This window comes from Paenibacillus sp. JQZ6Y-1 (genome assembly GCF_040719145.1).
Taxonomy (GTDB): Bacteria; Bacillota; Bacilli; order Paenibacillales; family Paenibacillaceae; genus Saccharibacillus; species Saccharibacillus kandeliae.
In genome coordinates, this window is record NZ_JBFDUZ010000001.1 from 346028 (window position 1) to 576713 (window position 230686).

A 230686-nucleotide genomic window follows, 5' to 3' on the forward strand; every position below is an offset into this window, starting at 1 on the left:
GTTAGATGTATCTACAGTGCTGCAACCAGCTAGCAGAACAAGAGCCAGTATACCGCCTGATGCCATCCAATACCATTTCCGCGGTTGCTTCATGATAAGACGCTCCTTATCGCCCGAATAGGTATGACGGGCAGTAGTAGATCAGACGTGTTGCCAATCGTCGTGTTGTATCTTAACCATACTACAGATGAGTAAGTAATATGTACTTATATCCAAAATTTAACACTAGCTTTAACATATTGAAACATTCCATTTACACATAAGCGTGTGATTGCGGCTGTGAGCAACAGCAAGTGTTTTTTGAAAGGAAGTTGTATGCACCATGATGGGCAAATCCCATTTTATTATTAGTACAGGATTGACTGTATCGATCATGACTATGGCAGGAGTTCCTGTCACATCTGCTGCTGTAGTTGCTGCCGCTGTTAGTTCATTATTACCTGATATCGACGAGCCCAATTCACTTCTAGTGTCCAAGACGCTGTCTGAGCCGATTTTGCGTGTATTGCAGACGATTATGCTTGGAGCAGTGGTATGGATTTTGTGGAAAGGCTTGCTAGGGATGCCGTGGGATATTGGGATTGCGGTTGCGGTCGTATTTGTTGCCTTTTTGCCGCTGCGTTCACTGCGCAAGTTTGTGATGTTCCTGATCGGTGTCGGTATTATTTTGTATGGGCATGAGATTGCACCGTGGAACTATATGGGCGGCAGTCTGCTGATCATTTGTACCTTTTTGCCACATCGTGGATTGACTCATACGATTTATGGTACGGCGGCATGGACAGCGCTACTGTATGGCACAACGGCGCATACCGGCAATAGCATCTGGATTGCTGGCGGCATTTCGTATTTCCTGCATTTGTTAGCGGATTCGTTAACTAATCGTGGCGTCAAGCTACTGCCGCCGTTAAAATGGCGATTACGTTTTAATCTGATGAGTACGGGTACACGCAAAGGCTCGGCGGTAGAAAATGTTTGTATTTTGCTGACGATCATTATTGCGGGACTTGTTTTTCTGCCCAAGCTAACCGGTGGCTGACTTCTTTATACCAATAGCAATCAAGAGATACAGCAAGAGATACAGCAAGAGATATAGCAAAATATAATAGCAAAGATACAACCTCAAAGGATACCAAATACCCTGCCATGACTGCATCCTCCTCCATTATTGGAGATAAAGGACAGAACAGAAATGGCAGGGCTTTGTACATAGAATGGAACATATGTTCGATCAAGGATCAAAAAAATATAGCATTTCATGAGGAATGCCAGTACGCATGGCGAAAGCTTCCAATGTTTCGCCGTTGCGTTGTTCACGTCCGGTTGTTAGCAGGGTGATGGCAAAGGAGTTGGCTTGACGCTCCATCTTGCCTGGCCAGAAGTACGAATGCTCTTCCAGAAAAAAGCGGCTGAGTCCTTTATGCAAGCGGTCGTGACCCAGCTCATGGGCGCAGACAAACCGTTGCCATTGTGGAGACAGCCCGTGATTGATGACAATAAAGCGCCGTTTTAATTTTGTATAGTACAGACCTTTGGTTGATTTGCCAAGATCCATGTAGCGAATATGTATGCCGAGCGCTTCAGCAATTTCAAAAGGGCAATTGGTTTGGTATTGATGCACCAGCCGGGCTGCGATATCATCCATCGGTATGATTCACCTCGATATAAGCGTTTGGTTTGGAGCGCCGTGACTTGCCGATGACGCAAGCAATGGGGCGCGATGGCGCGTGTAGGAAGAACCGACTTACGATGGGCGCCTGTCATCACCTGCGACAGGTTTACGTTTGTTCATATGCTTCGCTTCCCAGAACAATCCGGTTAATACATCCTTGATCCGCTGTTTGTCTTCATCGTCCAGCGGAACGCCATCAAACATCAATTCACCATCTTCCTCTAGCATTTTTTTGAAATCACGCTTGTCTCTGGAACTTGCCCAATCTGGAATCTGCGCGCTTTCTTCTGGGTGCAGATAACCAGCATGGTTCATCATTTCTGCATACGGTACATGCAGCGCTTGCGATAGCTTTTCAATCGTTTGCGGCTTAGGGACACCGCGTTTGCCATTTTCGATGCGCGAGATTTGCGACGTACTAATCCCAGCAATATCGGCAAGCTGATTGATGCTCCAGCTTTTTTGTTCGCGTATTTGCTTTAAATAAGTTCCAAATGAAGGATTATTCACTGACAAAACACCCTTTCTCCAGACACGATAAAAAGAAAGGCAATCTACCGATGCATATTGCCGGTTTGCGAATACGTATCACATGATATCTTACACTGTTACTATAACCCATTATTGCCATTAGGTAAACAATGGAAATCCACTCTTTGCCAAAAGGCACAAATGAAGGAGCAATAAGTAGATAAATGAAGATTTACCCTTAAAAAACACCAAATTTGGCAGTTTACGATTACAGTCTATTCATGCTATCTTAAAGACACGAAATACGAACAAAATACGAACACTAACAAAAAATTGGTATTTTATTGCGTTAAAGAGTACGAAAAGCGGTTATAGTTATATCATCATTGCCAAAAGGCAAAGATTGAATAGAGTGAATTTGAATGGAATCGATTGCGTCTCACATCTTCATCATTATATTAAAGGAGTGTTGTACAATGAACCCTATGATTTCCCTGCCCCAATTGGATCGTCGCCAGACTCGTAATGCCGTCGAAGCGGTATTTGAAAAATATCGGATTTACAAAACGATTACCTTTGAAATTCGCGAAACCTCCATGACCGCCTCTTACGAAGCGAGAATGCATGGACCGACGAATGTGACTGGTGATCCGACGGCTGGCGCTGCCATTTATAATGTAGACACACCAGCTGCGCGGCGCGCGTATTGTGAACGGGTGGAAGCGATTGTGGAGCGGTTAAGTGAGCGAGAGCAGTTGTTGATTCGGGAACGTTACCTCAAGCAGGATGATGTATTCGACTATAAAGTATACAGTCATCTGTTTGATCCGCCGATCAGCAAAGACACCTACGTCAAAATCCGCAGCCGCGCCTTTTACAAGCTGGCATTGGCGCTAGCGGATAGCGGGATGATCCGGTTGCCGATGTAAGACTACGGCTAGCAGCGTAATGTCATTGCTTGTATGCGGTGGAAGAAGATGAAGAATTGGAAGTTTGCCGAAGTGGAAAGACTGTCCTATGATGGGACAGTCTTTTTGTTTGTATTGATTCGGTGATAGGATATACAGGTTATGTACAAGTAAGGAAACGGACGGATACATGCAGGTACATATTATTTTAGCGGAAAAGATAGCATATATTCTGATTTTATGTTATTTTATGGTAAAAATATGAACGGGATTACATACATGTATACAATCTAAATTCATTATAGATAGGGGTTTCAGTTCTGTGAAAAGCGAATTACCTGCCGCAGCCACGACGGCGAAGCGGCTCCGGTCTTCACCTTATAGCCACCGGGCATGGCTATTTGACAGCACCATCGCAGCGCTACTCGTGAGTCTATTAGGTGCGCTCTATTTAAGCTTTGCTTTGCAGCAAACGACACGAGCGCTGCCGGATCGTTTGCAGGAGCATGTGGTGCTGTTTTTGTTTTTCTTTCTTCCATTATTGGTGTATACACTTGTGATTCTCGCACCGCTAAATCGGGGGTTACGGACGCTAGTACGCAAAGTGCCGTTACAGTTTCTTCTATTTAATATGGTGGCGCTGCCGTTCACATGGTTGGTCATTCAGATTCTACCAATGCCAGCAGTGGTGAACTCGCCGATGATGTTATGGTTTATTCCGGTGTTTGCGTTGATCTCGTATTTGTATTCCGGTTTGTTTTTGAGTCAGGCGTCGGTGGTGTATGGTGAGGCACCGATGGAATAAATAGAACGTTGGATGTTCTATATAATGAAGCAAAACACCCGTCATTTGGCGGGTGTTTTTTAGTGGAAAGCCTGATACAGCAAGGCTTCGCAGGGATTATCGCAAAACAGCGCTCTACATCCGCTGTAAAACAACCGATAACCGTCCTTTTTCCGTCTATAACACCGTCTCCATTAGGAGAAATCCAGTGTAAGATTGTATTATCGGAAATGAAGAAAAAGAGCACAAACGACCGAAAGCACATACGCTAATGTACAGGACTGGCAAACGAAGCCAGTCCTTTTTGATGCGGTCCGATCGGCTCTTTTCTTCCTCTCCGTTGTTGATGTAGTAGCTAGTTATGTTGGACAAAGGAGGTGAGTATCATCCCTAAGATCAGGGCAACCCTCAAAGCCAAACTGGCTGAGCTGATTCCCGCATGGTCCGGTAAAGTACTGGACATCCAGTTACCGGATATTGGACTAAGCGGAGCCAGTGCAGTCATTACGTTTGCTGAGGAAGTGCAGAAGTCATCATGGGCGGGGTATCGGCGGATTGTAAAAATTTGGCCGTACGCTTTGCCCGGTTCGGGTGGCATGGAGCAAGTGGAAGCCTGGTGTGAGACGTTGATCCAGAAGCTGCATAATACGCGGTTGGTGGATGACGCAGGCGAAGCTTTTACATGTGTGTATCTCGGTGCAGCCGACAGTGATACAGCGGAACTGCTGGGCGGTTTAGTTACACGCCCCATTCGTTTTGGCATTTATGTACCGGAACCGGAATCGACTGTTGAACCCGACGCCGACAAAGATCCGTGGCTGGTGGCGCTGAATGAATGGACCGCTCAGCAGTTGGGAGAAGGCTGGACAATCTACAACGACGCTTGGCCTTCCGGTTATGTGGAGCGCTCGGTATTATGGCGGCTGACCAGCATCAGCACTACAGCACCGGGTACCACCGCTTTTGAACTGCGCAAGCAGTGGATGGGGCATATCTATGGTCACAGTGAGCAGGAGAACAAGCGTATTGCTGCCGAACTCGTGGAGCGCTTGAATGCACAAGTGAAAATTGTGTTGGATCGCGCAAAACGCCGTTATTTGACGGTGGGCGAAGCATCTGCCGATGTACAGGCAGATGCTTTTTTGAATGGGCAAATTCGCTTAACCTTACTACGCCGTGCGCAGCGTGATCTGCCGGATGCACCATTGGTACGCGAAGTACACAACAAACCGGTGCTGGACGGCTAGAGTCTCTAGTATTGCAAGTAAGTAACAGAATCGAGGTGGATAGCATTGGCAGTCAGTGAAAAGGGCGGTACAACAAAAGCCCGTAAACGCAGCAATACAAAAAAAGCAGACACCCAAACGGGATCTGCTGGTGCACAACATACATCGCTGAAACCGAGCGGTAAAGAAGCAACAGCATCACAAACGGAGTCGTCCTCCATGCAGCATCCAAGCCATTCGGTTTCTACAGGCGAAGCTCGCTATCCGCTGGATGAACTGATCCAGCATGCGAACTCTCTATTTGGCGTGAAGCCGGAAGTGATGTATGGCGTATTCCATGCAGCATCCGGTCAGACATTTACAATCGATGAAGTAAACCAACAAATCCAACAATTTATGAAAGCGAAGGTGGAGTAATATGGCAGGCGGAACTTGGGAAAGTACGAATCGACCGGTATTACCGGGTTTATATATGAATTTTCAGGCGGCAGCAGCATCTGCCATTCAAGGTGGCGACCGCGGTACAGTCGTTGTCCTTCTGAAAGGCAACTGGGGTCCAGAACAGCAGTTTGTAGAGATTGGCAGCGAAACGGCAATCAACTCGATCTTCTCTGGCGACAATGACAACGGCGCAACTGCCTACAGTTCGCTGTACTTGGCACTGCTGGGTGGTCCGAAAAAGCTACTCGCTTACCGTCTGGCTGACGATACAGCCAAAACATCTAACGTAACGCTGAAAGCAGAAGATGTAGCTGTTCTGAAACTGGATGCCAAATATACCGGTACGCGTGGTAACGGCTTTACAGCAACGGTACAACCGAGCATTACCGACAGTACGAAAAAAGAACTGCGTCTGTACGAAGGTACAAAATTGCTGCGCTCGTATGTATCCACCGCAGGTACAGCAGCTGATTTTGCAGCTCAAATCAATGCAGATGAAGACAACGTCTATGTGGTTGCATCTGTGGTTGGCAATGGTGGTGTTCCGTCCGACGTGGCAACCGCTGCATTTAGTGGCGGTGCAAGCGGCAATGCCGGTTTGGTAAATGCTGACTATATCGCCGCACAGGAAGCACTGGAAGGCGAAAACTTTGACGTGCTGGCACTAGATTTTGCAGCTGATTCCGCATTGCTGCAAAGTTTCTCTGCTTGGGTGAAACGCGTACGTAGCGAAGGCAAGCTGATCTCTATGGTAGTCGGCGGCAGCGCAGCAGACGATGTGTCTGCCAAAGCAGCAACGACTGCGGCAACACGCTCGCTGGCACTGAACTACGAAGGCATCGTCAATGTTGGTACAGGCGTACGTATCGGTACAACCGATTACAGCTCTGCCCAAACGAGTGCCTATGTAGCTGGTCTGATCGCTGGTCAACGTCTGAACGAATCGACAACGTATCATGTTGCTCCATTTGACGATGTGACTCGTCGTTGGACCCGCTCCGAGCAAGAACAAGCTGTGAAAAATGGTGTATTCATTTTCTTCAATGATGGTCGTCAGGTGAAAGCTCTGCGCGGCGTGAACAGTCTCGTTATTCCGGGTGCAGGTCAGAACAACGCATGGAAAAAAATCCGTTCGATCCGTGTGATGGATGCAATCAATAGCGATCTGCAGCAAGCGGCGGAAGATGCGTACATCGGTAAAGTGAACAACACCGAGGAAGGTCGTCTGGCGCTGATCGGTGCAATGAAGGAATATCTGACACAGCTGGCACAAAGCAGCGTGATTGAAGCATCTGGCTTCGATGTAATTCTGGACCCGGCATACTATGGCGAATCGCCAGTGCTGAAGCCGGAAGCAGATCAAGTATTCCTGCAATGGAATGTGAAGCTGACCGATGTGATGGAGCAGCTGTTCGGCACCTTTTACGTGCAGTAATTGATATAGGTAATGCAAGTCTATTCCCATCAAAACAAACATTCCTGAGGAGGAACAAACTATGTTGGACGCTTCAAGAGTAATTCTCGGTACCCATGGACAACTACACATCGACGGTGTGTGGCAAACGCATATTAACAAACTGGAGGCTAGCGTGGAGATTGAAAAACGTGAGCTGAATCTGGTTGGTAACGACTGGAAAGTGCATAAAAATGGCATTAAAAAAGGTACTGGCACAATGACCGGTTACAAAGTAACTTCCGATATGATTCAACGCGGCTTCCAAAAATTCGATATCATCTCCAAGCTGGATGATCCTGAATCCTATGGACATGAACGCGTACGCCTGATTCGCTGCATGGCTGACAAAATTCAACTAGCGAACTGGACCGCTGGTGAGGAAGTACCGGAAGAAACGACGTTTACGTTTGAAGGATATGAACTGCTCGATCCGATCGTTGCGAACTGAATGTAGTAGAATAATAGCGTAATTGTAGCGCAGTATGAAAATATGGAATGCGGTAAATTCGAGAATGATGGATTTACCGCATTTTTCATTTGTTATATCTATTGAATAATTATGTCTGTTGTACGGTTACGTTTGCTTCTAAGTAACGCACGGTCTGTTGGCTAAGGCGTAGTAAGAACTGTTAACTATCATTTACCATGATTGTAAGTAATAAGTATGGAACAAAATCTATTTTAATTTTCAGGAGGCATTTACCTATGAGTTTGAATGAGAATCTGTCGGAAGAACAAATCTTGGATAGTCTGTTTGAAGCTGCGGACAAGCTGCCCGAGGAAACGGTACGTATTCAGCGTCTGGATCTGCTGATGACATTGCGTGGTCTGACATCAAGCAAGGTGGATAGCATTCGCGAACGCTGCACAGTGCGGAAGACAGTGAAGGGTCGCACGGAGGAGAAAGTGGATACAGAAACGTTTAATGCACTGCTGATCTCGGAAGCGACTGCTCAACTGGAGGTCAAAGGTCTGGCACTGAACGGCTGGGGCGATCCACGAATTACAAGCCGATTGAAACTGTCCGGCGGCGAACAAGCAGTACGTCGTATGTTGCTGGCAGGCGAACTGGATGCTGTCGGCGACAAAGTGCTCGAACTGTCCGGTTTTGGCGTGGAGCTTGAAGACTTAAAAAACTAATCCACACCGGCGGAATTACGACGATGATGTACCACATGTGGGCACGCCATCATCTCCGACCGGGCGACTTCTGGAATTTGCCGAGAGGTGAACGCATGATGCTGATCGCATTTTCACAGGAGGAAATGACTTTGAAATAGTACCCTAATTGTCGAAAGAGAGGTGAAAATATGGCAGATAGTATCAATAATAATCAATTAAAATCAACGATGAAATATTTTGATCAAATTCAACGAGCTTCTGAACGATTTGGAAGAACGAGATATCAAAATATACTCAAATTGAATAATGAATTGAAATTTACTGTTCGTTATATCGATAATATTTATCGTTCAGCAAATCGTTTAGCAGGACTTCGACTTTCTCCTCAGATCAAGATTAATGATCAAGCTTCTAAAGAAATAAATAACTTATCTAAAAAACTAATTACTTTAAGAAGCGAAATGATTAGTGTTTTTGGGAAATCAAGTATTACTATTAAACAAAACAGTGAATCTTCGCAACAAAAAGCGCCTAGTTTTGAAGGTCTTATTGCTGCTTTACAAAGTAATACAAAAGCTTTGAAAAGTTATGCTAATGCAGTTCTACTAAGTAATGCTAATAATAAAAAAGATTCAGAGAAAAAAGAAGAGCCAAAAACATTTAAAGATAAAGCTAAAGATTTTTTTGATCATGTTAAAAGTACTGGTGAGGGCGGCAAAAATTTAGTCGGCACTTTTACTAAGTTTAAAGAAATTAAAGATTTAGCAAAAGGTAAAAATTTAGATGAAAGTAATACTAGTAATAGTGATCAAAATCCATCAGGAGATAATAATGACGAAGACTCTTCAAGTGAAGAGTCGAGATTACAACGTGGAAGACGTCAGCGACGTGAGCGTCGAGAAAGAAGAGTCAAAATTGCATCTGGCGTAGGGGAGTTAATAGAAAGTTTTGGTGGAGCAGGATCAGGCTTAATTGATGGAGTTAGCGGTTTGATGGACGATTTTGGAAGTGTTAAAGATTGGATGACCGGAAGTGGAAGTGGCTCGAGTGCAGCTTCAAGTTCTGCTGCATCTACAGTAGCAAGAGCTGGTGTAGAAGGAGTAGAGGAAGCAGGTGAGGGTGCTTTAAAAGGATTTTTAAAAGGTGGAGCCAAAAAATTATTGGGACCATTAAGCTATGGCTTGGATGCTGCTAATATTGTTCAAGCTACGGATGGAAGGGAAAGATCAGAAGCTATAGGTTCTATGGCAGGTAGTGCAATTGGAACTGGAATAGGCGGAGCTATTGGGACTGCAATTCTTCCTGGTATTGGAACTGCTGCTGGTTCTTATGTGGGAGGAATGGTAGGTGATGTTGTTGGTAGTAAAATAGGTGGCTGGGTGTCAGACAACAAAGAAGTAATTAGTCAAAAGATTTCGAGTTTTACTAGTGGAATTGCAGACTTCTTTACGATTGGAAAAAAAGAAATTGAATCTACTCCTAAAATTACTCCAGTGACTATTCCTAAACAAGCAAGTGCTCCAATTACTTCTCCCATGATGACGTCGCCTCTTAATAATGCACTGCCTAATTCTACAATCCCATTCAACCCTGCTGCAGTAACTATTAGCGCAGCCGGCGAACCAACCAGTATGAGGACAACAAAATTGCAAGAAAATGCTACTTCCAAATCAAAAGGGACTGCTCTCAATGGAGATACTGTTCAAATTAGCGAAGCGCAAATGGGAACTATATCTGGAATGTTAAAAGATTTCAAAGCGCAAGTGACAAATGCGGTATCTGTCAATATTCCAGCCGGTGCTGTACAGGTAACCGTTCAGGAGAACGAGATCGACTATGATGCCTTGGTTCTGCAAATTGGTCAGCGCGTAGTCAACGAACTTCGTAAATCAATGCAAAATCGCAAATCCGACTCACCGGGCAATACTTCAGCCAAACCCATTATGGCGTAAGCACATTTAATCCAACCAAGAAAGGAGGAACACCATGGACATTTACCTGATCGACGGGACGCGTAACTTTTTCCACTTTCCAGTCAATCCTGAGGAAATTACCATCTCCCGCTCCAAAGGCTACGAAACGATCAACATGCTGGAATACGGCGAGTTCGACTTTACACTCGGCGATAAAATCAAGGAGATCAGCTTCACTTCCTTTTTCCCAAAAGACTATGACGCGTCTTACTGCCGATACAGCACATTGCCTACCCCGCAGGCAGCGACGAACAAGCTGAACAATTTCCTTGTCTCCAAGCGCCCGGCACAGCTGGTTATCACCGGCACAGGTGTAAATGTACCAGTCTATCTGATCACCTACAACACGACATTCCGCGGCGGAGAACCGGACGATATTTCGTTTGATATTACCTTCCGCACATGGCGAGATGCTAAAGTACAGTCGAAGAAAACAACGAACAATGGCAAAACGACGACCAAATCGGGTTCGCGTACTGACCTCAAGCAAACAGGGAAAACCTATACAGTCAAATCCGGCGATTCGTTGTCCAAGATTGCCAAGCTGGAGCTAGGCGATAGCTCCAAATGGAATGACATTTACAAGCTGAATACCAAGGTGATCGGAGGCAATCCGAATGCCATTCAACCCGGACAGAAACTGGTGATGCCGTCATGAGTTACAAAGTCATCATCAAGGACAAATATGATGTGACGCAGTTGGTTGAAACGATCAGCCTGCGCGATTCGTTGGATCAAATTTCATATCAGGCGAGTGTGCGGCTGGCGTTGGACAGCAGTTCTGGATTGCCTGCGCTCACACCGGGCATGGATATTCGTATCAGCGGCATTCCATTTGGTGATAAAAACTATCATCCTTTGCTGCATCCGGCAGTCATTTGGGAAATTGAGAGCACCAATAGTGGAACGAAGCGACTGAATATGACCGTGTATGACCGTATGATTTATTTGGAGAAATCCGAAGATGAGTATTTACTGCCGAAGGACCAAACGGCAAGTCAACGTATTCGCAAGTATGCCAAGGATTGGAATATTACGCTAGGGAATATTCCAGAAACCAAAACCAAGCTAGGCAAAGCGGTATATCGCGCGCAGACGATCTTTTCGATGCTGTTTGCTGATCTAAAAGAAACCGCCAAATCCGGCGGTCCCATGTTCCATCCGCGCATGACAAGTCGCGGGCTGGAACTATTTGAGCTGGGCAGCAACAGCAAGGTACAGGAGCTGGATCGTCTCATTGATCTGACTCAGATGCGTACGCTGGAAGGTGCGGTTACCAAGGTAAAGGTTTTGGCAGCCAATGAGGCGACTAACGGCAAAGAAGTCCCATCAAAAGTGCTTGCCGTCGAAGAAAAGGATTCCGCTACGCTGGGTACGCTACAAAAGCTGATGAACGATGACCAGATCAAAACCGCAGATGCTGCCAAAAAGTACGCTAAAAATTATTTGACTGGTGTACAGCAGACATTTACTGTAACTGCACCGGATAGGAACACGATCCGTGCAGGCGATGCGGTGGTACTCAGCGGTATGACTCTAATCGTCATGAGCGTCAGTCATGATCTGGGCAATCCGGGCACGATGACGCTAGAGCTGGCAACGACGGATTACGTCAGAAGGAGGTATTATCTTGAGTAAAAAAGATCCGTATGGGCATTTTGCCGATGTGATGCGCTCCACGATGTCTAAGCATACGCAGCAGGCGGTTAGCGGTCTAGGTGCGGTGCTAGGCACGATGACGTCATCCGGGGTCAAGCTGGACGATTTCAAACATGAAATTCAGGATTACATGGTTGCCGAACTGCCGGGTATGCTGGAGCTGCCGCAGCGCATTTATACTGGCAGCACACATGAGCAGGGACAAGGAACATTTCACGGAAATGCCATGCTGAGTGATTATGCGTTTGATCCAACCGAAGTGGAAGACGCTGTGCTGTACTTGAACAAAGGGCTGAAGCCTGGCGACCGCGTTCTGGCATTGCGTGTGAACAGCGGCAATGATGTTGTGATTGTATGCAGGGTGGTGAGTGGCAATGGCTAATCTTTTCCCGAGTACCGACGATTTTATTTGGGGAGACGAGCAAAGTATTGTCGACAGCGATAGCAGTACTGTTACGTTTGGCAGAAGCTGGCGTTACGATTACGATGCTGGTGATTTTGTGATGACACCCAGCGGTCGTGTAGCTGTAGCAGATGAAAAGGAAGCATGGGTGCAATGGTGCCACAAAGCGCTGCTGACTCCGCGTTACCGGCACGTAATTTATTCTCGCGATTATGGTAGTGAGTTGGAGGAATTAATCGGCACAGGTCAAGGACGTGCACTGCTGGAGAGTGAAATCACGCGTATGGTTACCGAAGCACTGCTGGTCGATGCGCGTACTGAAGCGGTAGACCAGTTTACCTTTACTTGGTCGGAAGACCACTGCATTATGACCTGCCGCATTACAAGTGTACAGGACGATACAGAAATCTTGGAAAGCGAGGTGATCTGAATTGGCAGATTTCCCATACTATCTGGAAGAACAGACTGAAGACCAGATCATGCAGCGCATGCTAAACAAAGTGCCTTCGGATATTGATCAATCGGAAGGCTCTTTTATTTGGGATGCACAGGCGCCAGTTGCTTTTATGCTGTCTGAAGCGGCAATCTGGGCGCAGGAATTGTTGCGTAGAGGATTTGCCAGTACGGCAGCTAGTAGCGATGATAGTTATCGCTCGGAGGAGTTGGATTTGCGGGCTGCTGAGCACGGCGTAACTCGGCGTGCAGCTGTCAAGGCAGCAGGGCGCATTACGTTTACTGGCGAAGCAGGTAAATTGGTGCCTGCTGGCACAGTAGTTGCCACACAGGCGGACGATGTATCTGGCGAAGCTTCGCTGGAATATGAAACGATTGCGGCGGTTACATTGGATGCCAATGGGAAGGCAGACACCCCAGTACGTGCATTGGTAGCTGGAAAAAGCAGCAATGTGCCTGCGGGCGCGATCACCATTGTATCCACTGCTGTGAATGGTATTACTGGTGTTACCAATACGGTGGCATTAACTGGCGGTACGGATATAGAAACCGATTCGTCGCTGTTGGAACGCTTTTATGCTAAAGTGCGCAATCAGGGTACAAGCGGTAATAAGGCTCAATATATGCAATGGGCAGGTGAAATTGCTGGGGTTGGAGCAAGTCGGGTCATTCCGCTCTGGAAAGGACCGGGCACGGTGGGGATCTATTTGCTAGATGCCGACAAACGGGCTGCAAATGCAGATATTGTGAGCACTGTGCAGGCTTACATTGATCCGACGCAAGATGGACAAGGCGAAGGAGCCGCTCCTGCTGGACCGATCATTACCGTTATGGCAGCACAAGAAGTACCGATTAACATCGCCGTGCAATTGACACTGGCGAGCGATGCGTCGCTTGAACAGGTACAAACGCAGATTCAGCAAGGTGTAAGCAGTTATTTGAAACAACTCGCATTTACCGATTCGCTCGTACGGTATACACGTATCGCCGCAATCTTGCTCGATATTCCGCCGATTATCGACTACACCGGACTGACGGTGAATGGCACCAGTGATAAAAATATTGAGATTAGTGCCAATCAGGTTGCCGTGCTGGGGACGGTGACGGTCAATGGCTGATCAAACCTCAACCACTACAGGTACATCGACAGCAGCAGAGAATACGGTAAATGACACTGCATCCTCTACTCTTACGAGTGCTTCGGGTTCTAATATTGCTCAATACCTGTCCGTATGGGCAGTAGAGGACAATTCTTTTTCCAGTATAAAAGGAGCCGAACTGTTCTCCTACTTGCCCGCATATTATGAAACTTCGCGTGTCATGCGTGCCGATATGGATAGCAAAGGCACAGAAATGGATGCGTTGTATCAGGCACTGGATGAGACATTTCAGCAATTTTTTGTTCGGACGGCAACGTGGGGTATAGAGCGTTGGGAGAATGAACTGGGAATTGCAGTGGATACAACCAAACCACTAGAGCAACGTCGCGCGGTTGCTGAATCGAAGCTGCGCGGTGGCGGGAAATTTTCGGGGGCTTTAGTGAAGAATGTAGCTGAAGCTTATGATGGCGGAAAGGTTACCGTCACTTTTCAGCCGGAACGTTGGAACTTCACGATTCAGTTTGTTGATACGCATGGCATTCCGCCGAATTTGAACGATTTGAAAGCGGCGATTGAAGAGATCAAGCCAGCGCATCTGTCCGTAGAATACAAATTCAGCTATTTGCTGATCAAAGACATTCATCTGGTTCAAACACTAAGCGACATGGAATTGATCCCATTGTCCAAATTTGCAGGAGGTGCAGTATAATGGCAAGCAATACACCCAATTTGAATTTGCTGAAAAAAAATCCGGCAACGGACGGCAATGATACATTTAATATTGAAACTATGCTGAACGAGAACTGGGATAAGATCGATACGGCTATAAAACAAGTGAAGGATAAAGTAGATACGATCAATGTGCCGCCTGCCAGTACGACTCAGGCGGGGATTGTACAATTGACCAATGCGACGAACAGTACCAGTGAAACGCTTGTTCCAACGGCAAAAGCATTGAAGACAGTATCGGATGCGGCTTTGCCGAAGACTGGCGGGACTGTTTCGGGAACGCTCAGCATTAGTGATCCAAATACAACTCCTCTGATGATTCATAGCCCGGGTAGTAAACGTTGGGTGTCGCATTTGGAGACTCCAGCGAGTTCAGGAACAACTGGAGGTAGATTTCATGTATCTCCTTCTAAAAGTGTAGATGCGACAGATTGGGATTTTGATAAAGGTTTTTCAATCAACTCAGATACAGGGCGTATACGGGTGAAGAATGGTGTGGAGGGCGATTTTGTTACTTATAACCGCACATGGTTGAATGCACAAAGTGCCTTCGGAAATACTCCTTCATATACGCTTACTCTAGGTGATTCAGACACAGGATTTAACTGGAATGGAGATGGGTATTTTGACATTATCAGTAATAGCACTACAGCTGCTTATGTAAATAGCGGAAGATTTATTGTGCGTGGTGATGGCAACAATTATTACGATGTAGGCAATGAGATCCGCGATTTAAAGTCCTCTGGCGCTAATACTAAGCAAAAGTTGGTAGATGCTATTAGCGCCAAAAATGGATCCGCATCTACCAGTGAGGATTTTGACGTGCTTATTAATAGACTCAAAGATACACATCGAACTGAAACAATTTATGTGGGTGGTATTACAGGAACTGCTGGCAATTATGCTGGAGTCAACTTTACTAATGGACAAAGCAGAGATTGGGCCGTTCCTATTAGCTATAATCCAGTTTACGGAAAGCTTACTGTATTTAATGTTACGTATGGAGCCCCTTCGCAAACAAACTCCACTCGATTTAATGGAAATTATACAGATGTGTTTGCTCATACAGGAGCCCCTCTTTATTTACAACAAGCTAATAGTGATAGAGTGGAAATAAGTTTCCCATCTATTGGGGTTCTCCGAGTGACAGTATATACTACTCGATCTGGCGGAATATGGATGCAGTTTGGAAATTTAACAGTCACTTATTAATTAATCATTTACGAAAGGAGAAGGAAGGGGATGGGGGAGCCTTGGCCGCAAATCATCAAGATAGTCTCGACAGCGTTTGGCGGTGCTGCGGGCTACCTGTTTGGGGGTTGGGATGTGTTGATTAATTTATTGTTGTTGCTCGTTGTGGTGGATTGGTTGTCCGGTTTTGGAGCTGCCTGGATGAGAGGGGAGCTGAAAAGTCGAATTGGGTTCAAGGGCATCATTCGCAAGGTGACTATTTTTGTCATCGTCGCTGTCGCGCATTTTATAGATCAGGCACTGGGAAGTCTACGTTACTTCCAAGATGCAGTGATCTTTTTTTATTTGGCAAATGAACTACTATCGGTCATCGAGAATGTAGGCAAAATGGGACTACCTATGCCGGATATTTTGCGCAATGCGGTGCAGATTTTTGAATCGAAACAGACACCACCGGAAAATCCGAATCTGATCACCGAAGCACAGCCAGAAGCGGTAAAGGAAAAGATTAGTGAGAAAGCCGATGATGCCGATTTGTCATCGTCGGCGGAATCATCCAAGCATGATGCAACTTCTGGAAAAGCAGATGGATCGGCTTCATCTATACCAGACGACTCGTCGGAGCTACAGCAGCCGTCCATGAATGTACACGCTACGAATACCGATACCAATCACGACGATATGGATAATCGTTCTTCGTAAACAGGAATTAATCTTAGTATGGCGGCAGGCATAAAGCAAAGTAATAAGAGCTTTATGCCTGTTATTTTTTATTGCAAAGCACTAGATGGTACACAACAGATGGGTTTGGATGAACCGATACGTTGGGTTCAAGCTTAGAAGGAAGATTGAATAGGAATTGCACGTGGTGTATACGGACTCGCCTTTCATTGCAGCTGGTACAATAGCAATTTCAAAAAACAGTAATTCCGAAAAACAGTAATTCCAAAAAAATACTGAAACGCAGGTTGTAGATTGGCGTCGAATATTTCCTTATATAGTATAGGATGCTTTTAAACATAGTATACGTAGACAATTAATACACTGACGGGGCTTGTTTTTTCCAAGACCAAGCCGTTTGGACTCCTTATTTTGGGCAAACTGCAAGTGAGCGTTTAAAGGAATACTCACCAAGCTGACTAAAAATGGATCAACCTATTACTTAATGGATCAATTATCACTGATCTGAAAGGAGGGCAATATCATGCAATCACGAAGCAGCAGCAATTCGCAAGGAATCGATGTATCGCACTGGCAGGGCAGCATCAATTGGAGTAAGGTCAAGGCTTCCGGTAAGCAGTATGTTTTTATCAAGGCAACGGAAGGCAGCAGCTACAGAGACAATCAGTTCATCACCAATGTCAAAGGGGCGAGAGCAGCTGGATTGCTGGTCGGGGCTTATCATTTTATCAATGCGACAACGGTCACGGCAGCACGGCAGGAAGCGACCCATTTTGTGACTGCTTTAAATGAAGTGGGCGGTGTTTCTTCCTTTGATCTTCCCCCGGTGATGGATTACGAGAACAATCCCGGTAATTTGAGCAAAAGTGGAATCAATGCTGTCGCGCTTGCTTTTTTACAGGAAGTGGAGCAGCAGGGCGGACGCAAGCCAATTGTCTACACAGGGAATGCGTTTGCGCAACATTTTGATGCCAGTTTGGGTGCTTACGATCTGTGGATTGCTCGTTATAGCAATACGCGTGTGCCGGATGATTGTGCGGCATGGAAGGAATGGGATTTCTGGCAGTATACCGATTCGGGTCAGGTAGATGGCATCAGCGGTGGAGTGGATTTGAATGCTTACCGCGGCACGCTAGAGCAATTGAAAGCCCGTTATACAAAAACCAATACCGAGCAAGGAGGTAACCAACCGATGACAGCCGAAGAACAAAAAGCATTTGCTGCGCTTCAAGCAACCGTCAAGGCACAGGCAGATCGCATTGCTGCTCTGACGGACAGCCGCGATCTACTCAAAACAAGCCTTAGCAAAATCGACAGCCGCGTACAATCCGTCGAGAACAGTCATGCAATGGATGTGCCAGAGTGGGCAGAAGAAGCAGTGAAAAAAGCAGTGAGCGCCGGCATTATTCATAACCCAGATAGCGGCAGCTATGACTTTTACCGCTTACTGACAGTACTGGATCGTAAGGGACTGATTTAACTGAAAGAGCATTAAACCTGAGTGAAAGCTGAACCAAGCTCATAGGTGAATTTATGTATTCACATCATTGATCTTATAGTGCATATCGACGTAGCAATGAAAGGCTAGAGCGTAATTACTATCTTCATATAAAAGGAGCAATCATTCATGGCAAACGATCTTTTGAACAGCGTACTTGCTTTTTCTTCTACGCTGGCAGTCATTGTATTGGCATTGGTGCAATTAGTAAAAACAACGGTCAATCTCCCGAAAAACTGGATTCCACTGATTGGTACGGTGGTGGGCATTCTAATTGGTGCCGCTGCGTATCCGTTTACCGATCTGGAGCTGGTACCGCGACTATGGGCAGGCGGTCTAGCTGGGTTGTCGGCAACCGGATTGTTCGAGCTGGCATTTAATCCGAAAAATGGTACGACCAAAGAAAGCATCTGATCTGGGTTGAGCAAGCATCTAGCAAACTGTATGAAATAAGTAGAGTTGTGTTATAAGTAGAAGCAAGGCAAGTACCAGAGCAATACTACTTGCTACGCTGTACAGCTGGAAAACGAAAAGCCTGTATCCTCTCAAGAGGATACAGGCTTTTTAACGCATATACATTGGAAGTACCAATCACATAGCAAGCTGGCTTATCGTGATGGACGATAATATTTCATGCCATAACGATTCTCTACTATATACATATCGCAGTCATAGATAAATCTGCAATGACATTCCACCAACTCATTTCTCATCCCACTCTGCAATCGACCATATTATGAAGCTTTTGTTGTCTTCATAGGCAGATCCAATTTTTGACCCGGATAGATCCAATGTGGATTGTTCAGGTCATTCAGATCGCGCAGTACTTTCCATGTTGTACCATGACTTTTAGCGATGGAGTAGAGCGTATCGCCTGCTTTTACTACATACGTGTTACCATCTGCTACTGGCGGTTTAACCGGTGTAGCAGGCTTGGTTGGTGTTGGTTTCGTCGATGTTGAAGGCTTAGCCGGTGTAGTTGGTGTCGGCTTCGCAGGTGTTGTAGGTTTCGCTGGAGTTGTCGGTGTTGGTTTTGTGCTTTCTTTGTCCGGCGTTGCAGCCGTTTCAACACCTTCGGTGATGCGTTTTTCGGCAGTCAGGCTTTTCGTACCGTTGGATTGCATGTATTGGATCAGTGCTTCATCCAGTGTGCCGTACGTACCCGTTTGTTGTTTCCCTACGAACATCGTGTACTCGTCACCGCCAGCAACCATAAAGTCGTTGGTTGCTACATTGTACGTTTTGTTCAGATCCAGCGGTTTGCCGCCTACAGTAATCGTGTGAACACGGCTACCTGCCGGTTTGGAAGGATCGATTTTGTACGTAATACCGGATACATGGGAGAACGCACCTTTAGCAGTTGGATAATCGGTTGCACCGTTTTCCAGAGCAGCTTTGATGTCCGCGCCAGTCACTTGAATCGAAATGACGAGGTTACCGAATGGCAGCACCGTTACGATTTCGCCTTTGGTGACAGGACCTGCGTCGATGGAAGCACGGATACCACCGCCGTTTGTGATCGCAGCATCTGCACCGGAAACGGAACGCATGGCATCGGTGATCAGATCGCCGAGATTCGTTTCACCAGCACGCACCTTCTCGCGTGCACCATCCAGCAGTACAGACGATTGAGCAACTACTTCATTCAGAATAGGCTCCTGTGAAGCCTTGATGGAATCGATCAGGCTAGCAACTTCGGCATTCGGTGTCACGCCTTCCGCTTGCTTCTCATCAATCGTGTAGGCTTCTTTTTTCGTTACATCGCCTTTATCTACCCACAGATCGACTACGCCAAGATGCTCACCATATTCGCCAGTGCTAGCGATCAGGGTACCATTCTCAGTTTGACCGTTTTGCAGCAGGGTATGGCTGTGACCGTCGATGAATACGTCGATGCCTGGAACGGCTTTGACGATATCAATACTTGTCTGTTCAGTCGATTGATCCATACCGATATGACCAAGGGCAACAATCACATCCACCTTACCTTGCAACTCGGCTACCATTTTGCGTGCAGCTTCTGTTGGATCGGTGAACTCTACATTTTTGACATTGTTTGGATTGGTTTTGTACGCCGTTTCCGGTGTTTCCAGTCCGAAGATACCGATTTTCACACCGTCCACTTCACGAATGATATACGGCTCAAATGGTGCTTTACCGGTATCCTTTTGAATAATATTGGACGAAATTACTGGGAAGTTCGCCATTTTAGCAAGTTCGAGCAGACGCTCGTAGCCATAGTCGAATTCATGGTTACCCGGCTCCATGACCGCATAACCCATTTTGTTCATCACTTGAATGATGCTTTCGCCGCGTACCAGTGTAGCAAATGATGTACCGTGAACTGCATCGCCGTCATCCAGCAACAACGTATTCGGATTCGCTGTACGATACAGATCGGCTAGTCCAGCGATTTTGGCAAGACCCATGGATGGTGATTCTTCCACAGCATGGGCATGCACGTCGTTCGTATGTAAGAGAGTGATATGGGTGCCTGTACCGGCATCCTGCTTCATTTGCTGCTGAATTCCTTCTACCGTCAGAGTAGCCGGTGCAGCTGCGCCTGCGAAGCTAGCAGCATTTAAGGTCATGAATGCTGACATAGCCAATGCGAAAATCGTTTTTCCTTTGAACATATAAATTGTATTCCTCCCCTTTTGCATAATTCTTATTCATTTTATCAGTTTTCTATTAAAAGTGTTACTACATTTATTGCGTAAGTATGTAAAAAAGTTAATTTTAATGATAATATATGTAAATTATTTTATAGTGATTATTTCCTTAGTTGTGTATGATCTATCTTAAAAAAGAATAGAAATAAGATTGATAACGGTATCAATTACGCATTTTCGACTAAATTTGAGTCGGATTGCTAAAAAAATCGAATGTGTGTCGAAAAATATCACCACATGTTATATATAAAAATAAATTAGGATTATTATGTAAAACTTATTGCCAAAACAAGGTACATAATGTAAATTGAATTCATCCTGTGGTCAATTTCGGCAATTTCGACATGGATCACTGTATACATATACATAGAGACAATGAAATCATGTATACCGTGTCGAATTGACCTCCATCTTGTCATTCAGAAGGGAGCAATGGTTTGTGAAAAAAAGTTGGGCGCTTGTACTTACACTGGTTTTATCGTTCGTATTGATTCTGGCAGGTTGTAGCGGCGGAGGGAATGGTTCTTCGAGTGAACCGGCAGCTTCGGACAGCGGCACTGAAACCGCTTCCTCTGGAGGTACGCTGATCGTCGGTCGCGGCGGGGATTCAGCTGCACTTGATCCGGCGATTGTAACCGATGGCGAATCACTGAAAATCGCTCAGCAAGTGTTCGATCCATTGCTGGCTTATAAAACAGGTACAACCGAGGTGGAACCTGCACTGGCGGAGAGCTGGGAAATCTCCGACGATGCACTGACATACACCTTTAAATTACGTCAGGGTGTCAAATTCCATGACGGTACTGATTTCAACGCAGCCGCCGTGGTATTCAACTTTGACCGCTGGAGTGATCCAAAAAGTAAATACAAATTTGAAGGCGATTCATTCGATTATTATGATTCCATGTTTGGACCGGAAGACGCTCGTGTGATCAAAAGCGTTACCGCCAAAGATGATTATACCGTCGAGTTTCAATTGAACAACCCGCAGGCGCCATTCCTGCAAAACCTCGCCATGCCAGCATTCTCGATTGCGAGCCCGGCAGCAGTTGAAAAAGAAGGCGCAAACTTCAAGTCCAATCCAGTTGGTACAGGACCATTCGTTTTCAAAGAATGGAAACGCAGCGATTCGATCACATTGGAGAAAAATAAAGAGTACTGGCAGGAAGGTTTGCCGAAAATGGATCAGCTGATCATTCGCTCCATTCCTGACAATACGGCTCGCTTCAATGCACTGCAAAACGGCGAGATTGATATGATGGAAGACCTCAGCCCGGACGATCTGGCAACACTGGAAAGCAATCCAGAGTTGCAAAAGTTCAACCGTCCACCATTTAACGTAGCCTACCTAGGCTTCAACGTTACCAAAGAACCGTTCAACAATCCGAAAGTGCGCGTAGCCCTGAACCATGCGGTGGACAAAAAAGGCATTATTGATGCGTTCTTTGCCGGTCAGGCAGAAGCAGCGGTCAACCCGATTCCACCAACATTGTGGGGATACAATTCCAATATCAAAGATTATGACTACGATCTGACCAAAGCCAAGCAATTGCTTGCTGAAGCTGGGTATCCAAACGGAATCGACAAGGAACTGACCTTCTACGCGATGCCAGTATCCCGTCCATACATGCCAGACGGACGCAAAGTAGCAGAGGTTATTCAAGCAAGCTTTGCTCAAATCGGTGTAAAAGTAAGCATCCAATCTCCAGAGTGGGCAACGTATCTGGATGATCTGAGCAAAGGTCAAAAGGATGATCTGTTCATCATCGGCTGGACCGGTGATAACGGTGACCCAGATAACTTCTTCTACCCATTGCTCGACAAAGATTCTATTGGCGGCAACAACTATAGCCAATATGACAGCGAACCGCTGCACAAGCTGCTCGTTCAAGCACAGCGCGAAACCGATCAGGATGCGCGCGCCAAGCTGTACGAACAGGCTCAGGTGATTGTCAAAGAAGATGCACCGTGGGTACCATTGGTACACTCCACGCCATTGCTGGCAGCGAATGCCAAGCTGAAAGGCTACACTCCATCTCCAACAGGCTCCGAGCCATACACGGAGATTTATCTGGAACAATAATACGGCTGTATCCAGCTGTATGAAGTAAGCAATCACGGAATTTCACAGCGAAAGAGACATGCTGCCATCTGCGCAGTCATGTCCTTTCACTGTCCCAATGAATGTATGGCAGGTGATCAACGAAGTGGGTTCCTACATTATTAAACGTCTGCTGGTCTTAATTCCGGTATTGCTCGGCATGACTATTATCGTCTTTTCCATCATTCATGCGATTCCTGGCGATCCGGCGGAAACGATTCTTGGAGAAAAAGCGACAGAGCAATCCAAACAAGCGCTGCGTGAGCAGCTCGGACTGGATCGTCCGCTGTTGGAGCAGTATTTTTCCTATCTGGGGGAATTGGTAACCGGCGATCTTGGCAATTCCATCCGTACACGCGCACCGATCAGTGAAGAGATTGGGCCGTATCTAGCGGCGACAGTCGAGCTGACGGTAGCGAGTATGCTGTTTGCGATTGTGATCGGTGTCAATGCCGGTATTGTTAGCGCATGGAAGCATAATTCGTGGTTTGACTACATTTGTATGTTGATTGCCTTGGTTGGCGTATCGATGCCGATCTTCTGGCTTGGTCTGATGGAGCAATGGATTTTTGCCAACAAGCTGCATTGGCTCCCGTCGATTGGACGGATGAATCAGCGTGATCCAATGGACGCGATTACAGGATTTTATGTATTGGATGCGATCATTTCTGGACAATGGAGTCAGCTGTGGACGGTGATCAAGCATCTGATCTTGCCATCCGTAGCACTCGGTACGATTCCGATGGCTGTGATTGCTCGGATGACGCGCTCCAGTATGCTGGAAGTAATGCAATCGGATTATATCCGTACCGCTAAAGCCAAAGGTATTTCGCAATTTCTCGTTATTTACAAACATGGGCTGAAAAATGCCTTTATTCCGGTGCTAACGGTGATCGGGATTCAGACAGGCGCGCTGCTTGGCGGTGCGGTTCTGACTGAAACGATCTTTGCCTGGCCGGGTGTTGGTCGCTATATTTATGAAGCGATCAGCAACCGTGACTATCCGGTGATCCAGTCCGGCATATTGATCATTGCCGTTATGTTCGTACTTATCAATCTGCTGGTGGATCTGCTGTATGCCGTGTTTGATCCGCGTATCCAGTACAAGTAAGAGGTGATTACATGACACAGGCTTCACTGGGTACAGGATCGGATGCACCGATCAAGGAGATCAAATCAGGACCGTGGCGCGACGGTATTCGGTTGTTTATGCGCAACAAGACCGCTGTGTTCGGACTGATGATTGTATTATTGTTTGTCGTGCTAGCGATATTAGCACCGCTCATTACCCGCTATGAATATACCACGCAGGTGCTGGCAGATCGCTTGCAGGCACCGTCGGCACAGCATTGGTTTGGTACCGATGATCTGGGACGTGACATTTTTACTCGTACTATTTATGGGGCACGTCTCTCACTCTGGGTCGGCTTGCTGTCTGTCATTGGTTCGATTATCGTCGGAACAGCGCTCGGTATTTTGGCTGGCTTTTATGGTAAATGGGTGGATATGATCATCTCGCGATTTTTTGATATTTTGCTGGCGTTTCCGGGCATTTTGCTGGCGATTGCGATTGTCGCTGTGCTCGGACCGTCACTGCAAAATGCGCTGTATGCGATTGCCATCGTTAATATTCCGACCTATGGGCGACTGGTGCGTTCACGCGTCCTATCACTACGACAGGAAGAGTTTATTACGGCGGCACGCGCCATCGGCGTACCGGATACACGCATTCTGTTTCGTCACATTTTGCCAAACAGTATAACACCGATTATCGTTCAAGGAACGCTGGGGATTGCGACGGCGATTATCGAAGCAGCAGGGCTTGGATTTCTCGGTCTGGGTGCACAGCCGCCAGAACCAGAATGGGGCAAAATGCTGTCAGATTCACGTCAGTTTATCCAGACCGCGCCGTGGACAGTCATTTTCCCGGGATTATGTATTTTGCTTACCTCGCTCGGCTTCAATCTGATGGGCGATGGATTGCGTGATACCTTTGATCCTAAGCTCAAAAATCGGTAAGAGTATCCCGCTGTCATGGCAATGTATACGTCTTTAACAAGGTCCGGGCCGAAGGGTCCGGATTTTTTTCTTCCTATATATAGGTGTAAAATTAGAGCCGTGTATATTGTGAATTTCAAAGGGCTTCAAACCGCTGTAAAGCACGTATCCATTTTCGGCAAAATCAACGATTTGTGGATTGATCTTTTCGGATGCTCGAAAAATGTGTATAATCACTCCAACTGTGAACGTTACAGAAAGCATAAGTACAGGAGAACAAGATATGGACAAATTTGCAAAACTCAAACATATGCGTGAGCATCGACAGTATGCTGAAGATAAACATGAAGCTTCTCGTGAAGCGTATGAACGTGACTATTCGCGTTTGATTCACTCACCGACCTTTCGCCGATTGCAGGGTAAGTCGCAGGTATTCGGTGCGGGAACTGGCGACTATTATCGTACCCGTCTGACCCACTCCCTAGAGGTGGCGCAGATTGCACGTCAGGCAGCGAAAAGTCTGCTCACCCGTTATCCAGAAATTCAGGAGCATCAGGCGGACAATCCGGGTCTGATTATTCACCCAGAGGTGGTAGAATGCGCCTCCATTGCGCATGACTTCGGTCATCCGCCATTTGGACATAAGGGGGAAGAGGTGCTTGCTGGTATTCTAGATGACTGGATCGCCAGCAAGACGAAAGAAGCGCTGCGTGGACGTTCAGCAACAGAGGAAGAATACGAGCGTGTGCATCGCGAAATGCGCGAGAAATATGAGCATTTTGAAGGCAATGCTCATAATTTCCGACTGATCATGTTTTTGGAAAAGCGTGAAAATCTAGATGGTCTGAATCTATGCGATGCCGTGCTGCTTGGCATTAACAAATATCCGTATTCTGGTATGGATAACAAAAAGGGATTGTATGAGCGCGAATGGCAGTACATCCGCGAGATTCGCCAGCAATGGGGCATTCCTGATCGCAAAACCACCTTGGAAGCGCAATTGATGGATTTATGCGATGATATTGCTTATTCTGCTCATGATCTAGAGGATGGCATCAAGGCAGGCAAGATTGAAGTACATGAGCATTTTATGAAAGACCCGCATATTCATAAATTAATTATTGAGAAAATTATGACGCTGGAAGACTGGTTCTGGCAGGGCTGCAAATCGGACGAAATCTCGGTGAAGGTCGATCAGGTGCTGACCGACTACCTGCACGTCTGGCGTGAAAAGCTTCCTACCTGCGGTATGGACTATTCGCGTACTCGGCGTGAAGTCAAAGCATACTGGGTAAATCATTTTGTAAGTCAGCTTGGCGTCATCGACGATGATAGCTGGAAAAAGATTACCTTTGTACAGGAAGGCTACGAAAACGCCGATATGCTGCGTACCGTCAGTGTATTGAAAAGCTTCGCTTGGGTAACGATGATTCGTGATTTGCGGGTACAGCGTCTGCAAAAACGCAGCGAGTGGATTATCCGTCGTTTATGGAAAGCTTTTATCGATCAGGAAACGTCGATGGCGATTATGCCGTCCGACTGGTTGCAACGGTTTGAGCACGATCAAGCTAGCGACCATCCGGTATGGACATGGGAGCGCATGATTATTGATTATATCGCTGGTATGACGGATGCGTTTGCCGAGAAAATTTATAATGAGTTGTACGGATTGAAAGTCGGCTCTATCTATGATGTAGACTGAGCCGCTGGGTGAAGCACGAAAGGAGAGACATCATGACAGAACAACAAACTTCCATCCCGCTAGGCATATTGGATATGTCTCCCGTGCTGGAACAGGTATCCGTGGAAGAAGCCTTAGAACGTTCCGTGCAGCTGGCGATTATGGCAGAACAGCATGGTTATGATCGTTTCTGGTTATCCGAGCATCATGATATGGCGGCTTTGGCTTGCACCGCACCCGAAGTGCTAATTGCCCATATCGGTGTGCGCACATCTAGTATTCGGCTCGGTTCGGGAGCAGTGCTGCTGCCACATTATAGCCCAATGAAGGTGGCGGAAACATTTCGTATGCTATCGGCACTGTATCCGGGGCGGATCGATCTAGGTATCGGGCGCGCACCGGGCGGTTCGGCACATGCGGCAATCGCGCTCAGTGGCAATTATTTGGCACATGTGGCGGAGATGCCGCAGCTGGTTCGTGATGTGCGTAGTTTGTTACAGGACCAACATCAGGTGGAGGGCAGTACAGTACATGCTCGTCCGCAGTCAGCATTCCAGCCACAGCTTTGGCTGCTTGGTACGAATCGTAAAAGTGCTGGACTGGCTGCCGCGCATGGTGCAGGCTATGTATTTGGTCATTTTATGAGCAGCAGTGATGGGCAGTCAGCGATTCAGCATTATCGGGAGCAATTTCAGCCAGCGGCTGATGGAGAGCAAGCGCGTGTCATTTTGGCGATTAAGGTTATCGCTGCGGATACGAATGTACGTGCAGAAGGACTCTATACGAAATGGAAACAGTCGCCTGCTGGTCTGGCAGCAACAGGGGAAGAGATGCCAGAACCGATGATCGGTACACCTGCAACGCTACGACAACAGTTTCAAGAGATATTGGTGCAGTATCAAGCGGATGAGCTGATGCTAATCTGCCCGCTGGATCAATATGACGAGCGAATGTATGTATATGAAACGGCTATAGCAGCAGTGAAGGGCTTCTAACAGCAGTCAAAGACTTTTAGCAGCGGATGCGATAGAGAGGTCTACACGATCTGAAAAGCTGGAAATTTTAGATGTAGCGATTGCTTCCTCTTTTATATTCATCAGAGTAAGCGTTGGACTCCATTTGTCCAGAATAGAAGATGCAAACGATGATTGTTTAGCTATTCATTCAGCATTATATTTATACAGCTGTCTGAATGAATGCACAACATTATAATGAAGAAACAGGCAGCAACCGGATGACATAAACCGGTTGCTGTTTTTAGAGTCAAGCTACTGTTGACTTAGAATCGTTGCCAATGAGCACAAGCGATCCAGCATATTTTGATAGCATATACTCTATTCAAATTATAGAGATACCTCTAGAATGTATGCCAAAATAAATGAACCAAAATGAGCCTGTGGTTACGTTGCATAATCCGCAGAAATATGCAAACCATACATCAGTCTAGATCATTCGATGCTATTCAAACCATATAGCAGCAAAAAGACTCGCTTCTCCATAAGAGAAACGAGCCTTAGACAAAAAGAAGCATCAGTAACGCTTCCATTACATACAGTTATCGCCATTTTATCCATTTCAACTTTTTATTGAGACAAGGATGATCAATACCCGTGCTTATAATCAACCAGATTGAGTGGCAAGGACTGCCCTTTGTGATACGCATTCAGATTCGCAAGGAAAATATCCAGCACTCGATCCGTATAGTGTTCATTGCTGCCAGCAATATGCGGAGTGATAATCACCTGCTCCAATTGCCACAGCGGATGATCTTCCGGCAATGGCTCTGGATCAAACACGTCCAGCCCAGCACCGGCGATGATTCCTTCCTGTAGAGCGGCAGTCAGATCATCCGTATTTACCGTTGGACCGCGTCCTACATTGATAAAGACGGCGCTATTTTTCATTCGCTCAAATGTTTTACGATTGAACAATCCGCGCGTATCCTCAGTGAGTGGCAAAATATTAACCACAAAGTCTGCATTTGCAATCGCGTCATCAAGATGTTCCATATCGTACATCATATCAAATTCATCCAACGGTTCACCAGAACGGCGGATACCGATCGTCTTCATGCCAAAGGCGCGCGCGAGATTGGAAGTGCCTTTACCGATATTGCCTGCACCAGCGATGGCGATTGTTTTGCCATGCAGCTCGCTAAACGTACCGCTTTCGTCCCATTGATTGCGACTTTGATTACGGATGGCAATATGCAGGTTGCGGGCAAAGGAGAGCATATACGCAAAAATGTGCTCCGAGATCGGAATGGTATGCACACCGTTGGCACTGGTCAATAGCACCTGTTTGCGCTCCAGTTCATCCAGCGGCATTTTATCGACGCCAGCAGACCATACCTGCACCCATTTTACCGGGCAATCCTCAGATAGGATAAAATCCTGAAATTTGCGCGACCAGCCAACAATGATTTCTGCATCCGACAGATCCTGCATCGATGCTTCCTTGACCGGAATCGCTACAATCTCATCATGAGGAGCGGCTTCGCGAAGCTTGTGCTGCTGCTGTTCATTCAGTTTTTGCAAAAAAACGATTTTGGACATGTGTAAAACCTCCTCCTCGTGCATTCAAAAACGGATTGTTGTTCAGGATTGATCATAACAAATTTCAGAAGACGAGGCGAATGAGTCGTGATGGAAAGTGCATGAATGCGTACAACATTTCATCAGGCTAGAGGAAATAAGGGGAACGAGTTAGAGCTTTGTTGCTGCTTTGCACTCTTTGTAAGATTAGTGTATACTATTGGCATTCATGAAGAACGTGTGTTCGGTTATATTTGGAATGAATGAACATAGGTTACTTTCAAGCGAAAGGAGTGTTTGTGGTGACTGAACGTGGGCAGGAGCGTGTATTTGCAGCTATTGCTTTGACAGGGGAAACGCAGCGTATGCTGGCGGAATGGAGCCGGGAGATGCAGACACGGATTCCTTTTCGCAAATGGACATGGCATGAGGATTTGCATATTACTTTGCAATTTTTTGGGGATGTAGATATTGCACAATTGCCGCAGCTGCATGAAGCGCTGGCAACGGCGGGCAAGCAGATCAAGCCCTTTACTTTGAAGCTGGGTATGCCGGATCTATTTGGAGTGCCGGAGCGTCCGCGAGTATGGTGGATTCAACCAGAAGGAGAATTGGAGCAACTCAACATATTGCAGCAGCGGGTACAGCAGGAATGCGAGCCGCTCGGCTTTAAGCCAGAGCAGCGCCCGTATGCACCGCATATTACGATAGCTCGCAAATATGCCGGTTCTCATCCGTTTATACCGCCATCGACAGACTCATTTCCACCTTCTAGCGAATGGATCGTGGAGGAAATGGTGCTGTATCATACGCGGCTGGGACAGCTTCCGATGTATGAACAGGCAATGAGATTTCCATTGGGTAGAAGCTGACTATGCCCAAAAAACGCTTTTTGTCAATTTGACAAAAGCATGTTAACTATAATAATATACTTGCTGCTGCAAAAAGGCGGCAATTTGATTGGGTGAAATACAATGACAGCATAGCGAGTGCTGCTGCTTTGGGCAGGTATCCGTAGATCGGATATTCAAATTAACGTTGGTACTTTTTCCGAAGCGCGGATGGACTTCGGACGGCGTTGTCATTCGTTGATGATTCAAAATTTGGATGTTGGTGTATTCAAATGAAAGGTCACACGATTACATAAGAGCCAGAGGTATGCCAACAATACTGGAGGAAAAAAATGGAGTTTATTAGACGCAATCAGTGGATTACGCCTCTTCTGGGCGTGCTTTTTATATTTATCATGTCCCTCCCATTTTGGATGGACCATAAAATGAGTATAGGACAACAATCGTTTACCGAGCTGCCGTCGTGGGGTGCGCAGCCGCACGGTTCTGTTTCTTATGCGCAAAAGGACAGGAGTAGTACCGGTTCTGCCTCTTTTATGGCATGGAACCAAACTCACACCAAAAAGCTGATTCAACAGGGCAAAGCAGAAACAGCCGCCGCTCAAGCGAAGCAGGCAAACAGCATCAAGGCGAACACCGCAGCAGCCAAAGTGAAAGCATCGGCAGCCGTGGCGAGTTCGTCCATTCAGCATTCCACCCCCACCCAATTATACTTTACTCGGACAAAGCTGCTTCCCCAGGATCACAAAGCCCAAGCGACCTGGACCTACGCATTGTCGGATAAAGAACGGCTGATGCTTGAACGCATCGTTATGGCAGAAGCCGAAGGCGAACCGTACAAAGGCAAAGTGGCAGTTGCCAATGTTGTCTTAAACCGGCTACGGTCCGCAAATTTCCCCGATACCATCAAAGATGTATTGTACCAAAAATATCAGTTTTCTCCGGTAGGCAACGGCCGTTTTGATCGTGTGAAGCCGAATGCTGATTCCATTAAGGCTGTACGTGAAGCATTACAGGGCCGCAAGGAAGTGCCGGACAATACGTATTATTTTGTGTCGCTTTCGCTGGCGACTGATTTTGCGATTCCAAATTCACGCACGGTCGTAACGAAGATCGGGCATCATACCTTTTTTAAATAACACTTCGGAATGGATACGCCGTTTGATGTACTTGCTGAACGAGGCAAAGTTACAAATTTGTTTATTTTGGTGATAAAATAAACGGTGGGTAATCAATTACATTTCGGAGGTGCTTCATCGATGAAAATTACGTACTATGGTCAATCCTGTTTGCTTGTAGAAGAAGGCGGCAAAACGGTTATTATTGATCCGTTCCTGTCCGGCAACCCGCAGGTGAATGTGGATGTAAAAGATATCAAAGTGGATGCAGTCATTCTGACTCATGGCCACGGCGACCACTTCGGTGACACTGTAGAGATTGCACAGAACAACAACTGTCCGGTGATTGCAGTCGTAGAACTAGCACAATACGCCGGTGCCAAGGGCGCAGCAGAAACCGTTGGTATGAATCTGGGCGGCTCCAAACAATTCGACGGCTTCAAAGTGAAATATACGCTGGCATTCCATTCCTCTTCTAACGAGTTGGATGGACAGAATGTATATCTCGGCGAGCCAGCAGGCATTTTGCTTACGATGGGCGGCAAAACGCTGTACCATGCCGGAGACACGGCTCTGTTTGGCGATATGAAGCTGATTGGTGAGATGAACAGCATTGATGTGGCTGCATTGCCGATCGGCGATTTCTTCACTATGGGCCCTGAGGATGCGCTGTATGCCGCAGAATGGGTTCAAGCGAAGCATGTACTACCGGTGCACTATAACACGTTCCCGCCGATTGAGCAGGACGGTGACGCTTTTGTAGCTGAACTGCAAAAGAAAGGCATCGAGGGCAGCGCATTGAAAGTCGGAGAAAGCATCGAAATCTAAGTTCTGCGTCTATCAAAGGTCAGTCGACATACAGTGATTGGTCTGTAAATAAAGAGATTAAAACAAACCGGTATTTCCTTGAGGGAGATGCCGGTTTTTGTTGTTTACGACAGAGTGAATATGCGATCTTGTCTTCTTTTCCGTCTGTTATGCACAAATGAACGCATTCATTTGGTATAATGAAGGGGTCAGAATGAACATGAAAAAGAGAAGATGATTGAATTTAATATACGTTTAAATGTATAATCATACAATTATATTCGATGCGTTACGTTATCACACTAATGCTTTGACGCAAAATAATAATTTATCGCATATATAAAAAGTTTGAATTGCCATCATGTCAGCTCAGTGTTAAAATGTATAAAACCAACGAAGGTTACAACAATATCACATCGCTGAATAAGTGACTTGAACTCGTACGAAATGGATATTTATTCTTCGTGCACCTCTTCAGAACTTATATTCAATGTAGGCTGCTTCCATAATCACTCTCTGTACAATATGTACAAATATTGTAGGGGATACTGTATGGAATGAGCAGCCTGTTTTGTATACCCTACCCTTAATAGCAATTGTTCTTCGTCCGGCCATCCTCTGGCTCGTCTCTTGACCATTCACTTCATAATAGAAAGGTTGCGTATTATGAACATTACAGGTTTGCCTCCAAAGCAGGGTCTATATGATCCGCAGTTTGAAAAAGATGCCTGCGGTATGGGATTTACCGCGCATATCAAAGGAATTCCAAGTCACCAGATCGTAGGTCAGGCGCTGACAATGCTCGAAAATATGGAGCATCGTGGCGGCCAAGGCAGTGAACCGAACTCGGGTGACGGTGCAGGAATCATGGTCCAGATTCCGCACCGCTTTTTTGTCCGTGAAGCATCTAAGGGTGGTTTTGAGCTGCCCGCTAAAGGTCAATATGGTGTGGCGATGGTGTTCCTGTCCCGCGACGAGGAGCTGCGCACACGTCATGAGGACGTGCTGAAAGAGATCATCGAGCAGGAGGGACAAGTGTTCCTTGGAGCGCGTACCGTGCCAACGGATGACAGCACACTGGGCAAAACTGCCAAAGCAGCAAAGCCAGTCGTTCGTCAATTTTTTATCGGTCGTAGCGAGGAACTGCGCGATCAGGATGAGCTTGCTTTTGAACGCAAGCTGTACGTGATTCGTAGACTGGCGGAGCGTCGTATTCGTTATGCGGAAGCTGAAGGCGGAGAAACGTTCTACGTGCCAAGTCTGTCCTGTCGCAAAGTCGTGTACAAAGGCATGCTGACAACGATTCAGGTCGGCGAGTTTTATCTGGATTTGCGTGATGAAGAATTTGAGTCGGCGATTGCGCTGGTGCATTCCCGTTTCAGTACGAACACGTTCCCAAGCTGGGATCGCGCTCACCCGTATCGTTTCATGATTCATAATGGGGAAATCAATACGATGCGCGGTAATGTGAACTGGATGCATGCTCGTCAATCACTGTTTGAGAGCGATGTATTCGGCAATGATCTGGATAAGATTCGTCCGGTCATTAACCCGGATGGCTCGGATACAGCGATGTTTGATAATACGCTGGAGTTTCTGTATTTGAATGGACGTTCCTTGCCACACGTGGCGATGATGATGGTACCAGAACCGTGGAGCAACCACGATACGATGGACGAGAAGAAAAAGGCGTTTTATCAGTATCATAGTTGTCTGATGGAGCCATGGGATGGACCAGCGGCAATGGCGTTTACGGACGGCATTCAGATCGGTGCAATTTTGGACCGTAACGGATTGCGTCCTGCGCGTTATTATGTAACCAAAGATGATCGGATTATTTTATCTTCTGAAGTGGGCGTACTCGATATTGCCCCAGAAAACATTCTCTATAAAGACCGTCTGCGTCCGGGTCGGATGCTGCTGATCGATACGCAGGAAGGTCGTATCGTTGCTGATGAAGAGATCAAGGAGCAGATTGCTTCAGAGCATCCATATGCCGAGTGGCTGGAAGAGCATCTGGTTAATCTAGAAGATGTACCGGAAGCACCAGAAGCGATTCAGCCGGATCACGATAATGTACAGCAATTGCAGCTTGCGTTTGGCTATACGTATGAAGAGCTGCGCAAAGTCATTGAGCCAATGGCATCGACAGGTGCGGAAGCACTCGCTTCGATGGGCTACGATGCTCCACTGGCAGTGCTGTCAGATCGTCCACAGCGTCTGTACAGTTATTTTAAACAGCTGTTCGCTCAGGTAACCAATCCGCCGATCGATGCGATTCGCGAGGAGATTGTAACCTCGACAGCGACCTCACTTGGACCAGAGCGCAATCTGCTTGATCCGCAGCCGGAGAGCTGTCGTCAGATCATTCTGAATTCGCCGATTCTGTCCAATGAAGAATTTGCCAAAGTACGCCATGTACGCCGTCCAGGCTTCAAGGCGATGACCATTCCAATCTTCTTTGAAGCGGAAAAAGGAGCCGAAGGCTTGCGTGCCGCACTGGTAAATCTGTGTGAAGCCGCAGATCGTGTCATTGCCAAAGGTCATAATTTCCTGATCTTGTCCGACCGTGGAATGGATAAGGAAAATGCAGCCATTCCGGCACTACTTGCCGTTGCCTGTCTGCATCACCATTTGATTCGCCAAGGTACACGTACTCGTGTCAGCCTGCTGCTGGAATCCGGTGAACCGCGTGATATTCACCAGTTCGCTGTATTGCTCGGCTATGGTATCAGTGCAGTCAATCCGTATCTGGCGTTTGAAACGATGCAGGATATGATCAAGCAAGGCATGCTGCGTGGTATCTCACACGAGAAAGCAGTCAAAAATTATATCAAAGCCGTTACCAAAGGCGTTGTCAAAATTCTGTCCAAAATGGGCATCTCCACTATTCAGTCGTATCGCGGCGCTCAAATCTTTGAAGCGGTTGGTCTGAAGCAGGAGTTTATTGATCAGTACTTTACGTGGACACCGTCCCGTATCGGCGGAATCGGTCTGGAAGAAGTTACAGCGGAGACGCTGGTGCAGCATTACCGCGCCTTTACCGACAAGGATGGTAACGACCGCATTCTGGATGCAGGCGGCGATTATCAGTGGCGTAATGATGGGGAAGATCATTTGTTTAATCCACAAACGATCCACCTGCTGCAACATTCCGTTCGTACCGGTGATTACAAATTGTACAAAAAATACGCAGCGCTTGTTGAAGGGGAGAATGAGAAGCATCTTACCTTACGCTCGCTGCTCAAACTAAAACCGAATGGTGAGCCGATTCCGCTGGAAGAGGTAGAACCAATCGAATCCATCATGAAACGCTTCAAAACAGGCGCCATGTCCTTCGGTTCGATCAGTAAAGAAGCGCACGAAAGTCTCGCGATTGCGATGAACCGCATCGGCGGTAAAAGCAACAGCGGTGAGGGCGGCGAAGATCCGGCACGCTTTATACCGGATGCAAACGGCGATTCCCGTCGCAGTGCGATCAAGCAGGTTGCTTCTGGTCGTTTCGGCGTAACATCCAACTATCTGGTGAATGCCGATGAAATCCAGATCAAAATGGCTCAAGGTGCTAAACCGGGTGAAGGCGGACAGCTTCCAGGTCGTAAAGTATATCCGTGGGTTGCGGAAGTGCGTCACTCGACGCCAGGCGTCGGTCTGATCTCGCCACCACCTCACCATGATATTTACTCCATCGAGGATTTGGCAGAATTGATCTACGATCTGAAAAATGCCAATCGTCGCGCTCGCATCAATGTGAAACTCGTATCCGAAGTGGGGGTCGGTACGATTGCTGCCGGTGTTGCCAAAGGACGTGCCGATGTGATCCTCGTTAGCGGTTATGACGGTGGTACCGGTGCATCGCCACAAGGTTCGATCCGTCACGCTGGTCTGCCATGGGAATTAGGTCTAGCAGAGACACAGCAGACGCTGATCATGAACAATCTGCGTGACCGTGTCGTGCTGGAAACAGACGGCAAAATGCTGAGCGGACGCGACCTTGCGGTAGCGGCACTGCTTGGTGCGGAAGAATATGGATTCTCCACTGCACCGCTTGTTGCAGTTGGCTGTATTATGATGCGTGTCTGCCAAATGGATACCTGCCCAGTCGGCGTAGCGACACAGAACCCGGAATTGCGTAAAAACTTTACCGGTGATCCGCAACATGTCGTCAACTTTATGAAATTCGTTGCACAGGATCTGCGTGAGATCATGGCAGAGCTGGGCTTCCGTACCGTGCAAGAGATGATCGGTCGTCTGGATCGTCTGGATGCGTCGCAAGCAGATGCACATTGGAAGAAAAAAGGTCTGGATCTGTCCGTACTGCTACATGAGCCGCAAATGCCGGAAGGTAGCGAACGCTTCAACGTGCAACAGCAGAATCATCTGCTGGAAGAGACGCTGGATCTGCGCGAGCTGCTGCCACTTGCTGCGAATGCACTGGAAACAGGCGAGCCGGTTCAAGCTGAATTGTCGATCTGTAACGTGGATCGTGCGGTCGGTACGATTCTGGGTAGTGAAGTGACGATGAAATACGGCGCTGCTGGTCTACCGGATGATACGATCTCCTTTACATTCAAAGGTTCAGCAGGACAAAGCTTGGGTGCGTTTCTTCCGAAAGGTATTACCTTACGCGTCGAAGGCGACTCCAACGACTATGTTGGTAAAGGTCTGTCTGGCGGTAAAATTATCGTGAAACCAGACGCGGCAGCTACCTTTGCTGCTGAGGATAATATCATTATCGGAAACACGGCATTGTACGGCGCAACGAGTGGTGAAGCGTATATCAACGGTATTGCCGGTGAGCGCTTCGCGGTTCGGAACTCCGGTGCCAAAGTCGTTGTGGAAGGCGTGGGTGACCACGGCTGTGAATATATGACCGGCGGACGTGTCATTGTCCTCGGTTCGACCGGACGTAACTTTGCAGCTGGTATGTCTGGCGGTATCGCATATGTGCTAGATCCAAGTCATGACTTTGTCGGTCGCTGTAACTTGGAAATGGTACTGCTGGAAGACATCGAGGATGCGGACGAGTTGGCTGAGGTTCGTTCCTTGATCGAGCAGCATGTGCGTCACACAGGCAGTGAAGCAGGGAAACGCGTACTCGAAGATTGGGAACATCAATCCAAGGATTTTGTTCGGATCATCCCGAAAGACTACAAACGGATGCTGGAACAAATCCGCAAAGTTCACGAAAAAGGTCTGACAGGCGAAGCAGCACTGCTCGCAGCCTTTGAAGCCAATATGCGTGAACTGGCACGTTCCGGTGCGTAGTCTATTCAGTGCTCTGACGCTGCTGCTGGCTATGTTTGATTTCTTCGAATAAACCTGTAGCGAAAGTGTTACAAAATCACATAAAGAACTGTCTATCAGTAAGCAACTGGTGTGATCAATCTGCTTACTGATGGGACAGTTCTTTTTTTGTTATAGAGGGAGTTAGGCTGATTTGGGATTGCGTTCTCTGCTGTGTTACAATAAAATCGCCGAAATTTGACAGGGCATACATACACAGGTAGTCTCGTTACAATTGGATTTATTGTCATTTGCATGACTATGTTTGGATTCACTATCGAATGGGAATATAAGGAGCAACAAGAGAAGAAGCAAGATGAAAAATGTACGTGCATCATATGCAGAAAGGGATGAGCACAAGCCAATGAACAAGATCACAGCACCAGCGTGGATTACCGCGCCCATATGCAAGCATGATGGGGGCAATGATGGCGGTCACTATCCGCCTGCTGCCAGAGAACGAAGCAATGAGATGCAAGAGACGAATCAACCAACCTTTGCAGGTGCAGGTTCTTCTGAGCCATCGCCAACTCAACCAACCGCTCCGACAACGGCTACCTCTGCTAAGGTAGGCGGAACGCTGGATTCCATTGCCGCACCAGTTGTACAATTTCGCAATATTACGAAAACAATCGGCTCCAAAACGATCATCGACAATCTGACGTTGGATGTACCGCCGGGCTGCGTATTCGGCTTTCTTGGACCGAACGGTTCTGGTAAAACCACAACCATCCGTATGCTAGTTGGTCTGATGAAGCCGACACAGGGCGATATTTTGATCGAGGGACAAAGCATCCGTACTCATTTTGAACAAGCAATTGCTAAAGTGGGTGCCATTGTAGAAAACCCGGAAATGTACAAGTATATGACCGGATACCAGAACCTGATGCAATATGCTCGTATGTCACCGGGAGTAACGAAAGAACGGATCGACGAAGTGATTCGCTTTGTTGGGCTGGTCGGACGAACGAATGAAAAGGTCAGTACGTATTCGCTCGGTATGCGTCAACGTCTTGGTGTAGCCCAAGCACTGCTGCACCGCCCACGATTGCTGGTACTGGATGAACCGACGAATGGATTGGACCCACAGGGAATTCGCGAGCTGCGCGACTATCTGCGTGCGCTGAGTCGTGAGGAAGGCACAACCGTATTTGTATCCAGTCACTTGCTGTCTGAAATGGAATTGATGTGTGACCGCGTTGCCGTGATCAATGGCGGACGATTGGTCGATGTGCGCGATCTACGCCACGGTTCTGCGGCAACCGCTCCGGTGGATGAGCTGTTGACGGTACGCTTTGAGCTGGATCAGCCGGAACGTGCGATGCAACTGGCGGCAATCGGTCAATTGGAAGGCGGTAGCTGGAAAGTCACCGCGTCGCGTAATGACATTGCTCGTATCAATGCGCTGCTGGTTAGCAATGGCATTGCCGTGTATAGCATTGTACCGGAGCGTCAGACGCTGGAAGATCAGTTCCTAGCGATGACACGGGAAGGTGGGCTGCGTCATGACTGATTTTATCCGTTTGATCTGGAATGAAATGTTGAAGATTGTGTTGCGTATATCCAACTGGGTGATGCTGATCCTACTGGTTGCGCTATCGCCGTCTCTGTTGTTATTGATGAAGCTGGGAGATTATCAAGGTTCAGCACCAATGGCTTTTGAACAGTCATTTTCCATGTTCTTCCTCGTGGTGCTGTTTATGCTGATCGTGGCTTCGGAATCGGTGGCAAGTGAATTTACGACCGGTACGATCAAGCTGCTGCTGATCCGCCCATGGCAGCGCTGGAAGATTTTAAGTTCTAAGTTTCTGGCAGTCACGGTGTTTTTGTTAATATTGACTTTGATTTTTGCGCTGATCAATTTGGCAGTATCGTATATTCTATTTCCGTCACAGATTCCTAGCTTGGCAGAATTGGATATGTCGTCGTATAGTAGCCAATTGTTCTTGATCGTAGTGTATTCCTGTATTCGTGCGTTGATTTTGGCAACATTTGCGTTTATGCTGTCTGCGCTGTTCCGTTCAGCTGCGCTGGCAATTACATTGTCGATGTTGCTTTATTTCTCGGGTACGATTACGAATGGGCTGTTGCATCTGGCGTTGAAGCCTGAGGATTATGGAATTGTTAAATATCTGCTGTTTACGAATCTCGATTTAACGCAGTATTTCTCTGATCCAACGGGTAGCTTTGGTGTGACAAGTCTGGGCTGGTCACTGTTCATACTGGCGGTTTATTTTGCCTTCTTCCTGTTCATTGCATGGCTGTCGTTTGCCAAACGGGATGTACGTGCCTAGGATGCACGTGTTTAGGAGGTACGGTCACACATAGAGATCGCAAAATGAAGCTGGGATGACGTTAGTTGATACATTCCTGTAAAATATTCCTGTGAATGCTGGAAGTCCATTTGTAGATCCATGCGAAAGTACCGTTGAAGTTTATTTTACGTAGATCCAACAATCAAAAAATTCAATTGAAACAGGCTTCCTGCATAATAGACAGGGAGCCTGTTTTATTTTTACTGAAGTTGACAGGTCGATACCAAGTGACTACACAATGTGCTATGTGCTTCTAATTGTAATCCATTTCCAAATGCAGCTAACAAGGATATAGGTATTCTGTGACTATGCAATTTGACAAAAAACGACGTAGTGTGAATCACTTTCTAGTCAGAATGGTTATATGGTAAAAGCAGGCTATCGCTAAATAACCGTCTCTTTTGATATGATATTGTTTGCATAGCGAAAGAAGGAAGATTCAGCAGGAAAGGAAGCACAGGTATGATCTGGTTATTGCTGTTATGTATCATTTTCATTTCCCAAGCGGGGATGATCCTCATATTGGAATTCCGTTCACCGAGCAAGGCGGTGGCATGGATGTTTATCTCTTATTGTGTACCGTTTCTCGGCTTTATTATGTATTACTTTGTCGCTCGCAACTATCGCAGTCGGCGGACCATTCGTAAAAAGGGTACGATTATCTTCCGCGAGGTGCGAAGCAGATTATGGCGTCAGGCAGCGGTTATTCGTTCTGCGGACGATATGGGCAACCCAGAGTTTCACGAGCAGGGGCGGCTATTTTCCTTGTTGTCACATCTGACGGAGAATCCGATTACATCGTGCAGCAAGATTGAAGTGCTGACGGATGGTGAGAATACATTTGGCGCGATGCTAAAAGCATTGGAGCAGGCGCAGCATCATATTCATATTCAGTTTTATATTTTCCGTGAGGATGAGATTGGGCAGAAGTTTACCGATCTGCTGATTGCCAAAGCACAAGCAGGCGTGAAAGTCCGTATGATGTGCGATGGATTGGGCAGCTATCATCTGAAGCATACTTTTGTGCGTCGCTTGAAGGAAGCAGGGATTGAGTTTTACTTTTTCCTACCGCCCTTTACTTCATTTATTCAACGCGAAGTCAATTACCGTAATCACCGCAAAATTCTCGTCATTGATGGAGAGGTAGGCTTTATTGGCGGGTTGAATATCGGTGATGACTATTTGGGACGTGATCCGAAGCTAGGCTACTGGCGCGATACGCATTTGGAAGTACGCGGAGATACCGTTTACTTTTTGCAAATTGTATTTCTGGAAGATTGGGAGTTTGCATCGGGGCAGCGTTTGACCGATTCAGCGTATTTTCCAGCCCATACCTGTACAGGCAGCGAGCGTGCATTGATCGTTGCCAGCGGACCGGATCGTAACTGGAATGCGATTCAGGAAATGTGCTTTAGTGCATTAGCAGCAGCGAAGCGGCGGATTTGTATCACTACGCCGTATTTTATCCCTGATCAGAGCATCTATTCTGCTCTAAAAACGGCAGCCGTTAGTGGCGTTGAAGTGGATATTATTATACCGAAGGTGTCTGATTCGCAGATCGTGCAGTACGCTTCGCTATCGTATATCGAGGAGCTGATGCGCGTAGGCGTACGCATTCACCAATACGAAAAGGGCTTTGTTCATGCCAAGGTAGTAATCGTCGACGATCTGCTTGCTTCGGTAGGTACTGCCAATATGGATATGCGCAGTCTGTACAGCAATTTTGAGTTGTCAGCAGTTCTGTTTGAGCAGGAAACGATTGAGCGGCTAATGGTAGATTTTCGTCGTGATCTACAGGAAAGCAGCAAAATCAATTATCATGAATTTATTCGTCGTCCCCGTACGCAAAAAACGCTGGAAACCTTATCCCGATTACTATCTCCTTTATTGTAAAAATACCATAAAGGGCTAAAGTCGCCGCCGAATATGGTATACTGGTCGTACGTTCAATAACAGGATGCTGTTGGCAAGTAGTCACAGCGTATGATGGAGGATTTCATGACACAGGCAAGACCAGAGCAGACAGTGGAATACACAAGTCGCCAGCTGGAGGATACCAGCCGACTGGCGGCTTTTTTTGCAAAACGAGCATTTCCGGGTACGATGATTACGCTGGATGGCGATCTGGGCGCTGGCAAAACGCATTTTTCCAAAGCATTTGCGCAGCATCTGGACGTACCGGGTATGGTGAACAGCCCGACCTTTACGATTATCAAGGAGTATGAGGGTCGATTGCCTTTTTATCATATGGATGTGTATCGGATCGACGAGGATCAGGCTGCCGAGCTGGGATTGGATGAGTACTTTTTCGGTCAAGGTGTGACGCTGGTGGAATGGTCGAGCCGGATTCCTGACCTGCTGCCAGAGCAGCATTTATCGCTTCAGATCACCGTGAACAGCGAAGACGATAGCCGTACCATCCTCTGTACCGGATATGGACAGCCATATGCCGATTGGTGCACCGAGTTAAAACAGAATGGAGTCAGTGACAATTCATGAGTAATATAAAGGAACAGCCGCGCAAGCGGTTTTTGGTTTTGGATACAGCGACTGCATCACAGGCAGTTGCCGTCACCGAGAATGAGCATATTTTGGCAGCGGATAGCAGCCAGGCAGATCGTAATCATTCGGTTGGTTTGCTGGATCGTATTATCGATGTATTGAATACCGCAGGTGTATCGCGTCAACAACTGGATGGGATCGCAGTTGGCGTAGGTCCGGGTTCTTATACCGGCATTCGTATTGCGGTAACGACAGCCAAAACACTGGCATGGACATTGAAGCTGCCAGTTGCTGGATTTTCCAGTCTGGCGGCGTTGGCGTTGAGCGGATACCATGCTGCTGCGCAGCAAGTGACAGAAGAACAGAAGCAGAATGAGCCTGCTGTCAACGATTTATCTGTTGTACCATCATCGCTGCAAACAGAATCGCCGACTGTGATGTCGAATGAGATAGGGGACGGCTCACCAGCAACAGGCACAGACTGGATCATTCCGCTCATTGATGCTCGTCGTGCGCAGGTGTATACCGGCTTATTCACATTAACAGATGGACAGTCGATTCCTGTCTCAGTGGAGGAAGATCGTATAGTCCTGATGGAGCTATGGGTGCAGTCACTAGTTGAGCAATATTGTGCATTGGAGCCAGCTGAGCGTCCACGTCATCTGTATGTAGTTGGCGAAACGACTGCTCATGAACAGCGTCTCACTCCATTACGTGAGGTAGCTGGCGATACATTGATCATAGTGGAAAATGTACTGGAAGCGCATGAAGCTGGTGTGATCGGTGCAGCGGCATTGCTGTCTGGGCAGACCGAGCCTGCGCATACCCTTTTACCTAACTATACGCAGCTGTCGGAGGCGGAAGCCAATCTGCTGCGTCAATCCTAAAGAGAGGACGTGCCAGAATGGCGACATTATTTAATCATGGCGAAGAGCAGCCGAGATTCCGTCAGATGACCACGGACGATCTGGCAGCCATTATGGAGATTGAGCATGAAGCGTTTACCCTTCCATGGACGGAAGAGGCATTCCGCAATGAGCTGACCATGAACCATTTTGCCCGCTATCTGGTGCTGGAGTTGGACGGGCAAATTATCGGTTATGCGGGGATGTGGACGATTATGGATGAAGCGCATGTGACCAATATTGCGATTCGAGAAGTGTACCGTGGTCGCCGTCTTGGTCAGGATTTGCTGATCAGCCTGATGAAATGGGCAGTTGAGCTAGGGATGATTCGGATGACGCTGGAAGTGCGCGTCAGCAATGAACCTGCGCAAAATCTGTATCGCAAGCTGGGCTTTGCCGGAGCGGGCGTACGTCGCGGATATTATTCGGACAACAATGAAGACGCACTGATTATGTGGTGCGAACTCTCCACACAGGGAGAGTATGGTAATGAGGAAGGAAGCGTGAACAATTCATGATGCAGCAGGAACACCGCGAATCGGTGTGTAATATATTGGCGATTGAGACAAGCTGTGACGAAACATCGGTCGCAATCGTACAAAATGGTAAAACCGTATTATCCAATCTTGTATCAAGCCAGATCGAAACGCATAAAGCCTTTGGCGGCGTTGTACCGGAGGTCGCTTCACGCAAGCATGTGGAGACGATCAGCTTGATTATCGAGCAGGCGATTGAAGAAGCAGGTATTGCGCTGGATGACATTTCTGCCATCGCCGTTACGGAGGGACCGGGTCTTGTCGGAGCGCTGCTGGTCGGTATTATGGCAGCCAAAAGTCTGGCATTTGCCTTGGACAAACCGCTGATCGGCACGCATCATATTGCCGGTCATATTTATGCAAACAATCTGACTGCAGACATGCAGTATCCCGCATTAGCACTTGTCGTGTCTGGCGGTCATACCGAACTAGTGCTGTTGGAGCGCGAAGGTCAATTTCGATTGATCGGCAGTACACGGGATGACGCTGTAGGCGAAGCGTATGACAAAGTAGCACGTGCTCTCGGTTTTCCATATCCGGGTGGTCCGTATGTCGACAAGCTGGCAATGGAGGCGGAGCACGCAGTCGAGCTACCGCGTGTTTGGTTGGAGCCGGGATCATACGATTTTAGCCTAAGTGGTCTGAAATCAGCAGTACTGAATGTAGTCAACCAGAAGAAGATGCGTGGAGAAGATCCAATGACTGCTGAGATTGCGCGCGGTTTTCAGGAAGCAGTTGTGGAAGTGCTGGTCGAAAAAGCGATTCGTGCCGTCAAAGCTTACGGTGTACGCCAATTGCTACTATGCGGCGGTGTGGCTGTGAACAAGGGGCTGCGCCGAGCATTGACCGAACGCTGTCAGCGTGAGCAGATTGAGCTGCTGATTCCTCCATTTGAATACTGTACCGACAATGCAGCTATGATTGGTGCAGCGGCTTATTTGAAATGGAAAAATAATGAGTTTTCCGATCTACGCATCAAAGGCGATCCATCGCTGTCATTGGAGAAATGGTCGATTGCTCATCCCGTATCGGAAGCATAACTAGCAAGCTAACAGTCGATTTCTATACATGGCATGACAATCATTGAACAAGTATAAAAGTGTCACATCATATAGATGAATGCACACGTCAAAAAGGAGAAGCGTATAGAGCTACTACTGCTCTATACGCTTCTCCTTTTTTCTCATGCGCAACATGCTGTGTGATGCGCAACATGCTGTGTGATGTGCAGTATGCTTTTTATGATTTGGATGCTGGTGCTTATTTTATCGTATGGCTCTGTCCCTTGAAAGCAATGACTCAAGTTAGACAGCTAACATACGCAATTACATCTGTTCTGTACCTAACCAATGACTATTTTGAGTTGTTTACAGACCTTACGAATAAGCATTGTCCATTTGTCAAGATGTTAACAAAGTTATCCACATATCCCCGAAAAATTGTTTATAAAACTAAAAATGCTTGCTGCGCTAACCTTTTGCAGAAATTTGAAACAGGGGATAGTTAAACACAGCTTCTTAACTAAAATCTGTGGATAATGTGCACAACTTGGTGGATAAATATGGATTTTATACAAAAAAGCGATTCTACCAACGAAAAATCGCATTTTATTCGCTAAAAATCCGCTATCTAGCCACTATTTTTTGTGGATAAATCTGTTTACAAAATAAATCGCTTGCTTTTACAAAAATCTTGTATCTTTTACACATTGATGAACATGTATTGACAAATTCACGATTCTACTCCGCAGCCAGTGTTTCCCATTCCTCATACGCTTGTTCAAGCGCCTGCTGATGCTGGGCAATCTGCTGCTGACGTGTCTGTACAGCTTCATAATCTTGATATACATCTGGTTCGGTTAATTCCTGCTCCAGTACAGCAATACGATCCTCATGCTCGGCAATCTCCTGCTCCAGCTGTTCCAGACGGCGCTTGCGATTACGTTCCTCGCGTTTCGCCTGTTTGCCTTCTTCATAGGAGTTGGCAGGTACTTTGGCGGCATCATTGGCTGCTTGTCCGCCACGCGCTTGACTAGCGGCGGCAGCTGCTGCGGCTTCAGCAGCAAGCTCTAACAGCTCCTGCTTTTTGGCAGTATAATCATCAAAGTTGCCCAGATACGTGGTCAACCCATCAGGACGCAGCTCTAGAATACGCTCTGCCATTTTATTCAGGAAATACCGATCATGGGAAATGAACAGCAGCGTGCCTTCATAATCAATTAACGCCGATTCCAGCACTTCCTTGCTCACCAGATCCAGATGGTTGGTCGGCTCATCGAGAATCAATACATTCGCTTCTAGCAGCATCAGTTTACTAAGCGAAACGCGTGCTTTCTCGCCGCCACTGAGCGAAGCGATTTTTTTCAATACGTCTTCGCCGCTGAACAGGAAGTTGCCCAGTACAGTACGAATACGCACCTCGTCCAGATGGCGGAAGCTGCTCCATACTTCTTCCAATACAGTATTGTTTGGATTGAGATGCCCTTGCTCCTGATCGTAATAGCCGATCTTTGTTTTGGCACCCCATTCAATTTTACCGGTATCCGGTGGATGCTGACCGATTAGCGATTTGAGCAATGTGGTTTTACCGGTTCCGTTTGGACCGATCAGCGCAACTGTATCACCGCGCCACATTTCAAAGGAAATGGGTGTGAACAGCGGCTGCTTGTTTTCATAAGATAGGCTTAACTTATTCACTCGCAGCACATCTTTGCCTGACACCACTGAGGTTTCAAAAGAGAAGCTCGCCTTTTTCAGATCACCGGCAGGGCGATCCATCCGATCCATTTTCTCCAGCGCACGACGACGACTCTGAGCGCGCTTGGTAGTAGAGGCACGTACAATATTTTTCTGGATAAACTGCTCCATTCGGGCAATCTCATCCTGTTGTTTCTCAAACTGCTTCAATTCCGATTCGTACTCCGCAGCCTTGATGTCGATATAGCGGCTGTAATTGCCAGTATAGCGCTTGGAGCGATGTCGTTCGATCTCGACAATGCTAGTTACGAGACGGTCTAGAAAATAACGGTCATGGGATACGATGAGCAGTGCACCCGGATACGCGCGCAAATAATCTTCGAGCCATGCCAGCGTGTCCAGATCCAGATGGTTGGTCGGCTCATCCAGCATCAGTACATCAGGTGCTTGCAGCAGAATGCGCGCCAACGCCAGCCGTGTCTTTTGTCCGCCGCTTAATGTAGATACTTCGGTATCCTGTGAAAATTCGCCAAAGCCCATTCCGTGCAAAATGCTGCGAATCCGCGTATCCATCTCATAACCGCCGCGCTCGCGGAACCAGTCCGACTGAGTTGCGTAACGCTCTAGCAGCTCTGCGTAGGCTTTTTCATCCTCCATTTTGGCAGGATCGGCAATATGCTGCTCCATCACACGCAGCTCGCGCTCCGTATCGATCAGCTCTGCATAGACCGAACGCATTTCCTCACCAATCGTATTGCCGTGATGCAGCCCGCTGTTCTGCGCGAGATAGCCGAGCGACATTTCTTTGCTGCGGAATATTTGTCCGCTGTCATATGACATTTCGCCAGCCATGATTTTGAGCAGGGTCGATTTACCTGCACCGTTGACGCCAACCAGACCGATACGTTCGCGTTCTTCAATTTGCAGATTGATGCCTTCTAGAATCGGCGTAATGCCGTATAATTTGGTGATACCGCTTGCTTGTAATAACACGTATATTCATCCTTTCCGCTAAAGCAGGGAATACCTGCATGTATTTCATCCATAAACAGGGCAACATGTACAATCCCCGTAGTTTTTTTATCATTCATGTCGATCCTGTGGTGGTTCATTTCACATATATAGAGTATGCTGAACAAAAAGATGTCGTATCTGCATTACTACGAGATGATCCTACCAAGTAGGATCATTGGTGCTGACGTCGAGTACTTACTCAACAAACTCATGTCTCCATCCTGTCTAGTGTACATGAAATGCCGCTTTTTTGCATGATTTATCGCTTGTGCATGTATGGGCAGGATATGGATCATAGTCGATCATTCTATATTGCCGAAACCTGATTCCTCCGCTTCATGAAGGGTACATCATGGTATGGCGGGAAATTGGTTTTTGTACAAGAAAATGTTACACTGTCAGTAGGTGTGACTCATACCTGTCAACCGTGAACGCAGAAAGGTCTGCGCAGGGAGGTAGCCGATGAACCACGCTTTGGATAAAAGGATATTGCGCAAGCAGCTTCAACAGAGCAGGCAGCAATTAGAGCCTGTGATGAGAATGAAACAATCGGCGGACATTCGTGCCGCTGCGGAACCATATATTGCATCATTACGTCGTCTAGACGATGCATCACCGCTAACGATATTTAGTTATCTGGCGTATCGTGATGAGCCGGACACCTTGCCACTGCTGGACGATTGCTGGCAGCAGCAGGATATTGTGCTGGCACCGCGAATTGACCGTACAGAGCAGGGTGTTTTTCATTTGCACTCTATTACAGGCATTGGAGATGTGGAGCCGGGAGCTTACGGTATTCCTGAACCACTGCCTACCTTGCCGATCTATGAGCCGCCCAAATGGGATCGCATTCAGCTAGTGATCGTGCCCGGACTGGGATACGACCGTCAGGGTGGACGCATTGGGTATGGCGGCGGATTTTATGATCGGTTTATGAATCGGCTGCTGTCTATGAGCAGTCGTCGCCCGTTGCTGGCTTCGCTGGCATTTGATATGCAAATCGTAGAGCAGATTCCGATGGAGCCGCATGATTTTGCTATCGATGTGTTGTTTACACCGGATGGTGTGATCACGACAGAAGCAGGTCGCAGGCATTTGATGAACAGCAAGATGTAGGTTGGACGGACACTTCCTTCCAATCGTTTATGTACATGACATGAATACGACGAAGGATATGCACCATCATATACTCGTCTGCACGATAAATATCCAAATTATGTGTATAGAAATGAAGGTTGATAGACAATGAGCGAACATAACGACGACCGCCTATATGAAGGGCTGCCCACCTCGGCAGGATCGCTGACGCATTTTAACGAGCAAGGCCGCGCACGGATGGTCGATATTTCCGGCAAAACAGAGACTGTCCGTATCGCAGTTGCATCCAGTATGGTCAAGATGCAGCCATCTACGTTACAGGCGATGAAAGACCATCAGATTGGTAAAGGTGATGTACTAGCTGTTGCTCAGGTTGCTGGGATTCAAGCAGCCAAGCGTACATCGGATTGGATACCGATGTGTCATCCACTGCCCCTGACAGGCGTAAACATTACATTTAGCGATAATGAGTATGATGAGCTGTATATCGAAGTACAGGTCAAAACAGAAGGCAAAACCGGCGTGGAAATGGAAGCCTTGACCGCTGCTTCCGCTGTGGCATTAACCATTTATGATATGTGCAAGGCGCTGCAAAAGGATATGGTGATCGGTCCGACGCTGTTATTATCCAAAAGTGGCGGGAAAAGCGGCGATTTTGTCCGATAATGAGCAGAGCTTTCCATAGAACGTAATCATCGTTATACATGAAACGGATGACATAGAGATGGGAGGGTAAGCGTATGGTTTGGAGAACGGCTATTTTGACAGCCAGCGATAAAGGCGCGCGTGGAGAACGCGAAGATACAAGTGCACAGGTCATCCGCGAACTGGTAGAGGAAGAATTGGGCGGCGAGATTGTGGAGTATCGGGTAGTACCGGATGAGCCGGACGAGATTATCGCTGCATTGATTGAAATGACCGAATATTTTAACGCTGATCTGGTATTAACCACTGGTGGTACAGAGCTGGCGCAGCGTGATGTTACCCCGGAAGCAACTCGTCGGGTCATTCAGCGCGAAGTACCGGGCATGGCGGAAGCGATGCGCGCTACCGTTATGCAAAAAAACCGTTCAGCGATGCTGTTCCGTGGCATCTGCGGTATCCGTGAGCGTAGTCTGATCGTCAATTTGCCGGGAACACCCAAAGGCGTGCATGAGCATTTAGCGGCGATTATGGATCAGTTGCCAGAAGCACTGCTCATGATTACTGGACAATATCATCCGAACGACGAACGGTAAGCCAGATGTATGCCAAGAACGGTAAGCCAGATGTATGCCAGAGACGAGCGTTGATCTGGATAAGTAGAACGGGGAAGAGGAGTCATTATCCCTTGATTGCCGAATAACATGCTGTTTGCCTACCGATACACCCTTCAGCAGACGCACAATTTTTCGAGGTGAAAGATTGTGCATTTTTGCATGGGTAATTTTATGGATGTATCGTGATCCAAAGGTGAATTGCGACGCGTAGTTATGCTATGATAGGAGCACGATAGACACAGTGCTGTCGCATCATGAAGGAGGAGTTACTATGTTTAGCGGTGCAGGTATTGGCCCGACCGGATTTATTTTGCTTATTATTCTGGCACTGATTTTGTTTGGTCCGAACAAATTGCCCGAGCTTGGCCGCGCTGTCGGTCGTACATTCCGCGAATTCAAGGAAGGTACGCGCGATATGATGAAAGATGATGAAACCAAATCCAAGTCCCGTATCGAATCGATGGAAGCGACTGAAGTGAAGTCCGAGATTCGCCCGGAAGACAAACGTTAATCATACACGTACAATACCAACCGCCATCCGGTAAGCTAGCAAGATGGGGGGCTTTCTTTGTGACGGCGGTTGTACAGCTCTTCCGAATCCCTTCCCCGGCGGAAGGGATTTTCTTTTCGATCATCCTTTCATGTCATGATAACGAAATGTCGCCAGTTAGTAGAAGTGAGGGAGTTCATGAATAAATCGGATAATGAAATGTCGCTGATTGACCATCTGACTGAGCTACGCCGCCGATTGATCATTGTGATCGCTGTGCTGTTTCTGGGCATGATTCTGGGGCTGTTTGTCGCTCAGCCGGTGTATCAGTACCTTGTATCAGCGGAGACCGCGCGCAATCTAGTCTTCCATGTGTTCTCATTCTGGGACGGCATTGGTCTATATATGAAGATTGCGATGGTAGTAGCGATTGCGCTGACCTTGCCATGTGCACTATATCAGATTTGGGCGTTTGTCAGCCCCGGTTTGCTGCTGCAAGAACGACGTACAGCGTTGCGGTATATTCCCTTTGTCTTTTTGATGTTTATGCTGGGTGTATTGTTTGCTTACTATATTGTCTTTCCGATGGCGCTTACCTTTACGTCTCAGGTCACGCGTAGCATGGGGCTAGAAGAAACATATGGGGTAGTGCAGTATTTCACTTTTATGTCCAATATTGTCTTTCCGGTGGCAGGGCTATTCGAGCTGCCGCTAGTGATTATGTTTTTGACGACCTTACGGATTGTGAATCCGGCATTGCTGCGCAAGCTACGACGAGTTTCGTACTTTGTGCTTGTATTTGTGGCAGTTGTGATTACACCACCAGATTTCATATCGGATATTCTAGTGGCGATTCCGCTGCTGGGATTATATGAGTTGAGTGTAGTATTATCGACCATTGTGCACCGTAAGCAGATGGCGCGCGATGCGCAGTTGTTGGATGATACAGATCTATAATAATCCGCTCTGCATCACAAAATGGAAAATAGGGATAATGCCCATTTCCATCCAGTAATTAGGTGCTATATTCCCATTTATTAGGCGCTGTATTTCCATTCATTTTAGGCTTTTATCGTTGAATCATATCACCAAAAGTACTTTTCCCGTATAGCGTGAGATCCGTTTAGGACTGCTATAAAGCGGAAGGGTATTTTTTTTGCTAATTCTGTGTCAAAACACTATCTTTTTTGTCGAAGTCAGATTATAAATAGTTAATAAGCAGCATTTCTAATGATTGTCAAAGCGCTTGTATTGTACAATAGTAACAGGGGGTCGCAGCTCTCTGCATGCAGACAACAGATACAGCGGAAGCAATAGTGGGGAGGGATTCAAGGCTGTACACAGCAGCCGATTGTGCCGCTTTTACATAAGCCGGCTGGTATCCGGTGATTTCAGTACACAGACAAAAAAGGGGTTACTATTTTGAAGAAAATCAGCATACTGCTCATTACCTTGGCTTTGATCTTTATCCTGCCTTTGATTGGAAGTCTGGCAAAATGGGGCGCGCCTCCGCCCGGATATGGGGTATTTCCTGTTCTATCCGCCGTGCCAGACCCGCCGTTTAATTTGACCTATTTTATCGGTGCGAGCTGCATTGCCGCCTTTATTCTGATCTTTTTGCTATTTCCACGGCTATTCGGTTTCCAAAAGCCAGTCAAACGTAAGGAGCCACGCGAAAAAGCAGGCTTTCCGATCTGGTTCTGGGCATCCCTACCTGTATTGATTGTCTGTTGGGCGATCATGTGGACGCGGGTTAGCATTTTCTGGGGCTTTGAAAAGTATACCTTTGTCCCGCTCTGGTGGGCATTTATTTGTATTCTCGATGGTATCGTGTACAAACGGAACAACGGCATTTCGCTTCTATCGACCAAGTTTCGTGTCGTACAGCTGTTGGCAGTGGTATCCTGTTATAGCTGGTTTGCGTTTGAATACTTGAATTACTTCGTTATGGAAAACTGGTATTACCCCAACAATGAAATCCTCACCAACTTCGGCAACATTTTCTGGTTCTCCCTTTCCTACTCCACGGTATTACCCGCGATTGTGGAATGGTATTTACTGCTCAAAACATTTCCGGCATTACGTGACCGCTACAGTAATGGTCCACGCCTGAAACTAAATAAACAATGGCTGATCTTCTTTTACATTGTCGGGCTGATTCTATCGCTGGCGATGGGCTACTTCCCGTTTCAGCTATTCTGGGTATTATGGGTCGCGCTCGTACCGATGCTGTCAGCAGCGATGGGCTTGATGAAGATGTGGACTCCGTTCACACCGATTCGCGAAGGCAACTGGTCGCCGATGCTATTGATTGCCATCGCTACCGTCGCCAACGGATTTTTCTGGGAGCTATGGAACTTTGGTAGTGAATGGTTCAATAAAGGCATTCCGCTGAATCCGAACTTCTGGAAGTATTCCGTACCGTATCTGGATAAATTTCATATTTTCTCGGAAATGCCGATTCTCGGCTACTTTGGTTATTTGTTCTTCGGTGTCAACTGCTGGATTCTCTGGTTGACCGCCGCTTATATTTTTAAATTTGATCCTAACTTTGAGCTTACTGGCAGACGGGATGAAGTGAGGGAACGCTAATGATATGGAAAGATCAAAAGTACAGCGTGATAGAAGAAATCGCTGATCATGGCAGCAAAGCAATCTATCGGTGCGTCGATCATCTTTCCGGACAGCAAGTGATCGCCAAGGTGCTCGGTGCGAAAGCCTCGACGTATGAAGCGATTATGCGTATCAAAAAAGAATACAAATTACTATCTGAACTCAGCCCGTTGATCTCCGGTGTCGTTCGTCCGATTCAATTGGAGGAACGTAGCGGGTATCTAATTCTGACGATGGAAGACATCTCTGGGCAATCACTCAAGAGCATTATGCAGCAGCAACGCCTTGATGTGCATACCGTATTGCGCCTTGCCGTGAAGCTGACGGATATTATCGGCGGCATCCATGAACGGCAAATTATCCACAAGGATATTAAACCCGCCAACCTGATCTGGAATCGGGACAACGACCAATTGCGACTGATCGACTTTGATCTATCGGTTCGCTGGGGAAATGAGAAGCCGGATTATACAGCTACGGGCATCATGGAAGGCAGTCTGGCATACATTTCACCTGAACAGACCGGTCGGATCAATCGCCATATTGATTATCGTTCCGACTTTTATTCGTTAGGCGTTATGTTGTATGAAATGGTAACTGGCACTCGCCCGTATCCGTCACATTCCGCAATGGATCAGATTTATGCGATTATCGCCAAAAAGCCACTGCCGCCGTATGAACAAACAGGTGGCAAAGTGCCAAAGGCTTTGTCTGACATCATTATGAAGCTGTTGGAAAAGTCACCGGAAGACCGTTATCGAAGCGCCTACGGCATCCGTGCCGATCTCAAGAAATGTCTGGCTTCGCCATCGCATAACGAGTTTCAAATCGGGCTGGATGATCGAGTGACGCTATTTCGTATTCCGCAGCGGTTATACGGTCGCGACGAGGAACTAGCACAAATGGAACGAGCGTTGGACAAAAGTATGCAGGAGCGTGTACAGCTGGTGCTTGTATCGGGAGAAGCAGGTGTTGGTAAAACTGCTTTTGTCAACGAATTACAGGCAGCCGCTTCACGCAAAAAAGGCTATTTTGTGCAGGGCAAATTTGAACAATACAACAAAAACATTCCGTACAGCGCGCTGATCGAGGCGTTTCGGGTGCTGTTTGGACAGTGGATCAATGGACCAGCAGACGAGCGCAGCGATCTACAGCATGCGTTGCAAAGTCATCTCGGTGCCAATGCTGGTCTGATGACTCGCTGGTTGCCGGAGTTGGAGCAATTGATCGGTGTGCATGAGGAGCCTGAACCCCTGCAGCCACTAGAGGAAAACAACCGGTTTTTCCTGTCCTTTTTGCGATTATTGGAAAGTGTAGCTGGACAGCAAAAGCCAGTGATTCTCTTTTTGGATGATATCCAGTGGGCAGACCTGTCGAGTGTACAGCTGATCACAAGATTGCTGGAAGCAAAGACACTTAAACGTATTTTGATCATCGCTTCCTATCGGCATAATGAGCTGCATGCGACCCATCCGTTGTCGGTTGGGTTACAGCGGATTCAGGATCAAGATTTTATCCATCAGTTGCATCTGGAACCGCTGACGGAGCCGTTCGTTCGGCAGTTGATTGGTGAAACGGTGGAGCTATCCCCGCAACGACTGCAATGGTTGTCACCGGTTATTCATCGTCAGACGGGCGGGAATCCATTTTTCATTCACGAGATATTGAAGGATTTGCACAAGCAAAAGGCGCTTTACTTTGATGTGCAACAGGGCGAATGGACTTACAATGCTGCGCGCATTAGTGCTATGACTGCCAACGAGAATCTGATCGACTATCTCATTCAGAAGATGAAAAGTCTGCCTGCCGAGATTCAACTAATTCTGAGCATCGGCGCACTGATCGGTCGCAGCTTTGACTGGCAGGTGCTGCAAATGATCGGTCATTCCGAAAAGGAACAGCTGATGCCAGCGCTGCTACGTGCGGTACAGGAAGATATTTTGCTGCCGCTACAATCTAGTTATCATCTGCTGCATGATGCGTCCCTGTCCGAGCAGGAGTTGGATGGTCTAGATATTCAGTTTGCTTTTCAGCATGATAAGCTTCAGCAGGCATTGTATCAATTGATCGATCCTCAGCTGCGCCAGCATCTGCATTTACAGCTGGGATGGCTACTGCTGAATCAATGGACAGAAGAGAAAATACAAGCGGATATTATGGATATCGCAGGTCATCTGAATCGTGGGCTGAAGTTGATCGTACGCGATACCGACCGTGAGAAAATCATCGACGTGAATATGCAGGCTGCGCGTCGTGCCAAAAAGGCATTTGGTTATGAAGCAGCGTTGCGCTTCCTCGATGCGGCGATGACATTATCCGCCGATGCACACTGGAATTCGCATTATGAGCGTACGTATGAGATGTATTTGCTGCATAGCGAATGCTCCTATCTCGTGCAGCAGCCGCAAGGAGCCGACCGTTCCTGTGCGGTACTGCTGCAAAAGGCACATACTGCGCTAGAGCAGGCAGCCATTTATGAAATGCAGTCCAATCACTATATGTATCTGGGGCTTATGAAAGAAGCGATTGCTGCTGGACGCGCTGGATTGTCCTGTCTGAACTTTGCCGTGCCGACTCGATTGAGCATGGCGAATGTTGCCAAAGAGCTGGTTACTGTTAAATTCCATCTACGTGGCAAATCGACGCAGGAATTGCTGGAAGGACCAGAAGTAGAGGATCAACGGATCAAGCTGATTATGCGTCTATTGGTTAGCTTTATTCCGCCAGCATTCATTTCTGGGGAGCAGATGCTGTTCGGCTGGGCAGTATTGAAAAAGACCGCGCTCTCGATCCGTTATGGCAATGCGCCGGAATCGGCAGGTGCCTATATCGGTTATGCCATGCTATTGTCCGGTATGGGCGATATGAAGGGTGCCGAAGCGTATGGACGATTAGCGGTTGATCTCAATCGCAAATTCGGCGATTTGCAATGGCGCAGTCTGGTGCATGTGCTGTATAGCTTATTTTGCTATAGCTGGAGTCATGATTGGGAGACGTTGGAGGAACAATACCGACGCACGATCGACTACAGTCTGCAATCCGGCGATATGCTGTATTTGGCGCACGCCTGCTATTATATGAATCTGTGGAATCCCAATATGGAGATTGAAACGTATTTGCTGGAAAGTGACTCCATGCTAGCTATGATCGAAAATACCAAATACCTACCCGCGCTAGCAACCGCTCGACTGGCACGTCAAAAATTCCGCCTGTTAGCGGGCGAGCTGGAATCGACTGATTCCTTGGATGATGAACAATTCAGCGAGCAGGCATATTTGGATCAGCTGGAAGCAGCGCAGTATTATTCTGGTATCGCCATCTACTACGTGAATCGACTGCAATTGGCATTTCTGTTTGAGCAAAAAGGCAATACACTGCAATTGCTGGAAAAGGCGGACAAAGTAAGCGGTACGCTGGCAGGCTCTGCATTTATGGAGGAGCTTACGTTTTATACAATGCTCAATCTGGCAGCTGATTATGAGGGCATGAATACGAACGACCAGCGTCGCGCCCGCATCCGTATGCGCCGCGAACTGAGCAAAATGAAAAAATGGGCGAATCATCATCCGCATAATTTTCTGGCACAGTACGAGATGATGCAGGCGGAATGGCTGCGCATCAACCGTCGCTACTCGCAAGCGGAGAAATGTTATCATACCGCGCTGCGGCAAAGTGAGCAGGGGCATTTTACCCGCTATAAAGCAATTGCAAGCGAACTGTCTGCACGTTTTTATTTGCAACGTCAATTACCGGAGCTTGGTGCGTATTATGTGAAGCAGGCTTCCTACTATTATTCCGTCTGGGGCGCACGTAGCAAAGTGCTAGACATACAGGCTACCTACGACGATCTGATGGGACATATTCAGTGGCTACCACTACACGGTGATCAGACGCTCAGTATCTCGACAGAAAATATTGATATTCACTTGCTGCTCAAGGCATCTCAGACGATCGCACGCGAGATTGAGCTGGATCAATTGCTGCAAAACATTATGCACATCGTACTCATCAATGCCGGTGCACAGCGCGGCTGTATGGTGATGAAGTCGGGACCAGAGCTATGGGCAGAAGGCGAATACAATGAGGTAACCGATCAGATTGATATTCAGGTGCATCATCATGAGCGCCAAGGCGGCAATGATTTCCCGTGGCTCACGCTTGACGAAGTAGCCATCGGACAGGAAACGCTCATTTATAGTGATGCGCGTTCGGTGAATCGTCTGTCCGATATACGCTATATGGCAAATCATCAGCCCAAGTCTGTACTGTGTATGCCACTTATCAATCAGGACAAAGTGATTGCGGTTATCTACTTGGAAAATAATCTGATGACGGGTGCCTTCACACGCGAGCGGATGAATATGATTAGTCTGCTATCGCGTGAAATGGTGTATGCGATTGAAAATGCCAGTCTGTACAGTGAACTGGAGAATCTCGTGACCCGTCGTACCGAGGAACTAGCGGTCAAAAATGATCAGTTGATCAAATACTTCAACATCGTCGACAAAAACGTGATCATCGTGCATACCGATCCATACGGCAATGTAACCAATGTCAGCGAGGAATTTTGTCTGCTGACTGGATACAAGCGAGAGGAACTAATCGGCAAACCGCATCAATTTTTCAAACCATTATCGTATCGCAACGATGGCATGGAGCCGTTTGTGATGAATCTCAGTAAGACATGGGAAGGTGAGCTGATCCAGTTTTGCAAGGATAAGAGCAAGCTGTGGCTCGACATTGTCATCGAACCAGAATTCGATCCATACCAACTCGTTAGCTATGCTTTTATCGGTCACAATATTACCGACAAAAAGCAAATCGAACGCATTTCCATTACCGATGAATTGACCGGTTTGTACAATCGTCGCTACTTTAACGAAATGATCGGCTACAAAATCGAATCTATGGCGATTCACCATTCCAGCATCGCCTTTGTGCTGCTCGATATTGATCATTACAAAAAGTACAATGACACCTATGGTCACTATGAAGGCGATAATGTATTGCGACGGATCGGAGCAACCTTGCTGGAGCAAACGGTATCCAACGGCAGAGCCTTCCGTCTGGGCGGCGAGGAATTTGCTATTCTGTATGCTGGGTTGCCGTTGGATGAGGCACATATTCAGGCAGAGCAGATTCGCCGCAGTATTGAGGATCTCCATATCCCTCATGCTCAAAATGCCGCCAGCCCATATGTAACCATGTCGATCGGTATTGGCTTTGTGGAGCGTGTGACGATGGAGTTGTCTGAGGAAATGCTGTACCGTCTGGCAGACGATGCTCTATATCAAGCGAAGGATAACGGACGCAACTGTGTCATGCTGAATACGCATGAATGGTTTGAAACGGCAACAGCTTCGTCGGGAAGCACATCCAGTAGTGCAAGCGCCACCGATCCCGAACAAGAGTGAACAGCACGAATAGAAGGATACAAACGAACATTTTTCGTAACAGCATAGACCATTGCGCATAACCTCTCTCTATAGATATAGAGCGGGTGAAGTGACAATGGTCTTTTGTTATTTTTACGAGCCTAGATTGAATTTTACACAAAGGGACTTGAAATCATCGCTCAAGTTGAGTATCATAAAGTTGGTTGTTAGCACTACACGCTGTTGAGTGCTAATACATAGGTACATCGTTACCTGTATGACGAATCATTCAAATTAAGGAGGCTATTTTTCATGATCAAACCTTTAGGTGAACGTGTATTGGTAGAAGCGAGCCAACAGGAGGAAACGACTGCATTCGGTATCGTGCTTCCGGATTCCGCTAAGGAAAAGCCACAAGAAGGCACAATCATTGCTGTAGGCAGTGGTCTGCTGAAAGACGGCGTACGCACTCCGCTGGAAGTAAAAGAAGGCGACCGCGTACTGTTCTCCAAATATGCCGGTACAGAAATCAAGTTTGAAGGTAAAGAATACCTGATTATGAAAGAAAGCGATATTCACGCAATTATCGGTTAATACCGGGAATCTGCATATAGATGGTTCAAGCAGAGGCTTGAATCCAGTTGGATGCTTACACAAACGCTCTATGTCTCATCATAAGATTGAAACCTATTTTTCCATCATACTGAGGAGGTACTGTTCAAATGGCTAAAGACATTAAATTCAGTGAAGACGCTCGTCGCTCCATGCTTCGTGGTGTGGATGCTCTGGCAGATGCAGTAAAAGTAACACTCGGTCCAAAAGGCCGTAACGTAGTACTGGAGAAAAAATTCGGCAGCCCGCTGATCACTAACGATGGTGTAACAATCGCTAAAGAAATCGAGCTGGATGATGCGTTTGAAAACATGGGTGCACAACTGGTTAAAGAAGTAGCAACCAAAACAAACGATGTTGCCGGTGACGGTACAACAACTGCAACGGTTCTGGCTCAAGCGATGATTCGCGAAGGTCTGAAAAACGTAACTGCTGGCGCTAATCCAATGGTTATCCGCAAAGGAATCGACAAAGCGGTTCGTGCAGCGGTTGAAGAACTGCAAAGCATCTCCCGTCATGTAGAAGACAAACAATCCATCGCACAAGTAGCGGCGATTTCCGCTGCGGACGAAGAAGTGGGTCAACTGATCGCTGAAGCTATGGAAAAAGTCGGCAACGACGGCGTTATCACAGTAGAAGAATCCCGTGGTTTTGCAACGGAACTGGAAGTTGTAGAAGGTATGCAATTTGACCGTGGTTACATCTCTCCATACATGATCACGGATACGGATAAAATGGAAGCTGTTCTGGACAACCCATACATCCTGATCACTGACAAAAAAATCAGCAACACGCAAGAAATTCTGCCGCTGCTGGAAAAAGTCGTACAACAAAGCAAACCACTCGTACTGATCGCTGAAGATATCGAAGGCGAAGCGCTGGCTATGCTCGTTGTGAACAAACTGCGTGGTACATTCAACGCGGTAGCAGTGAAAGCTCCTGGCTTTGGTGACCGTCGTAAAGCGATGCTGCAAGATATCGCTGCACTGACTGGTGGTCAAGTGATCACAGAAGAACTTGGTCTGGACCTGAAATCCGCGTCCATCGACCAACTGGGTACAGCACGTCAAGTGCGCGTAACCAAAGAAAACACAATCGTTGTAGACGGTGCTGGCGACAAAGCTGACATCGATGCACGTATTAGCCAAATCCGTTCGCAGCTGGAAGAAACAACTTCCGAGTTCGACAAAGAAAAACTGCAAGAGCGTCTGGCGAAACTGGCTGGCGGCGTAGCAGTAATCAAAGTCGGTGCTGCAACAGAAACCGAACTGAAAGAGCGCAAACTGCGCATCGAAGACGCCCTGAACGCAACTCGCGCTGCGGTTGAAGAAGGTATCGTATCCGGTGGTGGTACTGCTCTCGTGAACGTATACAATGCAGTATCTGCTGTGAATGTAGAAGGCGACGAGAAAACAGGCGTAAACATCGTCCTGCGTGCTCTGGAAGAGCCTATCCGCACGATCGCAGCAAACGCTGGTCAAGAAGGTTCCGTTATCGTGGAACGTCTGAAAAAAGAAGAAGTAGGCATTGGTTACAACGCTGCTTCCGGCGAGTGGGTAAACATGTTCGAAGCAGGTATCGTTGACCCTGCTAAAGTAACACGCTCCGCTCTGCAAAATGCAGCATCTGTAGCAGCAATGTTCCTGACTACGGAAGCTGTCATCGCTGACAAACCAGAACCAGCAGGCGCTGCGGCTCCTGACATGGGTGGTATGGGCGGAATGGGCGGCATGATGTAATCTAAGGATTCTTTGAATCCTTTGTGCATCATAATCTCCTTACGTAACTACAATAGAAAGGCTCTCCTGATTAATCAGGAGAGCCTTTTTTGTGCTTGTATTTAGTTCACATGGAACGATTGCAGCATATGTGCCATCTCAGCCTTGCCACCGTCATTGTACGCATCTTCAGACATCGAAACTGTTAGTGTGTACATTTTATCGTGAGCATAACCGAGGAATTGACCGAGAACAATTGTTAGACCGCTGTCGGGATGAGTGTATTGACCGAGCAGGATACCTGCTTGTCCCGCTTTGCCTTCACCGGAATCTTCTACATAATCAATCAATTTAAAGTTCGGCATACCCGCTGTATTTTGTTTGTAATAAGCGATTAGGTTTTTCGATACCGATTGAATGGTAGTCGACGGATCTGTCACATCTTCAATGGTTACATTCACATTGTCCCCGAATGCCACTTTGGGCTGCGAGTTAGCAAAAGCCACTTGCAGTGCAGGCATGTTCATGGAAGACATATCATATTTGCTCCAGTTGGATGGATAATCAAATGAGAAAAGATCATTTTGATATGTCGTATATCCTTCTGTTGCGCTCACATCAGAAGCTGTATCAGTAGAAGTAGAAGTTGTTTCTTCTGCGGCTGGAACGGTTTCAACCGTAGTTTCGGTTGTAGTTGTTGTTGTGCTAGATACTTCTGCGGGCTTGCTTGCTTCTTTTGTCTGGCTAGAGGTGTCGCTGGCGTTGGAGCCGCATGCGGATAAGGCGAGCGAGAGTGCGATGACTGGAACAACTTTTTTGAACATAGTATAACCCCTTTGTATGTATCCTTGTTTATGCAAGGACTGAATTGGTATGGAACAGATTCCAGATGAAGGAAACCTGCCAACTGTATAACTATCGGCTACTACACTCTAAAAGTGAACAGTACATATAAAAAAGCTGACACTCAGGGGAGGGTGTCAGCTTTTTTTGTGTCCGGCAGGCATTTGGCAGATGCTTGCCAGAATCTATAGCTTGGCCGATTTTGAAAGGGGGAACTTTCCAATCGTGTATGGGTATAGCTTCAATGTCGTACAGCATTACAGTTGGATATCGTTGTTCCGTTTGATGGGGGCAAACGGAACGATGAATATTATGGATGAGATGGGGTATTACCGTTCAATGATTATTTAAATGTAGTACAGTTCTTATTTTTGTGGAACAGTCAGTTGAGTTCCTGCAGGTAACAGGTTGTTGGCAGCAACCAGTTCATCTACAGTGATACCGTATTGAGCAGCGATGTCGGAAAGGCTGGCACCTTGTGGAACAACAACAGTAACGTTTTTGGATGCTTCAGTCGAAGTAGCTGATGTTGTTGCTGGTTGTTCAGCAGGTGTAGTTTCTTCCTGTGTACCAAACAGACGGTTGAATTCAGCAGTTTGTGCAGCTAAGAATGCAGCGTTATCTGCGCGTTGCTCTTCTTTGTCTTTACGTTTGTCAGCATTGGATTGATCGTTAGTTGCAGCGTAAGCGTGGCTGCCTCCGATTGGTGCGGCTACAGCGACGGCACCCAAACTTGCAGCTAAAGTGGCGGACAATAGGATTTTGTTGAATTTTGAACTCATGATAAATGGCTCCTCTTTGTTTATATTAGTAAGTATTCATCTTGTTAGTAACGTCTTGGTGTTCCCTTATGAATACATAATACCATAGAATAAAGATGTTTGCAATACTAAATAAAAGTAAAGTTAATAAAAAGTATAACTAAATATTTTGAGGGCAACGTATAGTGCAACCGGATGAATGATCAGCCAATCTGCCATGAATAAATGACTTATTTCAAAACACAACGCAGCTTTCCATCATAAAGCACATGAAAGGCTGCGTCTGTTGTTAAAAGGAAGTCTATACTGCAAGCATAAACCTCAAATATGTCGTAAGCCAATTCTTTTCAGCGTTATACCTTATCTGCATGAAATCAGCAGGATTGTAGCTACACTCTATTTTACTGTTTATCTTCGTTGCCTATGAACGACAGATTGTACTTGATATGTTCTGCATCCATCATCTGATTAGCTATTTTGATCAATCAAATATTCGAGACGATCAGCAATATGGTTTGGACCACGATTCAATTCGGCTGCGCTCAGATCCAGCCATGCTTGACGCTCATCCATATCGAATGCTTTGGCGAAAAATCCACCTAATCCACGTCCACGACGATCCACTTCCACTAGCACCTGCAAGCCGTCACCACGGAATGCCATCATCAATTCTAATTCGGTAATTTGACCACGGAAGTCTGCACCTGGATAAAATTCGATCTCCTGTATATACGGCACACCGAATGGCGCACGAGACGCATATTCAACGCTAGATGCCTTGAAACGGAATCCTAGCAGTTCAGTTGCTTCCAATACGGTATCCATATAGGGATGCGGTTTGACGACGATATAGTCTTGATCCGTCGGGTCCATACTCATCTCAATATCGAGACCGGTATGTAGCCATACTTTCTGATTGCCCAGTGTTAGCGGCGTTTGCGGTGGGAGGATGAAGGAGAAAGGAACTTCCGTTTTGTGTCCACTTTTTACAATCATACGTTCGGAAACTCTGTGTTTAGCGATGGTGTAATTGACATGATGTTTTTTATCATCTTCTTCGCGAATATATTGAGTCATCACTTCGATATAAATCGTACCGACTTCCTGATCTACATTGCCGCCTTGAATATATACCACACCACGGATTTCACCATTAGGATAATATTCGCGCTGTTCCACCACCGTATCAATTTTGGCTGCACCTACACCAACACGAGCAAGCATTTTGTTAAAGAATGACATATACAGTTCTCCTTTAAATATAAATAGTAAGTATGCAATTCTGCCTGTTTGAATATCGCAGGCTTATTATGTAGGGAATACGCAGCAAGTGACACAAACGTTTCTAAAAAATCAAAAATGATCGGTATAAATCATAAGTTGGTTTTCAGATATTCGCACATCTCATGAAAAATTGAAAATAAATCCAAATCTATTGAATAATGGTGTCAAAAACCGATATAGCTAGATAGATAAGCTATATTACGATATGGATATGAACCAATAATCAGGAGGAGTTTACACATGAATATTAGGATGAAGCTGTATGGCGTATTTACAGTCATGATTCTGATTGTCATTATTGTGGCTGGCATCAGCGGATATGCTACCCGCTACATGAATACCAGTTATGAGGATTTACTCAACGGCAGAGTAGAGAATATTATGGCTATTAAGGATTTAAAATATATGGCTGCGGATGAGACCAAGTATATGCGCGGTTATTTGTTAACTGGTCGACAGGATCAATTGGATTATTTGAATCAAGCTAAAAAAGATATGGCTACCGAACTTGTAACTTTGCGAACAGTACTGGCAGACAGTAATCCACAACTGCTGGAGGAATTTGCTAGCGTACAAACGGAATACGGCAAATTGACAGATCAGCTAGTTGTACTCAAACAAGCTGGGAATGAAGCAGAATATACGGAAGTCGTAGCGACGCAGTGTGTGCCAATGGCTCAACAGCTTGCCGAGAAAGCGCAGCAAATGGAGGATTATGAGCGTCAACAACTGAATCTCGCCAAAGCTGATAATGCTGCGGTCGTGAAGCATGTATTATGGACGATGGTTATTGCGGTCATCGTTGCGGTATTGCTAGGATTGGTTATTGCTGGACTGGTCGTTCGTATGTTTTCTCGTCCCATCCAAATGGTCGCTGATTCTGCACGGGAAATTGCCGACGGCAATCTGACGATCCCAGATATTCATTTACAATCACGCGATGAACTGCACCAGATGGCAGAATCATTTAACCTGATGAAAAACAAACTGCGTGATTTGATGAAAGTGATTGCTATTAGCTCCGAGCAGATGGCGTCCGCGTCTGAGCAGCTGTATGCAAATGCCGAGGAAGGGATTAGTGTTGCCGAAACGGCTGCCCGAATGGTGACTGAAATCTCCGACTCTGCGGCTGTGCAGAAAACGCAGGTGAATATGAACAATGAACGCTTGGAGGAAGGAGCGGAAAGCATTGGTCATATCGTTGAGGCTACCTCGCAAGTATCACGTTCGTCTGAGCGTGTATTGCATGAGGTGGATCAAGGGAATCACAACGTACAGCACACCATTTCACAGATGAGTGTAATTGATGGAACCGTACAGGAAACAGCGACCTCGTTATATAAATTGGCGGAACACTCGCAAGAGATTGCTACCATTGTACAGGTAATCCGCGATATTGCCAGTCAGACCAATCTGCTGTCGCTGAATGCGTCGATTGAAGCGGCGCGTGCAGGTGAGCATGGACAGGGCTTTGCTGTAGTTGCCAGCGAAGTGAAGAAGCTATCTGATTATTCCAGCCAGTCTGCTGGTCAGATCACGACCAAGATCGAAGATATGATTCAAAATATGGCGTATACCGTATCCAAAATGGAAGAGGGCGCACGTCAGGTACAGAGCGGTACAGAAGCAGTTCAGCAAATGGGTCAAATCTTCAATACGGTACAGGATACGATTCGATTGGTTACCTCACAGGTAGAAGAAGCCTTCCGTTCATCCGATGAACTCGCAAACGCATCCAAGCATATTATGGCAGCAGAGAACAATATCGCTGGTATGTCGGAAAGCATTACGTCTCGCTCTGTGAATGCTGCTAATGCTTCCAATCAACAGGTAGAAATGATGCGTGAAATCTCTGGCGCTGCCGATTCCCTCAGCCAGCTGTCGATGGAATTGCAACAGGAAGTACAGCGTTTCAAAATTTAACCTAAACGTATGTTCCCATACGATTCAAACCCGTTTATACTGATAGAGTACCGTGAAGAACCGTACAGCAGTCATCAAGCAGGAGGAATTGCATCGTATGTCATCTAAGAAAAAGTGGGCGCTACTAACCGCTATCCTTGTTGCTATTGTGATGTATCTGATTACGGGCAAGCTGGATTTGTCGCATGTGACCAATCAATTGCCAACATCGGGTACAACGACTACACGGCAGAGCAGTCAAGCCGATTATACACTACAGTTTCCGTCCGACCGTTATCCGAAGACTGGCGCACACATCCGCGATGCGATTGCCGCAGGTGAATCGGCAATCTGTACGATTGATCGCTCTGGTGCAGACGCTAATCGCAAGCAATCGCTGAAGGGTACACCTACTCGCAAAGGCTATGATCGTGACGAATGGCCGATGGCGATGTGTGAAGAGGGTGGAGCTGGTGCGGATATACGATATGTCACACCATCGGATAATCGAGGGGCAGGTTCATGGATTAGTAACCAATTAGACAATTATCCAGATGGCACCCGTGTATTATTTGAGGTAAAATAATTAAAGAATGGGTAAAAACTTAGTAGTGCATATTGTAAATGTTGAAGGAGGACGTAACGTGGAAGCGGCGATGACGGCTCTGTTGCCTTTATTTATGGAATTTAATGCACATACTCCTTATATCCTGCTGTATGCAGTGATGATTTTGGCGGCGAGTATTGCATTCGGTCTGTGGATCAGAAAGCTGAACAAACATCAGGACGATTCCGATAGCGGTCTATAAAAGATACGCAGTCGAAAGATCCGACAGTAGGGCATAGTCAAGTTGCAATACATTCATGTGTAGCTCGATTAGGTCGTGCTGATAAAGAGAAAAGGTGCATTTCCCACTGTATTCAGGGGAAATGCACCTTTTCTCTTTATAGATAATCGTTTGGCGTAGAGGTGGCAAGGAGGTGAGGGCAAAACAAAAAGCAGCTTATAAAAAGCTGCTTTTGTCTGAACGATATTGTCCTGTATCGTTCATGATCTCAATTGCCATTCGGTACTCATCAGCGTTCAGTAATCAGTTACAACTGATAGAGAGGATGCCGAGTCGCAATTATTGCTGTTGGTCAACCAGATCTTCGATAGAGTTTACATTCATATACGATGGAACGACCAGTCCGACTTTGACACCGGTCATGCTTGGTCCGAGATCGTCAAGTTTGGCTTTGTATTTTGCCCAATAGTCGGCGTGAGTCAGTGGCAACCATGCTGCCAACGTTGCATCTGCATCGCCATTGGCTACACCGGTAAACATAGGACCGGCTTCCACTTGCAAAGCAGTGACTTTATAGCCCAGTTTGTTTTCCAGAATGTATTTGGCAAGGTTGGTGCTAGCAATCTCAGAATCCCACGCTACATAGCTCAGTGTGAGCGAATTGCCGTTCACTTTGTTCAAGCCTTTTGTCCATTCGTTGACTTTGTCTGCATGTTTGTCTGCCCAGTCTTTGGCAGCTTCTGCTGGATCAGCGCCATCTTGAATGGCAACCATGATTTCACCCATTTCATCCGATGTCCAAGAGAAACGATCCAAGAATTGATAAGCGTTTGGCTCGTCCTGTTTGAGACCTTTACGGGCAAGGGTATGAATTTCTTCTGCATCACCGTATGATTTTTTTGGATCATCCAGATATTTCAGATCGTACTTGCTGAACATCCAGTGTGGTGTCCAACCTGTAATAATGACAGGCTGTTGATCGCGAATTGCTTTTGCAAGTGTAGCAGTCATCGCGGCACTGGAACCTTCCACCAGTGTCCAGTCGCTCAAACCATAGTCTTCAATGGCTTTGTGTGTAGCTTTCATAATACCGGCACCTGCATCAATACCGATAATCTGATGGTTTACTTGCTCGCCTACAGGGGCAGAGGTATCGGCAGCAGCGCCGCTATTTGGAAAGCTCGGAAACGGCTGACGGTTCGGATTACATGCGGAAATGATCATGATCAGCATGATACAGCCAACCAGAATCCAACTTCTATGTTTTCTCATAAGTTCATGTCGCTCCTTATCTGAAAATAGTCTAAACCTTATATTTTATAGTGGTAACATAGGTAGGCAAAAGGGAAAGCGGCTGAATTAAGCCGCTTTTCTGCGTTTACCATTAAAGAAGCTTTGGGACAGACGATCGAGTACAATCGCCAGTACAACGACAGCCAAACCGGCTTCAAACCCTTCACCGATTTTAAGCTGACCAACTGCACGATAGACAACCGCACCGATACCTTGTGCACCGATCATGGATGCGATAACGACCATGGACAGTGACAGCATGATGGTTTGGTTGATACCTGCCATAACGGATGGCAAAGCGAGTGGCAGCTGTACTTTAAACAGTTTTTGTCCACCAGTGGAGCCAAACGCATCGGCTGCTTCCACCAGTTCTTCGGATACTTGAGTAATACCAAGGTGAGTCAGACGAATCGTTGGTGGCAGAGCAAAGATTACCGATGCCACAACGCCCGGTACGACACCAAGGCTGAAGAATGTAACGGCTGGCAGCAAGTATACAAATGCAGGCATCGTCTGCATAAAGTCCAATACCGGAGTAATGATACGTGCAGCAATTTTACTTGATGCACACCAGATACCAAGTGGTACACCGATGATAATCGAGATCAGAGCCGATGTAACGACCAGACCGAGTGTATTCATCGTTTCTGTCCAATAACCGAGGTTATAGATCAGCAGGAAGCCCAGCGCGGAAAAGATCGCCATCGTCCATCGTCCTGCGATGTAACCAAGCAGTGCCACAATAATAACGAATAGAAACGGATGCGGCAGCATGAACAACCAAGTGAAAATATCCACCACGTACGTAATAATATTGGAAATGCCGCGGAACAGCGAAGCCCAGTGAATGCTGAGCCATTCCACAATCACATCAATCCAGTTTGCAATAGGAATCTTAGGCATTTAAAGCAACCTCCTCGTTCTGAACTTCTCCAGCCAATGCGCCCAGCAGTGCGCCGCGTACGATGACACCTGTCAGGCGTTCTCTTTCATCCACGACGGCAACTGGCAGTTTAGCTGTACTTACCATTTCAAACAGATCATTCAGCATGCGCTCAGGCTCTACATACGGAACATCTTTAATGAGAATATCTTCAAGCTTCTGCTGTTGACGAACAGCAGTAGCTGCATCTTCGGCTGTAATAATACCAAGCATTTTTTTGGAGCGGTCGATGACGAACAGATTGGAAATCCCGCGTTCGCGCATCAGTTCCAGTGCAACACGAGGTCCGCGATCCAGTGTGATCGTTTCCGGTCTGCGCATCACATGTGCCGCAGTCAATACTTTGGACAGATCGACATCTTCTACGAAGCGTTCTACATAGGAGTTTGCCGGTTGGATCATAATTTCTTCCGGTGTACCGATTTGTACGACAGCGCCGTCTTTCATCAGAGCGATGCGGTCACCGATACGCAGTGCTTCATCCAGATCATGTGTAATGAAGATGATCGTTTTTTTCATTTTTTCTTGCAGTTCTAGCAGCTCATCCTGCATATCGCGACGGATCAGTGGGTCAAGTGCGCTGAAGGCTTCGTCCATCAGCAGCACTTCAGGATCATTTGCAAGTGCACGTGCCAGACCGACACGTTGCTGCATACCACCACTCAGCTCATCCGGCATTTTCTCGCCCCAACCTTTGAGTCCAACAAGTTCCAGCGAAGTCAGAGCTTTTTCGCGGCGCTGTGCTTTTGGTACTTTTTGAATTTCTAGACCGTATTCGACGTTGTCCAGTACCGTACGGTGTGGGAACAGTGCGAATTTTTGGAACACCATACTGATCGTTTTCCGACGTACGGTACGCAGTTGTTCTTTGTTCATTTTGCGCAAGTCTTTACCATGTACCAGAATCTCGCCGGATGTTGGCTCGATCAGACGGTTGAACATACGCACCAGTGTGGATTTACCACTACCGGACAGACCCATGATAACGAAGATTTCGCCTTCGTTGATCTCCATGTTGACACGGTTAACGCCGACGGTGGTCTGCTTTTCTTTCGCCATTTTTTCTTTAGTCCAGCCTTGATCCAACAGTTTTGCACCCTGTTCTGCATGTGGGCCAAACAGTTTGCTGACATTTTTAATTTCCAGAATAGACATTACATCGTCACCCCTTATATATAGTAGGAAAAGAATAGTCATGCACATTGCACGAGTTAGCCGAAGTTTATATATCACCTGCGAAGCGTCAAAACGTCCGGCTAGAGATTGACAAGTAGATTTTGCTTGTTCGCTCGCTTATTCAACAGTAATCTACTTAACCATTTTGACGTAAATGAAAACAAGAATATTTTTCATAGCAGTGATATGATTTTCACGATTTGCAACACAACGGAATTAATTGTAGCAAATCTGATTTTGCAAATCAACCGTAAAATCCGTATAATAAGTTTGTACAGAAAAAACTGTACGATATTTACAAGGTTAATGCTGTAGTATGCTAGAGAATGCTCCCAAATACTCTACTTTACTTTTTGAGAGAATTTTTTTAAAATGATGGATGTTCATTTATTTCAGATCGTTTCGTATAAACTGTATATATAGAATGGGGTGTGCAAGCATGAGCTTGGACCAATTAAATGAAAATCAGCTGGAAACTATACAAAAGTTGCGAAAGCGAGTGATCGAGGTCATCGGTCGCAATATGGATCTGTACGGGATTTCGCATTCGACAGGTCATCTATATGGCTTGCTTTTCTTCGCCGATCGTCCTATGACACTGGATGAAATGGGACGCGAGATGGCGATGAGCAAAACGAGCATGAGTACCGGTGTACGGAATTTGCTGGATCTGCATATGGTCAACAAAGTATGGGAAAAAGGCTCGCGTAAAGACTTATATGAAGTGGAATATGATTGGTATCAGACGTTTACCGACTTCTTCGTAATCAAATGGCGGAAGGCGGTCGAGAGTAATTTGCTGATTCTACGCAAATCTGTACGTGAGATCGACCGATTGATTACGGAATTGGACGAAGTGACCGTACGCGATGTACTACTAGAGGATAAGAAGAAAATGCAAGAATCGATCAAATACTACCTCTGGCTGGATCGTTTGATCGATGTGATGGAGGAAGGAACGATCTTTGATCTTGTTCCGCGCGAAGAGTAGAACTGCAAATGTAAGCAGGCATGACGCGCAAGACAGCATCATTCAAAGGGATCTATATATCTAGCATTTAGCAGCTGCATTTATAAACATGCAGAATGCTGAATGCTTTTTTGTTATGTCTTGATTGTGTCATTAGAACGAAAAAGCTTGATAAAAAGGGTGTTTAGGCGGATTTTTTTGGGCGGATTAATAAAATATTACTTGCAGATTATAAGTAACGCAAAAAATATCTATTCATGGATAAAATATCTAGCCAGTGGTCAATTCAGATGATAATATAGTTCTACGTAACAAAATCTTCCTAATATGAAGTGAATTTTGAAGAAGGAGGTCAATAAAGCTAACATAACATTCTTTTGAAGTCGTACAGGGGTATGCTGTACAGCGAATATCATATTACAATCGAAGAAATGAGGGACGTAATTTGACGAAATTCCATGTTTTACGCAGGTTGTCCACTGTATCTATGGCGGCATTGCTCGCTGCCGGAACGATCTGGACACCGGGAGCCGCATACGCCACTGATCTAGGAACTGCCGAATCGCCATACATACTGGAGCAGAAGACATTGCCAGACCATCTTATTGGTCTGAATAGCAGCAGTGAAGAGCATGTAATCTCTCCAAATATCAATACCGGCAGCAAAGCCAACACTCGCGTTATCGTACAGCTGACAACACAGCCAGCTGCTGTAGGTGAATATGCTTCACAGCTTGGCTTGCAGTCGCTTGCTGCTGAATCGACGGAAAGCACGGTCAACAAACAGCAAACCGATCTGATCAGTCGTGCGCTTGCCAAAGGCATCAATCTGCATGTCAATTATCGCTATAATACGGTACTGAACGGAATTGAGATTACGATTCCTGCCAATCAGATTCCACAGCTGGCTGAATTGGATGGAGTCAAATCCATTTATGAAAACAGCACCTACTACACGATTCCTGTACAAGACCCTCCATCGCTGACGGCAACTCAAGCTACATATGATGCCTCTCCATTGTCCCTTATCGGTGCGCAGACCGCGTGGGCAAAAGGATTGACTGGTAAAGGTGTGAAAGTCGGTGTCATTGATACTGGCGTCGATTATTATCACCCGGATCTGAAGGATGCCTACAAAGGCGGCTATGATTCCGTAGACAAGGACAAAGATCCATATGAAGATCGTCCGCTGTCTGTTGAAGAAGATCCATATGGCACTGGCTTCACCGGCACATCGCACGGTACACATGTATCGGGTACCATTGTCGGTCGCGCTGCCAATAAAACAAGTGATATCGTACAAAAAGGCGTAGCGTACGGAGCCGATCTGTATGCTTACCGTGTATTGTCTCGTAACCCGGAAACAAACCGCGCTTCCGGTTCTTCGGCACAGGTAATCGATGGGATCGAGCATGCAGTCAAAGACGGCATGGACGTGATCAACCTGTCGCTTGGTTCCGATTCGGAGAAAAATGTGAATTCCCCGGATTCCGTAGCGATCAACAATGCTGTACTGAGTGGTGTAACGGCAGTTGTAGCGAATGGTAATGCGGCTGCGGCTGGATATTACTACTATTCGATGGGTTCACCAGCAAGTGCACAGCTTGCGATCTCGGTTGGCGCATCGTCCACACCGTATTCCCTGTACACAGCAACAGTAACGGCTTCTGTCTATGGTGATAAACCAGCAGCTGCTTCCGCAGGCTCCAATGTGAACTATTTGGATGGCAACGGTCCAACCGTCAGCCAGAATGTATATGATGATGAGCAAAGCTATGGTCTGAACGTTATGGGCTGGCATGTTGCTCAAGAGGACTTTGCTTCTATTCTCGGCACAAAAGCACTGGATGGTGTCTTTGTTGGTCTGGGTGCAGATGCCGACTATGAAGGCAAGGATGTAAAAGGCAAAGTGGTACTCGTATCGCGCGGTAATCTGCCATTCGTGGACAAAATGACGAATGCACATAAATATGGCGCGAAAGCGATCATCATTTTCAACGGTAACGCTAAAGCAAGCAATGCCAACGAAGCTGATCTGTCGGAAAGTATCTCCGGTCGTGACGGTCATATTGGTTCCACTGCCTTTATCGGTGAAGGATTCGATTATGTACCAACCTTCGATCTGGCAGGTAAAGAAGGACGTGCACTGGCACGCAAAGCGCTGAATAACGATGGTGAAGTATCCTTTACCTTTGGCAGCAGTTATCCGAAAACCGAAGTGCCGGGCGACTATATGGCAGACTTCAGTTCCCGTGGTCCGAACCAAGATGGACTGCTCGGTATTAAACCGGATGTATCTGCACCGGGTGTAGGTATCCGTTCGTCGATTCCGGCTTATGGGAAATACATCAAAGACGCATCCTATAGCGAAGCGTATGAGCGTGAAAATGGTACAAGTATGGCTTCTCCGCACGTAGCCGGTATGGCAGTGCTGTTGAAGCAGGAGCATCCAAACTGGTCGCCATTTGATATCCGTGCAGCACTCGCTAATACCGCGGATAATCTGTCCGATCCAGATGGTACACCGTATGATGTGTATTCCCAAGGTGCAGGCCGTGCCAATGTCGGCTCTGCTGTGTATACACCAGCTGTTCTGCAAACGGTAGAAGATATTACGATTTTGGATAAAAACTGGAACAAAACCAAAGTGACCAACTATAACCCTTCCGCAGCTTTTGGCGTCATTACAGCGGGCGGCAACGCAGTAGATAAAACATTGCAACTGAAAAATACGTCCGGTTCGTCCGTTACGTACAAAGCAAGCGTGAAGCTGCACGCCGATGTAACATCCGATCCGTATGCACCAACAGCTACACCGGATGTAAGTAACATCACAGCTACGCTGAAAGGCGTGAATGCAGATGGTTCCGTAACAGCTGCTGCTGGTCAAGCATCGCAATTCGCATTGTCGGTACAAGCGTCCGCTGCTGCGGCAGAAGGTCCATACGAAGGCGAAGTGGTACTGACAGCAAGTGGATATCCAACCCTGCATCTGCCATTCGTGGCTCATGTCGGCAAAGATGATCCAGACAGCGGACTGGGTCTGCAAGAAGTAACTGTCAGCGAACCGAAAATTACGCTGAATGGCAAACAGGACTCGACAGATGTAGGTTTCCGCCTGTTGACCAGTGACACCAATGTACTGGAACTGTACGCTTACAACTTGGAAGATGAATATGTAGGTACACTGGCACAAGCGACACAGACACCAACAGAACAAGGATACCCTGTGTTTGCACCAGGACATTATCAATTCAGCAATGTTGATAACGTCTATATCGGTCAAGACGCAGCAGGCAAGCCAGTTTATAAAGTTCTAGGCAAAGGCGTATACAAGCTGGAACTGGTTGCTTACAATATGGATGCCAATGGTACTGTGAATCAAAGCTCGATCAAACGCGCGTATGCTTCTTACCGCATTGATGCTACCGAGAAAGATCGTGTGAATACTGCAGCTAGAGCGTTCAACTACATTCTGGATGGCAACAACGTATTGGGTCAGCCAGTACTGAATCTGCCGCAGGATAACCGTTTGACCTATACTGTTGTATCGAGCAGCGATGTGAAATACGTAGACAATAAAGGTACACTGATCAAATATCCGTATACCGACTATCGTATCGCTCGTCTGCAAATTCAAATCACCTCCGCGTCCGATCCGACTGTGAAAAAGACAGTAAATGCACTGGTGAAAATCAACAAACAAAAATAATCAAACAATCGCAATAAGCAAATGATCAAAGTATAAGATTGAATGACAAAGACCCTTCAGGATACCAGGCACTGCTGGATAGCAGATTGCCTGTCCCTGAAGGGTCTTTTCTTTGTCCTTGCTTTACTTATAAAAGCGAACTGAAATCGTACGCAATCAAAGATGATATGCACTCCATCAAAGGGCTAGCGTATGAGTGAAACTACGACTTCACGCCGAGCTGGCTATACAATAGTCGTTGCTGGTTTACCGCTTCGGCATATTTATCATGCTCTGGCTGCTGTAAAATGAAGGTTAGATCGTCATGAAAATCCTGCACCATATAGCCCTCTGGCAAATCTTCAAACAGACTGTGGAAATCAACGTCCGGTAACGGTTGTGTTCCTTGGGCAGCCTGTTGCAGCCAATTCACCCAGTCGGATAGCGATAATACACCGGTCATAAACAAATCTTCCTGCAGGCTGACGGCATCCTGCAAACGCTCATACTCTTCCGGTGACTGATGCAATGCAAATGCTTCGATAACGACTGCATACAGTGCATCTGCCGCTTGTGCGATTTCGCCTTGCAGTGGTTGCTCCAGCTGTTCGTGGAAATCTTCCAGCTTCAGTTGACCGCCTTCATCGTATAGCAGCGGTACGACTGAGCATTGATGCACAATATCGATCAGTGTATCTTCCTGCAATGTATGTTCTTTGTATAATTGTTCTAGTTGATGTGGTGACATGAATACCCTCCATACTATCGGCAAGTCGGTTAGTGCTTGCCGGGCGCGTGATTAATAAGTGTTGCTAATGAAACGATTATACACCACACGGCTTGTGGATGCTCGCCATTATGGAGAATATGGGTCAGAGTCGCTTTTTGTTCAGCGATTCTGACCCATAGTATAGTTACATCCATTGTGCACCATATGGCGAAGGGCAGCGGCTATCGACCAGTCGAGTGCGAATATGCACCAGACATCCGCAATGTTTACAGGTGGTACCGAATTGCAGTGAAGGGCAGTTCATGCAGGTAGCAAAGCGTTGCTGCTGTAGCGCAGCATTCGCCAGTTCATGCTCTTGCTTGCCACGCATGGCGATAGATACCAACTGATCGATCTTTTCCTGAGACAGCTGTGGGCTGCGGTTACAGCCTTTACAGCCTGCATCGTTAGACGATGAGGAAGCACGCCGGATTGGATCATGGTGGGAGGGAGCAGGATATGGATTCATTACTCGACACATCTCCTCTAAATGACAGATTCCGTGAAAAGAAGAAATCGAATCATACGGATCAAGACTGGGAAAGAGTAATCGCTGCTACCGAAGCTGCGGGCAGTTCAAAGCTCAATACGCCGTCTGCAGATAGCGCAACTTCCAATGGTTGTGGGGCAACGCGATCTGGCTGGTCAAAGGTATTGTGAGCATCAAGTGCATCGCCAGCAATGATTTGTGCAGTGGCTGTGTACGACCCGTCACCATCCAGCTTACATTGGAACGATTCGGATTCGTTATGGCTCAGATTGCAGACGGTGATATGAATATGACCTTGTGCATCACGGGAAGCGGCAGCGCTGATTTTAGGAATGGATTGGGCGCCATATTCGTATGCTGGGCTATCCAATTGCAGATCCAATCGTTCGCTGTCCTGATGCACTTGATACAGATCGAATACATGGTACGTCGGCGTGAGCAGCATACGGTCGCCTTCGGTCAGCACCATCGATTGCAGTACATTGACCATTTGAGCAATATTCGCCATTTTGACACGATCAGCGTATTTGTAGAACAGATTGAGATTAACGCCAGCAACTAGAGCGTCGCGAATTGTATTTTGCTGATACAGGAATCCCGGATTGGTGCCGGGTTCCACATCCGTCCAGATTCCCCATTCGTCGATGATCAGACCGACTCGTTTATCAGGATCATATTTATCCATAATTTTGGAGTGTTTAATGATCAATTCTTCCATGAACAGTGTATTTTTCAGGGTGCGGAACCATTCGGTTTCACTGAATCCTACGGCTTCTCCTTTGACTGGGAAAAATTCACCGCTTGGTATTGTATAATGGTGGAGGCTCAGACCATCCATTAGGTGAGCGGCTTCGCGCATCAGCACTTCTGTCCATTTGTAATCGTCGACGTTAGGACCACAGGCGATTTTATACACTTGATTGTCGCCGTAGTTGCGTACATAGGTGGAGTAATGGCGGTATAGATCGGCGTAATATTCAGGACGCATATTGCCACCACAGCCCCAGTTCTCGTTCCCAACGCCAAAGTAGGTGATCTTCCATGGCTCGTCACGCCCATTGCGACGGCGCCAGTCTGCCATTGGTGATGTACCGTCTTGGGTCATATATTCGACCCATTGCTGCATTTCGTGTACAGTACCGCTGCCTACATTGCCGCTAATGTACGGCTCGGTATCCAGCAATTCACACAGACGCAGGAATTCATGCGTACCGAAATGGTTATTTTCCTCCACGCCGCCCCAGTGGCTGTTGACCATGCGTGCGCGTTCTTCCAGTGGGCCAACGCCATCTTTCCAGTGATATTCATCGGCAAAGCAACCACCCGGCCAGCGAAGCACCGGAATATGTAATTTTTTAAGCGCTTCCAAAACATCATTGCGAATACCGTCTGTATTAGGAATAGGGGACTCTGTACCAACCCACAATCCTTCATAAATACAGCGTCCCAGATGCTCGGCAAATTGACCATGAATATAACGACTAATAATGCCCTTTGTTTCATTTGTGTTCACATTCATATTAACCATTGGAATAATCCTCCTTTAGTGGATAGAGCGTTGATTACACAGCGATGGAAAGGAACAGAATAGCAATTACATATAAGATTAGAGAATTTTTACGAGAAACGTTTGTATTTTTATTAACATAAGGATATAGTGATAAGATAAATATAAATGTTACACATTTGCCAACGGAGGAGCTTGCGTATGAATCTGGACATTTCGGAAAAATCATTGCCTGTGTATGAAGCCCTTGCCAGCAATGTACGTCACAAAATCATTCAACTGCTTGCCGAACGACCGATGAATATCCGCGAATTGGCGGAAGCGGTGGGATTAACCAGCGCCATCGTATCCATGCACGTAAAAAAGCTGGAAAAAGCGGCAATCATTTCAACGAATATGCAGCCCGGTAAAGGCGGCGTGCAAAAAGTGTGTATGCTTCAGGTGGAGGAAGCGAATATCATTTTCCCCAACAAAGTGGAGCATCTGCGCCAGTACCACGAAAGCGAAATCTCGATTGGACATTATACCGATCTTCAAGTGGAGCCTACTTGCGGGCTGGCTTCAACTGACAACTTTATCGGTCAGGTGGATGATACTCGTTATTTCTTTGATGCAGAGCGCTTTCAAGCGAAAATTCTGTGGTTTAGCGAAGGCTTTATCGAGTACAAAATCCCGAATTTCCTGCTATCGACCGAGAATCCGCTGGAGCTACTCATTTCATTGGAAATCTCTTCGGAAGCACCGCTTACCGATAATCGTTTTCCGTCGGATATCACCTTCTATCTGAATGAAGTTAAGCTAGGCACATGGACCAGTCCCGGCGATTATGGCGACAAACGAGGCAAGTACAATCCGCCTTGGTGGCCGGATATTGTGAACCAATATGGTCTGCTCAAGCATCTGCAAGTCACGCGCGAAGGCACCTATATGGACGGCATCAAAATCTCCGAGGTTGATCTGGATCAAGTAAATGTACGTGATCGTCAGTGGAGCCTGCGTATTGCGGTGGAGACGACGTCCGAACATGTCGGTGGATTGACGCTGTTTGGACGCGGCTTTGGTAACTACAATCAGGATATTGTCTTCCGACTGTATTACGACAAAATCGTCCGTCCATCCTTGCAGCAAGCGGAAGAGCAACCTCAGCCATAACCATCATAGCATAATCACAAGCAAGATAAATACCGCCATAATCGGCATGTTTCGCGAGATGGCGGTATATAGTTATAGCTCTAAAGTATCCATACCAGCTACTGAAGATAAGACAAGAGGGGCGAACGAATTCCGTTCAGCCCCTTTGTGTATATTTATGCTTCGTTTCCGGCAGGTTCCGGCGGTGGATCGGTCGGACCATGCTGCAATTGCTTCGCCCAGACGGCATAGCCAACATCATCGTATCCCGTACCCGTTATGGTTGTGCACTCTCGTTCCCAATCCCAAGAGGGCAGCAGCTTCAACAGCGTATGCCCGATTGGTACAAAGCCGGACTGTCCGTCTATATCAGCAGTTTGCGGATGATTCCATTCCAGCACTAGCGTCCGTGCGTTGTCCAGAATCCATGTGCCTTGTCTTACTCCAGCGGAGACAGTTCCGTCGCCATGCAGAGTAAAAGGAACGGATTGCGCCAGATCGGATTGCTGCGGATCAAAAGTGATCCACTCCCAGCTTCCCGCTAATGCCGTCGCATCAAAATCCTGTTCCTGTTCACCAGCATACCGCTCCGGCGAAACGACGGGCCAACCATCTTCCGTCCAAAGCATTTTACGGATATGCAGATACGGCCAGCTTTTGTCTTGTTCACCGCGCGCATGATGCACGATGTAATAATCCTCTCCATCGCATAATACGGAGTTATGCCCCGGTGCAATCCAGCCTTCGCCCTTGCTAAACCGATAACCGCCCAGAATTTTACGTCCAATATCGTGTTGTGGACGGTAATCTAAATCAGTCATCACCCGTCCATGCTGATCGACATACGGCCCGTCGATCCGATCTGCACGAGCAACGCGTACATTATAATCCTTGAATAGCGAATCATACGAGACGAACAAATAATACTGCTTGAATTGTGGGTGATACACGATATACGGTCCTTCAATCGCACTATCGACCGTTTCTTTGTCGCGTCTTGCCAGCAGCGTACCGAATCCGTGTACAGAAGGCTTACCCGTCTGCTCATCCAGCGGCAAAATATGAATGCCACCGAAGAATGAACCGTATACCATCCACTGCTGACCATTAGCGTCGCGTAGCACCTGAGCATCAATCGCATTGGGACCATCGCCCGGCTCCGTACGAATGACAGAACCGCGGTCGATCCACGGTCCTTCCGGTGATTCACTTTCCATCAATCCAATCATTGAGCGAGTACTGCCAAAGGTAGAGGCGGAGTAGTACATCCGATATTTATCGCCAACCTGTACGACATCGGGTGCCCACAAATTGACCGATTGTGCCCATTCGGCAGCGATGTCTGGGATACCGGGCAGCGCATAGCCTACCCATTCCCAGTGAACCAGATCCTGCGATCGGCGCACCATCACGCCGGGTGTCAATTCACCGCCTACTCGCACATCGGTCGAATAAATATAATATCCATCTTTGGTTTTTAAGATGCCCGGATCATGAGCGTTGTTAATATTCCAGCGTGACTCATCATCCAGAATCGATTGATCATACAGCTTGTATGCCGGCGGAGCGGTAGGAAACAGTATGCTCATCCTTTTACTCCAGAAATGGCAACGGATTCGATAATTTGACGCTGGAAGATCAGGAAGATAATCAGAATCGGCAGCAATGATACGACAGATGCCGCCATAATCAGCGGATAGTCACTTTGAATGGCATAGCTAGCGTTAAAGTTAGCGATTACGAGCTGCAAGGTTTGAATTTCTGGCGAGTTCAAATACAGAATTGGCGGCAGATAGTCATTCCAGATACCCATAAACCACAAAATCAATTGAGCGGCAATCGCCGGTTTGATCAGCGGTACGATAATACGTGCATAGATGCCGAAGTAGGAAGTACCGTCAATTTTGGCGGCTTCAATAATCGCATTCGGAATGCTGTACAAATACTGACGCAGGAAGAAGATCATAATGATATTACCGAACAGCCCCGGTACAATCAGTGGCAGCAGGGTATCTACCCATGTCCATTCGGAGAACATGATGAACTGTGAGATCATGACTGCTGGATATGGAATCATCATCGCGGACAGCAGCATCAGGAAGATATGATTTTTGTATGGAAAACGCAGCTTGGCAAACGAGAATGCTGCCAGACTGGATGTCAGCGTACCGATGACCGTGACACTGACTGCAACGATCAAGCTGTTGATAATCCCGCTCATCAGCGGGCCAGCAGTCCAAATTTCTGAATATTTGACGAAATTGAAGGTTTCTGGAATCCACTGCGGTGGCAGAGCGAAGACGGCTTCGCGATCTTTCATGGAAGTGGAGATCATCCAAAGCAGCGGCAGAATCATAAAGATTGCACCGATACACAACACTACAAAGATAATGGCATTGGTTATTTTGTGCTGTTTGCTATATACCATGTGTACACACTCCTTCTCAATCCATGCTTATAATGCTTCCTATGCATCCTACAATCAATCCACATCAAACGAGGAGCTTTCGTTCATTTTGAACTGAACCAGTGTAACGATGAAAATAAACAATCCGAGCACAACTGCCATTGCGGAAGCATAGCCCATTTGCAGATTTTCAAATGCTTTTTGCCAGATATAGAATACGACTGTAGCGGAGGAATATTCCGGTCCGCCAGTTGGTGTCATGATATTGATTTCGGTAAAAATTTGCGATCCGCCGATGATGTTCGTTACGACGAGGAAGAACGTTACCGGACGCACCATCGGCCATGTGATATGGCGGAACATGCTGAATCCGCTGGCACCATCCAGCTCGGCAGCTTCATAATAAGAGCGCGATACACTTTGCAGTGCTGCCAGATACAGCAGCATAGAATAACCAAGACCTTTCCAGATGGTCATCAGAATAATTGCCGGTTTGACGGTAGACGTATTAGCAAGCCAGTTCGGTCCTTTAATGCCAAACAGATCAAGGAATTGATTAACCAGACCGTAGTCACCGTTATACGCCCATTGCCACAGGATGGAGATAGCAGCGAGGGAGGAGATAACCGGTACATAATAAATGACGCGGAAAGCCGTTGTACCCGGAATTTTACGATTTAAACCGAGCGCCAGTAGCAGGGAGAGCAGCAGTCCAATCGGAATCCCGATCATCAGGAAAAATGTATTGTACATGGAGGTGTAGAAGAAGTTGTCGGTAAACAATACTTTATAATTGTCCAGACCGATAAAGTTCATCTGACCCAATCCGTTCCAGTCTGTAAACGAACCATAGATTGAATAGAGCGCCGGATATAGCGTGAACAGCAGGAAACCAATGACCGGCGGGAGGATAAATAAATAGCCGTAAATTTTTTCTTTGCGGTATAGACTAGAGCCTTTTTTCATCACACGAGTTTTGCTGCCTTCCTGAAACAGATCAGAAGTCGCTTTCATCAAGTTCACCCCTACAATTCTGAAATAGTATTTCCTTACCAGTCATCGTAGCGGAATACAAATGAGGTTAGCTTTCCGCTTTACCTAAATATGGTATTGTACCTTGTTTCGCCGAAAACTAACGTCATGTGCACTCCTTACACAGCATGATTGCAGATGATGTATCACTTCAAATGATGGAAAGGAAAAGACGGTCATGCCTGCATGATGGAAGCTGCGCACGCACGGCATGACCGGTTCAAGCGATTACTTACTTGCTGCTTTTGCTTTGGCTTCTTTGGCTTTATTCTCTGCGGCAACCGCTTGATCCAGCAGTGCCTGCATTTTTGGCTGTTCTTGCTTCACAAAATCGGAGGCAGTGATTTTGCCGTCCAGTACAGGCTGCAGATCAGTGAAGAACAGGTCATACCATTCTGCATTGTAAGTGTATTGTCCTGGCAATGGTCTGCCGTATTCGTTAACGATTTGCAGGTATTCTTCTTTGTTTGCAGGTGGCTCAGATGTGTTAGATGCCCATTCTTTTGCCATATCCTGTAGATTCGGAATTTGTACGCCTGCGTCTACGAGTGATTTTTGACCTTCTGGGGAAGCAGACAGGTAGGTTACCAGTTTAGCAGCCAGCTCAGGCTTGGTCGTTTTGTTGGAAACACCGATGCCCAGACTTCCAACCCATGATGCGGTTTTGCCAGTCGAACCAGCAGGGAATGGAATCACGTCATAGTCAAATTTCAGCTCACGCTTGAATGTACTCAAATCCCAAGGTGCTACTGGGAAGAAAGCCAATTCGCCTCTCATCCAGCGTTGATACGTATCCAGTGTTTGCGCCTGCTCGATGGCTGGAGTGATTTTGTATTTATTTTGCATATCGGCGAAGAATTGCAGTGCCTCAATGAATTTTGGATCATCGATCGTTACTTTTGTATGTGTTTGATCCAGCCAGTCTGCGCCATTGCTCCATACAAATGGTTGCAATGTCCATTGTGCATTCAGACCTGTACCGAATTGATCCAATTTACCGTCGCCGTCAGTGTCCTTGGTCAGCTGCTGGTTGACTTTAATGAATTCATCCCAAGTGTACGGCTTGTCTTTGTCTGGGAACGGAATGCCGGCAGCTTTGAACATCGCTTTGTTGTAGCCGAGAGCGAATGGACCCAGATCTTTTGGCAGACCATAGATTGCGCCTTTGCCAACTTCGGTGCCGTCATAACGATACATATTTACGCCATCTGGCCACATGTTCGCAAGATCAACATTGTCTTTGTTTTCGATATACTTTGTAATATCAAGCAGAATATTGTTGTTCACATAAGCTTTCAGGTCTGCCGGATTGTAGAAAAACACGTCCGGGATGCTGTTACCTGTGATCGCTGCTTGCAGCTTGGCAGCGTATTGATCCGGGTTCGTTTGGATCACTTTGACGCTTACGCCGGGGTTATCCTTTTTGAATTGCTCGACTACAGCGGTATAAGCTTTTTGCTCGTCTGGACCGCCGCGGAACATAAAGGTAAGCTGGTTAGGATCGGAGCTGCCTCTGCTGCCGCCACAACCGGCGAGTGCCAGTGAGAACAGCAGTAGTGAGGCCAGAACGATAAAAGCGCTTTTTTTGCGAAACATAAAACGACCTCCTTGTAATGGGTGAATCATGCCGTGCGTTGGATCATTCCGTACAATAGGATAAATCAACTAAATAAGAAGGATTAGGAAAATAAGATAATGATAACGCATACATAATTCATCTGAAGGGATTAGGCTTTACGCAAGCGAATCACGTTCCAAGATGCTTTCGGTAGGCGCGCTGTTAGGATGCCATCATCCAATGTGGATTGACCACGGTTATGCGGTTTCACTTTTTCCTCGTCAGCTGTATTGACCGCTTTGAGATCGTCATTTTCCAGCACGAGATATTCTTCGACGGTATAGCCCTCGAAGGAGCGTACATCAATCGTTACATCCAGTGCGTCGGTCAGATGACGATTAACGGCAAAGATAGTCAGATAATCGTTCTCTTCATCGTGTACAACTGCGCTATCCAGATAAGGGACATCGGTATAATCTTTAGCATCATAAGCAGGAGAATCGATAACTGGTTTGAGCGATACGCCGCGTCCATACACGGAAGCGTGCATATAAGGGTAGAAAATGGTTTGTCTCCATGAACGTCCGCCTGTTTCGGTCATGATCGGTGCGATAACGTTGACCAGCTGAGCCAAACATGCCATTTTCACGCGATCAGCACGACGGAGGAAGGTAAGCAGCATACTGCCGACCAGTAATGCATCTTCAAAATTATAAATGTCTTCAAGCTGCGGCGGGGCAATGCTCCACGGGTCCATTTTGCTGTCGGCTTCGTTGGAGTGATACCAAACATTCCATTCGTCAAAGCTGAGATACATCGTTTTTTTGCTGCGTTTTTTTGCTTTGATATAGTCGCAGGTAGAGATGACGGTGTGAATGAAATGATCCATATCGACTGAGCGAGCCAGATAGTTGGCAGGATCATTGTCATGATTGCCATAATATTGGTGCAGGGAGATGTAATCGACTTCATCATACGTGTAATCCAGTGTAGTCGCTTCCCATTGTGGGAATGTCGCCATACCGGTATTGGAACTGCCGCAGGCAACCAGTTCGATAGAAGAATCGACTTGGCGCATTGCTTTGGCTGTTTCCAGAGCAAGCTTGCCGTAATCTTCCGCGTTTTTGTGTCCGATTTGCCAAGGACCGTCCATTTCGTTACCTAGACACCATGTTTTGATGTTATGCGGATCGGAATAACCATGCTGCTTACGCAGGTCGCTGTAATATGTACCGCCGGGATGATTGCAATATTCAAGCAGGTTGCGAGCTGCATCAATACCGCGTGTTCCGAGATTGACTGCCATCATGACATCGGAACCGACATCCTTTGCCCATCTGGCAAATTCATTCGTTCCTACTTCATTCGGTTCTATCGTTCTCCATGCAAGCTCCATGCGTTTTGGACGATCTGCTACTGGTCCAACGCCATCTTCCCATTTGTAACCGGATACAAAATTGCCGCCCGGATAACGAATGATCGGAACTTGAAGCTCGCGGATCATTTGTTTGACATCATTACGGTAGCCATGCTCGTCTGCCTGTGGATGCGAAGGATCATAAATACCTCCATACACTGCACGACCGAGATGTTCAATAAAAGAGCCATAAATCCGTTTGTCGACTTCGGCAATGCGAAACGATTTGTCAATAATCATTCTAGCTTTGATACTGGATTGTGACATATTATTCATCCTTTCATTTAACCTCATGCAATACTGGATGACTGAAGATCAAGGCGTGGTAGAAATACAGTTTTTACATTCCGAATGTATCACACAATCATTTATCAGTCAATAATAATATTAATTATTAACATTTATATTAACTAAGATAATAGTGTAAAAGCTTGCATGTTAGATGCCGTAAAGATGATGGGCGTTTGTCGTTTTTTGAAATAGCGATGATTTTTTCTTTCTATATATTCATTTGGTCAATTTATTCGGGATGCCTATTTACAAATAGATACGATGTTCGGTATTATAGAATTATAATTATTCTAAGTATAAATTCGATACTCGATAATCTTTACTTTGGAATGAACACAGCCTTACGCCCTGTGCGTGAATATACAGATACCGATCTTCATTTATAGTATAATGGTCAGGCATGACCGATGCGTCGAACGGGTAGCTTACTTGCCGATACAATGACCCATCGTAAATATAAACGATGAAATGACGAATATGGTGAATACAAAATCAATCATTGGACGGACTGTGCAAAATAAACCGGAAGGTGTGAATAACATGATGATGCTGACGGAACAGATAGACCGGATTAAGGAACGCCTAAAATCCAAAGGTTATAAGCTGACGCCACAGCGCGAGACGACAATCCGGGTATTGCTGGAGCACCAAAAAGACCATTTGAGCGCAGAGGAAGTCTTTCTGCTAGTAAAGGAGCAATTCCCGGAGATTGGTATGGCCACCGTCTACCGGGTACTCGATTTGCTTAACGAACTGCAAATCGTACAGAAGGTCAACTTTGGCGACGGAGCCGCGCGCTTTGATCTACGCGCAGCCAATAGCCCTCATTTGCACCACCATCTGATCTGCACCCGCTGCGGTAATGTAGAAGAGATTATGGAAGACTGGCTGCTGGCACTAGAAAAACGAGTAGAACGAGAATACGGTTTTACCGTGACGGATCATCGACTCGATTTTCAAGGCGTATGTTCAGCTTGCCAAGCAAAAGAGCGCGAGAAAAACAAAGGCGGCAAAAACTGCCAAGCCGTTTCCTGAAGTTAAAGATATGCTGCTGATCTGAATGGTAAGACGCATAGTTCCTTCATTAAAGAGCCTGTACAGGCTCTTTTTTGCTGTCTGGGTTACAATTTTCAGCTGTACAACCGACATATAGAGAAAAAGACTATAGTTAACAACGATAAGGTAGTAACTGGACGATAGCGAAAGATGATGATGCCATCCAAGTATGTAATGCTACACAATAGAAAGAACCTAAATATGAAAATGAGCAACGAATATTTGCAACGCTACCTAATTATACCGCGTAAAAGCAGTATAAAGTTACATATATAGAAAAGGGGAAACAAATATGGCTCTTGTAGAAGTCGTTAAATATGATGGCACACCGGATGTCTATGCGTGGAAATATCCCAATGATGAGCTGGGCACATGGACACAATTGATTGTAAATGAATCGCAAGAGGCGATTCTGTTCAAAGGCGGACAAGCATTTGATACGTTCCAAGCAGGGCGACATACGCTGAGCACAATGAATATTCCGTTATTGAACAATATAATCAATCTACCGTTTGGTGGAGAATCGCCGTTTGCGGCGGAAGTTTGGTATATCAATAAGGTGAGCAATTTGGATCTAAAATGGGGTACCAATGCACCTATTCAATTGCAGGACCCGAAATATAAAATTATTATTCCCGTCCGTGCCTTTGGTCAAATGGGTATTATGATTGAGGATTCGCGTAAGTTTCTGATCAAGCTGGTTGGTACACTATCCCGCTTTGACCTGTCGGATATTTCTCGTTATTTCCGCGGTGTGCTGTTGATGAATATGAATGAATGTATTTCTTCGTATTTGGTGCATCGTCAGATCAGTATTCTGGATATTAATGCCTATATCAGCGAAATCTCTGCATTTGTTAAAGAACGCATGGCTCCCGTATTTGCCGAATACGGTATCCGCATTCTGAATTTGTTCGTCGATTCGGTCAATACACCGGATGATGATCCGTCTGTGAAACGTTTGCAGGAGGCATTGGCACGTAAAGCGGAGATGGATATTATCGGCTATACCTATCAGCAGGAACGCAGCTTTGATACACTGGAGGGCGCTGCCAAAAACGAGGGCAGTCTGCAATCGGGCGTGATGGGAGCAGGGTTGGGATTAGGCATGGGCTTTGGTATAGGTGGTCCACTCGGTCAAACGATGGGACAGGTGAGTCGCGTGATGGATGTCAACAGTAATGACGTATCTGCCGGCGCGCCCGCTACTAAAACACAACCATGTCATAACTGTGGTCAACCGCTAATTGCTGGCTCCAAATTCTGTCATCATTGCGGTGATGCCTATCTGGCTTGTGAGCATTGCGGTGCCGATAATCCAGAAGGTGCAGTGAATTGTCATAGCTGTGGCAAAGGGCTGTCTCATCCATGCGGTCAATGTGGAGCTTCCTTAAAAGCAGGAGCGAAATTTTGCCATGAATGCGGAGCGCCGACTTCCGTAACGTGCAGCAACTGCGGACAACCGATGCAGCCCGGTCAGAAGTTCTGTATGGAATGTGGGCATCAGGCGCCGCAACAGGGAGGGCAAGCCTGATGAGCCGACATAGAGGGATTGCCATCATTGCTCTGCTGTATGGATTATCAGTGATCGTTACCATCGTAGGATTTGTACTGCTTGGCAAGGTGCTGATCGTGGACAGCCGATTTTGGATTTCGCTCATTGCCTTGCTGTTGGCAGAGACGTTGTTCTGGTCGCTCGCTGGCTGGGGCTCGATGCGAGGGCAGGCATTCGCATCGACAATGCCTGCTTTTATGGCGCAAATCGTTGTAGCTAGTCTATATGGAGTATTGGCAATCGGGTATATGCTAGTATTATGGCTGCTGCTTCACGTATCGGCCTCCTTTTATGGATGGCTGCATTTGGCAACATTTGTAGTGGCGGTCGGAATCATTGCGCTAGTCAGCTGGTTTATGCAATCAGAGCGTTATACCGATGAGCAAGAACGTGAGCAGAAACTAGGCATCGCCGATATTCGCCAAGGTCTGGGCGAAGCGGGTCTGCATATTCGTAATTGGCAGGAGCCTTATCGCGGCGAAGTTCATCGTCTGTTATCCGAGCTAGAAGAAAGTGTACGTTTTAGCGATCCGGTGACTCATCCTGATGTATGGAGAGAAGAGGAGCAACTGACAGATGAAGTTCGTCATCTGCGTGATCAGATGATGAACGCACCAAGCGGGGATGAGCAGCAGATGAATGACCAACTGGATCAGCTGCGTCAGCATTTCCAATCGGCGCACGATATACTCCGTCAACGAAATGCGAGACTTGCAGTTGCCAAATCATAGACTGTTATCAACATAAATAGGTACGATTTTAGAGATATAGAATTTGTTGAAAGGGGAGTTATGCCATGCTGGCAGGAGGAATCGTCTGTATTATTTTCGCCCTTCCTTTGTTGCTGCTTGGTTTCTTCGGTTTGGTCGGTACCTTGCCTGAAGATCCGGGGACAGCGATTGTAATGGCCATGGTATTTGCTTTGCCGGGGATTATTTTAATGATCATCGGTGTGAGGCTGATTCGGAAAAGTCACATACAATCACAGCTGCAATACGACCAAATGATGGCGGGACAACATTGGAATCCAAACAACGCACCAGCAAACGACGATTATCATTATCCGCAACCACAGCCGCATTCTGATCCATCTAGTGGACAATATAGACCAGAGCAGCCCAATGGCTCGTACAAAATCTATGATCCGCTCGATCCGCGTACGGCTGCCTATATGAATCAGCAGGCAGGGCGCACATCATCTTCATCAGCATCGCCTAATTCTGCAAACGCGGCGGCAAATAGCAGTCATGGAGCCAAAACGATAGATTGTCCCGGCTGCGGTGCACCACAAACGCTAGCTCCACAGCAAAGTCGGGAGTGCGAATATTGTGGTACGGTGGTTACTTACAAATGATTTCAGGATGAATCTAGCACTTTAATGTAAATTTCCTAAATTGCAAAATACCCGCTTCTATTCTGAAAGAAGCGGGTAAGTACTACAAACAAGGCGAAACCGCACAGACATCTGCTGGACGGCTGTTCGCCTTTTCTAGGTGGAATTTGAATTGTAGTACCAATAGCGGTTAAGCTTTTGTTATAGGCTCTGATGCAATTGACAGTTATCCAGCTTCCGCATTAACATAGTGGTATTGCCCGGATGGGCAAAAACGGATAGAAGGTGACTGTAATTGCAACAGCAATATCGACCAACAAGAGCTGAAATTAACCTGGATGCGCTACGTACCAACTACGAGTCTTTCCGTAACGCTTTGCCGGATACCACCTTATTGATGCTTTGCGTCAAAGCGAGTGCCTACGGGCATGGCGCGGTTGAGATATCCAGAGAGCTGGAACGACTTGGGGCGGACTATTTAAGCGTCGCGTTTCTAGACGAAGCGATTGAGCTGCGTCAGCATGGCATCGGCTTGCCCATTCTTGTGCTTGGGTATACCGGGCCGGAAGCGGTGGCGGTCGCTTATGAGTATGACGTTACATTAAATGTATTTACGGAAGACGTGCTAGAAGCGATTGCCGGACTGTCTGTGGAACCTTCCGGACGCAAGCTCAAAGCTCATATCAAAATCGACAGTGGAATGGGACGACTGGGATTATTTCCAGATGAAGCGCCTGCTTTTATCGCAAAAGCATTTCAGGTGCCTACGCTGGAAGTTGAAGGTATGTTTACCCATTTTGCCAGAGCGGATGAGCACAATAAAGATTATACACTGATGCAATACGAAAACTTTCAACGAGTGGACCGGGAATTGCGGAACATGGGTTATACTATCCCTGTAATACATACGGGGAACAGTGCTGCCGCGATGGACATGCCTGAATTATCTCCACAGATGATTCGGCTCGGGATTGCATTGTATGGGCTGTATCCTTCGACCGAAGTGAACCAGCAGGCGATAGAATTAGCCCCGGTCATGACGCTGAAAACGGGAATATCGTACGTGAAGACACTGCCGACCGGTGCGGGCATAAGCTACGGCACCCGCTATTTTACCGATCAGCCAGAAGTGATCGCTACGCTCCCCATCGGTTATGCTGACGGATACTCACGCTTAATGAGCGGAAAAGCCGAAGTGCTGATCCGCGGACGCCGGGTTCCAGTCGTTGGCACCATTTGTATGGATCAGTGTATGGTATCACTCAAATCTTTTGCTGATGAGGCAAAAGAAATCCAAATCGGCGATGAGGTTGTCTTAATCGGCCGTCAGCAGGATGAATTCATTCACGCTGATGAGCCTGCTTCTTGGCTCGGCACCATCAATTACGAAGTTGTTTGCATGATTGCTTCCCGAGTACCTCGCCTGTATTACCGCGATGGTATACCCGTTAGTCGCTGTAACCCCCTTCTAGGATAGAAAATATATTTCGTCTAATGGAAGGAAACGGAAATTTCAGCGCGAATCTTACATAATGTGATGAAAAGTCTGTACGAGCGCCTTCATTGTGGTTTATAATGGTGGCAGCAAAGTAGCCATATGCACTGTGCCTATGGTCAGACCATAAACTTGGATTCGCATTATGAAAATGCCGTTACACAGCTAAGGGGTATAGCTGAAAAGGTTTTGGGGGTGCTGGACAGTTGGACAACATGCAGAACGTGCAAGGGATTACGATCCATTTACCGGATCAGCTTTTGCAGGAAATCGATGGGATCGCAGCTTTGGATAATTCCGACCGCAATGAGGTTATCAGAAAGGCGACGAAAGTGTATCTGACGGAGCGCAAGAAACGGATTGTCCGTGAATCGATGCAGCGTGGGTATATGGAAATGGCCAAGATCAATCTGAGAATCGCTTGTGAAGCGTTCTATGCGGAGGAAGAAGCGGACATCACTCTGGACCGCTTAGTTAGCGGGGTGTAGACATTGATCGTAAAGCGTGGCGATGTATTTTTTGCAGATTTATCGCCCGTCGTCGGTTCTGAGCAGGGTGGCGTGAGACCGGTTCTGGTGATCCAGAATGATATCGGTAATCGCTTCAGTCCGACGGTCATTGTGGCGGCGATTACGGCGCAGATTCAAAAAGCCAAATTGCCGACGCACGTGGAGATCGACGCGAAATCCCATGGGTTTGACCGGGATTCCGTCATTTTACTAGAGCAGATTCGTACCATTGATAAGCAGCGTTTGACTGACAAAATCACACATCTGGATGAGGAGACCATGCGTAGAGTGCATGATTCCCTTCAGATCAGTCTGGGCCTGGTGGATTTCTAAAGGCTTATGGCGAGCAAGTGGACCCGGTGGATGCACCGGGTTTTTTGCGTCTTCCAAAGCTGGGCAACATGAAGATAAGGTATGGTTTGAGATCATGCTCAACTTTTGAGATAATACATCTATTGAACACTTGGTTCTCCGCATGATTGGAGAGTGGAAAGAGGGATCAGATTGGCTGAACAACATGTAATTAGTGAAGCACAGGCAAAAGCCAGCGAACAGCAGGTTCGTGAACGGATCGTGCGGCAGATTGCCGACGAGTTACACATTTCGCAAAAACAAATTCGTACGACGATTGATCTGCTATTGGAAGGCAACACGATTCCGTTTATCGCTCGTTACCGTAAGGAAATGACCGGCGAGCTGGATGAAAATCAACTGCGTGATATTGAAGAACGTCATCAATATTTGCGTAATTTGCAGGAGCGTAAGGAAGAAGTGCTGCGCATCATCAGCGAGCAGGGCAAGCTGACCGAAGAATTGGCAGGCAGCATCCAAAATGCTGCTAAATTGCAAGAAGTGGAAGATCTGTACCGTCCGTATCGTCAAAAACGCAAAACCCGTGCCAGCGTTGCTCGTGAGAAAGGTCTTGATCCGCTTGCAGAATGGATCATGAGCCAGCCCAAGGCGCCGGAAGCACTGGTGAAGGCTGCTGACTATATTGATGCTGAAAAAGGCGTAGAAGACGCTTCACAAGCGTTACAAGGTGCGATGGATATTATCGCGGAAAATATCTCCGACGATGCTGCCATCCGTACATGGGTGCGTCGCTATACACTGGATCACGGAATGCTCGTGACAGAAGCACGCAATGCCGATGAAGAATCCGTATATGAAATGTACTACAACTATCGCGAGCTGGCGAAGAAAATGCCACCGCACCGTATTCTGGCAATTAATCGCGGAGAACGCGAAAATGTGCTGAAGGTGCAGTTGGAAGTAGCGCCAGAGTCGATCCATCGTTATATTGAAAAGCGCATTGTAAAAGGTCCATCCGCCGTCCAACAGCTGCTGGGCAGCGTCATTGAGGATGCGTACAAGCGCCTGATTGCGCCTTCAATTGAGCGCGAAGTCCGTGCTGAGCTGACTGAAAAAGGCGATGAGCAGGCGATCTCTATTTTTGCTGGCAATCTGCGTAATCTACTGCTGCAAGCACCGATTAAGGAAACACGTGTACTTGGAGTCGATCCCGCATTCCGTACTGGCTGTAAACTCGCTGCTGTGGATGAAACGGGTAAGCTGCTGGAAGTAGCAGTGACCTATCCAACACCGCCAGTGAACAAAAAGCGTGAAGCAGCAGACATTTTCCGCCGGATGATTGATCAGCATCAAGTGGAGCTGATTGTGATCGGTAACGGAACCGCTTCTCGCGAAACCGAGCAATTCGTAGCTGAATTGATTCAGGAGATCAACGAACGCAAGCTGGCGTACCTGATCGTCAGCGAAGCAGGAGCAAGTGTCTACTCTGCATCCAAGCTGGCACAGGAAGAATTCCCAGATCTGGATGTGGCACAGCGCAGTGCGGCTTCGATTGCTCGCCGTGTACAGGATCCTCTTGCCGAACTAGTCAAAATCGATCCCAAAGCAATCGGTGTAGGTCAATATCAGCATGACGTTTCGCAAAAGAACTTGGAAAACTCGCTCAAAGGCGTAGTAGAGTCCGCAGTTAACCATGTTGGTGTCGATGTGAATACCGCTTCGCCATCGCTGCTGTCGTATGTAGCAGGCGTGAACGCAACCATCGCCAAAAATATCGTGAAATATCGCGAAGAGAACGGTCGTTTTACTAGCCGTAAGCAGCTGCAAAAAGTACCGCGTCTCGGTGCCAAAACATTGCAGCAGTGTGTCGGTTTCCTGCGTATCAAGGGCGGCGACAATCCGCTTGATTATACAGGCATTCACCCAGAAACGTACGATGCTACATTGAAGCTGCTGAAATCGCTCGACATCAAGCCGGAGCAACTGGGTAGTGATGAAGCTGTATCTGCCCTAGCAAGCGTCGATGTGGAGCAAGCCGCTACCGCATTGGACATCGGTGTACCTACACTACGCGATATTCTGGATAGTCTACAGCGTCCAGGTCGTGATCCACGCGATGAGCTGCCACTGCCAATCTTCCGTACAGATGTATTGAAAATTGAAGATCTAACACCGGGTATGGAGCTGCAAGGTACCGTGCGCAACGTCATCGACTTTGGTGCCTTTGTAGATATCGGCATCAAAAACGACGGTCTAGTGCATATCTCGCAGCTAAGTGAAGGCTTTGTGAAGCATCCAATGGACGTAGTATCAGTTGGTGACAACGTTACGGTCTGGGTACTGAATGTTGATCTGAAAAAGGGCAGAGTCGGTCTGACAATGCGCAAATCATCCGCTGGTCAAGCATATGGACAATAAGAACAGTACTAGTTCTTATTAGAGAAACTAGAGAAATGTATACCATATAAGCAGTTCGATCGATCAGAGTGCTGAAGTTACTGACAGCCTGAGGAGCATCTAACGCTAAGAATACTATCAAGTGGTTTCTTACTCTGTTTGTAATCTCGATTACATCTGCATGACCTAAGTGGAAGAAAAGAAAAAAGGCTGCGTCTCTTCATGAACAATCTCATGAAAGAGAGCAGCCTTTTTGTTGAGCTATCATAGCGTATATCTACCGTTCATATTGAACGATTCATATACAATGATACATGTGCATCTATGCGCTTCCAAAGCGTATAATGAAGCGTTCCAATACGATTAAACCTGCTGTTCCTCGTATTCCTCGTACCATTGTTCCAACTGTGCCTGAAGCGCACGAATTTCCGTTAGCAATGAGATCAACGGATATTCTTTTTCTTGTAGGGATGCAAAGGATTGCTCTAGCGCATTGATATAATCCAATCCCCCAACAATCACCGCTTCGTCCTGCAACAATTCAAGCTGACTGCATTCCGCTACCGCACGCGGCAGAGCAGGTACATTTGCCGCCGTTAATTTGCTGATTTCCTTATGTAAACGAAGATTCAGCGCACTCAATTGGTACGCGTAATCAGCAGGCATCTCCACATATTCCAGATGTTGATTCTGCTGCAAAATAATATAGCGCATACGAGATGTAGTCATTCCTCATGCTCCCCTGCATAGAATTGCTGCCGATGATGACAGCATATAGTTATAATAAAAGCTTGCCAAAATACAGTTTGTACTTGAAGTGTAATGCATAACAAAGTTAAAATTCAAGAGAAGATGCTGATTTGCTTTGCTTTTCTGAAAGAAGAGCATCATACATGCAAATCACCATACAGCCGGAACAATCATACGAAAAGGAGCAGAGCGGGTTTCATGACTAACGAAGAGCTACAGGCATGGGTGGAGCAGCTATCTCTTGAGCATTTTGATCGTCCATTTCTGCATCATGCCGTATTCAACGGACGGCTCCGTACGACCGGTGGGCGTTATTTTTTGCGCAGCCACAATATTGAGATCAATCCACACCAATTGCAGGCATTTGGACGCGAAGAAGTGGAAAAGATCATCAAGCATGAGCTATGTCACTATCATTTACACATTACAGGACGCGGATATCAGCATAAGGACCCTGAGTTCAAATACTGGCTGCAGCGTGTTGGCGGTGGACGTTATTGCCAGATCCCACCGGAGATGATGGGCAACAAGCGCAAAGAGTTGTATCGTTATCGACTTCTGTGCCGTGATTGCCAGACCCAATATCTGCGCAAGCGCCGGATGGACCCGACACGATATCGCTGTGGCAAGTGTGGAGGAAAACTTACATTGGAGTCGCTTGACTTGCCAAGAGAAACATGGTAATCTATTTTTTGTATTGATCAACGTTCCCTGATAGCTCAGTTGGTAGAGCACTCGACTGTTAATCGAGTTGTCACAGGTTCGAGTCCTGTTCGGGGAGCCATTTCTTGGAGAGATACCCAAGTGGCTATAAGGGGACCCTCTGCTAAGGGGTTAGACTGCGTAAGCGGTGCGAGGGTTCGAATCCCTCTCTCTCCGCCATATGAATTTTACGATTCATGTAGCAAGATTAGCAGCATACATAAGTAGTAAAAGAGTCGACGATGTCGGCTCTTTTTTTTACCTCATACGTTTTATCCACTATCAGTTCTATCTATTATACGTTGGAATATAGCCAGCAAAACGATGTGTCAAGGAATCAACATATGCATGGATATCCAGCAGCATGGCTCATCACACCAGTCAGATTATGAAATAGAATAGAAACTAAAAAGCCCTTTGATCTGTATAGAGCAGTATACGGATCAAGGGGCTTTTTGGTGATTCGTTTCATATCAATATTGTGCATACCGTCGATTCAAGACAAAGGTACATTCAATCCAAGCGCTTTGTAAATGGCATGTGCCACACCGTCTTCCTCATTGGTGCGTGTTACTTCATCTGCAATTGCTTGAACTTCCGGTTCAGCATTCCCCATAGCTACACCAAGACCAGCGAGCTGGATCATGGAGACATCGTTAAAGTTATCGCCAATCGCCATCGTTTGCTCAAGCGGGATATTGTAATGCTCGGCTAGATGCTGAAGCGCTGTGCCTTTGGAAGCATGTTTATGCTCCAACTCGAAGTTGAAATTACCGGACACAACCATTGTCATATCGTCGCGGTTAGCGAAATGCTGCCGTCCTCTTTCTAATTTGTCAGGATCAAGGGAGAGGGAGAGGATATTGTAAAATTGCGCGTCTTGCGGAATATCCGTATACGTATCGACGCGAGTCATTTTCAAACGGGCACCCATCGACTGCATCGCTTCCAGCATTTGCAGATACGTAGGGTCAGGGTTGGTGCTGAGTAGTCGATCCACCTCAACCGCCAGCAGCTGATGACCGCTGCCGATGGTATAGATGCCGCGGCTCGTATGCGCTTGATAGTAGTAGTCATTGCTTTCCAGCCAATGCAATACTTCCTCTGCCTGCTGACGCTCTAAAGGCAAGGAGAATAGATGCTCACGATGCTCGTCATGGATGACCGAGCCATTAGAGGAAATAACGGGTGTAATCAGCTCAGCAGCATCGAGAAAGCTGCGAACATTGTTGTGCTCGCGTCCAGTCGCAATACTGACGATAATACCTTCCTGTTGAGCAGCCAGAATGGCGGCTTTGTTTACTTCATTAATATAGCTGTGTCCGCTTAGTAAGGTTCCATCCAAATCAATTGCGATTAATTTGATACTCATATTGTCAGCTCCTTTGTAAATGATGGATCAGCGACCCATAGTTCAACCTCGTATTGTTCCAGTAACTCTTGAATGGAAGGATCAGGCGAGCGATCCGTAATAATCAGATCAACCTCGGACAGATCCGCAAATTTATAAAACAGCTCGCGTCCGAATTTGGAATGATCGGCTAGCACGACAACCATTTCGGCTTGTTGCATCATTTTATGCTTGATTCGTCCTTCTTCGACCGACAGCGAGGTTAGCCCTTTGGCAGAAATGCTGCCTACCCCGATAAAGGCACGTTCAGCAAAATAATGCGATAACGTCTCAATTGCTGCCGATCCATATACATAACGATGCTGGGATTGCAGCTGCCCACCAAGCAGATGCACTGAAATATCCTGCTTGTCAGATAACACATCCGCTTGGTTAATCGAATTGGTGATGACAGTACAGCCGGGCGCGTCGATAAACTCAGCACATGCCTGTACCGTAGTGGAGGAATCGAGGATGATGCGTTCGCCGCCCTTGATTAATTGTGCAGCACGATGTCCGATTTGCTTCTTTTCCGTGGACACTGTGTTTAGGCGATCTTTGTAACTGGGAATGGTAATTTTACCGATGGAGAGGAGTGCGCCGCCGCGAGTACGAATAATGGAGTTTTGTTCTTCTAATCGTACGAGATCACGCCGAGCGGTGTCTCGGGATACCCGAAACAGTTGGCAAATATCCTCAATCGTTATCCGCCGATGTTCGCTCAGATAATCCAAAATATGAAGCATACGTTCTTCCTGATACATGATCCACAATCTCCTTTATATGCGATGCGTCATAAGTATCATCATTAAGTGTATATAAGTCATTATAAGCAAATATAAGTTTAATAACAAGATAAAGTACGTAAAATAAGTGTAAATAAGGCAATTGCTGATGATCACTTGCTTTATATGGCACATATATTGCTTACTAACTATGTACAAATAATTCTTTAAAAAAATGCTTGCAATGTGACTCTGTACTTGATATAATCATTTTTGTTGCTGAGAAAACATGGCCCGTTGGTCAAGGGGTTAAGACACCTCCCTTTCACGGAGGTAACAGGGGTTCGAATCCCCTACGGGTCATCCCTTATTATAGTATTGAGAGCCATTAGCTCAGTTGGTAGAGCACCTGACTTTTAATCAGGGTGTCGAAGGTTCGAGTCCTTCATGGCTCACATTTATATTATATGCCATGCGGTCGTGGTGGAATGGCAGACACGCTATCTTGAGGGGGTAGTGGGTGTATACCCGTGGAGGTTCGAGTCCTCTCGACCGCATTCATGAAGTAAACAAAAAGTCCCTGTTGAAAAACAGGGACTTTTTGTTTGCATCTATAGCATAAAATGGAATAAAATGAATAAATAAGGCGATCTTGCGCATAACGATGTTGAATTCCGTGACAAACCATACTATATTAGTAATCATAATTGTATTTTGTTTAAGCGGAACAGCGATACATATCCAGCGTGCTCTGGTTTACAGTGGCGCGTAATCATATTGCTTTTGCTTTGTGTATGTATGTCATGTGCCGCTTATTTAAAATTCTCAGGAATGTCCAGCAATTCGGCGACTTGTTTGCGGTATTTTGTCGCCTTGCGTGTGCCATTGATCAGGTTGGACAAACGCGAGGGGGGAATCCCATAACACTCGCAAAACGTCTTTTGATCCATTTGTAACTCTGTCAGTCTCTGTTTGATGGCCCAGCCAAAAGAGGTAACAGGCTGCTTGCGGTTCAACAAATATCACCCCTTTATTTGTAACAAGTAATGCTCTTATGTGCACTTATGGATCGGTACCGGTTCCCTGTCCATACGCACATGGTATAATGTTTCAGGAAAAGAAGTAAAAAAATGTCGTTAGACCAATTATATACTTAAATACGCTTTTTATCAACATTAAAATACTTATAAAAGTGTTGTTAAGAGATTTAGATGACATGGTCGGGGAGTGGAAATCATATGCAGTCGCAATCTATTTATGAACGCATCGAATTACTCATCAAAAACAAGGGTATTACCAAAAAGTCATTTTGCGAGCAATTGAAGATCAGTACAGGTAACTTTGGTGACTGGAAAAGAGGGAAATCCACACCGGGTACACACAAGCTGATCGAGATTGCCGCTTATTTTGATGTCAGTCTGGATTGGCTACTAACGGGCAAGGAACGTTATACCCAAACGGTTAACGAGCAGACTAGCCCGTATTTTTTTGAGCTTATGGGGCAATTGAATTGCCAGGATGAAGTTCTGTCCGATCAGGAAAAGGACTTTATCAAGGAATATATCGAATTTACCGTATATCGCAAAGCCAGACAGCAGGAGCAATAATTGTTTCGCAACCGCAGACCGGGTCATTTCAGAGCAAAAGGCTGATGGTTCACCAGTAGAGTAGGGTGAGCCGTCAGCCTTTTTGGCATGTCATTCAATTGGTATGAACGTTTTGCAAGGGATGATGCGAGACTGTTTGTGATTGCGTAGCAGTCTGCCAATGTAGATTCCAGTCTGTTTCCATCGTTTGCGATAATTGATCGGTCAGTAGGCTGGCATCGCGAATACTTAACTGTAAAGGTGCTGCCGCCCGACTCATGCAGCAGGAGAGAAGCGTATAAAAATAGCATCCCACTGCTTGCTCTCGTTCGATACCGAGCTGAACATTGATCCAAGCATGGAGTACAGTCAAGGATAGCACAGCATGATATTCAGTGATTGCCTGCTCTAACATAGTAAAATCCATCCATGGATATAAATTACGCGCCAACTTGAGTAAGCGCTTACCTGTCTTTCTGGCTTCATCCATATGTTCTGGCATAATGATCTGCTGAATCACCATCTTATCCACGAGAGCAAGCTGCCATACATCCTGCTTGGTTACTGCGGAGTATACACTGTGAATCGCTGGTGCCTCCCATTGAAACAGATGAGGTTTCAATACACCGGTAATATACTCATGTAGCTGGTCTGTGCTATCAATATGACCTTGATTCACCTGACGCTCCAGATTATGGGCGTGTGTAAAGCTGGCTGTTGGTAGCTTCGCATCCAGCAGCTGTACATACGCGAGTAATTTCTGGCTACTGTTCATCATTCATCAGCCTCCGTAAACGTAATCGTGCCTGCAACGTTCTCTATCTCTATATAGATGGATCTTGCTAAAAGCTGCAAATTCCGACGTGGTATATGGTGTAGCATAAATATGGAATCGAAGAACGCTAACGTATACAAAAATATCAAAAATGAAGAAGTAAAAGTTACGTATTTTTAATATTTTGTTAATAATAATTACACGTTATACATATTTATGTCAATAAAATTAACTCAATATTAGGTATAAAGAAATTAATAAGTCTAGATTAGTCTATACATCTGTTGAATAAGGGATTTATTATTAATTTTATGTTAGGTAATATAACTTTTAATTTCTACTAGAAAATAAGCGTTTACAATTAATTCGACAAATGATATAGTATAAAAGTTGTTGCACGGATAGAATGGCAATGAAAAGTACTGTGATATTGTGACCTCAGGCAATATACCGAAGAATAGGAAGTACAGTACATTGTGGAAGCAACAACTGATACATTGAGCGGTCGTGGTGGAATGGCAGACACGCTATCTTGAGGGGGTAGTGGGTGTATACCCGTGGAGGTTCGAGTCCTCTCGGCCGCATACTTGATTTCGGATATATAGATTCAGATGAACATCATAATTCTTGGATGAATGATAAGTAATACATAAGTGATAAGATCACGTATAGCGAATACAGCAAAAAGCCGGATAATCTCCGGCTTTTTTAATTTACCTTGATAGTATAGACTGCATAGAGTTTTGGTTGGTACTTGGTACAAGTAGGCAAACAGTAGAGTAGACGAATCATTGCTCTACGATAGAGGATTGGAACGTTGTGAATGAAAAGAGAGAAAGGGAAACGAAGTCACTCACACGCAAGCTGTATTACAACTGTTTTCTAATATCTTCTTCGATCTTATCTGGTGTAGTTTGCGGCGAATAGCGTTTGATTGGATTACCGTCTCCGTCAATCAGAAATTTGGTAAAGTTCCATTTGATCGCTTTGGAGCCAAGAATGCCGGGCGCTTGCTCGCTTAAATATTTAAACAGGGGATGTGCATCCGAGCCATTTACATTGATCTTTTCGAACATGGGGAAGCTAACACCGTAATTCAACTGGCAAAATTCTGAGATTTCTTCATTACTGCCGGGGTCCTGTCCAGCAAACTGATTGCTTGGAAAACCTAGAATTTCAAAGTTATCATCCTTGAATTTGTCGTACAGTTCCTGTAATCCGGCAAATTGTGGCGTTAACCCGCATTTGCTGGCTGTATTGACGATCAACAGGGTTTTGCCTTTGTACTGTTCAAGAGGAACTTCCTTGCCGCCAATCGTGTTGGCATGATAATCGTAAACAGTCATCCGCTAACAGCCTCCTTTATCATATCGTGAAATCAATTTAATTTTAAAAAATTAAACTACTAAAGTCAATTTTAGCTTACCTATATATTTTATTATTTAGAGTTTCATTCTAGGCGTAGTGCTTTACAAATATAGTGTTGGTTTCAAACAAGTTTTGGAAAAGGAGCTGAATGATAATGGCACTGTATACAGCAACAGCAAAAGTTCATGGTGGACGTCAAGGTAAGGTTGAATCGAGCACAGGTGCGCTGGACGTGAGTCTTGTTATGCCGAAAGAACTGGGTGGCGGTGGCGGTAACGGTACCAATCCAGAGGAACTATTTGCAGCCGGTTATGGCGCATGCTATCAGAGCGCACTTGCCAATGTAGCACGTCGTGAAAAGGTAAATGTTACGGATACGCTTGTAACCAGCAATGTACTGATCGACAAAGACCCCGCAGACGGTGGCTTCAAGCTATCCGTGCGATTGGATGTTACGATTCCGGGACTATCGCATGAAGAAGCACTGGATATTGCCAAAAAAGCGCATGAATTCTGCCCATACTCCAAAGCAACACGCGGCAATATTGATGTAGAATTGAATGTCGTGCAAAACGACTAATGATAGCAATCATCGGCATTACTGTACCCTTTCCGTTACAAGCGTAGCGGTATTTCGCCATCATAGTGTATCGCAAGCCAGTCCGTCTTATATGCGGGCTGGCTTTTTATATTATTTTGCTCATAAACGATTAACGATAGCTCATAAGGGTAAAGTTTACATAACGGAATATACTGCTGTATTAGCTTTGCTATACTCTTGTAACTACTAACAAAATTATTGCTAGAGAAGCGTATATTTCGGATGAGCGAGTGACAAATGGCGGAACAATAACCGGAGTCAGTCCAATTTCTGCTCCCCCGCAGTGAGTTGGAGTTGACACATACCATAAAATTCTTTAATATGTCATAGGTGATTTGTAATTCGCTACGAAATTTAAAGGATAACGGGTGATGATAATATGGCATATAGACCGACGATCAAGGCGTTGAAAAAAGCCGGTATCAACGAAAAAGAAGGACTGTACGAATTTACAGCAACACTGGCGGATGGAACGGAATGCCGCATGTTCTACAATCGTTTTCCAGAGTGGAAAATGACCAATATCAACCGCTTGCTGACCAAACCATGTCCTATATGCCGCAAAGATTTCATTTGTAACTGCTTCAGTGCATTTGCTGGTGAGATCGATCAACAAATCAAAGATCGTCAACTGATTGACGAAGCACTGGCATAACAGCAAGTTGTTGTAACCAGATAACAGTATCATGCAGAGCGCGGGGGAATTCTCTTCGTGCTTTTTTGCTTTATAAGGATAGAATCCATGAATTGAAGTGTAAATAGGTAACATAGGGGACTCATGCAACGACAATGGATTGTATAAACTGTAAGGAGAGTGACGATAATGGTAACTGCACATGCTCCGGTATCCAGACCGGGAGAACCAACCGAATTGACAGATGCCCAGATTGACGAGCTGCTTCAGGGAGAACATCCAATTGTTCTGGTAGATGGTGTTTGCCATTTTTGCCAAGGAGCGACCAAATTTATTATTAAACGCGATCTCAAAGGAATATTCCATTTTGCTTCCTTGCAGTCAGAGGTTGGACAGAAGCTGCTACAAAAGGGCGGATTGTCCACAACATCGATGGATACCTTTGTGCTAGTGGATCATGGGAAATTCTATACACGCTCTACAGCTGCACTTCGCATTGCTAAACGACTAAAATTTGCGTGGCCATTACTGTATGCGTTTATTATTGTGCCAAAGGTATTGCGGGACAGTGTGTATAATTACGTGGCACGCAATCGGTATCGTTGGTTTGGTAAGTCTGATCAGTGTATGCTACCGACACCGGATATTCGGGCGAGATTTGTAGAATAATCGATAAGGAAGTTGACTGTGAGGGCAGGTTGAGTACAATTCTGGTGACTGGTGCGATCATTTATGTAAAAGATCCCGCTTTCTATGCCATATGGAATCAAATGGCTGGAAAGCGGGATTTTATTTGGTTACAGATTATTTCAGCTTATATCGGTTCAGCATATCATCGTTTACAGTATATACTGTTTTATCTACATAATCATAGGGAGTGCCTAGATTGTTGGTATCGAAGGTTTGCACGATAGACAGATTGGTTGGATACAGAATGTATGTCCGATCCGCCATATTGATCATCAGATTGCCATCGGTTGTGCGATCAAGCGAAGTGTAATTGGCTGGATCACCTTCCAATGTTGCTGAAGCAATAGCTTTGCCTGAAGTAGTGTTGTAGAGCTTGAGTGTTTTGTTTTCATAAATGGTATAGCCGGTGCCTGTTGATTGTGTAATCGAATCGCCCGGAATCACACGCCCCCACAGCAATTTGCCGCTTGGATCAAAAGCAAACAGTTTATTGCCAGTTTGATCGACATTGGCGCGTACAAGGACTGTACCATTTTTCAGTACAAACATAGAGTCGCTGCCGTCACCATAAATATTCGACTTTGCAGGGAACTGATATTTGTACAGGCGTTTTAGCTCCAAACCGTATACATCCATCTGCGGATTGGATACCATTTGCCAGCCATTTTGGTTTTTGATCAGCTTACTAGCTGCGACTAGAATCCGATCACCTTCCGCATGTAGAATTGAGCCTTGTACCGTTTGACTGTTCAGCAGTTTGCCATTCATATCATAGCGGCTAAGGGATGAGCGAATGATACCCGATGCGTTTACATTTCCGTTGGAGGTGACGAGTAGAGAACCGTCCTTCATCATCGTAACGGTACCGGAGGAGGATAATGTTTTCTCCCAGTTTAATTTGCCGGAGGAATGGAGCGACAGCAGTTTGTACGTTCCGTCCGAGTAGGAGGCATAGATATAAGCCGTTCCATAAGGCGCGTATACGATTTGAGTAGATAAGGTATATGGTCCAGCCGATTCATGCAGCGAATAGCTCCACAATGGCTTGCCGGTCGTCAGGCTGTATCCTTTGATCGTATCGAGGTACCAGTTGTTTTGCGTATTGCCGGTCGTATTGGGAATATCTTGCTGGGTATGTACATAGACCAGCGATTTGGATGGTACAGCGTGGATTTCTGTAGCGCGTACAGCAAGTGCATTATCCATCTTGTCGGTAAACAAGGACGGGGAGGTCCACGATGGATTGTTCAGCAGGCTGATATCATTTGCCGCTGATGCAGATAGAGCAGCGCCTACACTGATCACACCTGCTAGGATGAGTGATGCCCATCGATATTTGTTTTTGTGGTTCATGTTCATACAGCGTTCCGCCTTTCTGTTTTGTAAAATATATCCTCTGATTGTTTAACCGGAATAACTGCGGTCGCAACAGGTGTAACGGGAATGTCACTTATTCCAAAAGAAATTAGAATTGAATTAGCAAAAAAACGAAAAAATAGTATTGCAGACCTAGTACATATATGCTATTCTTACGTTAAATATAGTTCTTGCAACGGAAGCACCGTTTAAGTACCGCACCTGAAGTGCGTTATTTAAACGGTGCTTTTTTTTGCATATTTAAAGGGGGAAAAGCCAATGGCTCCAGTACAGATCGTACTTTGTGTGGAGGACAGTGAGTACATTGAGCTGCTGCTGCGGTATGTCCGCACCAGTGAATATGCAGCCAGAGTACGCATTCGGGCATTTTCAGATCATGAGACGTTTTTAACTTATATGAATGAAGGGCATCATCGAGGGCTAGTAGCAGCGGAGGAATCTTTTTTGCAACGCTGGCTCAAGGATGGTGAATCCAAAAGCAATCGCTGCGTGACGTTAGGCGAATATCAGGAAAAGAACGAAGAGCATCAAGTGCTTGCCAAATACCAGCCGCTGCAACGACTGCTGGAACAGCTTTGCGAATATAGTGGCAAAGCACCCGCAGAATGGCAACGTGAAGTAGGCAAGACGATGATCACAACGATCTATTCAACATCGCCGGGTAGTGGGAAATCGGTCACAGCGATGAATATGGCGAAGCAGTATGGCATGAGAGGGGAATCGGTATTTTACTTGAATCTGGAAGCTGCTAGCAGTACCCATTGGCTAACGATGGATCAGCAGCCTGATCCAAACTATGAATTGTCCAGATTGCTGTACGATCTTCAGGCAGCTGCGGAATCGAAGCGCCAGCCAGAAGCATCGCCATCTCAGTATGCCATCAGAGCAGAAGAGATTCGTGCCGATATTTTTGTCCCGCCGGGCAATTTTAATGAATTGCTGCATATGACGGAAGACGAAACGGCGATGCTCATTCGGTATATTGCACATAGCGGTGAATATGATCATTTGATTATCGATGTGGAATCAGGGTGGCATGATCGTATTCGTGCCGCACTGAGCGAAAGTGATCGTATCGTCTGGCTGTTGACCGATGATCTGCCATGTATGAACAAAACCCTGCAATGGATGTCGTACTGGCAGCATTATGATAGCGATTGGTATGAACAGATTGGTGGAAAAGTATCATTTGTTCTGAATCGGTATACTGGTGGGTTGATCAATCGTTTGCCAGTAGAGGGGATGGAGCTGGAAGGAACGCTTCCGTATGTTCCATCTTGGAAGCAGGTAAGCAGTGGGGAGCTGTTATGGTGCTCACCGATTTTTCAGCGTGATATTTTGAAGCTATGTCGGTTAGATCATACTCATGATGAGTTAGCGTATTCGGTTGTTAACGGGGTGAGTTTGTGAGTGATGATCTGTTTATTTCACTGCGCGATGAAGTACGCTCTGGGCTGGATGTAACATTTGCGATTGATGACGATGAATTAATGCGACGTATTGAGCAAAAGGTACTGGATCATCATCGGTATCCGGGACTGACGGCAGGCGAGCGTCGGCGACTCGTTCGTCAGGTATTTGATTCGTTTCGCGGGCTAGATATTTTGCAGCCGTTAGTCGATGACCGGAGCGTAACAGAGATTATGATCAATAGCCATCAGGATATTTTTATTGAGCGTAATGGTCAGGTACTACGCAGTGACACGGTATTCGAATCTCAGGAACGGCTAGAGGATATTATCCAGAGCATTGTATCTGGCGTCAACCGGGTAGTAAATGAGTCTTCGCCTATTGTAGATGCTCGTTTAAAAGATGGCTCGCGGGTGAATGTGGTACTGCCACCTATTGCGTTGAAAGGACCAACCATGACGATTCGTAAATTTCCAGAGCAGCCGCTAACGATGGATGATCTGGTACGGATTGGTGCGTTGGAGCCGATGGCGTCTGGTTTGCTACAAACATTGGTGCGCAGTAAATTTAACATTTTTATTAGCGGCGGAACGGGATCGGGGAAGACGACTTTTCTTAATGCCCTATCGCAATATATTCCGCCAGACGATCGAGTCATTACGATTGAGGATTCTGCCGAGCTGCAAATTCGTACCGTGCCCAATCTGGTATCCATGGAAACGCGTAATTCCAATACCGAAGGCAAAGGTGAAATTAGCATTCGCGATCTGATTCGTTCTTCGCTGCGGATGCGTCCAAACCGTATTATTGTCGGTGAGGTGCGTGGAGCGGAGGCGCTGGACATGCTGCAAGCGATGAATACCGGTCACGATGGGAGTCTATCATTAATAAAGTGGAAGATAAAAAGTAGTGACACTTAATTAAAAGTCACTGCTTGTACATAAGCATCGAAAAATGCATTCTTTGTACCTTTAGGTTTAGTGACAGGTGTATTGATTTCGATTTTTGAGAAGAGAAGTCCGATAACTTCTTTTTTATCTCCATCATCCAGAGTATCCCATACTTCTGCCAACTGTGCTAACTCATCGACCTTAGGTATTCCAGACAATGACTTTTGAGTTACAGCCAGTTTGTCACGTATAGCCATTTCAGCATCATTCTCAGCAACAAGCTTGCGCTTTACATCCTCTTGGCTAATTAGACCTTCTACAAACATGTACTGCCATTTTTCACGCCGTTCATTAATTTTGGATAGATCTCGTTTAGCTTCTGCAATTTCTCTATCGTATTCTTTCTTTTCAGTCTCTATTTTTAGAGATTCGTCACGAAGCTGAGACATATCCGCTTTAACTTTTTGTATATACTCCATAAGTAATTTTTCAACATGAACTTGCCGGAATATAGGTAGATCACAACTGCGCTTATGATGCCGGCTGGAACAAATGTAATATTGGGAACGCACTATACCTCTGGCAGTAGTTTTCTTTGTAGTAAGTCTACCAAACATAGAGGCTCCACAACGTCCACATCGTAATACGCCTGAAAACCAATATATTTTTGAAGAACTGAAGCCGCCGAAAGTTTTGTTTTTTCTATACTTTTGTAATTCTTCAAACTCAGCTTCTGTAAAAACTGCTTCATGATCGCCTTTTCCGTATACACATTTTACTCGCTCATCTCGTTTACTATTGATATACTTGCCAGCTGCTGTTTTCGTCCCCATGCGTATTGTGCCTGCATAGAATGGATTATCTAATGTGTAAGATACAGTAGCATCGCTCCATTCTCTACCTCTTCGAAGTTTGCCTTCACTATTCAATCGCATGGCTACAGACTTATAGCCAAGTCCGCTCATATATAATGCTGCTGCTTGCCGGATCAGCTGCGCTTCTTCTGGAACAAGTTCACCCTTTTGAGTATATCCATATGGCATTACACCACCAGGTCGTTTTCCTTCCTTAACCATCTGTTCTACACCAAAGCGTACGCGTTCAGAAATTGTACCGCGTTCCCATTCAGCCATTGCTCCAACTAATGTAATAAAAAAACGACCCATGGCCGTAGTAGTTTCGAATATCTCAGTAGCCGATTTGAATTTAACACTATATAGATCAAATTGTTTGAGAAGCTTATGTAGATCCATTACAGATCTGGTCAAGCGATCAAGCTTATATACCAGGACAACATCAAATTTTCTTTCTTTCATATGTTGCAGCATCTCTTCCATAGCCGGACGTTTCAAGTCTTTGGCAGAGTAACCGTCATCGATATAAAAATCAGTAATCTCCCAGTCCTGGGATTCCGCATAAGAAGTAAGTCGGCTGCGCTGTCCTTCGACAGAGAATCCATCTTCAGCCTGCATATCTGTGCTGACTCTTATATATATCGCTGCTTTCATTTTAACTTCATCCTTTCCAGTGATTTTTAAGCGTATAGTACTTTTAAGGGAATGCGGCTTCTAATATGATCAATGCGGCGGTATGCCACATCTAAAGGAACTGAAAATAGTTCAGATAAAACTCGCGCATATTCTTGAATTCTAAGGTTCTTGGTTTCTGGTAATAGATGATATGGCATAGCAGCAGCTAATTGGAACCGATTAGCTTGCCATTCTTGTAGCTGTATAAATAGGGGAGATAAACGATCTTGATTACCTTCATGTAAAACAATATGACCGAGTTCATGGAAGAAATCAGCACGTTGTTCATTTGGTGGGATCTGATTATTTAAAATAATAAAACTTTCATTTTTAGATCTGTACGAGAAAGAACGACCTGGGTAATAAGCAATTTTAGATCCACAAGTAGTTGCGATAAGCTGTATGTCAATTTGATAAGGATTTAAAATACCAAGTGCTTGGTACAGTTTAGATATGAATAAGTCATTAGATGTTGGTTGATAGTCTGATAGCATATTAAACTCCTTATAAGGAAACGTATGTTCTGTTTTTGATTAAAAGAAAAGCCCAATTGGGCTTAAGTACTTGGTTTGGTTATCTTATATACAATGCCATTATTAAGAATAGAAGTTTTATATTCGAAACCATTTTCATACAAAACTAAACTTTCTGTTGATTGTGAAAAATGATTAATAACTTGTGAATTTAAGTCATGAGCTTGTTCGGTAGAAAGATCTGAGTCTATAGAGTTCGTTAATAGAAAAAGCATAATTGCTAAATCAGAAACGTAATCTGTAGAATCACTCTTTCCTAAAAAAAACTGAACAAATGATAATGAACTATCAGCTTTGTTTATACCCCCAGATACTATAAGGTTTTCTGCGAGTTGATGATTAAAGATATCTAAATTAGCTTTTCCCTTTTCAACATTTAAGTTTGAAATTATATAATGATTACTTAGATTATTATCTTTAACGTACCCATTATACTTATTAAGAAATTGATCAGTAGTAAGACCTAAAGAATTGTTAATCTCTACTTGTTCCTGTGGTATGTTGTTTGCTTCTTCAGAATCATTCGAAGGTATTTTAGTAGCAGCTTCAACTAAATCATTATTTTGAGATGGAAGTTCTGAAATGGAGCCAGCGAGTCCAATAATTCCAAATAGAAAGGCAACTATCATTATAATTGACCTACTTTTAACTTTAGAAGTCTTCTTTTTAATAGCTGACATCATGAGTATAAAATAAATAAACCAAATAATAGAGCCTATCAAAAATATTAACATATACATGTAATGTACCTTCCTTATGTAGGATAGTCTCTTAGACCTATTATACATTATCCCAAATAAGGAATCTATACCTAGTTATCCTTATTCTGTGCATCCTTCATTTTTCGCATCTGTTCGATGAATGCTGCAGCTGCAGCTTTCTCTTCATCTGTCCAATCATTACCACCATCAGAGTAAAAGAATCCTTCCCCGGAAGTACGCGCGATTGAACGTCCCATCAGGTAATCTACAGACACATCAAAATAAGTTGCCATATTATCAATAAGCTCAAGCGATGGTTCTCGGCTATCATTTTCAAACATACTAACGCCACTTTCACTTATCTTAAATAATTCTGCTAGTTGCTTTTGTGTAAGCTTTTTTTCTTTACGTAAGGTCTTTAACCTTTGTCCAAATGTCGCCATTGTAATCACCCAAAAGGATAGTATCACAAAACGTGATCTTTTTATTATTTATTCACAAAACGTGTTGACTTCACAAAACGTGATGTGTTATATTTTATTCATAAACAACACAAAATGTGTAGTTGAGAGGTGAGAAAATGAAAGATCTAATTGCAAAGCGTTTAATGGAATTACGTGCAAACCGCTCGCAAGAAGAAGTCACAATAGCATTAGGAATAAGTAAAAGCACTTGGTCAATGTATGAGAATGCTGAACGAATTCCAAAAGATGAGATTAAAATAAAGATTGCAAACTATTTCAACAAAACAGTACAAGAAATTTTTTTTGATTTATGACTTCACATAATGTGAAGTTTTGAATGGAAGAGGTGGGAATTTGAAAAAGTTAATCAAGCAAGAATCATTAAAGCCAAATGGTATGAGTGATCGTACATGGAAAAAGTTCCACGAATTCTTAGCAAGAATGAACATTAAATACCGTGATGAAATTGCCGCTAAACGGGCTGCAAAGCAAGCAGATCAGCAAAAAACTTCTTAATTAAGAGGTGAACATTATGCAGTTTAAATGGAACAAAAAGTCTTCAAAATCTTGCTTTGTTGCTGGTGTAGTTACTCGAATCAGATTGCAAGGAATGAGTATTGAAAAAGCCATTGAAGAGACTTGGTCAGCATCAAGTAAAGCAAAGCATCCCGAACTAATACCTGCTAATGAACTTGCTGATTTGATCAATCAAATTAATCAGTGTTTAGCGGTATGGAGAGAACCTGCCGGAACGGCAGAGTTACGACAGGTTAAATCGGGATGGGATAAGACTGCATATCAATGATATAACGCATGTCTGTCCAAACTAAAGAAATTACTTTGACAAATCGGGGGATAGAGTAATGGCCGTTGGATCATTTGGCAAATCATTATCAGAAGTTATGAAGTTACGCGGTAAGAGCCAAGTTAACACTGCTCAGGAAATACACATTGATAACTCTACACTCAGTAAAGTTGCTGGGGGTTCACGTACAGCAACATCTGAACTTATGCGTTCTACAAATGAATTATTGGATGATGGACAGCTTGCGATTGCAGCTGCCGGGGAAGTAACAGGCGGCGCATTTGCTCCATGGCTAGATAACGTAGATCTTCATAGAGCAAGCGTACTGTTCAAAACGGTAGAAGAAATGAAGGAAGTTATAGCTCTTTCTGAAACGACAGCCATTTTTAAAACGGCTGATCAGATCAGTGAAGCAGAACGACAGCAAATTAAGGTGTTAATCAAAGAAACGATTGAAGCCATTACTGCTCTAACTCACCTTGTTGCTATTCTCTGCCGGGAATACACCTTTAGTTGGCTTGGAGTATGGAAAGAACATCGAACTGATATGCGAATCAAAAAATATATGAAGTGAGGTAAACACATGTCGATGTTAGCAAATGATCATAAGCATCGAAGTCAACAATTAAGATTGCTCAAAGCCATCATGCCTATCGATACACCTTTGTACTTAAAGCAGCAACTTGAAATTGTACTACATTACGAATTAATGCGTTCTCTTATTGAAACTGCTAAACCTTATTGCTTCACTGCTAGAGAACGATTGGAATTTGCGTATTTGAACGCTATGGTGCTGAAGCCGGATCAGATAGCCTACATTTTGGACATGGCTCAGTTGGATCAGCAATGGAGTAATGTTAGCGCAGATGAATTTCTTAAAAAAATAATGGAGGGATGAAAATGTCACGCGAAAAGCTTATAGCAGAAGCTTTGCAAGCAGCAAGAAGTGCAGAACATAACATGGAATTGATTAAAAAAAATCCAGAGGTAATGCTGCCAGGCACGGCAACAAATGGAATGGAATATTTGCAAATGATGATTGATTTTGCAGATACAGAAATAAAAAACGCCCGCCAGGCACGGCGAACGTCATGGAGAACTCGGTTAAAGTGTCTCGTGCTGTCTATTGTAGCAGTTGCAGATAAAGCTGACAAGGGGGAGACAGCATGAATGGATCAACGCTTGCTCATTGTTATGCGGCTGTACTTAATCGCCAAAAACAATCTTCACCGGCAGAAATGTATGCCTTAAAGCTGGCTGAAGATTATGTGAATGGCACGCGAATTTGGAATGAGACTACTGCTGATCTTGCATTACTTTTCAAAACTGGTCAGGATCTTCCTCTTATGTTTTTTGAAGAACTGATGCAACGCAGGGATGATGCTTATGCAGATTGGAATAAGGCTGCTTTAGAAATTCGTGATACATCACTAGAAATTATGAAAATCGCACATAGAGAAATTGAACGTTTGCGAGCTACATCAAAATAAGAATAGGAGCAGATAACAATGGAAATGTGGAGTAATCAAGCTTGCTTAGGATATGCCATCATGGCAATGAAAAACAAAGGTTTAGATGACGAAACAATTCAGAAGGTAATCCGATCAATGCAAAGTGAGTTCGATTTTACGGGGGTAGAAGAGGCAGCAGATGTCTACCGCAAGTCAACTGATTAAACGAAAAGACAAGGTTCGCCTTGTCTTCTAGCTTCGGATCGATCCGGCGTTAGAAGATGCGGCGACGCATCAAGCAACATTGTACTGTTCCGAGAAATATCAAGTCCTCTAAGGAAAGGCGGTGGAATCATTACTGTGTATGTAAGCAAAACAAAGAAGCGACCCGCCTAAAGGTCGCTTCTGGAAGGGTAAAACAAAGTCCTGCCGTCATTGTAGCATGCAGACGCAGGGAAAACAAGGAGGATTTACATGACACGTACAGCTATCACATGTGATATGTCACGTGCTGGAATCACAGCAAGCGTCCAAGATGCCATGCACTATACACCGCCTGTATTGCGCATAGAAGGTTCAGCAGGGAGCGTTGAATTGCTACTGACTTCGGATCAACTCGACGAAGTTGAACAAGCAATCCTAGATTACAAGGAACGGCTTAAAACGAAAGGATCAGGTGTTGCATGACAAAAATCATATTGGAGCGTATGACGCTTCGTAATTTTAAAGGATTCGATGACTTTGTACTTGATACCGATGGCAAGGACGTTGCTGGATACGGCACAAATGCTACTGGTAAAACAACGATCGTTGATGCATTTTACTGGCTGCTGTTCGGTAAAGACAGCAACAATCGTACTGATTTTGAAATCAAAAAGCTGAACGCGCTGGGTCAAGTTGCTCAGCATAAACTTGACCACGAAGTCGAAGCTGTCTTGCGAGTGGGTCACATCCAACGAACATTCCGAAAAGTGTATGCCGAGAAATGGACCAAAAAGCGCGGATCAGCTCTTTCAGACTTTACTGGTCATGATACGACGTACTTTGTTGATGGTGTGCCAGTAAAGCAAAAAGAATACAAAGCGGCAGTTGATCAGCTCGTTAATGAAGACCTTTTCCGTCTGGTTACCAATCCTACGTATTTTAATGAACATTTGAAGATGGAGCAACGCCGGGCATTACTTTTAGAGATTTGCGGCGATATCGCTGATACAGAAGTGATTGGCAGTAATGAAGAACTATCAGCCCTGCCCAATCTACTCAATGGTCGAACTATTGAAGATCACCGTAAAGTTATTGCTGCTCAAAAACGTGCTGTAAATGAAGAGATTGCAAAAATCCCAGTAAGAATCGATGAAATACGTCGGACGATGCCAGACGTATCTGGTATCGATCCTGCCAAGTTAGATGCTGATATTTTGAATATACGCACACGGATTTTTGAGCAAGAAAACAAGTTTCAGCAGATCCGTTCCGGTAGTGAGGTTATCCATACTCAGACCGAAATCAAACGCCTTGAAGGTGAAGCACTGGAAGTCATCAATCGACTGAAATCTGGCAGCGTAGATTTAATTGCTGCTCAGCGTAAAGTCCTTTCTGATCATCAGTGGGAATACGATAAACTTACTCAACAAATTGCGCAAAAGCATAGCCAATGCCAAAGCAATCAGCGACAAATCGATACTGGTAAAGCCACTATGCAAACACTTCGTTCACGCTGGACGCAAGTGAAAGCAGCTACTTTTGAGCATAAACATGGGGGTGACAAAGTTTGTGCTGCCTGCGGGCAGCATTTACCAGCTGACCAAATTCAGGCAGCGTATGACAAAGCTCAAGCTTCATTCAATCTACAGCGTTCCAAGAATTTGGAGCAGATCAATGTCGATGGTGGGGCTGTAAAGCAGGAAGTGGATGCGCTGGAGGCAGCTAATCAAAGATTAGCGACTGACATTGAATTATTGAAGCAACAACAAGCAGAAAAGCGCGTTGAAATGACTTTTGCTCACTCAGAACTAGAGGATTTAGAGGCAGCCACCACTGATCCAAAACAAGACAGCGAATATACGACACTCCAACAACAGATTATTGATTTGCAAATCAAACTGAATCAGTTCCGTGCTAATGCTCAACAGGCAGCCGATCAGGTACAGGAAGTGATTATAGGCTTACGTGCTGATGTTCAAACGTTGGAGCAGGAACGTGCCAGAGTTAACCAAGCAGCGGCAGTTATCAAACGCATCACAGAGCTGGAAAGTGAAGAGAAGCGACTAGCTGAGGAATACGAACGTTTGGAACACGAACTATTTATCACAGAAGAGTTCATTCGTACCAAAGTAACCATGTTGGAAAGTCGTATCAATAGTAAATTCAAGCATGCTCGATTCAAATTATTTGAAACTCAGATCAACGGTGGTCTGAAAGAAGTCTGTGAAACATTATATAGTGGTGTTCCTTATAGTGCTGGGCTTAACAATGCAGCTCGAATCAATGTAGGCCTGGATATCATCAATACCTTATCAGCGCATTATGGTGTGACAGCACCAATCTTCTTCGACAATGCAGAATCGGTGGTTGAACTGATTGAAACTGAAGCACAAATAATACGCTTGATTGTCAGTGAGTCTGACACCACATTACGAATCGAATTACAGGAGGCAATTGGAGTATGAGTAACCCAAGCACATTGGCATTAGTGAAGAAAGACACTGTAGATGTAGTAGCGGCGAAGGTAAAAGAATTTCAGGAACGTGGTGAACTCCACTTCCCTGCAAACTATAGCCCAGAAAATGCTATGAAGTCTGCCTGGTTGATGTTACAAGGTGTCAAAGATAGAAGTAGCCGACCAGCATTAGAAGTATGTACAAAAGACAGTATTGCTAACTCGTTACTGGATATGGTTGTGCAAGGTCTGAACCCTTCTAAGAAACAAGGTTACTTTATTGTTTACGGTACTTCACTTACCTTCCAGCGCAGCTACTTCGGCACAATGGCTGTCACAAAACAAGTAACAAATGCAAGTGACATTGATGCCCAGCTTATCTATAAAGGTGATGAATTTGAATTTGAAATTGAACGCGGACGCAAAAAAATACTGAAGCATAAATCGAGTTTCGGTAATATTTCCGACAGCAATATTATCGGTGCCTATTGCACGATTTCATGGGAAGATGGTCGGGAATTTTCAGAAGTTATGACGATGGAAGATATTCAGAAGTCTTGGAAGAAGTCAAAACAAGCACCAGATAAAGAAGGTAGTACGCATCAGGAGTTTACAGGGGAGATGGCTAAGCGAACAGTCATTAACCGAACTTGCAAAGCCTACATCAATACGTCAAATGACAGTAGCGTCATTATGCAGCACTTTAACCGACAAGATGATGCAATTGCTGAAGCTGAAATGCAAGTGGAAATTGAAGAGAATGCTAATGGAAAGATTATTGATATGGGAGATATACCTCAAAGCAGTGAAGAATCACTCTCACAGGATACAGAGTCTGAAACAGTTGAACAAAAACCTGATGAAGAACCGGAAATGAAGTTCTGATGATTACCATTAAATCGCTCGGCTCCAGCAGTGCCGGCAATAGTTATCTGATCACTGATGGAAAGACTGAGCTGCTGCTGGAAGCTGGACTCAAATATAAAGACATTCAGCGTGCACTAGCCTTCCGAGTTTCTCGGTTGGCTGGCTGTCTGCTAAGTCATGAGCATAAGGATCACAGCCTATCAGTGCCCAATCTAATCAAGTCCGGCATTGATATCTATACCAGTATGGGTACAGCGGACGCAGTGGGCATTGTAGGCAGTCACAGAGTAAAGACTGTGAGACCGCAAGAAAGCTTCAGCATAGGCACATGGACGATTCTACCGTTTGAGACAGAACACGACGCATCTGAGCCACTAGGCTTCCTGATCGCTAATCAAGATGGTGACAAACTACTGTTCGCAACAGATACGTTTTATCTTCGGTATCGGTTTACAGGCTTAACGCACATCATGGTCGAGTGCAATTACTCTATGGATATCCTCAATGCCAACATTGCAGCGGATCGGATGCCGGCAGTGCTCAAAAGTCGGTTGCTAAAGTCGCATTTTAGCTTAGAACATGTGAAGGACTTCCTACAAGCCAACGACCTGAGCCGAGTACAAGAAATCCATCTGCTGCATCTGAGCGATGGAAACAGCGATGAAAGTCGCTTCAAACGTGAAATCGCTGAACTAACCGGTCTGCCAGTATATGTAGCTGGAAGGTGATCCAATGATTGATGATGGTAAGCCATTGTTGAAAAGCATGGTGGCAGACTGGATATGGGATTTGATGACTACCGATCCTGAACAATTCAAGAAAGAAGTCACAGCTTATTTCGCTAAAGGTTACCCCAAATTCAAAGTTGTACGGGCAAAGCGCCCATTCATTTATTTGAAAGACGAGAGGGGTTAATCGCATGGCGAAACTGACGCAGATTACTGTATCTGTGGGTTTCACAAAGAATGTAGGTAACTTTCAAACAATCCGTGCGGATGCGAGTGTGACGCTGGAACTGGAGCTGAATGATGACCCTAGTAAAGTATTTCGACAGGGTTGGCAACAGGCTGCTGAACAGGTAAAGCTCGGCATTCAAAACAGTAAGGTGACCTTATTATGAACTACTCTGATTTCTGGATTATCGAATCTATCGATGAATCTTTGAATGAAAAGCCACCGCTGAACGGGATGTACTACGAGGCTTCCAGTGACAAATATGTATCGTTTGTGCTTGGCCGTCGGCATTATGAACTGGCTGCTAGGCACTGCGGGTTTGAAAAGGAATGGCAAGAGCGTATCAAACGGGAACGATCAATTTAAGGTGAACGAGGGGATGAGTGAATGTCTGACAGTTACCCTTTCCCGATGTATTCCGGATTGTTGGAACCAGAACATTATAAAAATATAGGCAGCGCGATCTGGTTGTTCCTCTGGTGTATCAGTTCAACCACCAAGGAAGTCGAGGAAGAAGGAACTGTGTGGGGCATTGTACTCCGAGGGCAACCGGTCAAGATCAGTGATCTACAGGATCGGTTCGGTGTCACTGATAAAACGATTCGTTCTTGGATCAAAATGTTAGAAAGTCATGGATATATTCAAGCGAAGCGTGCTCCATATGGACTGATATTCAGTGTCAAAAAATCTAAAAAGTATAAAAACAGATCGGAAGAAAATTACCGAACTGAGGGGAGAGAGCGGAAACAAACTACCGATCTCAACCCCAGTGATCGGAAGAATATTACCGATCTGGCTACCGAGAGATCGGAAGAAAACTACCGATCTAATAAAGATATTATATTTAATGCTTCTGCTGCTGCTTCTGATGATCCAGTAAACGAAATCGAAAAGCACTTTTGTCAGCGACGCGGAAAAGGGCTTTCTGTTAGTCCAACTGATTATGACGAAATCAAGCAAATGCTCGCTGATGGATTACCCGCTCAATTGATCATTCGAGTAATCAACGAATCCTTTGACAATTACAAACCGAAGCATAAACGCGATGAAATTAGGAGTATTACGTATTGCGTCCCTCGCTGCTATGACGAGTGGACGAAGTTGCAACAGGAGGAACTCATAACAGATGCGGTGCCGCACGTGTCTGTCGCCATTGGTAGTCCGACGCAGCGTCCAACTAAGCAACAACAAAGTATTGATGAGTTGCAACGAATGCTGAGAGAGGAGCAGGAACGTGAACAAAACGGAAGTCATACAACTCCTTATCGCCATTAAACAAGCGTACTCCGGTTATGACACCAGCTCAGGCAGTGTTGATAACCATTTGAATTATCTGGCTGATATGCCATATGACCAAGCGCTTACGAATGTGAAACAACACATCCTGACTGACAAATTCCCACCGAAGATTGCGGATATACGCAAAGGGTATACAGCGGATCAGGAACATGAGCAGCTTAAAGCTGACACAGCCACATTTTTTCGACAACAGGATGAATGGGCAACTCGAGCAGCACCACCCCCTGCCGGAATGAAGGAGGCATTACGTGATCGACTTTTTGGTAAACATTGAGCTGCCGCAAAACTATGAGGCAGAGGCAGCAGTATTAGGCGCACTCATTATCGATAAAACCGGTAAAGCTTTGGAATCTGTACAAGCTTCACAAACACCAGTTAATGCGTTCTATGACAAACGCCACCGGATCATTTATACCAGTATGCAACAGTTGATTAATGCTGGAGAACCTATCGATACTGTTACGTTATCCGGTGTGTTGCACGCTGATGGTAGTTTAACTGATGTCGGTGGTGTCACATACCTCAGTGAGCTGGCAGGATCGGTACCGAGTGTGGAAAGCACAGATCACTACATCCGCATATTGCATGAACAGCGCATACGCCGCGATGCCATACGAGCTGCTAAAGAGCAAATCGAAGGGGCACTTGAAGGGGCAGAGCCGGCAGAGTTGGCTGCCAACATGCAACAGGCAGCAAATAGCTTATCTGAGCAAACAACCACGAAGCAGTCTTTCCGACCAATCCGGCAAGTTGTAATGGAAGTTGTTGATCAGCTTGAGAATAAGTATGAGAGCCGCGGCAACACAACTGGCATACCATCCGGATTTATTGACTTAGACAAAATGACTGCCGGATTCCAACGAAGTGACCTGATTATCGTCGCTGCCCGCCCATCGGTAGGTAAGACTGCATTTGCCCTGAACGTTGCACAAAATGTCGCTGTACACACCAATGAGACGGTCGCAATCTTTAGTCTAGAAATGTCCGCTACACAGCTTGTTCAGCGCATGATCAATGCTGAAGGTAATATTGATGCGAGCGCAGCGCGAACCGGTTATCTCACCGAAGAAGACTGGAGCAAGCTTGCCACAGCTGCAGGTGTACTCGGCGAAGCAAACATTCACATTGACGATACGCCTGCATTGACCGTGCATGATATCTGTGTAAAGTCTCGACAACTCAAAAAAGATCAGGGGCTAGGTATGATCGTGATCGACTATTTGCAACTTATCTCCGGTCGGGGGAAGCCCGGCGAGAACCGACAGCAAGAAGTATCCGAAATCTCACGTACTTTGAAGCAACTTGCTCGTGAGCTGGAAGTTCCAGTTATTGCATTGTCCCAGCTCAGCCGCGGTGTTGAACAACGTCAAGACAAGCGCCCGATGATGTCCGATCTGCGCGAGTCAGGGGCGATCGAGCAGGATGCAGATGTGGTTGCTTTCCTGTATCGGGATGACTATTACAATCAGGACACTGAAAAGAAAAATATTATTGAAATCATCATCTCCAAGCAACGTAACGGTCCAGTCGGAACCGTTGAGCTGGTGTTCCTGAAAAACTTTAATAAATTCGTCAATTACGAACGTGTTCAATCAGATATGTTCGCCGCGCAATCGGCAAAAGAAATGAAAAAACGATACGGATAAGGAGAGTAATCTATGAGTGCCGAGATGATGCTTGATGGAACGCTTTGTGAACAATGTGGCGAGTTTTTGGATGGAGAATCGCCGGGCTATCCGCGTTACTGTGAAAGCTGTAAACAGGATGGTGACGACTATGGGGAAACGTAATCGTTTAAAACGCCCCACACGCGCTGAAAAGACTTTGATGGAATCCAAAAGTTAATGCTGATAACTGGCTAGTAACTGGTAAGACGGCAGCAAAGCTTTTCTTGCAGCACAAGCACAAAGGCAATCAGAAGACCATAAACGTATGATGCTGCACATGATCATCGAAGTGAGTTGCGACAGCCGATTGGACATGATCGAACGGTTAGAACTGGTAACTGTACTGATGGAAGGAGCATACGATGAAAGAGATTGATGCCATATTTGGGCACCGGCATAAGATGACCTTTACGGATCGCGGCAGAGTGATTGGTGAAGTGTTCACATTCGATTATGAGGTGTTGCATGGACAACGGAAGGAGAAAGGCAATGATTCAATTCACAGTACTGGGCGAACCGGTCGCACAAGGAAGACCTAGAGCAAGCACAGTCAGCGGTCACATCCGTATGTATGATCCAGCCAAGTCAAGCGATTATAAGGACTATGTACGACTGGCTGCTTCAGCACATGCGCCAAAAATTTTGTTGGAAGGCCCACTCAGTATGATGCTTACCGTTTATCGTTCTACACCGAAATCATTCAGCAACAAGAAAACCGCAGCAGCGGAGGCTGGGCAGATTAAGCCGACAACTAAACCGGACGTGGATAATTACCTGAAAGGCGTCAAAGATGCATTGAAAGGTGTCATCTGGAAGGATGATAGCCAGGTTGTTGAAGTGTTTGCCCGGAAGCGGTATAGCACACGCCCGCGTATCGAAGTCAAAATTCAAACTTTATAAAGGGGATAGGGATATGGCATTTATCAATTTCAAGCCAACAGTGAAGGCAGTAAATCTGAAAAGTGATGGTGACATCGAAATTAAGTTGCTGGTACCAGGACATGAAATGCGCGGACGTATCGAAATGCTTCACGAAATGATTGGTGAAAAAGTGGAGGCTGAGTTTGCTTCTACTGTGGTCAGCTATAACGTTCAAATCAATGCCCGTACTTCCAAGCCAATTACACAATATCGCGTAGATGACACCGGTGTTGTACATGAAGTGACACCTGAAGAAGGTGAACAAGTCGAGATGGAGCTGGGACTGCCGCCGGAGAAACTGAAAATTGAAGACAAATCCAAAAGTATTGATCTGCAAGTCATTGTCGATTTCATTCTGGAAAGCTTGGCACCGGAATATGATGACCTGCAGTATGACTTCTATACGATCCATGATCGACTGAGCAAAGGCGAAACCTATAGTCGTATCGCTACTGAACTGGGTGTCAGCAGCGGCAAGCTGGCTGAAATGGTAGAAGAGTACCGCCGCCGTGTTGCTCCGATGGCTCAAAAGTGGAATGAATGGCGCGAAGGCAATGAACCTTCAATACCTGTCGTAGAAGCTCAATCTGAGCCAGAGCAAGTAGAAGCCGATCCTGAACAGGAAGTAGCATCTGACGATCAGCCAGCAGATGCTACTGGAACAACGAATCTACAGGATGAGCTGCCAGACTGGATACAGCAAAGTATGCAAGATGAGCAAAACGAACAGAACAACTCACAGTCTAATGACAATGCCATTCCAGATGCAACAGATATTAAACTGTCAGAGATTGATCGCGAGGAACTGGAGCAGTTCATTTTGACGCACAAGCCTATGTATCCAGATATTGAGTTTAACTACCCTGATCTTTTGGAAAAACGTCATACAGGTAAGTCTTGGCTTGATATCGCTAAGGAGTTGCAAGTGAATAGTAGTAAGCTCAAAAATAGCTGGGTACTCTACAAGAAACGTGCTGCACGCCAAATGATTGATAATAATGGTGCTGCTTAAAAAACATAAGCCACCTTTAAAGGTGGCTTATGTTTAATTTAAATCAAGCAGAGGTATTAAAGCTTCTTTTTAGCAGTTTAAGAATTTCTACTATGTCTTTCTTTTTATTTATATTTATAAAAAAAAAGGCTTGGATCATCGTTCTAAAAAATATTGAGATTATGGCGATAGCAAAAGCCAATGTGATTATTATTAATAATTTTGAGTCGAGTTTTTCAGTTATATTTTTACCTACGAATTCATTCCATATAGGTAAAAGAATAATTGCTAGGATACCAAATTTTCCCCAATTACTTTGGTTTTTCTCGCTCCATTGAGCTTCATAATATTCAATATAATTGTCTATGTTAGACGAATCTATTTTAAATTGAGTACGGTGTAGTCGTAGTTGTTCTGCTCTATATGCTCTAAAAAATGAAGAATAATTTACAAGCAGATCATATTTAATGGTATATACTGGATATTTATTTAAAAGGTGTCTATAACAAAGTATTGAGTTCAGAATCATTAGAATAAGGGTTACTGTCATTGTAGAAAATAATAAAATTGACCAAAGCATGACTTGGGGATGCCACATGGAAAGAAACATGAATATATAAGCTGATAAAAGAAGTATCAAAGCTGGAATAATTAAAAAAAGTCTAAATTTAGCATTTATAATTTTTGTTGAAGAGTTTTCTTTGAACAAAAAACCTTCTAATTTATCTTGGTTTTTTAATAACTCATTTATGGGAGTAGTCTGCATATGATTTCTCCTATCAAAATATTCATAACAAGAACCCTTTTATTCTTCAATCATTTTTATTTCAATAAGCTGGCGACAATTCGGACATTTACACTCTAATTTAAATTTCTTTTTTTCGTTTATTTGCGGTATAGAAAGGAGTTGAATAAAAGCTCCCGGTAAAGAAATTAAACCTAATATTAATGCAATGGTATTCATAGTAACTGTGTTGGTAAGCAGTTCTTTATTTATCAAGGTTCCATACATTATGACACCCAAGGAAAAAATGAAAAGTATTATAAATATAAAATAGGTTATTAAGTAAGAAACTTTGATCCATTGCCACACTTTTTTTAAATTCATGATTTATACACCTCTATTAAATATATACGAAAGATAGATAGATAGCGTTTCGAAATAAAATCCCCGCTATCCTTGGCCGGGTCCGCGGGGATCAATTCAAAAAACAACCTCACCAACCATTATAACAGGTGAGGGGATCGGAAGATGGGAAAAAGGCGTAAAAATATTGTACAAATGTGTGCGCTGGCACCAGACGAAAGTGCTACTCGCCAAGCAGTAGCAGAATATATTGAAGAGGTCCGGCTTTACCGGCAGATCGGATTTGTGCGGCGTGAAGCAAGTATTACGCAGGGATACAGTCCGAGGGAGCACGGATCGACCAATGAGATCAACAAACAAACTGAACGCATTGCAATTTGGAATGTCGATACTGAAGCTAGGCTGCAACGGCAGGATGAAGAATTAACGGAAGCCATGAACCGGCTGAATAGCCAACAGAGAGAAATTATTCAGCGGAGCTATTTGGACGATGAAGGCGAATTTGATTATATCAGCTGTGGTGAAATGGGACTGTCTGATAGTACCTTCAGACGGATCAAGAAGGAAGCAATATTCTTGCTGGCAACCAGACTAAGATTAATAGTGTGGAGTGAATCAGAAAGACATCACAATGTGGTATCATGAGACCAGCGAAAGCTGGTCTTTTACTTTGATAAATAATTTTGGAGGAGCTTTATACTATGAAGCAGGAGAAACAAGAAAAAAATAAATCGGAAAAATTTGATGGATACAATACTTCGATCAAATATTTAATAAACAAATTTAATTTAAAATCAAAATGGTATCAGGTGAAGTTCAACCTTGATTTACAAAATATTGAGATAATTAAGGAAAAATTGATAGAAGAACACTCATCAAAAGAATTAAGTGATCTAAAAACTGATTTAGAAGGTGATTATGATCAACTCAAGCTGTTGGCACCAGTAATATCAATTATGGCTGTAGGAACTACCATTGTAGGATTCATACTTAATAATTCTATTGGACTAAGAGATAGGGCTGAAAAAAGTATAAGTGATATGAATGAAAAGTTGTTAATTTTAGAACAAGCAGATCTTACAAATCTAGAAATAAAACAAAAAAGCGCAGAAAACTTATTACAAAATATAGATCAAGCTCGTACAACATTAGGTATTACTTTATTTCATTCATTTTCCTTAAGTCTTTTGGGTATCGCTGTAATAATAGTAGGGTGGCAGTATTTTAGATCAACTAAAAATATTTCTATATTACTTAATGTTGTTACACAGGCTTATTCTGAAAAAAAAGAAAAAGAGCAAAAGAATTATAAAATTAGAGTGTTGAAAAATAAATGAACGTTTTTTGCAAACAAAATGCTTGATTTTTGGCTGCTTTATGATACTTCACTAGACTTTTCCTATGGTAAATTTATATCATGGAAAATCGAATAGGAACACCGATGAGGTATGAATACCTCGTCGCTCAGGTCAGCATCTAATGCTGGCCTTTTTCTATTACGGTGAAACAACGATCCGATTTTCCTGCACATATAAATCGGGAGGTAATGGAAGAATGGCAACAGAAGCAAAAGCAGTAATCAATGGTGGATTCGCGTTCTTGGATGCAGGACGTGTATTGCATGTTCTGAGCGAAAAAAAGGAAGCAGAAAAAGACGCGGCAACTGGCAAGGTCGAAGCATTCCTAGCGCAGCATGCATACGGTTATCCGGTTGTGCCAGCAGGCGATCAATATGAGCAGCTGGTTATCACCATTGCCGAGGATGGCGGACTGACAGAAAAGTTCGGCCGTGACATTCCGGCTCATGTAAAAGCAGTTGCAGCAAAATTGAAGTAGTCGCACCGATCACAGAAGATACTATCCTTAACAAGCATGTATAAACAGACCGGGATCTGTAGCCGGTCTGTTATGATGTTCCCAGAACTCGGTGGATGAGTTGGCATAGCCAGTGGGGCGGTTCGATTCCGTCAGTGGAACGCTATTCGTGAGGTGATGTATGGCAGTCATAAAGTATCGCCAAACCTTGCAGGCTGCGATTGATTCAGCAGCATCTGGTGATTTAGAAGTTGATTTGGCTGGTGGAACGGTCTGGGTAAAGGGTCGGATTGACTGGCGGTCTGGTGTCAATGTTAAGCATGGAACGATTAAGTTTGAAGATGCAGCACATTTGGTACATGGTGATGGCACCGGAATGGAAGACATCACTATCGAATCTCGGCAAGGCAATTTGTCTGCAGACGGGGTAACGCAGAATCCTGTAGTAGAGATCGTTAACGGTCGTGATAACATATTCCGGCGTATTACCGTGAATGGAGACAACCCGCGTACAGCCTTTTTGTGTAAAACCCGTGCATATAACGTCTTGGCTGAAGATGTAACGATCGCAGGCAATCTGGGTTATGGCTGGCTGTATGATGATGGGATAAACGAGCGGAAGAACCCTAATTACCGTGTTTTCGACGGCGAGGATTACGCAGGAGAGCCGTTGGGAGTCGGGGCAACCCTACGCCGGTTCCAATATGGTCATGCGGGTCAGAAGAACCCTGGGGACGGTATAGAGTTCAATGCCCCAATGTGTGGATTCCGCGATGTGCTTATCGAAGATCCTGTCATCACTAGAGCGGTCAAGGGAGACAATAAAGGATTGGGGATTGCTGGAGCCAACTGCACGGGGGTCAGAATTTACAGAGCCATTGTCAAAAATGCCGAACGATCAGGCATTCATTTTGAAAAAGGTGGAGATCATCTGGTAGATGGGTTTGATATTACAGGTGGCGGTCGAGCGATCAGTATTGGTCATACAGCCGGCACCATCTTCAGGAATGGCAGCTGCACTGATAACGAGCAGTGGCTGACTTCATACAATACGCTTGACCCTGATCTGTTCGGTCCAGCAACGGGGTTGGTGTTTGAAAATGTAGTCCTGAAAGGTGCTACGAAAGACGGCATCCTGATTTCTAATGCGGAAAGCTATTTGCTGCGTAATCTGGAAGTGACAGATTATATGGGTGTAGATGATGCTATCTTTATGTTTTATCAGGAAGACCCAGCAGGGATTCGGCAAGGGGTTACCAAATCCCGAATTGATCGTGTCGTTTTCTCAAAGGGGCAGCAGGGCATTGTGCCAGCTGCATTAATCAGTATTTCAAAAAGCCCAAATAATGAAGTCACCAATGTCTTTTCGCCAGACTTGCCGCGCAAAATCAGGATTGAAGGTAATCTTATTCATTTTTAATTGGAGGGGGAATTGAATAATGCTTTGGCAATTCGTGAAGGGACGGAGCAATCCTGTTTCTGAAACAAATCCTTTGTTCACTCAACAAGTACGTTCATCAGAAACAAAAACAGTGATCGATAAAGCGGCAACCGCCCCTGCTACAGGGAAAATGCTTGTAGGGACGAAAGAAACAGTACTGCTGACTATCTATGGTACAGCGACCGCAGCGACCGTTAATTTCAAAGGAAAAGCGCCAGGTGGAGTGGTAACCGCTCTGAATGGTTATCGGCTGGCAGACAGCACACTGGCTACGTTTGGGGGCATGAATGAAACGTGGCGTTTGGACATCGGTTTGCTTGATGAGTTGCAATTGGAATTGACCAATGTAACCGGTGGTGCTGTTACTGTGGACGTGAAGGGGTGAGCCTATGAGTGATGTAGCATATGCAGCATTGAAGGAAGCAAAGCGACTACGTGGGCTTTCAATGGCAGGTGACACGATGATCATTGAAGGGGACAGCAAAGCAGCGAACAATAATGTCAGCAATCACTTGTCTGACCGCGGGGCTGTCACTTGGGCGAATATCTTCATGAGACAGTCATTTAAGATTGTGGCCAATAATGCAGTGGGTGGACAACGCTCGGATGAGATTCGTAAACGCATTGGTAAACTCACGGCTGCTAAACCTGCTTGGGCTTATATTGATTCAGGAACCAATAACATCTCGCAAAGTAAAAAAGCACTCGATACTTTCAATGACAATGTGTACATGTATGAGGAATGCTTGAATAATGGGATTCGGGTTATCGTTCCTACACTTCCACCATCTGCTTCATGGACCACACCGGAGCAAATCAAAGCTTATTTTGAATTGAATGAGCTTCTGATTGAATATGCAGCTCGTACCCCGGGCATTTATCTGGTAGACATCGGTAATGTGTTGATGGGTACCGAAGGCACAGCGATTGTAAATGCAGTAGACAGTACCCATCCATCTGCAAAAGGCGCATGCATGCAAGGTCGGATCATTGCCAATGAAATGATGAAACATATACCAATGAGGGCTTCTACGATGCGGCTGAGCAAAGGTGATCCGTTCAATCTCACCGGAAACGGCGGAATGGTTGGATCTTCTGGTACGGCAGCAGGTACAGCAAAAGGAACAGTAGCTGATGGCTGGATCGTATCCGGTAGTGGCACTGGTACTGTAACTGTATCTAAGGTTCCGCGTAATGATGGGTTGCCGGGTGAAATGTTGCAGATCGAAATGGTAGGGGGCGATGCAACAAGTAGTGTGGATTTTTATAAGGACATTATGAATATCCCAACCGGCGGCACAGCGGCAGTCTATCAGGATAATGATTTGGTATATCATGAAATTGAAGTGGAATACGATGCGGCAGCAGCAATCACTCAGGGCATTACCTTTGGGGCACTCTGCCGAGTGAACAGCACCGGCAAGGTTCTTTCCACAAATAATGGGTTGCATCATGAATCTAGCAATCCAGACTTAGGAATGGTACCGCAAGGCACTATGCTGATCCGCACACAAAATTTCAATGTATCTGCGGGCACAGACCGGATGCGACCGCTACTCAAAACGTATCTATCCAGCGGGAAGTTCTGGATCAAGCGTGCACAGGTCCGCAAAGAAAACAGTCTGTCATTCTCCAAATAATTGAATGAGTGAGATTGATGCAGTATAACAGTGATTTATAGAATCAAATCGGAGTACAGAACCATTCCAGTGATTGACCTTGATTTAGGGTCATCAGTAAAATGGTGTTGTTCTTCCTCCATAGTTACAAAGTACGTATGCTTTTAAAGCAAAGAGCGCAGCAATTTTGCGTCGCTCCGCAGGGGCGAATGCTTTTAAATGCGTAAACATAATGAGCCGGTACGTCCGGTTCTACATATCGCACATGAAGTCACTCCATGGGTGACTTTTTTTGTTGCCTGATATTATGACGAAAGGTGATTTCATGGGGAGAAAGAAGAAGGTTATTCATATCAAGGAGCCGAGGCAGCCGAAGAAGTGTAAAGGTTGTGTATGGGGTAAATGGGATGGAGTGCAGCAATTTTGTAGCCGACCCATTTGTCAGAAGGTAAATACTTCCTGAATGTGGAAATAGTATTAATCACATTATTTAGGAGGAAATTATATGACATTAATTACTATAGTGAATATACCAACGGGTATAGTAATGTCAGGAGATAGTAGAACTTCATCAAACAGTTACATTGTATCTGACGCAACTAATAAAGTCTTTTTACTATTTGATCGAGTTGGAATTGCTACATCAGGTCAAGCTTATATTGATGATATGCCCATAGAGCATTACATTAAAACTTTTGAACTGATGAGTACTCATATTGCAGAGAGCTACCAAACTGATGGTTTTATGAAAGGTGTGGCTGATGCTTTATGTTTGTACATTAGTACTTTAAATATACAAGGCCATCTTATATTTATGGTAGCAGGGTATGAAGATGCTGAACAACACTTATATGCAATAGACAATCAAGAAGGGGAATTTACAGTCAAACGATTGAATACCACACAAGAAACTGAAGAACTTATGTATACTGCTACATGGTTGGGAGATATAGAGATTACGAACAGATTAACTACTGGCACATATCAAACTCAGTTTAGAGTTATGAATATTCAAGATGCTATTGACTATTCCAGACATCTCATTAGAACAACGATTGAACAATTACGATTTGAACCACGTTTCCCTACTGTTGGTGGAGAAATAGATACACTACTTATTCAACCCGTAGGTGGAGGATTTATATACAAAAAAGGATTAACATATCGCCCCTAAAAGTTGGGTTCCGAAAGCATCTCTACATAAATGAGATGCTTTTTTCTTTGTCCAAAAATCCAAAACAAACTCAACTCAATCAACTGCTGAAAGGGGATATATGAAATGGAAATCATCACACTCTCAATAGATCAAATTAACGCAGCTGCATATAACCCTCGTATCGATCTGCAGCCTGGCGACTCCGAATATGAGAAGCTGAAGCGCAGCATTGCTGAGTTCGGATATATTGACCCGATCATTTGGAACCGACGTACTGGGAACATGGTCGGCGGACATCAGCGGTATAAGATTATGGTTCACGAAATAGGCGCAGCCGAACTGCCGGTATCCGTGGTTGATCTGGATGAGCAGCAGGAACGCATCCTTAATATCACACTGAACAAAGTCGGCGGTGGATGGGATGAACAGAAATTGTCTGATGTGCTGCAGGAGTTGCAAACAACCGGATTAGATTTGAACCTGACTGGTTTTGATGAAGTTGAATTGAAGCAGCTTATCGGTGAAGTAGAGATTCCTTTATTCGAAGAAGGCACGGCAGATGATCAAGGCGACTTGGGTGTCCTCAGTTCCAAGCTTGTTACCTGCCCACACTGCGGAGAGGAGTTTGAACACGATTGACTGAACTAAAAGTAGCTTGGGCCACCTATGAAGCTGCAAAATTCGCCTGCGAGAACTTTCACTACAGCCGCAGCCTGCCTGCTGGTAAATCAGTGAAGATTGGTGCCTGGGAGGACGGGCAGTTCATCGGCGTTGTAATCTTCAGCCGTGGCGCAAATAACCGCATAGGCTCACCGTATGGGCTGACACAGAAGGAATGCTGTGAGCTAACCCGTGTTGCCCTGACAAAGCATCATTCATTTGTATCTGAAATTCTGGCAAAGGCGATTCGTTTCCTTAAAGAGCAGTCACCGAACGTGCAGTTGATCGTCAGTTATTCCGATCTGGAACAGGATCATCATGGCGGCATCTATCAAGCGACGAACTGGATATATGAAGGTAAGACAGACGGGGAACGTTATTTCATCTTGCATGGGAAGAGAATACATCCTAAAACCATTCACTCCAGGTATGGAACGGGCAGCCAACGTCTGGAATGGCTCCGTGAACATGTTGATCCGGGTGCTGAAGCCTATCAAACGAATGGAAAGCATAAGTACCTGATGCCACTTAATAAGAAAATGCGGCGGCATATACTGCCATTGAGTAAACCCTATCCGAAAAAATAAAAGGGGAACGCGCTAACGTCCCCCTTTTCGGCCAGGGTATCCCCCGGCAGAGACAGTGGAAGTCCGTGGCCACGGTAGTATAAGCCACTGTCTCGGATTCCATCATAAGGGAAAGCCGAGGGGTACGCAATGGGAACAGCAAACGAACAATTCAATCTACCAGAACATATTATAGAAGCGGCTGAGGCACACAGTGAAGCCCTGACGCAATATCAGAAGATTATACGGGCAGGAATTGCCCAGTGGGTTAAAGATCTGCAAGCAGGCAAAATCAAGATGGATACCGTTCAGGATTTGGAACGATTGATTGAGCTGGACATCAAAATACGGAAGGATGAGCTGATATGAGCCCATCCTTTTCTTATTCTTGGGGGTGGTGATAGTGTAGTGGCAAGAGAGCGACGGCCTGAACGCGACCAGGCAAAACAGATGTGGCTGGATAGCGGCGGGCAAATGAAATTAAAGGACATTGCTGCTGCTCTTTCTATCAGTGAACAGCAGGTGCGGAAATGGAAATCCCAAGACCGCTGGCAGGATGCTTTGAATGGTAACGTCAATGGTAACGTTCCGGCTGAAAGCAAAGGTAACGCTGGGGCTCCGAAAGGTAACAGAAATGCAGCAGGCAATAAGGGCGGCGCACCACCAGGCAATAAGAATGCAGCCGGTAATCCGGGCGGCGGCGCGCCATTTCGTAATAAGAATGCTCTGATTCATGGGATTTATGAAACAGTCTTCCTGGATGCTCTAGATGAGGATGAACAGCAGATGCTCGCGAACATCAACCCTGATCCGCGGGTACAGGCAGAAGAACAGTTGGCGATGCTTACTATTCAGGAACGCCGTCATTTAAAACGTATTAAGCAGTTGGAAGCCGGGCTGACTGATCATGAGCGGAAGATCAAGCAGGAACTGATGAGTCGGACGGACAAGGTTCAGCATTCCAACCCCAAAACTGGGAAGGTGATTACAGTACCTGTCACGACTGAAGGCATGAAGGTGACGGAGATCACCACAGTGGAGCTGCCGAAGTTGGATAAGATTCTCAAGCAAGAAGATGCACTGACCAAAGTCCGAGATAAGAAGATACGGTTGATTAATCAAATCGCTAATATGGATTTGGAGCAGGAAAAGATACAGCTTGCACGCGAACGGATGGAGCTAGAACGATACAAGGTGCTGGGCAGGGGAGAGGTAGAAGATGAATTGGAAGATGACGATGGGGATGATTTAGGATGGTAATCGCACTTGCCAAGGAGCATCAGCGGCGGATTAAGCGGAAGTTGCAAACACGTCCAGACAAGCTGGCAGAACTGAAAGGTATCCTGTTTGATTTTGAGTTATTCTGCTTTCGTATGCTCAAGATCAAAAACAAACAAGGTAAGGTTGTTCCGCTTGAATTGAACGATGCGCAGCGCCGCTATGCTAAACGAGTTTTCCATGATATAGCCTCAGGTAAACCAGTACGCATTATCATCTTGAAAGCTCGGCAGATGGGATTCTCGACGGTTACAGAAGCAATCATTTATTACTTCTCATCCTTACAGGAAGCCAAGAATGCTTTTATTGTCGCTCAGTCGTCAGATGCATCCAGCAACTTGTATGATATGTTCCAGTTCTACTATGAACGTGTACCGACCATGATCCAACCAATGAGCCGTAAGAACAATGCCAGAAAGCTGACCTTTGAAAATCCTGCGATCCGCACGGTAGACCGCCGGAAGAATCCCGGGCTGAAATCAAAGATCACTGTGCAAACGGCGGAAAGCCGGGTACTTGCCCGGTCAGACACTATTCATTACCTTCATGCATCAGAAGTGGCATTCTGGCCAGCCAAGAAAAAGAAGCGGCATCTGCTGTCGCTTTTGGCTGCTTTATCTAAAGAATCAGGTAGCATCGGGATTATTGAATCCACAGCAAACGGTATGGAAGAGTTCAAGCAGCTATGGGATGCAGCAGTGAGAGGGGAGAATGACTTTATCCCTCTCTTTTTCGCATGGTTTGAAATGCCGGACTACCGCAAATCGGTACCGCCTGGCTTCGAACTGACGGATGAAGAGCAAGAACTGAAGGACAAATATAATCTGGATGATGAGCAGCTGCAGTGGCGCCGGTACACGATTCGGAATGACTGCGGTGGGGATGCCCGGCAGTTTGATCAGGAATATCCTTCTGAGCCAGACGTTGCCTTCTTGCTGTCTGGAGAATCGATCTTCGATAACAAATTCATCAAGCGTCTGCGGGATGCGATCCGCGTAATCGGCAGCCGCTTTGAAATTGATTTTGTCAAAAACAAGATCGTTCCTTCACACGTTGGGGAGCTTACCATCTATCAGCAACCGGAGCCCAGCAAGCGGTATATCTTGGCGGCTGATACAGCGAAGGGTACCGAGGATGGTGACTATGATGCTGCGTATGTCATAGAAGAGCGTACAGGAGAAATGTGCGCGGCTCTGCATGGGAAATGGGATACTGACCTATACGGCAAAAAGCTGAATACCTTGGGGCTTTATTACAATACGGCACTGCTGGCAGTAGAGAACAATAACACTGGCGAATCTGTGCTGAATACACTATTCAATGCCTGTCATTATCCGCTACTATTCTTGCACAAGAAGGGGCGGCTGGGCTGGAACACCAACCCTGCGACACGTCCGGTTATGATGAGTGATTTCAAGGAAGCCATCCGGGATGAGTTGTACATCATTCACTGTCCGGAACTGTATGGTGAGTGTATGACACTGATCGATAATCATGGCAAGATTGAGGCTGACAGCGGCTGCCACGATGACCGAGTGCTGGCGTACTCCATTGCGTTGCAAATCCGGCAGGTATCCGGCAGATGGTTCGAATGGTACGAAGAACGGCAGCGCGAGCATCAGCAAGCTGCGGTACAACACGACACAGGAGAAACGGGGTGGTTATAGATGAGTGATGTGCAATGGATTGATATTAATAAGGCGGCGGTACCGTCAAGCACGCAAATTAGCGACGTTTTCGATAATCGATATGATGTGAATGGGCTGGTGCCGTTTGAACTTGGTACCGATCCCGGATCATGTCGGCTGCTGGTCAAGAATAGCAATATTATTCCGCAATGTATTGAGGCATATCGCCGGAACATCACTGGTTACGGTGTGACATTGGAATACACAGATGGGGAGAGTGACCAGACAGCCAAGGAAGAATGGAACAAGGCAGAACGCTTTTTGGAAACCTGTAGCCTAGATCCGGGTATCGAGTCTTTGATTGGTTCGTTCATTGAGGACTTGGAAACCTACGGCATGACGAATGTGGAAGTAGCATGGGCGACCGGCAGCGAGTTCCCTACACTCTACCGGATGTCACCGAACTATATTCGGTACACTCGAGAAAACACGAAAGCGACTGTGCGACGCAAAGTAATGATCAAGTCCACGAAGCAAATTGAGGAGTTTACCCAGGAAGTATATGTCCGCAAATATGCAATGAGCCGCAGCAATGAAATCGTCTGGTTCCGACTATTCGGCACTGAAGGCGATGGAAACCAAATCATCCCGCTTCGGCTGGGTCAGGATGGTACCTATGGGGAGCCGCGCTGGTTCGGTCATGCACCGGGTATACTCGGGAGTAGAGAAGCAGAAGAACTGAATGTGAACTATTTCAGCAATGGGCGGATGTTGTCCATGCTGCTCACCGTAATCAATGGTGAACTGACCCCTGAATCTATTGAAGCTCTGAAAACGATCAAGGGCAGTTCTTCCCAATCCGGTATCCTCTACCTGAAAGCTAAAGGGCAAAAAACCGGCGGGCCAATCGATGAAAAAATCGAGAAGGTAGAAATCAAGGTAGATAAGCTGAATGACCTGCTGCAGGAAGATGCGTTATTCCTGGAATACGGTAAGGAAAAGAAAGCAGATATCTTGTCTGCCTTCCGGTTGCCGCCGATTCTGGTAGGTATGAGTTCGGATTATAACCGGGCAACTGCTGAATCTGCACTGCAGTTTGCTGAAGAGCAAATCTTCCAGCCATATCGCAAATGGATCATGGATGAAATATTTAATAAGCGAATATTCCCGGCGCTCGGTATTTTCCGGGTACAGGCGGTACTGCGTGGAGCAAAGATCGTTGATCCAGATGAACGCCGGCAACTGTTGGACTTCATTGCAGTCAATGGGATTATGTTGGTTCGTCACCTTATCCCGATCGCAGAAGATGTGCTGGGAACAACGATCGACGAAGCCAAGTACTCGGAGGAATATTTGGATACACCGATTGCTTATCTGCTGAACAAACAGCCTGAGGTGATTCCTGTAGGTACGACAGCAGCAGGGGACACCGACGATTTGCAAAACAAAGTAGTCAGTATTGCCAAGCGCTTGTTAAAACATGGGGCTGATCAGGTAGACAACCATGTGTGATACCTGCTGGTCACTGATTGCCAAGGCGGATGATGATGAGTTTTTGGATAGTCTGGATCTTACCAATGCTGAACGAGCTGTACTAGAAGAACTTTATCTGCAAGGTGAAGATGCATTGATTGAACTGCTGGAGCAGCAGGGCAATGAAGTGAAGGAAGCCATTGGGAATATGGCAGAAGAACATCTGGTTGATGAAGGGGAATTGTTCAAAGTATTGCTGGCTGTAAGTGCCGGTGAACTATTTCAAGCTAAGTTTGAACAAACGATATACGATAGCTTCACGCCGCTGTTTGACCTGGCTGGTGAGACAGAATTAACCGCCTTTGATCCAGAGAAGGTCTGGAAAAAAGAAAGTAAACGCGCATCTGCTTTTGTCCAGCAACTGAAGAATCTGGTGCCTGATATGAATGCAACAGGTATAGATACGATGCTGCGTACATTCAAATCTGCCATTGAGACAGGTAAGACCCCGGCAGAGCGGGCACAACTGGTGAAAGAAGTCAGTGCCCAAGCAGCGAATGGCGAAGAAGGACCGTTCTCCACACAACGAGCTGTACGTATATCAAGAACTATGACGACAGCGGCTGCGAATGGCGGTAAGCAAGAAGGCTGGATGCAGTCAGAGGTTGTTAAAAAGAAAAAATGGAGAGCAGCAGGTGGCAAGCGTACCCGTGAAGATCACCGCAAGGCTAATGGTCAGATTGTAAATGTCGACGAACCTTTTACTGTTGGTGGGGAAAAGCTCATGCATCCAGGTGATCCAGCAGGTAGTGCAAAGCAGATTGCAAACTGCCGTTGTACCACGCAAGCTGTGCTGGAATAGAAAAAGACCTGAATTTGACTCAGGTCTCTTGTGTATTCAGGCCAACAAGCTGCCGGCTACTCCTACAGAAAGGTTGGCAGTTGTTGTATAAAGAGAATCTCCAATAATTGAAAATTCATTTTTTACCCTAGTTTTCATAGGCAACGCCCCCTTTGAATATACGGTTTTTTTGTATGCTTTTTTATTGGCAATATAAGTTGCAATTGCTGAAATAGCATAACCGCCAACCATAGGAAGGAGAGCAACAGGTGACCCCAGCAAAGCTGACCTCAATACACAATAAAGTAAGTATACCAAAATGATGAGAGGAGGTGAATAAAAATATGGGCTATAAGTTGAAAGACGCAAAGATTACGCACATTTCGCTGGTTGATAAAGGGGCAAATGGTGTACCTTTTGCGATCATTAAGGAAGCAGGGAAAGTGCCTATTCAGAAAGAAATCCGCATTGCCAAAACGGACGAGGATAAACAAGTTGTGCTTGGCGTGGTATATCAGCCGGACACATCGGATGCTCATGACGATCAAATGACTGCTGACGAGATCGAGAAGGCAGCCCATCTGTTCATGCAGGATCAGCACACCTACAACATTGATAAGCAACATGATTTAGATGCGGATAAAGGATATGTAGTGGAATCCTATATTGCCCCATGTGAAATGACGATCGGCGATCAGGTTATTGCTAAAGGCTCTTGGGTGGCCGGAGTCAAAGTGACTGACGCGGATACTTGGGATGCGATCAAGAAGGGTGATATCACTGGCTTTTCCATGTGGGGTATTGGTAAGCGGGAAGAAATTGAGTTTCAGGAAGAGCCTGTTTCAAAAGGTTTGCTCAGCCGGATTGCTAAAGCACTCGGTATTATCGAAAAAGGCGATGTTGCTGACAAATACAATAGGAATCGAAAGGAGCGAGAATTCTGGGCTGCACAAGATGCCCTGAACTCGGTCCTTTTTCGTTGGAGTAGTTGGGAAGGCGGCATGGAAGACGATCCTACTGTTATCCGGGAAGCATTGCAAGACTTCGTTGATATTGCTCAGAGCGTTTTGGTCCAAGACGATATTGTAAAAGCAATCGGGAAACCACCTAAAGAAATTGCCAAGGCAGGGAAGAAAATTTCCACCGGTAATATGCAGCATATTGATGATGCGCTTGCTGCACTGACAGAACTTAAAAATAAAACAGTACCTGCAGATGATGAGCAGGGCAAGGAGGAAGACGATTTGAAACCAGAAGATATTGCAAAGGCAGTAGCGGCTGCTATGGAACCTATCGCTAAGCAGGTAGGTGACCTGGCTGCGCAAGTAACAGAACTGAAAAAAGAAGAAGGCACTGATCAAAGCGATCCGCAAGAAGAAGGCGCTACGCCAGAACAAACTGCGCTCACTGAAGCTATTGCCAAAGCTATGAATCCATTGACGGAGCAAATGCAAAGCCTGGCCGATGAAGTGCAACTGATGAAGAATGCCCGCGGCGGTTCAAGCCAGGGCGGAGAAAGTGACGAACAGATTCAAAAATCCAAAAGCACACTTGGCCGATTCGCTTAATCTGGCCATATAACAAGGGGGATAATATTCAATGAGAAATAATGGCAGTATTGTAGCAGACAACATTCGTAAGTCAACTATTACTACGGCATCTGACCCAACAGCGCTTAACTACCGAGAGGTAGATGAATTTCTGCAAATGGCATATGAATCTACTGAATTTCTGAAAGGGATTCGCACAGTAACCCGCCGTTCTACTAGCGGCACAATTGACAAAATTGGTGTGACTGGTCGTAACTTGCGAAGCAAAAAAGAGAACGTGCCAGTTTCAAACGGTGCAGAACCGAAAATGAGCAGCGTGCCTTACTCCACAGAGCCAATCATCTTGCCATGGGATATTACTGAAGAACAAATCCGTCAAGAACAGCGGGTTCGCGGTCAAGACTATGAAGATATCATTATGCAAGGTATGACCCGGAATTTCGGGGAGAATATGCAGGATTTGGGCTTTAACGGAGACAAGAGTACTCCAAACACTGATCCAGACTATGACTTCCTGAAAATCAATGATGGTTGGTTGAAAAAAGCACGTATCACAGGTAATTACATCGATTGGAGTACGCTGCCAGACGCGGAAAAAATGGGAGTTCTGTTCAACTTGGAGCGTGCTATCCCTACAAGACTTCGTGCCAGCGGTATTTTTAAGTACTTCATGCATCCCAATACGTATTCTCAACGTTTGGAGTATCTTGCCAAGATGGATACGAGTGCTTCAGTGCAAATTCAAATCATGGGTGCTCAAAACAAAATCAACAGCTATGAAGTGGAAGAAGTTCCACACATGCCAGAAGGAACAATCCTTTTTACGTACAAACCGAACTTCTTGTTGGTGAATACGTATGACATTATCATTCGTAAAACGACTGAAGGCAAAGAAGCTGTATGGGGAGACAAACGCTTCTATGCTATTCACACAGACATGGATTCCATTTTTGAAGAACCAGCCGCTGTGGCAATGGTAGAAGGGGTGAAATTCTGATGTATAAAGTAATGTTCACTGGTCAAAATGCATCTTTGCATAAGTACGGCGTGCGATTTGAAGCTGGAAAGATTCAACTGATCGAAGACACTGATCTGGCAGAAAAGCTGAAAGAAGAAAAAAATTTTAAAGTAGAGCCGGTTGTAGGGACATCCCCTGCGCCGGTTCTTGAAGTTGATAAGCAGCCGACTCTGACTGCACTGAAAGAAAAAGCCAAAGAAGCAAAAATCTCAGGCTACAGCACAATGGATAAAGAGCAGTTGATTGAAGCACTGGCTGTTCTCGAGTCTGACAACAAAGAGCCGGCTGCACTGCAAGCCAATGACCCTTATGCTGACGCCCCAACAGTTTAGAGCACGTAGCCGGGTTATGCCGGTGCAGGAAGCTACTGACGAGCTGCTGGAGCAATATATTGATGATGCACAAATTCGCATTGAATTGTACCTGCCTATGCTGTTCCCAGAGCTGCCAGATAAGACGATTACACTTGCTTGGGTAAAGCTTGCAGAATCTTTGGCACTTCAGGATAGTGACGAATATTTGACAGCCGTTGCCCGTAATTACGCATCTGAATCAGATGGGGCTTGGACGTATACCCGGCAAGCAGTGGCCGGAAAGACCACCGGTAATATGGATGTAGACAACATCCTTTATCTGTGGGTTCAGCAGCAGAAGGGAGACGGCGACGGCAATGTGACGGTGATGTTGCTGTGAAACATCATTTTCGCACACCGCTCCAAGTCATCCGAATCACTGCACAACAGGATGGAGAATTTACAGTGCCAAAGCCGGGAGTTGTTGGAGAATATAAATGTGTGATTGTGAGTGTCTCCAGCAGCAGTAAGACGGATGAAAAGCCTGTGACTTGGACAATTACCAAGAAAGTTGGATTGCCGCTTAAAGCGGACGTGCAGCGCGGAGATGAAGTGTTGCTGCAAGGGGGGCGTTTTCTGGTGATCGACATTAACCCACATCGGTATTCATTACAAATAACGATGGTTGCAGAGGTGAAAGGACATGATTCATGACTTTGCTGGTCTATATCGACGAATCGACTATATCCGCCGCGAAGGGATGCAGCGTATTCTACACAATATCGTAGAAGCAATGGGGGAAGCATTGCTCAATCAAATCATTGATGAGATTGCGCGGCAGGATCTGATTGACACTGGTGCAATGTGGAACAGTTTCAGTCATGGTGGAGATAACAACGTATGGACTTGGGATGTGGATCGTAATGCAGTTACGCTTGAGATCGGATCGAACTTGCCTTATGCGCAGCTGCTCAATGACGGCTACACGATTACCAAGCAACACTTTGTTCCCGGATATTGGAATAGCGGCGGATCATTCGTATATGATCCCGGGTCCAAAACTGGTTTTATGGCGAAGCCACGGACGTTCATCGGTCGTCATTATTTTGATATTGCTGTGAATGATTTCCGGGGAGGTATGAATACATTTATGTTGCACCGGTTGGAAGTTGAATTAGGGAGGATGCTTCGATGATGGATGCTGCAATACGGGCCTGGGCGGAACTGATTCGCCGATTATATCCAGAGCTTCCGATCATCCGAGATCAGTCTACCTGGCAAACTGGTCAGTTTTCTCGGCCGAGCGTTTATATCGAAACAGATATTATTTCGGAACGGACACATACCCCGGGTGCTGTCCGAATCATTGAAGATGTCGGGTTGGTGTTTCACCATGATCAGCAGAAAGACGGTGCAAACAAAGGGGAACCTATTCCATTTGATCTGGAACCTTTAATTACAAGCCTGCGACAAAGCCGCTACTGTCTTGTATCTGCAAAGTATGCTGTACAGCTCATACTGGAACCCCCTTCGGTTCGCAATCACCGAGATAAAACAGAATTGACGTGCCGGTATTCATATCTATTCCATGTACCGAAACTGAGTACAAATAGTAATGGGCAGCCGGTTGAGAAGATAAACGAATTTTATATTGAAAGCGAGGGGTTCTGAATTGACGGACCAACGAACAAAAGAGGAATGGATTGAGAGTGCTGCTGCGCTCAAGGCTGAACGCTTTGAAGTGGCTGGTGCTCTTTTTGATTTGCCAAAGGATGCTTTGCTGAATAAAGCAGAAGTCAGTGTCCGGCTGGATGAGTACTTGGGTCTGAATGCTACACCTGCCCCAAAGGCTAAACCGAAAACGGCAGCAGCTGCACCAGCAGTTGAAGCGCCAAAGGAGGGAATTGTAAATGTCGATTGAACGTGTACGAGCAGGGGCATATGTAGACCTGCATGCTAAGGCGATTGCTCGGGTAATTGCGAGCAGCGGCCGTGTATTAATTCCATATCAGGCTGAGTGGGGACAACCGAATATGCCAGTAGATATGGCAGACACGCAGGAGCGTACATTGGAAACAGGCCTGCTGGTTCCAGTATTGGAATTGGCTGCAGAGAACGGGGCAACCCTGATCGGATACCGAGTGACCAATGGATCTGAGAAAAAATCAACCCTGGCTGTTGCAGATGGCTACACTTTTGAAGCGAAGTACCCGGGCCTGCGTGGGAATGATTTTGAAGTCAGTATTCGTACCAGCCTAATCGATGAAAAGAAAAAGGAGATCTTGGTACGTGATAGCAAGTCCATCTACCCGAACGAATCCTATCTGGTGGCGGACAAGACCGAGGCAGTCAGCAAGCTCAAGCAGTCCAGCATGATCCGCTTTAAGAGCACTGGCGCTGCTGCTCTGACAGATGCAGAATATGCCAAGCTTGCTGGGGGTGTCACAGGTACGGCCGTTATTCCAGCCGGACAGTGGACGCAAATTTTTAATGCTGTTTTCGGTTTGGACTTCGATGCAATGTATCTGCCATCAACAGAAGCACCGGTGCAAGCCGCCTGCAAACAATGGCTGCTGGATCGCCGCACCAAAGGCCGCAAGTTGGCTCACCTTATTATTGCTGGCGATAAGCTGACAGATGACGACATTGAGGCGCACAACGCCCGCAGCCGCACAATGAATGCTCGCTATGTGATTAACAACAGCATTGCTGGCACACACACGAATGGAACATACTATGATTCCGTTCAGTGGGCAGCATGGGTTGCCGGTCTGGTCGCAGGTACGCCAGCTAATAAATCATTCAGTGGTGTGAAAGTTCCAATGACATCTGCAGCAAAAGACTGGAGCCAATCGGAAGTCCTAAAAGGATTGGCTGAAGGTACACTGATGGCAACTCGTGATGGGTATGATTACATTATTGAGCAGGCGATCAATACGCTGAGTACGTTGGGTGACGGGGAACGGGAAGACTTCGGAAAAATTCGGGTATCCATGACCATTGATCAGATCCTGAACGATATCAATTCGACAGCCAAAAAGTTCCGTGCCACTTTGGATAATGATAAAGATGGCCGCGGCACTTTCATTGGTGCAGTGAAGGAGTATTTGGCGATCCGTGCCAACCAGAAGGCTATTGATGCTACCTATAGTTTTGAAGAAAGTGATACGATGACCAGTGCCTTTGATTACAGCTACTACAAGCTCAAAGCAAAGCCGCTTGATTCTATCGAAGCATTTTATGTGGATTGGGAGGTGGCGTAACGAATGGAACGCGAACTTATTGGCCGTAACCTGGATGTACAAGATGATAATGGAGATCGTATTCAGACGATTAAAGAACTGGAAGCTATCCTTAAACCGGAGAATCTGGATATTGTTCGTGCTGGTCGTATGTCCAAAACCAAACAGCTTACTGGCTATGAAATTACAGTAAAGTTGGTAATGTCCAAACTGGAATCCCGCCTGCGGTACCGCCTGCTTGAATCTTTCAAATCCGGTAAAACGATGTTTCTGGAGCGCATTACCGGTACTCTGGAAGATAAAATTACTGGCAACCGGGAACGGGTCATGCTGACTGGTATTCATATTCATGGTGATATGGATCTGATCGTTGCAAAGATCGATGATAACAACGGTATTGATATTACGTTGGAAGGTACAGCAACTGATTTTGATTTCATCGATCAATTCCCAGATTACATGGCATAGGAGAGCGCATTGTGCTCTCTTTTTACATTGAAAATTAATTTATGGAGGCAATTATTATGAGTGAAAAATTACAAAAATACCTAGCGGCTGGTACAGCTGCTGCAAAGCCGGAACAAATCGAAGTGACAGTCAATGATGATAAGTGGTCTGTTCGTCGTTTGACTACAATGGATATCCGTCGTGCCTATGAAGTTTCTGTTAACGATGATGGCTCACCGACAGAAACATTTAATGAGATCGATGCCATGATCGTTAAGGCAACGGAACATGATTTCGAATGGAATAATACGGAGCTGCTGAAAGCATACAGTTGCACGAACAAAAATGAGCTGCCACCGCGCTTGTTCAGTGACCCGGATCACTATTCTATCCTGAGCAAAGCAGTGCGCAATTTCCAAGAAACTAAGGATGAACTGATGGCTGAAGCAAAAAACTGATCAAGCGAGACGAAGAAGCAAGCTGGGTAGCCCATTTTTGGATAAACCAAAAGAAGCTACCGACTGAAATATTGCCATATGAGGTGAATACTGAGCGGCAGTATTACTTCTGTCTTGCAGCATCAATGATTGCTGAAGAAGAACGAGAACGCGCAGCGCGCAGGTAAAGGCAGGTGAACAATAATCGCAACCACAACCACCGTCACGGTCCCGTTTGAGGCCCGTGACTTTATTTCATCAACGTTAATCCGGATGAATATGCTGCTTCGCCGAGCAAATGATGAGGTCACGCAGTTCCGCAGGAACGCCGATTCTATGGGAGCAGACTTTTCAACATCATTCCGCCGGGCAAATGAATCCATTCGTGAAATGAGTGATCGTGTAAGTTCAGCACGTGATGAAGTGACTCGGCTGAGTCGTACAGAAGTAGGAGACATTTTCAGCCGAGCGCGGCGCGGTGCAGATGATTTACGTTCATCTGCTGGACGCGCTGACTCTGAACTGCGGAATTTAAGCGACGCGGATGTAACAATAAGGGCACATGATCGGATCAGTCCAGTAGTGGATGGAATTACTGACCGGATCGGAGCACTAGCTGCAGCAGCTGGTGCTTTAGTGATTGGCGGTAGCATCAAAGACACTATGTTTGACGGTACGCAAGAGTATTTCACTGAGGCTGCTCGTAGTGCTGCCTTTCTTACACCAGCACAACGATCTTCGGCATTAAAGCAAAATGACCAGTTGTATGTTCAACAAATTATTCATTCTCGATCAGAGGGGGCTGGTAGAATAGCTGATGCTGCACCACTTGTGCAAGATAAATCTCAAATGGGTGATTTCGTATCCGCTTCAGCAAAAATACAGTACATCCGACCAGACAGTGGTGCAGAAGAAATCAACCGAGCATTATCACAGTCTGCTGACAGTTTTAAAGAGTCTTATAGCCAAGTAGCTGACAGTATGATGTATGCATATAAAGAGGTGGGTGACCGGCAGCAAGATTTATTCGATACGTTTTGGGAGTACAGCGGGTACTTTAAAAACATGGATGTTGACTCGAGTCAAATGTCAAACTTTTTGACTGAAACAGTCAGGGGCGGGGCATTTAACTTTGATAAACCAGGGGATTTTTTTAAAGAAACCTTTGGAGTTAAAGCTTTGAATACGGGAGACATGCAAAAGTATTTTGAATTGCGTGGTGCAGGAAAAAGTGAAGCTGCTCGGCAAGCAGAAGCATTTACTAATGATATTAACTCTGGGGATAAGCAACGTATGCACGGTGCAGTCACTGCATTGGTTGCTGACCTTGCCAGTCAAACTCAGAACGAATTGAAGCAATCACTTACTACCATGGGATCGGCAACGGCAGAGGACAATGGTAAAGCTATTCTTTCAACATATGGTACAGCATTTGAAGCAGCACCTAATATGAAAGGTACAACAAATTCATTGGTTCAACGGCAACAAGCGGCTGATCCAATGTTGGAATTGAAACAAGCCCGTGCAGAAATTAGCTTAACCTTGCAAGACATGGGTTTGAATATCAGTCAAGGTATGTTGCCAGTATTCCAAGAATTCAATAAGGCTCTTACAGATAACAAAGGCGAGATCGAAGCATTTATAGGTGCAGTCACAGCCGGCATTTCCAAGATTGGTACGTTCTATACTAATCACTTTAAAACAATCACAACAGCGTTACTCGCTTTAGGAGCTGTCGTTGGAACAGTTAAAGTTGCTAAGTTTGCTGGCGGTATGATCGGCGATGTAAAAGGCGGTTATGGGAAAGTAAAAGGCTGGTTTGGAGGAAGAACAAACCAAGGACCAGGAAACTATTCACCTATTGATGAAGCTGCTGGTGGACGACGATTCAATGTGCGTCGCTGGAATAGAAACGGCAGTGGTGATGCGGTTGGAGCGCACCGAGTAACTACCATGATCGTACATGCTGGAACAGTTATTGTTAATGGTAGCAATCGCCGTGGGAAAAAAAGCAAGAAAAAGAATGGAAGCAAATCGAACAATCACAATAATAATCACAACAACAACAATAACAATCGCAACGGTCGGAATCCTGATGGCTCCATTAATGCTCGGCGAGGTAATCAGAATAATGGTAATCCTCCAGATACAGATTCGCCGTCACGCCGAAACGGCCGAGTCACTTACCGAAACGGTCGAATATTCCCGAATACACCAACGCCACCGCCAGAACCGCCGGTACCACCACGGAATGGATTATTAAGAAAACTAGGCAAAGGCGCCAAATACCTTAAACCTGCAGCAAAGGCAGCAGGTATTGTCGGTACAGTGGCAACCGTTGGAATGGGTGCTTACGATCTGTACCAAGCTTCCAAAGAAGGCGGCTTGAAAGAAGGGTTGTCCACCAAAGGTGGTAGTATGGTAGGTTCCATTGCAGGCGGAGTGGTCGGTGGAGCTGTAGGTTCTTTGATTGGTCCAGTTGGTACTGCTCTTGGGGCAGCAGCAGGGAGTTGGATTGGTGAAAAGCTTGGCACAATGGCTGATGAAAGTGGGCTAACTCGAAAAGCAGTAGATGCTGTTTCTTCCGTTGTAGATAAAACCACTTCTTGGTTCAAATCTACGGGAAGTGCTATTGGAGATTTCTTCACTGGTAAAGATAACAAGCCTGCTGAGTATGTAAGTACAGGCGTAGCTTCTGTAACTTTTGGAACCATGACACCTGAACGACAAAAGCAAGTGAAAGAAGCTATGACTGGATTTGCTAAAGATGTAGGTGAAAAAGGTTTAGTCAATGCTGTTAAAGATAGCCTTGATGGTCCAGTCGGACAAAAAGTTGTTAGTTTAAAAAACAAGGTTGTCGGTATTTTTAAAGGTTCTGGAGCAGACAAAGCCAAAAAAGATATTGCAGATGTTGGTGTTTCTTCAGACAAGACAAAGAAGCAAGCACAAGATATGGGCATTACTGCTACCAAAAGCACTAAGGATATTGCCAATGGTGCTAGTAAAGCTAGCACCAGTTTGAAAAATATAGGCGGATCTGCTCGGCAAGCTGCCGCCGAAACGCGATCACATTTAGAGCAATTAAGTAATATTTCAAGCAAAGCTACCAGTTGGGGAAGCAACCTCATTGATATGATGGTAGGCGGTATCCGTAGTAAATTCCCAGCATTGAGCAATGTGGTATCCAACGCAGCTGGTATTATCGGTAATTTCTTAGGGTTCCACTCACCTACAAAAGAGGGACCTGCTTCAGATTCTGATAAATGGGCACCCAATTTCGTGAATATGTTCGCTGACGGATTGAAGCCAGATCGTATTCGCCAGAAGGTGAATAGCTTGGCTGGGGAATTGCAGCCGCCATCATCTACAGGAACAATCACAATGGCAAAATCACTCGGTTCAGCACCTGCAACTAGAAGCGCAGCGGGAGTCACCATTGAAAACATTACGATTGATATGGGACCGTTGGCACAAGGGATTACGGATTTTGCACAGTTTTCTCAGATGCTGAAAAGTCCAGAAGGACGCGCTTTGATTCGCAATGTAGTAGGGCAAGAATTGCTGCATGCGCTGGAGAGTGGAGGATAAGCCATGATAACAATGATACGAGACAAGAACCGCTTTACATTCCCGATCACACCAACAGAGTTTAAATATACGATCGCTAATGAAGTGGATACTTTTACAGTCATGAGTGGAGATGAACGATCCGGTGCTACCATTAAGAAACTGAAACAAGTCACGTTCTCAGCCATTTTCCCGCGCGGCTGGCAAGATATTTGGGAAACAGGGAAAGAGACGGTAAAGTACAAATCGCCTGAACAAGCAATCAAGCTACTGGAGCAATGGATCAAAAAGCCGGTATACGTCAATTTTGATTCTTTGTGGAGTAAAACATTGAAGCTGTTGACAATGGACGTTACCTATAAGGACGGTCAAAACAATGCCTACATTGATTTTACGTTGGTAGAATATTTCCCAGTCAAAGTGGTTTCTTATTCAAATACCAAACAATTGCTAAAGCCTGGAGTGGTTATCACCAAATCAGCCAAGAGCCGACCAAACGCTTCAGGTAAATCCAGCAAAAAAAATAACAAAAAATCTTCTTCAAAAAAGAAAAAGAGTAAGACTAAAGCCAAATCTGATAAAAAGAAAGATTCTAAAAGCAAAAATGATAATGCAAAAGGTTCATTCGATTATATTGCTCAAAAAAATAAGGTATCCTCAACGATCAGTAGTAAAAAATAAGGAGGGGGCGTATGGCAGATTTCGCAGTCGTTTATGGTAAGCATAGTGCCCGGCATGTATTAAGTGATGCAATCACGGATCTTTCTTGGTCATCCAGTCGGGATGAAATCACCCGTAGTATGACGGTTCGGCTGCGAAGTGTGCCGACCTTAAAGATAGCCGGAATGCTGATGTGCTTTGCTAAGCGGACCAATGTAGGCGTTACACACCATAAAAATCAATTCTGGCATGGTCCCGTTATCAAATACAATGTGGATGACAAAACTGACGAATGCGAATTGGAAGTTAGGGAAATCAGTTGGTACCTGACCAAAAATAAAGGAACACGGCCATATCTGAAGGGAGAAGCTGGTGCGGAACTGCAACGATATATCAAATCCACAGGAATTGATTTCCGTTGCCCTGCATTTGGTTTTAAGCTGGATGAACGTTACAGTACTATGTCGTATTCAGAAGTGATTTTGGACGTGCTGCAAAAGGCATATGAGCGCTCTGGCTATAAATTCTATTTAGATGTTGTTCGGACGGACACCGGATTTTATCTGCAAGTTGTTCGAGAAGGAAAAAACACGACTGTACCTATTTTTGTTCCTGATCAAATGGAAAGCAGCAGTCGCGGCTTTTCTATGGAAGAAACCTATACCGTCGTCACTGCTGAAAAATGGAAAGATGATAAGTTGGTTTCCTCTGTGACAAGGACAAATAAAGAAGCAGTGAAGACGCTGGGGCGCATGCAAGAAATTATCGAAGTAGAGGAAGATGAAAAGCCGGAAACGATTGCCGCAGAACGGCTTAAAGCATTGTCAGCGCCAGTACAGACACGAAGCATCACAGTTCGGCATAATGACCATAAGCTGAGCCAATTGCGTGCTGGGTGGATTGTTATCACCCGGGAGACAGGGCACTATTCCAAATGGATCGTATCCAGTGAACAGACCAGCTATAAAAACGGTCAGTACATTGTGCAATTGGAATTGGAGCGGAGGGAAGTGAAATGATGCAGGAAGCCTTGCGAGCCTTAAAAGATAAGATGAAAAGTCATATTGATGCTCGTGATACAGAACGCGCTACTTTGCTCAGCTGGCCAGACAACGTAAGTATTCAAGTAGACGGTGATCCCTACCCTTACACAGCGGAGTACCTTTCGTTTGCCGACTATTTACAAGAACGGCATATAGAAGCACGGTTCGAAGTGGGGGAATACACAGACGGCGATGAAGCGAAAGGCAGTGTGACGGGATTGCTGGCGAATGGCACTGACTATGAAAGTGGTGCTCCTTACGAGCAGCAACCCCGATCTTCTCTGAAAGGTATATTGACTATTCCAAGTCCCTTGCAGGTGGGTGATAGGTTGATTGTATCCCGAATGAGTGACCGCCGAGGATACTATATAACAGGAAAAGAGGTGAGTCATCTTGGATGAGGATACTTTATTTCCGACTGACTTGGATCTCACAGACATTGCGGATGATGAACTGATCGATCAGATAGAATCTGCTGATAAATGGACTTACAAATACGACTATTTAAATCGGAAAATGCTACTGACTGAATCTGGGCAACCAATTCGCACGACAACTTATGAAGAATACTTGCAGGAAGTTGCACTCAAAATTCTGAATACAGAACGATTTCAATATGCTGTTTATGATGAAGAATATGGTGTTGAACGTTCGGAATGGTCCGGTTGGGAAGATGTCGAGGTCACACGAGATATTGAGGAAGCCTTAGCTGCTCATAATGAAATCATTCAAGCTGAGGTAATTGGTTTGGACCGGCGGCCCCCCAAATGCTTTGTATCGATCAAAATAGAAGGGCTGGCTGGTAGTATAGAATTGATGGACGAGGAGGTACTTACTGGATGAGCGTTAATATAAATGATTTGCCGGATCTTCCGGACATGATGATTTTGGAAGAAACGCCAGAAATGATTTATCAGCGTTGGATGAACCGTGCAATCGCTTTGGCTAAAGAACGCAGTTTACCGCCGCCTGATACAGAGCAAGGCGGATTTTTTTATGACCTATGGTATCCGATTGCTCAGGAACTAGCCGAACAGCAAGAATTGATGACCTATTCATTGATCCAAGCCTTTCCAATCTGGGCAGATGATGAGTATCTGGATGCGCATGGCTGGTCTGCAGGTATTCCCAGAAAGACAGGTGAAGATGACGATACTTATCGATTGCGGCAGTTGGACCAAGCTTTTGAGGAAGAAGGCAGCGGTCGAGTGAAAGATTATGAATCATGGGCAAGAAAATTTCAAGGAGTTGGTACCGCTTCTGGAGTTGAGAAGGCACGTCATGATAATTCTATCGATCTGTACCTAGCTGATTTGTCTGGTAGCCCTGTGACGGAAGAGTTTGCAGCATCGATTAAAACGCAAATGTGGGACAACTACCGTATTGCTGGTCATGACTTGGAAGTATACCCGGCACCGGTATTTATTCTCAAACTTGAAGCGAAGATTGAGAATGCTGCTGGTGATTTGGAAACATTAGCAGAAACCATCAGAACACGTATTAAAAATTACGCTGCTGGCAGAACCACACTGGCTTATCATTATTTATCTGCTCTGGTCATTTTGGATGTAGGAGAAGATTATGCTGAAGTAAAAGTCAATGGTGGGAATGAAGATGTGCAAGTACCGCGTACTGCCATCCTGCAGGTGGAAGTGGTACTCTCATGATTCCGCTACGGTACAGGGAAGTTTTGCCTCCTTACTGGTATGAAGATTCTCATGCCGAACAACATTTTGCACTGATGGAAAAAGAAATCGATGAACGAGCGGATCAAATCCTTGGTGCAGCAGATCAATATGTATTGCAACGAGCTACCTTGTCGTTACCTGTGTGGGAGTGGATGTATTTCCATAAAGCGCAGCAGGGAACATATGAGCAACGAAGAGAAGCTATTCAGCAGAAGCGTCTGGCCAAGCGTCCTTTTACTATCCCGACTCTACGATTACTTGCTGGCAAATATGGACACTTGGTCAGTATACAGGAAAGATTTTTGGATAAGCAGATTGACTTTGTTTTTGCAGCAGGCGAACGTGTAGATCTGGATGGGTTGTACAAGGATTTTGAATATATCCGTCCTGTACACATTAATAAGCACACGCCTATCTTGAGTAATCCTGCAGAAGTCGTATCAATCGGTATCCAAGCTTATTATCATGACGTTGATTTCCCGATTTGTGGGCTGGAAATGTCATATGAAGAAGGCACCAATGGTCAACTGGTCGGCGCTACTGTGGTTGCTGATGCCAGCGGACATTATTTCGGAATTGATTCACCAATTGCTGGGTTGGAGACGACCCGAGGGGAGGAGTAAGAATGGCAGGCATTATTCAGCCATTATACATTGATTACATTTTGCAAGATATGTCCAACAGAATATCACAAGCGCTTGTGAATATCGGTGGTCAACTTGTCCCTTATCCGATTCACAATACGGTTTTTTCTGGCAAGACATTTAGAAAATATGTCTACATTAAGGAGACAGAAGCGATCAGTAAGCAAATTCTCGGCGCATCGCTGCTAGATACGTCTGGCAACACATTAGCAAATCAAGCCCTTAACGTGGTCAAAAACGATAAGGGCTTTTTGATTGGATTTGAATTTGGAGTGGAGGTAAAAGCCAGTGGTGTATAACAAAACAAAGTGGCAGGATGAAATTCCTGATCTTACAAAGCCCATTCTGGATACATCAGGAAAGCAGAAGACAGATCCGCAGACTGGTCGTCCATTATTTGAATTGGTGCAGACTGGTACTCGAATTACATCAGCCAAGCTGAATAACATAGAGGATGGCATTGAGTCTTCCCATACATTAACTGAACGCCTTGCTGCAGAAGTAACAGGCAACTTTGTAGTATCTGGATTCGATTTCACAGTGAATGGCTTAGCGGCTGCTTGGAAAGCGGGAGTAGGCTATGTAAATGGACGTCGTTATGACGTACCTGCGGGCTCACTGACGCTCACAACAAAGCAAGGGCAGTATATTTATTTGGATAGTACAGGTACCGTTCAGAAGATTGCAGATGAAGCGACAGCGCGTGTTGGCTTGCTGCTTTGGTATTTCGCAACGGATGCGAGTAAAGTAATCACAAACACGGATTCTCGCCGATTTATCGGTCCTGAAAGTTATGCGCTCAAAAGTGAGACAGTGCCGAAGGAAACAGGGAAGGGCTTATCTGCCAATGATTATACAGATTCTGAAAAAGCAAAATTACAGCAACATGATGAACGATTGACTGACATTTTTCCGCGACTCAATACAGCCAGTAGCACTACGTTTAATCTGCAGCCAGGCACACAGACTATTACAGTACCTCGGGATGTCCCATTTAATGTAACGAACTTGACTGGTCGCATGTTGTTGAATTTATTAGGGCGAGCAGGAACGTTTGACAGTTTGGCCGGTTGGAATTTCACTGGTGGAACAGGAACGATCAGCACGGCACAATCAGTTTACGGGACAAATGCGCTATTATTCAATCTCTCTGCTACCTCTGGTCGGATCACACGAACGGTACCGACAACTGCAGGCAGCAAATACTTGATTGCTGCTGAGATCCGTATTGGTACTGCCGTGAATGCGAACCTGTTTGTATCTAGCGGTCCTGCCGGTGCAGCAGTAAGCACGACCGCTCAATATCAACTATCCTATGCGCTATACACAGCTGCCGGGTCTTCGATGGATGTTGGAATTGGAGTGGTCGGTAGCAACAGTCAGACAGTCTATATTGATGGATTTAGAGTATATGAGCTGTCATCAACTGAATTTTCAGCAGCTGGAAGCATGGACCGAACAGGCATCGCTGCCAGATACCCTTATACAGAAGGATTTGCAGGTATTAAAAATCCATATGCAATCCGTTGGACTAACAAGGACAAGACGGATATTGCAGCCATGCTCGCATTCGATGCTGAACTTTTGTCTGGGCCAGCATCAGATACAGATGCTGATAAGTTACAACAAGGAGTAGATGGGCAATATTACAAAACGAGCAATTGGCGCAGAGTTACGCTGGATGGCTCACAAAATTGGATGTTATTTGGCAGGCAAACTGGTTATACTGTGGCTTCGTTATCTACGTTTGGTGCTGCCAAAGACTCAGGGTATGTGCTCAAATATACAGGTTCTGTTCTACAAAGATTTTTGACAGGGTCGCCTATTCCAGGAGCAGATGCTCATGTGCTTACAGATTCTATAACAGCAAATCCCAACCTTTTAGCAATAACTATTTCTAATGCTGATAGTGGTTGGAATGATGGATATTCACCAAGTATTGGAGAACTGAAAGCATATTTTTGGGGCTGGATCATGGGAACTCAATCGAATGGTGTATTTACAGCAGGATATAATGGTTCAGGTACTAAAGCATGGCGAGGAATGGTAGATGATAACGGATCAGGAACTACAAATTTGCCAACCGTATATTTTAGAGAACAATATCCTCAACCTTCTTGGCAGCCATACCAGCTGATGTATAAGTTTTCAGCAGCACGAAAAGAACCAGTCCTATCAGAAGGTGCATTGGCTCTATCTCAAGGTGATAATGTAGTTGAAACTGGTAGTGGTTTGATACTACGAGAAAAGGCTAAGCCTATTTCTAGTGGTGATGGAACTGCCTATTATATAAATGCGCGGAGCACTTTTCCTGTTTCTTCTTTGGTGTATAATTCGGCACGTCCATTACTTGTTTATCGTAATGGCTTACAAGATGGATGGGGTCAAGACAATGATGCAGATGCTTTTGGCTCCAGACAAGCTGGGATAGGATCAGAACGTTTTGATAAGAATGCAGTTTATACCGTAACTTATTTTGCGCGCGTCTCATTTCCGGCAGCTGTATTTATGGGAGGATACCCTGAAACAGAACGTGCCATGTTGAATGACTTGATTCAGGACGTCCAGCAAATAACACAACGTGTATCAGTCGTTGAAAATACAAAACAGAATACATTTACTGGGTTGAACTGGTTGACCCCTACTTTACTCAGTGGAGTCGAAACGGATGAGAAAGTTCAATATGCTAAAACATCCGATGGGATCGTTTTGGTACGCGGGTCTGTGCGATTAAAATCTACTGGTTCCATTACATTGTTCCGTTTTGTGGATGGATACAAGCCCAGTGCAGATTTTACAGTATTACCTGTTTGGGGATATTCTTCAACCTCTGGAGGATCAGCAGAAGGGCTTTCTATTGCTAAGGATGGAACTGTAGCAATAAACCCAGGTCGCGTTTATGACACGTGGTTGCGATTGGATAATATTCGATTTTTTGCTGAAAATTAAGGGGGGGAAATAAATGAAGCTAGTGCCTTATATTAACAAGGATGGTTGGTTTCTTAAAGATGTTTTGGTTGATGATTTATTGGAAGATATCAGATCATTTGATAATGGATTTTTAATAAATACATCTATACCATTAGGGATTCATAAACAACGTTGGGATTTCAAAAAAAAAGAATGGATCGAAGGCTTATCTGCAGACGAAATTGAGCAGATCAACAATCCCAAGCCTGATCCAGAAGCACCTGAAACTATTGAACAAAAGCTACACCGTTTGGAGCAAGCTGATCTGAACAATAAAGAATTAATTGCCACGTTGTATGAAATGTTGTTGGCGAAATAGGAGGCATCCACTGGTGAAAAACTGGATTAAGGATCGCCTCTTTTGTTTTGCCCTTTGGGCATTAGAGAAAGGGGGTGAACGCATTATGAATGAATCTACATTGAAGTTATTTGCAGCTACGTATGTAACGTTAATTTTGGCGGGGCGTCGTGAACTGATAGATGTACCAACCAATTTACAAGCTTATGTAAAAGCAGATCTCGGCATGGAAGAATAGCTGAAAATACCCCACAAAATATAGATAGAGGATGGAGGCAAAAGGGGATGGGGTCAAATGTAAATGAATACGTAAAAATGGCAGCAATTATTGGTAGTGTAGTTGCCAATTACTTTTTTGGGGGGTGGAGTGTCTTGATCAATTTACTCCTGGTGCTGGTAGTCATTGATTGGCTGACAGGTTGGGCAGCTGCTTGGATGGCTGGCGAACTCAAGAGTAGAGTTGGATACCGCGGAATCGCCCGGAAAGTGGCAATATTTGGGGTGGTTGCAGTGGCGCATTTTATCGACTTAGTTTTGGGCGGTACGGGCTACTTCCAGGATGCTGTGATCTTCTTTTATTTGGCAAATGAACTGCTATCCGTAGTAGAAAATGCTGGCCGCATGGGGTTGCCTATGCCAGCCATTCTATTAAATGCAGTAAGAATTTTTCAATCGAAGGCAGAGCCTGTCGAAAACCCAAGTTTAATTCCAGAAGCGCAGCCAGTAGCTGTGCAAGAAAAAATGAAGCAGGAGGAAGAAGATGCAGAACAAAAGACAGGGTAACGTACAAGGACTCGATGTATCCCACTGGCAGGGAAGTATTGACTGGAGCCGGGTGAAGGCATCCGGGAATCAATTTGTATTTATTAAAGCTACCGAGGGCAAGAACTATCAGGATAAGCAGTTTCTGAATAATGTGAAGGGTGCGCGCGCAGCAGGATTACTTGTAGGTGCATATCATTTTGTAAATGCAGTGAATGTTGCTGATGCGAAGTTGGAAGCAGCTAACTTTGTGGGTTGTTTGCAGGAGGCAGGTGGAGCAGAACGCTTTGAACTGCCGCCGGTTATGGATTATGAGAACAACCCTAGCAATCTAAACAAAAGTACAATCAATGCCGTGGCATTGGCTTTCCTGCAAGAAGTAGAGCAATTAAGTGGGCGCAAGCCGATCGTATACACAGGCAATGCTTTTGCTCAGAACTTCAGCTCTTTGCTAAGTGGCTACGATCTCTGGATTGCTCGCTACAGTAATACACGAGTACCGGATGATGCACCTGCATGGAAGGCATGGGACTTCTGGCAATATACTGATTCTGGTAAGGTGGGTGGAATCAATGGTGGCGTCGATCTGAATGTATATAATGGCACGCTGGATGAGCTAAAGACAAGGTATGCAATAAGTGCTGGCACAAAGCCTACTACTCTCCAAGTTCCAGAAAATGGATCGAGAGAAAGCACTGTGACTTACGTCAATGGAAATAGCACTAAAGCAGGTGTAGGAATGATTATTGATAACAAAAATTACGTGCCGATTCGAGACCTCAAAGACGTGTTTGGCTTCACAGCAGGTTTTGATCATGATTCGAAAGTAGCTACCATCAATGGACGCAAGTTGCAGGATGGCCGTCTGATCGGCAGCACGACTTATGTTCAAGCTGCTGTACTTGTGAAGGCATTTGATGGCGAACTAGATTGGGATAACTTTAATAAAATATTGAAAATTGTAAAGTCCGTAAATTGATGATCCTACAAGCCTTGGTTTGCATAACACAGTAGTAGCTTTAAATAAATAGAATATTCTAAATTAAAAGCTTTACAACAGGAATATACTACATAAGTAGAGAACGTAAGTATAGTATGATATATAACTTAGATTCTCTATTTATGTAGAAAAAATCATTTTTGGTTGTAACAACTGCTTTATTATTTACGTTATATGTATAAAGGATATTATTGAAGGATAGATGTTTGGTGTTAAATAGCTGTAGCTAATTGACGATAAAATATATAATAACTAGAGAATCAGTTGCTATTGAAACATTATGCTATGATGATACTGAATAATCTATCGAGAGGTTCAATGTATTCGGATGAAAACACAAAATGCTCAGATACAGCAACTAATAAAAGAATTATGTTTGTTACATCAAGAATCTTCAAAGTCATTTTTCGAGAGTACTTCATGTGCTTCCGTTAATTTCAAAAAGAAGCAAGTCAGAGATATCATTAATGATACAACAGGAACAATTGAGACCTCTTTTTTGAAATTGATCGACGAATATCATGAAAATTTAGGTGATTTGATTGTAGACATGGAGCAAGAGTATGATTACTCTTGTTTTGATTTTCGTTCGCGCATTAAGCAAAAGGAATCTATACTTAATAAATTAATCTATTATCGCTATGGAAAAGATGAACAAGGTAAGTCTGCTTTATTGAAGTGTTTAAACGATATGCTTGGTTGTAGGATCATTGTTAATGAATTTGATCATGAAGGTACAGATTGTTATAGTATACTTAATGATATCGGAATTGATTACAAAATAGATGGTCGTAATGCTTCAAAGGGTAATGATTATAGAGCTAGCCATATTTACTTTTATGGACAAAATATTTATTTTCCATGGGAATTACAAATTTGGCTTCCAAAGGACTCACAAAAAAATGAGCAATCTCATAAAGAACACAAGAGTAAACGGGCTTATATAAGCTGGCCCGATGATTATAATCAACCAATAGAATACGAAAAAAGGGGTGAGGATTAATGGTTTTTCATTTTATAGCGATTTTAAACAACTACACCAAAGGTATGAGGATTGCTTGGCACTATGCCTCAGAGGAAAAGCTTGATAAAAATCGTATTAAAGTCTTTATGAAAAAAGTTGAACAAAAGTGTGGAGACGTACAATTAGGTATCCATAAATTGTCCACACAATCCATGGATTGGAGTTCAGTTGTAGAAAAAGATTCTTTTTTCAGTGACGTTTTGGTAACAAGAAACGTAAAAGACTTTATTAATATAACAAGTGAAGACAAACAACTCACCGCCTATGATATATCTAAATTCATCCTGTCTATAGAGCCAGTCTCACATTTAAAACTGCAAAAATTGTTATATTATGCTTATGCTGAATATTTATTAGGTACAGGAAAGAGACTTTTTCCAGAACCAATTGTTGCTTTTAAATATGGGCCAGTTATAGAAGATATATTTTATAGGTTCAACCACAATAAAGCTCTTCCTATAGATTTTAAAGAGGACGAGACCTTTATTTTCCACATGAGCGAATTGTCTCTAACACCAACCTTTGCCAAAATCGTAACTTCTGAAAATGGAACGGTCGTAGCTTCATATTTAGTAAATGTAATTGAAGAATATTTGGACTATGATGCTATGGAACTTGTTAACATGACACATCGTGAAGAAGGTCCGTGGGATCGAGTCTATGTTGCAGGCAAAAATCACCAAATTTCAGATGATCTAATCAAAAAGTATCATCAAATAGTACAGTAATGATATATAACATTCAATAAACCAAAAGAGTGTGTCGATTTACTTATCGACACACTCTTTTTAATTTGAGTAACTTATTTTTTATTACGAAGTACAATTGAGAGAGTATATAAACTGATACACAAGGTCACTAATGTTATTCCTAAAGTAGTGTATTGTAGCACAGACATCACTCCTGATTTGAAAAGTGAAAATAACTTTATTATTGATAGTCTGCTATAACGAACAAAAATGTTAACATGTTATGCAATTTTATTAACAAGTGTTTATAATTGATTAGCAAGTTGACAACATTTTAGCGAAGAATTCTATTATATTAGAATTTTTCGTTTTATTTTACTTTTGTAACGGGTATAATCGTGTTAGGGGAACTGGCAATATTATTGCCAGTTCGGATAATTACTTGGTTTTTTTCTTCCGGGACTTTAAGCGCCGCGAACGCTTAGAGTCCTTTTTCTTTTTGACAGCAGAGTTGCGAAGCATAATCGACAAATTGGTCAATGCCGTTACTAACCCAATTAATGCTGTAATAAAAGCAAGAAGGTCCAAAGTAATCACCTCCTTCCTAACACATACTAAATATAACATATGTGCACTATTACATTCTTTCCCAAAATGAAAATTCTAAACTTATTGGAATAATATGCCGTTATTATCTAAGAAACCAATTTTAGATAAGGGGCTTGGTCATATTGATAAAGAGAAACAATGTGCGATTTATTGTAACGGATGAACAAATTCAAAATTGTATAGCTGCGGGCATTGAAGTGGAAATTTATATACATAGTGAGCTGGAGTTTACAGGGGGAATTATTGGTTACTCTGATGATTCCATTCATACAGACCAAGGGAAGTACTTGAGAGAAAACTGTGAGATTAAAACCATGCAAAATTATCTGAAGCTGGTTTGAGTAATAGACAATTGATAAGGTGAGTCTGTAAAATATAGGTATCTCTTAACTAAGGAGCATATACATGTCTTTATTTGCTGAAGAATACCCTTCTTTAGAGTCCTACTGGCGCTCAGTCATTCTTTTTGGCAGGAACGTTGCTACATACAAATTTGCTCTGGCCAAGAGCTTATTAGATCTGTCACCACAGGCTAACACATTCATTTCTTTAGAAGAATTGGCTGTCCCGTTTGCCGGACATATAGCAGAACACCTCAAGATAAACGACAAGCAGATCACTTCGCCATCGAGTAAGTTCATTGATGCTTGCCGGCAATGGAATAACCAAGCTATTAGCCAGGATGAACTCATTCAGACAGCAGTACGATATGGCTTTAATAATGTCCTAGATGCCTTTCATATTGTTAATCAAGACGAAATAGCTGTTAGGTTCTTTAAAAGTGAAAAACGCGAAAAAACTAAAGGCATCATCATCACAGATGACTTATTTAAGCTCAAAGAGACGACTCAAGCAGCTAGCTTTAATCAAGAAATAGAATCCCGTTGGCGGCTTGTAGAAACAGCCTGGTCAATCAATTTAGCCCCATCTCTTATGCAAATACAGTATGATGAGATCAAAGGTGAGTTTTTCATTGATAGCTCAAGCTCAGATAAACTCAGACGAACGAATATTACATCTGCACGTGGTTCTTTGAATGGCTATCAAAAAGGAAAATGTTTTTATTGTTTTGATGATATCCATATTGATCCAAATCATGATATGTTAGCTGATGTAGACCATTTCTTTCCGCATACCCTTCAAAGCGGCACGCACATCAATTTAGATGGTGTATGGAATTTAGTTCTTGCTTGTAAGAAGTGTAATCGTGGCGAGAATGGTAAGTTTGCTAAAATACCAGAAGTTAGATTCTTAGAGAGGCTGCATAAGAGAAACAGCTTCTTTATTAACAGTCATCATCCTTTAAGAGAAACACTGATCAACCAGACAGGTAAAACAGAACAAGAACGAATAGCCTTTTTAAAAAGTATGGATTCAGTAGCCATCAACTTATTAATTCACCGTTGGCAACCTACATTTGAATTTGCACCAGCATTTTAATATGTGGAGGAATGAACTATGAAAGTTTATAACAAACTGATTCGTGATCGTATTCCTGAAATCATTGAAGCATCTGGAAAGAAAGCAAACATAGAAATTATGAATGATTCAGATTACTTAAAATCTTTGAATAGTAAGCTTCAAGAGGAATTAGATGAATACAATGAAGATCAAGATGTGAGCGAGCTGGCAGATCTAATTGAAGTAGCTTATGCAATCATCGAGCATAAAGGAATGAGTATTGATGAATTTGAACAGCTTCGTTTGAAAAAGAAGGAAGAACGTGGGGGATTCAAAGATAAGTTATTTTTATTGAATGTTGAAGACCAACAGCAGACATGATTTTTATATACTCGGTTTGAAAAACTTGGTTAATTAACAAAACCAGCATCTCTTATAAATAAGAGATGCTGGTTTTGCTTTAAGTACACAATATTAAAGATACTTCCCCATCTATAATACAGTGGATTCAATAAGCATCGATTCCACTATAAGAGAGATACTAGTTTGTCGACAGGGCATGCTAACAGCGCGCGCGATATGCTAAGTCGTCTAGAAACGATGGTATTAAGCGGTGCTGATTTGCCAATTCAGGTGGTCAGACAGCAAATTGGCTCGGCGATTGATATTTTTGTACATTTATCCCGATTGCGCGATCGTTCACGCCGAGTGGTGGAGATCTCTGAAGTGCGCGGCATGATTGATGGTGAAGTGGTATTGAATCCGCTGTTTGTATTTGAGGAGCAGGGTGAGCGGGAAGGACGCATTATCGGACAACTTGCACCGACTGGTAATTTACTAATACATACGGACAAGCTGAGAGCTGCAGGAATTGAAGAATGGCGTAGGCTGGCTAATATGGGTACAGAACCTTCGGCGATTGAGGCGTAAAGGGAAAGGGGGATTACGATGATTAATACCAATAGCCGTATGCAGCGGCAAACGCAGCCAAGCGTTACTGCACCTCCGTCTCGCTCACCGTCTGGACCATCACATCCACCATCAAAACAGGCGCCTGTTCAGGAGCAAAAGCTTCCTGATTATAGCGTATATCGTCTGAGCATCGTCCAGCGGATACTGTGCATCATCGTATGCGGCGCTGCCTTTGCGATGATCGGGTATTTATTTTATCACCAGTGGATTGTCAGTATTGTGTTTGCAGGGGCTGCATGGTTTACGCCCAAGCTGTTGCGTCGTCATCTGTTGGAGCGTCGAAGAAGTGCGCTAAGTTCTTATTTTAAACAAGCACTGTATTCTCTATCATCGTCGCTTGCTGCCGGACGGTCAGTGGAAAATGGATTTCGGGAAGCAGCGCAGGATTTGCTGATGCTGTATCCAGATGGTGAGAACGATATGATCCGTGAGTTGAATATTATTACCACCCGGCTTGATTATGGACAGCCGATTGAAGAAGCACTGGCGGACTTTAGTAGTCGCGCGAACAATGAAGACATTTCCAATTTTGCGGATGTGTTTGTGACATGTAAGCGCACGGGTGGCGATTTGGTAGAAGTTATACGGAAAACGTCATCTGTCATTGGTGAAAAGCTGGATATTCAGCAGGATATTGCTGTAATGATCGCACAGAAAAAGATGGAGTCGAATATTTTGATGGCGACACCGTTTATCTTTTTGCTGTTTTTGAATTTTGCAGCTGGCGATTTTATGAAGCCATTGTATGAAAGTGTAATCGGTATTGTGATGGCAACGGTATGTCTGCTCGCACTGGGAGCCTGCTTCTGGCTGATTCGTAAGTTTATGAGTATCAAAGTGTAGAGCATAGAGTAGAAACAGAGCGGATTCGTTTAGTACTTGAACAGAATCTAGCGGTACAGATACAAAGCCGAACATGGATAGGTAACTGAAAGGAGGTGAATCAACTGATTGGGGTATGGCTGGAAGGATTACTGGCAGCTTTTCTGCTTGTAGGTTGGGTAGTATTGCATCAGCAGGCAGAGGAGCGTCATAAGCAGCTAGCGGCTTTACCGTTTGAAGTGATCAAGCTGCGCAAGCTGCTGCCTGCAATGCTGGTATTGATCGAAAAAGCCAAATTTACAGCGCGATTCTCGGGCGCCTTTTACCGTGTACAAAGTTTGGTGCAAAAAGGATTTGGGGTCCATGGGAGCGGAGAACGTTCTCTGCTGTACATCGCAGAGATGGCAGGGTATGTCTGGTTATTATTAACCGGTGGCTGTATTATGGCTGCTTGTAATGGTGGCAGTGTGACATGGTTAGGCTTTGGCGCAGTGCTTGCTGTACTGCTACCGGTATCGTTGTTTCGTGACCTGCGCAAAAAGGTGCAGGAGCGCGAACAGGATATTTTGCTGGAGCTGCCAGAATTGCTGAACAAGATTGTTTTGCTGGTTGGAGCGGGGGAAACAGCACAGCGAGCGATCATGCGTTGTATCCAGCGCAAGCAGGAGAGTGCAGCCGATCATCCGTTGTACCGCGAGATGATCCAAATGCTGAATGAGCTGGAAAATGGCTATCCGTTTCCACAATCGCTAGAAGCATTCAGCAAGCGCTGTGGTGTGCAGGAGGTATCCGTATTTACTACAACAGTACTGCTGAACTTCCGGCGTGGTGGTGGCGAGTTTGGACTAGCATTACGTGAACTGTCACGCACACTTTGGGACAAACGCAAAGCGGTTAGCCGGATGCGTGGGGAACAGGCATCATCCAAAATGGTCATGCCTATGGTAATGATTTTTGTAATTGTAATGGTTTTGGTCGGTACGCCGGCATTTATGATGATGAATATGTAGGAGGATAATAAGCAATGACAACAATACTTAAACAATCCTGGAATGGGATGAAAAGCTTTTGGAAGCAAGAAGACGGGATCGGTACGCTCGAAATGGTCCTAATTGTAGCAGTTATTATTATGATTGCAATAGCGTTTAAGGACAAGATTACAGATGTAGTAGATAAAATGCTGGAATACATGGAAAAACAAAGTAAAGAGTTCCAAAAAACACCTTGATGAAAAAAGCAAATTTTTGGAGAAATACACGCGGAAGCTTCACGATTGAAGCTTCCATCGTGTTTCCTATTATTCTATTTACAACGTTGTTGCTGCTATTTTTTTGTATGGTGCTATACCAGAATACAATGCTTAAGCAAGCGGCTTCCAAAACATCAGAGCGGGCAGCGTATTCATGGGATAATAGCCATAAGGATGCGAATACCGGCGCTGTTGCTGAAGGGCAAAATGATGGTCTATATTGGCGGCTGACAAGCGATGATATGTTGAGTAAGCTATTTGGTTGGACAGGATCGGCACCATCGACCGAAGTTTCCATTCCAGGAGGAAGCGGCGGATCATTGCCACAGCAAAAGCTATCTGCCGCTGCCTCCTGGGTTCCGGGTGAAATGAGTGGAAATATCAAATATGACAATGGTATGCTAATGCGTTCCATCGAAACAACATTGTCTCGTCCGGTATCCTTTGCGCCGTTGGAGCGTCAATTGGGACACTCGCTCACTCAGCAGATTACTGCTGGTGCGGTTGTGGTGGAGCCAGTAGAATTTATTCGCAATGTAGAATTGCTACGTTATTATGCTGCCAAGGCTTCCGGTAATTTTGGTCCTGCTCTTGACTTAGGAAAAGCGGGAGCTATTGTACAGTGGTTTAGTCAATGAGAAAGAACTGACATTTGAAAGAACAAGCAAGCGGAGGGAGTACAGTGAACCAATCCAAAGCAGCACGGACGATCCGCAGCTGGAAAAGACAGTTATGGCAAAAGGTACAGGATACGCGCGGTGCAGTTACTATTTTTCTAATTGTAGTACTGGCAGGTGTATTTACCTTTACTGCTGTATTTATTGATTATGCGAGAATCGCCGCTATGCAAGTACAAACCGAACGTTTAACTCATGCACTGGTGCGTTCGGTTATGTCGGCGTATGAGCCTGAGTATCAGAAAAATTATGGACTATTTGCGTTTGGTGGTAGTGATGCTAATCAATTGCTGGGTACAGCGATAAATGAAAATATGAAGTACACCGATATAGATAATCAATTTAATCTTATCCCCTTGCAGGTCAAAAATTCATCCATTGAATTGAGCCGTCCACTGGGCAAATATGATGTATTTAACCAGCAGGTGCAGGAAGAAATGAAATACAAAGCACCCATTGATTTTACGATTGAAGTAGTGGAGAAAATGCGCAGCATGTCTTCTATTATGAAAGAAACTACGCAAACGACGGAAGTATTAAATAATGTACGTGAACCTTACGAACGACGCGAGAAAGCAATTGACAAATTGTTGACATTGCAAAAAAAGACTGCCAAAGATGTACTGGCACTAGCCAAAATGGTTATGTATCCAGCAGGCACTTCAATCGCTGACAAAAACGTAGGGTCGATCTCGTCGCTTGCCAATATTGCTGCTCAGTTTAATGACTATACGAAGCTTATTGCCGAAGATAAAAAGCGCAAAAAGAAAGAAAAGCCTGCTATCAACACCCAGAAAATAGCTAAATATAAAAGTAATTCAGCTTCACTGCTGGACAGGATCATGCCTTTAGCACGCAACCTAACTCTTACTCATAAAAGTACATACGATGAAGGTATAAAGTTAATGGCGGACATTCGTAAAGAGAATGAAAGTATCAAAGAAGAAATTCGTAAAGCCAGAACACGCCCTGAAAATGGATCTTATAACACCGTAAGTGGAACGAATACACCAGGTAGTACGTCTAGCAGCGCTAACGCGGCTGCTGAAGCTCAGATTGCCGAACTACGCAAAAATCTGGATCAGCTTGTGTTGTCGGATGAATTGCTGAATCGCATGGATGCTTCTATTACTACGCAGCAATCTGACTATGCGGCGATTGTAAAATCACTAGAATTTTCAGTGGGTGAAGCGCAGCAGGTTGTGAAACGCACATCCGGTAGTGCAGAAACTTTAAAATCCAAAACGATAGAAACGGCTCGTTTGCTGGAACAATATTTGAACAACTATCAAGGTCTAGCAGCTGCTCCATCCGGTAAGCTAGGCAAAATCGAAAAAAATATTGCTGATGCGCGCAAAGGTACAGACACAGTAGCACAGGATGAAGCCAAGGCAAAGCAATCTATGAAAAAGGCGACCGCCGTGATTAGCGCTATTGCAGCACTGGGAGCGGGTGCGCAGGCTGCTGGTGCTAGCTTTGAAGAAGTGAACGAATACTATCAATCCAATATGAATTTCAATGAGGCTATCGCAGCTGCTGAGGAAAATGCTAAAGAAATCAACGATGATCCGTATGAAGAGAGTACGAGTTCGATGAGTGCGATGGATGTTATTTACGGTGGCATTGCTAATGTACTGATGAAAAGTCGCAACGAGTTCTATATGAACGAATATGCGGTGCATTATTTTGAACCATTCGATGTTATGATGTGGGGCAATATGGTGGAATCGGTGCAAAAGCGTGATGCTTCACTGGCAGGCGATTTTCCGATTTCCGAGGTAATGGATCAGCAATCGATTCAAGATGCGATGACCTTGCTAACAGTCGATAGTCAACAGCTGGAATATATCATTTACGGATATAACGGTCCGGTCTCGAACCTAACGGCAGCATATACGGAAATTTTCGGCATGCGGATGGCGATTCGTACCGCAGAAGGATTGGTCAAATACGCTAGATTAGGTCATCCATTGGCTGTACTTGCAGCCGGAATCGCTTATGGCGTAGAGATGGCGCTCAAGGACATGATTGATCTATTCACCAAAGGGTACACCGATCTGTCTGGCTATCTTAAAGTTCATTTTGAATATCGCGATTATTTAAGACTATTTTTGTTACAAACAAATAACGAAAAGAAAATGTCACGAATGCTAGCTCTCATTCGCTACAACACCGACATCAATCCGCAGGAACGCAATACGTATGCCTCAGCGCATATTCAGACCGGAATGAGGATATGGTTTTTGCCAGCGATTACTAAGATGCTGCAATCGGTGCAAACCGACAGTTCAGTGAAACAGGGTGTGTATTATGAAGATAAACAGGCAGATTTCAGCTACTGATCATCTTTCACAAGAATATGCTGATCAGCAGCAATCACCTGTCCAACCATCTGCGATCCATTCGTCATCAGTTTTAAGATCACAAAGAAAAGACTCGGTACGATTCACTTGTGTACTTTCCATCAGTCGTTTGTTGTCTAACAGACATTTACAGCGCTCGGAGCGCGGTAGCATCGTATTGGAAGCGGCAATGGTACTACCGATCTTCTTATTCGTCTCTGTCTTTCTGGTATATATCGTGCAAATGACGTTAATCTCCACTTCATTAAACAATGTATCTTCCGATACCGCTCGATATGTAAGCACACATATGTATGTGGTCAAAGAAGCAGGAACAGCTATTGAAAATTCCAAATACATGCCAAAGATGAGTCTGACCGATCTGGCTGCTAAGTATGACTCGTTATTTCCGCCACCACTAAATGGCTGGGTTCAGGATATGGCAACCACAGGAGATACACGTCTACGACAACTCAAAAATCAGGCTTCAGCAGCAGTGTTGGATGCGGCGATCAAACCGCTGATCCAGCAGGTATCATCAGATAATGGATTGGATTTTGAGCGTATTCATGTAAGTGAAGTGACCGTGCCCGATATGTCTGGCAGTCCGTATTTTGGCATTGAGTTAAGTTATGAATTGCCCTTCAAGGTGCCCCTTGTCTTTCGTCCAATTGTATTGCAATCCAGAGCGGTCGAGCGACTATGGATTGGTGATACTGGCGAAAGTGATGTTGCTTCCAGCGATGAAACCAAAGAAAAAACAGGAGTGAAGGTAGTATCTGTACCAAGTCCGGCGCATCCTGAATCGCTCATTTCGATTGCTGCTACAGCTCCACCCAATTCTAAAATTCATCTGGAAGTGAGCTACAAAAGTGGCAGTAGTACGGCACAGGGCTTAGGGGATGCAATGTCCGACGCAGACGGCAATATTACTTGGACATGGAAAATTCCTTCTTCGGCTACTGAAGGCTGGGCAACATATGTATTAACAACAGAGGACGGGCAAAAAATTCAAGGAACATTTGAGATCACTGATTATGATGGGCGTCCGGTTATTTCCGGTGCTCCGGGTACAGGAGCGAATCCTATCAAACCATGATGATCCTGTTCTCTGCCATATCAAACCAAAAGGAGTCAAATGTAATGGAAACTGTATTTATCGGCAGCGGCATTTTTATTCTGTGGGCATTCTGGACAGATATAACAGCACGCAAAATTCCGAATCTGCTTAATCTACTGTTCGTAATCAGCGGGCTGGTCTATCACGGTATCACCAGTAAGACAGAAGGGTTGCTGTTTTCCGGTAAAGGGCTATTGCTTGGATTCGGACTGATGCTGATATTGTATCTATTTCGTGCAGTTGGCGCTGGGGACGTTAAATTGTTCGCAGGCATTGGCGTATGGCTAGGACTTGGGATGACGGCACAGGTGATGATGTACTCGATCCTGTTTGCTGGTTTGATCGGATTAGTGATTATGCTATGGCGGCGGGAAACGATAGTTCGTATGCGTAATGTACTGCGGAAAATTACAGGCGCATTGCTATGGAAGCAAAAACTGCGTCCAGATGATGCCGAACACAAGCAATACTTAACATTTCCATTTATGACGGCAGTGCTGCCCGGTGTACTATTTTGCTATTTGTATATGGGATAAACGGAATTTGCAAAACAACATCGGGCGATGAGCAGGGAAAGGATGAACATAATGAGTACGACATTAACACAGGATTTTATTCAGGATGGCAAAACGTTTATGGTAATCCAACGTGAAGAAGGATTTCAGCATAGCGATTTGAGCCGTACACAGAGCGGGATGATGCTATCCAGTCGAATTCGCGGAATTTTGCAGCTGCATTTGCATGAAGTGAATTTGCAGGCGCAGCTTCGTTACGATATTACTGGCAAGCGTATGCTGAAGCATTGTCTGCAAAGCGAGATGATCGGCATTGCCGAATATTTTGGCTTATTATTGCAACTAGTAACGACATTGGAGGAGAGTAGTCAATATATGCTATCTCTGTCCAACTATGTGCTGGATGAGGATTATATGTTTGTAGAAGGTTCATTACAGGCAGGGAAATTATTTCTAACGTATATTCCTTGCACCGTCATGTTGACTGAAGAACCGGTACAGCAGCAAATCGGCAAATTGGCGTCTCATTGGATGACGGCAGTTCGTGAATTAAGTGGTAACGATGTACAGCGTATATTGCGTTACTGCCAATCCGATACCTTTACTTTACCGGAACTCAAATATATGCTGATGGATTTGCTGGCAGGAGGGCAAGCACATCATGATCAATCTTCTGTAAACTCACCCATGCGTATGCCGCGACCCGGTGATCGGGATTGGAACGGTGGGTATGGTGGAAGAATGAATTCTGCGGATCAAGGAAGTATGGGAGATCATTATGGACAATCGTCGTCTGTTGCGAATGGTAATGACATGAATGGTAGGTATAGCAGTCAAGCGGCTTCTTATGGTATGTCAGCAGAAAGAGGAAATGACGCTCCTTTGTCAGCTTCCATGAATTCTCGTACAATCCATCAAGCCGGACATCCTGCTGCTCATGGATCATCCATACCACACGCAGCATCCCATACTAAATCCGGCTTTCCTGAAGCAGAAAAAAAACGCTCGTTATTGGCATTTGGTAAAAAGAAGGAAAGCTCAGCAGGGAGTTTGAATATCCAGCCCGACACAGGAGATATGGAAACTGAACCTTCAAAGTTGCCTTCCGCTTATCGAACGTATGTATTGGCTGGCGGCGCGCTGCTGGTTGCTATGATCTGGCGTTACGGTTATATGGAGCATGCCAATGATATGATGCTGTACGGATGCGGTGCATTGACGATTGCTACACTGTTGACCATTTATATGATTATCAAAGGGAAAATCGCAATTGGTAAAACGTCAAAAGCTGCAGAAGATACGTCTACGGCTATGCCATCGAAGCCAGCAGTCTCATTGTTTGGCAAAAAGAAACAACATAACGATGAAGCGAATCAGGAAGCATGGCGCTGGCAACCGGAGCTTGCTGGTCAGTCCGCAGCCGCAATGTCGGCAACTCATAAAGGGAATGCGGGCTACCCGACATCGATTCCTGCTGCTGGAAATGTACGAAGCGGCAATCAAGCATCTGATCGTTCGATGGAACAAGCTTTTCAGCGTGAGCAAAGTGCAGCAGAGCTTTTCGGTCGGTCAGCGGCTGCCGATGCTTCACAGCGCGGCAATGAATTCAAAGTAGGCAATGTTTATGGTGGGCAGCAGCCTACAGATTTCTCGGTTATAAACAATAACCAAACGTATCAATCTGACTCTTCGCAGTCAGCAGCTGGACAAGGATTTAGAGGAGGTCAACCTAATGACTATGCAGAGCAGCATTCTATCCATACACCGCAGCCTTCATACGCAGCACAGCATTCCAACAATCATGCCAATCCATCTGGCTTTGATCAATCCGAACAATCTATGCAAATAAACAATACACCCACGCAGAGTTTATCCTCGCATATGGCAACGGTATTTCTGGATGATCTGGAACCACAGTCTCATGAGGAACAATCAGTCTTTCGTGGATATTTGGAACGGCGTGAAGCAAATGGGCATTCCATTGAAACGATCCGTCTTGGAGCGGGGAGTTTTATTATTGGACGAGCAGATGACGGTGTTCATTATCACGAAAAGTCAGTAGGAACATCCCGCAATCACGTTGAACTTGAAGTGCGCAACGGACAAGTGATGATCAAGGATCTAAGCTCGCGCAATGGAACCATATTGAACGGCGAAGCATTGATTCCTTACAAAGCGTATCCGATTCAAAATGGCGATTCCTTCAAAGTAGCCAAAGCGATGTATACATTGCGTCTGGACATGTAGCTGCTGAACGTATAGGTAAGCAAGGTGGGATGAGTAAACGAGCATACATCGAACACCACAAACCAACACTATAAATTAACACCATAAATCAGGAATACCTAAATAAAAACCGCTGTACAATCATTCAAACAAGCAATGACCGAACAGGAATAGTGAAAACACCTCATCACTGAGTCCGGCATATTGCATTGGTTTGTCGTTGATTGATAACAGCGGTTTTAGCTATACGAGCGGTTTTAAGTTATACGATAGGTTATTTATATGCTGTTAAGCATGTTCACTTTTGGCAGCAGTCTGTTGTTTATCTTCCAAGTCCATAATAGCAGGTTCCAGACTAGGATATAAAAATGTAAATCCATGATCCAATGCCTTTTGCGGAATGACGCGCTGTCCTTGCAGCAAAATAGTAGCCATTTCTCCAAGTGCAGAATAAATCATAATCGAAGGTACATGCAGCCAATGCGGACGATTCAGTACTTTGGCAACGGTAGTACCAAATTCCTTGTAACGAACCGGACCGGGGCAGGAGGCATTGATCGGACCTTCGATTTCTTTGTTTTTGACACAAAAATCAATGAGGCGTACCATATCGTCAATATGAATCCAAGAGATCCATTGTTTGCCGGGACCGAGCTTGCCACCTGCAAATAATTTATACGGCAATGTCATGAGTGGGTAAGCGCCACCATCTTTGCCAAGTACCAGACTGACACGAAGCTTGATTAAACGCACATCCTTGATACTTTCCGCAACGGCTTCCCATTGCTCTGCCAGACTGGAAGGAAAATTCATCGTCCGTCGTTCGCTGCTTTCGTCAAATGTTTCAGTATCAGATGTACCATAAATCGCCATCGCACTAGCTTGTACAACCACTTCTGGCTTACGCTCCAGCTTTTCAATCGCTTTGGATACGATATTCACCGTGCGCATTCTCGATTCCACCAGTTCTAGTTTGGTTTTGGTGGTCCAGCGTTGATTGAGCGATTCACCAGATAGATTTACAAGTGCATCAATACCTTCTAGCTGTTCAGGATGCTGCTCCATATCTTCCCATGTGATATATTGGATACGACCCGATCCAGCTTGCTCCGGCGAAACCTTGCGAGTGACTACAATCATCTCATGACCCTCATCTAACCAGTATGGCATCAAATGCTTGCCCACAAAACCCGTTCCACCACAAATTGCAATTTTCATATCTATTCCTCCTCAGGTAAATGTATGTGTATTTTTCGTAATATGGACTGCTCCAAAATATAAAGAAGGAAATATACAGAAAGCTATGATAGCAAAGAAAAGATAAGCAAACACATAGATTACAGAAAGCGTCTTTACCTGTTATTAACCATTAGAGACTGGATCATACGATAAATTCACACGAAATCTACAAAACTTCTAGTTTCCTTACCATTTCCAGTTTTTCTTTTCTTCCTCATTACCAACCCCACATCCATCTGCTACATAAACAAAGCTTTAGAAAGACATCCTCAAAGCCTAACGTAATCACATCCAAATTTAATCCATTGTTCATGTCCACATTCTGGCTTTATTGAAGCATCCGCGTTAAAATAGTTGAGATTCCTGTAACGGGCTAGCGTGTATATTCCGGTTTACAGCGTATTGCCATGCCTAGAAGACAGATGTGAGAACGAGTATTGTACTTGTTGTGGATTACAAAAAAAATATTGGCTTCATCTCAACAAATTACGTCTATATCCAATTGCAATATTAATCCATTAAACTGTTATACCTACCATCATGTCTTAGCTATAATCACGTTCTAGCTACAATCATACTCTAGCTGTAGTCACGTTCTACCCAAAACACTTACAACAATCCTGCACATTTCACTAAGGAGGAAATAACTTGTTAAAAATAGGTTCCCACGTATCGTTTTCCAATAAAGGCTTATTAAGCGCAGCAAATGAGGCGGATGAGTATGGCTCCAGCTCATTTATGATATATACCGGTGCGCCGCAAAATACGCGTCGTAAGCCGATGGACACCATGTTTCTGGATGAAGGTAAAGCCAAAATGAATGAGATGGGCGTCGAGGAAATCGTCGTACATGCTCCGTATATTATCAATCTGGGTTCGTACAAAGAACATACGTATGAGTTGGCTGTGAATTTCCTGCAAGAAGAAATTCATCGCACCCATGCGATTGGCGTTCATAATATTGTGCTGCATCCGGGCGCTTTTACCGATATGGATGCAGAATTTGGTATAAAACGGATCGCGGAAGGCTTGGAGCAGGTGTTGGCTGGTGTCAAAGAAACAGACGTAAATATTGCGCTGGAAACAATGGCGGGAAAAGGAACAGAGATCGGTCGTAGCTTTGAGGAGATCGCGCGCATTATGGATTTGGTTCCGCATAACGACCGCCTGACTGTTTGCTTTGATACCTGTCATACGCATGATGCCGGTTATGATCTGGTCAATGATCTGGATGGTGTGCTGGAACAGTTTGATAAGACTGTCGGCTTGGATCGCATTACTGTGGTGCACGTCAATGACAGCAAAAATCCAGTCGGTGCAGGTAAGGACCGTCATACGCCATTGGGTAGTGGCTGGATTGGTTTTGAAGCATTGAATCAACTCGTTCATCACGAGAAGCTGAGTGAACGTCCGTTTATTTTGGAAACACCGTGGATCGGTAAAGATGCGAAAAAACAAAATCCGATGTACGAAATTGAAATTGCATTGCTGCGCGGCGATGTAGCTGGACGTTTTGGCAACGAATTTGTGGAAGATGTGCAAAAAATACATCATTTCTTCGAAGGTCAAGGTATTGAAGCACGTCCTTATGTACTGGACACTTGGAGTGTTTTAAAAAATGATGCTAAAGCACGCAAAGCCGATCCGCGTGAACCGTTAGAGCGTCTGTATGATCTGATCGCAGCGGACGGTTTGTTTGCAGCATTGAATGAAGAACAGATCAACAAGCGTCTGATTGCATGGCTGGCAGGTAAAAACGCTCTATAATAGGTCTGGCAATCATAAACCTCTGTAGATAGGATGCTCACACATTCAGCTACAGAGGTTTTTTGGTATAGCAGAAAGCAAGCGAAAACACATGATTAATTTAGTATATTCTTTTCTGCTTTAATGCGTTATATTAGGATAGTGTCGATAGATATCATATATGCGCTATGGTACAGCTGTCCACCGGATACAGACAGTCGTTTTAGAACATTATTCATCTGAACAGGTTGCTGTTATCATACAGACAGCAGGAGCAGGATTCAGCTATTTACAATATGCTGAATATCACCTAGATTGTAAGATAAGATATTTTGCCATATCGAACGAAACTGCCCCATTGTTGAAGGAGGATTTTAAGTCTCATGGAAGTACATGTAAAACAAAATCAATCCCCGCGTGAACCCCAACAACATCGTGCACGTATGCTGATCTCGTGTCCAGATGGTCCGGGTATCGTGGCTGCCGTATCGCGTTTTTTGTATGAGCATGGCGCGAATATCGTACAGTCTGACCAGTATACGATGGACCCGGATGGCGGTATGTTTTTTATGCGTGTCGAATTTGACTTGCCGGAACTGGCACAGAATTTGCAGGCGCTGGAAGAGGACTTTTTAGAGATTGCCAACCGCTTTGGTATGACTTGGAATATCAATCAGGTTAGTCGCAAAAAACGCCTAGCCATCTTTGTTTCCAAAGAAGATCATTGTCTGGTGGAATTGTTATGGCACTGGCAAGCTGGCGATCTGGATGCGGAAATTGCTCTGGTTGTGAGCAATCACAATGATATGCGGAGTTATGTAGAATCGTTTGGCATTCCATTTCACCATATCCCAGTTACTGCCGATACGAAGCAGGAGGCAGAACGTCGTCAGCTGGAAGTGATTGGCGACGATATTGATGTGATCGTGCTGGCACGTTACATGCAGATCATTTCACCAACCTTTATTGAGCATTATCGCAACCGAATCATCAATATTCATCACTCGTTCTTGCCAGCATTTGTTGGCGGCAAGCCGTATGCACAAGCCTATGATCGTGGTGTGAAAATCATTGGTGCGACGGCTCACTATGTGACGGAGGAATTGGACGGAGGTCCAATCATCGAGCAGGACGTACAGCGCGTAAGCCACAGCGATAATGTCAACGAACTGAAACGCATCGGTCGCACGATTGAGCGTGTCGTACTGGCTCGTGCCGTGCAGTGGCATGTAGAGGATCGCATCTTGGTGCATCAGAATAAGACGGTTGTGTTTAACTGATCATTCTAACGAACCAAATGAGCAAAATGAATGAAATAGTATGGAGTATTAGAATGTCCACACAACCAATTCAAGTTATGGGTAAGATTAAAGGCTACTCTTCATAAGAGAGTAGCCTTTTTATTATTTCTATATTAAATGTTTTATAGCTATGTTGTTGTCTTCTTCTGTATTATCGCTGTGTATGTTGTTCAGGCGAATGTTATATCAAATGAGTTTGATCATAGATACATATTCAACTTGATGCAAAACGTTGTTATTTTTAACGTGCTGCTCATATTGAAATGATAAATTATACATGATGGTAGCGAAAATAGAACCATTCTATAATCAGCTGAACGAATACTCGATCAAAGCTGAATCTATACTCGTGGAAAGCTGAATCTATCATTGGCTGAAATGCATCGCCTGATCGTTTATCAACGTCTGCGCATCTGCAATCTACCAACCGCACCCAATACCAGCCCATATACCAGATGTCCAATTAGCCAGTACATATAAGCAGTTCCATCATTTACCGCAGGTACACGGTCTGACAGCATAGAGAGTGGGAAAAACAGCAGCGACGATGCTGCACCTAGCACTAATCCTGCCAGCCACGGATGAGACCAGCGTGTAATCCACCATCGAAACAATACGCCCAGCACCAGCGCAACAACTAGGTGCATGGTGAACTCTAACCATTCGGGCAACACATCTGGCAGCAGTGGAACAAAATCAACATTCAGCAATAATGTGTAGACCAGCACCCCCGTGACATGCTGAATCCATTTCAATACGAAGCCGAGCACGATGCCGCTGATCAACCCAGCAAGCAATCCTTCTTTAATAATCCGATGCAAAATGCAGCACTCCTCTTTTCGTATATGCGATATTGGGTATAAATACAGTGGAACAAAATAACGATATGGCAAACTGCCGAAACAAGTGTTACAATGGACGAAGGGTTAATAAGTCAAATTGAAAGACTCAAGGGGAATCATTTCATTTGGAATATATACGATCCTGAAATATACCACCTTGTTTCAAATGAGATACAACCTGAGCACCTCGCTTTACCAAGAAGAATGAGGAGGATTAACATGACTGACAAGAAACAAGAGCAAGAACAAAGCATCAACAAATCCGAAAACTCTAAAGTGGACAATCTGTCGATTTCCACCATTCGTACGCTTTCGATCGACGCGATCGAAAAAGCGAATTCTGGACACCCTGGTATGCCGATGGGCTCCGCTCCAATGGGCTACCAACTGTTCGCTAAAACGATGACACATAACCCGGCTAACCCAACTTGGGTCAACCGCGATCGTTTCGTGCTGTCCGCAGGTCACGGCTCCATGCTATTGTACAGCCTGTTGCACCTGTCCGGCTACGGTCTGGAAATGGATGAAATCAAACAATTCCGTCAATGGGGCAGTAAAACTCCAGGTCACCCAGAATTTGGTCACACTGCAGGTGTTGACGCAACAACTGGTCCTCTGGGTCAAGGTGTAGCGATGGCAGTAGGTATGGCACTCGCGGAATCCCATCTGGCTGCAACTTACAATAAAGGCAATGCCAATGTAATCGATCACTTTACCTATGCAATCTGTGGCGACGGCGACATGATGGAAGGCGTAGCAAGTGAAGCTGCTTCCATGGCAGGTCACATGAAACTGGGCAAACTGATCATGCTGTACGATTCCAACGATATTACGCTGGATGGTAAAGCAAACCTGTCCTTCTCCGAAAACGTAGAAGACCGTTACAAAGCTTATGGCTGGCAAGTGCTGCGCGTAGAAGACGGTAACGATCTGCCTGCAATCGAAGCTGCACTGGCAGAAGCGAAAGCAGACACTTCCCGTCCAACCCTGATCGAAGTGAAAACTGTGATCGGTTACGGTAGCCCGAACAAACAAGGTATCGGCGGTCACGGCGGTACGCACGGTTCCCCATTGGGTTCTGCAGAAGCGAAGCTGACCAAAGAAGCTTACGAGTGGACATACGAAGAAGATTTCTATGTACCAGACGAAGTTCGTGAACATTTTGCTAAAGTTAAAGAACGCGGCGTAGAAGCAAACAAAGCTTGGGACGACATGTTCGCTCAATACAAACAAGAAAACCCAGAACTGGCTGCTCAATTTGAGTCTGCATTCTCTGGTAACCTGGCAGATGGCTGGGATAAAGAACTGCCATTCTACAGCACAGAAGACAAAGCGGTATCGACACGCGTTGCTTCCGGTAATGCACTGAATGGTCTGATCAATGGTGTTCCTCAACTGGCAGGCGGTTCCGCTGACCTGGAGAGCTCCACAATGACTCACCTGAAAGGTCTGGACAACTTCACACCAGAAACTCGCGCTGGACGTAACATCTACTTCGGCGTACGTGAATTTGCAATGGCTGGCGCAATGAACGGTATTGCTCTGCATGGTGGTATCAAAGTATTCGGCGGTACGTTCTTCGTATTCACCGATTACCTGCGTCCGGCTGTACGTCTGGCTGCTCTGATGGGTCTGCCTGTAACGTATGTACTGACTCACGACAGTATCGCTGTCGGCGAAGATGGTCCTACGCATGAGCCGATCGAGCAACTGGCTTCCCTGCGTATCATCCCAGGTCTGACTACAATCCGTCCTGCGGATGGTAACGAGACTTCGGCTGCATGGGCACATGCTGTTGAGAACAAAGGCGGTCCAATCGCACTCGTACTGACTCGTCAAAACCTGCCAATCCTGCCAGGTACAGTAGACGGCGTACGCGAAAACATCAAAAAAGGTGCGTACGTAGTATCCGATGCGAAAGCGGGTCAACCAGTCGCTCAACTGATCGCTACAGGTTCCGAAGTGCAACTGGCTGTTAAAGCGCAAGAAGCACTCGCTTCCGAAGGCATCGAAGTTCGCGTAATCAGCATGCCAAGCTGGGAGCTGTTCGAGAAACAGGATCAAGCATACCGCGATTCCGTCCTGCTGCCTGATGTGAAACCACGTCTGGCGATCGAAATGGCACAAACCTTTGGTTGGGAACGTTATGTTGGCGACAAAGGCGCAATCCTGGGTATCACTACATTTGGTGCATCCGCTCCTGGCGATCGCGTAATCGCTGAGTACGGCTTCACAGTTGATAACGTGGTACAAAAAGTAAAAGGACTGCTGTCCTAATTTCATACAATCATGGCAATGGTGATTGCCGTACAGCAAATACCTTGCCATGAACAGAAAAGGTGCAGAGGTGGCCCGCGCCACCCTGCGCTTTTTTCTGATATGTTCGTAGCAAGTCCGTATCGAGAAAGAGATACTGTGAAACGATGATTATCAACCAAACGGGGAGCGGAATGATCAATGAGCCAATTGGAAAATGTAACGGTAGTCAAGCAAGCCAATGTATATTATGACGGTAAAGTAACGAGCCGAATTGTACTGCTACCCGACGGTAGTAAAGTGACACTCGGTATTATGCTAACGGGATCATACGAATTTGGTACAGATAGTCACGAGACGATGGAGATTCTAGCAGGTAAGCTGTCTGTTCTGCTACCAGGTAGTGACGAATGGCTGCATATCGACGGTCAAGCGACATTTGAAGTACCTGCGAATTCTAGCTTCAAGCTTGAAATCAGCACCGTTACGGATTACTGTTGCTCGTACGCTTAATACGTATTTAGCTTAGGATAGCCTTGATTAGAATGGCTTAGGCTTAGAATAGTTACACTTCGACCTATTGCCTGTTTTTAAGCTTCAGCAGCATTGCTAGTTTGCTGCCATAACATACATCATTGGCAGACGCTGATAACGACCGTTATACTGGCGTTTGGGTGAAATACATGTATTTCCGTACAGTTTCGTTTCTGCATCGTGTTGGGGAAATCCCAACCATTCATTTCAAGGGATATAGTTTCTGTAGGCTTGTGACCTGTATACGAAAGGGAGCAAGCAGACGAAGCGGGAACCGTACGGAAGTATAGTGACGTTTTTGATTGTCGCAACACCGGGTAAAGATATAGGTATGGTAAAAAGCTGCTGCCGGCACATCCAGAATCATTCCGCTCATTTCGACAGTAGCACACGTATCGTATCAACTGACAGCCCGTGGCAGATCGCTTGCATTGCGACAATCATGGCGTCATACTGAAAGACGGGTAAACCTGATCGGTACAGAGAATCTTTGCCGGCAGGATGTTGGATACAGAAACCACGTGTATCATGAATTCATTTTGGGAGGGTAACGATATTATGTCTAAAAAAGTGAAATTTGATTACAGCAAAGCTCTTTCTTTTGTCGCTCAACATGAAGTGGATTATTTTGCCGAGCCAATTCGTCTCGCACATGAACAACTGCACAACGGTACAGGCGCAGGTTCCGACTATCTGGGCTGGATCGACCTGCCAACAAACTATGACAAAGAAGAATTCGCCCGCATCCAAAAAGCGGCTGAAAAAATCAAAAGCGACTCCGAAGTACTGATCGTTATCGGTATCGGTGGTTCGTATCTGGGCGCGCGCGCAGCGATTGAGATGCTGACGCATTCCTTCTACAATGTACTGCCAAAAGACAAACGCAAAACGCCTGAAATTTACTTCGCTGGTAACAACATCAGCTCCACGTATGTGAACCACCTGCTGGAAGCAATTGAAGGCAAAGACTTCTCCGTAAACGTTATCTCCAAATCCGGTACAACGACTGAACCTGCGATTGCATTCCGCATTTTCCGTGCCGAGCTGGAGAAAAAATACGGCAAAGAAGAAGCGAAAAAACGCATCTATGCAACAACTGACCGTGCTAGAGGCGCGCTGAAAACACTGGCAGATGCTGAAGGCTACGAAAGCTTTATCATTCCTGACGATGTAGGCGGACGTTATTCCGTACTGACACCAGTAGGTCTGCTGCCAATCGCCGCAGCTGGCGTAGATATTCAAGAAATCATGGACGGTGCTGCTGCCGCTGCCAAAGAATACAGCAACCCAAATGTTGCCGAAAACGAAAGTTACCAATATGCAGCTGTGCGTAATGCACTGCATCGTAAAGGCAAAGCAATCGAAATTCTGGTGAACTATGAGCCATCCCTGCACTTCGTATCCGAATGGTGGAAACAGCTGTACGGCGAAAGTGAAGGCAAAGACTTTAAAGGAATCTTCCCAGCAGCTGTCGATTTCTCGACTGATCTGCACTCCATGGGTCAATTCATTCAGGATGGTAGCCGCAACATCTTCGAAACCGTTATTCAGGTTGAAGAAGTAGCAAGCCACATCACGATTGAAAAAGACGAAGACGATCTGGACGGCCTGAACTTCTTGGCTGGTAAAACACTGGACTTCGTTAACAAAAAAGCATTCCAAGGTACGCTGCTGGCGCATACTGACGGTCAAGTACCAAACCTGATCGTAAATATTCCAGATCAAACGCCATTCTCGTTTGGCTACCTTGTGTACTTCTTCGAGAAAGCTTGCGGAATCAGCGGCTACCTGTCCGGCGTGAATCCGTTTGACCAAGAAGGCGTAGAAGCATACAAAAAGAATATGTTTGCACTGCTCGGCAAACCGGGCTTTGAAAAACAAAAAGAAGAGCTGGAAGCACGTCTGTCCGAATAAGCGTGTAAACATTCTTCGCATCTCTGCAAAAGAAGCTGATTGAAAACTCTTTTCGAGGAAGCTACTTTTGATGTAAAATAGGATAAACTTCATGGAGAAAGCAGTTCTCTGGCCGAAGGGTCAGGGGGCTGCTTTCTTGATACCTAAATATGGTGTATGATATCTTTAGTAACTCGCATAGGAAAGGGACATCATGACAACGGATAAGCCGGAACGCTACAAAACGATAAAAGAAGCTGGAGCCAAGGGAATTGTGATTAAAAAGTCACGTTTTATTGGTCACTCCAAACCGGTGGCAACCGAAGAAGAAGCGCTTGAATTTATCGAGAGCATCAAAAAGCAACATTGGAACGCCACCCATAACTGTTCTGCCTATCTGATCGGCTCACGGGGTGAGATTCAGCGCCAATCCGATGACGGAGAGCCAAGCGGTACAGCGGGCAAGCCTATTTTGGAGGTGATCAAACATCAGGGGTTGCAGGATATCGCCATTGTGGTTACGCGTTATTTTGGCGGTATTATGCTAGGAGCAGGCGGGCTGATTCGTGCCTATACGGACGGGGCGGTTGCTGCTATTGAAGCCGGACAGTCGATCACCAATGTGCTTCATCAGGAAGTGCTGGTTGAGATTGAATACACATGGCTGGGCAAATTGGAGAATGAATTGCGCAATCGCGGCATTGTGATGGGCGATACAGAATTTACGGATAAGGTGATTTTGCATTGCTTGCCGGTTGCTAGTGAGGCAGAGGCATTTCAGGCGTGGATGACTGATTTGACCCAAGGACAGGCAGAGATTATGCCGGGAGAACAGCACTATTTGATTGAACAGGATTAGGATGATGACATATTCCATACAGGGAATGCGACGAACGGAAGACCGGTATGCCTTTGGGGTTGGCAATCCGGCACAATAGCAGATGATGGATCTGCTGATGGTCCAGACCGTTACACAGTCGCAAGCCCGTTAGGCCAAATGCTTGCTTGAAGGGGAATCACACTATGGCGCGTAGAGCGGTTGAGCAGGAGTTATCAAGAGAGAGAATTTTGGAGGCAGCTAGGCATCTGTTTGTGACCAAAGGTTACCGCGCAATCTCGATGCGGAGTATCGGTCAACATCTCGGATATAGCCACGGTTCGCTATATTATCATTTCAAGGAAAAAGCGGAGTTGTTTTATGCCATTGTGATGGAGGATTTTGACCATCTTTGTCAGTTGCTGATTCAGGTCAAAGAAGCACCAGACACAGGCGACAACAATCAGGTAGAACGTTTGCTACTGGAATTTATCCGTTTTGGGCTGAATAATGCCCACCAGTATGAAATTATGTTTATGATTCGCGATGAAGAGCTGTTGAGCTATTGTCGTGCTGAACAAGCGCGATGTTTTGAGGTGTTCGCCTCGATCGTACGTCAGCAGATGGATCTGAACGAGCATTCGCTGGAAGCGATGCATACCGTACCGCTAAGCTTGTTTTTATCGATTCTGGGTTTTATTTCATATTATATTCAGGATCGCGTGAGCTTTGAGGAAGTGGAAGCGGCAGCGGTAGCGCATGTAAAGACCTTGTGCCGGGTATTGTAACCACACAGACCATTCTAGCCTACATGGACGATACAACCGATCCTTACCGAGGTGCAACACCGTAACCGTATCATGGATATAACTGAATACTGGAGCAAAGGATGAAGTACGTGCGTCGATATGCTTTAAGGCTTTCCCCTGTCAAAACGTTGAATCCCTATAGCGGGAGTAGACGGGGGGAGCATCTGCCTGTAGATACTCATATGTGGGAATACGATCAAAGGCGGCTTACCTGATACAGCATGATCAGGAAGCCGCCTTTTTGGTTATCCTTTTTTACCTAATAATTAACCCGCCATAATTTTGATCAAATATTGACGCTGGCGTGGGCCGTCAAATTCGCAGAAATAGATGCCTTGCCAGCGACCGAGTAGCAGCTTGCCATCATGGATGATGACCGTTTGCGATGGACCGGTGGTGATGGATTTGAGATGGGAGGCAGTATTACCTTCCATATGGCGATATTTTGGATGCTCCCACGGATATACTTCGTCCAGACGCATCAATACATCATGCTTAACATCAGGATCGGCATTTTCATTGATGGCGATGCCTGCGGTGGTATGTGGGCAATAAATCAGAACGGTTCCTTCCTGCACGCCACTGCGGCTGACTACTGCGGCAACCTCGCGTGTAATATCTCTCATCTCGTCGCGCTTTCCGGTGGATAATTGCATCGTTTCCAACATGATGATCCCTCTTTCGCTACTTTTTTTCAGTGTGGTGGTTACACTGCTGCCGAATGCACACAAATGACGGCAAACGGACGTATTGAAGACATTTTCTGCTTGTATATTACCCGATTTTATAGCAATGTATGTCATCTTTGAAGGAAGAAGCAGTTTTCCAACAGTGACAAAACATAATTCCAGACCCCTTGCCGAATGAGTGGAAAAGCGCGCAAAAAGGGCGTTTTGACAGTCTTTTTCGCCATGAAAACGTCAAAATTATAGCCATCGCAAAGGACTATTAATCATTTTGACAAAAAGTATGACAGTTGTTGACGCTAATGTGTCCATTTTGCTAAAGTATGGCTAAGATTTAAATCCAAGTATACGAATAGGAATAAAGGTTAAAAGAGCATTGAGCGATATACAGAGAATGGGATGAGTGACATGGAGCATATACTGTAACGTCGCTTGATAGGGTGAAATGATGAGAGATTCCACGTATTGTTTCTAGGTATGATCTGATCTATGGTTACTATCCATTGTAAGAGTTATCTATTGGCAATGAATAATCGCAATACAACAGGGAACAGGCAAAGGAGTCATAGCGTGAATAACACAATTATTCGACACAAAGGATGGACTTGGGGATTTCGTTCCACCGTTCTGCTGTACTTTTTGATCTTGATTGTGCTGCCGATCGCTGGCGTGTATGTGAATTCGTTATCGGACGGCTGGTCAGCTTTTTTGGAAAATATCAGTGATCCGATCGCTTGGAAAGCAGTGCTGTTAACGCTGAAGCTGGCGCTGATAGCCACCTTGATCAATGCGGTGATTGGCACGATGGCGGCTTGGGTTCTCGTGCGATACGATTTTCTAGGCAAATCGCTGCTAAACAGTATGGTCGATCTGCCGTTTGCCTTGCCAACAGCGGTCGGCGGTTTGATGATTCTCGTACTGCTCGGTCCGCGTAGTCTCGTTGGTCAGGCAGCAGCATCACTCGGATTGGATCTGGTATTTCATCAGCCGGCCATTATTGTTGCCATGGTATTCGTTACCTTTCCGTTTGTGATTCGGGCCATTCAGCCATTGCTGGAGGAGTTGGATACGTCGGCAGAGGAAGCGTCGTATACGCTGGGTGCCTCGAAAGCACGGACATTTTTTAATGTCATATTGCCGGCGATGATGCCGGGGATACTGAGCGGCGGGATGCTGGCATTTTCCAGAGCGCTTGCTGAATTTGGGGCAGTCGTACTGGTAGCTGGCAATATCCCTGGACGTACGCTAACCGCTTCGGTTTATATTTTCAGTGAAGTGGAGAGTGACAATGAAGCGGGAGCAGCAGCGGTCTCGATTATGCTGCTGACCTTGTCCTTCTTGATCCTGTGGCTGATCAATCTGGTGCAGACGAGGAGGGACGCCAAATGAGACGATTATGGATTACACTCACATGGCTGGTATTCAGCATTCTGATTCTGATTCCGCTAATTGTGCTGGCAACCGGCGCATTCAGTGATGGTGCGGGTGGATTCATCGCCGCCTTGAGCCGTCCAGAGGCGCTGCATGCACTCAAAATGACAGGATTGATCGTGCTGGTCGTAACGCTGCTGAACGGGTTGTTCGGTATTATGATGGGCATTTATCTCGTACGGGCGAATTGGCTTAGTCTACGGCTGCGGCAGCTCTTTAATAGCATTGTCGATCTGCCATATGCGGTATCGCCAGTAATCGGCGGTTTGATGATCGTATTGCTGCTCGGACCGGATACGGTGGTCGGTGCTTTTTTTGAACAGATCGGCTTCAAGGTTGTGTATGCTTTTCCGGGTATGGTGATCGCTACGCTGTTTGTGACGTTTCCCTTGATGGTGCGTGAAGTGATGCCAGTGCTGCAAGAGATCGGCACCGATCAGGAGCAGGCAGCATCAACGCTGGGGGCATATAGCTGGAGAACCTTTTGGCAGGTCACTTGGCCGTCGATTCGTTGGGCGGTCATCTATGGAACGATATTGACGGTGGCGCGCTCACTGGGCGAATTTGGCGCAGTGCTGGTCGTATCGGGCAATATTATCAACAAGACACAAACGGCGACAACGCTGGTGTATCAGGATATGGAAAACTTTAACGTGACTGCTGCCAATGGTGTGGCACTGGTGCTGGCGGTATTCTCCATTGCCCTACTGCTGCTCATGGAACGCGCGAAGAAACGAAAGGAAGTGCACTGACATGCATATCGAGGTCCGGCATTTGGATAAGCATTTTGGCAAATTTCATGCGGTAAAGGATGTTAGTTTCTCCATAGAAAAAGGTCATCTGATCGGTCTGCTTGGTCCGAGTGGTGGCGGAAAAACATCGATTCTGCGTATTCTGGCGGGCTTGGAGTCACCGGACAGCGGGGAGATTATATTTCATGGCAAGAAGGTCAACAATTTGCCACCACAAGAGCGCGAAATCGGCTTTGTGTTTCAAAACTATGCGTTGTTCAAGCATATGACGGTATTTGATAATATCGCCTTTGGCTTGAAGGTCAAAAAGCTGAAAAAGCCCGCAATTCGCGAGCGGGTGCAAGAATTGGTGGAACTAACCGGATTGTCCGGCTTTGAGCATCGGTATCCGCATCAGCTATCTGGCGGACAGCGGCAGCGGGTAGCATTTGCCCGGGCGCTAGCACCAGAGCCGCAGCTACTGCTACTGGATGAACCATTTGCCGCGATTGATGCCAAAATTCGGCAGGAACTGCGCACATGGCTACGTGAGCTGATTGAGCGGGTAGGCATCACCTCAATCTTCGTCACCCATGATCAGGATGAAGCGATCGAGGTAGCGGATGAGATTATGATTATTAACGGTGGACGTGTGGAGCAGAAGGGTACGCCGTGGGAAATTTACAAACAACCGTCCACGCCGTTTGTCGCTTCTTTTGTCGGGGAGTCCACAACGGTTGATGAGATTACGCAGCTCAAGGGCTTTGATCATCAGGTAAATAACAATGTTGCGCGTGCTCTCATTCGTCCTGAATATATCGAGGTTGGGCAAGCAAGCGAATTCCGTCTGCTATCGGCGACAGAGCAGGGCGTAGTGCGACATATGCACTTCCGCGGTAGCCAATGGATGGTAGAGGTAGAGGTAGGGTCGAACCGCTTGATCACGTATCGCTCCTTGGAAAAGGAAACGCTGGAGGTTGGACAGGATGTGCATGTACTAATCCACCGCGCGTATCTGTTTAACGATCAAGAAAGCTGGATTGCCGAAAACTCACTCAAAGCGGACAATGTATCGATGTTTATCTAGAAAGCCGAAGGAGGAATCCGGCATGCAATCCACACAAACAAGCAAGAGCCGGCGTGCATACAGCAGCGGGCTACTGGCAGTCGTTCTGCTACTCAGTGTGCTGTTGTCCGCCTGCGGCAATGGGGATACCAATCAGCAACAAGCTTCCGCTGCTTCATCCACGGATGGCGATGTGACGCTGGTGATCGGTGCGTATAGCGTCGCTAAAGATGCAGTCGGTGAGATTTTGCCCAAGTTTCAGGCATACTGGAAAGAGAAAACAGGGCAGAACGTTAATGTTCAGGAATCATATGAAGCGTCTGGTACGCAGGCACGTGCTATCGCTGGTGGGTTTGAGGCTGACGTGGCGATTCTGTCGCTGGAAGGCGATATCGACAAGCTGGTCAAAGCCGGTCTGGTTAAAGATAGCTGGCAAGAGAAGCCGTATCATGGCATGATCACTCGCTCGGTTGTCGTACTCGGTACACGTAAGGGCAATCCGCTTGGGATTCACAGTTTTCAGGATTTGGCTCGTCCCGGTGTGAAGGTGCTGTATCCCAATCCCAAAACCTCCGGTGGTGCGCAATGGGATATTAACGCCATTTATGGTGCAGGGTTGAAGCAATCCGAACGCACGGAAGGGAAAAAAGATCCGGCAGCAGCCAAAGCATTTCTAGCAGCTGTGCATCAAAATATCGAATCGCTCGATAAAAGCGGTCGTGCCTCGATGGCGGCATTTGAATATGGGGTAGGCGATGTGATCGTAACGTACGAAAACGAATTGCTGGCGCGTATGGCAAAAGGCGCACCATATGATCTGGTGATTCCCGATGATACGATTCAGATTGAGAATCCGGCGGCAGTCGTCGACTCGTACGTTGACAAGCATGGTACACGCAAAGTAGCAGAAGCCTTTCTAAATTACTTGTACACACCTGAGGCACAGGAGATCTTTGCCAAGCATGGATTCCGTCCAGTCGATGAACAGGTATTTAAAAAACATGCTGCTGAGTATCCGATTCCGTCTGGTCTATTTGATATTAATTATTTGGGCGGCTGGGATAATGTACGGAGTACGCTATATTCCAAGCGTGGCATCTGGTATCAGGTGTTGGCAGGTATTTGATAATAAAGGGAAAAGCACAATTTGTCGCTTTTCCCTTATTTTATTAGATGATCCAAAAAAACAATGGTTCAAATTGTTTATTTCTTCTGGGAACTTCGATTGAGTGGATACCGGAAATGACAGGAAAATGGTATACTTTAACGTATCATCACATGGATATAAATAACTATACTCATATAAACAGCCTGAATTTTCCTGTTCGCGATTACGGCACCATCAGGCGCAAGGAGAGAAGATTGAATGAACGGACGCATAGTGGATCGACTAACGTTTTTGGGCACCGGAGATGCGATGGGAGTTCCCAGAGTGTACTGCGATTGCCAAGTATGTGAAGAAGCGAGGAGCGGCGGTAGCAACCGTAGACTGCGTTCATCGGTATTGATTGAAAGTATGGAAGGCGACTTCCTGATCGACTGCGGTCCTGACTGGCGTTTGCAAATGGAAATGATCAATCGGCGCGCAGATATTGCTAGTATTGTGATTACACATGCGCATTTTGACCATATTGCCGGTTTGCCGGAATGGGCGGATGCTTGTCGCTGGCAAAAGATCAAAGGACGGGTATTTGCACCACAGGAGGTGCTGGACCTAATTCAGCGTCAGTATCCGTGGATCGTCAATCATCTAGAACTGATTGCAAACGATGAAGGCATGACATTAAGCGGCTGGAAGATCCAACCGTGGAAAGTCCATCATGGCCACAATGGTTATTCCTATGCCTATCGTTTGGAGAAACATGATTTTAGCTGGGTCTATTGCCCAGATGCCATCGGCATGACCGAGGAACAGAAGCGTCCGCTGGACCGACTGGATCTGCTGGTGCTGGGAACAAGCTATGTGCATGAGGAAGCATTGTACGAATCGCGTTCTGTCTATGATATGAAGGAAGCGGAAGCATTGATTGATGAAGTGGCACCGATTCAAACGATCTTTACACATATGTCACATGGAGTAGATGTACGCCAATCCTTTGAATTACCAGTCGGAACCACTACCGCTCGTACAGGTATGACGACGGATCTGGGGAATTATACGGCATTGCTGTCAGATGATTAATCGTATACTTTGATAGGCTGTCTACATGCTGTAAGATGACTTGTGAAACAAGAAGTGCGAAAAACAGCGCAAAAGAAAGAAAAACGTCGTTTTTTGCTTTTGTGCTCATAACATGTATTGTTTAAAATGAGAAACCGGTATCGTTGGATACCGGTTTCTTTGCATTTTTCTGATCATTATTTATAGTAAAAGCGGAATTTATATGGATATACGGTAGGATTATGTAGTTTTACGTAGTCAGCTTTTAACATTAGAAAAAATGTCATTATTCCTAACAATACATGATTAAAAATGGATATTTGATACATACGAAAGGAGGAAAAGGATGATAACCTTCCATGAAGTTAACAAGTATTATGGTGACTTTCAAGTTTTGACTGGTATTAATCTGCATGTAGAATCGGGCGAGGTCGTTGTAGTATTGGGTCCTTCTGGTTCCGGTAAAAGTACGATGCTGCGCTGTATCAACCGTTTGGAAGAAACGAGCAGCGGACAGCTGACCGTCAACGGTGTTCGAGTCGATGAGCGCAAAACCGATCTGAACAAATTACGCCGCAATATTGGTATGGTATTCCAACACTTTAACCTGTACCCGCACAAAAAGGTGATCGACAACATCACGCTGGCTCCTATCAAGGCACTCGGCGTATCCAAATCCGAAGCCCACGATACAGCCATGCACTACCTGGAAAAAGTCGGCATCGCTGACAAGGCACAATCCTATCCTTCCCAACTGTCTGGTGGTCAACAGCAGCGCGTCGCCATCGCCCGTGGCTTGGCAATGAAGCCGCAAATTATGCTGTTCGATGAACCAACCTCCGCTCTTGACCCTGAAATGGTCGGCGAAGTGCTGGACGTTATGAAAAACCTCGCTCGTGAAGGTATGACGATGGTTGTCGTTACTCACGAAATGGGCTTCGCCCGCGAAGTTGCCGACCGCGTCGTATTCATGGATCAGGGGAAAATTATCGAAGAAGCACCACCCGAGCAATTTTTCTCCGCCCCAGCCGAAGAACGCGCCCAACTGTTCCTAAGCCGCTTGTTAAACCATTAATTTCAAAACGCATAATACTAGTTATCTACTGATCCCGTTCACTGCAATCTTTATTCATACCTGACAGACAATTGCAATGAAAGTTCGCGGATAACTATTCAATGAGCGATATGCTTATTGTTCTCTAACCTATTCAACACACTTAACATCCAACATACGATTCAAATCTAAATTCAAACCGAAACCTAACGGTTACACCACCCAGAGTGGCAGTTACATAAAATCTCTCCAACTGCTCCACTCCCAACAATGTACGTTTCGGAAGGATGGACTTGGCAGCACGAAACGACAATCCTTTTCCAAAGCGGACCCTGCCAGAACACCCTAATCCGCAAACGTACAAACCAAAAACAACTATTAAGGAGACCAATTCCATGAACAAAAAAAGATTCTCTTTTCTGTTAATCTGTATGATCTCCCTCGTTACAATCCTTGGCGCTTGCAGCACAACTACAGCACCATCTGCCAGTACAGGAACGGACGGCAGTGCACAAAGTGCGAGTTCCCAGCTGGACCAAATCAAGCAGCGTGATAAGCTGATTGTCGGCGTGAAATATGATACGAAGCTGTTCGGTCTGAAAGATCCAGCATCCGGTAATGTTGAAGGCTTTGACGTCGACATGGCACATGCTCTGGCGAAAAGCATCCTTGGTGACGAAAGCAAAGTAGAGCTGAAAGAAGTAACATCCAAAACGCGTATCCCGATGCTGAACAACGGCGATGTGGATATGGTAATCGCGACGATGACGATCACAGACGAGCGTAAAAAAGAAGTCGATTTCTCTGATGTGTACTTCCAAGCTGGTCAATCTCTGCTCGTGAAAAAAGGTAGCCCGATTACAGGCATTCAGGATGTAACAGCGGATACAACAATTTTGGCAGCAAAAGGCGCAACATCGATCAAAAACATCGAAGCCAAAGTACCAGGCGTGAAAGTACTCGAATATGATAACTATCAAGATGCGTTTAACGCATTGAAAGCAGGTCAAGGCGATGCGCTGACTACGGACGATGCTATTCTGTACGGTATGGCTGCACAGGACCCGAACTATGAAGTAGTGGGTGAGCCATTTACAGATGAGCCATACGGTATCGCTGTGAAAAAAGGTCAAACTGCACTCGTTGAAGCAATCAACAAAGGTCTGACTGATATGAAAGCAGACGGTTCTTACAACGAAACATACAAAAAATGGATTGGTAAAGAGCCTGCTAGCAATTAATGCAGTGCTTTGAAGGACTGACTTGTTGCATATGAAGTACACGTTTTGAACGATCATAGATATAGAGGGTGGGCTGCCACGCCCATCCTTTTTACTTCAAAGGAGGGATAAAGGATGATCGATTTCTCGATCCTGACGGATTATTTTCCCTATTATATGGAGGGCTTTCTGAATACGATTAAGGCGAGTGTAATTGCATTGATTGCCAGCTTTGTACTCGGAACCATTCTGGCGATATTCCGCATTACTGGTATTAAGCCCTTGCAGTGGATCGGAACAGCGTATGTGGAATTTGTGCGCAATATTCCGCTGCTCATTATTGTATTCTTTTTCTGGTATGCACTGCCTACGTTTGGTATGCGACTGGATGGATTTCAGGCAGGTACGGTCGGTTTATCCGTCTATACCGCTGCTTTTATCGCAGAAGCGATTCGTGCGGGTATTCAATCCGTGCCCAAAGGTCAGATGGAGGCAGCACGTTCGTCAGGTATGAGCTATGTACAGACGATGATCCATGTTATTTTGCCACAGGCGATCAAGCTAGTGATTCCGCCACTGAGCAATCAATTTATCAATCTGATCAAAAACTCGTCCGTGCTGACCGTCGTAGCTGGGTTGGATCTGATGTACTTTGCCGACAAAGTAAACGGTGATTCGTATGCGACGGTAAGTGCATATATTTTTGCGGGTATGTTTTATCTGATTTTGACGCTGCCAATGAGCTACGGTTCCTACATGCTGGAGCGCAAACTGGCGAAAAGCTCATAACGCTTATAGCTTTTTTAAAGCTTAAAAGCTTAATCAAGCTCGTAAAGCTTCCTGTTGTATCCCGTTTTGCTTCTAGGTAGTGAGGCATTATGAGGAATACGGTCAATAAGGAAGAAGGCTGGAATGAAGGAGGGGTATCATGGATTTTATAGGTGCATATTCATCCGACAACCTGCGCTTTTTGATGGAAGGGTTGAAGATGACATTATACGTCGCTTTCTGGGCGATACTATTAAGCTTTGTAATCGGCTGTATTATCGGCGTGATTCGCTATATGAAAATTCCAGTGCTGTCGCAGGTACTTGCAGTAATCGTGGAAGTGCTGCGTAATCTGCCGCTGTTGCTGATTATCTTTTTCGTACAATTCGCTGTACCGCAGATTCCGATCTTCGGTTTACAGTTTAAGTTTTCGATTCCAGTCGGGGCAATTATTGCCTTAACGCTATTTGAAGCGGCGATGATCTCTGAGGTGGTACGTGCTGGTCTAAAGTCGATTCCCAAAGGGCAGATCGAAGCAGCACGCTCGTCGGGTCTTGGTTCGGTTCAAACATTATGGCATATCGTATTGCCGCAGGGCTTGCGTCGGATGGTGCCGCCGCTGGTGAGTCAATTCATTTCTCTGTTGAAAGATACATCGCTTGCGGTGATCGTAGCGTTGGCAGAGCTGATGCACAATGCGCAGATTATTATTGGACAAAGCCCGAACTATTCCATTCCGATTTTATTGCTTGTCGCCATCATCTATTTTGTTGTAAATTATACATTGTCGATGATCTCCAGACGATTGGAGACGAAAACAGCCTAACTTTTCACAATCCATGCGCAGCCGGTTTCCGGAAGGAGACCGGCTTTTGGTATATAAACAGACAGGTGTTTTTATGACGAAAACAGCATGAGAGGGAATTTTTATGGTAACATATAAACAATTTCAAAAATCGGCAGAGACTATGCTGCCGGATATCGAGGTACGTCAATCCCGTTTTCGTCGCAAAGGGGCTGAGGGGCGAATGCCTGCTCTTTTCAGAAATGAGAAAATTCAGATGCTTGTTGTAGCTCTCGGAACCGCAGTGGCTGGTGAATTCAAAATCAATCCGGTACCCGGCGATCTGTTCCGCATCGGGTTGGGTGGCAGCGCATTTTTGTTGTTTTTGCTGCTGATGAATCGGCTGCCATACATTCGCACGGGCTTGTACACAGCGGTAACGGTCATCGTATTCCGAGTTGTGCTGGATCATCTCTTTTTGCCTATAGCGCCGGGCTGGCTGGATAGTCTACGTGTTCATACATCAGGTGGTTTGTATTATCTGACGTTTTCGGTTGGTATGTATTTGATTCAAAATCAGCTGGAACGTATGAATCTGCTGCTGCTTGGTGTAGTAGCGACGTGTATTGATTTTAGTTCCAATACAGTAGAAATGATTTTGCGCTGGCTACTAAATGGGTCGGATATTTTCAATCCGGCAACATGGGGCTATATTGCGCTGGTGGCGGGCTTGCGTGGATTTTTCGTAACCGGCTTGTACAGCAGTATCGCGGTCAGCCAGATCAGAGCCTTATCGGTGGAGCAGAACAAACGGATGGAACAGATGTTATCGGTAAACTCTGGGCTATATGGCGAGGTCTTTTATCTACGCAAATCGATGGATACGATTGAGCGCGTCACGAGCAGCAGCTATCGGCTGTATACCGATCTGAAAAAGGCAGAACTGAAGGAATTCAGTCAACGCCAGCTCGCTATTACCCAGGAAATACATGAAGTAAAAAAGGATTCGCAGCGCGTTGCTGCGGGGCTGCTCAAGCTGTTTGATCAGGATGCGCAGACGCTGCTGGCGATGTCAGAAATTCTTGATTATGCGATTCGCGGCAATCGCAAATACGCGTCCATGATGAAAAAGCAAATTGTCATCAGCGCGCATCTGGAGCAGGATTTTATGACTGCGGACTATATTCCATTGCTCACCTTGCTTAACAATCTGCTGGCAAATGCCATCGAGGCATTGGATCATTCCGGTGCAATTGAATTGCGGATTGAGCAGGAGGGCAAGTGGACTGTATTGCATGTATCCGATTCAGGCAAAGGCATTCCAGAGAAAAATCGGGAAACGATCTTTGAACCGGGGTTTACAACCAAATTTGGCGAGGGCGGCAGTGCAGCAACAGGGATCGGGCTATCGCATGTGCATGATATCGTGATCTCATTGGGTGGCAGTATTGAGCTGCAATCCGGTAGGCAGCATGATCATTGGAATACTGTATTCGTAGTCAAGCTACCAACGGAAGCATTGAAAAAGGGGGAATAGTATGGGTTTGACGTTTTGTATTGTGGATGATGATCCAGCAACACGCGCGATGCTGGAAAATATTATTTTGGAAAGTCAGCTGGGCGAAGTGACGGGGACTGCGCGCGGCGGTGAAGAGGGCATGCGTATCATTTTGGAAACGCAGCCGGATGTGGTGCTGATTGATTGGCTGATGCCAGATCAGGATGGATTGGAGACGATTGTGCAGCTCAAGCGACAAGGCTTTGGCGGCAAATACGTCATGATCTCGCAGATTGAGAATCAGGAGATGGTCGGTGAGGCGTATCAGTCGGGCATTGAATTTTTCATTCGCAAGCCGATTAACCGCATTGAGGTAGAATCCGTGCTGTCACGCGTTAGTGAGCATTCGGAGATTCGACAGTATCTGAATGAACTCAAATCGTCGCTGTCCAAGCTGGATACTCTTAATTTGTTATCCGCTGATCGTCAAAGCGCTGTGCCGGTCAAGCCGCGCAGTGTAAACGAAGTGATTCGACCGATCTATATGAATCTGGGTATCGTCGGTGAGGCGGGCTGCAATGATATTACGGCGATTATGGAAATGCTGCTGCATCGCGGACAGACTGGACCTTTTCCACCGCTCAAGCAATTGTACGAAGGCGTGGCAGCAGCCTACAAAGCAACGCCGCGTGAAGTGGACAAGGAAGCGAAAGCGATTGAACAGCGTATTCGTCGTACAGTAACGACAGCGCTCACGCATCTGGCTTCGATTGGACTGACTGATTACGGCAATCCCAAGTTTGAGCATTATGCGCCGCTGTATTTTGACTTTGAAGATATTCGCGCTAAGATGAAAGAAATCGACGAAGAACGCGATGATGGCAAAAGCAAAGTCAGCATCAAAAAGTTTTTGCAGGTATTGTATCTAGAAGCGTTGGATCAGATGCAAAGCGTATAAAGAAATACGAAATAAAGAAGCACCTTGCGGTGAGTATAGGATTATCGAGTATCTATAGTAGATACGGATGATCCTATACTCTCTGGCAAGGTGCTTTTGGGTATTGGTGTTATTGGAAGATGAAGAGTGAACGCAAAAGCAAAAGTTCCAATGAAACGTGAAAGGATACTTAGGCTTCCGCGTTCAGGATGAATGTCTCAATCACTTGGGTAATGCCTTCTTCGTTGTTGCTAGCGGTAATATAGTCAGCAATGTCTTTGAGTGGTTGGATCGCGTTGCCCATTGCCACACCGAGACCAGCAGCTTCCAGCATCTCGTGGTCATTCCATGAATCGCCGATTGCAATCGTTTCTTTCAGATCGCAACCGAAATGGTTGGCAAGAAACGTAAGAGCTGCGCCTTTGGTTCCTTCCTTGTGCATGATTTCCAAAAATTCCGGTTTGGATTTGGTAATATGCACGCCGTCGCCCAGCAGCTCGCGTAGAATCGGTTGCAGCTCATCCAGAAATGCAGGATCGTCGATGATCAGCATTTTCGGGGTTGGCATTTCCATCAGCTTGGCAAAATCCGGCTCTACATAGTATTGCGTACGGTTCAGCGTTGTATAATCGATCAAATGCTGGTTCAGTTCACGTGCATACAGCTTGTCGTCGATATACGTTTGCAGATGCAGATTATGCTCAATGCAGTAGTCATACAGCTTGCGCGCTGCTTCAACTGGTACATAACGCTCATACAGTACTTGCTCATCCAGCAGATTTTTAACTAGCGCGCCTTGATACGTAATGATCGGCACATTCAGACCCGTTTGACGAGCGATGGCTTGTGCAGAAGCGTAAGCGCGACCGGTTGCCAGTGTAACCACTGTACCTTTGGCTACTGCTTGCTCCAGTGCTTGCTGGGTTGTAGGAGTCACTTCTTTGTCATCATTGATCAAGGTGTCGTCGATATCAATTGCAATCAGTTTATACATATAGTTTCTCTCCTCTATATTCGGTTATCCCTGTAAAGGGCACCGATGATCTCTATACCTATAGTAATAGTATCCAATTCAGCGCGCTGTAATCAATCTTCCAGCAGAACCAGTCCAACAAAGTCATCCAGCTCGATATTGCCAAAATAATGCTTGATGTCCACGCCGCTCATCGCTTCACGTACGCTGATCTCCTCGTAGCGTTTGCCGCGCAGACGGTTTTCAATATCTGCCACATCGCCGATACCGAAGAAGTCGCCGTAGATTTTGATTTCCTCAATCAGACCGTCTTTGAGATCCATACGAATATCAATAATACCAACTGGGAATTTGCGTGTATGCTTGATATTCGATGCTGGAGATTGACCGTAATTCCAATCCCAGTTGCGATAGCGCTCGGCGGAGATTTCGTGGATTTTGCTCCAGTCTTCTTCAGTGAGTACATATTGCGGGACCTCGGAAGGCTCTACGCCGAAAATATGACGCAGAATCTCTGCACGGAATTCCTGCATGCTGAGCGGTTCTTTGAGGAATTCAGAAATGTTGGCAACGCGGCTGCGTACCGACTTGGTGCTCTTGGATTTGAATTTCTCTGGGTTCACCTTGAGTGCAGATTGTACATTGTCCAGCTCGGAGTCGACCATCAGCGTGCCATGACTGAACATGCGACCACGAGTGGAGAACTGAGCGTTGCCGGAAATTTTACGTTCACCAATCTGTAGATCATTGCGACCGGACAATTCGGCATCGACGCCAAGCTGCTGAAGTGCTTCAACAACAGGCTGGGTGAATTTGCGGAAATTGTGGAACGATTGACCGTCGTCCTTAGTCAGGAAGCTAAAATTCAGATTGCCGTGATCGTGATATACCGCACCGCCGCCAGACAGACGACGTACGACATGAATATGGTTGGCTTTTACATATTCACTATTAATCTCTTCAATCGTATTCTGATGCTTGCCGATAATGATGGACGGCTCATTAATATAAAACAGCAGATAGCTGTCATCCATCGGCAAATGCTTGAGCACAAATTCTTCAATCGCTAGATTGATGGTTGGGTCGTTAATACCCTGATTATCGATAAAGAGCATGGGACGTTCCTCCAGTGTAATTTACCTTACCGGTCAGTTCCGCCTGACTGCTGCCTGTTGTCATCTATCGGTATAGGAGAAAATGGAAATGCAATTCTTCTCCATGGTGTGTCAAACGGAAGCATACAGGGCATACTGCCTGCCTACTTATTGTAAACGAAACGGACGGCAAAACCAATTGAATGTTGCAACATGACAGTATTGTTCAACGTCCGAATGATTTGCAATTCCAGTAAAATCCAGAATATACGTTTATAGAAAAGACACAAGGGTAATATAATGATAACGCTTGCAATAAGGAGGCAAATTCATCATGAATGATCAAGCCAAAGAATTGCTGAAGAGTAAGCAGGAGAAGGACAGTCACAATCAGGATATGAAGAAGTTTGTTGAAGGTAACAATCAGGCTCCCGATCTGGAGCAGGGTGTATCCGATCAAGGTCGTCAACCGGATCAGCAAAACCGCATGAAAGATCAGGAGAATCGACTGGGCTGACTGTGATTGTACAGAAAGTGCGTTCAGGTGTGAACATGTAATATTTGACTACACTGAACAAGCCTAAGACAGAGTACCATTATAGAAATAACAAAGTAGGATACGTATAGCTCTGCCCCAATCATGAAACGGGCAGGGCTTTTTGTTTATGGATTTTGAAAGGGATGTGCCTGCTGTTCACAATGGTATTTGCATTGTGACAAGGGCAAATTTGCCCTATAATCAGAGGGATTGGTTGTCCAATACAGAACCTGAATAGATCAAAGGAGAATCCATAATGAATCCAACACGTTACACCAAACGCTGGCTGTCCTCGGTTATGATGACGATGGCACTAGCTTTGCTGCTGGCAGCTTGTGCTCCAACGCAGGAAGCACCTTCCAGTCAGCCATCGACGGAAAGCACCACCCAAAGCACTAATACATCTACAGCGACAAGTGGTGAGCAAACGACCTATCCGCTAACGATTAAGGATGCGACTGGTCAATCATTTACATTCAAAGAAGCGCCAAAACGCATCGTATCCATCTCTCCAGCAGAGACGGAAGCGCTATTCGCTATCGGTCTCGATCAGCAGATTGTCGGTGTATCGGAATATGACGATTATCCGCAGCAGGTTAGCACCAAAGCCAAAATCGGCGGTATTAGCGAGCCGGATGTAGAAGCGATTGTAGCGCTGAACCCGGATATTGTCTTCACTGGCATTTCTTCCAGTGAGGAATTAGTGAAGAAGCTGCGCGCTTCGGGAATCAATATTTTCAAAACAACACCGAAAACGGTAGACGATGTAATCAGCAATATTCAACTGTACGGTCAGATTACGAATCATCAGGCACAGGCAAAGCAGGTGACTGACCATATGCAGGAGCAGGTGAAAATGGTCACGGATGCTGTATCGTCGGTGAAAGCAGCAGACAAGAAAAAAGTATATATTGAGTTCTCCCCGGGCTGGACCGTGGGCAAAGGCGAATTTATGGATGAGCTGATCACGCTGGCAGGTGGCATCAATATTGCTGGCGATAACGAAGGCTGGTATGAGATTAACGAGGAAAATATCGTTGCTGCTGATCCAGATGTCATTTTGTATTCCAAAGAATCGGTCGATTCTAAAACGAATCAAAGTCTGGATCAGATCATTCGCGCCCGCAGTGGTTGGGACAAAATCAAAGCGATCAAAAATAATCAGGTATTTGGATTAGACGATGATCTGGTTAGCCGTCCAGGTCCGCGTGTGACTGATGGGCTGGTAGAGATTGCGCATGCAATCTACCCTGATCTGGTCAAACAATGAGTCGTCAAGCAGGATGGCCACTGCTGCTGTTTGTAGTCCTGCTTATCCTTAGCGTCATTCTGACTGCTGGTATCGGATCAGTGCATATTCCAGCAGGTCAGATTACGCGTATTCTGCTGTATCATGTGCCTTGGCTACATCACTGGATCACGCCAGATTGGAATGAGGCAGCTCAGCAAATTATGCTAAAAATTCGCTTGCCACGCGTGCTGCTTGCGCTGCTTGTTGGTGCGGCATTGGGCGTAGCGGGAGCCGCCTTTCAGGGGGTGCTGCGTAATCCGTTGGCTGATCCGTTTACATTGGGTGTTTCATCCGGTTCGTCGGTTGGTGCAGCGGTATTGATTTTTACGGGGTATCAGTATGCGCTGTTCGGCAGTGGAACTTTGCCATTGGTTGCTTTTGTTACCGGAGCGTTGACCTTATATGCGGTACTGGCGCTAGCGAGGGAGGAAGGACGCATCCCCACAGCCAGTCTGATTCTGGCGGGCGTGGTGATGCAGTCGTTTCTTGGAGCGATTGTATCGTTTCTGGCGTCGATGTCAGAAGGTAGTGTAAACGAGATTATTTTCTGGACGATGGGTAGTCTTAGTTTGCGCGGATGGTCATATGTGACGGTGATGCTGCCGTATGTGCTGATCGGTATCGTTTTTTTATGGAGTCAGAGTCGGGCGATGAATATACTGGCACTCGGTGAAAAGGAAGCAGCGCATCTTGGACTTGCCGTGGATCGTACGAAGCTGATTGTACTGGTTGTAGCTACGCTTGTGACAGCGGCAGCGGTATCTGTATCGGGCGTTATTGCGTTTGTCGGGCTAGTGGTACCACATATGATTCGTTTGCTATTTGGGTCGGATTATCGCTTGCTGATTCCGCTATCTGCACTGGGCGGAGGGTTTTTTTTGATGTGGGCAGATACTGTGGCGCGTACAATTTTGGCACCGACTGAGATTCCACTCGGTGTAGTCACTGCATTTGTGGGCGCACCGTTTTTCGCTTATTTGCTGCATCGGAACAAAAAGCAGCGGAATATCATCTGAATCGCATAAAGATGAGGAGGTGAGTGGATGCGGAAGATGGAAAAGGAGCAATGGAAAAAGTGGAAGCATGATGATGGAAGGAATGGCTTACCGCTATCCACTGCATTGGCTGCTTCCTTCAAAAAAACCAAAGATGATGTATTGCCCTCCACCGTAGCTCCTGTTGTTCAATTAGAGCAGGTAAGCAAGCGTTATAATAACCGCGAAGTGCTGCATGGTATCGACTGGTCGATACAGCCTGGCGAATGCTGGGGCGTAATCGGACCGAACGGCAGCGGCAAAACCACATTGATGCAGCTAATCGCTGGTACGGAACATACTCATGCTGGTCAGGTATCCTTAAACGGTAAGCCCTTATCAAGCTATAGTCGGCGCGAGATCGCCCGATTCATAGCAGTGCTGCGTCAGGATGGTTTGGCTCCGCTGCATTATCCAGTGCGCGAAGTGTTGGCGATGGGGCGGTATCCGTATCAAAATTGGCTCGGACGTGATGAAGCGCAGGATGTGGAAGCATTGCTGCATGATATTATGGAGCGACTGGATTTACTACCGCTAGCGGACAAGCCGTTAGATCAATTAAGTGGCGGGCAGCGTCAGCGGGTGGCTTTTGGCAAAGTAATGGCGCAGCAGCCCAGACTGTTGCTGCTGGACGAACCGACAACGTATCTGGATATTGCGTATCAGGTGCATTTTATGGAATGGCTGGATCAATGGCGCAAGGAAACGGGGATTACTGTGATCGCTGTGCTTCATGATCTGAACCTAGCGGCACGATATTGTGATCGATTGCTGGCGCTTGATCATGGACAGATCATTAGGAACGACACGCCACAGCAGCTGATGCAGGAAGACGTGATTCGCCAATTGTTTCATATTCAGCCTGCCATCGTGCATCATCCTGAGATTGATGTACCACAGTTATTATTGAAACGCAGAGCTGGATCAGAAACTGGTAAATCAGTGGACTAGAATGGTAAACTCTCAGCACCATGCAACAATCGAAAAACAGTATCGTCACAAGAAGTATCGTGGCAAAAAAGTACCATTATGAAAAAAATATTCCGCAAAAAAGTATCATCACGAAAAAGTATAATCGCAGAACAGTATGCCCAGCAGATCCACGCGGCATACTGTCTTTTATTTCATCATTAGTATCCAGCAACATAATCTCTGCACAGAGCAGCTACATAAAGGAGTGATCCAATGGACAAGCAGGCAGCCGTAATTATGTTACAAGGCACTGCCTCGGATGTGGGCAAAAGTATGATTGCTACCGCCTTATGCCGCATCTTCCGTCAGGACGGCTGGCGTACCGCACCGTTCAAGTCGCAAAATATGGCAAACAACTCCTACGTTACTCCTGATGGCAAAGAAATCGGACGTGCGCAGGGAGTACAGGCAGACGCATGTGGGCTAGCGGCAACGACGGATATGAATCCGATTTTGATCAAGCCGACTGGCGATATGCACTCGCAGATCGTTGTGCATGGCAAACCGTATGCACAGATGAGCGCTTGGGCATACCGTGAGGAATTTTTACCTAAGGCGCAGCAGCTTGTGATGGATGCGCTGAATCGATTGCGAGCCAAGCATGATGTAGTCGTGATCGAGGGCGCAGGTAGCCCAGCAGAGATTAATTTGAAAAGCCGCGATATTGTGAATATGAATCTGGCAGGCTGGGCGGATGCCCCAGTGCTGTTGATTTCGGATATTGATCGGGGCGGCGTATTTGCTTCATTGGTTGGAACGCTACAATTGCTAGAGCCGCATGAACGTGAACGGGTGAAGGGGATCATCATCAACAAATTCCGTGGTGATCCGGCATTGCTACAGCCGGGCGTAGACTGGTTGGAGGAATATACAGGCATTCCTGTGCTTGGTGTATTGCCACATGATCTTGGTTTGCAGCTAGATGCCGAGGATTCGCTTGCATTGGAAACGCGACGGTATCGACATAATCCTGAAAAGGAATTGGATATTGCTGTTATTCGTTATCCACGCATCTCCAACTTCACGGATTTTGATATGCTGGAGGCAGAGCCGGATGTATCGGTTCGTTATGTAGAACATGCCGGGCAGCTTGGCGTACCGGATGCTGTCATTTTACCGGGCAGCAAGGATACGCTGTCCGATTTGCAGTTTATACGTGAGCGCGGTCTGGATATGGCGTTACAGCAATTACGAGCCTACAAGCCTGTGCCATTGATTGGTATTTGCGGTGGGTATCAGATGCTCGGCTATACGCTGACTGATCCGGGTGGATATGATTCGCCGCATATTCGCACGGAGCCGGGATTGAACTGGCTGCCAGTAACCACCGTATTTGCTGCGGAAAAGAAAACCATTATTGTAGAAGGTCATTTGCGAAGGGAGGCATGTGAGGTATTATCCGCGCAGAAGCCCACTCCTTCTCAGGAAACCTCTATTACCAATATTCCTGTCACTGGCTACGAAATTCATATGGGAGAAACCGTATGTGTCGAATGGGAGCATCATCAGCCAATGTTTACATTGCACAATGAAGCTGTAGATGGCTGTATTTCACCAGATGGCTCGGTATGGGGAACGTATCTTCATGGGATGTTTGACAATGATCAGTTTCGTCGTCACTGGCTCAATACTTTGCGGCAGCAGAAGGGATTGGAGCCTCAAATCGTAACGGTGCAAACGGAGCAGTATCGTCAGCAAGCATTTGACCGCATGGCGGAATTGGTTCGTGAGCATCTAAATATGGAGCAGGTTTATGCCATTGTACGATCTTCTGTAGAACAGGTTGAAGAGTAAATCGTTAGTTTGCTATCATTACAAACAAAACAAGCAGAAGTCGCTGTATGGACTTCTGCTTGTTTACATTCATGATGGATCAGCATCATCGGAGCTAGTTTACTTCAACTTGAACTTGCTCACTGCATTTTGTAATGCCATTGCTTGTTCGTTCAGTTCCTCCATGACCGCAGCATAAGCAAGCATTTCGGACGATTGGCGTTGCGTATTTTTGGCGATGCCTTTGATATTATCTAATGCTTTTTGGGTGATTTCGGCAGTTTCATCCACCGATGCGCTCACTTGCTCGGAGCCAGCAGAGATTTCCTGAGTAGCGGCAGATGCGGATTGTACGGTCATATTGACCTGCTGCACCAGCTCGACCAGTTGATCAAAGGATTGACCTGCTTGCTGCACCAGACGTGTACCGGATTGTACTTCTTCGCTCACACGATTCATTGATTCGGTTGATTTCAGCGATTCTTCGCGGATGGATTGCAGTGCAGATTCGATCTGTTGAGCAGCGCCACGAGATTGGTCAGCCAGATTGCGAACTTCGGCAGCTACAACGGCAAAGCCGCGTCCATGTTCACCTGCGCGTGCTGCTTCGATAGAAGCATTCAGGGACAGCATTTGAATCTGTTTGGTAATCTCACCGATGGACAGTAAAATCTGACTAATCGCTTCGGAGCGGTTGATCAGCATTTGTACCGATTGACGAGTATCGGAAACAACCAGCTCGACTGAATTCATTTGAGTTACAGCATTTTGCGCCATACCATTACCGGTTACTGCATGATCAGACGCTTCGCCCAATTGCTCGGAAATGTCAGAAGTAGAGGTGGCGATATGCTGAATGCCGTTCGTGATCTCCTCCATAGCACGTGCATTTTCGGTAGAGGAAGTCGCAATCGTTGTACTGCCATCCTTGATCGTATTGATCGAGGTCACGGATTGATCGACCATGCCCTGCATTTTGTTAATGCGCGCTGTTAAGGCTTCGGTACCGAGGGAGACTTTTTCGGAACTATCCAGTACCTGATGAACCATAGTACGCAGATTTTCAGTCATGAGACGGAATCCGCGTGCCAGCTGGGCAATCTCGTCGCTGCCAGTCATTTTGATATCCTGCTGCAAATTCCCTTCGGCAACGAGACGCGTATGACGAACGAGACGTGCCAACGGCAGAGTGATTTTGCGGCTAAACCGATAAGCAACAATCATACACACAATTGCTGCCAATAGTGCAACGATTAGCGTCGTCCAGATCAGATTGGCTGTGATGCCATCGACAAAGCTCGCATCCATACTGGCAGCGACGAGTACCGAGCTGCCTGGGACATGATAATAATACGTAACATGTGAACCGGTACTGGTGCTATAGAGATCAGTTAACAATTTATCTTTTTCCATTGCTGTATTGATATTCTCATTCAGCTCAACTTCTTGACCGTCTTTGAAGTTTTTGGATTTGTTCGCAACAGCAACAACGACCGCTTTTTCTTTTTCGACACGTAGCACGTACAGATTATCCAGCTCATAGGCGGTCAATTGTTCGCCCAAATACGATTCCAGCTTCATGATCTCACCGCTGTTCCCCTGAGCAGCCTGCATGACCTGTGTATTATCGAGATCTTTCAAAATGCCGTCCATTGCGATATTCAGCACCTGACGGAACTGAGGCACCACGTTTTTATCCACAATCCCTCTAGTCATCATATAGAAAAAGATACTCATGACCAGGCAGACCGCGATAATCAGCAAGGCAAAAGTCACCATGATTTTGCGGCTGATCGATTGATTGATAAAACGAAACATATGAATTCCCCTTCCTCTACTTGACGCGCTGTAAAGTCTAAGATGTCAACGATTGCGTCTATCCATTCTTATTTCCAGTACAACTTCCCCCGACGTAACATTAGCTAACATAAAGCATGGTAATATCCAAACGGTACTCGTCTACATGGAGCAGATCATATGATTTTAATATATGTAGTTATGAGCATCCGGCATGAAATCAGCGGATCGTCTCCCTTCCAGCTTTCGTCAATTCATAATCTGTTGGTATCAGTATGAACACAAGACCAGGCTCTTTATATGCTAAAGGTACTAAGTAAAAAGGCTTAGATAATTTCTTATTTTATATCAATTGACCGTTGTTTGAATAGTTCTTTCTGCACGCAAAATGTCAAAAACATAAAAAAAATCGCAAAATGACGAAAATATTGGCAAAAAAATCGAAAAATATATCATATGATTAACACTACTTGTTTACTCGGTATTATGATACAATGGTCAAGGCATTCGTTGTTTATACACAAAATGTAGAAGAAAAGGGGAGAATTAACGAATGAACGTAGGATTAGTTATTTTAAATGTGCTTCTGCTGGTTGTATTAATCGGCGTGCTATTCTGGATGCAGCGCAAGCATGTTTCATTTACGAAGCGTGTATTCACAGGGTTGCTGCTCGGTATTCTGCTAGGAGCGCTTATTCAATGGATATATCCGGCAGATTCGGACATCGTGTCGGACTCGATGCAGTGGTACAGTTTGGTCGGTAACGGTTATGTAGGCTTGCTGCAAATGGTCGTTATCCCGCTGATTATGGTATCGATCATTATGGCAATTTTGAAGCTGAGTGGTCGTCAGAATTTGGGTAAAATCAGCACATCGATTCTGCTCGTTCTACTGCTCACCACAGCGGTTGCTTCCGCGGTCGGTATCGCTTCGGCACTAAGCTTCGGCTTGACGGCAGAGGGTATGCCTGTTGGCGAAACTGAGCAGCAGCGCGGTACGGTACTGGAAGAACGACTAGGCGAGGTGCAGGACAAATCGCTACCTGCACAGCTGTTGGAATTCATTCCAACCAATCCATTTGAGGATATGACTGGCGCGCGTCCATCATCCACACTGGCTGTCGTTATTTTCTCTGCATTTGTCGGTGTTGCAGCACTGGGCTTTATGCGTAAGAATCCACAGCAAGGCGAAGTATTCCGCAATCTGATGGAGTCGATCTATGGTGTGGTCATGCGACTCGTAACGATCATTTTGCGTCTGACGCCGTATGGTATTCTGGCGCTTATCGCCAAAATGGTAGCTACAACCAGTGGGCAGGACATTATGAACCTGTTCAAATTCGTAATCGCTTCATACGTAGCGCTGATTGTTATGTTTATCATTCATCTGATTATTTTGGCATTTAGCGGGCTGAACCCGTTCCAATATGTGAAAAAGATTATTCCGACGCTGACCTTTGCCTTTACTTCGCGTTCCAGTGCGGCAACGATTCCACTGAATGTGGAAACGCAGACGAATAAGCTGGGCGTATCGGAAGGTATCGCCAATCTGTCGGCAAGCTTTGGTGCAACGATTGGGCAAAATGGCTGTGCAGGTATTTATCCGTCCATGCTGGCGATTATGATCGCACCGACGGTAGGTATCAATCCGCTGGATTGGCAGTTTATTTTGACATTGATTGCCGTGGTAACGATCAGTTCGCTCGGCGTAGCGGGTGTTGGTGGGGGAGCTACCTTTGCCGCATTGATCGTATTGTCGACAATGAATATGCCGGTTGCACTTGCAGGGCTGTTGATCTCCATCGAACCGTTAATCGATATGGGTCGTACCGCGCTGAATGTGAGCGGCTCGATGACAGCGGGGGTAGTCAGCAGTCGCGTGCTCAAGGAGCATGATCGTGCGAAGTACGACGAGCCAGATCGCGGTTTGGATACGGTAGAGGCGTAAGCAAGCAGGGACAAGCCTAGCTAGAGCATAAAGAAAGCTATCCAGTAGGCATAGCTAGAATATAGAGAAAGCATGCAGAGCCGAAGCGTTTTCGGAATTTGCATGCTTTTTTGTTCGTGTTCATTTATACTATTTCCGAGTAATTATATGATATTGCAGGAATAACCGGAATTCGTCTGTCCTATGCTATACGCATACACGGAAATGGAGGCTGTTTATGAGCAATTCTGCTTCATCCTGTAACGATAAGGACTTTCGCGCGCGGTATCGCAGTCAGCGTCAGCATCTGGTGATCGGGCAAATGTCTGGCACATCATTGGATGGGCTGGACACAGCGCTTGTACACATTGTAGAAGGTGAAAATGCAACACCGTCGGCAGAGCTTCGTGCCTTTCATTTTATCCCATATCCATCTGAACTGCGTGATTGGTTGCAAGCATTGTGCTCGCCGCAAACTGCACGGATTGATCGACTGGTTCAAGCTCATGTTGCTATCAGCGAATGGCATGCTTATGCTGTACAGCAACTACTAGAACAACAGCAGCTGACCAGTGACGATATTGATCTGATTGCTATGCACGGACAAACGGTATGGCATGCGCCGGAACCGCAGCCTTTTCCGGGACCGGAGGGTACACCACTGGCTGTACGAGCGACGCTACAAATTGGCGAATTGTCAGTCGTACAGGAGCGTACGGGCATTCCGGTCATCGGCAATTTTCGAGCAGCGGATATGGCAGCAGGTGGAGAGGGAGCACCCTTAACGCCCTATGTGGATGGATTGCTATTTGGTAGTGAGCACGAAGGTCGCGTCATTCAAAATATTGGCGGTATCGGCAACGCCACCGTTTTGCCCGCTGGAGCACGGCAGCAGGACATCTGGGCATTTGATACAGGACCGGGCAATATGGTGATGGATGAGCTGGTACGGCTCGAAACGAATGGCAGACTACAGTATGATCCGCAGGGGGAGATTGCTGGAAGTGGGCAGGTGAATGAAGCGCTGCTGGCTACCTATTTGAGTGACCCGTACTATGATCGCAAGCCGCCAAAAAGCACGGGACGTGAAGTGTATGGCGCGTCCTTTGCGCGTCAATGTCTAGAGCAGGGGCTACAGCAATCGCTTTCTTTTGCCGATATATTGGCGACGGCAACGGCGTTAACAGCAGCTACGATTGCACAGGCAGTAGATCGTTGGATTATCCCTCAGCATGAGGTGAAAACACTGCTAACCTGTGGCGGCGGTTCGTTCAATCTGACGCTGCTAGGCATGCTGGAACAACGCTTGCCGAAAGGGATAATGCTTGGTCGCACTGCGGATTTTGGCGTGCCGGATGAAGCGCGTGAAGCGATGGCTTTTGCCCTATTAGGGCATGAAGCATTGATGGGCAGAACGACCAATTTACCTGCGGTCACCGGAGCATCCCATCCTACCATTCTTGGCATGATGGGGTTGTAGAGACTACATTCCTGTGATAAAGTTAAACAGGTTTTCAGCAATGTTTCACCATTTTCGCGGTTCGTAACCATCCCGCGTTATCAAAACTAGGGGGAAATAAGATTGTTCAATATAGGCTGGGGTATTTTATTCGTTCTTATTACGTATACATTATTTGTATTGAGTTATCGCTTATTTGGCATTAAGGGCATGTACGGCTGGATCGCCATCGCCGCCATTCTCGCCAATATTCAAGTGGTCAAAACAATTGAACTAGCGGGTGTCGTAACGACGCTAGGCAATACGCTATATGTGAGCATGTATCTGGCAAGTGATCTGCTGAACGAGCGCTTCGGTCCCAAAGTGGCACGACGCGCCGTTTGGTTTGGCTTTTTCACGTTGATTGTTACTACAATTGTGATGCAGATGGCATTAAAATTCCAAGTGGCACCGGGGGTGGATATTTCCTCAGATGCACAAGCAGCACTGGAATTGATTTTCGGACAAATTTCCATTCTGCTGATTGCCAGTCTGACGGCATATCTGGTCAGTCAATTGCTGGATGTACGTTTATATCGCTGGCTGCGCCGCTTATTCCCAGCACCCAATCAGCTGTGGATTCGCAACAATGGCAGCACGATGATCAGCTCGTTTGTCGATACGCTGATCTTCTGCACGATTGCCTTTCTTGGTATGTATGAATGGTCAGTATGGCTGGAGATTCTATTCACCACGTATATTCTAAAATTCATTTTGACCGCTGTGGGTACGCCGTTTCTGTATTTGGCGCGCAGCTTTAAAGTGCCTGCTGAGGATCAGCCGCTGCTGATTCGTCCAGCTGCTGCCAAAGGCGAAGTGGAATCTACTCCACCGCAACATTCGCTGTAACATCGTATTCTCTTAGATTGTCGATTGTATTGTCGATTATTAGGAAAAGAAAACACGCCATGCCTCAAGCTTGATTAAGTAGAGGATGGCGTGTTTTCTTTTGAAAATATAGCTACGTGTGAAATATAGCTATGTGCAGAGAATGGTATGCATCTATCCAGTGTTGGCGTTACCGTTCACACGGATTCATCATACCAGTCGAAAATTCCAGTCAATCGACTTAGTTGCCGATGACAGTTAATTCTTTCGGGAACGAGGACAGCACATCGACACCTGTTTCGGTTACGATCACATCATCCTCAATTCGTACACCACAATGTCCGGGGATATAAATGCCAGGCTCCACTGTAAATAGCACACCGGATTCCAGCAGCATTTCGTTGCCGCCATGCACGGACGGATATTCATGCGTATCCATACCAAGCCCATGACCCAGACGGTGAATAAAGCGATCACCGTAGCCTGCTTCCGTAATCACATCACGCGCTGCTTTGTCGATGGATGCAAAGGTCACACCCGGACGGGTAGCAGCAATCGCGGCTTCATTGGCGGCAAGAACGGTATTGTATACTTTCGCCGTCTTGTCATCCACATCGCCCAGCGCAAAGGTACGCGTAATATCAGAAGCATACCCATTGTAAAACAAACCGAGATCGAACATCACTAGCTCGCCGGTTTGCAGCTTGCGACTACCTGGCACGCCATGCGGCAATGCTGTATTGGGACCGGATAATACCATTGTGTCAAAAGCGGCTTTTTCAGCACCAACTTTTTTCATCTGGTATTCTAGCTCGGCAACAAGGTCAATCTCCGTCACGCCAGCACGCACGCTGGATAGACCGCGACGCAGTACTTCTTCAATTTTTTGAATCGAAACGATCATACGCTGTACTTCTTCCGGCGATTTGCGGGAACGCATGCCGTTGAGCAGACTGCCGATGTCGCTGTAGCTTTCAGCGCCTAGCTCGGCAGACAGCTGTTCAAAGCGTGCGACCGACAGATGTTCCTTCTCCACGCCTAGCTTACCGATACTGCCTTTGACACACTGTTTCAGGCGTACATAGGGATTGTCGGTATCGGTGTGGGTTTCAATACGTTCAACAGTCGACACGCTGCGTGCCTTGTCTTCGTCCAGAGCGGGCAGCAGAATAAACGGCTCGTCTCCATCTGGAATAAATAAGCCAAGAAAACGCTCATGTGGATCGCTCGCAAATCCAGTCAAATAATATACATGCTTCGGATCGGTAATCAGCAGGCTATCCAGACCTGCCTGTTTCATCAACCCGCGCAGGGTAGCAATTCTATCGTCCATCGGTTAGCAGCTCCTTTGATTGCTGTATCGTTATACAGATTCTGAGTAGATATCAACTCTTCTATTGTAGCGCGTTCACCGAATGAACGAAAGTCGTCTACTCTGCGATCAGCTGGCAGCAGTCAATGCGGACTCAATATCTTTGATTTGCTCCAGATGACGCTGTTCATGCAAACCGACAAATTCGCTCCACTCTTCCAGTGTGAGCGGACCAAATACAGGATGATTCATCGTTTTTTGTTTCAATTGCTCTGGATCGGCGGTTTCCAGTACTTGCTCCAGACGGCTACGCGAACGATCCAGACGCGTATGCAGCTCCTGCAAGGTGGCATGCTTATCTGCAGGTACAAGTTGGGAAGGGGCTGGGATTTTGCGCGAACGATCCAGTGTCAGGTAAAAAGTAGGCGTCTCGCCGCCTGCACGCGACAATGGCGGCGGGGTCGGCTCATCCTGCTGTAATGTAGCAGTTAAACGCTCAGTGATGGCAGTTTCCATAAGATACATATGCTCCAGTACCTGCGCAATGGTCCATTGATCAGGCTGAGCATGTTCATTGAGTATCGTCTCATCCAGAGTATCGACAAAGTTCCAGACTTGTTCACGAACAGAAATAGTATGAGGATGAATCATAACAATACCTCCTTGGGTTGGTGATACAGATCAAGCTCGGACATCCAATACTGTCCACAGAGAGCAGCACGGATTATAATTGCAGAGTACCCCGTTCGATGAAGCATTGAAACGCGGATGTGTCTTTCCAAGCTGTTATAAAGGATTATACACCATCTATCACGAATAGAACTGTGACCGCTTATATGTACATAGTGCAGCATTAACAATCGTTTACCTATCTTCCGCTTATACCGTGGTTGCTGCTAAATAATTCAATACTGCTGCAATCAGGGTAATAGGGAGAAGCAGACCCCCAATAATCGTAAAACGAAATGTGAAGGGAGCATGATCATGACATCAATGGAACCCGGTCAGCCGGACTCGCAGCAACAGCGTGAAATGGAGGAAGACTACGGCTATGCCGCCATTTACACTGCCCAGCTGCTTTATAAAGAAAAGCCAGTCATCGACCGTGAAGCATTGTATGCCAAAGTGTTGGAATATACAGGACCTGTGCGTACAGCTGAGGATTTGGAAGAAGATGCAGAAGAGACGCTTGCCGTCTGGGAAGCACGCAATGAAGCAAGCAAACATTCCGAAGAAGATCAGGAAGATCATTATCACTTCTTCCATCTCAATCATACATTAGAATATCAGGAAGGCTCGATGCCAGTACAAACGGTATTAATGCCAGCAACAACCGCTCCTTTGCCATCTATGTACGAGACGGCGATTCAGCAATCTTGGCATTGGCCAGAGGCGGGAGCTGTCCTAGAGCAGTGTAGCTATGAATTGCTGCTGACGGATATGATGGCAAGAGGCATGCCACCACAGCAGCGTTTATCGCTGTTTAACAAGGTGATGCGTGCAGTATTGGAGGTGGCTCCATGTGATGCGGTGTACTACAATGCCAGCGATAAGATCGTCTCAGCCGATGCATTGTTGCAGGCGCTAGAGCAGGATCAGCAGCTATATGGCGCGCTGAATATCCGGCTGTACAGCATTCCGTCCGACGAAGAACGCCGTGAAATGGTGATGGACAGCTGTGGATTATCCGCATTAGGCGTACCGGATGTACAGTGTCATTTTTATGATATGGAGCCAGCGGAAGTGGCGCAATTTTTGATGAATGTAGCGGATTATATTTACCATCAGGGAGACATTATTGCCGACGGAGAAACGATTGGAATGCAGGAGGATCAGCGCTGGAGGGTGGAGCATCAGTATTCACTGGTTGCGCCGCGCCGAGTTGTGCTTGATCTGGACCCGGGTCAAACTTATTATGCCGGTCATCAGCAATCTGGACATTCCGGTGGTGGACAGGAACAGGTTTAATTCATGGACTATTATCGATTACGCTTTGAAGAAAGTGATGAAAATTATTATTTTGAGGTGGACAGCGAGCGTACCGTCTTGCGTCAAGTAATTGAGGACGAGGAGCGCTGGGTCGTTTCCTGTCGCCCGGATGAGGAGCTGCATTTCTGTCTGTATGATCAGGAGTTTGATCAGAGTATGGACGATGCGGAGGGCGAGGATATTTCGCGTGAGCAGTTTGAGCAGGTATGGACTCAAGCAACTGCGTCTCATCGACGGGCTTGGGAAAAGACCAAAGCCAAATTCCAGTTTGGCGATGTGGTGAGTGGGATTATTGAGGTCTTTTATCCACAGGGCGTGATTGTGAGTCTGCCCAATGATGCGTACGGTATTATCGATGATCGCGAATGCAATGCTGCTGTGCCGCCAGAAACACGCTATCCGGGTTATATGGTCAAGGCGGTAGTTACCGGTTTGGACGAAGTGAATATGTGGCTACGTCTGTCGTGTCATTAGACGTAAGGACAGAAGCAGGGGAATGATAAAGTGAGAACACTGATTTCAATAATTCAACCTCGGCTGGAGCAAGGGCAGCTGTTGTCGGACGGATTATGGGAACTGTTAGATCAGCAAGCGTATCTGGAATACCGGGACAGTGCTGATTTTGATACGGCTTGGATTCATGCGTATCAGAAGCTGCATCGTGACGGTCTGAAGCCGGTGGAGCAGGAACAGGTGACCGAATGGAGTCGACTTGCTTTTGAACAAGTGATTCGAGGCTCTGGCAGCGCTGATTTGGCTGCGTATATCGCAGATGATGTGGATCTGATCTTCTGCGCGTATCTGCTGGGGTTAGAGGATGAATTTGTTCACTGGCTGGCAGCTTGTTATGCAGAGCAGCGTCTACCTGCTTGACGGATACATGAGAACAGTAAAATAGCATATCTGTATGCCAAATACGCCGTGCACCCGTTATCGGGCAGCACGGCGTATCATTTGGTTAAACACTTCCGATAGCACCAGACCGAGCGCAATCGAGCCGGATAGCATGGCAGCCTGCGCAGCCAGTGAGGTGGCAGAAGCATAATCATTTTCTACAAAATGGCGCATGGAATTGTACGCCAATCCGCCCGGAACGAGCGGAATCACACCAGCAACGCTGAAGATGATGACCGGTGTCTTATAAATGCGTGCGAAGATCTGACTGATCCCACCGACGATAAAAGTGGCGAACAGCGTCGCCGCAATCGGATTCATATGCTCATACAGCAAAATATACACCATCCAGCCAAGCATACCGGAGATTCCGCATTGCAGCAGCGAACGTCGCGGTGCGTTGAACAGAATGCCGAAGCCAGCGGAAGCGATAAAGCTGGTCACAAGCTGAGCCAGCATGTACATAATAACCTGCCTTTCTGTCCAGACCTGCTGGAGCTACACAAATGTCAAAATAATCGCTACACCTGCACCGATGGCAAAGGCGGTTAGCAGGGCATCTGCGCCTTTGGAAATGCCGGATACGAGATGACCTGCCATCAGATCGCGAATCGCATTGGTAATCAGCAAACCCGGAACCAGCGGCATGACAGAGCCGATAATAATTTTGTCCAATTCGCGTCCAATATGAAACTCGACAAAGATCGAAGCCAGCAGTCCGATACAAAAGGCAGCCGACAATTCAGCGAAAAACTTCACCTGTACCCATTTGTGCAAATAAAGGGCTGCGGTATAGCCGAAAAATCCGGCGATCACAGATGGGATAAAGTCTGCCCAGCTGCCTTGAAACATAATCGTAAAGCAGCCACTGGCAATGGCAGCAGCGAGCATTTTGAGCCATGTCGGATATTCGGGCGGTCCTGCCTCGATCACCTTCAGTAGTGTATACGCCTCGTCCGCACTCAGTTCGCCGCTACTGATGCGGCGCGAAATATCGTTGACCTGTGCGATTTTATGCAAATCGGTTGTTCGCTCATCTATGCGTACCAGTCGTGCGCTCTCAGCACCGGTCGTGGAAAACATGATCGCTGTCGGCGTTACATAGCTATGCGCGCCGGGCATGCCATACGCATCGGCGATCCGGTTCATCGTATCCTCCACGCGGTAGGTCTCGGCGCCGCTTTGCAGCATGATTTGCCCTGCCAGCATACATGTATCCATAATCTCGTTAATCGCCCGGCTGAACGTTGACGGTTGATCCAAGCCTATTCTCCATCCTCTCCTGAACATTCATCTATCACATTATGCGTGATCCTTCACAATCATTCAATCCTTAGAATGAACAAGTTATTGTAAAAAGACCCATCTTGCTGAAACATATACGCAAATCCTTGAAAATAATCATTTCCTACATGGGATGTAAACAATCGCTGCGATATTCCCCAATTTTTCTCACATTTCTTGTCCAAATTCAAAAAAATGTATGATTTTTTTAGGAATATCCAATAAAAAATCTTTCTTCTTGCAGTCAGAGGGGTATAATGTTATGTAATCCACAACATCCAGCGAACAAGGGAGGAAAGAAAGATGGACAAGGTGTTACATGAGAGTAAGGTACTGGAGGAAGTGTTCAAGAGAGGGTTTCACCTAGAGCAGGTCAAATTCCGCAGAGGCCAGAGACGCAATCTTGCTTTTTATACCGAGTCTATCGGGGAACTGCGCGTGACTACAGGCAAAATCGTGGCCGATGATCCGTATAGCCTCATCGAATCAACCCCATTTGTGCAGGAATTCCCCACAGGATCTTTCCCTGTAGAGCTGTCGATTGCCTGCATTACCGATCCAGCGGAGCAACGAGAGAATCGCCAGACTCCCGTGGATGAACGGGTCGCTTTTGCCCGTGTGATATTCAGTGATGCACCAGTGGCACGCTGGGAAGGCGCGGAGCGCGAATTTAGCCCCGATGCCGATCCGAACAATCTGTATGAACAAGCACGTTGGGGATTTGCCGTAGATTCTGGTACTGGTAGCTATCTGGATGCTCGCACCTATCGCTGGCTCGCAGAGCAGCAGGAGCTGGATAATCCAGAATTAGCGCAGGAGCTGATGGACGCTTGGGAATCGGCAGCTATTGAAACGTTCCGTCCAAGCCGCAGTTGGCTCGTAACAGAACTGGATACTGGCGACAATATGGCGCTGTTTTCTAGTGGATTTGGTAATGGTGTGTATCACAGCTATATCGGCTATGCCGCCGATGGCAGCTGCGCCCAGCTGGTGACTGATTTTAATGTATATCCCGACTGACGACGACGTATAAGAGATCATAATATAGCCCTAACCTAAATAGGCACCGCTGGAGAAGTGATTCATCCGGCGGTGCCTGTTGTAATAACTAGCATAGCCACTAACAATAGATTTACATGTTATGGAGAGGAGAGTTGAAGATGAGTAATCTAGATAGAGCCATTATTGTTGCAACACGCGCCCATTCCGGTCAAATGGATCGTGGTGGTCAGCCGTATATTTTGCATCCATTACGGGTAATGTTGAAAATGAGTTCCGAGGAAGCACGGATTGTCGCTGTTCTGCACGATGTGCTAGAGGATACCGATGTAACCGCTCATGATCTCGCTGCCGAAGGCTTTTCTGAGGAAATCGTAGAGGCGGTGCAAGCGATGAGCCGTCGCGAGGGTGAGGATTATCATGACTTCGTGCGACGTGCCAAACAGAATTCAATCGCCCGTACTGTGAAGATTGCCGATATTGAGGATAACATGGACCCGTCGCGTAACACCGAACCATCTGTCAAGGATATGGAGCGGTTGAGCAAGTATGGACGTGCGCTCGATGAATTGATGACGGAGACGCAAGGTGCGCATTGAGTTGATGATACATCGTTCATAGGAAGAGAGGAGAGCTACGCCATGACAGGCGTAGCTTTTTTTGTTATCACTTTTATCTTTTCTAATTTATGTATAAATTTGATGAAATTTCGACTTTGTACGACAAAAACCATCTAATAAAAGCCCTCAACTCATCCGATAAGTAATTAAATAGTTGTTTCGTTAATTATTTATATTTTATCGGTCAAAGGGGTTATGAGGAGTATGAAGAAACAGAAAGAGAAGACAACGGCCAAAAAAGTCATCCATCTTGCTAGCACATCCATTTTGGCTACTGGGCTCGCCGCTGCACCGAGTATGACACAAGCACAGAGCGTGACCACATCGTCTGGAGCCTCTTCCACTTCTTACAGCGTGAGTACGGATCAGCCAACAGTATATACCGGTGATTCTATCGCTTATTTTAAGCAGCAATTTTTCAAAGGATCATCCAAGCTGACACATGGCGAGAGCGGTTCTGTTCCCATTGCTCGCGCGATGAGCTTTGCTGTGAAAAAGTCGTCTGTACTGACCGCTCAATTGCAGGCAAGCGACGAAGATAGCGATGATGAATTGACTTACTATATCGGCAGTCAACCTGCTTCGGGAACGCTGACACTGAATGCAAATACTGGTGACTTTACGTACAATGGCGATAGTGCAGGCACGTATACCTTTACCTATTATGTGACCGATTTGCAAAATCATACATCCGACCCGGCAACCGTAACAATTGAAGTGAAAAAAGATAAAGACAAGGATACAACCTCATCTCGTTCTTCATCTACACCATCGACCCAGCCACAAACGACTACACCATCCAGCCCATCATCGACGACTACATCGCCTACCAGTGGTATTACCACCATCGATGCGGTTCATTCCGATAGCAGCACCGACAGTGCACGCACACGCGGTGCAGCAGTACTGACTCCACAGTCAAGTGATCAGCAGGCAGTATTGAATGTACTGACCGATCAGATTCGTCAGTCGGTAAACGATTCTCAACCAAACAAAACGGTAACAATCGATGCCTCTGCAGTGAAAGGTAAACAGCAGTATCAGATCAATTTCAGTGGTGCTGTTGTGCAAAGCCTGTTGTCCAAGCAAAATGGTTTTGCGGTGAAAACCGGTGATGTTAGCATCTATATTCCATCCGTTGCCTTGAACAAGCTAGTACAAAACGGAGGGCTAAATACATCTGATCAATCCAACTGGATGATTAGTGCACAAAAAGTCTCCACTCCTGCTGCCAATATGGCTGGCGCAGTTAATGGTACGGCGTATCAGGTGAGTGTACAGGTTGCGAATGGGGATCAACAAACAACGGTCACCGATTATGCCAATCGTTATATCCAACTTAGCGTAGCTGTACCAGATGTCAGTGGAAATAGTAGTGATTATGTAGGTATGGCGACCGATTCCAACGGCAATTCGTATGTCGTACCCGTTACCTTTGATGAAAATGGCAATGCCTCTGTACATGCACTGGCAAGTGCAACATTGCAAATTGTCAAAGCAACACCACCGACTGCCAACAGTAGTGATTCCTCTGAGCTGCAATTGCTAAAACAAAAACAAATCGTACCACAAGCACAGCAGGTAAATGTCAGCGGTAATTCTGCAATGACACGCGGCGAGCTAGCGCAATATCTGGCGTCTGCGCTAGGTATTAACACAAGCCAATCGACAGCCACTTCATCATTTGCCGATCTGGCATCCGATACACCGGAAACCCGTGCAATTCAAGCATTGTCTGCAACAGGTATTTTGAAGGGCATCTCTGGCACGGAGTTTGCACCGGATCGTGTCATCAGCCGTGAACAGTTGGCTATTATTCTGACACGGGCTGCCAATGTATATGGATTGGGTGGAGATACAGCAGCAGGCTCAACCATACCAACAACGACCAATACAGCAGCCAGCCAATGGGCAAAAGCCGAACTTCAACAAGCGTTGAACGATGGTAATGACTCTGGTATTGTGTCTTCTGGCGATTCAGCACTGACCGCCAATCCTGTTGTCACGCAAAACGAAGGAGCCTCCACACTCGTAAAATGGCTGCAAAACAACAAATTGCTGAATCAATAAACCATGCCATTGAGTTTTGGGAAGAAAAGAGTATACAGAGCAATACTCAATTGCGACCATAACTGATAACCGAAAGAGCCTCTGCAATGTTGATTGTATTCAACAGCAGAGGCTCTTTTTATGAAATGAGATATATTCCACGTATATTCGCGATCTTACATGGTCTATTTGACAATAGAGACCACTAAAATCGAAAGCAATCAGAATCAATATGATCATTAATCAGAACTGCAATAAACTCCTAGCTATTGTAGCGGAATCAAAGAGAGAGCATAAGGTACAGCGTACTTTGCCACTTCAAACGCGTGGAACGAATTACCGATTCGGTTGAAGTTCGCTTCAAACAGCCAAATATTGCGCTCGCGGTCAATGCCAATGTCAATTGCTACTTCTGGGAAGCGTCGTTTCAGTAGCGGCTCTAGATAAGCGGCGACACCTATAGCTAGCTCGCGAATACGTTGGTCCATCGTGCCGCCCTGCTTTTCTCCATATTCCAGATTGAGAAACCAATCCCATTTGGTGGCTACCCTCAGCGTTTGCTCATGATTGGTCACTTTGCGATAAGCCGATACCGCCACATAGGGTTGCACAAAGGCAACGTCCCACTGACCATCGGCAATCTTCATCACATGTGTTCGCAGGTGAAACGGATAATCCTGCACAGTGGAGCTATTCACAAATCGCTGCAAAATATAACCTTGTCCAATCGTCATCGATACGAATTGCTGTAATTGCTGTGTATCCAGCTGGTGCAAATACGACTGGTCATACACTTCATAACCACCGTCGTCCAACTGCCGAATATTGAAAATATGTTGTCCATGCGATCCGGTGTCCGGCTTCAACACCGTATATTGATGCTTTTGGATAAACTGGATAATATGTTTGGGATGGACCGATTCATGAAATGGAATCAAGAGCGATTGCAACGATTCTGGTGCTTTTTGTAGTAAACGGTAAATATGCATCTTACTCATGGAGCCACTTTTCAATTCGTGGGTGGCAGGGATATGCGCCAATTCGGCGTACATACGTGAATAAGCAGCGATACCACGTTTTTTCAAACGATCAAACAGTACATCAGGATACGGACAATCATATGCTACCCAACGCGAATATTCCCATACATAACCAAGCACCCGTTGTTGGGGATAGAAAATATCGCTCGCATATATACGTACCAGCACGGCATCATGCAATCGGGCAACTGCCGAGCATGCTTCAATAAACAGATATTCCGTATCATCCGCCTGTTGCAGGGAGAGCAAGCCAATCACCTGATGATCCGTCGACAGCTTCGGCAGTGAATCCAGCAACCGATGACGTTGGGATACATAGGCGGCATAAGCGACTGCATGTTCTGCACGCTCCCGTTCATGCTCACGTGTTTGTGGTGCGGTATTCGCTTCGTAAAACCACCATTTGCCTTGCCGATCTAGCGCTAGATCAATGCCTAGCTCATCTAGCGGATAATCATAGAATGAATCAATATCATGTGCCAGCTGCAAGCCAATGTCTGGCAAACGGGCAATATAATCGTCAGCATGCTGTGGATGCTGCTGCTTGATCCATTGTGTCCATTCTGCAGTCGCTCCGCCCTGCTCCAGATTGCTTGTTACTGCGCCAGGCTCTCCATAACGCACATACAGTCTTGTCAATTGCAGGGTGCCCTCATGTCCACGCTGCACATGAATGCGAAAATCAAATGGACGTCCATCTTCGGTGATACTTTGAATATACGGCTGCATCAGATACGTTTGACGCTCCAATAGTGGCTCGGCAAGTCGACGCAATCCATCCAATTCCAAAATCAATGACGTATTACCGGTTTGCCAGCTATAACGATCATTGTCGGTTAAGCGCACTCGCACAATATGCTGTCCTTGACGTCCTTGATCTGGCTTCAAGATCAAATCGCGCTGCTGCTCCAACAACTGGAGTACACTGTCGATGCCGGTGCAGACTGTGGTGGGAACAATCCAATCACTCCATTGCGGTAGCTCACTCAGCATGTGCTGCACCTTTTGCTTGGCATGAATCGGATGAGATGTAAAGGTGACAAGTCGATTCAAACGCTGTTCCGCAGGAGAACGTTCGGCAGGTAAGCGCGCCATTTCGTTCATGACAATCTCAGGCAATGGGCAGGAACGTAGCAACCAATTTCCCTCCTGCTCTGGATCGGGAATCATTGCCTGCACGGTTCGCTTATCTAGATCGATACCATCTTCATCAAAAAAGAGCAGCTGTATATGTTGTTGCTGTGCCGCTTGCACAAGCGCTTCTACCCGTCCGGCAGGTAATATATTCAAAGGATGTACCGGATGATAAACCCCGATGTCCGTCATAAGCATTCTCCTCCATTCAAATCAGGCATCTTCCTACAGGCAGGCGTTGCCAAGTGCTATGTAAGCGCAGGATGGCGGATCATTTGAGTGTTATCAATCATCGCTGCTAATATCATTGGATACAGTAAAGGAGAGCATTCCGCTCTCCTTTTCCCATCTGATCCAGTTGATCGCGAACCTGCATCGTTGTACCGATACAAGTACCCTATTTATTTTACATCTGCCGGATAAACGAGCCCCAGCTGCTTGCGTGCTTCTTGCATAATCTCTGCCGTAATCAGCGAGCTTTCCCAAGAGGCGATCTCAGATTCCTGACGCCCTTCGGCGATTAGATCAAGGAATTCGCGGATTTCATAATACATCGGCGGCTCGTATTGAGTCACATGCAGATTCTCGGCAAACCCGCCGCGATAGGTCATCACGATTTGATTGGGTTCGCTAATTTTGTCGATGCGGATACTGCCCAACTCACCCTGAATTTCGGATGGCAGGGAAGAGTCGGTGATTTTGGAATACATGACAACTGCATCCATATCATCGTAGGAAGCGATAATGCTGCCTTCGCCGTCAACGCCCGATTCCAGCATGACACCAGTAGCGCGTATTGTATTCGGGCGACCGAACAGCACTGCCAGCGGATAGATACAATACACACCCAGATCCATCAGCGAGCCGTTGGAAAATTCGGGACGAAACGCATTTTGAATATTCCCTTCTTTGTAGGCATCATAACGGGATGAATATTGACCATAATTGGCAAAATAACGTCGAACCTGCCCCAGCTTAGGCAGACTATTATGCAGTGCTACAAAATTCGGCATGAGCGCGGATTTGATCGCTTCCATCAGCGTCACACCATTGCGGCGTGCTGCATCGATCATGCTTTGCACTTCTGCTACATTGGATGCCAGCGGCTTCTCGCATAGCACATGCTTGCCATTGTCCATACATTGAATCGCTTGCTCTGCATGCAGCGAGTTGGGACTAGCAATATAAATAGCGTCCACATTGCCGCTATCCAGCATCTCCTGCAAATCGGTGTAATGATGCGGAATGTCGTGTTTCTGTCCAAATTGCGCAGCCCGTTCATCGGTGCGCGAATACAATGCAGTCAGTTCAAAATCGTCATTGCGTTTTGCAGCCTCAATAAAACGCTCTGTAATAAAGTTTGTGCCAATGATACCAAAGCGGACCATACCATCGCCCTTTCTGTAGTGTATAGATTGGAGTGGATCGCTAGCGGATTAGATGGTTGCCATCAGCAGAAAACGATGCTGCCTGACATCCCAATATCCGTGCGATTGCATGTACACATGAATGGAATACAGTGAATTCATATACAATTCGGGCGTAAACCCGTCGATCTGCTATTCCATTGCTTTTTAAAAGTATCTTCAATGTGGACGATACCTTATGTTTCGTATACTACCCGTTTGCTACTGTGATGCAGCGAAATATCTTCATCCACACCAACAAGCCTCGCAAACTACTTCTCTATTATAACTGAGTAAACTGTACGCTGACAAAGTGTTATTTGGTACCGTTTTCGGCAACGCTCCAGACCAAGATAGAAAAAGCTGATACAACCTCCTATTTCATCATAAATTTCGATAAGCTACGCCGTACAAATCTCTTCTTTTCATATTGAATAAAATGATCAATGCTGATAAAGTTCATTCATAACTTAGTATTAAGGTAGGAATTGTTGGTTAGGGATGTTATGGATGGATGAACCGAATGGCTGGGACAGGCAATCAAATGACAAAGATGGGGTGTTGGATTTGAAACAGACAAAAGCATATCCACAAAAAGGCAGGTTTTTCCGTATTCAAACTGCTGGCGTATTGTCAGCCATACTTTTATTCACGTTGGTTTTAAGTGCTTGTGGAAATGGCTCCACTGACAGCAATGCTTCTTCTGGTAGTGATGGCAAAGGTTCGGTCGAGCTGTTGAATGTATCCTATGATCCGACACGCGAGCTGTACGAGGAATATAACAAAGCATTCCAGACGTACTGGAAAGGCAAAACCGGTCAGGATGTCACAATCAAACAATCGCATGGTGGTTCTGGCAAGCAGGCACGCGCCGTGATCGACGGATTAAAAGCCGATGTCGTTACGCTAGCATTGGGCTATGACATTGACGCCATCGCTGACAAAGGGCTGCTGCCTACCGACTGGCAAAGTAAATTTGAGCATAACAGCTCGCCTTACACATCGACCATTGTCTTTCTAGTCCGCAAAGGCAATCCCAAAGGCATCAAGGATTGGAACGATCTGATCAAACCAGATGTACAGGTAATCACGCCGAATCCAAAAACCTCTGGTGGTGCACGCTGGAACTATTTGGCGGCATATGGATATGCGCTAGAGCAGAACAACAATGACGAAACGAAAGCAAAAGCATATCTGTCCGAGCTGTTCAAGCACGTACCAGTACTGGATACAGGCGCACGCGGCGCCACTACTACCTTTGTCGAAAAAGGCATTGGCGATGTGTTAATCGCATGGGAAAATGAAGCGCTGCTGTCGCAAAAGGAACTGGGACCAGATCAATTCGAGATTGTGTATCCATCCATCAGCATTCTGGCAGAGCCGCCAGTAGCTGTCGTCGATAAAGTGGCTGAACAGCATGGCACACAGGAAGTAGCAAAGGCATATCTGGAATACCTCTTCTCGGATGAAGGACAGGAGATCGCTGCCAAAAATTTCTATCGTCCGATTAACCAAACGATTGCTGCCAAGTATAAGGATACATTCAAGGATATGAAGCTGCTAACAATTGACAAGGATTTTGGTGGCTGGAAAAAAGCACAGGAAACGCATTTCAACGACGGTGGCGTATTTGACCAGATTTATACACCGGGTTCCTAATTCCTACTAGAAGATGATCCATAGATCGCGATATAGCTGAGCACCCCCATGAACAGTAAAGGGTGTCAGAGAATCATAAGCAGCGACGAACGTAAACAATCATCAACATGGATGGCAAGAGGAGTCAACGACGGCTGCGGCATACGCTGCAGCCGTAACTGTTTACAGGGGGGAAGCGGATGAGTACAAAAGTAGCGGTGCGGCCGGGAGCATCATCGCGCCGAATACGTAGTATATTGCCGGGTTTTGGATTGTCTATGGGCTTTACTATTATTTATTTGAGTCTGATCGTGCTTATTCCGCTGGCTGGATTGGTGATCAAAACGACCGAATTGAGCTGGAGTGGATTTTGGGAGACGATCACGGCGGCGCGTGTGCTTGCATCGTATCGGGTTAGCTTTTTGACGGCATTTGCCGCTGCATTGGTCAATCTGGTATTCGGTCTGCTACTAGCATGGGTACTAGTGCGGTACCGTTTTCCGGGCAAGCGGTTGATCGACAGCCTGATTGATCTTCCTTTTGCGTTGCCGACAGCGGTGGCGGGCATTGCGCTTAGTACGATTTATGCGCCTAATGGCTGGATTGGTCAACTGGTAGCGCCGCTCGGTATCAAGATCGCGTATACACCGCTTGGTATTACGATTGCGCTGATCTTTATCGGTGTACCGTTTGTTGTTCGTACGGTGCAGCCGGTGTTGCAGGATTTGAACAAGGATACTGAGGAAGCAGCAGTGATGCTGGGCGCATATCGTTTGAAGATTTTTTTCAAAGTCATTTTGCCGGAGCTATGGCCAGCGCTGTTGACTGGATTTGCACTCGCTTTTGCACGGGGGATTGGAGAGTATGGTTCGGTTGTATTCATCTCCGGTAACATGCCGCTCAAGACCGAGATTGCGCCTTTGCTTATTATGACCAAGCTGGAGCAGTATGATTATGCTGGTGCGGCTGCGGTGGCACTGGTTATGCTCATCATTTCGTTTCTTTTGCTGCTGCTGATTAATGTACTGCAATGGCGGATCAACCGCAGCGCAGTGGAAGGGAGCTAAGCAATGAGTGAAGTCCAATCGTCAGTCCCATCAGTATCTTCTCGCAGGGAGCCTCGACATAGGACGGAATCCAGTGGGGTACGCTGGACGCTGATCGGTATAGCGTTGCTGTTTTTGGTGCTGATTGTCGTATTGCCGCTGATCTGTATTCTAATCGAAGCTTTTCAAAAGGGCTGGGAGGTGTATGAAGCCGCGGTCATCGATCCAGATGCGCTGTCTGCCTTGCAGCTGACCCTGCTGATTACTTGTATTGCAGTTCCGCTCAATACTGTATTCGGTATTGCGGCAGCATGGGCAATTAGTAAATTTCGTTTTCGTGGTAGAAATGCACTGATTACACTCATCGATATTCCGTTCGCCGTTTCGCCAGTTATTTCGGGTTTGGTGTACATTTTGTTGTTTGGGGCGCAGGGCTTCCTTGGACCGTGGCTGGATGCGCATAATATTCAGATTGTATTTGCACTGCCCGGCATGGTGCTGGCGACGGTGTTTGTCACCTTACCGTTTGTAGCAAGGGAACTAGTGCCATTGATGCAAGCACAGGGAACGCAGGAGGAGGAAGCGGCGGTTAGTCTCGGTGCTCGTGGCTGGCAGATCTTTTGGCGGGTGACGCTGCCGAATATCAAATGGGGGCTGCTGTATGGCATCGTGCTGTGCAGTGCGCGGGCAATGGGCGAATTTGGCGCTGTCTCTGTCGTATCCGGTCATATTCGCGGCGAGACGAATACACTGCCGCTGCATATCGAGATTTTGTACAATGAATATCAGTTTGCTGCCGCGTTTGCGGTGTCGTCCATTCTCGTGTTGCTGGCTTTGTTGATTCTGATCTTAAAATCAATATTGGAATGGAAAATGGAGCGCGCTACGCATCAATCGTAATTTTCCTTAGTCCGTCCGTTATTCCGCAGACAAGCCGTGCATATGCTCACAATAGATCTAGTTTATTTGGAAGCGGTTGTAAAATAAATATGCCAACAGACGTTTTAACGATAGGCAAGCTCCTGCCAAATGGGTAATACATGGATAATGCCTGTTAGAGGAGGGAATTCACATGAAGGTAGAACAAGCGGAATTGAATACCGTTTCATGGGACGAACCGCTTCGGCGGATCATGGAACAGCTGGCACGTTCGGAACCAACACCGGGCGGAGGCAGCGTTGCTTCCATCGTCGCTGCATTAGGTGCGGCAATGACCTCGATGACGGCAAACTTTTCCCAAGGCGAAGGATATGAGCATATTGAACAGCATGTAGCGCAGGCGCTTCAGGATATGGAGTATATCTCGACTGCCTGCGAATGGCTGATGGCGGAGGATATTGAAGCGTTCGGGCAGTATATCGAAGCGCTGCAATTGCCCAAGCTGACACCAGAGCAGCAGGAGGAGCGGAAGCAGACGGTGTACGAGACGCGCATCCAGTCTATTGATACGCCGCTACGTCTGATGGAATGCTGCTTATACGGTATGTACAGCGCTGCACCGCTGATCGACGTTTGTAATCGCACGGTGCTGTCGGATGTGGGCATCGGTATTATCCTGTTTGAAGCAGCGGCACATAGCTCCCTGCTGACCGTGAATATCAATCTGGTTACATTAAAAGACGATGATCAAAAGCAGGCGTATGCTGGTCATGCTAATGTGCTGATGAATAAGATTATCGACCGCAAAATGGAGCTAATGGAGCAGGTGCAACGCCGGATTCACGAAAATGCCTGAAATGATGCTAGACTGCATACGATCCAAAAGGATAACGAAACGGGCGAAAATCCATCGTTGACCATACAATTAGATAAAGCCCCTTACTCGCTATAGCCGATCATTCATGGCTATACCGGATAAGGGGCTTTGTTTATGGATAAAGGTATGCAGATCATGTTCCAATATCCATATATTCGATTCGCTATACACTAGCTATACATGTAGCTGTACATTCTTTCGGTATATTTTTTCTGTACATTCGTTGTACATCTCTTGTACTAGTCCAGCTTGTTGCCAAATGCATAATTGCCGCCATACTCGCGGTAATAATTCTTGTCTTTCCACTCTTGCAGCATCTCACAGCTGCCTACATACAGAATATCATTGCCACGAATCAACCACTCCAACCCATGCTCCGGCTCCCATTCACAGTTCAGCTCCAGATGCAGCACAGGCTCAGCCGTTTCTGCTGTATGGGCTTCTGGCAACGTTGGAATCTCCATGCTCATAGGAGATATATATTGCAAAATCTGCTCTGGCTGTTCAATGGCTGGCGGCGTTTCACCCACATATTCGCAAAAGTCGATACAATAATCATGACTGTATCGGTACAACTGCTGCAATACTGCCGGGCTCAACGACTCAAACGCCGTCGCACAGCGTTCCGCGTAGAGAAGTGGAATGTCCGGCTCGATTGCATTCACCTGAATACGCTGCTGAAATAGCGAACTGTCAAACACGGCGCTCAGATACCCTTGCTTTTCAGTAATCTCCTTCAGTAATGCAGAGGACAACATCGTTCACTCCTTAGCCCATATTTTTGCCATAGTAGATTTCGTTCATTTCTCGCGTCAGCCGATCGGTGATATGCTGCTTTTCCTCTGGAGACAGCGAATCGCTTGTATAGCCGAACAGATAATTATCGAGATCGAATTCCTTGCGTTTACATTTCGTATGGAAAATATTCTCCTGATAAATATTCACATCGATCATCTGATACAAATCCTTGATCTCATCTGGAATAAAATTCTGAATCGAGCTAATATCATGATCAATAAACAGCTTATTGCCTTCAATGTCGCGCGTAAACCCGCGTACTAGATAATCCATGGTCATAATATCTGTATCAAAGGAATGGATCATAAAATTCAGCGCCTTGAGCGGAGAAATCTCACCGCATGTAGATACATCAATATCCGCGCGGAAGGTACTAATGCCCTCATCGGGATGATATTCGGGATAGGTATGCACGGTAATATGACTTTTGTCGAGATGGAGCAGCACATGCTCCGGTAGCGGTCCTGGGGATTCCTCAAATGAAGCATTGGGCGCCGTCTCGACCGGACCTTCCGAGATTAGCATCGTGACGCTTGCCCCTTGCGGTACATAATCTTGCTTGGCGATATTCAGTACATGCGCACCGATAATATCGGTCACATTGGTCAGAATGCCACTTAGCCGATCCGCATTATACTGCTCGTCGATATATTCCAGATAGGCTTCGCGCTCCTGTTTGGTGCGAGTATAACAAATATCGTACATATTGAAACTGAGTGATTTGGTCAGATTGTTAAAGTTGTGCAGCTGAATACGCTGCTGTTTGGTCAAGCCCACAATCATTACCTCCCATTAATAAAATGTACGTTGAACGGATCACGTTGGTATTTATTTACCCATTCAAGACTTACTCGGACTGTGGAGACTCTAATACAACACGCTCCACTGTCTGTGACTGTTGAAGTTGAAGTGCACTATGTAAAAAAGCACGAATCAGCGGATGGACGATCTGGCGAAATGCTGACCGCTCTGGCTGAAACAGCGTACCCACATAAAAGGGATGACCATCCAACTCAGCAATACGAGCTTCACCATTCAAATCCCTGCCGGTAATACGAAAGCCGTGCTCAGCAAACAAGTCTACATATTGTGCATGTAATCCATAATTACAAATGCCGTACTGCTCGTTAACCTCTGTCGTGCCATATATGCGGGCAATTCGGGATTGTGGTGTTAATACAAAATGATGAGTCTGTTCATTCACGGAGCAGGTAAGCGGAGTAATGATCAGTGTCTCGGCATCCGGGTTGGATTCGGCATGATCCGCTTCCTGTAAATGCAAAATATGACGGGCAAATTCAATCAATAGATGCTGATATCCGCCACAGGTACCCAGCGTAGGAATCTGTTGCTCTCGGGCATAACGGATGGCTTGGAGTGCGCCCTCCATATGAATATACGGTGTTGCTGGAGCTGCCCAGATTGCATCATAATTCGATAACAGCGGAATCGTCTTATCATTCAGTTCCGGTGTAGACAACCACTGCAATTCTGTCTGACATTGTAAATCCTCTGCTGCTCTGGCAATGGCTTGCGGGATTGCGATATGAGCTTTTACTTCCGGTTGATAGTCGCCGATAATACCGATTTTGAGCATGAAAAAGAGACCACCTTTCACTCTGGGAATACTGCCATCATGGATCGGCAGCTAGATTAAAACGTTATTGTAATGGAAGAATGAAAGGCAGTCAAAAATTGTGGTTTGCATCAGCAGTGGTGCCATTCAGTTATAGGACAAAGGCTACCACAGAATCGCTACCGCAATTGCTTTGTTGCAGATGGTTGACTTGGGACTCCTATCAGTGACGATGAGAACGATTCATAACGGTGATCCGATCGCCATTTAACAGCAGATACGTATCTTTGCCCGTCTGAATCATCACCCGCTCCCGTGTGCCATAAGGTGTGTGCAGCAGGGCAGGGTGGCATTCCGAAGCTACCATGTCTTGATCCAGCGCTACGTAGACGGCTTCATGCAGAGGGATTTCCAGCTTGGACTGCTGCCAGTCAATGGTCAGCTGATTGTCATCGCGGGCAATTTTGATACCAGTCATGGCAATTCCTCCTTCTGGTTCAACAGAATGGTCACGCTGAAAAACAAAGCGGAAAAAGAACGCTAAAAAAGAAAATAGAGACGATCCAATCTATGCTTATGCGCGTCGCGTCTAAACAATGATGAATATGTCTCTATATCTTTAGATTACCCATTTGAAAGGGTGTGTCAAGCACCTTTACTACCATTGGCTGCAACTTGTGGATAATGAATGATGCTAAAACGCGCACCACCAAGCGGTGAAGGGCTATAGACCAGATCGGCATGTAATCGGGTAGCAATCTGCTTACTAATCGCCAGCCCAAGCCCTGTGACTCCGTTCGTTCCGGTATAAAAGCGGCGAAAGATATGCTCACGCTCCGATTCTGCCAATCCCGGCCCATCATCATCAATATGCATCATCCAATCTGCTATCCCGTCATCGGGGCATTCCAATACAATTTTCACCTGTGATGTACTGTGACGAATGGCATTTTGCAGCAGATTGAGCAAAATTTGAAACAGCTGCTCCGCTGCAATCGGCACAGTATGAGAGCTACCTTCGGCATACAGCTGTATGCCCTGCTGACCTGCCGCTGGTAACAGCAAATAGACGGCCTCCTCAGCCATACTTTTCAAATCGACTTCTGTAATAGGCCATTCTTCATCTACACTTTCGAGTCGAGATAGCTGAAGCAGCTTGCTGACCATATCGATTAGCCGCTGCGATTGGACGGAGATAACATCCAATCCTTGCTCTACAGGCATCACCTGATCCTGAATAGCATATACATAGCCCTGAATCGACATTAACGGCGTCTTCAGCTCATGCGATACATTTTGCAGAAATTCCAGCTGATGACGATGATGCAGCTGTAGCCGATCCGCCATCACTTGAAAGGTGCTGATCAGTTCGCCAATCTCCGTATGATCCGCTTGCAAAAAAGGCTCCCGATCCATCAGATGTGGTTCATACTGACTCACGGCTTCCTTGAGGCGATTGAGCGGTTGTACCGTCCGCCAAACAGCAAACAGTCCAATGAGCAAAATAACGATAAAGCTTGCTGCAATCGATAGCATTGTGGTTCGCATCAACGGAATATACAGTGCGCGCAGCGAAGAGAGCGGAGAGTACAAGATCACCCGGAATGGCTGATGCGACAGCTTGGCTTCACTGTAAAGTACTTTATTGCCGCCGATCTGCATAATGCCCTCACGTCCAGTAGGGAAATTGACCATCGTCTTACCTACCTGACCGGAATTACTGGAAGCGATCACTTTGTCATGCGTATCCAGCACAAAATAATCGGCATAAAACAGCACATCCTTGATAAAAAAGCGGAAGCTGTCACTGTCCAGACTTTCCAGATCATCCGAATTAACCATGTGCACCGCTTTGAGTGTCTGATCCTGCAATTGCTGCTTGACCTGATTCAGCAAAATATCGTCCAGCAGTCGGATAAAAAAGAAGACGGTAATGCCGACTGTCACCAGCATGCCCGCCAGCAAGGCAATCAGCATTTTGCCGCGGATCGTCTTCATGGATGATGTACCGCAGCCTTGTAACCAAAGCCCCAGACGGTATCAATCGTCAGCGTAGAGTGATGCTGGGACAGCTTTTTGCGAATGCGTTTGACCAGATCGTCCACCACGCGTACCTCGCCAAAAAAGTCATAGTTCCATACCTGCTGGATCAATTGCTCGCGGCTAAATGGACGCTCCAAATGCTGTGCCAGAAATAACAGCAGCTCGAATTCACGTCCAGTCAGCGATAATTCCTGCTCTTGTACTTGTACGCGCCGGAATTCCTCGGACAGCTGCACATTGCCTGCACTCATATAGGAAGCATGCTGCGGCATGCTATTGCCGGGAAGGGTAGGAATCGCTGCATCGATAGGATTCAGCTCGTTGCCGACCGCCATGCGAGTGCTGCGAATGAGGCGCAACATACTTTTTACGCGTGCCACCAGCTCGCGTGGGTTAAACGGCTTGCTCAGAAAATCATTACAGCCCAGCTCTAACCCGTTCAGGCGATCCACCTCTTCGCCGCGCGCCGAAATAATGATAATAGGCATCTCGGTAAAGGTACGTAGCTCAGTTAACAGAGTCAACCCATCAATGCCCGGCAGCATAATATCAAGAATTAGGCAATCTGGATGTTCACTCTTGACCTGCTCAACCAGCTCACCACCGTGGGCAAACGATGTTACTTCGTATTGTTCCTTTTTCAAATAGCCAGCAATTAGCTGCAAAATATAATGATCGTCATCGACGACAAAAATACGGGTCATGGGGTCACCTCGAAATGGATAGTTACATATGTCATTGTTAATGTATCAGAAGACAGGGGGAAAGATCAAAGCTAAGAAGATGACAAAAAGGTAAAGAAAAAGACGGAACTCCGGGGGAAGTTCCGTCTTTTTATGGCGAGTTTTTCCACCTGTCAATCAGGGCATTGACAGGCTGTTGAATCAACATCAAACGCAGGGAGCCTTTGGAGCGTGTGACCGATTGATGTAAAGGGAATGATCCAGGGTAAGGATCAAGCCTTATTCTTATTTATGGGAAGTTGTTTTAGTAGTTGTAGCTTTTTTAGCAGGTGCTGTTTTGTGAGCAGTCACTTTACCTTTGTGAGCCGTTTTGTGAGCTGCTTTATGATGCGCTGCTTTATGAGCGGTTTTTTTAGCTTTGTGAGCTGCTTTTTTATGAGCTGCACTTGCTTTGTGAGTAGCCGCTTTGGTTTTATGAGCAGTTGCTTTTGTTTTGTGAGCAGTTGCTTTTGCTTTATGAGCCGCTGTTTTGCTGGTTTTCTTTTTGCCAGTTGTTGCTTTGTGTGTTGCGGATGTTTTTTTGTGCTCACCTGTTGTTTTGCCTGTGGACTTCGTTGTTGCAGCTGTCGCTTTGTGAGTCGAGGTTACCGGTGTTTTAGAAGTCGCTTTTGTTGCAGAAGCTGGTGCTGTTTTTGTTGTTGCTGCGGAAGTTGCAGCTACTTTTTTCACCGGTGTTGTCGTTGTAGGAGTTGCTGCGAATACGCTGCTTGCTCCGCCCAGTACGCTCACTGCTGTCAGTAATGCTGCTACACTCTTTGTCCATTTTTTCATTGGTAGGTCACCTCGTTAATAGATTTGTTTGCCATCGAAGTTGTTTTGCTTTCAGGTACGTTGTCGCTTGTACGTTTGGTTTGAAGCGGTGCGCCCTGTCGGCAAACTGTATTGTCAACTGCTGATGTAAGTTCATCTTAACAAGGGATTATGTGAGAACAATGGGAGAGATGTGTGAAAAGTGTATGAAATGAAATTACGATTGTACTGCCCGTTTACGAGTGAATAGCCAGAATAAGATCGTAATCGCCAGCGGGTACAGAATCGCCCAGCCGGTAAACGGAAAGACGATCAGTGTAAACAAAAACGAGATACCGCTAATCCAGCGTCCCACCTTCTCTTTCCATAACAAGCGTATACCCGCAGCACAACCAGCGAGATACGTTAGGATAAAAGCAGAGTTCGGCAATTGCAGCAGCAATTCCAATCGAAGTAAGCCAGTCGCATACAGCGATAGAATGATCACAAAACATATTCCTAAAAAGGTGATACCTACGGTCGGTGTGCGAAAACGTGGCGATAGATGGCTGAACGGACGGGCAGCATATCCGTTACGCGATAAGGCAAATGCGACTCGCGATGCAGCGCCAATATAAGCGACGGTGGTTGCTGTACAAATACAAGCGGCAGTTAAGCCTGACAACGCCGCACCCCAGATTCCCAGACGGCTACCAATCAAATGAACAAGCGAAGCATCCGCACCATTCAGATAGCTTTGTGTGCCAATCGTAACGATGGCAGTCAGCAAGTACAATATGCCAACGATGGAAGCAGCAATAATGACGCCGCGTACGGCTGCCTTTTGTGGGTCCTTGAATTCCTCGGATAAATGCGATACTGCTTCCCAGCCGATAAAGCACCAGAATAGCATCGCTGCCGATTGACCGACACTAAACCAGCCATGCGGCATAAACGGTGTAAAGTTGGATACCTTTATATCCGGTATAGCGACGACGATTGCAAGACCGAGTACGAGAATAATCGCACCGACGACAGCGACCTGAATTTTCCCGGCAAGCTGAAAGCCAATCCAATTGATTAATAAACTGAACAGCAGCAGCGCAGCGGCGATCGTAATGCGTACCGGCTCGCTCCAGCCAAGCGCTGCGGTCAAATAACCAGCACCCGTTAACGCAGCAACTGGCGCACCAATCGGCACGGACATAAGGAAAAACCAGCCGATCAATGCTCCTAGTCTTGGACCAAACGCAAGCGAGACAAAGTGCGATACCCCGCCCGCATTTGGATACCGTGCTGACAATAATCCCATCGATAACGCGAGCGGTAAAATCAGCAGCGCCATACATACCCAAGCGATAATGGCAGAGGGACCTGCCATCCGCGCGGTGATGCCGGGCGTAATTAGAATACCGGAGCCAACGACTGCACCGATATAAAGAGCCACCGCTTGTGGCATATTGATCGTTCTACCCAGATGACCGCTAGCCTTGTCATTGGATGTAGTAGAGGAGTGAGATGCAGTAGCTGCGTCTGAACCTGCAACCGCAGCAGTGCTTGCTGCCGATGCAGACACTCCTGCAGAGCGAGATGAAGTCGAACGGGAAGCCGAAGACGATGAGGATGCGGTTGAATGAGAACCAGTATTACGCGAAAGGGTCATAAGTTTCCCAACTTTCCTTGTTATTTGTTCCAGCGTAGCAGATAATAGAAGCATCGGTAAAACGGATATAACGAATGCTGTTCATCGGTATTTCCGATGGAAGAAAGAATAGAGAGTAAAACGAGGAGGATCAGAGATGGAATCACGTCATTTGTTTACGTTTCTAACGGTAGTGGAAACGGGAAGTTTTACAGCTGCGGCGCGTAAGCTGGATTATGCGCAATCCAGTGTTACCGCACAGATTCAGTCGTTGGAGCAGGAACTGGGTACGCCATTATTTGATCGGATTCATAAACGGATTTTGCTGACCGATGCAGGGCGGCGTTTGCAGCCGTATGCGCAGGAGATTTCACGTATGCACAATTTGGCACGCGAGGCGATTATTTCAGGCGATCAGATCGGTGGGGTGCTGCATATCGGTGCGCCAGAATCGCTGGCTGCATTCCGTCTACCGCCGATTATCAAGGAATTTCGGCAGCAATATCCGGCGGTACAGATCATTTTGAAGCCGGGTGCGTGTGAGGATTTGCATGAAATGCTGCGGCGGGGTGAGCTGGACATTGTGTTTTTGCTACAGCCACATATGGAGGATTACGAGTTAAAGGTAGACATGCTGGTGGAAGAGGAGATGACGCTAGTCGCACCACCGGATCATATTTTAACGGCATTACCGAAGGTTGAGCCGCATCATCTGCGGTATGAGACGATTCTATATACCGAAGCAGGCTGCAACTATCGACTTCTGTTTGAAAAGATGCTGAACCGACACGGCATTTTCCCAGATCCGAGTATTGAGTTTTGGAGTAATGAAGCGATTAAGCAGTGCGTAATGGCGGGGCTGGGGTTGTCATTTTTACCGCTTATTACCGTACAGCGTGAGCTGGAAGAAGGCAAAATGGTTGCATTGAACTGGGACGATACCGACCAGCGTGTCTGCACCCATATTAGTTATCATACGAAAAAGTGGCAGTCTCCCGCACAAAGCCGTTTCGTCCAAATGACTCATCAGCATGCCGAACGCTGGCGCCAATCGGCACAGCTTG

The 230686-nt window shown here is 45.8% G+C and carries 224 protein-coding genes, 6 tRNA genes and 5 pseudogenes (2 of these 235 cut by a window edge); 182 read left to right on the forward strand and 53 right to left on the reverse strand.

Annotated elements, in window-relative coordinates:
- Positions 1–93, reverse strand: the 5' portion of a protein-coding gene (locus ABXR35_RS01395) for a hypothetical protein (RefSeq protein ID WP_367054420.1). It extends 444 nt beyond the left edge of the window; only the first 93 of its 537 coding nucleotides appear in the window; it begins with the start codon at positions 91–93; the stop codon falls past the left edge of the window.
- 229 nt (positions 94–322) lie between these two features.
- Between ABXR35_RS01395 and ABXR35_RS01400 the strand changes: the two genes are divergently transcribed.
- Entirely contained in the window at positions 323–1039 is a 717-nt protein-coding gene (locus ABXR35_RS01400; RefSeq protein ID WP_367054422.1) for a metal-dependent hydrolase, read from the forward strand.
- A 192-nt stretch (positions 1040–1231) separates the two neighbouring features.
- Here the strand turns inward: ABXR35_RS01400 and ABXR35_RS01405 are convergent, their stop codons facing one another.
- The gene (locus tag ABXR35_RS01405) at positions 1232–1645 is read right to left on the reverse strand and encodes an ImmA/IrrE family metallo-endopeptidase (protein ID WP_367054425.1); all 414 of its coding nucleotides are present in this window, start codon (positions 1643–1645) and stop codon (positions 1232–1234) included.
- A 99-nt stretch (positions 1646–1744) separates the two neighbouring features.
- Positions 1745–2182, reverse strand: a complete 438-nt coding sequence (locus ABXR35_RS01410; RefSeq protein ID WP_367054427.1) for a helix-turn-helix domain-containing protein — start codon at positions 2180–2182, stop codon at positions 1745–1747.
- 437 nt (positions 2183–2619) lie between these two features.
- On the opposite strand from ABXR35_RS01410, the gene ABXR35_RS01415 reads away from it, so the two are divergent.
- From ABXR35_RS01415 to ABXR35_RS01500, 18 genes and pseudogenes are all read left to right on the forward strand, one after another.
- Positions 2620–3072 (forward strand): ArpU family phage packaging/lysis transcriptional regulator, encoded by a 453-nt coding sequence (locus tag ABXR35_RS01415; protein WP_367054430.1) that lies wholly within the window; start codon positions 2620–2622, stop codon positions 3070–3072.
- Between the two features lie 301 nt (positions 3073–3373).
- Entirely contained in the window at positions 3374–3856 is a 483-nt protein-coding gene (locus tag ABXR35_RS01420) for a hypothetical protein (RefSeq protein WP_367054432.1), read from the forward strand.
- Positions 3857–4212: 356 nt separating this feature from the next.
- On the forward strand, positions 4213–5082 hold the full coding sequence (locus ABXR35_RS01425) for a hypothetical protein (protein ID WP_367054435.1): 870 nt from the start codon (positions 4213–4215) through the stop codon (positions 5080–5082).
- Positions 5083–5127: 45 nt separating this feature from the next.
- Positions 5128–5478, forward strand: a complete 351-nt coding sequence (locus ABXR35_RS01430; protein WP_367054438.1) for a YqzN/YkzM domain-containing protein — start codon at positions 5128–5130, stop codon at positions 5476–5478.
- 1 nt (position 5479) lies between these two features.
- Complete coding sequence (locus tag ABXR35_RS01435) at positions 5480–6937, forward strand: phage tail sheath subtilisin-like domain-containing protein (protein WP_367054440.1); 1458 nt, start codon at positions 5480–5482, stop codon at positions 6935–6937.
- A gap of 61 nt (positions 6938–6998) precedes the next feature.
- Positions 6999–7406: a phage tail tube protein gene (locus tag ABXR35_RS01440; RefSeq protein WP_367054442.1), complete on the forward strand. Its 408-nt coding sequence runs from the start codon at positions 6999–7001 to the stop codon at positions 7404–7406.
- 257 nt (positions 7407–7663) lie between these two features.
- Positions 7664–8098 carry a phage tail assembly chaperone gene (locus tag ABXR35_RS01445; protein WP_367054445.1) on the forward strand — a complete coding sequence of 145 codons (435 nt, stop codon included), beginning with the start codon at positions 7664–7666 and terminating at the stop codon, positions 8096–8098.
- A gap of 170 nt (positions 8099–8268) precedes the next feature.
- Positions 8269–10032 carry a hypothetical protein gene (locus tag ABXR35_RS01450; protein WP_367054447.1) on the forward strand — a complete coding sequence of 588 codons (1764 nt, stop codon included), beginning with the start codon at positions 8269–8271 and terminating at the stop codon, positions 10030–10032.
- Between the two features lie 34 nt (positions 10033–10066).
- Positions 10067–10711 (forward strand): LysM peptidoglycan-binding domain-containing protein, encoded by a 645-nt coding sequence (locus ABXR35_RS01455; RefSeq protein ID WP_367054449.1) that lies wholly within the window; start codon positions 10067–10069, stop codon positions 10709–10711.
- The gene (locus ABXR35_RS01460) at positions 10708–11691 is read left to right on the forward strand and encodes an XkdQ/YqbQ family protein (protein WP_367054452.1); all 984 of its coding nucleotides are present in this window, start codon (positions 10708–10710) and stop codon (positions 11689–11691) included. The genes ABXR35_RS01455 and ABXR35_RS01460 overlap by 4 nt, the downstream gene beginning before the upstream one ends.
- A gap of 31 nt (positions 11692–11722) precedes the next feature.
- Positions 11723–12094, forward strand: coding sequence for a hypothetical protein (locus ABXR35_RS01465; protein ID WP_367061075.1), 372 nt, complete (start codon positions 11723–11725; stop codon positions 12092–12094).
- A complete protein-coding gene (locus ABXR35_RS01470; protein WP_367054454.1) occupies positions 12087–12545 on the forward strand; it encodes a DUF2634 domain-containing protein in 459 nt (152 codons plus the stop codon). The genes ABXR35_RS01465 and ABXR35_RS01470 overlap by 8 nt, the downstream gene beginning before the upstream one ends.
- Position 12546: 1 nt before the next feature.
- Positions 12547–13686, forward strand: coding sequence for a baseplate J/gp47 family protein (locus ABXR35_RS01475; RefSeq protein WP_367054456.1), 1140 nt, complete (start codon positions 12547–12549; stop codon positions 13684–13686).
- Positions 13679–14377, forward strand: coding sequence for a YmfQ family protein (locus tag ABXR35_RS01480; protein ID WP_367054459.1), 699 nt, complete (start codon positions 13679–13681; stop codon positions 14375–14377). The genes ABXR35_RS01475 and ABXR35_RS01480 overlap by 8 nt, the downstream gene beginning before the upstream one ends.
- Positions 14377–15609, forward strand: a complete 1233-nt coding sequence (locus ABXR35_RS01485; protein ID WP_367054461.1) for a phage tail protein — start codon at positions 14377–14379, stop codon at positions 15607–15609. The genes ABXR35_RS01480 and ABXR35_RS01485 overlap by 1 nt, the downstream gene beginning before the upstream one ends.
- Positions 15610–15639: 30 nt before the next feature.
- Positions 15640–16038, forward strand: a pseudogene (locus ABXR35_RS01490) (phage holin family protein); the annotation flags it as partial.
- A gap of 754 nt (positions 16039–16792) precedes the next feature.
- Positions 16793–17749, forward strand: a complete 957-nt coding sequence (locus ABXR35_RS01495) for a glycoside hydrolase family 25 protein (RefSeq protein WP_367054464.1) — start codon at positions 16793–16795, stop codon at positions 17747–17749.
- Between the two features lie 147 nt (positions 17750–17896).
- Positions 17897–18181: a holin gene (locus ABXR35_RS01500; RefSeq protein ID WP_367054466.1), complete on the forward strand. Its 285-nt coding sequence runs from the start codon at positions 17897–17899 to the stop codon at positions 18179–18181.
- 320 nt (positions 18182–18501) lie between these two features.
- On the opposite strand, the gene ABXR35_RS01505 is transcribed toward ABXR35_RS01500, so the two are convergent.
- Positions 18502–20403, reverse strand: a complete 1902-nt coding sequence (locus ABXR35_RS01505) for a 5'-nucleotidase C-terminal domain-containing protein (RefSeq protein ID WP_367054468.1) — start codon at positions 20401–20403, stop codon at positions 18502–18504.
- Positions 20404–20878: 475 nt separating this feature from the next.
- Here ABXR35_RS01505 and ABXR35_RS01510 point away from each other — a divergent pair, with 475 nt between their 5' ends.
- The 5 genes from ABXR35_RS01510 (at position 20879) to ABXR35_RS01530 (ending at position 27214) form a co-directional block, all read left to right on the forward strand.
- Positions 20879–22522 carry an ABC transporter substrate-binding protein gene (locus ABXR35_RS01510; protein ID WP_367054471.1) on the forward strand — a complete coding sequence of 548 codons (1644 nt, stop codon included), beginning with the start codon at positions 20879–20881 and terminating at the stop codon, positions 22520–22522.
- Positions 22523–22646: 124 nt separating this feature from the next.
- Positions 22647–23651: an ABC transporter permease gene (locus ABXR35_RS01515; protein ID WP_367054473.1), complete on the forward strand. Its 1005-nt coding sequence runs from the start codon at positions 22647–22649 to the stop codon at positions 23649–23651.
- A gap of 11 nt (positions 23652–23662) precedes the next feature.
- Positions 23663–24559, forward strand: coding sequence for a nickel transporter permease (gene nikC, locus ABXR35_RS01520; RefSeq protein WP_367054476.1), 897 nt, complete (start codon positions 23663–23665; stop codon positions 24557–24559).
- Positions 24560–24821: 262 nt separating this feature from the next.
- Entirely contained in the window at positions 24822–26240 is a 1419-nt protein-coding gene (locus ABXR35_RS01525) for a deoxyguanosinetriphosphate triphosphohydrolase family protein (protein ID WP_367054478.1), read from the forward strand.
- A 32-nt stretch (positions 26241–26272) separates the two neighbouring features.
- Positions 26273–27214, forward strand: coding sequence for an MsnO8 family LLM class oxidoreductase (locus tag ABXR35_RS01530; RefSeq protein ID WP_367054481.1), 942 nt, complete (start codon positions 26273–26275; stop codon positions 27212–27214).
- Between the two features lie 606 nt (positions 27215–27820).
- Here the strand turns inward: ABXR35_RS01530 and ABXR35_RS01535 are convergent.
- Positions 27821–28774 carry a D-2-hydroxyacid dehydrogenase gene (locus tag ABXR35_RS01535; protein ID WP_367054485.1) on the reverse strand — a complete coding sequence of 318 codons (954 nt, stop codon included), beginning with the start codon at positions 28772–28774 and terminating at the stop codon, positions 27821–27823.
- A 281-nt stretch (positions 28775–29055) separates the two neighbouring features.
- On the opposite strand from ABXR35_RS01535, the gene thpR reads away from it, so the two are divergent.
- The 11 genes from thpR (at position 29056) to tsaD (ending at position 44113) form a co-directional block, all read left to right on the forward strand.
- Positions 29056–29625, forward strand: coding sequence for an RNA 2',3'-cyclic phosphodiesterase (gene thpR / locus ABXR35_RS01540; RefSeq protein ID WP_367054488.1), 570 nt, complete (start codon positions 29056–29058; stop codon positions 29623–29625).
- 404 nt (positions 29626–30029) lie between these two features.
- A complete protein-coding gene (locus ABXR35_RS01545; protein WP_367054490.1) occupies positions 30030–30743 on the forward strand; it encodes a cell wall hydrolase in 714 nt (237 codons plus the stop codon).
- Positions 30744–30863: 120 nt separating this feature from the next.
- Complete coding sequence (locus ABXR35_RS01550; RefSeq protein WP_367054492.1) at positions 30864–31550, forward strand: metal-dependent hydrolase; 687 nt, start codon at positions 30864–30866, stop codon at positions 31548–31550.
- 645 nt (positions 31551–32195) lie between these two features.
- Positions 32196–36797, forward strand: a complete 4602-nt coding sequence (gene gltB / locus ABXR35_RS01555; RefSeq protein WP_367054495.1) for a glutamate synthase large subunit — start codon at positions 32196–32198, stop codon at positions 36795–36797.
- Positions 36798–37179: 382 nt separating this feature from the next.
- Positions 37180–38328: an ABC transporter ATP-binding protein gene (locus ABXR35_RS01560; protein ID WP_367054498.1), complete on the forward strand. Its 1149-nt coding sequence runs from the start codon at positions 37180–37182 to the stop codon at positions 38326–38328.
- Positions 38321–39109, forward strand: a complete 789-nt coding sequence (locus ABXR35_RS01565; RefSeq protein ID WP_367054500.1) for an ABC transporter permease — start codon at positions 38321–38323, stop codon at positions 39107–39109. The genes ABXR35_RS01560 and ABXR35_RS01565 overlap by 8 nt, the downstream gene beginning before the upstream one ends.
- Before the next feature lie 483 nt (positions 39110–39592).
- Positions 39593–41023, forward strand: a complete 1431-nt coding sequence (cls, locus tag ABXR35_RS01570) for a cardiolipin synthase (protein WP_367054503.1) — start codon at positions 39593–39595, stop codon at positions 41021–41023.
- Positions 41024–41128: 105 nt separating this feature from the next.
- Complete coding sequence (tsaE, locus tag ABXR35_RS01575) at positions 41129–41629, forward strand: tRNA (adenosine(37)-N6)-threonylcarbamoyltransferase complex ATPase subunit type 1 TsaE (protein ID WP_367054505.1); 501 nt, start codon at positions 41129–41131, stop codon at positions 41627–41629.
- Positions 41626–42519 (forward strand): tRNA (adenosine(37)-N6)-threonylcarbamoyltransferase complex dimerization subunit type 1 TsaB, encoded by an 894-nt coding sequence (gene tsaB, locus ABXR35_RS01580; protein WP_367054508.1) that lies wholly within the window; start codon positions 41626–41628, stop codon positions 42517–42519. The genes tsaE and tsaB overlap by 4 nt, the downstream gene beginning before the upstream one ends.
- A 17-nt stretch (positions 42520–42536) precedes the next feature.
- On the forward strand, positions 42537–43055 hold the full coding sequence (rimI, locus tag ABXR35_RS01585; protein ID WP_436669310.1) for a ribosomal protein S18-alanine N-acetyltransferase: 519 nt from the start codon (positions 42537–42539) through the stop codon (positions 43053–43055).
- Complete coding sequence (tsaD, locus tag ABXR35_RS01590) at positions 43052–44113, forward strand: tRNA (adenosine(37)-N6)-threonylcarbamoyltransferase complex transferase subunit TsaD (protein ID WP_367054510.1); 1062 nt, start codon at positions 43052–43054, stop codon at positions 44111–44113. The genes rimI and tsaD overlap by 4 nt, the downstream gene beginning before the upstream one ends.
- Positions 44114–44812: 699 nt before the next feature.
- Here tsaD and ABXR35_RS01595 read toward each other — a convergent pair.
- Positions 44813–46762, reverse strand: a complete 1950-nt coding sequence (locus ABXR35_RS01595) for an ABC-F family ATP-binding cassette domain-containing protein (protein ID WP_367054514.1) — start codon at positions 46760–46762, stop codon at positions 44813–44815.
- Positions 46763–47245: 483 nt separating this feature from the next.
- Between ABXR35_RS01595 and ABXR35_RS01600 the strand changes: the two genes are divergently transcribed.
- The 9 genes from ABXR35_RS01600 to groL all read left to right on the forward strand — a co-directional run bounded on the left by ABXR35_RS01600 (position 47246) and on the right by groL (position 59969).
- Positions 47246–47899 carry a 5-formyltetrahydrofolate cyclo-ligase gene (locus ABXR35_RS01600; protein WP_367054517.1) on the forward strand — a complete coding sequence of 218 codons (654 nt, stop codon included), beginning with the start codon at positions 47246–47248 and terminating at the stop codon, positions 47897–47899.
- 129 nt (positions 47900–48028) lie between these two features.
- Positions 48029–48547, forward strand: a complete 519-nt coding sequence (gene moaC, locus ABXR35_RS01605; RefSeq protein WP_367054519.1) for a cyclic pyranopterin monophosphate synthase MoaC — start codon at positions 48029–48031, stop codon at positions 48545–48547.
- Positions 48548–48621: 74 nt separating this feature from the next.
- Complete coding sequence (locus ABXR35_RS01610; RefSeq protein WP_367054522.1) at positions 48622–49119, forward strand: MogA/MoaB family molybdenum cofactor biosynthesis protein; 498 nt, start codon at positions 48622–48624, stop codon at positions 49117–49119.
- A 292-nt stretch (positions 49120–49411) separates the two neighbouring features.
- The gene (gene tatA, locus ABXR35_RS01615; RefSeq protein ID WP_367054524.1) at positions 49412–49651 is read left to right on the forward strand and encodes a twin-arginine translocase TatA/TatE family subunit; all 240 of its coding nucleotides are present in this window, start codon (positions 49412–49414) and stop codon (positions 49649–49651) included.
- A 177-nt stretch (positions 49652–49828) separates the two neighbouring features.
- Entirely contained in the window at positions 49829–50587 is a 759-nt protein-coding gene (gene tatC / locus ABXR35_RS01620) for a twin-arginine translocase subunit TatC (protein WP_367054526.1), read from the forward strand.
- Positions 50588–51052: 465 nt separating this feature from the next.
- Positions 51053–52222, forward strand: coding sequence for an Asp23/Gls24 family envelope stress response protein (locus ABXR35_RS01625; protein WP_367054529.1), 1170 nt, complete (start codon positions 51053–51055; stop codon positions 52220–52222).
- Positions 52222–57657 carry a diguanylate cyclase gene (locus ABXR35_RS01630; RefSeq protein ID WP_367054531.1) on the forward strand — a complete coding sequence of 1812 codons (5436 nt, stop codon included), beginning with the start codon at positions 52222–52224 and terminating at the stop codon, positions 57655–57657. Before ABXR35_RS01625 ends, ABXR35_RS01630 begins: the two co-directional genes overlap by 1 nt.
- Before the next feature lie 273 nt (positions 57658–57930).
- Entirely contained in the window at positions 57931–58212 is a 282-nt protein-coding gene (groES, locus tag ABXR35_RS01635; RefSeq protein WP_367054534.1) for a co-chaperone GroES, read from the forward strand.
- A 128-nt stretch (positions 58213–58340) separates the two neighbouring features.
- Positions 58341–59969: a chaperonin GroEL gene (gene groL / locus ABXR35_RS01640; protein ID WP_367054537.1), complete on the forward strand. Its 1629-nt coding sequence runs from the start codon at positions 58341–58343 to the stop codon at positions 59967–59969.
- A 101-nt stretch (positions 59970–60070) separates the two neighbouring features.
- On the opposite strand, the gene ABXR35_RS01645 is transcribed toward groL, so the two are convergent.
- The 3 genes from ABXR35_RS01645 to ABXR35_RS01655 form a co-directional block, all read right to left on the reverse strand.
- Positions 60071–60772 carry a PsbP-related protein gene (locus ABXR35_RS01645; RefSeq protein WP_367054540.1) on the reverse strand — a complete coding sequence of 234 codons (702 nt, stop codon included), beginning with the start codon at positions 60770–60772 and terminating at the stop codon, positions 60071–60073.
- Between the two features lie 384 nt (positions 60773–61156).
- Positions 61157–61573 (reverse strand): LysM peptidoglycan-binding domain-containing protein, encoded by a 417-nt coding sequence (locus ABXR35_RS01650; protein WP_367054542.1) that lies wholly within the window; start codon positions 61571–61573, stop codon positions 61157–61159.
- 447 nt (positions 61574–62020) lie between these two features.
- A complete protein-coding gene (locus tag ABXR35_RS01655; RefSeq protein ID WP_367054546.1) occupies positions 62021–62794 on the reverse strand; it encodes a sporulation protein in 774 nt (257 codons plus the stop codon).
- A 282-nt stretch (positions 62795–63076) separates the two neighbouring features.
- Here ABXR35_RS01655 and ABXR35_RS01660 point away from each other — a divergent pair, with 282 nt between their 5' ends.
- The 3 genes from ABXR35_RS01660 (at position 63077) to ABXR35_RS01670 (ending at position 65547) form a co-directional block, all read left to right on the forward strand.
- Positions 63077–64759, forward strand: a complete 1683-nt coding sequence (locus ABXR35_RS01660) for a methyl-accepting chemotaxis protein (RefSeq protein ID WP_367054548.1) — start codon at positions 63077–63079, stop codon at positions 64757–64759.
- Positions 64760–64856: 97 nt separating this feature from the next.
- Positions 64857–65324 carry a NucA/NucB deoxyribonuclease domain-containing protein gene (locus ABXR35_RS01665; RefSeq protein WP_367054551.1) on the forward strand — a complete coding sequence of 156 codons (468 nt, stop codon included), beginning with the start codon at positions 64857–64859 and terminating at the stop codon, positions 65322–65324.
- Positions 65325–65382: 58 nt separating this feature from the next.
- Positions 65383–65547: a hypothetical protein gene (locus ABXR35_RS01670; protein ID WP_367054553.1), complete on the forward strand. Its 165-nt coding sequence runs from the start codon at positions 65383–65385 to the stop codon at positions 65545–65547.
- A gap of 318 nt (positions 65548–65865) precedes the next feature.
- Here ABXR35_RS01670 and ABXR35_RS24045 read toward each other — a convergent pair.
- Positions 65866–67722: pseudogene (locus ABXR35_RS24045) on the reverse strand (glycine betaine ABC transporter substrate-binding protein).
- Positions 67715–68917, reverse strand: a complete 1203-nt coding sequence (locus ABXR35_RS01685; RefSeq protein ID WP_367054560.1) for a quaternary amine ABC transporter ATP-binding protein — start codon at positions 68915–68917, stop codon at positions 67715–67717. Before ABXR35_RS01685 ends, ABXR35_RS24045 begins: the two are co-directional and overlap by 8 nt.
- 460 nt (positions 68918–69377) lie before the next feature.
- Between ABXR35_RS01685 and ABXR35_RS01690 the strand changes: the two genes are divergently transcribed.
- Positions 69378–69929: a GbsR/MarR family transcriptional regulator gene (locus tag ABXR35_RS01690; RefSeq protein ID WP_367054563.1), complete on the forward strand. Its 552-nt coding sequence runs from the start codon at positions 69378–69380 to the stop codon at positions 69927–69929.
- Between the two features lie 424 nt (positions 69930–70353).
- Positions 70354–73620, forward strand: coding sequence for a S8 family serine peptidase (locus ABXR35_RS01695; protein WP_367054566.1), 3267 nt, complete (start codon positions 70354–70356; stop codon positions 73618–73620).
- A 202-nt stretch (positions 73621–73822) separates the two neighbouring features.
- Here the strand turns inward: ABXR35_RS01695 and ABXR35_RS01700 are convergent, their stop codons facing one another.
- From ABXR35_RS01700 to ABXR35_RS01710, 3 genes are all read right to left on the reverse strand, one after another.
- Positions 73823–74347: a hypothetical protein gene (locus ABXR35_RS01700; protein WP_367054568.1), complete on the reverse strand. Its 525-nt coding sequence runs from the start codon at positions 74345–74347 to the stop codon at positions 73823–73825.
- Between the two features lie 166 nt (positions 74348–74513).
- Positions 74514–74837 (reverse strand): hypothetical protein, encoded by a 324-nt coding sequence (locus tag ABXR35_RS01705; RefSeq protein ID WP_367054570.1) that lies wholly within the window; start codon positions 74835–74837, stop codon positions 74514–74516.
- Between the two features lie 61 nt (positions 74838–74898).
- Positions 74899–76386 carry an alpha-N-arabinofuranosidase gene (locus tag ABXR35_RS01710; protein WP_367054573.1) on the reverse strand — a complete coding sequence of 496 codons (1488 nt, stop codon included), beginning with the start codon at positions 76384–76386 and terminating at the stop codon, positions 74899–74901.
- 180 nt (positions 76387–76566) lie between these two features.
- Here ABXR35_RS01710 and ABXR35_RS01715 point away from each other — a divergent pair, with 180 nt between their 5' ends.
- The gene (locus ABXR35_RS01715) at positions 76567–77517 is read left to right on the forward strand and encodes an ArsR/SmtB family transcription factor (protein WP_367054575.1); all 951 of its coding nucleotides are present in this window, start codon (positions 76567–76569) and stop codon (positions 77515–77517) included.
- Between the two features lie 155 nt (positions 77518–77672).
- Here ABXR35_RS01715 and ABXR35_RS01720 read toward each other — a convergent pair whose 3' ends face one another.
- The 5 genes from ABXR35_RS01720 to arfA form a co-directional block, all read right to left on the reverse strand.
- On the reverse strand, positions 77673–79085 hold the full coding sequence (locus tag ABXR35_RS01720) for an arabinan endo-1,5-alpha-L-arabinosidase (RefSeq protein ID WP_367054578.1): 1413 nt from the start codon (positions 79083–79085) through the stop codon (positions 77673–77675).
- Positions 79082–79924 (reverse strand): carbohydrate ABC transporter permease, encoded by an 843-nt coding sequence (locus tag ABXR35_RS01725; RefSeq protein ID WP_367054580.1) that lies wholly within the window; start codon positions 79922–79924, stop codon positions 79082–79084. The genes ABXR35_RS01720 and ABXR35_RS01725 overlap by 4 nt, the downstream gene beginning before the upstream one ends.
- Before the next feature lie 54 nt (positions 79925–79978).
- Positions 79979–80917, reverse strand: a complete 939-nt coding sequence (locus ABXR35_RS01730; RefSeq protein ID WP_436669311.1) for a carbohydrate ABC transporter permease — start codon at positions 80915–80917, stop codon at positions 79979–79981.
- A 246-nt stretch (positions 80918–81163) separates the two neighbouring features.
- A complete protein-coding gene (locus ABXR35_RS01735) occupies positions 81164–82531 on the reverse strand; it encodes an ABC transporter substrate-binding protein (protein ID WP_367054583.1) in 1368 nt (455 codons plus the stop codon).
- 131 nt (positions 82532–82662) lie between these two features.
- Positions 82663–84177, reverse strand: a complete 1515-nt coding sequence (gene arfA / locus ABXR35_RS01740; protein ID WP_367054585.1) for an arabinosylfuranosidase ArfA — start codon at positions 84175–84177, stop codon at positions 82663–82665.
- 567 nt (positions 84178–84744) lie between these two features.
- Here arfA and fur point away from each other — a divergent pair.
- The 8 genes from fur to ABXR35_RS01780 all read left to right on the forward strand — a co-directional run bounded on the left by fur (position 84745) and on the right by ABXR35_RS01780 (position 92879).
- Entirely contained in the window at positions 84745–85236 is a 492-nt protein-coding gene (gene fur / locus ABXR35_RS01745; protein WP_436669343.1) for a ferric iron uptake transcriptional regulator, read from the forward strand.
- A 313-nt stretch (positions 85237–85549) separates the two neighbouring features.
- A complete protein-coding gene (locus ABXR35_RS01750; protein ID WP_367054588.1) occupies positions 85550–86791 on the forward strand; it encodes an SPFH domain-containing protein in 1242 nt (413 codons plus the stop codon).
- Positions 86791–87543 carry a hypothetical protein gene (locus ABXR35_RS01755; protein ID WP_367054590.1) on the forward strand — a complete coding sequence of 251 codons (753 nt, stop codon included), beginning with the start codon at positions 86791–86793 and terminating at the stop codon, positions 87541–87543. Before ABXR35_RS01750 ends, ABXR35_RS01755 begins: the two co-directional genes overlap by 1 nt.
- A gap of 65 nt (positions 87544–87608) precedes the next feature.
- Complete coding sequence (locus ABXR35_RS01760; protein WP_367054592.1) at positions 87609–88166, forward strand: hypothetical protein; 558 nt, start codon at positions 87609–87611, stop codon at positions 88164–88166.
- A 274-nt stretch (positions 88167–88440) separates the two neighbouring features.
- Positions 88441–89622: an alanine racemase gene (gene alr / locus ABXR35_RS01765; RefSeq protein ID WP_367054595.1), complete on the forward strand. Its 1182-nt coding sequence runs from the start codon at positions 88441–88443 to the stop codon at positions 89620–89622.
- A gap of 224 nt (positions 89623–89846) precedes the next feature.
- A complete protein-coding gene (locus tag ABXR35_RS01770) occupies positions 89847–90128 on the forward strand; it encodes a CopG family ribbon-helix-helix protein (protein WP_367054597.1) in 282 nt (93 codons plus the stop codon).
- A 3-nt stretch (positions 90129–90131) separates the two neighbouring features.
- Positions 90132–90482, forward strand: a complete 351-nt coding sequence (locus ABXR35_RS01775; protein ID WP_017812889.1) for a type II toxin-antitoxin system PemK/MazF family toxin — start codon at positions 90132–90134, stop codon at positions 90480–90482.
- A 171-nt stretch (positions 90483–90653) separates the two neighbouring features.
- Entirely contained in the window at positions 90654–92879 is a 2226-nt protein-coding gene (locus ABXR35_RS01780) for a Tex family protein (RefSeq protein WP_367054600.1), read from the forward strand.
- Positions 92880–93221: 342 nt separating this feature from the next.
- Here the strand turns inward: ABXR35_RS01780 and ABXR35_RS01785 are convergent, their stop codons facing one another.
- Positions 93222–93587, reverse strand: a complete 366-nt coding sequence (locus ABXR35_RS01785) for a hydrolase/acyltransferase (RefSeq protein ID WP_367054603.1) — start codon at positions 93585–93587, stop codon at positions 93222–93224.
- A 219-nt stretch (positions 93588–93806) separates the two neighbouring features.
- On the opposite strand from ABXR35_RS01785, the gene ABXR35_RS01790 reads away from it, so the two are divergent.
- The 3 genes from ABXR35_RS01790 to ABXR35_RS01800 all read left to right on the forward strand — a co-directional run bounded on the left by ABXR35_RS01790 (position 93807) and on the right by ABXR35_RS01800 (position 94490).
- Positions 93807–94292 (forward strand): SprT family protein, encoded by a 486-nt coding sequence (locus ABXR35_RS01790; protein WP_367054606.1) that lies wholly within the window; start codon positions 93807–93809, stop codon positions 94290–94292.
- 24 nt (positions 94293–94316) lie between these two features.
- A tRNA-Asn gene (locus ABXR35_RS01795) sits at positions 94317–94392 on the forward strand.
- A gap of 6 nt (positions 94393–94398) precedes the next feature.
- Positions 94399–94490 (forward strand) — tRNA-Ser (locus tag ABXR35_RS01800).
- A 316-nt stretch (positions 94491–94806) separates the two neighbouring features.
- On the opposite strand, the gene ABXR35_RS01805 is transcribed toward ABXR35_RS01800, so the two are convergent.
- Together ABXR35_RS01805 and ABXR35_RS01810 are read right to left on the reverse strand one after the other, a co-directional pair.
- A complete protein-coding gene (locus ABXR35_RS01805; RefSeq protein ID WP_367054608.1) occupies positions 94807–95682 on the reverse strand; it encodes a Cof-type HAD-IIB family hydrolase in 876 nt (291 codons plus the stop codon).
- On the reverse strand, positions 95679–96464 hold the full coding sequence (locus ABXR35_RS01810; RefSeq protein WP_367054611.1) for a DeoR/GlpR family DNA-binding transcription regulator: 786 nt from the start codon (positions 96462–96464) through the stop codon (positions 95679–95681). The genes ABXR35_RS01805 and ABXR35_RS01810 overlap by 4 nt, the downstream gene beginning before the upstream one ends.
- Before the next feature lie 252 nt (positions 96465–96716).
- Here ABXR35_RS01810 and ABXR35_RS01815 point away from each other — a divergent pair.
- The 3 genes from ABXR35_RS01815 to ABXR35_RS01825 all read left to right on the forward strand — a co-directional run bounded on the left by ABXR35_RS01815 (position 96717) and on the right by ABXR35_RS01825 (position 96982).
- Positions 96717–96788 (forward strand) — tRNA-Glu (locus ABXR35_RS01815).
- Positions 96789–96807: 19 nt separating this feature from the next.
- Positions 96808–96880: transfer RNA gene (locus tag ABXR35_RS01820), tRNA-Lys, on the forward strand.
- A 19-nt stretch (positions 96881–96899) separates the two neighbouring features.
- Positions 96900–96982 (forward strand) — tRNA-Leu (locus tag ABXR35_RS01825).
- 255 nt (positions 96983–97237) lie between these two features.
- Here ABXR35_RS01825 and ABXR35_RS01830 read toward each other — a convergent pair.
- Complete coding sequence (locus tag ABXR35_RS01830; protein WP_367054613.1) at positions 97238–97441, reverse strand: helix-turn-helix domain-containing protein; 204 nt, start codon at positions 97439–97441, stop codon at positions 97238–97240.
- A gap of 222 nt (positions 97442–97663) precedes the next feature.
- Between ABXR35_RS01830 and ABXR35_RS01835 the strand changes: the two genes are divergently transcribed.
- Positions 97664–98032 carry a helix-turn-helix domain-containing protein gene (locus ABXR35_RS01835; protein ID WP_367054616.1) on the forward strand — a complete coding sequence of 123 codons (369 nt, stop codon included), beginning with the start codon at positions 97664–97666 and terminating at the stop codon, positions 98030–98032.
- Positions 98033–98126: 94 nt separating this feature from the next.
- On the opposite strand, the gene ABXR35_RS01840 is transcribed toward ABXR35_RS01835, so the two are convergent.
- Positions 98127–98789 (reverse strand): urease accessory protein UreF, encoded by a 663-nt coding sequence (locus ABXR35_RS01840; protein WP_367054618.1) that lies wholly within the window; start codon positions 98787–98789, stop codon positions 98127–98129.
- Between the two features lie 498 nt (positions 98790–99287).
- Here ABXR35_RS01840 and ABXR35_RS01845 point away from each other — a divergent pair.
- Positions 99288–99370, forward strand: a tRNA-Leu gene (locus ABXR35_RS01845).
- Positions 99371–99655: 285 nt separating this feature from the next.
- Here the strand turns inward: ABXR35_RS01845 and ABXR35_RS01850 are convergent.
- A complete protein-coding gene (locus ABXR35_RS01850) occupies positions 99656–100132 on the reverse strand; it encodes a glutathione peroxidase (RefSeq protein WP_367054621.1) in 477 nt (158 codons plus the stop codon).
- 173 nt (positions 100133–100305) lie between these two features.
- Here ABXR35_RS01850 and ABXR35_RS01855 point away from each other — a divergent pair, with 173 nt between their 5' ends.
- From ABXR35_RS01855 to ABXR35_RS01865, 3 genes are all read left to right on the forward strand, one after another.
- Positions 100306–100734 (forward strand): organic hydroperoxide resistance protein, encoded by a 429-nt coding sequence (locus ABXR35_RS01855; RefSeq protein WP_367061087.1) that lies wholly within the window; start codon positions 100306–100308, stop codon positions 100732–100734.
- 400 nt (positions 100735–101134) lie between these two features.
- Entirely contained in the window at positions 101135–101410 is a 276-nt protein-coding gene (locus ABXR35_RS01860; protein WP_367054624.1) for a hypothetical protein, read from the forward strand.
- Positions 101411–101578: 168 nt separating this feature from the next.
- Positions 101579–102058, forward strand: coding sequence for a thiol-disulfide oxidoreductase DCC family protein (locus ABXR35_RS01865; protein ID WP_367054627.1), 480 nt, complete (start codon positions 101579–101581; stop codon positions 102056–102058).
- Between the two features lie 135 nt (positions 102059–102193).
- Here the strand turns inward: ABXR35_RS01865 and ABXR35_RS01870 are convergent, their stop codons facing one another.
- Complete coding sequence (locus ABXR35_RS01870) at positions 102194–103438, reverse strand: PQQ-binding-like beta-propeller repeat protein (protein ID WP_367054630.1); 1245 nt, start codon at positions 103436–103438, stop codon at positions 102194–102196.
- 276 nt (positions 103439–103714) lie between these two features.
- On the opposite strand from ABXR35_RS01870, the gene ABXR35_RS01875 reads away from it, so the two are divergent.
- Together ABXR35_RS01875 and ABXR35_RS01880 are read left to right on the forward strand one after the other, a co-directional pair.
- Entirely contained in the window at positions 103715–104866 is a 1152-nt protein-coding gene (locus ABXR35_RS01875) for a CpaE/TadZ family protein (protein WP_367054633.1), read from the forward strand.
- Positions 104863–105750 (forward strand): annotated as a pseudogene (locus ABXR35_RS01880) (TadA family conjugal transfer-associated ATPase); the annotation flags it as partial. The gene ABXR35_RS01875 and the pseudogene ABXR35_RS01880, both read left to right, overlap by 4 nt.
- 32 nt (positions 105751–105782) lie before the next feature.
- On the opposite strand, the gene ABXR35_RS01885 reads toward ABXR35_RS01880, so the two are convergent.
- From ABXR35_RS01885 to ABXR35_RS01900, 4 genes are all read right to left on the reverse strand, one after another.
- Positions 105783–107264 (reverse strand): recombinase family protein, encoded by a 1482-nt coding sequence (locus ABXR35_RS01885; protein WP_367054636.1) that lies wholly within the window; start codon positions 107262–107264, stop codon positions 105783–105785.
- A 26-nt stretch (positions 107265–107290) separates the two neighbouring features.
- The gene (locus ABXR35_RS01890; protein WP_367054639.1) at positions 107291–107779 is read right to left on the reverse strand and encodes an ImmA/IrrE family metallo-endopeptidase; all 489 of its coding nucleotides are present in this window, start codon (positions 107777–107779) and stop codon (positions 107291–107293) included.
- Between the two features lie 62 nt (positions 107780–107841).
- Positions 107842–108558, reverse strand: coding sequence for a hypothetical protein (locus ABXR35_RS01895; protein ID WP_367054642.1), 717 nt, complete (start codon positions 108556–108558; stop codon positions 107842–107844).
- 71 nt (positions 108559–108629) lie between these two features.
- Positions 108630–108962 carry a helix-turn-helix domain-containing protein gene (locus ABXR35_RS01900; protein WP_367054645.1) on the reverse strand — a complete coding sequence of 111 codons (333 nt, stop codon included), beginning with the start codon at positions 108960–108962 and terminating at the stop codon, positions 108630–108632.
- Between the two features lie 137 nt (positions 108963–109099).
- On the opposite strand from ABXR35_RS01900, the gene ABXR35_RS01905 reads away from it, so the two are divergent.
- From ABXR35_RS01905 to ABXR35_RS02005, 22 genes and pseudogenes are all read left to right on the forward strand, one after another.
- Positions 109100–109297: a helix-turn-helix transcriptional regulator gene (locus ABXR35_RS01905; protein ID WP_367054648.1), complete on the forward strand. Its 198-nt coding sequence runs from the start codon at positions 109100–109102 to the stop codon at positions 109295–109297.
- A gap of 40 nt (positions 109298–109337) precedes the next feature.
- Complete coding sequence (locus tag ABXR35_RS01910) at positions 109338–109499, forward strand: hypothetical protein (protein ID WP_367054651.1); 162 nt, start codon at positions 109338–109340, stop codon at positions 109497–109499.
- Positions 109500–109515: 16 nt separating this feature from the next.
- Positions 109516–109788: a hypothetical protein gene (locus ABXR35_RS01915; RefSeq protein ID WP_367054654.1), complete on the forward strand. Its 273-nt coding sequence runs from the start codon at positions 109516–109518 to the stop codon at positions 109786–109788.
- Positions 109789–109846: 58 nt separating this feature from the next.
- The gene (locus tag ABXR35_RS01920) at positions 109847–110362 is read left to right on the forward strand and encodes an XRE family transcriptional regulator (RefSeq protein ID WP_367054657.1); all 516 of its coding nucleotides are present in this window, start codon (positions 109847–109849) and stop codon (positions 110360–110362) included.
- A gap of 9 nt (positions 110363–110371) precedes the next feature.
- A complete protein-coding gene (locus tag ABXR35_RS01925; RefSeq protein WP_367054660.1) occupies positions 110372–110686 on the forward strand; it encodes a hypothetical protein in 315 nt (104 codons plus the stop codon).
- A gap of 2 nt (positions 110687–110688) precedes the next feature.
- The gene (locus tag ABXR35_RS01930; RefSeq protein ID WP_367054663.1) at positions 110689–110958 is read left to right on the forward strand and encodes a hypothetical protein; all 270 of its coding nucleotides are present in this window, start codon (positions 110689–110691) and stop codon (positions 110956–110958) included.
- Entirely contained in the window at positions 110955–111278 is a 324-nt protein-coding gene (locus ABXR35_RS01935; protein WP_367054666.1) for a hypothetical protein, read from the forward strand. Before ABXR35_RS01930 ends, ABXR35_RS01935 begins: the two co-directional genes overlap by 4 nt.
- Positions 111279–111296: 18 nt before the next feature.
- Positions 111297–111464, forward strand: a complete 168-nt coding sequence (locus ABXR35_RS01940) for a hypothetical protein (RefSeq protein WP_367054669.1) — start codon at positions 111297–111299, stop codon at positions 111462–111464.
- 249 nt (positions 111465–111713) lie between these two features.
- Positions 111714–111926, forward strand: a complete 213-nt coding sequence (locus ABXR35_RS01945) for a hypothetical protein (RefSeq protein ID WP_367054672.1) — start codon at positions 111714–111716, stop codon at positions 111924–111926.
- Positions 111923–113908, forward strand: a complete 1986-nt coding sequence (locus ABXR35_RS01950) for an AAA family ATPase (protein ID WP_367054674.1) — start codon at positions 111923–111925, stop codon at positions 113906–113908. The genes ABXR35_RS01945 and ABXR35_RS01950 overlap by 4 nt, the downstream gene beginning before the upstream one ends.
- Positions 113905–114783 carry a recombinase RecT gene (locus ABXR35_RS01955; RefSeq protein ID WP_367054677.1) on the forward strand — a complete coding sequence of 293 codons (879 nt, stop codon included), beginning with the start codon at positions 113905–113907 and terminating at the stop codon, positions 114781–114783. The genes ABXR35_RS01950 and ABXR35_RS01955 overlap by 4 nt, the downstream gene beginning before the upstream one ends.
- Positions 114783–115493, forward strand: a complete 711-nt coding sequence (locus ABXR35_RS01960; protein ID WP_367054680.1) for an MBL fold metallo-hydrolase — start codon at positions 114783–114785, stop codon at positions 115491–115493. The genes ABXR35_RS01955 and ABXR35_RS01960 overlap by 1 nt, the downstream gene beginning before the upstream one ends.
- A 4-nt stretch (positions 115494–115497) precedes the next feature.
- On the forward strand, positions 115498–115680 hold the full coding sequence (locus ABXR35_RS01965; protein WP_367054683.1) for a hypothetical protein: 183 nt from the start codon (positions 115498–115500) through the stop codon (positions 115678–115680).
- 4 nt (positions 115681–115684) lie between these two features.
- Positions 115685–115885, forward strand: coding sequence for a hypothetical protein (locus tag ABXR35_RS01970; RefSeq protein ID WP_367054686.1), 201 nt, complete (start codon positions 115685–115687; stop codon positions 115883–115885).
- Entirely contained in the window at positions 115882–116085 is a 204-nt protein-coding gene (locus ABXR35_RS01975; protein ID WP_367054689.1) for a hypothetical protein, read from the forward strand. The genes ABXR35_RS01970 and ABXR35_RS01975 overlap by 4 nt, the downstream gene beginning before the upstream one ends.
- A 21-nt stretch (positions 116086–116106) precedes the next feature.
- Positions 116107–116994 carry a helix-turn-helix domain-containing protein gene (locus ABXR35_RS01980; protein ID WP_367054692.1) on the forward strand — a complete coding sequence of 296 codons (888 nt, stop codon included), beginning with the start codon at positions 116107–116109 and terminating at the stop codon, positions 116992–116994.
- Entirely contained in the window at positions 116954–117292 is a 339-nt protein-coding gene (locus ABXR35_RS01985) for a replicative helicase loader/inhibitor (protein ID WP_367054695.1), read from the forward strand. Before ABXR35_RS01980 ends, ABXR35_RS01985 begins: the two co-directional genes overlap by 41 nt.
- Positions 117267–118664, forward strand: a complete 1398-nt coding sequence (gene dnaB, locus ABXR35_RS01990; RefSeq protein ID WP_367054698.1) for a replicative DNA helicase — start codon at positions 117267–117269, stop codon at positions 118662–118664. Before ABXR35_RS01985 ends, dnaB begins: the two co-directional genes overlap by 26 nt.
- Positions 118665–118676: 12 nt before the next feature.
- Complete coding sequence (locus ABXR35_RS01995) at positions 118677–118808, forward strand: hypothetical protein (protein WP_367054701.1); 132 nt, start codon at positions 118677–118679, stop codon at positions 118806–118808.
- Between the two features lie 62 nt (positions 118809–118870).
- A pseudogene (locus ABXR35_RS24050) lies at positions 118871–118954 on the forward strand (hypothetical protein); the annotation flags it as partial.
- Between the two features lie 220 nt (positions 118955–119174).
- Complete coding sequence (locus tag ABXR35_RS02000; protein WP_367054704.1) at positions 119175–119585, forward strand: RusA family crossover junction endodeoxyribonuclease; 411 nt, start codon at positions 119175–119177, stop codon at positions 119583–119585.
- 13 nt (positions 119586–119598) lie between these two features.
- The gene (locus ABXR35_RS02005; protein WP_367054707.1) at positions 119599–120618 is read left to right on the forward strand and encodes a hypothetical protein; all 1020 of its coding nucleotides are present in this window, start codon (positions 119599–119601) and stop codon (positions 120616–120618) included.
- Positions 120619–120661: 43 nt separating this feature from the next.
- Here the strand turns inward: ABXR35_RS02005 and ABXR35_RS02010 are convergent, their stop codons facing one another.
- Complete coding sequence (locus ABXR35_RS02010; RefSeq protein ID WP_367054710.1) at positions 120662–121363, reverse strand: hypothetical protein; 702 nt, start codon at positions 121361–121363, stop codon at positions 120662–120664.
- Positions 121364–121402: 39 nt separating this feature from the next.
- Entirely contained in the window at positions 121403–121705 is a 303-nt protein-coding gene (locus ABXR35_RS02015; RefSeq protein ID WP_367054713.1) for a hypothetical protein, read from the reverse strand.
- Between the two features lie 144 nt (positions 121706–121849).
- On the opposite strand from ABXR35_RS02015, the gene ABXR35_RS02020 reads away from it, so the two are divergent.
- The 14 genes from ABXR35_RS02020 (at position 121850) to ABXR35_RS02085 (ending at position 134182) form a co-directional block, all read left to right on the forward strand.
- On the forward strand, positions 121850–122329 hold the full coding sequence (locus ABXR35_RS02020) for an ArpU family phage packaging/lysis transcriptional regulator (protein WP_367054716.1): 480 nt from the start codon (positions 121850–121852) through the stop codon (positions 122327–122329).
- Positions 122330–122385: 56 nt separating this feature from the next.
- Positions 122386–123021, forward strand: a complete 636-nt coding sequence (locus ABXR35_RS02025; RefSeq protein ID WP_367054719.1) for a hypothetical protein — start codon at positions 122386–122388, stop codon at positions 123019–123021.
- Between the two features lie 217 nt (positions 123022–123238).
- On the forward strand, positions 123239–123520 hold the full coding sequence (locus tag ABXR35_RS02030; protein WP_367054722.1) for a hypothetical protein: 282 nt from the start codon (positions 123239–123241) through the stop codon (positions 123518–123520).
- 160 nt (positions 123521–123680) lie between these two features.
- On the forward strand, positions 123681–124919 hold the full coding sequence (locus ABXR35_RS02035) for a hypothetical protein (protein WP_367054725.1): 1239 nt from the start codon (positions 123681–123683) through the stop codon (positions 124917–124919).
- A 19-nt stretch (positions 124920–124938) separates the two neighbouring features.
- On the forward strand, positions 124939–125325 hold the full coding sequence (locus tag ABXR35_RS02040; RefSeq protein ID WP_367054728.1) for a hypothetical protein: 387 nt from the start codon (positions 124939–124941) through the stop codon (positions 125323–125325).
- Positions 125326–125329: 4 nt separating this feature from the next.
- Entirely contained in the window at positions 125330–126580 is a 1251-nt protein-coding gene (locus tag ABXR35_RS02045) for a GDSL-type esterase/lipase family protein (RefSeq protein WP_367054731.1), read from the forward strand.
- A 484-nt stretch (positions 126581–127064) separates the two neighbouring features.
- Positions 127065–127733, forward strand: a complete 669-nt coding sequence (locus tag ABXR35_RS02050) for a hypothetical protein (RefSeq protein WP_367054734.1) — start codon at positions 127065–127067, stop codon at positions 127731–127733.
- A 105-nt stretch (positions 127734–127838) separates the two neighbouring features.
- Positions 127839–128354 carry a ParB N-terminal domain-containing protein gene (locus tag ABXR35_RS02055; RefSeq protein ID WP_367054737.1) on the forward strand — a complete coding sequence of 172 codons (516 nt, stop codon included), beginning with the start codon at positions 127839–127841 and terminating at the stop codon, positions 128352–128354.
- Positions 128351–128962: a Mom family adenine methylcarbamoylation protein gene (locus tag ABXR35_RS02060; protein ID WP_367054740.1), complete on the forward strand. Its 612-nt coding sequence runs from the start codon at positions 128351–128353 to the stop codon at positions 128960–128962. Before ABXR35_RS02055 ends, ABXR35_RS02060 begins: the two co-directional genes overlap by 4 nt.
- 129 nt (positions 128963–129091) lie before the next feature.
- Entirely contained in the window at positions 129092–129310 is a 219-nt protein-coding gene (locus ABXR35_RS02065) for a hypothetical protein (RefSeq protein ID WP_367054743.1), read from the forward strand.
- 39 nt (positions 129311–129349) lie between these two features.
- Positions 129350–130201 carry a phage terminase small subunit gene (terS, locus tag ABXR35_RS02070; protein ID WP_367054746.1) on the forward strand — a complete coding sequence of 284 codons (852 nt, stop codon included), beginning with the start codon at positions 129350–129352 and terminating at the stop codon, positions 130199–130201.
- Positions 130195–131886, forward strand: a complete 1692-nt coding sequence (locus tag ABXR35_RS02075) for a terminase large subunit (protein ID WP_367054749.1) — start codon at positions 130195–130197, stop codon at positions 131884–131886. The genes terS and ABXR35_RS02075 overlap by 7 nt, the downstream gene beginning before the upstream one ends.
- Positions 131887–133359 (forward strand): phage portal family protein, encoded by a 1473-nt coding sequence (locus ABXR35_RS02080; RefSeq protein ID WP_367054752.1) that lies wholly within the window; start codon positions 131887–131889, stop codon positions 133357–133359.
- Positions 133352–134182, forward strand: a complete 831-nt coding sequence (locus ABXR35_RS02085) for a phage head morphogenesis protein (protein WP_367054755.1) — start codon at positions 133352–133354, stop codon at positions 134180–134182. Before ABXR35_RS02080 ends, ABXR35_RS02085 begins: the two co-directional genes overlap by 8 nt.
- A 36-nt stretch (positions 134183–134218) precedes the next feature.
- Here the strand turns inward: ABXR35_RS02085 and ABXR35_RS02090 are convergent, their stop codons facing one another.
- Positions 134219–134443 (reverse strand): hypothetical protein, encoded by a 225-nt coding sequence (locus ABXR35_RS02090; protein WP_367054758.1) that lies wholly within the window; start codon positions 134441–134443, stop codon positions 134219–134221.
- 62 nt (positions 134444–134505) lie between these two features.
- On the opposite strand from ABXR35_RS02090, the gene ABXR35_RS02095 reads away from it, so the two are divergent.
- The 38 genes and pseudogenes from ABXR35_RS02095 to ABXR35_RS02280 all read left to right on the forward strand — a co-directional run bounded on the left by ABXR35_RS02095 (position 134506) and on the right by ABXR35_RS02280 (position 167447).
- The gene (locus ABXR35_RS02095; protein WP_367054761.1) at positions 134506–135729 is read left to right on the forward strand and encodes an XkdF-like putative serine protease domain-containing protein; all 1224 of its coding nucleotides are present in this window, start codon (positions 134506–134508) and stop codon (positions 135727–135729) included.
- Positions 135730–135760: 31 nt separating this feature from the next.
- The gene (locus tag ABXR35_RS02100; RefSeq protein WP_367054764.1) at positions 135761–136708 is read left to right on the forward strand and encodes a phage major capsid protein, P2 family; all 948 of its coding nucleotides are present in this window, start codon (positions 135761–135763) and stop codon (positions 136706–136708) included.
- On the forward strand, positions 136708–137061 hold the full coding sequence (locus ABXR35_RS02105) for a Rho termination factor N-terminal domain-containing protein (protein WP_367054767.1): 354 nt from the start codon (positions 136708–136710) through the stop codon (positions 137059–137061). The genes ABXR35_RS02100 and ABXR35_RS02105 overlap by 1 nt, the downstream gene beginning before the upstream one ends.
- A 16-nt stretch (positions 137062–137077) precedes the next feature.
- Positions 137078–137422, forward strand: a complete 345-nt coding sequence (locus ABXR35_RS02110; protein ID WP_367054770.1) for a DUF3199 family protein — start codon at positions 137078–137080, stop codon at positions 137420–137422.
- Positions 137419–137736: a hypothetical protein gene (locus ABXR35_RS02115; RefSeq protein WP_367054773.1), complete on the forward strand. Its 318-nt coding sequence runs from the start codon at positions 137419–137421 to the stop codon at positions 137734–137736. Before ABXR35_RS02110 ends, ABXR35_RS02115 begins: the two co-directional genes overlap by 4 nt.
- Positions 137726–138217, forward strand: a complete 492-nt coding sequence (locus tag ABXR35_RS02120) for an HK97 gp10 family phage protein (protein ID WP_367054776.1) — start codon at positions 137726–137728, stop codon at positions 138215–138217. The genes ABXR35_RS02115 and ABXR35_RS02120 overlap by 11 nt, the downstream gene beginning before the upstream one ends.
- Positions 138214–138693 carry a hypothetical protein gene (locus ABXR35_RS02125; RefSeq protein ID WP_367054779.1) on the forward strand — a complete coding sequence of 160 codons (480 nt, stop codon included), beginning with the start codon at positions 138214–138216 and terminating at the stop codon, positions 138691–138693. The genes ABXR35_RS02120 and ABXR35_RS02125 overlap by 4 nt, the downstream gene beginning before the upstream one ends.
- Position 138694: 1 nt before the next feature.
- A complete protein-coding gene (locus ABXR35_RS02130) occupies positions 138695–138943 on the forward strand; it encodes a hypothetical protein (RefSeq protein WP_367054782.1) in 249 nt (82 codons plus the stop codon).
- The gene (locus ABXR35_RS02135) at positions 138933–140285 is read left to right on the forward strand and encodes a phage tail sheath subtilisin-like domain-containing protein (RefSeq protein WP_367054785.1); all 1353 of its coding nucleotides are present in this window, start codon (positions 138933–138935) and stop codon (positions 140283–140285) included. The genes ABXR35_RS02130 and ABXR35_RS02135 overlap by 11 nt, the downstream gene beginning before the upstream one ends.
- Before the next feature lie 3 nt (positions 140286–140288).
- On the forward strand, positions 140289–140732 hold the full coding sequence (locus tag ABXR35_RS02140) for a phage tail tube protein (protein WP_367054788.1): 444 nt from the start codon (positions 140289–140291) through the stop codon (positions 140730–140732).
- A gap of 56 nt (positions 140733–140788) precedes the next feature.
- The gene (locus tag ABXR35_RS02145) at positions 140789–141169 is read left to right on the forward strand and encodes a hypothetical protein (RefSeq protein WP_367054791.1); all 381 of its coding nucleotides are present in this window, start codon (positions 140789–140791) and stop codon (positions 141167–141169) included.
- Between the two features lie 315 nt (positions 141170–141484).
- The gene (locus tag ABXR35_RS02150) at positions 141485–144736 is read left to right on the forward strand and encodes a phage tail tape measure protein (RefSeq protein ID WP_367054794.1); all 3252 of its coding nucleotides are present in this window, start codon (positions 141485–141487) and stop codon (positions 144734–144736) included.
- 3 nt (positions 144737–144739) lie between these two features.
- Positions 144740–145396, forward strand: a complete 657-nt coding sequence (locus ABXR35_RS02155) for a hypothetical protein (RefSeq protein ID WP_367054797.1) — start codon at positions 144740–144742, stop codon at positions 145394–145396.
- An 11-nt stretch (positions 145397–145407) separates the two neighbouring features.
- Positions 145408–146394 carry an XkdQ/YqbQ family protein gene (locus ABXR35_RS02160; RefSeq protein WP_367054800.1) on the forward strand — a complete coding sequence of 329 codons (987 nt, stop codon included), beginning with the start codon at positions 145408–145410 and terminating at the stop codon, positions 146392–146394.
- Complete coding sequence (locus tag ABXR35_RS02165) at positions 146391–146819, forward strand: hypothetical protein (protein ID WP_367054803.1); 429 nt, start codon at positions 146391–146393, stop codon at positions 146817–146819. Before ABXR35_RS02160 ends, ABXR35_RS02165 begins: the two co-directional genes overlap by 4 nt.
- Positions 146812–147261, forward strand: a complete 450-nt coding sequence (locus ABXR35_RS02170; RefSeq protein WP_367054806.1) for a DUF2634 domain-containing protein — start codon at positions 146812–146814, stop codon at positions 147259–147261. Before ABXR35_RS02165 ends, ABXR35_RS02170 begins: the two co-directional genes overlap by 8 nt.
- Positions 147258–148085, forward strand: coding sequence for a baseplate J/gp47 family protein (locus ABXR35_RS02175; RefSeq protein ID WP_367054809.1), 828 nt, complete (start codon positions 147258–147260; stop codon positions 148083–148085). The genes ABXR35_RS02170 and ABXR35_RS02175 overlap by 4 nt, the downstream gene beginning before the upstream one ends.
- The gene (locus tag ABXR35_RS02180; RefSeq protein ID WP_367054812.1) at positions 148082–148729 is read left to right on the forward strand and encodes a putative phage tail protein; all 648 of its coding nucleotides are present in this window, start codon (positions 148082–148084) and stop codon (positions 148727–148729) included. The genes ABXR35_RS02175 and ABXR35_RS02180 overlap by 4 nt, the downstream gene beginning before the upstream one ends.
- 2 nt (positions 148730–148731) lie before the next feature.
- On the forward strand, positions 148732–149049 hold the full coding sequence (locus tag ABXR35_RS02185; RefSeq protein ID WP_367054815.1) for a hypothetical protein: 318 nt from the start codon (positions 148732–148734) through the stop codon (positions 149047–149049).
- Complete coding sequence (locus ABXR35_RS02190; RefSeq protein ID WP_367054818.1) at positions 149039–151699, forward strand: hypothetical protein; 2661 nt, start codon at positions 149039–149041, stop codon at positions 151697–151699. Before ABXR35_RS02185 ends, ABXR35_RS02190 begins: the two co-directional genes overlap by 11 nt.
- A 13-nt stretch (positions 151700–151712) precedes the next feature.
- Positions 151713–152039, forward strand: a complete 327-nt coding sequence (locus tag ABXR35_RS02195; RefSeq protein ID WP_367054821.1) for a hypothetical protein — start codon at positions 151713–151715, stop codon at positions 152037–152039.
- 13 nt (positions 152040–152052) lie between these two features.
- Positions 152053–152256, forward strand: a complete 204-nt coding sequence (locus ABXR35_RS02200) for a CD1375 family protein (protein WP_367054824.1) — start codon at positions 152053–152055, stop codon at positions 152254–152256.
- A 77-nt stretch (positions 152257–152333) separates the two neighbouring features.
- Positions 152334–152801 carry a phage holin family protein gene (locus ABXR35_RS02205; RefSeq protein WP_436669344.1) on the forward strand — a complete coding sequence of 156 codons (468 nt, stop codon included), beginning with the start codon at positions 152334–152336 and terminating at the stop codon, positions 152799–152801.
- Positions 152779–153759 carry a GH25 family lysozyme gene (locus ABXR35_RS02210; RefSeq protein ID WP_367054830.1) on the forward strand — a complete coding sequence of 327 codons (981 nt, stop codon included), beginning with the start codon at positions 152779–152781 and terminating at the stop codon, positions 153757–153759. Before ABXR35_RS02205 ends, ABXR35_RS02210 begins: the two co-directional genes overlap by 23 nt.
- Before the next feature lie 349 nt (positions 153760–154108).
- Positions 154109–154783 carry a nucleotidyltransferase family protein gene (locus ABXR35_RS02215; protein ID WP_367054833.1) on the forward strand — a complete coding sequence of 225 codons (675 nt, stop codon included), beginning with the start codon at positions 154109–154111 and terminating at the stop codon, positions 154781–154783.
- Positions 154783–155532: a Panacea domain-containing protein gene (locus tag ABXR35_RS02220; RefSeq protein WP_367054835.1), complete on the forward strand. Its 750-nt coding sequence runs from the start codon at positions 154783–154785 to the stop codon at positions 155530–155532. The genes ABXR35_RS02215 and ABXR35_RS02220 overlap by 1 nt, the downstream gene beginning before the upstream one ends.
- A gap of 710 nt (positions 155533–156242) precedes the next feature.
- Complete coding sequence (locus tag ABXR35_RS02225) at positions 156243–156443, forward strand: hypothetical protein (protein ID WP_367054837.1); 201 nt, start codon at positions 156243–156245, stop codon at positions 156441–156443.
- 64 nt (positions 156444–156507) lie between these two features.
- Positions 156508–157542, forward strand: coding sequence for an HNH endonuclease family protein (locus ABXR35_RS02230; protein WP_367054839.1), 1035 nt, complete (start codon positions 156508–156510; stop codon positions 157540–157542).
- 18 nt (positions 157543–157560) lie between these two features.
- Positions 157561–157884, forward strand: coding sequence for a nucleoside triphosphate pyrophosphohydrolase (locus tag ABXR35_RS02235; protein ID WP_367054841.1), 324 nt, complete (start codon positions 157561–157563; stop codon positions 157882–157884).
- Positions 157885–158040: 156 nt separating this feature from the next.
- Positions 158041–158433: pseudogene (locus tag ABXR35_RS02240) on the forward strand (CpaF family protein); the annotation flags it as partial.
- Positions 158434–158451: 18 nt separating this feature from the next.
- The gene (locus ABXR35_RS02245) at positions 158452–159318 is read left to right on the forward strand and encodes a type II secretion system F family protein (protein ID WP_367054843.1); all 867 of its coding nucleotides are present in this window, start codon (positions 158452–158454) and stop codon (positions 159316–159318) included.
- A 95-nt stretch (positions 159319–159413) separates the two neighbouring features.
- Entirely contained in the window at positions 159414–160307 is an 894-nt protein-coding gene (locus ABXR35_RS02250) for a type II secretion system F family protein (RefSeq protein ID WP_367054845.1), read from the forward strand.
- 14 nt (positions 160308–160321) lie between these two features.
- On the forward strand, positions 160322–160525 hold the full coding sequence (locus tag ABXR35_RS02255) for a Flp1 family type IVb pilin (protein ID WP_367054847.1): 204 nt from the start codon (positions 160322–160324) through the stop codon (positions 160523–160525).
- A complete protein-coding gene (locus tag ABXR35_RS02260) occupies positions 160525–161184 on the forward strand; it encodes a TadE/TadG family type IV pilus assembly protein (RefSeq protein ID WP_367061090.1) in 660 nt (219 codons plus the stop codon). The genes ABXR35_RS02255 and ABXR35_RS02260 overlap by 1 nt, the downstream gene beginning before the upstream one ends.
- Positions 161185–161228: 44 nt before the next feature.
- The gene (locus ABXR35_RS02265) at positions 161229–163565 is read left to right on the forward strand and encodes a hypothetical protein (RefSeq protein ID WP_367054849.1); all 2337 of its coding nucleotides are present in this window, start codon (positions 161229–161231) and stop codon (positions 163563–163565) included.
- Positions 163566–163698: 133 nt separating this feature from the next.
- Positions 163699–164664 carry a TadE/TadG family type IV pilus assembly protein gene (locus ABXR35_RS02270; RefSeq protein ID WP_367054851.1) on the forward strand — a complete coding sequence of 322 codons (966 nt, stop codon included), beginning with the start codon at positions 163699–163701 and terminating at the stop codon, positions 164662–164664.
- Positions 164665–164708: 44 nt separating this feature from the next.
- The gene (locus tag ABXR35_RS02275; RefSeq protein WP_367054853.1) at positions 164709–165221 is read left to right on the forward strand and encodes an A24 family peptidase; all 513 of its coding nucleotides are present in this window, start codon (positions 164709–164711) and stop codon (positions 165219–165221) included.
- A 51-nt stretch (positions 165222–165272) separates the two neighbouring features.
- On the forward strand, positions 165273–167447 hold the full coding sequence (locus ABXR35_RS02280; RefSeq protein ID WP_367054856.1) for a DUF6382 and FHA domain-containing protein: 2175 nt from the start codon (positions 165273–165275) through the stop codon (positions 167445–167447).
- Positions 167448–167714: 267 nt separating this feature from the next.
- On the opposite strand, the gene ABXR35_RS02285 is transcribed toward ABXR35_RS02280, so the two are convergent.
- Entirely contained in the window at positions 167715–168644 is a 930-nt protein-coding gene (locus tag ABXR35_RS02285; protein WP_367054859.1) for a TIGR01777 family oxidoreductase, read from the reverse strand.
- A gap of 669 nt (positions 168645–169313) precedes the next feature.
- Here ABXR35_RS02285 and ABXR35_RS02290 point away from each other — a divergent pair.
- Complete coding sequence (locus tag ABXR35_RS02290) at positions 169314–170432, forward strand: deoxyribonuclease IV (RefSeq protein ID WP_367054862.1); 1119 nt, start codon at positions 169314–169316, stop codon at positions 170430–170432.
- 362 nt (positions 170433–170794) lie between these two features.
- Entirely contained in the window at positions 170795–171691 is an 897-nt protein-coding gene (gene purU, locus ABXR35_RS02295; protein WP_367054865.1) for a formyltetrahydrofolate deformylase, read from the forward strand.
- 419 nt (positions 171692–172110) lie between these two features.
- Here purU and ABXR35_RS02300 read toward each other — a convergent pair whose 3' ends face one another.
- Positions 172111–172533, reverse strand: coding sequence for a hypothetical protein (locus ABXR35_RS02300; protein WP_367054868.1), 423 nt, complete (start codon positions 172531–172533; stop codon positions 172111–172113).
- Between the two features lie 240 nt (positions 172534–172773).
- Here ABXR35_RS02300 and tkt point away from each other — a divergent pair, with 240 nt between their 5' ends.
- The 5 genes from tkt to ABXR35_RS02325 all read left to right on the forward strand — a co-directional run bounded on the left by tkt (position 172774) and on the right by ABXR35_RS02325 (position 178842).
- Positions 172774–174831, forward strand: a complete 2058-nt coding sequence (gene tkt / locus ABXR35_RS02305) for a transketolase (protein WP_367054871.1) — start codon at positions 172774–172776, stop codon at positions 174829–174831.
- A gap of 180 nt (positions 174832–175011) precedes the next feature.
- Complete coding sequence (gene ppnP / locus ABXR35_RS02310; RefSeq protein ID WP_367054874.1) at positions 175012–175323, forward strand: pyrimidine/purine nucleoside phosphorylase; 312 nt, start codon at positions 175012–175014, stop codon at positions 175321–175323.
- 579 nt (positions 175324–175902) lie between these two features.
- Positions 175903–177258 (forward strand): glucose-6-phosphate isomerase, encoded by a 1356-nt coding sequence (locus ABXR35_RS02315; protein ID WP_367054877.1) that lies wholly within the window; start codon positions 175903–175905, stop codon positions 177256–177258.
- A gap of 193 nt (positions 177259–177451) precedes the next feature.
- The gene (locus tag ABXR35_RS02320) at positions 177452–178096 is read left to right on the forward strand and encodes a YigZ family protein (RefSeq protein ID WP_367054880.1); all 645 of its coding nucleotides are present in this window, start codon (positions 177452–177454) and stop codon (positions 178094–178096) included.
- Positions 178097–178260: 164 nt separating this feature from the next.
- Positions 178261–178842: a TetR/AcrR family transcriptional regulator gene (locus tag ABXR35_RS02325; protein WP_367054883.1), complete on the forward strand. Its 582-nt coding sequence runs from the start codon at positions 178261–178263 to the stop codon at positions 178840–178842.
- A 287-nt stretch (positions 178843–179129) separates the two neighbouring features.
- Here the strand turns inward: ABXR35_RS02325 and ABXR35_RS02330 are convergent, their stop codons facing one another.
- Positions 179130–179531, reverse strand: coding sequence for a secondary thiamine-phosphate synthase enzyme YjbQ (locus ABXR35_RS02330; protein ID WP_367054886.1), 402 nt, complete (start codon positions 179529–179531; stop codon positions 179130–179132).
- 543 nt (positions 179532–180074) lie between these two features.
- On the opposite strand from ABXR35_RS02330, the gene cysT (ABXR35_RS02335) reads away from it, so the two are divergent.
- From cysT (ABXR35_RS02335) to ABXR35_RS02385, 11 genes are all read left to right on the forward strand, one after another.
- Positions 180075–180938 carry a sulfate ABC transporter permease subunit CysT gene (gene cysT, locus ABXR35_RS02335; RefSeq protein WP_367054889.1) on the forward strand — a complete coding sequence of 288 codons (864 nt, stop codon included), beginning with the start codon at positions 180075–180077 and terminating at the stop codon, positions 180936–180938.
- Positions 180935–181732 (forward strand): sulfate ABC transporter permease subunit, encoded by a 798-nt coding sequence (locus ABXR35_RS02340; RefSeq protein WP_367054892.1) that lies wholly within the window; start codon positions 180935–180937, stop codon positions 181730–181732. The genes cysT (ABXR35_RS02335) and ABXR35_RS02340 overlap by 4 nt, the downstream gene beginning before the upstream one ends.
- A gap of 1 nt (position 181733) precedes the next feature.
- Positions 181734–182798: a sulfate/molybdate ABC transporter ATP-binding protein gene (locus ABXR35_RS02345; RefSeq protein WP_367054895.1), complete on the forward strand. Its 1065-nt coding sequence runs from the start codon at positions 181734–181736 to the stop codon at positions 182796–182798.
- Between the two features lie 22 nt (positions 182799–182820).
- Positions 182821–183903, forward strand: a complete 1083-nt coding sequence (locus ABXR35_RS02350; protein ID WP_367054898.1) for a sulfate ABC transporter substrate-binding protein — start codon at positions 182821–182823, stop codon at positions 183901–183903.
- A 240-nt stretch (positions 183904–184143) separates the two neighbouring features.
- A complete protein-coding gene (locus ABXR35_RS02355; RefSeq protein ID WP_367054901.1) occupies positions 184144–184959 on the forward strand; it encodes an MBL fold metallo-hydrolase in 816 nt (271 codons plus the stop codon).
- Between the two features lie 325 nt (positions 184960–185284).
- On the forward strand, positions 185285–186013 hold the full coding sequence (locus ABXR35_RS02360) for an amino acid ABC transporter ATP-binding protein (protein ID WP_367054904.1): 729 nt from the start codon (positions 185285–185287) through the stop codon (positions 186011–186013).
- A 374-nt stretch (positions 186014–186387) separates the two neighbouring features.
- Positions 186388–187233, forward strand: a complete 846-nt coding sequence (locus ABXR35_RS02365; protein WP_367054907.1) for a glutamate ABC transporter substrate-binding protein — start codon at positions 186388–186390, stop codon at positions 187231–187233.
- A gap of 114 nt (positions 187234–187347) precedes the next feature.
- Positions 187348–188001, forward strand: coding sequence for an amino acid ABC transporter permease (locus tag ABXR35_RS02370; protein WP_367054910.1), 654 nt, complete (start codon positions 187348–187350; stop codon positions 187999–188001).
- Between the two features lie 139 nt (positions 188002–188140).
- Positions 188141–188806, forward strand: a complete 666-nt coding sequence (locus tag ABXR35_RS02375; protein WP_367054913.1) for an amino acid ABC transporter permease — start codon at positions 188141–188143, stop codon at positions 188804–188806.
- Positions 188807–188909: 103 nt separating this feature from the next.
- Positions 188910–190301, forward strand: coding sequence for an ATP-binding protein (locus tag ABXR35_RS02380; RefSeq protein ID WP_367054916.1), 1392 nt, complete (start codon positions 188910–188912; stop codon positions 190299–190301).
- A gap of 1 nt (position 190302) precedes the next feature.
- Positions 190303–191220, forward strand: a complete 918-nt coding sequence (locus ABXR35_RS02385; protein WP_367054919.1) for a response regulator — start codon at positions 190303–190305, stop codon at positions 191218–191220.
- 169 nt (positions 191221–191389) lie between these two features.
- On the opposite strand, the gene ABXR35_RS02390 is transcribed toward ABXR35_RS02385, so the two are convergent.
- Positions 191390–192193, reverse strand: a complete 804-nt coding sequence (locus ABXR35_RS02390) for a Cof-type HAD-IIB family hydrolase (protein ID WP_367054922.1) — start codon at positions 192191–192193, stop codon at positions 191390–191392.
- Between the two features lie 92 nt (positions 192194–192285).
- Positions 192286–193287 (reverse strand): lipoate--protein ligase, encoded by a 1002-nt coding sequence (gene lplA, locus ABXR35_RS02395; protein ID WP_367054925.1) that lies wholly within the window; start codon positions 193285–193287, stop codon positions 192286–192288.
- Between the two features lie 313 nt (positions 193288–193600).
- Between lplA and ABXR35_RS02400 the strand changes: the two genes are divergently transcribed.
- From ABXR35_RS02400 to ABXR35_RS02420, 5 genes are all read left to right on the forward strand, one after another.
- Positions 193601–193783 carry a hypothetical protein gene (locus tag ABXR35_RS02400; protein WP_367054927.1) on the forward strand — a complete coding sequence of 61 codons (183 nt, stop codon included), beginning with the start codon at positions 193601–193603 and terminating at the stop codon, positions 193781–193783.
- A gap of 277 nt (positions 193784–194060) precedes the next feature.
- Entirely contained in the window at positions 194061–195074 is a 1014-nt protein-coding gene (locus tag ABXR35_RS02405) for an ABC transporter substrate-binding protein (protein WP_367054930.1), read from the forward strand.
- A complete protein-coding gene (locus ABXR35_RS02410; RefSeq protein ID WP_367054933.1) occupies positions 195071–196111 on the forward strand; it encodes a FecCD family ABC transporter permease in 1041 nt (346 codons plus the stop codon). The genes ABXR35_RS02405 and ABXR35_RS02410 overlap by 4 nt, the downstream gene beginning before the upstream one ends.
- 27 nt (positions 196112–196138) lie before the next feature.
- Positions 196139–197080, forward strand: coding sequence for an ABC transporter ATP-binding protein (locus ABXR35_RS02415; RefSeq protein WP_367054936.1), 942 nt, complete (start codon positions 196139–196141; stop codon positions 197078–197080).
- A 234-nt stretch (positions 197081–197314) separates the two neighbouring features.
- Positions 197315–198895, forward strand: coding sequence for a cobyric acid synthase (locus ABXR35_RS02420; RefSeq protein ID WP_367054939.1), 1581 nt, complete (start codon positions 197315–197317; stop codon positions 198893–198895).
- Positions 198896–198994: 99 nt separating this feature from the next.
- Here the strand turns inward: ABXR35_RS02420 and ABXR35_RS02425 are convergent, their stop codons facing one another.
- Positions 198995–200692, reverse strand: a complete 1698-nt coding sequence (locus ABXR35_RS02425) for a methyl-accepting chemotaxis protein (RefSeq protein WP_367054942.1) — start codon at positions 200690–200692, stop codon at positions 198995–198997.
- Positions 200693–201224: 532 nt separating this feature from the next.
- Between ABXR35_RS02425 and ABXR35_RS02430 the strand changes: the two genes are divergently transcribed.
- The 3 genes from ABXR35_RS02430 (at position 201225) to ABXR35_RS02440 (ending at position 204945) form a co-directional block, all read left to right on the forward strand.
- Positions 201225–202619 carry an L-cystine transporter gene (locus tag ABXR35_RS02430; RefSeq protein ID WP_367054945.1) on the forward strand — a complete coding sequence of 465 codons (1395 nt, stop codon included), beginning with the start codon at positions 201225–201227 and terminating at the stop codon, positions 202617–202619.
- A 217-nt stretch (positions 202620–202836) separates the two neighbouring features.
- Positions 202837–204078, forward strand: a complete 1242-nt coding sequence (locus ABXR35_RS02435) for an anhydro-N-acetylmuramic acid kinase (protein WP_367054948.1) — start codon at positions 202837–202839, stop codon at positions 204076–204078.
- A 102-nt stretch (positions 204079–204180) separates the two neighbouring features.
- Positions 204181–204945 carry a queuosine precursor transporter gene (locus ABXR35_RS02440; RefSeq protein WP_367054951.1) on the forward strand — a complete coding sequence of 255 codons (765 nt, stop codon included), beginning with the start codon at positions 204181–204183 and terminating at the stop codon, positions 204943–204945.
- Between the two features lie 220 nt (positions 204946–205165).
- Here ABXR35_RS02440 and ABXR35_RS02445 read toward each other — a convergent pair whose 3' ends face one another.
- Together ABXR35_RS02445 and ABXR35_RS02450 are read right to left on the reverse strand one after the other, a co-directional pair.
- Positions 205166–206257, reverse strand: coding sequence for a M24 family metallopeptidase (locus tag ABXR35_RS02445; protein WP_367054954.1), 1092 nt, complete (start codon positions 206255–206257; stop codon positions 205166–205168).
- Between the two features lie 108 nt (positions 206258–206365).
- Positions 206366–206887 (reverse strand): DinB family protein, encoded by a 522-nt coding sequence (locus tag ABXR35_RS02450; RefSeq protein ID WP_367054957.1) that lies wholly within the window; start codon positions 206885–206887, stop codon positions 206366–206368.
- A 333-nt stretch (positions 206888–207220) separates the two neighbouring features.
- Here ABXR35_RS02450 and ABXR35_RS02455 point away from each other — a divergent pair, with 333 nt between their 5' ends.
- Genes ABXR35_RS02455 through ABXR35_RS02465 form a run of 3 tightly spaced genes read left to right on the forward strand, consistent with a single transcriptional unit; the run spans position 207221 to position 209098 of the window.
- A complete protein-coding gene (locus ABXR35_RS02455) occupies positions 207221–208204 on the forward strand; it encodes a DUF4261 domain-containing protein (protein WP_367054960.1) in 984 nt (327 codons plus the stop codon).
- Positions 208205–208207: 3 nt separating this feature from the next.
- The gene (locus ABXR35_RS02460) at positions 208208–208699 is read left to right on the forward strand and encodes a hypothetical protein (protein ID WP_367054963.1); all 492 of its coding nucleotides are present in this window, start codon (positions 208208–208210) and stop codon (positions 208697–208699) included.
- Between the two features lie 30 nt (positions 208700–208729).
- Complete coding sequence (locus tag ABXR35_RS02465) at positions 208730–209098, forward strand: immunity protein PIM1 family protein (protein WP_367054966.1); 369 nt, start codon at positions 208730–208732, stop codon at positions 209096–209098.
- Between the two features lie 57 nt (positions 209099–209155).
- Here the strand turns inward: ABXR35_RS02465 and ABXR35_RS02470 are convergent, their stop codons facing one another.
- Together ABXR35_RS02470 and ABXR35_RS02475 are read right to left on the reverse strand one after the other, a co-directional pair.
- Positions 209156–209578 (reverse strand): threonine/serine exporter family protein, encoded by a 423-nt coding sequence (locus ABXR35_RS02470; RefSeq protein WP_367054969.1) that lies wholly within the window; start codon positions 209576–209578, stop codon positions 209156–209158.
- 39 nt (positions 209579–209617) lie between these two features.
- The gene (locus ABXR35_RS02475) at positions 209618–210388 is read right to left on the reverse strand and encodes a threonine/serine exporter family protein (protein WP_436669345.1); all 771 of its coding nucleotides are present in this window, start codon (positions 210386–210388) and stop codon (positions 209618–209620) included.
- A 318-nt stretch (positions 210389–210706) separates the two neighbouring features.
- On the opposite strand from ABXR35_RS02475, the gene ABXR35_RS02480 reads away from it, so the two are divergent.
- The 3 genes from ABXR35_RS02480 to ABXR35_RS02490 all read left to right on the forward strand — a co-directional run bounded on the left by ABXR35_RS02480 (position 210707) and on the right by ABXR35_RS02490 (position 214092).
- On the forward strand, positions 210707–211423 hold the full coding sequence (locus tag ABXR35_RS02480) for a DUF4241 domain-containing protein (protein WP_367054972.1): 717 nt from the start codon (positions 210707–210709) through the stop codon (positions 211421–211423).
- A 140-nt stretch (positions 211424–211563) separates the two neighbouring features.
- Positions 211564–212001 (forward strand): HD domain-containing protein, encoded by a 438-nt coding sequence (locus tag ABXR35_RS02485; RefSeq protein ID WP_367054975.1) that lies wholly within the window; start codon positions 211564–211566, stop codon positions 211999–212001.
- Positions 212002–212226: 225 nt separating this feature from the next.
- Positions 212227–214092: a cadherin-like domain-containing protein gene (locus ABXR35_RS02490; RefSeq protein ID WP_367054978.1), complete on the forward strand. Its 1866-nt coding sequence runs from the start codon at positions 212227–212229 to the stop codon at positions 214090–214092.
- A 245-nt stretch (positions 214093–214337) separates the two neighbouring features.
- Here the strand turns inward: ABXR35_RS02490 and ABXR35_RS02495 are convergent, their stop codons facing one another.
- Both ABXR35_RS02495 and ABXR35_RS02500 read right to left on the reverse strand, forming a co-directional pair.
- Positions 214338–216437, reverse strand: a complete 2100-nt coding sequence (locus ABXR35_RS02495; protein WP_367054981.1) for a YheC/YheD family protein — start codon at positions 216435–216437, stop codon at positions 214338–214340.
- Between the two features lie 209 nt (positions 216438–216646).
- Entirely contained in the window at positions 216647–217633 is a 987-nt protein-coding gene (locus tag ABXR35_RS02500; protein ID WP_367054984.1) for a Gfo/Idh/MocA family protein, read from the reverse strand.
- 585 nt (positions 217634–218218) lie between these two features.
- On the opposite strand from ABXR35_RS02500, the gene ABXR35_RS02505 reads away from it, so the two are divergent.
- From ABXR35_RS02505 to ABXR35_RS02520, 4 genes are all read left to right on the forward strand, one after another.
- Positions 218219–219310 carry a sulfate ABC transporter substrate-binding protein gene (locus ABXR35_RS02505; RefSeq protein ID WP_436669312.1) on the forward strand — a complete coding sequence of 364 codons (1092 nt, stop codon included), beginning with the start codon at positions 218219–218221 and terminating at the stop codon, positions 219308–219310.
- Between the two features lie 179 nt (positions 219311–219489).
- Positions 219490–220356 carry a sulfate ABC transporter permease subunit CysT gene (gene cysT / locus ABXR35_RS02510; protein WP_367054987.1) on the forward strand — a complete coding sequence of 289 codons (867 nt, stop codon included), beginning with the start codon at positions 219490–219492 and terminating at the stop codon, positions 220354–220356.
- A 3-nt stretch (positions 220357–220359) separates the two neighbouring features.
- Positions 220360–221235, forward strand: a complete 876-nt coding sequence (gene cysW / locus ABXR35_RS02515) for a sulfate ABC transporter permease subunit CysW (protein WP_367054990.1) — start codon at positions 220360–220362, stop codon at positions 221233–221235.
- A gap of 172 nt (positions 221236–221407) precedes the next feature.
- Positions 221408–222070: a cyclodeaminase/cyclohydrolase family protein gene (locus ABXR35_RS02520; protein WP_367054992.1), complete on the forward strand. Its 663-nt coding sequence runs from the start codon at positions 221408–221410 to the stop codon at positions 222068–222070.
- 260 nt (positions 222071–222330) lie between these two features.
- Here ABXR35_RS02520 and ABXR35_RS02525 read toward each other — a convergent pair whose 3' ends face one another.
- The 8 genes from ABXR35_RS02525 to ABXR35_RS02560 form a co-directional block, all read right to left on the reverse strand.
- Positions 222331–222849 carry a DUF6985 domain-containing protein gene (locus ABXR35_RS02525; protein ID WP_367054995.1) on the reverse strand — a complete coding sequence of 173 codons (519 nt, stop codon included), beginning with the start codon at positions 222847–222849 and terminating at the stop codon, positions 222331–222333.
- Between the two features lie 10 nt (positions 222850–222859).
- On the reverse strand, positions 222860–223672 hold the full coding sequence (gene speD / locus ABXR35_RS02530; protein WP_436669313.1) for an adenosylmethionine decarboxylase: 813 nt from the start codon (positions 223670–223672) through the stop codon (positions 222860–222862).
- A 64-nt stretch (positions 223673–223736) separates the two neighbouring features.
- Entirely contained in the window at positions 223737–224486 is a 750-nt protein-coding gene (locus tag ABXR35_RS02535) for a CTP synthase C-terminal region-related (seleno)protein (RefSeq protein WP_367055001.1), read from the reverse strand.
- Positions 224487–224688: 202 nt separating this feature from the next.
- Positions 224689–224943 carry a SunI/YnzG family protein gene (locus ABXR35_RS02540; RefSeq protein ID WP_367055004.1) on the reverse strand — a complete coding sequence of 85 codons (255 nt, stop codon included), beginning with the start codon at positions 224941–224943 and terminating at the stop codon, positions 224689–224691.
- A gap of 167 nt (positions 224944–225110) precedes the next feature.
- Complete coding sequence (locus ABXR35_RS02545) at positions 225111–226463, reverse strand: sensor histidine kinase (protein WP_367055007.1); 1353 nt, start codon at positions 226461–226463, stop codon at positions 225111–225113.
- Positions 226460–227212 carry a response regulator transcription factor gene (locus ABXR35_RS02550; RefSeq protein ID WP_367055010.1) on the reverse strand — a complete coding sequence of 251 codons (753 nt, stop codon included), beginning with the start codon at positions 227210–227212 and terminating at the stop codon, positions 226460–226462. Before ABXR35_RS02550 ends, ABXR35_RS02545 begins: the two co-directional genes overlap by 4 nt.
- Before the next feature lie 264 nt (positions 227213–227476).
- The gene (locus ABXR35_RS02555; protein WP_367055013.1) at positions 227477–228022 is read right to left on the reverse strand and encodes a hypothetical protein; all 546 of its coding nucleotides are present in this window, start codon (positions 228020–228022) and stop codon (positions 227477–227479) included.
- A 196-nt stretch (positions 228023–228218) separates the two neighbouring features.
- Entirely contained in the window at positions 228219–229439 is a 1221-nt protein-coding gene (locus ABXR35_RS02560) for an APC family permease (RefSeq protein WP_367061098.1), read from the reverse strand.
- A 340-nt stretch (positions 229440–229779) separates the two neighbouring features.
- On the opposite strand from ABXR35_RS02560, the gene ABXR35_RS02565 reads away from it, so the two are divergent.
- Positions 229780–230686 carry the 5' portion of a LysR family transcriptional regulator gene (locus ABXR35_RS02565; protein ID WP_367055016.1) on the forward strand. Its footprint extends 17 nt past the window's final position, so 907 of the gene's 924 nt are visible here — the first part of the coding sequence; the start codon lies at positions 229780–229782; its stop codon lies off the right edge, out of view.

Excerpts from the sequence above, each read along its gene's own strand:
- ABXR35_RS01925 (WP_367054660.1), top strand. The coding sequence starts at position 110,372 with ATGTCGATGTTAGCAAATGATCATAAGCATCGAAGTCAACAATTAAGA.
- ABXR35_RS01690 (WP_367054563.1), top strand. The coding sequence starts at position 69,378 with ATGAGCTTGGACCAATTAAATGAAAATCAGCTGGAAACTATACAAAAG.
- ABXR35_RS02195 (WP_367054821.1), top strand. The coding sequence starts at position 151,713 with ATGAAGCTAGTGCCTTATATTAACAAGGATGGTTGGTTTCTTAAAGAT.
- ABXR35_RS01495 (WP_367054464.1), top strand. The coding sequence starts at position 16,793 with ATGCAATCACGAAGCAGCAGCAATTCGCAAGGAATCGATGTATCGCAC.
- moaC (WP_367054519.1), top strand. The coding sequence starts at position 48,029 with ATGAGCGAACATAACGACGACCGCCTATATGAAGGGCTGCCCACCTCG.
- purU (WP_367054865.1), top strand. The coding sequence starts at position 170,795 with ATGGAAGTACATGTAAAACAAAATCAATCCCCGCGTGAACCCCAACAA.
- ABXR35_RS01705 (WP_367054570.1), bottom strand. The coding sequence starts at position 74,837 with ATGAATCCATATCCTGCTCCCTCCCACCATGATCCAATCCGGCGTGCT.
- tsaE (WP_367054505.1), top strand. The coding sequence starts at position 41,129 with ATGACACAGGCAAGACCAGAGCAGACAGTGGAATACACAAGTCGCCAG.
- ABXR35_RS02100 (WP_367054764.1), top strand. The coding sequence starts at position 135,761 with ATGAGAAATAATGGCAGTATTGTAGCAGACAACATTCGTAAGTCAACT.
- groL (WP_367054537.1), top strand. The coding sequence starts at position 58,341 with ATGGCTAAAGACATTAAATTCAGTGAAGACGCTCGTCGCTCCATGCTT.
- ABXR35_RS02330 (WP_367054886.1), bottom strand. The coding sequence starts at position 179,531 with ATGTTGGAAACGATGCAATTATCCACCGGAAAGCGCGACGAGATGAGA.
- ABXR35_RS02385 (WP_367054919.1), top strand. The coding sequence starts at position 190,303 with ATGGGTTTGACGTTTTGTATTGTGGATGATGATCCAGCAACACGCGCG.
- ABXR35_RS02010 (WP_367054710.1), bottom strand. The coding sequence starts at position 121,363 with ATGCAGACTACTCCCATAAATGAGTTATTAAAAAACCAAGATAAATTA.
- ABXR35_RS02455 (WP_367054960.1), top strand. The coding sequence starts at position 207,221 with ATGACATCAATGGAACCCGGTCAGCCGGACTCGCAGCAACAGCGTGAA.
- ABXR35_RS01940 (WP_367054669.1), top strand. The coding sequence starts at position 111,297 with ATGGAAATGTGGAGTAATCAAGCTTGCTTAGGATATGCCATCATGGCA.
- ABXR35_RS01535 (WP_367054485.1), bottom strand. The coding sequence starts at position 28,774 with ATGTCCAAAATCGTTTTTTTGCAAAAACTGAATGAACAGCAGCAGCAC.
- ABXR35_RS01970 (WP_367054686.1), top strand. The coding sequence starts at position 115,685 with ATGGCGAAACTGACGCAGATTACTGTATCTGTGGGTTTCACAAAGAAT.
- ABXR35_RS01860 (WP_367054624.1), top strand. The coding sequence starts at position 101,135 with ATGGCATATAGACCGACGATCAAGGCGTTGAAAAAAGCCGGTATCAAC.
- ABXR35_RS02015 (WP_367054713.1), bottom strand. The coding sequence starts at position 121,705 with ATGAATTTAAAAAAAGTGTGGCAATGGATCAAAGTTTCTTACTTAATA.
- ABXR35_RS02545 (WP_367055007.1), bottom strand. The coding sequence starts at position 226,463 with ATGAAGACGATCCGCGGCAAAATGCTGATTGCCTTGCTGGCGGGCATG.
- ABXR35_RS01405 (WP_367054425.1), bottom strand. The coding sequence starts at position 1,645 with ATGGATGATATCGCAGCCCGGCTGGTGCATCAATACCAAACCAATTGC.
- ABXR35_RS01465 (WP_367061075.1), top strand. The coding sequence starts at position 11,723 with ATGCGCTCCACGATGTCTAAGCATACGCAGCAGGCGGTTAGCGGTCTA.
- ABXR35_RS02020 (WP_367054716.1), top strand. The coding sequence starts at position 121,850 with ATGGGAAAAAGGCGTAAAAATATTGTACAAATGTGTGCGCTGGCACCA.
- ABXR35_RS02255 (WP_367054847.1), top strand. The coding sequence starts at position 160,322 with ATGACAACAATACTTAAACAATCCTGGAATGGGATGAAAAGCTTTTGG.
- ABXR35_RS01610 (WP_367054522.1), top strand. The coding sequence starts at position 48,622 with ATGGTTTGGAGAACGGCTATTTTGACAGCCAGCGATAAAGGCGCGCGT.
- ABXR35_RS02185 (WP_367054815.1), top strand. The coding sequence starts at position 148,732 with ATGGCAGGCATTATTCAGCCATTATACATTGATTACATTTTGCAAGAT.
- ABXR35_RS02055 (WP_367054737.1), top strand. The coding sequence starts at position 127,839 with ATGGAAATCATCACACTCTCAATAGATCAAATTAACGCAGCTGCATAT.
- ABXR35_RS02375 (WP_367054913.1), top strand. The coding sequence starts at position 188,141 with ATGGATTTTATAGGTGCATATTCATCCGACAACCTGCGCTTTTTGATG.
- rimI (WP_436669310.1), top strand. The coding sequence starts at position 42,537 with ATGGCGACATTATTTAATCATGGCGAAGAGCAGCCGAGATTCCGTCAG.
- ABXR35_RS02460 (WP_367054963.1), top strand. The coding sequence starts at position 208,208 with ATGGACTATTATCGATTACGCTTTGAAGAAAGTGATGAAAATTATTAT.
- ABXR35_RS02490 (WP_367054978.1), top strand. The coding sequence starts at position 212,227 with ATGAAGAAACAGAAAGAGAAGACAACGGCCAAAAAAGTCATCCATCTT.
- ABXR35_RS01735 (WP_367054583.1), bottom strand. The coding sequence starts at position 82,531 with ATGTTTCGCAAAAAAAGCGCTTTTATCGTTCTGGCCTCACTACTGCTG.
- tatC (WP_367054526.1), top strand. The coding sequence starts at position 49,829 with ATGAATAAATCGGATAATGAAATGTCGCTGATTGACCATCTGACTGAG.
- ABXR35_RS02045 (WP_367054731.1), top strand. The coding sequence starts at position 125,330 with ATGAGTGATGTAGCATATGCAGCATTGAAGGAAGCAAAGCGACTACGT.
- gltB (WP_367054495.1), top strand. The coding sequence starts at position 32,196 with ATGAACATTACAGGTTTGCCTCCAAAGCAGGGTCTATATGATCCGCAG.
- ABXR35_RS02415 (WP_367054936.1), top strand. The coding sequence starts at position 196,139 with ATGCGGAAGATGGAAAAGGAGCAATGGAAAAAGTGGAAGCATGATGAT.
- ABXR35_RS01655 (WP_367054546.1), bottom strand. The coding sequence starts at position 62,794 with ATGTCATTCTTTAACAAAATGCTTGCTCGTGTTGGTGTAGGTGCAGCC.
- ABXR35_RS01950 (WP_367054674.1), top strand. The coding sequence starts at position 111,923 with ATGACAAAAATCATATTGGAGCGTATGACGCTTCGTAATTTTAAAGGA.
- ABXR35_RS01865 (WP_367054627.1), top strand. The coding sequence starts at position 101,579 with ATGGTAACTGCACATGCTCCGGTATCCAGACCGGGAGAACCAACCGAA.
- ABXR35_RS02220 (WP_367054835.1), top strand. The coding sequence starts at position 154,783 with ATGGTTTTTCATTTTATAGCGATTTTAAACAACTACACCAAAGGTATG.
- ABXR35_RS01890 (WP_367054639.1), bottom strand. The coding sequence starts at position 107,779 with ATGCTATCAGACTATCAACCAACATCTAATGACTTATTCATATCTAAA.
- tsaB (WP_367054508.1), top strand. The coding sequence starts at position 41,626 with ATGAGTAATATAAAGGAACAGCCGCGCAAGCGGTTTTTGGTTTTGGAT.
- ABXR35_RS02435 (WP_367054948.1), top strand. The coding sequence starts at position 202,837 with ATGAGCAATTCTGCTTCATCCTGTAACGATAAGGACTTTCGCGCGCGG.
- ABXR35_RS01525 (WP_367054478.1), top strand. The coding sequence starts at position 24,822 with ATGGACAAATTTGCAAAACTCAAACATATGCGTGAGCATCGACAGTAT.
- ABXR35_RS01440 (WP_367054442.1), top strand. The coding sequence starts at position 6,999 with ATGTTGGACGCTTCAAGAGTAATTCTCGGTACCCATGGACAACTACAC.
- ABXR35_RS01810 (WP_367054611.1), bottom strand. The coding sequence starts at position 96,464 with ATGTATCAGGAAGAACGTATGCTTCATATTTTGGATTATCTGAGCGAA.
- ABXR35_RS02210 (WP_367054830.1), top strand. The coding sequence starts at position 152,779 with ATGCAGAACAAAAGACAGGGTAACGTACAAGGACTCGATGTATCCCAC.
- ABXR35_RS01720 (WP_367054578.1), bottom strand. The coding sequence starts at position 79,085 with ATGAGCATACTGTTTCCTACCGCTCCGCCGGCATACAAGCTGTATGAT.
- ABXR35_RS02135 (WP_367054785.1), top strand. The coding sequence starts at position 138,933 with ATGTCGATTGAACGTGTACGAGCAGGGGCATATGTAGACCTGCATGCT.
- nikC (WP_367054476.1), top strand. The coding sequence starts at position 23,663 with ATGACACAGGCTTCACTGGGTACAGGATCGGATGCACCGATCAAGGAG.
- ABXR35_RS01900 (WP_367054645.1), bottom strand. The coding sequence starts at position 108,962 with ATGGCGACATTTGGACAAAGGTTAAAGACCTTACGTAAAGAAAAAAAG.
- ABXR35_RS01480 (WP_367054459.1), top strand. The coding sequence starts at position 13,679 with ATGGCTGATCAAACCTCAACCACTACAGGTACATCGACAGCAGCAGAG.
- ABXR35_RS02075 (WP_367054749.1), top strand. The coding sequence starts at position 130,195 with ATGGTAATCGCACTTGCCAAGGAGCATCAGCGGCGGATTAAGCGGAAG.
- ABXR35_RS01930 (WP_367054663.1), top strand. The coding sequence starts at position 110,689 with ATGTCACGCGAAAAGCTTATAGCAGAAGCTTTGCAAGCAGCAAGAAGT.
- ABXR35_RS02050 (WP_367054734.1), top strand. The coding sequence starts at position 127,065 with ATGACATTAATTACTATAGTGAATATACCAACGGGTATAGTAATGTCA.
- tsaD (WP_367054510.1), top strand. The coding sequence starts at position 43,052 with ATGATGCAGCAGGAACACCGCGAATCGGTGTGTAATATATTGGCGATT.
- ABXR35_RS02120 (WP_367054776.1), top strand. The coding sequence starts at position 137,726 with ATGATTCATGACTTTGCTGGTCTATATCGACGAATCGACTATATCCGC.
- ABXR35_RS02025 (WP_367054719.1), top strand. The coding sequence starts at position 122,386 with ATGAAGCAGGAGAAACAAGAAAAAAATAAATCGGAAAAATTTGATGGA.
- ABXR35_RS01450 (WP_367054447.1), top strand. The coding sequence starts at position 8,269 with ATGGCAGATAGTATCAATAATAATCAATTAAAATCAACGATGAAATAT.
- ABXR35_RS02420 (WP_367054939.1), top strand. The coding sequence starts at position 197,315 with ATGGACAAGCAGGCAGCCGTAATTATGTTACAAGGCACTGCCTCGGAT.
- ABXR35_RS02450 (WP_367054957.1), bottom strand. The coding sequence starts at position 206,887 with ATGATTCATCCTCATACTATTTCTGTTCGTGAACAAGTCTGGAACTTT.
- ABXR35_RS01920 (WP_367054657.1), top strand. The coding sequence starts at position 109,847 with ATGGCCGTTGGATCATTTGGCAAATCATTATCAGAAGTTATGAAGTTA.
- ABXR35_RS02105 (WP_367054767.1), top strand. The coding sequence starts at position 136,708 with ATGTATAAAGTAATGTTCACTGGTCAAAATGCATCTTTGCATAAGTAC.
- ABXR35_RS02445 (WP_367054954.1), bottom strand. The coding sequence starts at position 206,257 with ATGGACGATAGAATTGCTACCCTGCGCGGGTTGATGAAACAGGCAGGT.
- ABXR35_RS01455 (WP_367054449.1), top strand. The coding sequence starts at position 10,067 with ATGGACATTTACCTGATCGACGGGACGCGTAACTTTTTCCACTTTCCA.
- ABXR35_RS02245 (WP_367054843.1), top strand. The coding sequence starts at position 158,452 with ATGATTAATACCAATAGCCGTATGCAGCGGCAAACGCAGCCAAGCGTT.
- ABXR35_RS02325 (WP_367054883.1), top strand. The coding sequence starts at position 178,261 with ATGGCGCGTAGAGCGGTTGAGCAGGAGTTATCAAGAGAGAGAATTTTG.
- ABXR35_RS01905 (WP_367054648.1), top strand. The coding sequence starts at position 109,100 with ATGAAAGATCTAATTGCAAAGCGTTTAATGGAATTACGTGCAAACCGC.
- ABXR35_RS02525 (WP_367054995.1), bottom strand. The coding sequence starts at position 222,849 with ATGTTGTCCTCTGCATTACTGAAGGAGATTACTGAAAAGCAAGGGTAT.
- cysT (WP_367054987.1), top strand. The coding sequence starts at position 219,490 with ATGAGTACAAAAGTAGCGGTGCGGCCGGGAGCATCATCGCGCCGAATA.
- ABXR35_RS01505 (WP_367054468.1), bottom strand. The coding sequence starts at position 20,403 with ATGTTCAAAGGAAAAACGATTTTCGCATTGGCTATGTCAGCATTCATG.
- ABXR35_RS02365 (WP_367054907.1), top strand. The coding sequence starts at position 186,388 with ATGAACAAAAAAAGATTCTCTTTTCTGTTAATCTGTATGATCTCCCTC.
- ABXR35_RS02400 (WP_367054927.1), top strand. The coding sequence starts at position 193,601 with ATGAATGATCAAGCCAAAGAATTGCTGAAGAGTAAGCAGGAGAAGGAC.
- ABXR35_RS02030 (WP_367054722.1), top strand. The coding sequence starts at position 123,239 with ATGGCAACAGAAGCAAAAGCAGTAATCAATGGTGGATTCGCGTTCTTG.
- groES (WP_367054534.1), top strand. The coding sequence starts at position 57,931 with ATGATCAAACCTTTAGGTGAACGTGTATTGGTAGAAGCGAGCCAACAG.
- lplA (WP_367054925.1), bottom strand. The coding sequence starts at position 193,287 with ATGCTCTTTATCGATAATCAGGGTATTAACGACCCAACCATCAATCTA.
- ABXR35_RS01565 (WP_367054500.1), top strand. The coding sequence starts at position 38,321 with ATGACTGATTTTATCCGTTTGATCTGGAATGAAATGTTGAAGATTGTG.
- ABXR35_RS02275 (WP_367054853.1), top strand. The coding sequence starts at position 164,709 with ATGGAAACTGTATTTATCGGCAGCGGCATTTTTATTCTGTGGGCATTC.
- cysW (WP_367054990.1), top strand. The coding sequence starts at position 220,360 with ATGAGTGAAGTCCAATCGTCAGTCCCATCAGTATCTTCTCGCAGGGAG.
- ABXR35_RS02000 (WP_367054704.1), top strand. The coding sequence starts at position 119,175 with ATGATTCAATTCACAGTACTGGGCGAACCGGTCGCACAAGGAAGACCT.
- ABXR35_RS02065 (WP_367054743.1), top strand. The coding sequence starts at position 129,092 with ATGGGAACAGCAAACGAACAATTCAATCTACCAGAACATATTATAGAA.
- ABXR35_RS01975 (WP_367054689.1), top strand. The coding sequence starts at position 115,882 with ATGAACTACTCTGATTTCTGGATTATCGAATCTATCGATGAATCTTTG.
- ABXR35_RS01445 (WP_367054445.1), top strand. The coding sequence starts at position 7,664 with ATGAGTTTGAATGAGAATCTGTCGGAAGAACAAATCTTGGATAGTCTG.
- ABXR35_RS01730 (WP_436669311.1), bottom strand. The coding sequence starts at position 80,917 with ATGAAAGCGACTTCTGATCTGTTTCAGGAAGGCAGCAAAACTCGTGTG.
- ABXR35_RS02165 (WP_367054803.1), top strand. The coding sequence starts at position 146,391 with ATGATGCAGGAAGCCTTGCGAGCCTTAAAAGATAAGATGAAAAGTCAT.
- ABXR35_RS01660 (WP_367054548.1), top strand. The coding sequence starts at position 63,077 with ATGAATATTAGGATGAAGCTGTATGGCGTATTTACAGTCATGATTCTG.
- ABXR35_RS01530 (WP_367054481.1), top strand. The coding sequence starts at position 26,273 with ATGACAGAACAACAAACTTCCATCCCGCTAGGCATATTGGATATGTCT.
- ABXR35_RS01915 (WP_367054654.1), top strand. The coding sequence starts at position 109,516 with ATGCAGTTTAAATGGAACAAAAAGTCTTCAAAATCTTGCTTTGTTGCT.
- ABXR35_RS01995 (WP_367054701.1), top strand. The coding sequence starts at position 118,677 with ATGAGTGCCGAGATGATGCTTGATGGAACGCTTTGTGAACAATGTGGC.
- ABXR35_RS02535 (WP_367055001.1), bottom strand. The coding sequence starts at position 224,486 with ATGCTCAAAATCGGTATTATCGGCGACTATCAACCGGAAGTAAAAGCT.
- ABXR35_RS02260 (WP_367061090.1), top strand. The coding sequence starts at position 160,525 with ATGAAAAAAGCAAATTTTTGGAGAAATACACGCGGAAGCTTCACGATT.
- ABXR35_RS02155 (WP_367054797.1), top strand. The coding sequence starts at position 144,740 with ATGATAACAATGATACGAGACAAGAACCGCTTTACATTCCCGATCACA.
- ABXR35_RS02345 (WP_367054895.1), top strand. The coding sequence starts at position 181,734 with ATGCATATCGAGGTCCGGCATTTGGATAAGCATTTTGGCAAATTTCAT.
- ABXR35_RS01955 (WP_367054677.1), top strand. The coding sequence starts at position 113,905 with ATGAGTAACCCAAGCACATTGGCATTAGTGAAGAAAGACACTGTAGAT.
- ABXR35_RS02340 (WP_367054892.1), top strand. The coding sequence starts at position 180,935 with ATGAGACGATTATGGATTACACTCACATGGCTGGTATTCAGCATTCTG.
- ABXR35_RS01840 (WP_367054618.1), bottom strand. The coding sequence starts at position 98,789 with ATGATGAACAGTAGCCAGAAATTACTCGCGTATGTACAGCTGCTGGAT.
- ABXR35_RS01960 (WP_367054680.1), top strand. The coding sequence starts at position 114,783 with ATGATTACCATTAAATCGCTCGGCTCCAGCAGTGCCGGCAATAGTTAT.
- ABXR35_RS01665 (WP_367054551.1), top strand. The coding sequence starts at position 64,857 with ATGTCATCTAAGAAAAAGTGGGCGCTACTAACCGCTATCCTTGTTGCT.
- ABXR35_RS02550 (WP_367055010.1), bottom strand. The coding sequence starts at position 227,212 with ATGACCCGTATTTTTGTCGTCGATGACGATCATTATATTTTGCAGCTA.
- ABXR35_RS02110 (WP_367054770.1), top strand. The coding sequence starts at position 137,078 with ATGCCGGTGCAGGAAGCTACTGACGAGCTGCTGGAGCAATATATTGAT.
- ABXR35_RS01545 (WP_367054490.1), top strand. The coding sequence starts at position 30,030 with ATGAGTATAGGACAACAATCGTTTACCGAGCTGCCGTCGTGGGGTGCG.
- ABXR35_RS02410 (WP_367054933.1), top strand. The coding sequence starts at position 195,071 with ATGAGTCGTCAAGCAGGATGGCCACTGCTGCTGTTTGTAGTCCTGCTT.
- ABXR35_RS02005 (WP_367054707.1), top strand. The coding sequence starts at position 119,599 with ATGGCATTTATCAATTTCAAGCCAACAGTGAAGGCAGTAAATCTGAAA.
- ABXR35_RS02430 (WP_367054945.1), top strand. The coding sequence starts at position 201,225 with ATGAACGTAGGATTAGTTATTTTAAATGTGCTTCTGCTGGTTGTATTA.
- ABXR35_RS02235 (WP_367054841.1), top strand. The coding sequence starts at position 157,561 with ATGAAAGTTTATAACAAACTGATTCGTGATCGTATTCCTGAAATCATT.
- ABXR35_RS02180 (WP_367054812.1), top strand. The coding sequence starts at position 148,082 with ATGATTCCGCTACGGTACAGGGAAGTTTTGCCTCCTTACTGGTATGAA.
- ABXR35_RS01630 (WP_367054531.1), top strand. The coding sequence starts at position 52,222 with ATGATATGGAAAGATCAAAAGTACAGCGTGATAGAAGAAATCGCTGAT.
- ABXR35_RS01875 (WP_367054633.1), top strand. The coding sequence starts at position 103,715 with ATGGCTCCAGTACAGATCGTACTTTGTGTGGAGGACAGTGAGTACATT.
- ABXR35_RS01935 (WP_367054666.1), top strand. The coding sequence starts at position 110,955 with ATGAATGGATCAACGCTTGCTCATTGTTATGCGGCTGTACTTAATCGC.
- ABXR35_RS02370 (WP_367054910.1), top strand. The coding sequence starts at position 187,348 with ATGATCGATTTCTCGATCCTGACGGATTATTTTCCCTATTATATGGAG.
- ABXR35_RS01715 (WP_367054575.1), top strand. The coding sequence starts at position 76,567 with ATGAATCTGGACATTTCGGAAAAATCATTGCCTGTGTATGAAGCCCTT.
- ppnP (WP_367054874.1), top strand. The coding sequence starts at position 175,012 with ATGAGCCAATTGGAAAATGTAACGGTAGTCAAGCAAGCCAATGTATAT.
- ABXR35_RS02280 (WP_367054856.1), top strand. The coding sequence starts at position 165,273 with ATGAGTACGACATTAACACAGGATTTTATTCAGGATGGCAAAACGTTT.
- ABXR35_RS01895 (WP_367054642.1), bottom strand. The coding sequence starts at position 108,558 with ATGTATATGTTAATATTTTTGATAGGCTCTATTATTTGGTTTATTTAT.
- ABXR35_RS01980 (WP_367054692.1), top strand. The coding sequence starts at position 116,107 with ATGTCTGACAGTTACCCTTTCCCGATGTATTCCGGATTGTTGGAACCA.
- ABXR35_RS02140 (WP_367054788.1), top strand. The coding sequence starts at position 140,289 with ATGGAACGCGAACTTATTGGCCGTAACCTGGATGTACAAGATGATAAT.
- ABXR35_RS02355 (WP_367054901.1), top strand. The coding sequence starts at position 184,144 with ATGAACGGACGCATAGTGGATCGACTAACGTTTTTGGGCACCGGAGAT.
- ABXR35_RS02150 (WP_367054794.1), top strand. The coding sequence starts at position 141,485 with ATGGGAGCAGACTTTTCAACATCATTCCGCCGGGCAAATGAATCCATT.
- ABXR35_RS02040 (WP_367054728.1), top strand. The coding sequence starts at position 124,939 with ATGCTTTGGCAATTCGTGAAGGGACGGAGCAATCCTGTTTCTGAAACA.
- ABXR35_RS01835 (WP_367054616.1), top strand. The coding sequence starts at position 97,664 with ATGCAGTCGCAATCTATTTATGAACGCATCGAATTACTCATCAAAAAC.
- ABXR35_RS01645 (WP_367054540.1), bottom strand. The coding sequence starts at position 60,772 with ATGTTCAAAAAAGTTGTTCCAGTCATCGCACTCTCGCTCGCCTTATCC.
- ABXR35_RS01460 (WP_367054452.1), top strand. The coding sequence starts at position 10,708 with ATGAGTTACAAAGTCATCATCAAGGACAAATATGATGTGACGCAGTTG.
- ABXR35_RS01685 (WP_367054560.1), bottom strand. The coding sequence starts at position 68,917 with ATGTCTATTCTGGAAATTAAAAATGTCAGCAAACTGTTTGGCCCACAT.
- arfA (WP_367054585.1), bottom strand. The coding sequence starts at position 84,177 with ATGTCACAATCCAGTATCAAAGCTAGAATGATTATTGACAAATCGTTT.
- cysT (WP_367054889.1), top strand. The coding sequence starts at position 180,075 with ATGAATAATCGCAATACAACAGGGAACAGGCAAAGGAGTCATAGCGTG.
- ABXR35_RS02380 (WP_367054916.1), top strand. The coding sequence starts at position 188,910 with ATGGTAACATATAAACAATTTCAAAAATCGGCAGAGACTATGCTGCCG.
- ABXR35_RS02470 (WP_367054969.1), bottom strand. The coding sequence starts at position 209,578 with ATGCTGGCTCAGCTTGTGACCAGCTTTATCGCTTCCGCTGGCTTCGGC.
- ABXR35_RS02085 (WP_367054755.1), top strand. The coding sequence starts at position 133,352 with ATGTGTGATACCTGCTGGTCACTGATTGCCAAGGCGGATGATGATGAG.
- cls (WP_367054503.1), top strand. The coding sequence starts at position 39,593 with ATGATCTGGTTATTGCTGTTATGTATCATTTTCATTTCCCAAGCGGGG.
- ABXR35_RS01750 (WP_367054588.1), top strand. The coding sequence starts at position 85,550 with ATGGCTCTTGTAGAAGTCGTTAAATATGATGGCACACCGGATGTCTAT.
- tatA (WP_367054524.1), top strand. The coding sequence starts at position 49,412 with ATGTTTAGCGGTGCAGGTATTGGCCCGACCGGATTTATTTTGCTTATT.
- ABXR35_RS01965 (WP_367054683.1), top strand. The coding sequence starts at position 115,498 with ATGATTGATGATGGTAAGCCATTGTTGAAAAGCATGGTGGCAGACTGG.
- ABXR35_RS01725 (WP_367054580.1), bottom strand. The coding sequence starts at position 79,924 with ATGGTATATAGCAAACAGCACAAAATAACCAATGCCATTATCTTTGTA.
- ABXR35_RS02560 (WP_367061098.1), bottom strand. The coding sequence starts at position 229,439 with ATGCCACAAGCGGTGGCTCTTTATATCGGTGCAGTCGTTGGCTCCGGT.
- ABXR35_RS02095 (WP_367054761.1), top strand. The coding sequence starts at position 134,506 with ATGGGCTATAAGTTGAAAGACGCAAAGATTACGCACATTTCGCTGGTT.
- ABXR35_RS02390 (WP_367054922.1), bottom strand. The coding sequence starts at position 192,193 with ATGTATAAACTGATTGCAATTGATATCGACGACACCTTGATCAATGAT.
- ABXR35_RS02485 (WP_367054975.1), top strand. The coding sequence starts at position 211,564 with ATGAGTAATCTAGATAGAGCCATTATTGTTGCAACACGCGCCCATTCC.
- ABXR35_RS01435 (WP_367054440.1), top strand. The coding sequence starts at position 5,480 with ATGGCAGGCGGAACTTGGGAAAGTACGAATCGACCGGTATTACCGGGT.
- ABXR35_RS02205 (WP_436669344.1), top strand. The coding sequence starts at position 152,334 with ATGGCAGCAATTATTGGTAGTGTAGTTGCCAATTACTTTTTTGGGGGG.
- ABXR35_RS02360 (WP_367054904.1), top strand. The coding sequence starts at position 185,285 with ATGATAACCTTCCATGAAGTTAACAAGTATTATGGTGACTTTCAAGTT.
- ABXR35_RS02230 (WP_367054839.1), top strand. The coding sequence starts at position 156,508 with ATGTCTTTATTTGCTGAAGAATACCCTTCTTTAGAGTCCTACTGGCGC.
- ABXR35_RS02520 (WP_367054992.1), top strand. The coding sequence starts at position 221,408 with ATGAAGGTAGAACAAGCGGAATTGAATACCGTTTCATGGGACGAACCG.
- ABXR35_RS02215 (WP_367054833.1), top strand. The coding sequence starts at position 154,109 with ATGAAAACACAAAATGCTCAGATACAGCAACTAATAAAAGAATTATGT.
- ABXR35_RS01700 (WP_367054568.1), bottom strand. The coding sequence starts at position 74,347 with ATGTCACCACATCAACTAGAACAATTATACAAAGAACATACATTGCAG.
- ABXR35_RS02350 (WP_367054898.1), top strand. The coding sequence starts at position 182,821 with ATGCAATCCACACAAACAAGCAAGAGCCGGCGTGCATACAGCAGCGGG.
- ABXR35_RS01945 (WP_367054672.1), top strand. The coding sequence starts at position 111,714 with ATGACACGTACAGCTATCACATGTGATATGTCACGTGCTGGAATCACA.
- ABXR35_RS01870 (WP_367054630.1), bottom strand. The coding sequence starts at position 103,438 with ATGAACATGAACCACAAAAACAAATATCGATGGGCATCACTCATCCTA.
- ABXR35_RS02285 (WP_367054859.1), bottom strand. The coding sequence starts at position 168,644 with ATGAAAATTGCAATTTGTGGTGGAACGGGTTTTGTGGGCAAGCATTTG.
- ABXR35_RS02480 (WP_367054972.1), top strand. The coding sequence starts at position 210,707 with ATGGACAAGGTGTTACATGAGAGTAAGGTACTGGAGGAAGTGTTCAAG.
- ABXR35_RS01485 (WP_367054461.1), top strand. The coding sequence starts at position 14,377 with ATGGCAAGCAATACACCCAATTTGAATTTGCTGAAAAAAAATCCGGCA.
- ABXR35_RS02425 (WP_367054942.1), bottom strand. The coding sequence starts at position 200,692 with ATGTTTCGTTTTATCAATCAATCGATCAGCCGCAAAATCATGGTGACT.
- fur (WP_436669343.1), top strand. The coding sequence starts at position 84,745 with ATGATGCTGACGGAACAGATAGACCGGATTAAGGAACGCCTAAAATCC.
- ABXR35_RS02555 (WP_367055013.1), bottom strand. The coding sequence starts at position 228,022 with ATGAAAAAATGGACAAAGAGTGTAGCAGCATTACTGACAGCAGTGAGC.
- ABXR35_RS02540 (WP_367055004.1), bottom strand. The coding sequence starts at position 224,943 with ATGACTGGTATCAAAATTGCCCGCGATGACAATCAGCTGACCATTGAC.
- ABXR35_RS02035 (WP_367054725.1), top strand. The coding sequence starts at position 123,681 with ATGGCAGTCATAAAGTATCGCCAAACCTTGCAGGCTGCGATTGATTCA.
- ABXR35_RS02500 (WP_367054984.1), bottom strand. The coding sequence starts at position 217,633 with ATGGTCCGCTTTGGTATCATTGGCACAAACTTTATTACAGAGCGTTTT.
- ABXR35_RS02495 (WP_367054981.1), bottom strand. The coding sequence starts at position 216,437 with ATGACGGACATCGGGGTTTATCATCCGGTACATCCTTTGAATATATTA.
- ABXR35_RS02080 (WP_367054752.1), top strand. The coding sequence starts at position 131,887 with ATGAGTGATGTGCAATGGATTGATATTAATAAGGCGGCGGTACCGTCA.
- ABXR35_RS01600 (WP_367054517.1), top strand. The coding sequence starts at position 47,246 with ATGAACCACGCTTTGGATAAAAGGATATTGCGCAAGCAGCTTCAACAG.
- ABXR35_RS01790 (WP_367054606.1), top strand. The coding sequence starts at position 93,807 with ATGACTAACGAAGAGCTACAGGCATGGGTGGAGCAGCTATCTCTTGAG.
- ABXR35_RS01500 (WP_367054466.1), top strand. The coding sequence starts at position 17,897 with ATGGCAAACGATCTTTTGAACAGCGTACTTGCTTTTTCTTCTACGCTG.
- speD (WP_436669313.1), bottom strand. The coding sequence starts at position 223,672 with ATGATTGTGGGCTTGACCAAACAGCAGCGTATTCAGCTGCACAACTTT.
- ABXR35_RS01885 (WP_367054636.1), bottom strand. The coding sequence starts at position 107,264 with ATGAAAGCAGCGATATATATAAGAGTCAGCACAGATATGCAGGCTGAA.
- ABXR35_RS02315 (WP_367054877.1), top strand. The coding sequence starts at position 175,903 with ATGTCTAAAAAAGTGAAATTTGATTACAGCAAAGCTCTTTCTTTTGTC.
- ABXR35_RS01785 (WP_367054603.1), bottom strand. The coding sequence starts at position 93,587 with ATGACTACATCTCGTATGCGCTATATTATTTTGCAGCAGAATCAACAT.
- ABXR35_RS02160 (WP_367054800.1), top strand. The coding sequence starts at position 145,408 with ATGGCAGATTTCGCAGTCGTTTATGGTAAGCATAGTGCCCGGCATGTA.
- ABXR35_RS02405 (WP_367054930.1), top strand. The coding sequence starts at position 194,061 with ATGAATCCAACACGTTACACCAAACGCTGGCTGTCCTCGGTTATGATG.
- ABXR35_RS01755 (WP_367054590.1), top strand. The coding sequence starts at position 86,791 with ATGAGCCGACATAGAGGGATTGCCATCATTGCTCTGCTGTATGGATTA.
- ABXR35_RS01550 (WP_367054492.1), top strand. The coding sequence starts at position 30,864 with ATGAAAATTACGTACTATGGTCAATCCTGTTTGCTTGTAGAAGAAGGC.
- ABXR35_RS01760 (WP_367054592.1), top strand. The coding sequence starts at position 87,609 with ATGCTGGCAGGAGGAATCGTCTGTATTATTTTCGCCCTTCCTTTGTTG.
- ABXR35_RS01710 (WP_367054573.1), bottom strand. The coding sequence starts at position 76,386 with ATGGTTAATATGAATGTGAACACAAATGAAACAAAGGGCATTATTAGT.
- ABXR35_RS02175 (WP_367054809.1), top strand. The coding sequence starts at position 147,258 with ATGAGCGTTAATATAAATGATTTGCCGGATCTTCCGGACATGATGATT.
- ABXR35_RS01850 (WP_367054621.1), bottom strand. The coding sequence starts at position 100,132 with ATGACTGTTTACGATTATCATGCCAACACGATTGGCGGCAAGGAAGTT.
- ABXR35_RS01805 (WP_367054608.1), bottom strand. The coding sequence starts at position 95,682 with ATGAGTATCAAATTAATCGCAATTGATTTGGATGGAACCTTACTAAGC.
- ABXR35_RS01470 (WP_367054454.1), top strand. The coding sequence starts at position 12,087 with ATGGCTAATCTTTTCCCGAGTACCGACGATTTTATTTGGGGAGACGAG.
- ABXR35_RS01415 (WP_367054430.1), top strand. The coding sequence starts at position 2,620 with ATGAACCCTATGATTTCCCTGCCCCAATTGGATCGTCGCCAGACTCGT.
- ABXR35_RS02125 (WP_367054779.1), top strand. The coding sequence starts at position 138,214 with ATGATGGATGCTGCAATACGGGCCTGGGCGGAACTGATTCGCCGATTA.
- ABXR35_RS02320 (WP_367054880.1), top strand. The coding sequence starts at position 177,452 with ATGACAACGGATAAGCCGGAACGCTACAAAACGATAAAAGAAGCTGGA.
- tkt (WP_367054871.1), top strand. The coding sequence starts at position 172,774 with ATGACTGACAAGAAACAAGAGCAAGAACAAAGCATCAACAAATCCGAA.
- ABXR35_RS02145 (WP_367054791.1), top strand. The coding sequence starts at position 140,789 with ATGAGTGAAAAATTACAAAAATACCTAGCGGCTGGTACAGCTGCTGCA.
- ABXR35_RS01400 (WP_367054422.1), top strand. The coding sequence starts at position 323 with ATGATGGGCAAATCCCATTTTATTATTAGTACAGGATTGACTGTATCG.
- ABXR35_RS01560 (WP_367054498.1), top strand. The coding sequence starts at position 37,180 with ATGAACAAGATCACAGCACCAGCGTGGATTACCGCGCCCATATGCAAG.
- ABXR35_RS01650 (WP_367054542.1), bottom strand. The coding sequence starts at position 61,573 with ATGAGTTCAAAATTCAACAAAATCCTATTGTCCGCCACTTTAGCTGCA.